This is a genomic window from Verrucosispora sp. TAA-831, assembly GCF_050780145.1.
GTDB lineage: Bacteria > Actinomycetota > Actinomycetes > Mycobacteriales > Micromonosporaceae > Micromonospora.
This window is the reverse complement of the sequence record NZ_CP192240.1, coordinates 4,117,047-4,347,732: the sequence shown is the minus strand read 5'-3', so window position 1 is coordinate 4,347,732 and position 230,686 is coordinate 4,117,047. Positions and strand designations below refer to the sequence as shown.

Annotated in this window: 178 protein-coding genes and 1 pseudogene (1 of these 179 running past the window's edge); 109 read left to right on the top strand and 70 right to left on the bottom strand. The window is 71.7% G+C overall.

What is annotated here, in order from left to right; genetic code table 11:
* The first annotated feature begins 216 nt into the window (after window positions 1–216).
* The gene (locus ACQVFL_RS19395) at window positions 217–900 is read left to right on the top strand and encodes an O-methyltransferase (protein ID WP_431727234.1); all 684 of its coding nucleotides are present in this window, start codon (window positions 217–219) and stop codon (window positions 898–900) included.
* A gap of 24 nt (window positions 901–924) precedes the next feature.
* Here the strand turns inward: ACQVFL_RS19395 and ACQVFL_RS19390 are convergent, their stop codons facing one another.
* Window positions 925–1,971 carry an RNA polymerase subunit sigma-70 gene (locus ACQVFL_RS19390; protein WP_431727233.1) on the bottom strand — a complete coding sequence of 349 codons (1,047 nt, stop codon included), beginning with the start codon at window positions 1,969–1,971 and terminating at the stop codon, window positions 925–927.
* 178 nt (window positions 1,972–2,149) lie between these two features.
* Between ACQVFL_RS19390 and ACQVFL_RS19385 the strand changes: the two genes are divergently transcribed.
* Window positions 2,150–2,977 (top strand): SAM-dependent methyltransferase, encoded by an 828-nt coding sequence (locus tag ACQVFL_RS19385; protein ID WP_396697174.1) that lies wholly within the window; start codon window positions 2,150–2,152, stop codon window positions 2,975–2,977.
* 324 nt (window positions 2,978–3,301) lie between these two features.
* Here the strand turns inward: ACQVFL_RS19385 and ACQVFL_RS19380 are convergent, their stop codons facing one another.
* Window positions 3,302–4,054, bottom strand: coding sequence for an SDR family NAD(P)-dependent oxidoreductase (locus ACQVFL_RS19380; RefSeq protein ID WP_396697176.1), 753 nt, complete (start codon window positions 4,052–4,054; stop codon window positions 3,302–3,304).
* 164 nt (window positions 4,055–4,218) lie between these two features.
* Between ACQVFL_RS19380 and ACQVFL_RS19375 the strand changes: the two genes are divergently transcribed.
* The gene (locus ACQVFL_RS19375; protein WP_396697178.1) at window positions 4,219–5,349 is read left to right on the top strand and encodes an abortive infection protein; all 1,131 of its coding nucleotides are present in this window, start codon (window positions 4,219–4,221) and stop codon (window positions 5,347–5,349) included.
* Window positions 5,350–5,509: 160 nt separating this feature from the next.
* Here ACQVFL_RS19375 and ACQVFL_RS19370 read toward each other — a convergent pair whose 3' ends face one another.
* Complete coding sequence (locus ACQVFL_RS19370) at window positions 5,510–6,721, bottom strand: cytochrome P450 (RefSeq protein ID WP_396697180.1); 1,212 nt, start codon at window positions 6,719–6,721, stop codon at window positions 5,510–5,512.
* A gap of 280 nt (window positions 6,722–7,001) precedes the next feature.
* Between ACQVFL_RS19370 and ACQVFL_RS19365 the strand changes: the two genes are divergently transcribed.
* Window positions 7,002–7,487 carry a DUF6069 family protein gene (locus tag ACQVFL_RS19365; RefSeq protein WP_431727232.1) on the top strand — a complete coding sequence of 162 codons (486 nt, stop codon included), beginning with the start codon at window positions 7,002–7,004 and terminating at the stop codon, window positions 7,485–7,487.
* A 78-nt stretch (window positions 7,488–7,565) separates the two neighbouring features.
* On the opposite strand, the gene ACQVFL_RS19360 is transcribed toward ACQVFL_RS19365, so the two are convergent.
* From ACQVFL_RS19360 to ACQVFL_RS19335, 6 genes are all read right to left on the bottom strand, one after another.
* The gene (locus tag ACQVFL_RS19360; protein WP_396697184.1) at window positions 7,566–8,327 is read right to left on the bottom strand and encodes a hypothetical protein; all 762 of its coding nucleotides are present in this window, start codon (window positions 8,325–8,327) and stop codon (window positions 7,566–7,568) included.
* Between the two features lie 222 nt (window positions 8,328–8,549).
* Window positions 8,550–9,413 carry an alpha/beta fold hydrolase gene (locus tag ACQVFL_RS19355; RefSeq protein WP_396697186.1) on the bottom strand — a complete coding sequence of 288 codons (864 nt, stop codon included), beginning with the start codon at window positions 9,411–9,413 and terminating at the stop codon, window positions 8,550–8,552.
* 417 nt (window positions 9,414–9,830) lie between these two features.
* Window positions 9,831–10,301: an enediyne antibiotic chromoprotein gene (locus tag ACQVFL_RS19350; protein WP_396697188.1), complete on the bottom strand. Its 471-nt coding sequence runs from the start codon at window positions 10,299–10,301 to the stop codon at window positions 9,831–9,833.
* 206 nt (window positions 10,302–10,507) lie between these two features.
* On the bottom strand, window positions 10,508–12,151 hold the full coding sequence (locus tag ACQVFL_RS19345) for a (2,3-dihydroxybenzoyl)adenylate synthase (protein ID WP_396697190.1): 1,644 nt from the start codon (window positions 12,149–12,151) through the stop codon (window positions 10,508–10,510).
* Window positions 12,148–17,316 (bottom strand): type I polyketide synthase, encoded by a 5,169-nt coding sequence (locus ACQVFL_RS19340; RefSeq protein ID WP_431727231.1) that lies wholly within the window; start codon window positions 17,314–17,316, stop codon window positions 12,148–12,150. The genes ACQVFL_RS19345 and ACQVFL_RS19340 overlap by 4 nt, the downstream gene beginning before the upstream one ends.
* Window positions 17,317–17,370: 54 nt before the next feature.
* Complete coding sequence (locus ACQVFL_RS19335; protein ID WP_396697194.1) at window positions 17,371–18,417, bottom strand: methyltransferase; 1,047 nt, start codon at window positions 18,415–18,417, stop codon at window positions 17,371–17,373.
* A gap of 278 nt (window positions 18,418–18,695) precedes the next feature.
* Between ACQVFL_RS19335 and ACQVFL_RS19330 the strand changes: the two genes are divergently transcribed.
* A complete protein-coding gene (locus ACQVFL_RS19330) occupies window positions 18,696–20,516 on the top strand; it encodes an FAD-dependent monooxygenase (RefSeq protein WP_396697197.1) in 1,821 nt (606 codons plus the stop codon).
* Between the two features lie 61 nt (window positions 20,517–20,577).
* On the opposite strand, the gene ACQVFL_RS19325 is transcribed toward ACQVFL_RS19330, so the two are convergent.
* The 3 genes from ACQVFL_RS19325 to ACQVFL_RS19315 all read right to left on the bottom strand — a co-directional run bounded on the left by ACQVFL_RS19325 (window position 20,578) and on the right by ACQVFL_RS19315 (window position 22,489).
* Complete coding sequence (locus ACQVFL_RS19325; protein WP_396697199.1) at window positions 20,578–21,627, bottom strand: alpha/beta fold hydrolase; 1,050 nt, start codon at window positions 21,625–21,627, stop codon at window positions 20,578–20,580.
* A gap of 328 nt (window positions 21,628–21,955) precedes the next feature.
* A complete protein-coding gene (locus ACQVFL_RS19320; protein WP_396697201.1) occupies window positions 21,956–22,153 on the bottom strand; it encodes a hypothetical protein in 198 nt (65 codons plus the stop codon).
* 57 nt (window positions 22,154–22,210) lie between these two features.
* Entirely contained in the window at window positions 22,211–22,489 is a 279-nt protein-coding gene (locus ACQVFL_RS19315; protein WP_396697203.1) for a phosphopantetheine-binding protein, read from the bottom strand.
* Window positions 22,490–22,674: 185 nt separating this feature from the next.
* Between ACQVFL_RS19315 and ACQVFL_RS19310 the strand changes: the two genes are divergently transcribed.
* From ACQVFL_RS19310 to ligA, 6 genes are all read left to right on the top strand, one after another.
* On the top strand, window positions 22,675–25,362 hold the full coding sequence (locus ACQVFL_RS19310; RefSeq protein ID WP_431727230.1) for an AMP-binding protein: 2,688 nt from the start codon (window positions 22,675–22,677) through the stop codon (window positions 25,360–25,362).
* Entirely contained in the window at window positions 25,355–26,965 is a 1,611-nt protein-coding gene (gene cmdF / locus ACQVFL_RS19305) for a tyrosine 2,3-aminomutase (protein ID WP_396697207.1), read from the top strand. Before ACQVFL_RS19310 ends, cmdF begins: the two co-directional genes overlap by 8 nt.
* A gap of 34 nt (window positions 26,966–26,999) precedes the next feature.
* Window positions 27,000–28,538, top strand: a complete 1,539-nt coding sequence (locus tag ACQVFL_RS19300; protein WP_431727229.1) for a tryptophan 7-halogenase — start codon at window positions 27,000–27,002, stop codon at window positions 28,536–28,538.
* The gene (locus ACQVFL_RS19295; RefSeq protein ID WP_431727228.1) at window positions 28,525–29,922 is read left to right on the top strand and encodes a condensation domain-containing protein; all 1,398 of its coding nucleotides are present in this window, start codon (window positions 28,525–28,527) and stop codon (window positions 29,920–29,922) included. The genes ACQVFL_RS19300 and ACQVFL_RS19295 overlap by 14 nt, the downstream gene beginning before the upstream one ends.
* A gap of 68 nt (window positions 29,923–29,990) precedes the next feature.
* Window positions 29,991–31,409, top strand: coding sequence for a nucleotide disphospho-sugar-binding domain-containing protein (locus ACQVFL_RS19290; protein WP_431727227.1), 1,419 nt, complete (start codon window positions 29,991–29,993; stop codon window positions 31,407–31,409).
* A 94-nt stretch (window positions 31,410–31,503) separates the two neighbouring features.
* Window positions 31,504–33,654 (top strand): NAD-dependent DNA ligase LigA, encoded by a 2,151-nt coding sequence (gene ligA, locus ACQVFL_RS19285; RefSeq protein WP_431727226.1) that lies wholly within the window; start codon window positions 31,504–31,506, stop codon window positions 33,652–33,654.
* Window positions 33,655–33,664: 10 nt separating this feature from the next.
* Here the strand turns inward: ligA and ACQVFL_RS19280 are convergent, their stop codons facing one another.
* The 3 genes from ACQVFL_RS19280 to ACQVFL_RS19270 are packed head-to-tail and all read right to left on the bottom strand — an operon-like array spanning window position 33,665 to window position 37,607.
* The gene (locus ACQVFL_RS19280) at window positions 33,665–35,194 is read right to left on the bottom strand and encodes a 4-hydroxyphenylacetate 3-hydroxylase family protein (protein ID WP_396697216.1); all 1,530 of its coding nucleotides are present in this window, start codon (window positions 35,192–35,194) and stop codon (window positions 33,665–33,667) included.
* Entirely contained in the window at window positions 35,191–36,186 is a 996-nt protein-coding gene (locus ACQVFL_RS19275; protein WP_396697218.1) for an NAD-dependent epimerase/dehydratase family protein, read from the bottom strand. The genes ACQVFL_RS19280 and ACQVFL_RS19275 overlap by 4 nt, the downstream gene beginning before the upstream one ends.
* Window positions 36,183–37,607 (bottom strand): nucleotide sugar dehydrogenase, encoded by a 1,425-nt coding sequence (locus ACQVFL_RS19270; protein WP_431727225.1) that lies wholly within the window; start codon window positions 37,605–37,607, stop codon window positions 36,183–36,185. Before ACQVFL_RS19270 ends, ACQVFL_RS19275 begins: the two co-directional genes overlap by 4 nt.
* 331 nt (window positions 37,608–37,938) lie before the next feature.
* On the opposite strand from ACQVFL_RS19270, the gene ACQVFL_RS19265 reads away from it, so the two are divergent.
* Entirely contained in the window at window positions 37,939–39,165 is a 1,227-nt protein-coding gene (locus ACQVFL_RS19265; protein ID WP_431729852.1) for a methyltransferase domain-containing protein, read from the top strand.
* Window positions 39,166–39,244: 79 nt separating this feature from the next.
* On the opposite strand, the gene ACQVFL_RS19260 is transcribed toward ACQVFL_RS19265, so the two are convergent.
* From ACQVFL_RS19260 to ACQVFL_RS19245, 4 genes are read right to left on the bottom strand one after another with little or no spacing between them, the layout of a single operon-like run.
* Complete coding sequence (locus ACQVFL_RS19260; RefSeq protein ID WP_431727224.1) at window positions 39,245–40,303, bottom strand: carboxymuconolactone decarboxylase family protein; 1,059 nt, start codon at window positions 40,301–40,303, stop codon at window positions 39,245–39,247.
* A 28-nt stretch (window positions 40,304–40,331) separates the two neighbouring features.
* On the bottom strand, window positions 40,332–41,969 hold the full coding sequence (locus tag ACQVFL_RS19255; protein WP_396694188.1) for a GMC family oxidoreductase N-terminal domain-containing protein: 1,638 nt from the start codon (window positions 41,967–41,969) through the stop codon (window positions 40,332–40,334).
* Window positions 41,966–42,532, bottom strand: coding sequence for a DUF5987 family protein (locus ACQVFL_RS19250; protein ID WP_431727223.1), 567 nt, complete (start codon window positions 42,530–42,532; stop codon window positions 41,966–41,968). The genes ACQVFL_RS19255 and ACQVFL_RS19250 overlap by 4 nt, the downstream gene beginning before the upstream one ends.
* Window positions 42,532–43,362 (bottom strand): TIGR03084 family metal-binding protein, encoded by an 831-nt coding sequence (locus ACQVFL_RS19245; protein ID WP_396694192.1) that lies wholly within the window; start codon window positions 43,360–43,362, stop codon window positions 42,532–42,534. The genes ACQVFL_RS19250 and ACQVFL_RS19245 overlap by 1 nt, the downstream gene beginning before the upstream one ends.
* Before the next feature lie 312 nt (window positions 43,363–43,674).
* Here ACQVFL_RS19245 and ACQVFL_RS19240 point away from each other — a divergent pair, with 312 nt between their 5' ends.
* The 6 genes from ACQVFL_RS19240 (at window position 43,675) to ACQVFL_RS19215 (ending at window position 53,930) form a co-directional block, all read left to right on the top strand.
* A complete protein-coding gene (locus ACQVFL_RS19240) occupies window positions 43,675–44,676 on the top strand; it encodes a DUF1702 family protein (protein ID WP_396694194.1) in 1,002 nt (333 codons plus the stop codon).
* A gap of 101 nt (window positions 44,677–44,777) precedes the next feature.
* A complete protein-coding gene (locus ACQVFL_RS19235) occupies window positions 44,778–45,764 on the top strand; it encodes a DUF1702 family protein (protein ID WP_396694196.1) in 987 nt (328 codons plus the stop codon).
* Window positions 45,765–45,806: 42 nt separating this feature from the next.
* Window positions 45,807–51,602, top strand: coding sequence for a type I polyketide synthase (locus ACQVFL_RS19230; protein WP_431727222.1), 5,796 nt, complete (start codon window positions 45,807–45,809; stop codon window positions 51,600–51,602).
* Entirely contained in the window at window positions 51,602–52,042 is a 441-nt protein-coding gene (locus ACQVFL_RS19225; RefSeq protein WP_396694200.1) for an acyl-CoA thioesterase, read from the top strand. The genes ACQVFL_RS19230 and ACQVFL_RS19225 overlap by 1 nt, the downstream gene beginning before the upstream one ends.
* Window positions 52,039–52,566: a flavin reductase family protein gene (locus ACQVFL_RS19220; RefSeq protein WP_431727221.1), complete on the top strand. Its 528-nt coding sequence runs from the start codon at window positions 52,039–52,041 to the stop codon at window positions 52,564–52,566. Before ACQVFL_RS19225 ends, ACQVFL_RS19220 begins: the two co-directional genes overlap by 4 nt.
* On the top strand, window positions 52,563–53,930 hold the full coding sequence (locus ACQVFL_RS19215) for a cytochrome P450 (RefSeq protein WP_431727220.1): 1,368 nt from the start codon (window positions 52,563–52,565) through the stop codon (window positions 53,928–53,930). Before ACQVFL_RS19220 ends, ACQVFL_RS19215 begins: the two co-directional genes overlap by 4 nt.
* Window positions 53,931–54,394: 464 nt before the next feature.
* On the opposite strand, the pseudogene ACQVFL_RS19210 reads toward ACQVFL_RS19215, so the two are convergent.
* Window positions 54,395–54,661 (bottom strand): annotated as a pseudogene (locus ACQVFL_RS19210) (AraC family transcriptional regulator); the annotation flags it as partial.
* A gap of 1,021 nt (window positions 54,662–55,682) precedes the next feature.
* Between ACQVFL_RS19210 and ACQVFL_RS19205 the strand changes: the two are divergent.
* The 9 genes from ACQVFL_RS19205 (at window position 55,683) to ACQVFL_RS19165 (ending at window position 65,735) form a co-directional block, all read left to right on the top strand.
* Window positions 55,683–57,644 (top strand): CRTAC1 family protein, encoded by a 1,962-nt coding sequence (locus ACQVFL_RS19205; protein WP_431729851.1) that lies wholly within the window; start codon window positions 55,683–55,685, stop codon window positions 57,642–57,644.
* Complete coding sequence (locus ACQVFL_RS19200; RefSeq protein ID WP_396694206.1) at window positions 57,641–58,645, top strand: enediyne biosynthesis protein; 1,005 nt, start codon at window positions 57,641–57,643, stop codon at window positions 58,643–58,645. Before ACQVFL_RS19205 ends, ACQVFL_RS19200 begins: the two co-directional genes overlap by 4 nt.
* An 835-nt stretch (window positions 58,646–59,480) precedes the next feature.
* Window positions 59,481–60,266 carry a helix-turn-helix domain-containing protein gene (locus tag ACQVFL_RS19195; RefSeq protein WP_396694208.1) on the top strand — a complete coding sequence of 262 codons (786 nt, stop codon included), beginning with the start codon at window positions 59,481–59,483 and terminating at the stop codon, window positions 60,264–60,266.
* Between the two features lie 139 nt (window positions 60,267–60,405).
* Window positions 60,406–61,584, top strand: coding sequence for an acyl-CoA dehydrogenase family protein (locus tag ACQVFL_RS19190; protein ID WP_431727219.1), 1,179 nt, complete (start codon window positions 60,406–60,408; stop codon window positions 61,582–61,584).
* 34 nt (window positions 61,585–61,618) lie between these two features.
* On the top strand, window positions 61,619–62,038 hold the full coding sequence (locus ACQVFL_RS19185; RefSeq protein WP_431727218.1) for an SgcJ/EcaC family oxidoreductase: 420 nt from the start codon (window positions 61,619–61,621) through the stop codon (window positions 62,036–62,038).
* A 362-nt stretch (window positions 62,039–62,400) separates the two neighbouring features.
* Window positions 62,401–63,267, top strand: a complete 867-nt coding sequence (locus tag ACQVFL_RS19180; RefSeq protein WP_431727217.1) for a formylglycine-generating enzyme family protein — start codon at window positions 62,401–62,403, stop codon at window positions 63,265–63,267.
* Window positions 63,268–63,281: 14 nt separating this feature from the next.
* Window positions 63,282–63,548, top strand: coding sequence for a MoaD/ThiS family protein (locus ACQVFL_RS19175; protein ID WP_396694216.1), 267 nt, complete (start codon window positions 63,282–63,284; stop codon window positions 63,546–63,548).
* On the top strand, window positions 63,548–64,555 hold the full coding sequence (locus ACQVFL_RS19170; RefSeq protein WP_431727216.1) for a quinone oxidoreductase family protein: 1,008 nt from the start codon (window positions 63,548–63,550) through the stop codon (window positions 64,553–64,555). Before ACQVFL_RS19175 ends, ACQVFL_RS19170 begins: the two co-directional genes overlap by 1 nt.
* Before the next feature lie 115 nt (window positions 64,556–64,670).
* Window positions 64,671–65,735, top strand: a complete 1,065-nt coding sequence (locus tag ACQVFL_RS19165) for a glucose-1-phosphate thymidylyltransferase (RefSeq protein ID WP_431727215.1) — start codon at window positions 64,671–64,673, stop codon at window positions 65,733–65,735.
* 116 nt (window positions 65,736–65,851) lie between these two features.
* On the opposite strand, the gene ACQVFL_RS19160 is transcribed toward ACQVFL_RS19165, so the two are convergent.
* The 8 genes from ACQVFL_RS19160 to ACQVFL_RS19125 form a co-directional block, all read right to left on the bottom strand.
* Complete coding sequence (locus ACQVFL_RS19160) at window positions 65,852–67,072, bottom strand: acyltransferase family protein (RefSeq protein WP_396694221.1); 1,221 nt, start codon at window positions 67,070–67,072, stop codon at window positions 65,852–65,854.
* 145 nt (window positions 67,073–67,217) lie between these two features.
* Window positions 67,218–68,549 carry an FAD-dependent oxidoreductase gene (locus ACQVFL_RS19155; protein ID WP_396694223.1) on the bottom strand — a complete coding sequence of 444 codons (1,332 nt, stop codon included), beginning with the start codon at window positions 68,547–68,549 and terminating at the stop codon, window positions 67,218–67,220.
* A gap of 302 nt (window positions 68,550–68,851) precedes the next feature.
* Window positions 68,852–69,205: an ArsR/SmtB family transcription factor gene (locus ACQVFL_RS19150; RefSeq protein WP_431727214.1), complete on the bottom strand. Its 354-nt coding sequence runs from the start codon at window positions 69,203–69,205 to the stop codon at window positions 68,852–68,854.
* Window positions 69,206–69,309: 104 nt separating this feature from the next.
* Window positions 69,310–70,713 carry a UbiD family decarboxylase gene (locus tag ACQVFL_RS19145; RefSeq protein ID WP_431727213.1) on the bottom strand — a complete coding sequence of 468 codons (1,404 nt, stop codon included), beginning with the start codon at window positions 70,711–70,713 and terminating at the stop codon, window positions 69,310–69,312.
* Window positions 70,710–72,188, bottom strand: coding sequence for an aldehyde dehydrogenase family protein (locus ACQVFL_RS19140; RefSeq protein WP_431727212.1), 1,479 nt, complete (start codon window positions 72,186–72,188; stop codon window positions 70,710–70,712). The genes ACQVFL_RS19145 and ACQVFL_RS19140 overlap by 4 nt, the downstream gene beginning before the upstream one ends.
* Entirely contained in the window at window positions 72,185–72,985 is an 801-nt protein-coding gene (locus tag ACQVFL_RS19135) for an SDR family NAD(P)-dependent oxidoreductase (protein ID WP_431727211.1), read from the bottom strand. Before ACQVFL_RS19135 ends, ACQVFL_RS19140 begins: the two co-directional genes overlap by 4 nt.
* A 76-nt stretch (window positions 72,986–73,061) precedes the next feature.
* A complete protein-coding gene (locus ACQVFL_RS19130; RefSeq protein WP_431729850.1) occupies window positions 73,062–74,639 on the bottom strand; it encodes a class I adenylate-forming enzyme family protein in 1,578 nt (525 codons plus the stop codon).
* Window positions 74,640–74,657: 18 nt separating this feature from the next.
* Entirely contained in the window at window positions 74,658–75,863 is a 1,206-nt protein-coding gene (locus tag ACQVFL_RS19125; RefSeq protein WP_431727210.1) for a pyridoxal phosphate-dependent aminotransferase, read from the bottom strand.
* 296 nt (window positions 75,864–76,159) lie between these two features.
* On the opposite strand from ACQVFL_RS19125, the gene ACQVFL_RS19120 reads away from it, so the two are divergent.
* The 9 genes from ACQVFL_RS19120 (at window position 76,160) to ACQVFL_RS19080 (ending at window position 85,583) form a co-directional block, all read left to right on the top strand.
* Entirely contained in the window at window positions 76,160–77,344 is a 1,185-nt protein-coding gene (locus tag ACQVFL_RS19120; protein ID WP_396694236.1) for an epoxide hydrolase family protein, read from the top strand.
* A 41-nt stretch (window positions 77,345–77,385) separates the two neighbouring features.
* Window positions 77,386–78,951, top strand: coding sequence for an MFS transporter (locus tag ACQVFL_RS19115; protein WP_396694238.1), 1,566 nt, complete (start codon window positions 77,386–77,388; stop codon window positions 78,949–78,951).
* Window positions 78,952–79,055: 104 nt separating this feature from the next.
* The gene (locus tag ACQVFL_RS19110) at window positions 79,056–80,069 is read left to right on the top strand and encodes a hypothetical protein (RefSeq protein ID WP_396694240.1); all 1,014 of its coding nucleotides are present in this window, start codon (window positions 79,056–79,058) and stop codon (window positions 80,067–80,069) included.
* A 141-nt stretch (window positions 80,070–80,210) separates the two neighbouring features.
* A complete protein-coding gene (locus ACQVFL_RS19105) occupies window positions 80,211–80,597 on the top strand; it encodes a DUF1801 domain-containing protein (protein WP_396694242.1) in 387 nt (128 codons plus the stop codon).
* Window positions 80,597–81,388: a YaaA family protein gene (locus ACQVFL_RS19100; protein WP_431727209.1), complete on the top strand. Its 792-nt coding sequence runs from the start codon at window positions 80,597–80,599 to the stop codon at window positions 81,386–81,388. The genes ACQVFL_RS19105 and ACQVFL_RS19100 overlap by 1 nt, the downstream gene beginning before the upstream one ends.
* A gap of 102 nt (window positions 81,389–81,490) precedes the next feature.
* Window positions 81,491–82,087 (top strand): hypothetical protein, encoded by a 597-nt coding sequence (locus ACQVFL_RS19095; protein ID WP_396694245.1) that lies wholly within the window; start codon window positions 81,491–81,493, stop codon window positions 82,085–82,087.
* 10 nt (window positions 82,088–82,097) lie between these two features.
* Window positions 82,098–82,640, top strand: coding sequence for a copper resistance CopC family protein (locus ACQVFL_RS19090; protein ID WP_431727208.1), 543 nt, complete (start codon window positions 82,098–82,100; stop codon window positions 82,638–82,640).
* A 147-nt stretch (window positions 82,641–82,787) separates the two neighbouring features.
* Window positions 82,788–84,176: an FAD-dependent oxidoreductase gene (locus ACQVFL_RS19085; protein ID WP_431727207.1), complete on the top strand. Its 1,389-nt coding sequence runs from the start codon at window positions 82,788–82,790 to the stop codon at window positions 84,174–84,176.
* Between the two features lie 54 nt (window positions 84,177–84,230).
* Window positions 84,231–85,583, top strand: coding sequence for a cation:proton antiporter (locus tag ACQVFL_RS19080; protein WP_431727206.1), 1,353 nt, complete (start codon window positions 84,231–84,233; stop codon window positions 85,581–85,583).
* A gap of 96 nt (window positions 85,584–85,679) precedes the next feature.
* On the opposite strand, the gene ACQVFL_RS19075 is transcribed toward ACQVFL_RS19080, so the two are convergent.
* Genes ACQVFL_RS19075 through ACQVFL_RS19060 form a run of 4 tightly spaced genes read right to left on the bottom strand, consistent with a single transcriptional unit; the run spans window position 85,680 to window position 93,232 of the window.
* Window positions 85,680–88,427 carry an FtsX-like permease family protein gene (locus tag ACQVFL_RS19075; protein WP_431727205.1) on the bottom strand — a complete coding sequence of 916 codons (2,748 nt, stop codon included), beginning with the start codon at window positions 88,425–88,427 and terminating at the stop codon, window positions 85,680–85,682.
* Window positions 88,424–91,576: an FtsX-like permease family protein gene (locus tag ACQVFL_RS19070; protein ID WP_431727204.1), complete on the bottom strand. Its 3,153-nt coding sequence runs from the start codon at window positions 91,574–91,576 to the stop codon at window positions 88,424–88,426. The genes ACQVFL_RS19075 and ACQVFL_RS19070 overlap by 4 nt, the downstream gene beginning before the upstream one ends.
* A 7-nt stretch (window positions 91,577–91,583) precedes the next feature.
* Window positions 91,584–92,306: an ABC transporter ATP-binding protein gene (locus ACQVFL_RS19065; protein WP_396694256.1), complete on the bottom strand. Its 723-nt coding sequence runs from the start codon at window positions 92,304–92,306 to the stop codon at window positions 91,584–91,586.
* Complete coding sequence (locus ACQVFL_RS19060) at window positions 92,303–93,232, bottom strand: ABC transporter ATP-binding protein (protein WP_431727203.1); 930 nt, start codon at window positions 93,230–93,232, stop codon at window positions 92,303–92,305. Before ACQVFL_RS19060 ends, ACQVFL_RS19065 begins: the two co-directional genes overlap by 4 nt.
* 326 nt (window positions 93,233–93,558) lie before the next feature.
* Here ACQVFL_RS19060 and ACQVFL_RS19055 point away from each other — a divergent pair, with 326 nt between their 5' ends.
* The 4 genes from ACQVFL_RS19055 to ACQVFL_RS19040 all read left to right on the top strand — a co-directional run bounded on the left by ACQVFL_RS19055 (window position 93,559) and on the right by ACQVFL_RS19040 (window position 97,020).
* On the top strand, window positions 93,559–94,335 hold the full coding sequence (locus ACQVFL_RS19055) for a (Fe-S)-binding protein (protein WP_431727202.1): 777 nt from the start codon (window positions 93,559–93,561) through the stop codon (window positions 94,333–94,335).
* Between the two features lie 17 nt (window positions 94,336–94,352).
* Window positions 94,353–95,762, top strand: a complete 1,410-nt coding sequence (locus tag ACQVFL_RS19050; RefSeq protein ID WP_431729849.1) for a LutB/LldF family L-lactate oxidation iron-sulfur protein — start codon at window positions 94,353–94,355, stop codon at window positions 95,760–95,762.
* Window positions 95,744–96,355, top strand: a complete 612-nt coding sequence (locus ACQVFL_RS19045; protein WP_396694262.1) for a lactate utilization protein C — start codon at window positions 95,744–95,746, stop codon at window positions 96,353–96,355. The genes ACQVFL_RS19050 and ACQVFL_RS19045 overlap by 19 nt, the downstream gene beginning before the upstream one ends.
* A 131-nt stretch (window positions 96,356–96,486) precedes the next feature.
* Window positions 96,487–97,020, top strand: coding sequence for a hypothetical protein (locus ACQVFL_RS19040; RefSeq protein WP_431727201.1), 534 nt, complete (start codon window positions 96,487–96,489; stop codon window positions 97,018–97,020).
* A gap of 60 nt (window positions 97,021–97,080) precedes the next feature.
* Here ACQVFL_RS19040 and ACQVFL_RS19035 read toward each other — a convergent pair whose 3' ends face one another.
* Both ACQVFL_RS19035 and ACQVFL_RS19030 read right to left on the bottom strand, forming a co-directional pair.
* Window positions 97,081–98,106, bottom strand: a complete 1,026-nt coding sequence (locus ACQVFL_RS19035; protein ID WP_396694266.1) for an NADP-dependent oxidoreductase — start codon at window positions 98,104–98,106, stop codon at window positions 97,081–97,083.
* A gap of 36 nt (window positions 98,107–98,142) precedes the next feature.
* On the bottom strand, window positions 98,143–98,811 hold the full coding sequence (locus ACQVFL_RS19030) for a TetR/AcrR family transcriptional regulator (RefSeq protein ID WP_431727200.1): 669 nt from the start codon (window positions 98,809–98,811) through the stop codon (window positions 98,143–98,145).
* A 187-nt stretch (window positions 98,812–98,998) separates the two neighbouring features.
* Between ACQVFL_RS19030 and ACQVFL_RS19025 the strand changes: the two genes are divergently transcribed.
* Window positions 98,999–99,478: a DUF6924 domain-containing protein gene (locus ACQVFL_RS19025; RefSeq protein ID WP_431727199.1), complete on the top strand. Its 480-nt coding sequence runs from the start codon at window positions 98,999–99,001 to the stop codon at window positions 99,476–99,478.
* A 91-nt stretch (window positions 99,479–99,569) separates the two neighbouring features.
* On the opposite strand, the gene ACQVFL_RS19020 is transcribed toward ACQVFL_RS19025, so the two are convergent.
* Entirely contained in the window at window positions 99,570–101,537 is a 1,968-nt protein-coding gene (locus ACQVFL_RS19020; RefSeq protein WP_431727198.1) for a BTAD domain-containing putative transcriptional regulator, read from the bottom strand.
* 105 nt (window positions 101,538–101,642) lie between these two features.
* Here ACQVFL_RS19020 and ACQVFL_RS19015 point away from each other — a divergent pair, with 105 nt between their 5' ends.
* Window positions 101,643–102,521: an alpha/beta fold hydrolase gene (locus ACQVFL_RS19015; RefSeq protein ID WP_396694274.1), complete on the top strand. Its 879-nt coding sequence runs from the start codon at window positions 101,643–101,645 to the stop codon at window positions 102,519–102,521.
* 61 nt (window positions 102,522–102,582) lie between these two features.
* On the opposite strand, the gene ACQVFL_RS19010 is transcribed toward ACQVFL_RS19015, so the two are convergent.
* Window positions 102,583–103,554, bottom strand: a complete 972-nt coding sequence (locus ACQVFL_RS19010) for an aldo/keto reductase (RefSeq protein ID WP_396694276.1) — start codon at window positions 103,552–103,554, stop codon at window positions 102,583–102,585.
* A 109-nt stretch (window positions 103,555–103,663) separates the two neighbouring features.
* Here ACQVFL_RS19010 and ACQVFL_RS19005 point away from each other — a divergent pair, with 109 nt between their 5' ends.
* Window positions 103,664–104,188, top strand: coding sequence for a MarR family winged helix-turn-helix transcriptional regulator (locus ACQVFL_RS19005; protein WP_431727197.1), 525 nt, complete (start codon window positions 103,664–103,666; stop codon window positions 104,186–104,188).
* Between the two features lie 92 nt (window positions 104,189–104,280).
* Here ACQVFL_RS19005 and ACQVFL_RS19000 read toward each other — a convergent pair whose 3' ends face one another.
* The 3 genes from ACQVFL_RS19000 to ACQVFL_RS18990 form a co-directional block, all read right to left on the bottom strand.
* Window positions 104,281–105,771 carry a CoA-acylating methylmalonate-semialdehyde dehydrogenase gene (locus tag ACQVFL_RS19000; protein ID WP_431727196.1) on the bottom strand — a complete coding sequence of 497 codons (1,491 nt, stop codon included), beginning with the start codon at window positions 105,769–105,771 and terminating at the stop codon, window positions 104,281–104,283.
* A gap of 62 nt (window positions 105,772–105,833) precedes the next feature.
* Window positions 105,834–106,280 (bottom strand): dimethylsulfonioproprionate lyase family protein, encoded by a 447-nt coding sequence (locus ACQVFL_RS18995; RefSeq protein ID WP_431727195.1) that lies wholly within the window; start codon window positions 106,278–106,280, stop codon window positions 105,834–105,836.
* Window positions 106,277–107,065: a cupin domain-containing protein gene (locus ACQVFL_RS18990; RefSeq protein WP_396694283.1), complete on the bottom strand. Its 789-nt coding sequence runs from the start codon at window positions 107,063–107,065 to the stop codon at window positions 106,277–106,279. The genes ACQVFL_RS18995 and ACQVFL_RS18990 overlap by 4 nt, the downstream gene beginning before the upstream one ends.
* Window positions 107,066–107,420: 355 nt before the next feature.
* Here ACQVFL_RS18990 and ACQVFL_RS18985 point away from each other — a divergent pair, with 355 nt between their 5' ends.
* From ACQVFL_RS18985 to ACQVFL_RS18905, 17 genes are all read left to right on the top strand, one after another.
* Window positions 107,421–109,034, top strand: a complete 1,614-nt coding sequence (locus ACQVFL_RS18985; RefSeq protein WP_431727194.1) for an ABC transporter substrate-binding protein — start codon at window positions 107,421–107,423, stop codon at window positions 109,032–109,034.
* 101 nt (window positions 109,035–109,135) lie between these two features.
* Window positions 109,136–111,196, top strand: coding sequence for a hydantoinase/oxoprolinase family protein (locus tag ACQVFL_RS18980; RefSeq protein WP_431727193.1), 2,061 nt, complete (start codon window positions 109,136–109,138; stop codon window positions 111,194–111,196).
* On the top strand, window positions 111,193–113,199 hold the full coding sequence (locus tag ACQVFL_RS18975) for a hydantoinase B/oxoprolinase family protein (protein WP_431727192.1): 2,007 nt from the start codon (window positions 111,193–111,195) through the stop codon (window positions 113,197–113,199). Before ACQVFL_RS18980 ends, ACQVFL_RS18975 begins: the two co-directional genes overlap by 4 nt.
* 90 nt (window positions 113,200–113,289) lie before the next feature.
* Window positions 113,290–113,589 (top strand): ethanolamine utilization microcompartment protein EutM, encoded by a 300-nt coding sequence (gene eutM, locus ACQVFL_RS18970; RefSeq protein ID WP_396694795.1) that lies wholly within the window; start codon window positions 113,290–113,292, stop codon window positions 113,587–113,589.
* Window positions 113,590–113,624: 35 nt separating this feature from the next.
* Complete coding sequence (locus ACQVFL_RS18965) at window positions 113,625–114,392, top strand: hypothetical protein (RefSeq protein WP_396694291.1); 768 nt, start codon at window positions 113,625–113,627, stop codon at window positions 114,390–114,392.
* The gene (locus tag ACQVFL_RS18960) at window positions 114,389–115,546 is read left to right on the top strand and encodes a methyltransferase domain-containing protein (protein WP_431727191.1); all 1,158 of its coding nucleotides are present in this window, start codon (window positions 114,389–114,391) and stop codon (window positions 115,544–115,546) included. Before ACQVFL_RS18965 ends, ACQVFL_RS18960 begins: the two co-directional genes overlap by 4 nt.
* Window position 115,547: 1 nt before the next feature.
* Window positions 115,548–116,177 carry a hypothetical protein gene (locus ACQVFL_RS18955; RefSeq protein ID WP_350698211.1) on the top strand — a complete coding sequence of 210 codons (630 nt, stop codon included), beginning with the start codon at window positions 115,548–115,550 and terminating at the stop codon, window positions 116,175–116,177.
* 19 nt (window positions 116,178–116,196) lie between these two features.
* A complete protein-coding gene (locus ACQVFL_RS18950) occupies window positions 116,197–116,484 on the top strand; it encodes a EutN/CcmL family microcompartment protein (protein ID WP_396694295.1) in 288 nt (95 codons plus the stop codon).
* A gap of 1 nt (window position 116,485) precedes the next feature.
* Window positions 116,486–116,995 carry a BMC domain-containing protein gene (locus tag ACQVFL_RS18945; protein WP_431727190.1) on the top strand — a complete coding sequence of 170 codons (510 nt, stop codon included), beginning with the start codon at window positions 116,486–116,488 and terminating at the stop codon, window positions 116,993–116,995.
* A 1-nt stretch (window position 116,996) separates the two neighbouring features.
* Window positions 116,997–117,785, top strand: coding sequence for an alpha/beta fold hydrolase (locus tag ACQVFL_RS18940; RefSeq protein WP_431727189.1), 789 nt, complete (start codon window positions 116,997–116,999; stop codon window positions 117,783–117,785).
* Window positions 117,782–119,197 (top strand): FAD-dependent oxidoreductase, encoded by a 1,416-nt coding sequence (locus ACQVFL_RS18935; protein WP_431727188.1) that lies wholly within the window; start codon window positions 117,782–117,784, stop codon window positions 119,195–119,197. Before ACQVFL_RS18940 ends, ACQVFL_RS18935 begins: the two co-directional genes overlap by 4 nt.
* 193 nt (window positions 119,198–119,390) lie before the next feature.
* On the top strand, window positions 119,391–120,563 hold the full coding sequence (locus ACQVFL_RS18930) for a CaiB/BaiF CoA transferase family protein (protein ID WP_396694302.1): 1,173 nt from the start codon (window positions 119,391–119,393) through the stop codon (window positions 120,561–120,563).
* A gap of 11 nt (window positions 120,564–120,574) precedes the next feature.
* Entirely contained in the window at window positions 120,575–121,210 is a 636-nt protein-coding gene (locus ACQVFL_RS18925) for an isochorismatase family protein (protein ID WP_431727187.1), read from the top strand.
* The gene (locus tag ACQVFL_RS18920; protein ID WP_431727186.1) at window positions 121,210–122,223 is read left to right on the top strand and encodes an ABC transporter permease; all 1,014 of its coding nucleotides are present in this window, start codon (window positions 121,210–121,212) and stop codon (window positions 122,221–122,223) included. Before ACQVFL_RS18925 ends, ACQVFL_RS18920 begins: the two co-directional genes overlap by 1 nt.
* The gene (locus tag ACQVFL_RS18915) at window positions 122,216–123,082 is read left to right on the top strand and encodes an ABC transporter permease (RefSeq protein ID WP_431727185.1); all 867 of its coding nucleotides are present in this window, start codon (window positions 122,216–122,218) and stop codon (window positions 123,080–123,082) included. Before ACQVFL_RS18920 ends, ACQVFL_RS18915 begins: the two co-directional genes overlap by 8 nt.
* Entirely contained in the window at window positions 123,079–124,116 is a 1,038-nt protein-coding gene (locus ACQVFL_RS18910; protein WP_396694309.1) for an ABC transporter ATP-binding protein, read from the top strand. Before ACQVFL_RS18915 ends, ACQVFL_RS18910 begins: the two co-directional genes overlap by 4 nt.
* A complete protein-coding gene (locus tag ACQVFL_RS18905; protein ID WP_396694311.1) occupies window positions 124,113–125,072 on the top strand; it encodes an ABC transporter ATP-binding protein in 960 nt (319 codons plus the stop codon). Before ACQVFL_RS18910 ends, ACQVFL_RS18905 begins: the two co-directional genes overlap by 4 nt.
* 31 nt (window positions 125,073–125,103) lie before the next feature.
* On the opposite strand, the gene ACQVFL_RS18900 is transcribed toward ACQVFL_RS18905, so the two are convergent.
* Window positions 125,104–125,760 (bottom strand): GntR family transcriptional regulator, encoded by a 657-nt coding sequence (locus tag ACQVFL_RS18900; protein ID WP_396694313.1) that lies wholly within the window; start codon window positions 125,758–125,760, stop codon window positions 125,104–125,106.
* A gap of 74 nt (window positions 125,761–125,834) precedes the next feature.
* Here ACQVFL_RS18900 and ACQVFL_RS18895 point away from each other — a divergent pair, with 74 nt between their 5' ends.
* Window positions 125,835–126,737 carry a hydroxymethylglutaryl-CoA lyase gene (locus tag ACQVFL_RS18895; protein ID WP_431727184.1) on the top strand — a complete coding sequence of 301 codons (903 nt, stop codon included), beginning with the start codon at window positions 125,835–125,837 and terminating at the stop codon, window positions 126,735–126,737.
* 77 nt (window positions 126,738–126,814) lie between these two features.
* Here ACQVFL_RS18895 and ACQVFL_RS18890 read toward each other — a convergent pair whose 3' ends face one another.
* A complete protein-coding gene (locus tag ACQVFL_RS18890; protein ID WP_431727183.1) occupies window positions 126,815–127,861 on the bottom strand; it encodes a hypothetical protein in 1,047 nt (348 codons plus the stop codon).
* Between the two features lie 131 nt (window positions 127,862–127,992).
* The gene (locus ACQVFL_RS18885) at window positions 127,993–129,069 is read right to left on the bottom strand and encodes a hypothetical protein (RefSeq protein WP_431727182.1); all 1,077 of its coding nucleotides are present in this window, start codon (window positions 129,067–129,069) and stop codon (window positions 127,993–127,995) included.
* Between the two features lie 105 nt (window positions 129,070–129,174).
* Between ACQVFL_RS18885 and ACQVFL_RS18880 the strand changes: the two genes are divergently transcribed.
* The 3 genes from ACQVFL_RS18880 to ACQVFL_RS18870 all read left to right on the top strand — a co-directional run bounded on the left by ACQVFL_RS18880 (window position 129,175) and on the right by ACQVFL_RS18870 (window position 133,100).
* Window positions 129,175–131,946, top strand: coding sequence for an AAA family ATPase (locus tag ACQVFL_RS18880; protein WP_431727181.1), 2,772 nt, complete (start codon window positions 129,175–129,177; stop codon window positions 131,944–131,946).
* Window positions 131,947–132,187: 241 nt separating this feature from the next.
* On the top strand, window positions 132,188–132,844 hold the full coding sequence (locus tag ACQVFL_RS18875; protein ID WP_396694323.1) for a hemerythrin domain-containing protein: 657 nt from the start codon (window positions 132,188–132,190) through the stop codon (window positions 132,842–132,844).
* Window positions 132,845–132,929: 85 nt separating this feature from the next.
* Complete coding sequence (locus ACQVFL_RS18870; protein WP_431727180.1) at window positions 132,930–133,100, top strand: hypothetical protein; 171 nt, start codon at window positions 132,930–132,932, stop codon at window positions 133,098–133,100.
* Window positions 133,101–133,460: 360 nt separating this feature from the next.
* On the opposite strand, the gene ACQVFL_RS18865 is transcribed toward ACQVFL_RS18870, so the two are convergent.
* A complete protein-coding gene (locus tag ACQVFL_RS18865) occupies window positions 133,461–133,748 on the bottom strand; it encodes a hypothetical protein (protein WP_396694325.1) in 288 nt (95 codons plus the stop codon).
* A 392-nt stretch (window positions 133,749–134,140) separates the two neighbouring features.
* On the opposite strand from ACQVFL_RS18865, the gene ACQVFL_RS18860 reads away from it, so the two are divergent.
* Window positions 134,141–136,585, top strand: coding sequence for an ATP-binding protein (locus ACQVFL_RS18860; RefSeq protein WP_431727179.1), 2,445 nt, complete (start codon window positions 134,141–134,143; stop codon window positions 136,583–136,585).
* Window positions 136,586–136,642: 57 nt separating this feature from the next.
* Here the strand turns inward: ACQVFL_RS18860 and ACQVFL_RS18855 are convergent, their stop codons facing one another.
* Both ACQVFL_RS18855 and ACQVFL_RS18850 read right to left on the bottom strand, forming a co-directional pair.
* On the bottom strand, window positions 136,643–138,148 hold the full coding sequence (locus tag ACQVFL_RS18855) for a cellulose binding domain-containing protein (RefSeq protein WP_431727178.1): 1,506 nt from the start codon (window positions 138,146–138,148) through the stop codon (window positions 136,643–136,645).
* 210 nt (window positions 138,149–138,358) lie between these two features.
* Window positions 138,359–139,327, bottom strand: a complete 969-nt coding sequence (locus tag ACQVFL_RS18850) for a zinc-dependent alcohol dehydrogenase family protein (RefSeq protein WP_431727177.1) — start codon at window positions 139,325–139,327, stop codon at window positions 138,359–138,361.
* 278 nt (window positions 139,328–139,605) lie between these two features.
* On the opposite strand from ACQVFL_RS18850, the gene ACQVFL_RS18845 reads away from it, so the two are divergent.
* Window positions 139,606–139,797: a winged helix-turn-helix transcriptional regulator gene (locus ACQVFL_RS18845; protein WP_431729848.1), complete on the top strand. Its 192-nt coding sequence runs from the start codon at window positions 139,606–139,608 to the stop codon at window positions 139,795–139,797.
* Between the two features lie 72 nt (window positions 139,798–139,869).
* Here ACQVFL_RS18845 and ACQVFL_RS18840 read toward each other — a convergent pair whose 3' ends face one another.
* Window positions 139,870–140,451 carry a TetR/AcrR family transcriptional regulator gene (locus tag ACQVFL_RS18840; protein ID WP_431727176.1) on the bottom strand — a complete coding sequence of 194 codons (582 nt, stop codon included), beginning with the start codon at window positions 140,449–140,451 and terminating at the stop codon, window positions 139,870–139,872.
* 64 nt (window positions 140,452–140,515) lie between these two features.
* Between ACQVFL_RS18840 and ACQVFL_RS18835 the strand changes: the two genes are divergently transcribed.
* Complete coding sequence (locus ACQVFL_RS18835; protein WP_431727175.1) at window positions 140,516–141,514, top strand: hypothetical protein; 999 nt, start codon at window positions 140,516–140,518, stop codon at window positions 141,512–141,514.
* 24 nt (window positions 141,515–141,538) lie between these two features.
* On the opposite strand, the gene ACQVFL_RS18830 is transcribed toward ACQVFL_RS18835, so the two are convergent.
* Window positions 141,539–142,315, bottom strand: coding sequence for a LytTR family DNA-binding domain-containing protein (locus tag ACQVFL_RS18830; RefSeq protein WP_431727174.1), 777 nt, complete (start codon window positions 142,313–142,315; stop codon window positions 141,539–141,541).
* Window positions 142,316–142,597: 282 nt separating this feature from the next.
* Here ACQVFL_RS18830 and ACQVFL_RS18825 point away from each other — a divergent pair, with 282 nt between their 5' ends.
* Window positions 142,598–143,749, top strand: a complete 1,152-nt coding sequence (locus ACQVFL_RS18825) for an acyltransferase family protein (RefSeq protein ID WP_431727173.1) — start codon at window positions 142,598–142,600, stop codon at window positions 143,747–143,749.
* Between the two features lie 143 nt (window positions 143,750–143,892).
* Here ACQVFL_RS18825 and ACQVFL_RS18820 read toward each other — a convergent pair whose 3' ends face one another.
* The 6 genes from ACQVFL_RS18820 to ACQVFL_RS18795 all read right to left on the bottom strand — a co-directional run bounded on the left by ACQVFL_RS18820 (window position 143,893) and on the right by ACQVFL_RS18795 (window position 150,657).
* Window positions 143,893–144,861: an NAD(P)-dependent alcohol dehydrogenase gene (locus tag ACQVFL_RS18820; RefSeq protein WP_396694342.1), complete on the bottom strand. Its 969-nt coding sequence runs from the start codon at window positions 144,859–144,861 to the stop codon at window positions 143,893–143,895.
* Between the two features lie 20 nt (window positions 144,862–144,881).
* Window positions 144,882–145,148: a hypothetical protein gene (locus ACQVFL_RS18815; RefSeq protein ID WP_396694343.1), complete on the bottom strand. Its 267-nt coding sequence runs from the start codon at window positions 145,146–145,148 to the stop codon at window positions 144,882–144,884.
* On the bottom strand, window positions 145,145–145,498 hold the full coding sequence (locus tag ACQVFL_RS18810) for an ArsR/SmtB family transcription factor (RefSeq protein WP_396694345.1): 354 nt from the start codon (window positions 145,496–145,498) through the stop codon (window positions 145,145–145,147). The genes ACQVFL_RS18815 and ACQVFL_RS18810 overlap by 4 nt, the downstream gene beginning before the upstream one ends.
* Window positions 145,499–145,638: 140 nt before the next feature.
* Window positions 145,639–148,095 carry a low temperature requirement protein A gene (locus ACQVFL_RS18805; protein ID WP_396694347.1) on the bottom strand — a complete coding sequence of 819 codons (2,457 nt, stop codon included), beginning with the start codon at window positions 148,093–148,095 and terminating at the stop codon, window positions 145,639–145,641.
* A 134-nt stretch (window positions 148,096–148,229) separates the two neighbouring features.
* Window positions 148,230–149,867: an esterase/lipase family protein gene (locus tag ACQVFL_RS18800; protein ID WP_431727172.1), complete on the bottom strand. Its 1,638-nt coding sequence runs from the start codon at window positions 149,865–149,867 to the stop codon at window positions 148,230–148,232.
* A gap of 211 nt (window positions 149,868–150,078) precedes the next feature.
* Complete coding sequence (locus ACQVFL_RS18795) at window positions 150,079–150,657, bottom strand: hypothetical protein (protein WP_431727171.1); 579 nt, start codon at window positions 150,655–150,657, stop codon at window positions 150,079–150,081.
* An 85-nt stretch (window positions 150,658–150,742) separates the two neighbouring features.
* Here ACQVFL_RS18795 and ACQVFL_RS18790 point away from each other — a divergent pair, with 85 nt between their 5' ends.
* The 4 genes from ACQVFL_RS18790 to ACQVFL_RS18775 all read left to right on the top strand — a co-directional run bounded on the left by ACQVFL_RS18790 (window position 150,743) and on the right by ACQVFL_RS18775 (window position 155,184).
* Window positions 150,743–151,354 carry a CGNR zinc finger domain-containing protein gene (locus tag ACQVFL_RS18790; RefSeq protein ID WP_396694351.1) on the top strand — a complete coding sequence of 204 codons (612 nt, stop codon included), beginning with the start codon at window positions 150,743–150,745 and terminating at the stop codon, window positions 151,352–151,354.
* Window positions 151,355–151,545: 191 nt separating this feature from the next.
* Complete coding sequence (locus tag ACQVFL_RS18785) at window positions 151,546–152,139, top strand: TetR/AcrR family transcriptional regulator (RefSeq protein ID WP_396694353.1); 594 nt, start codon at window positions 151,546–151,548, stop codon at window positions 152,137–152,139.
* A 204-nt stretch (window positions 152,140–152,343) separates the two neighbouring features.
* Entirely contained in the window at window positions 152,344–153,888 is a 1,545-nt protein-coding gene (locus ACQVFL_RS18780; RefSeq protein WP_396694355.1) for an MFS transporter, read from the top strand.
* A gap of 192 nt (window positions 153,889–154,080) precedes the next feature.
* Complete coding sequence (locus tag ACQVFL_RS18775; protein ID WP_431727170.1) at window positions 154,081–155,184, top strand: glycoside hydrolase family 53 protein; 1,104 nt, start codon at window positions 154,081–154,083, stop codon at window positions 155,182–155,184.
* A 165-nt stretch (window positions 155,185–155,349) separates the two neighbouring features.
* Here ACQVFL_RS18775 and ACQVFL_RS18770 read toward each other — a convergent pair whose 3' ends face one another.
* Both ACQVFL_RS18770 and ACQVFL_RS18765 read right to left on the bottom strand, forming a co-directional pair.
* A complete protein-coding gene (locus tag ACQVFL_RS18770) occupies window positions 155,350–155,781 on the bottom strand; it encodes a RidA family protein (protein ID WP_396694359.1) in 432 nt (143 codons plus the stop codon).
* Entirely contained in the window at window positions 155,778–156,671 is an 894-nt protein-coding gene (locus ACQVFL_RS18765) for an IclR family transcriptional regulator (protein ID WP_431727169.1), read from the bottom strand. The genes ACQVFL_RS18770 and ACQVFL_RS18765 overlap by 4 nt, the downstream gene beginning before the upstream one ends.
* 322 nt (window positions 156,672–156,993) lie before the next feature.
* On the opposite strand from ACQVFL_RS18765, the gene ACQVFL_RS18760 reads away from it, so the two are divergent.
* The 6 genes from ACQVFL_RS18760 to ACQVFL_RS18735 are packed head-to-tail and all read left to right on the top strand — an operon-like array spanning window position 156,994 to window position 162,978.
* Window positions 156,994–158,268: an ABC transporter substrate-binding protein gene (locus tag ACQVFL_RS18760; protein WP_396694362.1), complete on the top strand. Its 1,275-nt coding sequence runs from the start codon at window positions 156,994–156,996 to the stop codon at window positions 158,266–158,268.
* A gap of 21 nt (window positions 158,269–158,289) precedes the next feature.
* Window positions 158,290–159,303 (top strand): carbohydrate ABC transporter permease, encoded by a 1,014-nt coding sequence (locus ACQVFL_RS18755; protein WP_396694364.1) that lies wholly within the window; start codon window positions 158,290–158,292, stop codon window positions 159,301–159,303.
* Window positions 159,287–160,183, top strand: coding sequence for a carbohydrate ABC transporter permease (locus tag ACQVFL_RS18750; protein WP_396694366.1), 897 nt, complete (start codon window positions 159,287–159,289; stop codon window positions 160,181–160,183). The genes ACQVFL_RS18755 and ACQVFL_RS18750 overlap by 17 nt, the downstream gene beginning before the upstream one ends.
* Before the next feature lie 46 nt (window positions 160,184–160,229).
* Window positions 160,230–161,378 (top strand): mandelate racemase/muconate lactonizing enzyme family protein, encoded by a 1,149-nt coding sequence (locus ACQVFL_RS18745; RefSeq protein ID WP_396694368.1) that lies wholly within the window; start codon window positions 160,230–160,232, stop codon window positions 161,376–161,378.
* Complete coding sequence (locus ACQVFL_RS18740) at window positions 161,375–162,388, top strand: D-2-hydroxyacid dehydrogenase (protein ID WP_396694370.1); 1,014 nt, start codon at window positions 161,375–161,377, stop codon at window positions 162,386–162,388. Before ACQVFL_RS18745 ends, ACQVFL_RS18740 begins: the two co-directional genes overlap by 4 nt.
* Window positions 162,389–162,429: 41 nt before the next feature.
* A complete protein-coding gene (locus ACQVFL_RS18735; RefSeq protein ID WP_396694372.1) occupies window positions 162,430–162,978 on the top strand; it encodes a carboxymuconolactone decarboxylase family protein in 549 nt (182 codons plus the stop codon).
* Between the two features lie 63 nt (window positions 162,979–163,041).
* On the opposite strand, the gene ACQVFL_RS18730 is transcribed toward ACQVFL_RS18735, so the two are convergent.
* The 3 genes from ACQVFL_RS18730 to ACQVFL_RS18720 are packed head-to-tail and all read right to left on the bottom strand — an operon-like array spanning window position 163,042 to window position 165,866.
* The gene (locus tag ACQVFL_RS18730) at window positions 163,042–163,905 is read right to left on the bottom strand and encodes an SMP-30/gluconolactonase/LRE family protein (RefSeq protein ID WP_396694374.1); all 864 of its coding nucleotides are present in this window, start codon (window positions 163,903–163,905) and stop codon (window positions 163,042–163,044) included.
* A gap of 3 nt (window positions 163,906–163,908) precedes the next feature.
* A complete protein-coding gene (locus ACQVFL_RS18725; RefSeq protein WP_431727168.1) occupies window positions 163,909–164,955 on the bottom strand; it encodes a Gfo/Idh/MocA family protein in 1,047 nt (348 codons plus the stop codon).
* Complete coding sequence (locus tag ACQVFL_RS18720; RefSeq protein WP_431727167.1) at window positions 164,952–165,866, bottom strand: aldo/keto reductase; 915 nt, start codon at window positions 165,864–165,866, stop codon at window positions 164,952–164,954. Before ACQVFL_RS18720 ends, ACQVFL_RS18725 begins: the two co-directional genes overlap by 4 nt.
* 120 nt (window positions 165,867–165,986) lie before the next feature.
* Between ACQVFL_RS18720 and kduI the strand changes: the two genes are divergently transcribed.
* Genes kduI through ACQVFL_RS18705 form a run of 3 tightly spaced genes read left to right on the top strand, consistent with a single transcriptional unit; the run spans window position 165,987 to window position 168,339 of the window.
* Entirely contained in the window at window positions 165,987–166,802 is an 816-nt protein-coding gene (gene kduI / locus ACQVFL_RS18715) for a 5-dehydro-4-deoxy-D-glucuronate isomerase (protein ID WP_431727166.1), read from the top strand.
* Window positions 166,799–167,566: an SDR family oxidoreductase gene (locus ACQVFL_RS18710; RefSeq protein ID WP_431727165.1), complete on the top strand. Its 768-nt coding sequence runs from the start codon at window positions 166,799–166,801 to the stop codon at window positions 167,564–167,566. The genes kduI and ACQVFL_RS18710 overlap by 4 nt, the downstream gene beginning before the upstream one ends.
* Before the next feature lie 5 nt (window positions 167,567–167,571).
* Window positions 167,572–168,339, top strand: a complete 768-nt coding sequence (locus ACQVFL_RS18705; protein WP_396694384.1) for an IclR family transcriptional regulator — start codon at window positions 167,572–167,574, stop codon at window positions 168,337–168,339.
* 93 nt (window positions 168,340–168,432) lie between these two features.
* Here the strand turns inward: ACQVFL_RS18705 and ACQVFL_RS18700 are convergent, their stop codons facing one another.
* Complete coding sequence (locus ACQVFL_RS18700) at window positions 168,433–169,836, bottom strand: S8 family serine peptidase (protein WP_396694386.1); 1,404 nt, start codon at window positions 169,834–169,836, stop codon at window positions 168,433–168,435.
* Window positions 169,837–170,046: 210 nt separating this feature from the next.
* On the opposite strand from ACQVFL_RS18700, the gene ACQVFL_RS18695 reads away from it, so the two are divergent.
* Entirely contained in the window at window positions 170,047–171,633 is a 1,587-nt protein-coding gene (locus ACQVFL_RS18695) for a hypothetical protein (RefSeq protein ID WP_431727164.1), read from the top strand.
* On the opposite strand, the gene ACQVFL_RS18690 is transcribed toward ACQVFL_RS18695, so the two are convergent.
* On the bottom strand, window positions 171,543–173,495 hold the full coding sequence (locus ACQVFL_RS18690; protein ID WP_431727163.1) for a hypothetical protein: 1,953 nt from the start codon (window positions 173,493–173,495) through the stop codon (window positions 171,543–171,545). The two genes, ACQVFL_RS18695 and ACQVFL_RS18690, sit on opposite strands and share 91 nt — an antisense overlap.
* Window positions 173,496–173,618: 123 nt before the next feature.
* Here ACQVFL_RS18690 and ACQVFL_RS18685 point away from each other — a divergent pair, with 123 nt between their 5' ends.
* The gene (locus tag ACQVFL_RS18685; protein ID WP_431727162.1) at window positions 173,619–175,151 is read left to right on the top strand and encodes a S8 family serine peptidase; all 1,533 of its coding nucleotides are present in this window, start codon (window positions 173,619–173,621) and stop codon (window positions 175,149–175,151) included.
* A gap of 12 nt (window positions 175,152–175,163) precedes the next feature.
* Entirely contained in the window at window positions 175,164–176,360 is a 1,197-nt protein-coding gene (locus ACQVFL_RS18680; protein ID WP_431727161.1) for a S8 family serine peptidase, read from the top strand.
* Between the two features lie 7 nt (window positions 176,361–176,367).
* Here ACQVFL_RS18680 and eccCa read toward each other — a convergent pair whose 3' ends face one another.
* Window positions 176,368–180,318 carry a type VII secretion protein EccCa gene (gene eccCa / locus ACQVFL_RS18675; RefSeq protein ID WP_431729847.1) on the bottom strand — a complete coding sequence of 1,317 codons (3,951 nt, stop codon included), beginning with the start codon at window positions 180,316–180,318 and terminating at the stop codon, window positions 176,368–176,370.
* Window positions 180,319–180,503: 185 nt separating this feature from the next.
* Here eccCa and eccD point away from each other — a divergent pair, with 185 nt between their 5' ends.
* The 14 genes from eccD to ACQVFL_RS18605 all read left to right on the top strand — a co-directional run bounded on the left by eccD (window position 180,504) and on the right by ACQVFL_RS18605 (window position 207,514).
* On the top strand, window positions 180,504–181,901 hold the full coding sequence (gene eccD / locus ACQVFL_RS18670; RefSeq protein WP_431727160.1) for a type VII secretion integral membrane protein EccD: 1,398 nt from the start codon (window positions 180,504–180,506) through the stop codon (window positions 181,899–181,901).
* Window positions 181,902–181,906: 5 nt separating this feature from the next.
* Window positions 181,907–183,304, top strand: a complete 1,398-nt coding sequence (gene eccB / locus ACQVFL_RS18665) for a type VII secretion protein EccB (RefSeq protein ID WP_431727159.1) — start codon at window positions 181,907–181,909, stop codon at window positions 183,302–183,304.
* 58 nt (window positions 183,305–183,362) lie between these two features.
* The gene (locus ACQVFL_RS18660; protein ID WP_396694401.1) at window positions 183,363–183,662 is read left to right on the top strand and encodes a hypothetical protein; all 300 of its coding nucleotides are present in this window, start codon (window positions 183,363–183,365) and stop codon (window positions 183,660–183,662) included.
* Window positions 183,663–183,690: 28 nt separating this feature from the next.
* Window positions 183,691–183,987 carry a WXG100 family type VII secretion target gene (locus tag ACQVFL_RS18655; protein ID WP_387256962.1) on the top strand — a complete coding sequence of 99 codons (297 nt, stop codon included), beginning with the start codon at window positions 183,691–183,693 and terminating at the stop codon, window positions 183,985–183,987.
* A gap of 13 nt (window positions 183,988–184,000) precedes the next feature.
* The gene (locus tag ACQVFL_RS18650) at window positions 184,001–184,324 is read left to right on the top strand and encodes a hypothetical protein (RefSeq protein ID WP_131053792.1); all 324 of its coding nucleotides are present in this window, start codon (window positions 184,001–184,003) and stop codon (window positions 184,322–184,324) included.
* A 45-nt stretch (window positions 184,325–184,369) separates the two neighbouring features.
* Window positions 184,370–186,712: a hypothetical protein gene (locus ACQVFL_RS18645; RefSeq protein ID WP_431727158.1), complete on the top strand. Its 2,343-nt coding sequence runs from the start codon at window positions 184,370–184,372 to the stop codon at window positions 186,710–186,712.
* A 15-nt stretch (window positions 186,713–186,727) separates the two neighbouring features.
* On the top strand, window positions 186,728–187,198 hold the full coding sequence (locus ACQVFL_RS18640) for a YbaB/EbfC family nucleoid-associated protein (RefSeq protein ID WP_396694405.1): 471 nt from the start codon (window positions 186,728–186,730) through the stop codon (window positions 187,196–187,198).
* Complete coding sequence (locus ACQVFL_RS18635) at window positions 187,195–187,530, top strand: hypothetical protein (RefSeq protein WP_131053789.1); 336 nt, start codon at window positions 187,195–187,197, stop codon at window positions 187,528–187,530. The genes ACQVFL_RS18640 and ACQVFL_RS18635 overlap by 4 nt, the downstream gene beginning before the upstream one ends.
* Window positions 187,531–187,559: 29 nt before the next feature.
* Window positions 187,560–199,376 carry a toxin glutamine deamidase domain-containing protein gene (locus ACQVFL_RS18630; RefSeq protein WP_431727157.1) on the top strand — a complete coding sequence of 3,939 codons (11,817 nt, stop codon included), beginning with the start codon at window positions 187,560–187,562 and terminating at the stop codon, window positions 199,374–199,376.
* Window positions 199,373–200,407: a hypothetical protein gene (locus ACQVFL_RS18625; RefSeq protein ID WP_431727156.1), complete on the top strand. Its 1,035-nt coding sequence runs from the start codon at window positions 199,373–199,375 to the stop codon at window positions 200,405–200,407. Before ACQVFL_RS18630 ends, ACQVFL_RS18625 begins: the two co-directional genes overlap by 4 nt.
* 75 nt (window positions 200,408–200,482) lie before the next feature.
* The gene (locus ACQVFL_RS18620; RefSeq protein ID WP_431727155.1) at window positions 200,483–202,624 is read left to right on the top strand and encodes a hypothetical protein; all 2,142 of its coding nucleotides are present in this window, start codon (window positions 200,483–200,485) and stop codon (window positions 202,622–202,624) included.
* Window positions 202,621–205,935 carry a right-handed parallel beta-helix repeat-containing protein gene (locus ACQVFL_RS18615; protein ID WP_431727154.1) on the top strand — a complete coding sequence of 1,105 codons (3,315 nt, stop codon included), beginning with the start codon at window positions 202,621–202,623 and terminating at the stop codon, window positions 205,933–205,935. The genes ACQVFL_RS18620 and ACQVFL_RS18615 overlap by 4 nt, the downstream gene beginning before the upstream one ends.
* 146 nt (window positions 205,936–206,081) lie before the next feature.
* Complete coding sequence (locus ACQVFL_RS18610; protein ID WP_431727153.1) at window positions 206,082–206,651, top strand: sigma-70 family RNA polymerase sigma factor; 570 nt, start codon at window positions 206,082–206,084, stop codon at window positions 206,649–206,651.
* 44 nt (window positions 206,652–206,695) lie between these two features.
* Window positions 206,696–207,514 carry a zf-HC2 domain-containing protein gene (locus tag ACQVFL_RS18605; RefSeq protein WP_431727152.1) on the top strand — a complete coding sequence of 273 codons (819 nt, stop codon included), beginning with the start codon at window positions 206,696–206,698 and terminating at the stop codon, window positions 207,512–207,514.
* A 3-nt stretch (window positions 207,515–207,517) separates the two neighbouring features.
* Here the strand turns inward: ACQVFL_RS18605 and ACQVFL_RS18600 are convergent, their stop codons facing one another.
* The gene (locus ACQVFL_RS18600) at window positions 207,518–209,191 is read right to left on the bottom strand and encodes a ricin-type beta-trefoil lectin domain protein (protein WP_431727151.1); all 1,674 of its coding nucleotides are present in this window, start codon (window positions 209,189–209,191) and stop codon (window positions 207,518–207,520) included.
* Between the two features lie 221 nt (window positions 209,192–209,412).
* On the opposite strand from ACQVFL_RS18600, the gene ACQVFL_RS18595 reads away from it, so the two are divergent.
* Together ACQVFL_RS18595 and ACQVFL_RS18590 are read left to right on the top strand one after the other, a co-directional pair.
* A complete protein-coding gene (locus tag ACQVFL_RS18595; RefSeq protein WP_431727150.1) occupies window positions 209,413–210,129 on the top strand; it encodes a CPBP family intramembrane glutamic endopeptidase in 717 nt (238 codons plus the stop codon).
* 243 nt (window positions 210,130–210,372) lie between these two features.
* Complete coding sequence (locus ACQVFL_RS18590) at window positions 210,373–211,203, top strand: TIGR02452 family protein (RefSeq protein WP_431727149.1); 831 nt, start codon at window positions 210,373–210,375, stop codon at window positions 211,201–211,203.
* A gap of 9 nt (window positions 211,204–211,212) precedes the next feature.
* Here the strand turns inward: ACQVFL_RS18590 and ACQVFL_RS18585 are convergent, their stop codons facing one another.
* Window positions 211,213–212,130, bottom strand: a complete 918-nt coding sequence (locus ACQVFL_RS18585) for an AraC family transcriptional regulator (RefSeq protein WP_431727148.1) — start codon at window positions 212,128–212,130, stop codon at window positions 211,213–211,215.
* 100 nt (window positions 212,131–212,230) lie between these two features.
* On the opposite strand from ACQVFL_RS18585, the gene ACQVFL_RS18580 reads away from it, so the two are divergent.
* Window positions 212,231–213,145: an NADP-dependent oxidoreductase gene (locus ACQVFL_RS18580; protein ID WP_431727147.1), complete on the top strand. Its 915-nt coding sequence runs from the start codon at window positions 212,231–212,233 to the stop codon at window positions 213,143–213,145.
* Window positions 213,146–213,160: 15 nt separating this feature from the next.
* On the opposite strand, the gene ACQVFL_RS18575 is transcribed toward ACQVFL_RS18580, so the two are convergent.
* The gene (locus ACQVFL_RS18575; RefSeq protein ID WP_431727146.1) at window positions 213,161–213,886 is read right to left on the bottom strand and encodes an SDR family oxidoreductase; all 726 of its coding nucleotides are present in this window, start codon (window positions 213,884–213,886) and stop codon (window positions 213,161–213,163) included.
* Between the two features lie 128 nt (window positions 213,887–214,014).
* Here ACQVFL_RS18575 and ACQVFL_RS18570 point away from each other — a divergent pair, with 128 nt between their 5' ends.
* On the top strand, window positions 214,015–214,494 hold the full coding sequence (locus ACQVFL_RS18570; RefSeq protein WP_431727145.1) for a MerR family transcriptional regulator: 480 nt from the start codon (window positions 214,015–214,017) through the stop codon (window positions 214,492–214,494).
* A 219-nt stretch (window positions 214,495–214,713) separates the two neighbouring features.
* A complete protein-coding gene (locus ACQVFL_RS18565; RefSeq protein ID WP_431727144.1) occupies window positions 214,714–215,928 on the top strand; it encodes a S8 family peptidase in 1,215 nt (404 codons plus the stop codon).
* Window positions 215,929–216,075: 147 nt separating this feature from the next.
* On the opposite strand, the gene ACQVFL_RS18560 is transcribed toward ACQVFL_RS18565, so the two are convergent.
* From ACQVFL_RS18560 to ACQVFL_RS18550, 3 genes are all read right to left on the bottom strand, one after another.
* A complete protein-coding gene (locus tag ACQVFL_RS18560; RefSeq protein WP_431727143.1) occupies window positions 216,076–217,290 on the bottom strand; it encodes a DUF2786 domain-containing protein in 1,215 nt (404 codons plus the stop codon).
* Between the two features lie 148 nt (window positions 217,291–217,438).
* On the bottom strand, window positions 217,439–218,839 hold the full coding sequence (locus ACQVFL_RS18555; protein WP_431727142.1) for a ricin-type beta-trefoil lectin domain protein: 1,401 nt from the start codon (window positions 218,837–218,839) through the stop codon (window positions 217,439–217,441).
* Window positions 218,840–218,943: 104 nt separating this feature from the next.
* Window positions 218,944–221,367 (bottom strand): non-reducing end alpha-L-arabinofuranosidase family hydrolase, encoded by a 2,424-nt coding sequence (locus ACQVFL_RS18550; protein WP_431727141.1) that lies wholly within the window; start codon window positions 221,365–221,367, stop codon window positions 218,944–218,946.
* Window positions 221,368–221,994: 627 nt separating this feature from the next.
* On the opposite strand from ACQVFL_RS18550, the gene ACQVFL_RS18545 reads away from it, so the two are divergent.
* The gene (locus ACQVFL_RS18545) at window positions 221,995–223,569 is read left to right on the top strand and encodes a DUF4139 domain-containing protein (protein WP_431727140.1); all 1,575 of its coding nucleotides are present in this window, start codon (window positions 221,995–221,997) and stop codon (window positions 223,567–223,569) included.
* A gap of 90 nt (window positions 223,570–223,659) precedes the next feature.
* Here ACQVFL_RS18545 and crcB read toward each other — a convergent pair whose 3' ends face one another.
* The 3 genes from crcB to ACQVFL_RS18530 form a co-directional block, all read right to left on the bottom strand.
* Complete coding sequence (gene crcB / locus ACQVFL_RS18540; RefSeq protein ID WP_396694443.1) at window positions 223,660–224,034, bottom strand: fluoride efflux transporter CrcB; 375 nt, start codon at window positions 224,032–224,034, stop codon at window positions 223,660–223,662.
* The gene (locus ACQVFL_RS18535) at window positions 224,031–224,534 is read right to left on the bottom strand and encodes a fluoride efflux transporter FluC (protein ID WP_396694445.1); all 504 of its coding nucleotides are present in this window, start codon (window positions 224,532–224,534) and stop codon (window positions 224,031–224,033) included. Before ACQVFL_RS18535 ends, crcB begins: the two co-directional genes overlap by 4 nt.
* A gap of 223 nt (window positions 224,535–224,757) precedes the next feature.
* Window positions 224,758–225,591: a MaoC/PaaZ C-terminal domain-containing protein gene (locus tag ACQVFL_RS18530; RefSeq protein WP_431727139.1), complete on the bottom strand. Its 834-nt coding sequence runs from the start codon at window positions 225,589–225,591 to the stop codon at window positions 224,758–224,760.
* Window positions 225,592–225,865: 274 nt separating this feature from the next.
* Between ACQVFL_RS18530 and ACQVFL_RS18525 the strand changes: the two genes are divergently transcribed.
* From ACQVFL_RS18525 to ACQVFL_RS18505, 5 genes are all read left to right on the top strand, one after another.
* The gene (locus ACQVFL_RS18525) at window positions 225,866–226,822 is read left to right on the top strand and encodes an ABC transporter substrate-binding protein (protein WP_396694449.1); all 957 of its coding nucleotides are present in this window, start codon (window positions 225,866–225,868) and stop codon (window positions 226,820–226,822) included.
* A gap of 17 nt (window positions 226,823–226,839) precedes the next feature.
* Entirely contained in the window at window positions 226,840–227,664 is an 825-nt protein-coding gene (locus ACQVFL_RS18520; RefSeq protein WP_431727138.1) for an ABC transporter ATP-binding protein, read from the top strand.
* Window positions 227,661–228,491 (top strand): ABC transporter permease, encoded by an 831-nt coding sequence (locus ACQVFL_RS18515; RefSeq protein WP_431727137.1) that lies wholly within the window; start codon window positions 227,661–227,663, stop codon window positions 228,489–228,491. The genes ACQVFL_RS18520 and ACQVFL_RS18515 overlap by 4 nt, the downstream gene beginning before the upstream one ends.
* Before the next feature lie 73 nt (window positions 228,492–228,564).
* Window positions 228,565–230,574, top strand: a complete 2,010-nt coding sequence (locus tag ACQVFL_RS18510) for a hydantoinase/oxoprolinase family protein (protein WP_431727136.1) — start codon at window positions 228,565–228,567, stop codon at window positions 230,572–230,574.
* A 4-nt stretch (window positions 230,575–230,578) separates the two neighbouring features.
* A protein-coding gene (locus ACQVFL_RS18505; protein ID WP_431727135.1) for a class I adenylate-forming enzyme family protein crosses the window boundary here: on the top strand, window positions 230,579–230,686 show its 5' portion. The gene runs 1,443 nt beyond the window's last position; the window shows 108 of its 1,551 coding nt (coding positions 1–108); the start codon lies at window positions 230,579–230,581; its stop codon lies off the right edge, out of view.

Below are 230,686 nucleotides of genomic sequence, written 5' to 3'. Positions count from 1 at the left end.
GCTCCCTGGCTGGTCGTGATCCCTGGCGTCAGCGTGGCACGGCGTCACGGGCAGTCGCTTCCTCAGCCGTGCGCGACCCGCGCCGACCCCGAGACGCCGCCTCGGCACGGTGGAGGATGCGCCTGCCGGGACCGCACGACGACGATCGGACCGAGATCCAGACCCGTGCCCGCCAGCTCGGGGCACCGGCCCAGCGACCAGGGGAGGACAGACGCGGTGGGAGACGGCACAGCCGCCAAACACGTACCGGTCAACCAGGTGCTGCGCGAATACCTGCTCGCCTCGACCTCGGCGCCGGATGAAGCGGTACGCGACCTGGTCGCCGCCACGGCACGGCTCGGCGAGGTCGCCGGGATGATGGTGCCGACGGAACAGGTCGCGCTGCTGACCCTGCTGGCCCGGCTGGTGCACGCCCGCACGGTGATCGACCTCGGCACCTTCACCGGGCTGTCGGCCCTCGCCTTCGCACGCGGTCTCGCCCCCGGAGGCACGGTGATCACCTGCGACAACAGCGACCGGTGGCACGACCTTGCCCGGACCCACTGGCAGCAGGCCGGGATGGCGGACCGGATCGAGTTCCGGCTCGGACCGGCTGCCCGCAGCCTCCGGGCGATGCCACGCCAGGCCGCGGTGGACGTCGTCTTCGTCGACGCCGACAAGCTGAACTACCCGACCTACTACGAGCTGGCGGTGCCGCTACTCCGCCCGGGTGGCCTGTTGTTGCTGGACAACGTGTTGCTGGACGGCTTCGTGACCGCACCCGATCTGGCCACCGACCCCATGCAACGGCGCTGTGCCGGCGTACTGCGTGCGGTCAATGCCGCCGTGGCGGCCGACGACCGGCTGGAGACCGTGATGTTGCCGATCGCCGACGGCCTCACCGTCGCACGGCGGCGCTGACCGACACCGCCGCCGTCCGGCCGCTCACAACTGCTCCGGTAGGTCGAAGGCGGAGAAGACCTCCGGCGGGAACGCGGTGATCTCCGTGATCGTGCCGCCCTCCACCCGGAAGACGTTCAGCACCTGCGGGCGGTACAGCGACTCGCCCGGCCGCCGGACGTACCCGGCGACCGCCGGTTGCCGATTCGCGCGTGTCCCCAGCGCGCGCCACTCGCCGAAGTAGGCCGGCGAGGTCGGGTCGAACTGGGCGAGCAGCCCGGCGGTGAAGGCCTCCCGGCCGACGATCCAGAACGGGTCCGGCGGCATGGTGACGCGGACGTCCTCGCGCAGCAGCTTGGCGAAGCTCGCCGCGTCGGCCTTCTCCAACGCCTCGATACACCGATGGACGAGGGCCCGCTCCGCCTCCGCCGGGTCCGTGGTCGGACCCCACTCGATCGGACGCCGCGGCAGCCGATCCTTGAGGGTGGCGCGGGCGCGCTGGAGTGCGCTGTTCGCGGAGGGGACGCTGATGTCGAGCATCGCGGCGGTCTCGTTCGCCGTCCAGGCGAGCACGTCACGCAGGATCAGCACGGCCCGCTGCTGAGCCGGCAGATGCTGGATCGCGACGAGGAAGGCGAGCTCGATCGTCTCCCGGGCCACGACCTGCGAGTCGGGCTGACTGTCCGGCGACGCGACGACGTCGAGCAGTCGGTCCGGGTACGGCTGAAGCCAGGGCACCTCGTCGGTGGGACCGCCCGGGACGTCCGGATCCGCGCCGAGCGCCGGCTGCCGGTACGGCATCGGTGTACGCGCGTTGGCCCGCAGGAAGTCCAGGCACACGTTCGTGGCGATGCGGTACAGCCAGGCGCGGACGGCCGATCGCCCCTCGAACGTCTCGCGCTTGCGCCACGCCCGTAGGTAGGTCTCCTGGACCAGGTCCTCGGCATCCTCGAAGGACCCCAGCATCCGATAGCAGTGGACCTGCAACTCGCGCCGGTGCCGGTCGACAAGTGCGGCGAAGGCGGTCTCGTCGATGATGGCGGGCTTCTGCGCGGTGTCGTGCGCGGGCGCGTCCGCGCCGAGGTCGGCCATCGAAGCCTCTTCCCCTCCATCGTGGATCAAGCATCCACGGCTCACTATACCGATGCGGTCGCCGGGCGGTTGCTGTCAGTGTCGACGGCGGCGTCCGGCAACACGGGAGATGAGTGGCCCCGATGTGGATGTGAGGGTGATTAGCGATCGGAGCGGCGCGACACCGAAACGAGGAGCGATGGACCGAACGACCCCCAGCACCGACGAGCTCAGCCGGCTCTACGACTCCACCGCCGCGCTGTCGCAGGTCTTCATCGACGGTCAGGAACACCTGTCCTACTGGTACGACGACCGTGACGACACCCCCGTCGTCGAGGCGGCCCGCCGGATCACCCGCAAGGTCGGCGACGCGATCGACCTGCGTCCCGGCGAGCACGTCCTGGATGCGGGCTGCGGCGTCGGGGCCCCGGCGGTACAACTCGCCGAGGAGTACGGAGTCCGGGTCACCGGTGTGACCGTGAGTCCGGTCCAGGTGCAGGAGGCACGCGGCCGGGCCGAGCGGGCCGGACTCGGCGCGCGGGTCGACTTCGCCCTCGGTGACTACCACCAACTCGCCCTGGCCGACGGCTCGGTCGACGCCGTGGTGGCCGTCGAGGCCATGGTGCACGCCGTCGACGTGGCGGTGGCACTGGCCGAGTTCCACCGCGTGCTGCGCCCCGGCGGTCGGCTGGCCATCACCGACTGCACCCGTGAGTCGCACGTGAGCGCGGCACAGGTGGCGCCTTTCATGGCGCTCTTCAGCATCAACCAGTTGCACTCCGTGGCGGAGTGGACCTCGCTGCTCGGCGCGGCGGGCTTCGACGTCGAGGAGTACACCCAGTGCGGACCGCGGGTGTACGGCATGGGACTGCGGTATCTCGACCGGATCGAGGAGCTGCGCGACGAGCTCACCGCACGCTTCGGAGCGGAGACGGTGGCCACTCTGGCGGCGTCCTACCGGGACTATTTCGGGAGGCGGACCGAGATCGGGTACGCGATCGTCGCCGCCCGCAAGCCGTATCTCTGACCTGTGCCTGCTCCGGCGCAGCAGACCCGGGTGTCAGGGCCCGCTCGTCGTCGCCGATGGCCCCGGCGATGAGTCGGGGCCGGTACCGATGCCTCGCCTCACCGGCGGGATCGAGGCTCGTGCCGGTCAATCCGACGACGGACGGTGGACCCGCCGATGGCGAGCGGACCGGAGCGGGCGCGAACGGGGCGGGCACCGCGCGACCTCCTCGTGGGGTCAACGATCGCGCGGTGCCCGCCCGGCGTGGGGTACCGGATCCACCACGCCTGAAACGCCGATCCGGTCGGCGACGGTGGCCTCGTCCCGTCGGAGGGCCACCAGGTATCAGTTCGGCACCGAGGTGATCAGGCCGCCGTCGACCAGCAGTTCCTGACCGGTGATGTAGGAGGCGCGGTCGGAGAGCAGGAAGGCCACGGCCTGCGCCACGTCCGCCGGGCGCCCCAGCCGCCCCAACGGCACCTGACGGCGGGCACCCTCCCGGGCCTGCGCCGTATCGGCGATGCCGAGGAACATGTCCGTCACGATGTAGCCGGGGCTCACCGCGTTCACCCGGGTGCCGCGGGTGCCCAGGTCGGCGGCGAGGGAACGCGCGAGGTTCACCACCGCGGCCTTGCCCGCCGCGTACAGGGGCGTGGTCGCCAGGCCGCGGTGCACCAGCCAACTGCCGTTGACCACGATCGCCGCCCGGTCGGCCAACAACGGCAGTGACTTCTGAATCGTCTGGAAGACCCCCCGCACGTTGGTGTCCAGCAGGTCGGTGTACTCGTCCCCGGTCACCGCAGCACAGGGGTTGAAGCGGGCGACGCCGGCGTTGGCGAACACCCCGTGCAACCGGCCGACGCGGTCTGCCACGACCGCCATCAGACGGTCGAGGTCGGACTCCCTCGACACGTCGGTGGGGACCGCGGTCACACGTGCGGGAGCGTCGAGGGTCTCGACCGCACCCCGCAGTCGCGCGGCGTCACGGCCGGCGAGCACCACCTGCGCCCCCGCGTCCAGCAAGGTACGCGCGGTGGCCAGGCCGATGCCGCTGCCGCCGCCGGTGATCAGGACGGCCCTGCCGTCGAACTCCGCCATGTGCCCAGCGTGGCAGCGACGGGCGGACCGAGCACCTTCGTGCGTGCTCGGTCACGCGGCGGCAGTGTCGACTGGTCGCACGTCCGAAGGTGCGGGATGACGACGACGGTTGGCAGGGTCGAGCCCGGACAGGTCGTCCGTCCCACGTCACCAGGGAGATCGCGATGGTTCGCAGCCCGCAGCCCGACAGTTCCTCCGGTTCCGCCGGAGTCCTGCGCTCGGTGGGTGTCGCCTACGACACCGGCACCAACTTCGCCACCGGGCAGGGCGAGCTGTCCCGGGTGCTCTGGAGCACCGACCGGATGGTGGACGAGATCGGCGCGATCCGCCGGCGGCTGCACTGCAACTCGGTGACCGTCTACGGCAGCGACCTCGGACGCCTGGACGACACCGCGCGGGCAGCCGCCGAGGTCGGGTTGCACGTCTGGTGGCAGCCACGACTCGTCGACCGGCCGCAGTCGGAGGTCGTCGACCACCTGGCCGAGGCGGCCCGTCTCGCCGAGCGACTGCGTCGCGACGGGGCGGCCGTGAGCTTCTCCGCGGGCTGTGTCCACTCGGTGTTCACCCCGGGCCTGCTACCCGGTGGGCGCTACCACGAGCGGATGGCCAACGTCTTCGCCGACGCCGACCACCACCTCCTGCGGCCGACCGATCCGGTCGACCTGGTCGACGGCAATCAGCGGCTCAACCAGTTCCTCGACGGGATGCTGGGGGTCGTGCGGTCCCACTTCTCCGGCGAGGTCGGCTACGCGGCGGCACCGTTCGAGGACGTCGACTGGCGGCTGTGCGACGTGATCCGGTTGATGCACTTCTACACGCTCGGCTATCCGGCCCGGGACGAGGACCGCGTCGCGGAGATCACGCGGTACCACCGGTGGGGCAAGCCGGTGATGATCGCGGAGTTCGGCACCGCGACGCACACGCGAGCGGCCGAGCAGGCATTCCTCTCCTTCGACGTGGTCGACCGCAGCGGCGCCGTGCCGACCGTCCGGCCCGGCGTGCGGCGCGACGAGCCTGCTCAGGCAGAGTTCCATCAGCGGATGCTGGACGTCTTCGTCCGGGCCGGGGTGCACGGCGTGGCGGTCAGTGAATTCATCCATCCGACCCACCCGTTCTCCGTCGATCCCCGCGTCGACCTCGACGTGGCGAGCATGGCGCTGGTCCGGACGATCCGGGAGTACCACGACGATCCGGCGTCGCCCTACCGGTGGGAGCCCAAGCAGTCCTTCCATGCCCTCGCCGCGCGCTACGCCGCACTGGGTGGAGCGGCACCGCGCACCGACCGAACCTGCTGACCCGACGGCCCGCCTCCGATGGAGTCGGCGGCGGGCCGTCGGGTGCCGGTCCCGATGAACGCGCCTCGCCGCCGCGGGGCGGCCGGTCGCCTCCATGGCGGCCAGGCGCGGCCGACGTCACGGCCCGACACGCCGGCCGGACGTCCCGGACCGGGCGGCTCTACCAGGCCACCGGCAGGGTGGTCAGCCGTTCCATCGGACCGGTGACGTTGCTGCGGATCTCCTGCGCCGGCACGGCGAGACGAAGACCCGGCAGCCGCTGGGTCAGCGCGCGGAAGGTCAGCTCCAGCTCGATGCGGGCCAGGTTCTGCCCGATGCACTGGTGGATGCCGAAACCGAAACCGAGATGATGGCGCGGCGACCGAGTCACGTCGAACTCGTCCGGAGTGGGCACCAGCGCGGTGGAGAAGTTGGCGGCGGCGGCACCGATCAGCACGCCCTCGCCGGCCTTGATGCGACGTCCGGCGATCTCGATGTCCTCCACCGCCACCCGGGAGATCGCCTCGACCAGGGAGACGTACCGCATGATCTCCTCGACCGCACCGGTCACCAGCTCCGGGTCGGCCCGGAGCGTGGCGAACTGGTCGGGATGCTCCAGCAACGCCAGACTCCCCAGGGAGATCACGTTGGCGGTGGTGTCCTGCCCGGCGATCAGCATGAGCATCGCGTAGATGACCAGCTCGTCACGGCTGAGGCGCCCCCTGCGTACCTGATCGGCGATGAGGTCGTCGAGCAGCCCGGTACCCGGATCACGCTCCTTGGCCGCGATCAGCCGACCGAAGTAGTCGGTCAGAGCGGTCATCGCCGCGGCGGCCCGGCCCGGGTCGGCGTCGAACAGCTCCCTGGCCGGGCGGGCAAAGGCCACCCGGTCCTCGTACGGGACGCCGAGCAGCACGCAGACCGCCATGGACGGCACCGGCAGCGCGAACTCGGCCACCAGATCCGCTGGCGAACCCGCCGCCAGCATGGCGTCGATCCGCTGGTCGACGATGTCCTGGATGGCCGGACGCAACGCGTTCATCCGCCGGACCGAGAAGCTCGGGATCAGCATCGTGCGCTGCCGGGTGTGCAGCGGCGGGTCGACACCGATCAGGACATCCGTGTAGCCGGTGTTCGCCAGTTCCGCCATCTCCGCGCTGAGTGCGGGGAAGCCCTCTGCGCGGGCGTTGATCGACAGACGACGGTCGGCCAACAGCGATCGAGCCTCCGCATGCCCGGTCACCAGCCACGCCTCTCGTCCGTCGTAGAGACGCACCCGGGACAGGGGTCCCTCGGCCCGGAACGCCGCATAGTCGCTGGACGGTCGGTACGGACACTGGCGTCCGATCGGGAAGGCCGGGCGCTCGTCGGGCGTCGTCGTGGGGGTCGACATCGGTTCTCCTCCTGGTCGCAACTCCCGTCGCCGGGCGCCACGGGCGTCTGGGCCCATTCAGCCTGACCGGGAGGCCGCAGGGTGTCTTCTTGTCGCGTGCGCATCGGCACCACGGCCGGCGCAGGACGAAAGACGTCAGCCACCTCGAATCGCCACGACGTCGCCTTCGTCAACCTTCTTGTTCAGCATCGACGGAGATGTTTGCGAAAATAGGTTCGGTCAGCCCTCCCGGTATGGGTTGGTCGACGGTAGGATCCGGGTCACCCGAATTGTTCGTCAGATGTGCCGGGCACCCGTGTCGCGAATCCACTCACACGATTGGGGAAAGGCCATGGATTCTGCCGTTTCATCGGCAACCGGAGATTCGACGGAAAGGAGCAGGCCGCGCTGGCGTCAGCGCGCGATCGGCGTTCTGGCGGCCGTGCTGGCGGCGGTGGTGATCTGGGTGGTGGCGGTGCCGCTGGCCGGGGTGGACCTGATGGCCACGGTGGCCTCGGGCGAACCGCCGATGGAGATCGGTGTGGGCGCGGTGATCGCCTCTTCGCTGATCACCTCGTTGCTCGGCTGGGGCCTGCTCGCGTTGCTGGAGCGGGTCACCCGACACGGCCTGCGGATCTGGGTGATCGTGGCGGTGCTCTTCACGCTGCTCTCCCTCGCCGGGCCGTTCATGGCGGAGACCGGTGCCGCGACGGCCGTGCTCCTACTGATGCACCTCGCCGTCGGAGGGGTCCTCATCGCGGCGATGCTGCGCAGCGTCCGCCGCTGAGAACCGCGATCGTCGACCCGAAAAGGGTCGTGCCTGCGCCGGAGGGCGCAGGCACGACCTGGGAGGGCGACGGTGGGATCAGCGCAGGGCCAGGGCCCGCTGGTGGACGGTGCTGACCGAGTTGACGGCGAGCTGCTTGGTCGGCTCGACCGACCAGATCAGCAGGTCACCGTTGGCGGCCAGGGTGAGCTGGGCGTCGCACTCGGCGACCGACTGCACGGACTTGTCCGACGACGACGGGTTGGACCAGGGAAGGACGGTGGTGAGGGTCGAGGCGAAGGTGCGGGCACCGCGCAGCGCCGGCGCCTCGTGCTCCGCGTAGGAGATGGTGCCGTTCAGCGGCGTACCGTTGCCGGTGTCCAGCTTGATGGTGCCGGCGCTGCAGGTACGCAGCACCTTCGCCACCTTGTCGATCGCCGCGCTGGCACCGCCGGGGATCTGGAAGACGGCGGTCATGAAGTACCGCTGGAGGCTCTCCGGCGCGGCGGCCTGCGACCGCTCGCCAGCGTGCATGTACCCCTCGATCCCGCGCAGATCGCCCAGGGCGCTGGTCATCTCCAGGCAGGCACGGGGCTCGGAGGTCATGCCGGGCCCGGTGCCGAACTGCCCGGTGGCGACTGCCTCCGCGATGGTGACCGTGGGGTGAACGATGGATGCGGTCTTGCGCTGTTCGCTCTCCGGCACCAGGATCTGCCGGAGATCTTCGTTGCTGAACTCGGTCTGGGCGACCACGGCCTGCTGGGAGCCGGCGGTGGCTGCCCCGTTCCCCGCGAGGAACAGCGCGGTCAGGGCGGCCAGTGCCACCGCGGTGAGGGTGACTACGGTTCGCTTCTTACGCATGTTGTTCTCCATGTCGAAATGGTGGTTCGTGATCTCGGAAATACTCCTCGATCACCGAGGCGTAACGTCGCCCTCCCCTTTCTGGCGCCTCGTGAAATCAGTATGTCGGAACCCGAGACACGCTCCGCCTCCCGTAGTGCGGAGCGGTCGAGACCGGCAAATGCAGGTGATACGAAACGGTCGTGTATCGGGTTCGCCACCGCACCACCGATGCGCTACCGGCTAGGGACGGTCGATCGAGTGCTCCCCGGCCCGACCCAGAACGTCGGCGAGCCGGTCGGCGAACTCGTACGGGTGGGTGACGTGTCCGACGTGACCGCCGGGGAAGTCGATCAGCGCGAGACCGAGCAGCCGGGCCAGAGCCTGGTTCGGGCGGTAGGCGAACTGCTCCCGCGACGTACTGCCGCCGGCCAGCACCAATCGCGCCGCGTACCGGCGCAGCAGCTCCAGGTCGGGCCGGTACGCCGGAAAGCTGCGGGTCTCGTGTTCGAACCAGAACACCTGGTTGCGGTGGAGCCGGGCCTGGAGCTGCGCGAGCTGATCCGGTGGGAGCCGGGCGTCCTCCGGCGGCCGTGTCTCGCCCGCCAGGCCCACGTGGTCGCGGAACAACTCCCGGGCGGCCTCGCCGCCACGCTCGCGATAGGTGAGGTACAGGTCGTCGTAGAACCCGAGCCAGTGCGCGGCGTCGGGCAGGATCGACACGAGTGGCGGTTCGTGCACGACCACGGTGCGCAGGCGGTGCGGGTGGGCCTGCAGCAGAGCCAGCCCCACGATGCCTCCCGAGCAGGTGCCGAACACGTCCGCCGGTCCGTCGGCGAGATGGTCCAACAGATGGCGGGCATCCCGGGCGTCCACCTCGACACGACGATCGTCGACGACCGGATCGAAGACCGGGCTTCGGGAGAAACCCCGCCGGTCGTAGGTGATCACCGTGTACCGCGTCGCCAGGCTGCCCGCCAAGGGGCCGAACGGGGTGGCGTCGCCGTTGCCGGTGGGGATGCAGAGCAGCGGCGGACCGTCGCCGCGGACCTCGAAGTACAACTGGGCGCCGGGGACCTCGAGGGTGCCGTACCGGACCGGACGCATGTGGACCTCCTGAGTCGGACGCCGGGCGCGCCTGCACCGGTTGCGTCGGCGAGCCACGACGCCCGCACCGAGCGGCAGCGGTACGGGCCTGGTCGTCCATCTCGCAGGAGGGGTGACGCCGGCCTCGGGCGGTCCGTCCGCGCAGGCGCGGATCCGGCGGGGTGACGTCGACGCGCGCGACGAGTCGTGGGTCCGACGGTAGGGCGCACCGCCGTGGCCGGCATCTCCGTGCGTGCGGCCGGTCGCAGATCGGTCGGCGGCCTCAATGGTCCGCTCGAATGACCCGACGCAGCTTCCGATCTGATGAAAGGTGCGCCAAGAACTGTCATACGGGGTGCGTGGACTGATTAGACGGAAGGTCGAATGGGACTGTTCCGGATCGCGCTCGAAGCGCGATCCGGAACAATCTGCGTGTGACTACTGGAATGAGATCTCGGCGCCCGCGCCCTCGCCGAAGTCATTGAACATCCCGATGCCGCACGGCGCCTTGTTGCAGTCGACGACCCCCCACGGCGTGCCGTCCGGGCCGAGCGTGCCCTGGTAGATGTGGCGCACCGCCAGCCTGGCGGAGAGCGTGCCGGACGTGGTCGTGCTGACGTCGATGGTCTCGCCCCCGTTGCAGGGCATGGCGTCGTCGACGATCGCGCACTGGCCGATGTGGAAGACGCTGCTCGGGCGCAGGCCGGTGGCGTTGACGGTGACCACCTGGCCGTCGGCGAGGCCGGTTGCCGGGGTGACGGTGACCGTCGGGACGGCGGGTGCGGGGGCCTCGCCGGGCGTGGTCGGGGCGCCGACGGCCGGCACCGGCCCGGCGACGGAGAAGGCGAGGGCCGCCACCGCGCCGGCGCCGAGGAGGGACAGGGTGCGTTTCCGGTCTCTGGCGAACACGTGATGCTCCATTTCTTGAATGCGGGCACAATTCTGCGGGGACCGGTCGTTTCCGTTCCCGAGGGAACGGGTGACGTGACTCGACAGAACATGGGCACCCGTGTCGTGATACATCGTCGTCCGTCGAGCCGCTTCAAGAGCGCTCTGACAGTTATGACGATGCATCTACCCGCGACTGAGCGGTCCCGGGCGGGAAATTCCAGCGATCATGCGCGAGGCGTCAACATCAGCCGCAGCGCCTTCTTGTCCGGCTTGCCGACCGGAGTGTGCGGCAGCTCGTCCACCACGACGAGGCGCTCCGGCACCTTGAACGCGGCGAGGCCGCGAACGGTCAGCGCCCCGGCCAACTGGCGCAGTGTCAGCCTGCGCCCGGGATGCAGCCGGACGAAGAGACAGAGCCGTTCGCCGACCGCCGGATCGGGCATCGCCACGGCCGCGACCTCGGCGATCTCCGGCAGTTCCAGCGCGAGGGCCTCGACCTCACCGGCGGAGATCTTCTCGCCCGCCCGGTTGATCATGTCCTTGATCCGTCCGCAGACGACGACATCGCCGTCCCCGGTGAGCCGGACCAGATCGCCGGTGCGGTACCAGCCCGTGGCGGTGTAGGAGACGGCGTTCTGCTCGGGTGCCCGGTAGTAACCGCGCGGCGTGTACGGGCCACGGGTGAGCAGCTCACCGCAGACACCGGGGTCGACCGGTCGTTCGGTGTCGGGCTCCACCACCAACAACTCGTCGAAGGGGCTGAGCGGTCGACCCTGCGTGTGGTGCGCGATCTCGGGCGGCGCGCCGATCGGTGTGTAGCAGACCAGACCCTCCGCCATGCCGTAGACCTGCTGCACCTCACACCCGAGGGCGGAACCGAGCGCCGAGGCGAGTTCGGGAGCGAACATCGCCCCACCGACGTGGACGTGCCGCAGGCTGGACAGGTCCCGGCCGCAGTCGGCCGCAGCCGTCCAGGAGATCGCCACCGCCGGTACCAGTGAGGTCGCCGTGACCCGCTCCGCCTCGATGGCGGCGAACGCCGGTCCCGGACGGGGAGACGGCAACAGGACCACCCGCCCTCCGCTGTACAGCGTCCCGAGCACCCCCGGGTTCGCCAGCGGAAAGTTGTGCCCCACCGGCAGCACCGCCAGGTAGACGGTGTCCCGCCCGAAGCGGCACACGTCGGCGCACCGCCGCAGGTTGTACTCGTAGTCGTCGTGGGTGCGGGCGATCACCTTCGGCACCGCCGTGGTGCCGCCGGAGAGCAGGAACAGCGCCACGTCGCCACCGGCCGGCGCGCACGCGTCCAGCCGGCGACGTCGTGCCTCGACGTCGCCGTCGGCCCGCAACAGCGCCCGCCCGTCGACCCCGAGCGTGCGGACATCGTCACCGAAGACGAACACGGAGGTCGGGCCGGGCAACCCCGCCACCACTCGGTACGCGAGCGCCTGGTGGTCGTAGTCGCGCCAACGGTCGGGCACCACCAACGCCCGGACGTCGACGTGCGCGGCGATCGCGGACAGCTCGTGCTCGCGGTGCTGCGGCAGCATCATCACCGGAGCCACCCCGAGCCGGAAGCAGGCGAGCATGACGACCACCAGTTCCCAGCAGTTCGGTAGCTGCAGCAGCACCCGGTGACCCTGGCGCAGCCCGTGCTCGCTGAGGTGCTCGGCCAGCCCATCGGCCAACTCGGCCAGCTCCCGGTAGGTCACCCGGCGGGGGCCGTCGACGACCGCGACCTGATCACCCCACCGGTCCGCCCACTCCCACAGGTGGGCACCGAGCGGGCGGCCACGCCAGCACTCCGCCATCCGATAGGCGTACGCCAGATCCTCCGGCCAGGGTACGAGCCCGTCGTCGGTCGTCATCGCGTGCTCCTCCAAGCGGTGGTGTTCGGAAGTCGATCCGCCAGGTACTCCGCCATCGCCTCGACCGTCGGCCGGTCCCACAGCAGGGTGGCCGGCAGCGCGAGGTGGAACTCCCGCTCCAGGGCCGCCCGGACCCGGGTGGTCATCACCGAGTCCAGGCCCATCTCCGACAGCGGGCGGAGCGGGTCGATCTCACTGCGAGGCAGCCGTGTCTCGTCGGCGACCTGGGCGCTGATCCGGTCCCGCAGATGTGCATGGAGCGCGGTGTCGTCCAGTCCGGCCCACGGCGGGCCGCCACCGTCCGACGCGCTGTGCGGTCCGTCCTCGCCGGACAGCTCGCCGAGCAGCGGCGGTCGGTGACCACCGGCGGTCGGCGGGAGCACCCGCAACACGACCGGCTCGCCCAGATCATGTCGGTGCGCCTGCTCCCACGCGGCGAACGCCTCGGCGACGCTGACGTCGGCAGCGCCTCGCGCGGCGAGTTCCGTGTCGATGACGGCGCTGGAGGTGGACATCCCGAGCCCACGCCAGGAGGTCCACCGAATGCTCCTCGTCCCGGTGTCACCAGCCGCACGCCGGTGGCGGGCGAGGCAGTCCAGGAAGGCGTTGCCCGCGGCGTAGCTGCCCTGACCGGGCAGGCCGAGAAGCTGGCCCACCGAGGAGAACGACACGAAGAAGTCGAGGCTGCCCGGCGGAAAGAGCGCATGCAGGGTCAGTGCGGCCACCTTGGGCCGCAGCACCCGTCGCAGCGAGGATTCGTCGAGAGTGTCGATGGTGCGGTCGTCCAGCACACCGGCCGCGTGCACCACCCCGCGAATCGGCGGCAGCCCGTACGCGGCGGGTCGCAGCAGCCGCACGGCCTCCTGCGCGTCGGCGATGTCGCACGGCACGACGACGACGGTCACCCCGGCCCGCTCCAGTGCCCGCACGGTCCGTACCGCCGCGCGTTGCCCCGGGTCGGTCAGCCCGTCCCACGTCTCGCGCGAGGGCAGGCCGCGCCGTCCGGTCAGGACGATGCGGCGGGCGCCCCGGTCGGCCAGCCACGCGGCCACCTCCAGCCCCAGCGCCCCCAGGCCACCGGTGATCAGGTACGTGCCGTCGGGACGGCAGGCCAACGACGGCGCGAGGGGTCCATCGGTGACCGCCCGCAGCCGGGGGACCAGCGCCTCGCCCCCGCCCACCGCCACCAGGTCCTCACCATGGCCGGCGCCGACCAGGGCGACGAGGGTGGACAGGTCGCGTCGGTCGGCACCGACGTCGACGACGCCACCCCAGCTCTCGGGCCGTTCGCTGCCGATCACCCGACCCAATCCCCACAGCGCGCCGTGACCGAGCGCGCTGTGCCGGTCGCCGGATCGGACACCCCGCGTCACACACCACAGGCGGGCACCCTGCCCGGTCGCGACCCGGCGCGCGGTCCGGGTCAGCAACCACGCGTTCGCCGCGACCAGCTCGGCCACGTCGTCGGTGGCCGCCTCGGCGGGTACCACCAGGACGGCCCGGCCGTCGAGCAGTTCGTCGCCGACGATCTGGTCCGGGTCGGTGACCTGCCGGCAGCGGACGCCGTGCGCGACCATCTGTGCGGCCAGATCGTCGCCGAGTGGGGACCTCGGGCCGACCAGGACCGCCCCGTCCGGCGGAGGGCCGAGTAGGTGCGGTGCCGGCCGCCAGGCGGTGTCGTAGAGCACCGGGGTGCGGGCGTCGAGTCGCGCCACGTCCTGGTCGAGCAGTCCGTAGCGCAGGCCGGTCAGCCGGCCGACCACCTCGTCGTGGACGTTGACCAGTTCCACGTCGACGACGTCCGCACCCCGACGCCGGACGGTGATCCGGGCCTGGGCGACCGCGGTCGGGCAGAGCGTGACCCGGGCGACGGACGCCGGCATCCGCAACACCGGCGGCCCGGGGAAGACCACCGACGCGATCGACAACGCGGCGTCCAGGATCGGTGCCCAGCCCGCAGCGTCGGGGGCATCGTCGACATCGACGACGCCGACCAGGCCGTCGGAGGTCTGGCCGAGACGGCGCACGGTCCACGAGAAACCCATCGCCGCGACGCCGAGGTCGGCCAGCCGCTCCACGACGTGCCTCTCGTCGAGGGGGCCGGTCACCGTGGACGGCGGCTCGGGGGGCCCCGGCAGACCGGCGTACGGGTCAGCGGCGGCGGAGGTGTGTGTCAGCCAGCCCGCGTCCTCATCCGGGTCCTCGCCGAGCACACGGGAGCTCAGCCGCAGTTCCTCGCCCTGCCGGACGACCTGCACCGCCCGGGGCCGGGTCACGCTGACCGGCGTCCGCAGGAGGACGTCCACCAGGTCCCACCAGCCTCGCCCGGTCGAGGCGGCGGCGAGGAGGGTGGTCAGCAGCACCGCGGCGGGCACGATCTCCACACCACGGACCGGGTGCTCACCGGGGTACGGGCGGCTCCCCTGGTCCAGGCGCGTCAGCCAGACGTCGGCGGGGAAGGCGCCCCGGACCACCGTCCGCCTGCCGAGCAGCGTGTGACCGGCACGGTCGGGGCCGCTCCCGGCGGTGGGCGGCGGTGGCTCCACCGCCCAGTGCCGGCTGCGCTGCCAGGCCGGCGTGGGCAGGTCGGTCAGCCCACCGTCGGGCCACAACGCCGACCAGTCCACCTCCGCGCCACAACCGTAGAGCTCGCCCAGACCGGTCAGCAGCGCCTCCCGGCCGGCGCCGCCCCGACGCAGCGAGTACACCACCCGGGTGTCGGCGACCGGCAACGACGCCAGCGTGTCGTCGATCGAGTGAGCCACGACCGGGTGCCCGGAGATCTCCAGGAACAGGCGGTGACCGTCCTCGGTGGCGGCGGTCACCGCCGGGGCGAAGCGGACGGCGTCCCGCAGGTTGCGTGCCCAGTAGCCGCCGTCCCGAGGTGCGGCCGAGCGGGCGTCCGCGAGCGCGGTCGTGTAGACCGGTGTGTGGGCGCCGGTGGGGCGCAGGTCGGCCGCCGCGGCCCGCAGCCGGTCCAGCAGCGGGTCCATCTGCGGACTGTGGAAGGCCACGTCGGACCTGATCGGCCTGACCCGCGCCCCGGCGTCCCGCCAACGCTCGGCGACGGCGTGGACCGCCGCGACATCGCCGGAGAGAACACACGCGCGGGGTGCGGCGTCGATCGCCACGACCACGTCGCAGCGCCCCCGCAGCCGTCGCCGTGCCTCGTCGGCCGGGACGTCGACGAGCACCATCGCGCCGGCCCCGGCGACGTCGCGCAACAGCGTGGAGCGGCGGCAGACGAGCCGGGCACCCTGGTCGAGGGTGAGCATCCCGGCGGTCACCGCCGCCGCGATCTCGCCGACGGAGTGACCGATCACGGCGGCGGGCCGCAGCCCGAGCGACCGCCAGGTGGCAGCCAGTGCGACCTGCACGGCGAAGATCATCGGCTGGACCACGTCCACCGGCTGGGCCCGGTCGTCGAACAGCGCGGACCGGGGCGTCCACCCGACCTCGGACCGGAAGACCGGGTCGAGCCGGTCCAGGACATCGGCGAACGCCGGGGTGTCCTCGACCAGGTCGCGGCCGACCCCGGTCCAGTGCGAGCCGTGCCCGGAGAAGACCCAGACGGCTCCCCGGTCGCCGCCCGGTGCGGGGTCGGCGACACCCCTGCGTCCGGCCGGCGTGATCTCCCGGAGCCGGTCGACCAGCGCGGACCGCCCGGCGGCGACGACCGCGGCACGGTAGGGCAGATGCCCGCGCCGCCGGGCGAGGGTGTGCCCGACGTCGACGATGGACGGCGCCGGACCCGTCTCGAGGCGGGTGGCCAGGCGCTCGGCGTACTGCCGCAGGGCGGCGGGGGACGCGCCGGACAACGGGTACAGGCGGGGACCGCCCGGCCCCGGTCGCCCGGTCTGTTCGGGTGCCGCGTCGGATTCCTCGATGACCAGGTGGGCGATGGTGCCGCCGTACCCGTATCCGGAGACCGCCGCCCGTCGCGGGTGCGCCCGACGCTGCCAGGGCGTCACCTCCCGGACCACCCGCATTCCGCAGGACTCCCAGTCCACGGCCGGGTTGGGGTGGGTGACCCCCAGGCTCGGCGGCAGGTGTCCGTGCCGCAGGGCGAGCACCGTCTTGATGACGCCGGCGACGCCCGCGCCGGCCTCCAGGTGGCCGATGTTCGGCTTCACCGAACCGATCAGCAGCGGTCGGGCGGCTTCCCGCCCGACGCCGTAGACCTGCGCCAGCGCCGCAGCCTCCAGCGGATCGCCCACCGGCGTGCCCGTGCCGTGCGCCTCGACGTAGTCGACGGTGTGCGGGTCCACACCGGCGTCGCGGCAGGCCCGGCGCATCAGCTCGGCCTGGGCTGCCCCGTTCGGGGCCATGATGCCGTTCGTCCGACCGTCCTGGCGGACGGCGCTGCCGCGCAGCACCGCCAGAATCCGATCTCCGTCACGGCGGGCGTCGGCGAGGCGCTTGAGCACCACCACACCTCCGCCCTCGCCCCGGCCGTAGCCGTCCGCACCGGCGTCGAAGGACTTGCATCGCCCGTTCGGCGCGGTCGCCCCGGCCGCGTCGAGGACCAGGGTGAGACCGGGGGCAGCCATCACCAGTACCCCTCCGGCCAGGGCGAGGTCACACTCGCGGGCACGCAGGGCCTGCGCCGCCAGGTGGATGGCGACCAGCGAGGAGGAACAGGCGGTGTCCACGGTCATGCTCGGTCCGTGCAGGTCCAGCACGTAGGAGACCCGGTTGGCCACCGCGCAGTACGCGCCGCCGATCCCGGTCCACGCCTCGATGCGGGGCAGGTCCTCCAGCAGCCGCCGACCGTAGTCGTCCGCGCCCACCCCCATGAAGACGCCGGTGTCGCCACCGGCCAACCCGCGCGGCGGGATTCCGGCGTGCTCCAGCGCCTCCCAGGCCAGCTCCAGCACGATCCGTTGCTGCGGATCGATCAGCGCCGCCTCCCGAGGCGTGATGTCGAAGAAGTCGGCGTCGAAGCCGGCGATGTCGGTCAGGAAGGAGCCGTACCCCGTCGCCCTCGCGACCGCCTGCGCATGTTCGGGACCCTGACGGGCGTACCAACTCCAGCGGTCGGCGGGGATCGGCCCGGCGGTGTCGCGGCCGTCGCGCAGCAACGCCCAGAACCGTTCGGGCGAATCGACGTCACCAGCGAAGCGACATGCCATACCCACCAACGCGATGGGCTCGGACGAGGTCATAACAGCTCCTTGACGCGTGACGGGGCACCGGAAGCGGCGTACGGAGGTCGGCGCCTATCGGCGGCCGACGACGAGCGCGTGGCCGAACCCCATGTCCTCGTGCCGCTCGACCTCGGCGAAACCCGCGTCCAGGAGTGCCTGTTCCATGTCCGCGGCGGAGTAGGCCATCCCCTCGCCGGAGGCGAGAGTCAGGAAGTAGGGGGAGACCAGCCCGGCACTCATCGGGCCGGTTCCCGCGTCGTCGGAGACGAAGTTGTAGACGAGGCACACGCCCCCGTCCGGCAACGCGGCCCGGCACCGACGCAGCAACGCGGTGTTCCGCGCCCGGGACCAGATCTCGAAGATGTGGAAGACCAGGACGGCGTCCGCCCCGGCGGGCAGTGGCTCGGCCATGATGTCGCCGGTGTGGAAGCGGATCCGCCGCCGCAGATCCGGATCGTCGATGCGGTCGGCGGCGAGTCGGGTGACGCTCTCCTGGTCGAAGACGGTGATCGTGAGGTGCGGGTAGCGCTGCGCGAGGTGGATGGCGTTGGTCCCGTCGCCACCCCCGACGTCGATCGCGTGCCGGACCGCGCTGAGGTCGTAGCGGTCCAGCAGCGGGGTGATCGCCTTGCGTGAGGCGTCTCCCATGTTCGCGTAGAAGACCCGCTGCAGATCGGGGTGTGCGGTGAGTCGCTCGTAGACGGTGGCCCCGGGCCCGGTCAGGTGGCGCAGGCCGACGTTGGTGCCGCGCCGGACGGACTCGGCCAGGTCGGGCAGCGCCGGGTTGATCACCTTGGCCTGTACGTCGACCAGGGGGCCGAGGTAGCGGGGACCGGAGCGCAGCAGCTTGCGGCGGGTCATCCCGGCGTTGACGTACGCGTCGCCGCACTTGTCCACCAGGCGCAGCGCACAGAGTCCGAGCAGCATCACCCGGGCCGGCTGGACCTCGATGTCCAGCGCCTGCGCCAACCGGGCGGGATCGGCTCCACCGCAGTCCTCCAGGTGCTCGAAGATCCCCAACTCCAGCGCGGTACGGAGTAGCTCGAACGCGGTGCTGCCGTGTGCCAGCAGCCGGAGGTAGTCGGCCTCCGTCACTGCGACGTCTCGATCGGTGCCCATGGTTCTCCTCTCCGCCGACGCCGGGCGGTCCGACCGGACCTCCCGGTGATGCGGTGGCTGCGGGGACGCCCCGATCGTGGTCGCGGCGGCGACGGCCCGGCATCTCCGTGCGTGCGCGCCCGGCGCCGCGACGTGACCGCCGCCCACGGCGCGGGCCAGCGCACGACGGAAGGTGTGTCCCCACAGTCGGCACTGCCAGCATCGGGATCAGGCCGGGCCGCGCCTGTGCGGGAAGGGGAGGCGGCCCGGTCGTCTTCCCATCGGCACTGTGGAGGGACATGGGTACACGGCGGGTGGCGATAATCGGTGCCGGTCCGGCGGGACTCTTCCTCGGCCGGCTGCTGGGCCTGGCGATGCGAGCCACGGTGGTCGACGTCTACGAGCGTGCCGCCCCCGGAGGGGCCGGCGGCTTCGGCATCACCCTGTCGGATCGGACGATGCGGCAACTGGCGGCCGGCGACCGGACGGTGGCCGAGCAGATCGGGCGGGCCGCCCGGCCACTGTCCGGTATCGAGCTGCGGCTGCCGGGCCGACGGCTGCGCTACGACGGCTTCCCGGTCGTCACGGTCTCCCGCACCTCCCTGCTGGCCGTGCTCACCGAACAGGCACGGCAGGTCGGCGTGCGGGTGCACCACGGGTGTGACGTCGACGCCGACGACCTCGACGCCGACGTGGTCGTGCTCGCCGACGGGGCCCGCTCGGCGAACCGCGCGGCGCGGTCGGCGACGTTCGGCACGACCGTCCGGACCGGCCTCGCCCGCTTCATCTGGCTGGGCACCGACGCCGACCTCGGCGATGCCGCGACGATGTTCTTCGTGCCGACCGAGTACGGGTCGATGGCCGCGCACGCGTACTCCTGTGGCGGTGGCCCGAGCACCGTGGTGGTCGAGATGGACGAGGGCACCTGGCGCCGGGCCGGTCTGCACCAGCCGGGTCACGGCGGCGCGGTGCCCGGCGAACTGGGCGAGACCGGACTGGCGCTGCTCGACGGCGTCTTCGCCGAGCGACTGGGCGGCGCGCTGATCGGCGACCGCCGCCGGTGGTCGCGCTTCTCGGTGGTGACCAACCGGCGCTGGTCGCACGGGAACCAGGTGTTGATCGGCGACGCCGCGCACACCGCGCACTTCACCGTCGCCTCGGGCACCTCGATGGCGCTCGCCGACGCACTCGCCCTGGCCGCGGCACTACGCAACCGGGACACCGTGGCCGAGGCCCTCGCCGGGTACGAGCGCCAGCGACGCCCTGCGGCGGTACGGATGCAGCGTCTGGCGGGCCCCAGCATGCGGTGGTGGGAGACGTACGGTCGCCGGATGCACCTGCCGGCGGCCCAGTTCGGGCTGCACTTCATCACCCGCACCACCGCGCTCAGCTATCTGGGGCTGCGGCGGCGCTGCCCGGTCCCACTCGACGCGGCGGAGGCGGTGTTCCGACAGTCCGCCGCCGGGGCGTCGGCCGCCCCGAATCCGGTCGGCTCCGTCACGATCGGCAGCGATCGAGCCGGCGCCCCTGCTTCGCCGCCCTCACCTTCCGGCCGCAACGCCGTCGCCGAGCCGTTCACCGACCACGGGTTGCGGCTCGCGCACCGGCTGCTCGGTGTGGGCCCGTCTCGGCCCGGATGCACCAGCGTGGGCGGGCCGCATCCGATGCCGGCGGGCTGGCTGCAACCGTGCCACGTCGCCGCCAGGTCGCCCGGACCCGGCTGGGACGCGGGCATCGAGGGCCGGCTGCTGGCCCCGGGTCGCCGCGCCCTGCGGTTCGTCGTCGTGGCGGTGACCGATCCGTGGGCCGACGACGAGACGTTGCGTGAGCTGTCCGGGCACCAACGCCGGGGAGTGGACGGTGTGCTGCTGCTGCCCGGTGAGCCCGGCTGGTGGGACCGGGCGACGGAACTCGGCGGCCGGGTCCGTACCGAACTGGGCCTCGTGGTGGCCGGCTGTGTGCCGGCTGACTGGTCGAGCGACCTGTGTCGCAGCGCCGCGGTCGACGCCTGGCCGGCCCGGATCCACCTGGCTCTCGTCTCGGCCCGGCTGGACCTGGTCGCGCAGTTGCCTCAGTCGGCAGCGGACCTGGCCGCACCCACCGTGTCCGACGAGACGTGACCTCGACTCGGGTCGCACTCCGGCCGTCACGTGCCCGCGTGACGGCCGGAGTGGCGAGCGCTCAGGCGGCGCAGGCGGCCAGGGCGGGGGGCGGCGGGCCGGCCGTCGCGCCGGTGAAGAGGTTCACGCAGGAGATCAGGAACTGCGGGTTCTCCTCCGGAATGAAGTGGCCGGAGTCGGGGGCGACGACCTCGCGGACGTCGTCGGCCACCTGGCGGAACGACTCCGCGACCGCCGGGCCGAAGGTCGCCGCCGACCCCACCGCCAGCACCGGCATCGGTAGCCGGCGGTGGGCGTTGGCCCGGTTGTTCTCGGCGTCTCCGCTGTACGCGCGGTAGTAGTTGTAGCCGGCGGTGCGGTCGGCGGGGTCCCGGTAGTAGCGGTAGTAGACGGTGCGGTCGATGGCGTCGCGGTTGACGCTGAAGTCGAAGATCATGCCCAGGTAGGTGGGGACGTCGTCGTTGTCGAGGATCCGCTCGGGAATCGGCGCGGGCGCCGCGTTGAACAGGAAGTGGAAACTCAGCGTGTAGGCGTCTTCGAGGCCGTAGCCGGAGAGCGTGGAGTCGAGCACCGCGATCCGGGAGACCTCGGTGGGGAACTCGCGGGCGTACGGGTGAGCGACGAGGACGCCGACGTCGTGCGCCAGGATCGACACCGTGCGGTGTCCGAGGGCGTGGACCGCCTGGCGGATGCGCTTGGCGGTGGTCACCTTGTCGTACCCGTCGGCGAAGTGGCTGGAGTCGCCCAGACCGGGCAGGTCGAATGCGACGACGGTGTGGTTGCGGGCCAGGGCCGGCATCACGTCGTGCCAGGCCCACCAGGTCTGTGGCCAGCCGTGCAGCAGCACCAGGACGGGCCCGCTGCCGCCGGTGACGTAGTGCAGTCGGCCGCCGTCGACGGCCACGGTGCCGTGCCGGAAGGACGGGTCGAACTTCGCCCGACCGGTCAGCGGCTCGCGGTACGGGTCGGCGGCTGCGGAACTGGACGCGCCGAGGGCGAGCAGGACCACCGCAGCCGCGACGGACGCGAGCACGCGTCGCCGCAGTGTTCGTCTCCGGTCACCCGGACCGCCGTCGTCGCGTCGTTCACGCCGCAGCACGGACAGAGTCATGGTGGCCCTTTCGTTGGTCGTTGCCCGGGGGAGTGCCCGAGGTCGCGGGTCGACGTCGAGGTCGGGGGCGCGTCGATTCCTCGGATCTACCGGAAGAAATGTGCCCGATCAGCGGAATGATGTGTCAAAGCAACAAGTCAGGTCGATAAGGTTGATCTTAGACGCGTTGCGTGGCCATCAGCAATGATCTATCCGTCTATCCGTCGCTGCCCCACCGGGTCGACATGGCGATCACGGGAACAAAGATGCGCCCCGACCGATGATTTTCGGTCGGGGCGGACGTCTACGGGTGATGGGAGCGGCTCCGGTGGCCGGATCGACGCGACAGTCAGGCAGCGACCACGGAATCCGCCTCCGCACAGTCCACCGTGGCCGACGGCGACTCCACGACGTACACCACGTCGTTGGTGCCGATGCCGCCCACGGCGAACCGGTCGAGCCACCGGTCGGCGCTGACCAGGTCGGCCACCTCGGTGAGCGTCTGGACATGTCCGGTCTCGATGTCGTACAGCCTGATGGACAGCATTACCTGGATCCTCCTTCCGGTGGGACGCCGGCTCGGGTGAACCCGGACCCGCGTCGATCAGCGTTCGTTTCGGGCACCCGCGACAACCAGGTCCGTGAAGGTCGCCAGATCCGGGTCCTCGAACAGGACCGCGACGTCGACCTCGATGCCGAGTTCCTCCTCGATCCGCCCGGTGATCCGGACGGCGGATATCGACTGTCCCTGCAACTCGAGGAAGGTCGCATCGCTCGACGCATCGTCACCAACGGCGAGCACATCGCGCCAGATGGCGCCGATCCGTTCACGTAACTCGGCTTCGTCCAGGACGGGCGGCACGATTCCCGGGGTCTCGTTCATGGGCTCCACTTCCAGCTCGCGCGCGGCTCTGCCTCCCATCGTGCGGGCTCGGACAGTGGCGGGCATCTCTGCGAATGCGCACTCCGGAAGACCGCTGCGCGCCGTCGGGTCGTTCCGGACCCGCGCGGTCGGCACCGCGCACGCCCAGAGATGCCCGCCCGTCGGCGCTTACCGAGACTTGCTGCGTGACGATCAACGTCCCCGTGCCGGAACCGGCGTCGCGCATCGACCCGGACCCGCTCGCCGCGGAGGTCCCCACCGCAGTCCGGGTGCGCCCGGCCGGCCCGCCGGCGTCGCTGCGCCGTGCGTACTGGGTCCGTGGCCCGCTCGACATCCACGCCCTACGGACCGCCTGGGCGCTGGTGCTCGACCGGCACGCGGCGCTGCGGAGGCCGCCGGCCGACCCCGATTCGCTCGTCCGGCTGGACGTACGGCACATCGCACCTCGGCACCACCGCATTGTCCTGGACGCCCATCCGACGGTGGCCGACCCCCGGTCGATGTCGATCCTGGCCGCCGACCTGTCGACGGCCTACGCCGAGGTCGTCAGGGGCACGCCGGTCCACGCCGTCGCCGCTCCGTCCGTCCGTCGGCCGGATGCCGCCGTCTCCGCCCCCGACGGTGAGGTGGACTTCGACTGGGGGGAGGAACTCGGGCGGCCCCTGCGGGACCTCGCCGCACGGGAGGGCACCGACACCGGCACGGCGCTGCTGGCCGGCTACCACCTCGTGCTGGCCCGGCACGGCGGGGACCAGGCGGCACCCGTCGCCGTCGCCGACGACCTGCGTCGACCGGGGCAGGAACGACTCGTCGGGCCGATGACCACCCTGTTGCCGCTCGACGGTCGGCCCGACGACGCCGACACCTTCCGAACCTACCTGCGGCGGATGGCGCGCCGCCGACACACGGCCCGACAATCCCGTTCGTCGCCCGTACGCTGGCTGAGCGACGCCACCGCACCGGACCACGGCGACGGGCCACGCGCCAGCGTCCTCGCCGTCGCGGATCCGCCGGCCCCGCTGCGCCTGGCCGGAGCCACGGTCCGGGCGCTGCCGTCCCCGCTCCGCGCCCTCCCCGTCGACCTGCTCCTCACCGTCTCGTCGGGCGTCGCGGGCCTCACCGGCACACTCGCATCCCCCACCGACCGGATCGGTCGTCGGTGGATCGAGGGCCTCCTCGGGCAGCTGCGCACCCTGCTGACCGCCGCGCTGCACGACCCCGACCAGCCGCTCAGCGACCTCCCCCTGGAGGACGCCGTGGACCAGGCAGCGACCCTGCGCGACGCCGACGCCACCCTGACACCCACGCCCGAGCCCGTGACCGAGCTGATCCGCCGGTGCCGCGACCGCTATCCGGACGCGCTGGCGGTGCGGAGCGAGGCGGGGAACCTGACGTACGCGGAACTGCTCGCCGGGGCGTCGGAGTCGGCGGCCCGGCTGACCGCCCGGGTACCGGTCGCCGGGCGAGCGGTGGCACTGCGCCTACCGATGGGCCCGACGCTGGTCCAGGCCGGTCTGGCGGTCCTCCTCGCCGGCGGTCATGTCACCTGGCTGGACCCGGGCGACGCGGGGGACCCCGTCCGGACACTCCTGGCCGACCTGCGCCCCGCCGCCCTGCTGGTCGGCGTCGAGACGGCCGGTGACCCGCTGGCCGAATGGTTCCGCACCGCCCAGGGCGGCCCCGTGCTGACGGCGGACGAGACGACCCACCTGTCCGGGCCACCGCCACCCGCGCCCGAGCCGGCCTCCACCGCCTACGTCGCGTTCACCTCCGGGTCGACCGGACGACCGAAGGGCGTGCCGCAGACCCACGCCGCCCTGGCGCAGTTCGCCATCTGGCTGGCGCACACCGCGCAACTGGGGCCCGGCAGCCGCGTGGCGCAGTGGGCGGTCGTCACACACGACCCGGCGCTGTGCGAGGTGGTCGCGGCGCTCACCTCGGGTGCCACCGTGGTCGCGGTGCCACCGCGGGTCCGGGTGCACCCGGAACGCTTCCTGCGCTGGATGGACCACGAGGGCATCACCATGCTGCAGACCGTGCCCAGCTTCGCCCGGGAACTGATGGCCGCCATCGACCGGGGAGCCGAGGTTCCGGCCCGGCTGGCCCACCTGTTCCTGATCGGGGAGTCGCTCGCCGTGACCCTGGCGAACCGGCTGCGCCGGGCGCTCACCGGCGTCCGGCTGTGGAATCTCTACGGCCCGACCGAGACGATCGCGGCAAGCGTGTACGAGATCGTGGCGCCGCTGCGCGGGCGACGCGTCCCGATCGGCCGACCGATACCCGGCCGGCAGGTCCTGGTCGTCGACGAGGCGGACCGCCTCTGCCCGGCCGGTGTACCTGGCGAGATCGTCGTGCGCAGCCGCCACGCCGCGTCGGGCTACCTACCGGTCGGCACCGACGACACGCCGTTCCGGCCACTGCCGGGACTGCCCCCGCCCCAGGACCCGGCCATCCGCTGCTACCGCACCGGCGACCTCGGCCGACGCCGTTTCGACGGCGAACTCGAATATCTCGGCCGCCGGGACCACCAGGTCAAACTCGCCGGTCGACGGGTCGAACTCGCCGGCCTGGAGGCAGGGCTGGCAGAGCATCCACTGGTCGCCGACTGCGCAGTGTCGCCGGTGACCGACCCGGACGGCCTGGTGAGCCGGCTGGTCGTCTTCGTGGTGCCGCGCCCGCCCGCGTCGCCGCCGGTGGTGACGCGGGAACTGCGCGTGCTGCTGCGCCGCCGTCATGGGCCGGTGAGCCGCCGTACCTCCTTCGTGCCGCTCGACCGGATCCCGCGCAACCCCGCCGGCAAGGTCGATCGCGCCCGGCTACCCGATCCCCGCACCGCCGACCACCCACGACGAATGGAAGACGAGCATGGCTGACAACGACAACGGCGCGACGCCGGTGCTCCTCGACGGCGCCGGACTCACCGTCGACGGCGTCCGGCAGGTGGCCGAACGGGGTACGCCCTGCGTGGTGCCGGCCGCCGCGTTGGCCCGCGTGGTGGCCAGCCGGCAGCGGTTCGAGGACATCGTCCGGCAGGGCGTGCCGGTCTACGGCGTGACCACCGGATACGGCGAGATGATCTACATGTTGGTGGACCACCCCAAGGAGGTGGAACTCCAGACGAACCTGGTCCGCAGCCACAGTGCCGGAGTCGGACCGTGCTTCTCCGAGGTGGAGGCCCGCGCCATCCTCGCCACCCGACTCAACGCCCTCGCCAAGGGCTACTCCGCGGTCCGCTCGGAACTGATCACCCGACTGGAGATGTACCTGAACCTCGGCATCACCCCGGCGATCCCCGAGATCGGCTCGCTGGGTGCCAGCGGCGACCTGGCACCCCTGTCACACATCGCCAGCACCCTGCTCGGTGAGGGGTACGTGCTGCGGGACGGTCAACCGGTGCCGACCGCCGGTGTGCTGTGGGAATACGGCATCGAGCCGCTGGAACTGCGCTTCAAGGAGGGCCTCGCACTCATCAACGGCACCTCCGCGATGACCGGACTCGGTGCGCTGGTGCTCGGGCGGGCGGCCGACCAGGTCCGTCAGGCCGAGATCGTCGCCGCCCTGGTGATCGAGACGCTGCGGGGGTCGACCGGCCCGTTCCTCGCCGAGGGACATGACCTGGCCCGACCGCATCCCGGCCAGATCGATTCCGCGGCCAACCTGCGGGCCCTGCTCGACGGCAGCACGCTCACCGTCTCCCACCCGGACCTGCGCCGGCAGGTCGCCGAGGAATGGCAGCACGACCAGGCAGTCCAGCGCACCGACATCTACCTGCAGAAGGCGTACTCCCTGCGGGCGGTCCCGCAGGTGCTGGGCGCGGTCCGGGACACCCTCGCCCAGGCCCGCGCGACCGTCGAGATCGAACTCAACTCCGCCAACGACAACCCGCTCTTCTTCGGCAGCGGAGAGGTCTTCCACGGCGCCAACTTCCACGGTCAGCCGGTCGCCTTCGCGATGGACTACGTGACCATCGCCCTGACCCAGCTCGGAGTGCTCTCCGAACGGCGGACGAACCGGCTGCTCAACCGACACCTCAACTACGGCCTGCCGGAGTTCCTGGTGCTGGGTGAACCGGGACTGCACAGTGGCTTCGCCGGCGCGCAGTACCCGGCCACGGCACTGGTCGCGGAGAACCGCACGATCGGCCCGGCCAGCATCCACAGCATCCCGTCCAACGGCGACAACCAGGACATCGTCAGCATGGGCCTGATCAGCGCCCGCAACGCCCGCCGGGTCCTGACGAACAACGACACCATCCTGGCGGTGGAGCTGCTGGCCGCCGCCCAGGCGGCCGACGTGGCCGGACGCGCCGACGGCCTGGGCCCGGCCGGTCGAGCCGCCTACGAGTTCACCCGCTCCCTCGCTCCCACCCTCCACCAGGACCGATACATGGCCGACGACCTCACCGCCGTGGCGTCCGCACTGAGCCGCGGTGAGCTGCTCGACGCCGTGCTGCGCAGCGAGGTGGCCCTGCGCTGACCCCTGCCACCACAGAGATCACGGAGGACTTCACATGACCGACGACGAGTTCGACTACGACCTGATCGTGGTCGGTGGTGGACCCGGCGGCGCCACCGTCGCCACCCTGGTCGCGATGCAGGGGCACCGGGTCCTGCTGCTGGAGCGGGAGAGCTTCCCCCGCTACCAGATCGGCGAGTCGCTGCTGCCCTCGACCGTGCACGGCGTATGCCGGTTGATCGGCGTCGCCGACGAACTCGCCCGCGCCGGCTTCCCCCTCAAGCGGGGCGGCACCTTCCGCTGGGGCCGCAACCCCGAGCCGTGGACGTTCGCCTTCGCGATCTCCCCACGCTTCGCCAGCGACGCCACCGCATACCAGGTCGAACGCATGACGTTCGACCAGATCCTGCTCGACAACGCCCGCCGCCGCGGCGTCACGGTCCGCGAACGGTGCGCCGTGGTCGACGTGCTGGAGGAGGGGGATCGGGTCTGCGGCGTCCGCTTCGACGACGAGGACGGTGTACGCCGGGAACTGCGCAGCCGGTACGTCGTGGACGCCTCCGGCCACCGCAGCCGCATCCACCACCGCATCGGCGGCGAACGGCACTACTCGGAGTTCTTCCGCAACCTCGCCCTCTTCGGCTACTTCGAGGGCGGCAAGCGGCTCCCCGCGCCCAACAGCGGCAACATCCTCGCCGTCGCCTTCCCCGGCGGCTGGTTCTGGTACATCCCCCTCAACGACACCCTCACCAGCGTCGGAGCCGTACTCCGGCCGGAGGCGCTGGACCGGGTCCGCGAGGGCGACCGGGAGACGGTGCTGCGCCAGCTCATCAGCGAGTGCCCGCTGATCGCCGAGTACCTGGCCGAGGCGACCCGGGTCACCGACGGCCCGTACGGCGAGGTACGGGTCCGTAAGGACTACTCGTACCTCCACGACAGCTTCACCCGACCCGGAATGCTGCTGGTCGGTGACGCGGCCTGCTTCATCGACCCGGTCTTCTCCTCCGGCGTGCACCTGGCCACCTTCAGCGCACTGCTCGCCGCCCGCTCGATCAACACCTGCCTGGCCGGAGAGTTGGACGAGGCGGGCACCCTCCAGGAGTTCGAGACGCGCTACCGCCGCGAGTACGCCCTGTTCCACGACTTCCTCGTCGCGTTCTACGACATGGACCAGGACGAGGACTCGTACTTCTGGACCGCCAAGCGCCTCACCGACGACGACGTCGCCAGCTCGGTGCAGGCCTTCGTCCAACTCGTCGGCGGCGGGGGCTCGGGAGAGAGCGCGCTGCTCGACCCCGGCGCCTACCGACAGAACCGCAAGGAGGCGTTCCAGGAGCTGGCCGACGTCGTACAGAGCCCCGTCGACGTGCCGGGGGAGGACCGTGACCTGCTCGGGTCGAGCCTGCTCAAAGGCGTCCTCAGAGAAGGCGTCCGCGTACAGACCCAGGCGGCGCTGGGCGGCAACGTCGACGACCGACGCCCGCTGCGCCCCGGCGGGCTCATCCCGTCCGCCGACGGGATGCGGTGGCGCCGACCCGAACCGGAGGCCACCGGCGGATCGGCACTGCGGGGAGCCGGACATGAGGCGGGATGAGACCGGCGCGTCGTCGTCGTTGTGGACCCTCCCGACCGACCTGACCACCACCGAGCCACGACCGGAACCGCCGCCGGGGCGCGTCGCCCTCTCCCGGCAGCAGGAGTTCCTCCACATGGTCGACGACGGCAGCGGCTCCGGGCCGTTCGGCCCGCACTACACCATCGTCGGCGGGTGGCGGATCCGTGGGCCGCTCGACGTGGCGGTGCTACGGAGCGCGTTGGCCGACGTGGTCGCCCGGCACGAGTCGCTGCGGACGATGATCGTCCGCGACCCCGGCCCGCACCAACTCGTCCGCCCCCCGCAGGAGCCACACCTGCACGTCGAGGAGCTGCCGACCACCGGCACCGACCGGGAGCACGACGCGGAGATCCTGCTCAACGAGGTGGAGTCCCGGCCGGTCCCCGCGACGGAGTGCCCGAGCCTGCGGGCGCACCTGGGACGATTCGACCGCGAGGACGCCGTCCTCGTGCTCGCCGCCCACCACACCGGTGTCGATGGCTGGTCGATCCAGGTGGTGCTGCGGGACCTGGCACACTGCTACCGGGCCCGGCGCTCCGGACGCCCGCCCGAACTGCCGAAGGTCCGCCAGTACCGGGACTACGTACGGTGGCAGCGGCAGGCGGCCGACGGGCCCTCCGTCGTCGCCGCCCGTCGCTACTGGGCCGACCACCTGCGCGACGCCGTGCTCACCCCGGTCCGGATCGACTGGCCACGTGGGCGGCACCAGGCCGACGGCACCGCGTGGTACCGCTTCCGGTTCGACGAGGACCTGGGCCGGCGGGTGCGGGCGTACGCAGCCGAGCGGCGCTGCACGCCCTTCATGGTGTTGGCGGCGGCACACGTACGGCAGCTCGCCGACGCCACCGGCCTCGACGAGGTCGTCATGCCCACCTTCACCCCGGGCCGCCGTCCCGCATGGACGGTCGACATGGTCGGCTCGTTCTTCAACCTGCTGCCGCTGCGGATCGCCACGCCGCCCGGTGGGCGCTTCGCCGACCTCGTCGACCGGGTCAGAGCCACCTGCCTGGCCGCCATCCGCCACGAGATCCCCTTCGTCGACCTGCTGGGGGTCGCGCCAGACCTGATGCGCGCCGCAGCCGACCAGGAACACGCCTCCTGCGTGTTCCAACTGGTGCAGTCCCCGTTCATGGCCGTCGACGAGCGCATCGGTGACCTCACCTACCGCGCCATGCGGCGCCGACTGCGGTCGCAGGAGTTCGGCTCGCAGATCCCGGACGGCGCGCTGTGGGCGGTGGAGTTCGACGCCACCGGCGGCATCGTCGGCAGCATCGGCTACCGCCGCAGTCAGTTCCGGGCCGACACGGTGGCCGCTCTGGTCGACGGCCACCACGACGTCCTGGACCGCGTGCTACCCGCCTGAGCGACGACGACCCGCCCGTCCCGAACCTTCGACCACCCCGTTCGACCGATCCCCGTACGAGGAGACACATGCGCATCCTGTTCGCCATCGACCCGTCGATCGCCCATCTGTACCCCATGGTGCCCACGGCGTGGGCGTTGCAGAGTGCCGGCCACGAGGTCCGGCTGGCCTCCCTTGCCTCCTTCGCCGACCAGATCGCCGCCACCGGGTTGACCCCGGTGCCGCTGGGCGACGCGGCCTGGGCCGCGCGGACCAGCGACGACCCGCTGGAGCCGAAGGGACATGTCGAGGCGGAACGCTATGCCGAGGTGCTCGGCCTCGACGCGGAGGAACGTGAGTACTGGTACCTCTTCTTCCAGTACCTGCTCACCCCGACTGCGGACTACCTGCGCCCGGACCGACCGGAGGCGCACGCTCTGATCGACTTCGCCCGCGCCTGGCGTCCGGACCTGGTGATCTGGGACCTCACCCAGGCCGCCGGCGCGATCGCGGCCCGGGTCAGCGGCGCGGCACACGCCCGGCTCGTCTTCGCCTATGATCCGGCGGGCTGGAGCCTCGACCGGCTCGCTGCCGGTCGACGGGCGCTCGTCGCGGCGGGCCTGGACGAGAACCCGCTGGCCACCCTGCTGCGTCCGCTCGCCGTCCGGTACGGCGTCCAGGTCGACGACGAACTGCTGACCGGTCAGTGGACCCTGGACACCGCCCCGCCCGGTCTCGAACTGCCGACCCGCACCCGCAGGGTGCCGCTGCGGTACGTGCCCTACAACGGTGCCGCCCCGGTGCCGGACTGGTTGCGGGTGCCGGCCCGACGGCCGAGGATCTGCCTGACCCTCGGCGAGTCCTACCGACGGTTCATCCGAGGCGACTGGAACCGCACGCCGATGCTGCTGGAAGCCCTGGCCGACCTCGACGTCGAGGTGGTGGCCACGCTCAACGGCGTGCAGTTGGACGGGTACCCACCACCGCCCAACGTGCGCCTGATGGACTACCTGCCGCTCAACCAGATCCTGCCCACCTGCGCGGCGGTCATCCACCACGGCGGCCTGGGTACCTTCCAGGCGGCCGTCGCCGCCCGGGTACCGCAGCTCGTCTGCGACACCCGCGACTCGATCCTCCTGGTGCGCGTGGAGGAGAATCCGGCGGAGACGACGGACGACACCGGCATCTACCGCTCCGGTGTCGAGTACGGCGTACGTGAGCTGGGCGCCCGTACGCAGCGGCCCACCGTACGCTGGGTGATGCCACCGAAGAAGCTCGAAGCGACCCCGGTGGCGAACTATGTCGTGTCCCGGGGTGCCGGCCTGCGACTGGACCACCAGACCCAGTCGGTGACGGAGCTGCGCGAGGCGATCCGGGCGGTGCTCGACGATCCGTCCTACCGGCGTGGCGCCGCGGCGATCTACGATGTCTGGCGGGCCATGCCCAGTCCGAACGACGTCGTGCCGGTCCTCGAGGGCCTCGCTGCCCACGCGCGGATCCGACGGTAGGTCAGTTCAGCCACCGCCCTGCCTCGGCCCGCCCCCGGCAGCGTCGTCGCTGCGGGGGCGGGCCGGCTGCCGACACCGGAGGTATCCGCCCACCATGACCCAGATCCCCCACGTGCCGATCTCCGTGGCCGACACCCCGATCGTGGACCCCGAGGTGGCCGCCCCCTTCTCCGACCGGGCTGACTACGTCGAGGCCGTCGCCACCGCCCGGGCCGCTGCCGCGCAGTATCACAACGGCAGTGACCTGCGAATGGACGACGCGGCGTACGACGCCCTCCTGGCCCGCATCGCGGCCACCGAGACCCGCCGACCACAGTGGAAGGTGCCGGACTCACCGGCGGATCTGGTCGCCGCGGGTGTCGCCGTCGGCGGCGAGATCGTGCACAGCGAACCGATGCTCGGCCTGGACAACGTCTTCGGCGAGGAGCCTCTGCGGCGCTGGGCGGGTCGGCTGGAACGCCTGCTCGGCCGGGCCGTCGAGGCGCTCGTCGTCGAGCCGAAGATCGACGGGCTGGCGATCGCGGCCTGCTACGTCGACGGCCGGCTGACCCGGGTCGCCACCCGCGGCGACGGTCGGGCCGGCGAGGACGTGACCGGGCAGGCCCAGCGGGCCGCCGGGTTGCCCATGCAGCTCAATCGGCCGTTGACCATCGAGATCCGTGGCGAGGTCTACATGACCGACGCGGACTTCGCGGTCGCCAACGAGTTGCGTACCGGGCACGGCGAGCCCGCGTTCGCGCATCCCCGTAGTGCCGCCGCCGGCACGTTGCGGGCGGAGGGACGCGCGTATGACGCGCCGTTGTCGTTCATCGCCTACGGAGTGCGTGGCGCGTTGTCCGTGGCGCCCGACGAACCGCCGCCGCACTCGGTGGAAATGGCCGGCCTGGCCGAACTGGGTGTCATCTCCACCGCCGCCACCGGCGGCATGACCGTCTGCGCCACCATCGACGAGGCGGTCGGCGCGGTCGAGGCGTTGCGGGTCGCCCGCGGCACCCTCGGGTACGGCGTCGACGGCGCGGTGGTCAAGGCCGATCGGCCGGCGGACCGGGAGTTGGCCGGCTCGTCGAGCCGTGCCCCACGCTGGGGCATCGCGTGCAAGTTCCCCGCGGACACCCGCACCACCAGACTGCTCGGCATCGAGGTGCAGGTCGGCCGCACCGGTGTGGTCACGCCGGTGGCCGTGCTCGCACCGGTGCAGATCAGCGGCGTCACCGTCACCTCGGCGACCCTGCACAACTTCGAGGACCTGGACCGGCGCAACGTCCGGGTGGGCGACGTCGTCTTCGTGCGCCGGGCCGGCGACGTCATCCCCGAGATCACCGGGGCGATGCTCGACCGACGGGACCCGACCTCCACGCCCTTCCCGCCCCCGACGCACTGCCCGCGCTGCGCCGGTCCACTGGACCGCTCGCAGAAGCGGTGGCGGTGTGTGGCGGGCCGGGCCTGCGGCGCCCACGAGGCGCTGGCACACTTCGTCTCCCGGGACGCGATGGATGTCGAAGGAGTCGGCGGCAAGATCATCCAATCCCTGGTGGCCGCCGGGATGGTCACCGACGTGGCCGACCTGTACGACCTGGACCGATCCGCGTTGGTGACGCTGGAGCGGATGGGTGAGGTCTCGGCGGCCAAGCTCGTGGCCTCCATCCAGGCGTCGGCCCGGCGCCCGCTGTCCCGGGTCCTCATCGGGCTCGGCGTGCGAATGACCGGGCGGGCCCTGTCGCGGCGGATGGCCCGACACTTCGGCACGATGAGGGCACTGCTCGACGCCGGCGTGGACGAGTTGCAGCAGGTGGAGGGCATCGGCCCCGAGCGGGCTGCCACCATCGTCGCCGACCTCGGCGAACTCGAACCGCTGATCGACCGGCTTGCCGCACGTGGGGTCAACATGGTCGAGCCGGGTGCCGTGCCCACGGTGCGCAGCGCCGCCGCAGCCCCGGACGACCCGGCCTGTCCGCCGCTGCGTCGGCCGAACGGCACCCCGATGCGGGTGGTGGTGACCGGGGCGGTGCCCGGGCTCAGCCGCACCGAGGGCAACGAGGCGGTGGAACGGCTCGGCGGTGTCGCCTCCTCGTCGGTCTCCGCGCGCACCGACCTGGTCGTGGTGGGGGAGGGAGCGGGAGGCAAGGCCGACAAGGCCGCCGCACTCGGTGTCCGGATCATGCCGGCGGCCCGCTTCGCGGCCCTGGTCGCCGCCCACGCCGCCGGGAAGACCGCCGAGGCCGCCGCACTGCTGGCCGAGCAGTAGGCGCGGGCGGTCAGCGCGGCGGACGCCGACCGTGGTGGGACGCCAGGTCGGAGACCCGCCAGCCGGTCAGGTCGTACTCGGCGAGGCACTCGTCGACCAGTGCCTTGCAACCGGCCAGGTCGCCGTCGGCGATCGCCGCGGAGAGCAGCTCGACCCGGGTGCTCTCGTGGTTGCCGGCGTAGTTGCGCTCGTACAGCTCATGCCGGCCGCCGAACTCCGACCCGACGGCGTCCCACAACAGCTTCATCACCTTGACCCGCTCGGTGGCCTCGACGCCCTGCGAACCACGCAGGTACCGGTCGAGGTAGGGGCGGATCTCGGCATTCGCGAAGTCCTCCGCACCCGAGGTGACGTAGATCAGGCCGCTCGCCACGTCCTGCAACACGATCTCCCGCACCCGGGGATAGCCCACCTGCATGAACCACCGGTACGCCGCCCCGTACCGCGGATTGGGCAGGACGGAACCATCGTGCCACGGCACCGGGTCACGGGCGGCGGCACCGGCGAGCCCCTGGAACAGGTTCCGCCACGCCAGCACCTCACCCAGTCTGCTCTGCACACCCCGGAAGTCGGCGGTGCCGGTCATCTCCAGCGCCTTGGCCAACAACCCCGCCAGGAACTCGAGCTTCACCGCGAGGCGTACGCAGCCGTGGAATGTGAAGCGCTCGGTGAATCCCGAGCGGCCGGCGAAGGTCTGCACCTTGGCGAGGTCGCCGTAGACGAAGACGTTCTCCCACGGGATGAGGACCTTGTCGAGCACCAGGATCGTGTCGTTCTCGTCCAACCGGGACGACAGCGGGTGGTCGAACGGAGTGCCCATCGCGTTCGCGGTGGCGGCGTAGGAGGGACGGCAGATCAGACGTACCCCCGGCGCGTCCGTCGGAATGGCCGCGACCAGCGCGAACTCCCGCCGGGCCACCGGCAGACCGTAGTGGGCGACGAAGGCGTGGTGCGTCAGGGCCGCCCCGGTCGCCACCACTTTCGCGCCACTGACCACGACCCCGGCGTCCGTCTCCCGCTCGACGTGTACGAAGACGTCGGCCACCTGGTCGGGACGGCGTGAACGGTCCACCGGCGGATGCACGATCGCGTGACTCCAGTAGAGCACCTGCTCCTGCGACCGCCGGTACCAGCGGCGCGCGTTGTCGTCGAACGGCTGATAGAAGTCGGCGTTGGCCCCCAACGTACCGAGGAAGGACGCCTTGTAGTCCGGGCCGCGTCCCATCCAGCCGTAACTCATCCGGGCCCAGGTGGCGATGGCCCGCTCGGCGGCGACCAGGTCGTCGGCGCTGCGTGGGGTGGTGAAGAAGCGGTGTGTGTAGCCGTGGGCGCCGGGCGCGTCGCAGGCGGTGGTGAGCACCGACCGGTGCGTCTCGGAGTGCAGCGCGTCGTACAGCCGGGCGGTCATCCGGATCGGATTGTGGAAGGCCGCATGTCGGGTGACGTCCCGGATCCGCTCGCCGTACAGGTAGACCGCGCGGCCGTCGCGCAGCGTCTCGACGTACTCGTCCCCGGTCAACGGCCGGGTCTGCGCGCTCACCGGCCGGCCCCGCTGTCCGGCAGGGCCAACCACCACGGGTTCTCCCTCGCCCACGCCACCGTCCGGCCCACCCCCGTCCGCAGGTCGGTCTCGGCGCTCCACCCCAGCAGCAGCCGGGCACGGCTGGCGTCCGGGATCCGCCGGGGCAGGTCCTGGTAGCCCGAGCCGAGATCGTCGGCGGTGTCCACCGCGACCGCGTCGCCACCGGCCCCGGCTGCCACACCCACCAGGGCGATCGCGTCGGCGACGGTGGTCTCGCGGGTGTTGCCGATGTTGACCGCGGTGCCGATCGTCTGTGCACTCGCACCGGCGAGGATGGTGCCCTCGACCGCGTCGGCCACGTAGGTGAAGCTTCGCGTCTGGCTGCCGTCGTCGTAGACGATCGGGGGACGTCCGTTCAACGCACGGTGCACGCTGCGGCTGATCACGTACGCCGGCCGCTGGCGGGGACCGTAGACGTTGAAGTAGCGCACCACCCCCGCGGCGAGTCCGTGTTGCTGCACGAAGGCGAAGGTGAGGTGCTCGGCGAGGGCCTTGCTGGTGGCGTAGCACCACCTCGGGGCGCTGGTCGGGCCGAGCAGCCGGTCGGCCTCCTCCCGCCACGGCACTGCGGGGTTCATGCCGAAGATCTCACTGGTGCTCGCCACGACCACTCGCGCGCCGACCGTGCTGGCACGCTCCAGCACCCGCTGCGTCCCGACGAAGTTGACGTCGATCACCTCCAGCGGACGTCGCAGGTACGTGTCCACCCCCACCGCCGCAGCGAGGTGGTAGACCACCTGCACGTCCGGCGTGATCACCTCCGCCAACCGGTCCGGATCCCGCACGTCACCCCGGACGTGTCGGGCGTGCAGCCGCAGCAGACCCAGGTGGGGCGGCGGGTCACCACTGTCCAGGACCGTCACGTCGGCCCCGGTCTTGACCAGGCGGTCGGCGAGGTGGCTGCCGATGAAACCATGGCCGCCGGTGACGACGACGCGGGCCGCGCTCACCGCCCGATCCCGCGATAGGTGTAGCCGAGGCGTTCCAGCATGGCGATCTTCTCCTTGGACAGGTAAGCGCGTCCGTCGAGGATCAGGCAGGACTCGGCGACCGGCAGCCGGGCGAAGTCCAGGTCCTCGAACTGGTGGTGCATGGCCAGTAGGGCGACACAGTGGGCATCACGCACCGCCTCCTCGACGGTGGTGGTGACCGGCAGGCCGAAGGTCTGGTGCGCGCTGGCCGGATCGACCAGCGGATCGTGCACGCGGACCCGCACACCGGTCGCCCGCAGCGCCGCCACGACCGGCTCGGTCGGGGTCGCCCGCAGGTCCCCGGTGTTGTTCTTGAAGGCGAGACCCAGCACCGCCACCGTCGCCTCGGCCGGCGGCACGCCACGGACGGCCAACTCGTCGAGGATCAGGCGGGCGGTGTAGCCGGGCATCCGCTGGTTGACCTCCCGGCCGACGGGAGCGGTGGTGATCCGCAACCCGTGTCGGCGAGCGGACTGCCACACCATCCAGGGGTCCTTGGTCAGGCAGGAGCCACCGACACCGACGCTGGGCCGCAGGATGTTGACGTGACCGTCGCCCTTCGGGATCGCGTTCGCGGCGCGGATCACGTCGAGCACGTCGACGCCGTACAGGTCGCAGAACATCGCCAACTCGTTGGCGAGGGCGATGTTCAGGTCGATCCACCAGTTGTCGGCCAGCTTGACGATCTCTGCGGCCTCCAGCGACTCCTGCGGCAACGTCGCGGCACCGAGCGCGCTGTGCAGGAAGTCCGCGGCGAGGCGGGTACTGCGCGGATCGATGCCCCCGACCACCACCGGCAGCGTACGCAGGTCGTGTAGCGCCGTACCCTCGGCGAGCCGCTCCGGCGCGTACGCCAGGGCGAAGTCCGCACCGGCCCGCAGGCCGCTCGCCTCCAGCAGCGGGCGGACGACGTCCCGGGTGGTACCGGGCGGCACCGTGCTCTTGAGGATCACCAACTGGCCGGTACGCAGGGTCGCGCACAACGCCGCACACGCCGTGCGCAGGTGCTCGTCCGCCAGCGACCCGTCCTGCCGGACCGGAGTGGCGACGGTCAGCAGGACCACGTCAGCGCCGGCGCAGGCCTGCCCGGCCGTGGTGGCGCGGAGCCGGCCCGCACCGACCTCGGCGGCGATCAGATCCGCCAGGCCCGGTTCGGCGAGCGGGGTGCTGCCACGGTTGATCCGGTCCACCAGGTCCACGTCGGTGTCGATTCCGAGGACGGAGAGGCCACGGTCGGCGAGCGTCCCCGCGATGCACGATCCGACGTATCCCATGCCGACGACCGCGACCACCGGTGGTTCGGTCGTCCTGCTCCGCCAGCCCGGCCTGAGGTCCGCCCGGTTCAGGTCCGGGCCGGGCACGGAGGATCCCGGACCACCCTGCGGCGTCGCACTCGACATGCCTTCTTCCTCACCCTCGTGACAAACGTCAACTCCCGGCCCGACGCTGTTGCCGCAGTGTCGGACCGGGAGGATCTCGGGGGATCACCAGCCGTCGGAGGCAGCCTGTGGACGGTGAGCCGGGCCGCGCTGGGTCCTACCGATGCCACAGATCCTGCTTGCCGACGGCCCGGGCGGCACCTTCCTGCGTGCCCTCCCGCCACCCCTGCTCTCGCCTGCCCGCAGGGCGTCGGACCCAGGTCGAGCACGCTCGGATGTGCCCCGGTCAGGCGGTGCTGGCGACGATGACGGTCGGCGGAAGGAGTACGACGACGTGTTTGGCCCCGAGCTGGTGTCAGTCGCCCCAACGTGCCGGCTCTGCGCCGGTCCCGTGCACCAATGGATGGATCTCGGCCGGCAACCGGCCTCGAACTCCTTCCCCCGGCCGGACGAGACCGGTGCGGAACGGTTCTTCCGACTGGCCGTCGGCATCTGCGCCGACTGCACGATGGTCCAGCAACTGGAGGCGATGCCGACCGACCACATGTTCCGTGCCGACTACCCGTACCGGTCGTCCACCTCCGACGGGCTGAGCCGGCACTTCGAGGAGGTCGCCGGGTGGCTGCGCCGCACCGAACTGACCGGTCACACCGATCTGGTCGTCGAGATCGGCTGCAACGACGGGGTCATGCTCGGTGCGCTCGGCGCGGCCGGTGTCCGCCACCTCGGCGTCGATCCCTCGGCGGGCGCCGCACGCGACGCCGCGCTCCGGGGCGCCGAGGTGCGGGTGAGCTTCTTCGACGAAGCCGCCGCCATCGCGATCCGCGCCGAACGAGGACCGGCCAGAGTCGTCTTCTCGGCCAACACCATCAGCCACGTCGCCGACATCGCCACCGTCTTCCGGGGTGTCGACCGGCTGCTCACACCGGACGGTGTCTTCGTCTTCGAGGACCGGTACGTCGGCGACATCGTGGAGTACGCCTACTTCGACCAGATCTACGACGAGCACTTCTACCTCTTCTCCGTGCGGGCGGTGGACGCCATGGCGACCCGATTCGGCTTCGAACTGGTCGACGTGGAACGCATCTCGATCCACGGCGGCTCGCTACGTTTCACCGTCGCGAGGCCCGGTGCCCGCCCGCGCCGCGACAGCGTCACCCGGATGATCGACGACGAGGCGCGGTACGCGATCGGCGAATACGAGACGTACCGCCGCTTCGCCCGGCAGATCGACCGCGTCGGCACCGACCTGGTCGCGCTGCTGACCGATCTGCGGGCGGCCGGCCGACGGGTGGTCGGCTACGGTGCCACGTCGAAGAGCGCCACCGTCACCAACTACTGCGGCATCGGACCCGACCTGGTGCCGTTCATCTGCGACACCACACCCGAGAAGCAGGGGCGGCTGTCACCGGGGATGCACATCCCGGTGCGTCCCCACGCGGCCTTCGTGGATCCGTATCCCGACTACGCCCTGCTCTTCGCCTGGAACCACGCAGAGGAGATCATGCTCAAGGAACGACGCTTCACGGCCCAGGGGGGACGCTGGATCCTCTACGTCCCGCAGGTGCACGTCGTGTGAGTCCCCCGATACGACTGTGGCGGCCCGGTGCACCGGGCCGCCACAGTCGTGTGGTGCCGTCAGCGACGGCATCGTCGCCTCAGGCCGCCTCGCGCCAGGCCCCGTGTAGCCGTGGCCCGGCCGTCCGGGCCGCGCTCAGGCTGGCCCAGGCGGCGAGTTCCAGCAGACGGCGGTCGGCCGGGTCGGACCGCCGGTATTCCGCCACCATCGAGTCGGTGACCCGGTACGAGCAGAGTGCGATGGTCAGGGCGAGCCGACCGGCCGGCCGGTCCCGTACCGGGAGCCGGTCCACCGCCACGTCGACCTCCGGCAGACCGGCCGGCCGTCGCCCGGCGAGCAACTCGGGCAGCAGCCGACGGACGGAGGCGGGCACCGCCGACTCGGCGGCGTCGTCGACGGCCGCGTAGGCCCGGGTGAAGGCCGTGTGCAGGGCCGTGCCCGGCTGAGCCCAGGCCAGGTCGGACGGCGGCGACGCCGGTGGCAGCAGGTGGAGCTGCTGTCCCGGGACGCCGCCGCGACGAGCCAGCCGGCCCATCGTGACCGCGGCCGACCAGCGGACCGCACCGGCGGCCGGTGACGGCACGGCCGGCAACGGCGACGGCGCGAGGAAGACGTTCACCATCCGGTTGAGGTAGTGGAACAGCACCGCCACGCCGACCAGGTGAGCCAGCTCGGCGGCGTCCGGCCGGGCAGCGGTCGCCGGTGGGCCGACGCCGTCGTGCCGGAAGAAGGTCACGAGGTCCCGCAGCCTCGGTTCGGTCATCTCACCGAGCCGGTCGTCGGCGACCACGGTGGCGTCCGGCCCCCGAAGCAGCCCCCGCAGCGCGCTGGCGTGCACCTGGACGCAGTACGGACAGCGATTGGCCAGAGAGACCGCCGCCGCCACCGCCTCCCTGGTGCCCCGGTCGGCCGGACCGTCGACGAGCAGGGCCTCACGCAGCATCAACCAGCAGGCAGCCAGCACCGGTGGTGCGGCGGCGTGCAGGGTCACCGGCGGGGCGAACAGCCCGAACTCGCGGGCGAGCTGGCGATAGACGTGGCGCACCAGCGGGGACGCCCCCCGGGCCGCGACAGGGCGCAGATGTGTGATGTGGCGTTGGGTGATCCGGCTGGTCAGCCGAGCGAACAGGATTCCCATGATGTCTCCCGTGGCAGCCGTACCGCACTCACGCGGCCAGCGGCGGCGGTACCGCCGGTGTGCGGACGCCGTCGGGACCGGGCGCACCGTACACCACGGCGACGCCCCGCTGCCGGGCTGCGCTCACCACCCCGGGTACGGCGCGCTCGGCCAACGCGGCGATGGTCAGAGCGGGATTGACGGTCAACGCACCAGGCACCGCCGAGCCGTCGGTGACGAAGACGCCGGGATGACCGCGTAACTCGTGGCGGTCGTCCAGAGCAGAGGTCTCCGGATCGTCGCCCATCCGGCAGGACGACAGCGGATGCACGGTGTAGGCGCCCACCAGGTCGTTGGTCCATGGCCTGACCCGGGCCAGACCGTCGCGTTCCAGGATCTCCCGCACCTCGGCGTCGGACTCGGCCCAGCCACGCAGCGTGTTCTCGGTCGGGTCGTACCGCAGTGAACCTCGGCCGAGCATCTGCTGGGTCATCCGCTCGGCGTTGCCTCGTTGCGGTGGCGCGCCGAACACCCCCTCGTTGTCGTCCTCGCTCATGGTGAAGACGGTCAGCCAGGAACGCCACCGGCGCAGCATCTCCTTCTTCTCCCGGCCGAACCAGCTCGGGCCGGTGGCACCGGGCACCTGGGCCAGGACGGTGCCCAGCCCGGGTGGGAAGTACAACTGCTCCAGGGAGAACCGGCGGTACTCGGGCAGTGAGTCGTCGAGCCGGTCCCAGGTGGCCACACACGGGCCCCGGCCGATCTGGTACGCCTCGTACGCCGTGCCGTCGCCCCGGTCGAGCCCGAGCAGGTCGCGAGCCCGCTCCTCGTCCACCACGGCGGTGTTCAGACGTTCGCCGTTGCCGGAGAAGTAGCGACCCACCGCCGCCGGCATGGCGCCCAGCGCTGCCGCCGACCGTTGCAGGATGACCGGAGTCGCCCCGGCACCGGCCGCCAACACCACGATCTTCGCCTCGATGACACCCGAACCCTGGGTGAGGCGGTAGTCGCCGTCGTCGACGATGTCGTAGTGGACCCGGTAGGCGCCGGTCGGAGTCCGTGTCAGCCGCTGCACCTCGTGCAGCGGCCGGATCCGCGCACCGTGGGCGAGTGCGGCGGGCAGATAGTTGAGCAGCAGTGACCGTTTGGCGTCGAACCGGCACCCGGCCATCATCCAGTTGCAGTTGGTGCAGCGCGGCTTGTCGATCGCCGAGGGAACGGGATTGGCGGTGCGCCCGGCACGAGCGCAGGCCGCGGCGAAGAGGCCACCGGCGAAGGGTACGTCGTCCCAGGACTGCTCGGTCACCGGCAACGCGTCGCTTACGACGTCGTACCACGGGTCCAACGTGTCCCGACTGATCGCGGTCGGCCACATCCGACGCCCGAGACCGCCGGTGCGGTCGAAGACGAACCGGGGGGCACGCGGCATGGTGGCGAAGTAGACGACGCTGCCGCCGCCGACGCAGTTGCCGGCGAGCACGCTCATCCCATCGCCGACGGTGAAGTCGAAGATCCGGGTGTACGACGAGCCGAGGAGGAAGTCGTGCTGGAACTCCTCGCTGGCGAGCCACGGGCCCCGCTCCAGCACCACCACCCGCGCGCCACCGGCGGCGAGGTGGTACGCCGGGATCGCGCCGCCGAAGCCGCTGCCGACGATCACGACGTCGGTCTGCTCGATGCTGGTCATGCCGGACTTCCCGTCGCCGTGGTGTGCGGGTGGACGCAGGCCAGCCGCCGCTGGTAGGAGAAGCGCGGAAAACGCCAGAACCCGTCCGGATCCGGTCTGCGCAGGCCGAGCAGCGACAGCCCGGGATGCCCCTGTTCCAGCGCCTCGCCGGTGGGCAGGTGTGGGGCACTGTCGAAGGCCATCGTGCAGAACAGGGCGACGCCGAACCACACCTCCCGCTCCGGATGTGCCGGGTCGGTCAGTTCCTGCACCAGAGCGGTGCGGGCGTCGAAGTCCAGGGCGACGAACGGCGGCACGGCCGGGTCCAGGGCGAACCGCCCGACCCGTGCATGCTGCTGCGCGTGCATGTTGAGCAGACCGGCCATCCCGTCCAGCGCCTCGGTGAGCCCCAGGGCGGGATGCGCGAGGACCGCCAGCGCTCCCGCCTGCACCGCGCCCGGATCGTCCTCGACACCGGCGATCGCCCGGTCGTCGGGTGAGCGCTTGACACCCGGGACGATCGTGTCGGCGAACGCCTCCAGCGTCACCGTCGTCGCCGGATCGGCCGGCGTGGTCGCGGCCATCACCGGTCCCGCCGGGGGCAGTCCGGCGCCTCTGCCGTCCGCACCGAGGCGAACTGTCCCGGGCGGCGGCCCGGCCCCGCCGGCCCACGATAGGCCTGGGCGATGTCCAGCCAGTGCTCGGCGTCCGCGCCGGACGCCCGCAGGTCCAGGTCGTCACGGTGCCGTCGCCGGGTGACCAGCAGACACAGGTCGACGGCGGAACCCTGGACGAGTTCGGCGCCCTGCGGCCCGAGTGCCCAGAACTCGCCGGAGGGCGCGGTCAGTTCGTACCGGAAGCCTTCACCCGGAGGCGTCAGGCCCCGGCTGTGGTAGCCGAAGTCCCAGGTGCGGACGGCGAAGTCGACGACGTGCCGGATCCGGTCGGTGCGCTCGGGCACCCGGCCCAGCGCATCGGCGACGTCCTGACCGTGCGCGAACAGTTCCATCATCCCGGCGGCGGCCAGAACCGGGGCGGGCAGCGGACGCACGAGCCAGGGCACGACGTGCCCGGCCGGCACCCCGGCGAGCGCCTCCACCGCGAAGGTCCACTCCTCGCGCCAGCGCCCCCGCAGCGCCGCCGTGCCGCCGTCGAGGTAGCGCGACAACGCGGCGGCCACGTTGGCGTCGAAGTCGTCGCTGAGCCGTGCCGTGAGCGCACGGAACGCCTCGGCGTCGGAGGCGGCCACCGCCGCCATCCGGAAGACCGCGCTGAGATGCGCGACCTGGTGTCGGATCTCCCAGCCGGGCGCCGGGGTCGGCCGAGCCCAGTCGTCGGGGCCCAGGGTGTCCAGCAGCTCGTCGAACTCCACACAGTCGTCCGCCAGGTCGGCGAACACGTTTGACTTGTCCATCTTGGCCCTTCGCTGGTCGACGTGGCCCCGTGCATCCCGCCGGCCCCGTGGTCACGCTGACGTACGGCCGGAGGCGTCGGGGGAGTGCGCGAGGTTCAGCCTGCCCACGGCGCGGTACGTCGTCCTCTCCCGCTGTGCGCACCTGCCCGGCGACGAGGTCGTCTCGCCCACCGGCCGCCGGACTCCTCGTGGCCTGCTCGTACGCGGGCACTGGGCACGGCGGAAGAAGATTCACCCGCAGCGGTGGCCCACGATGGAACGGCCGTCGATAGCTGACGGTCACCGGTCGACCTCGGTAGGAGAGCGGGAGCCATGCCCACCATCGTCGGTTCGCTACGTCGTCACCTCCTGGCTCCATCGTGGCGGGAGGTGAGCTTCGCCGCGCGGGGCTTCCCCGCCGCCGCGTCCGCGACGACGCGAGCACTGGAGGCGATCCCGCGGGCGGTCGTGTGTGGATTCGAGAGCGGCATCGACTCGGGTGACCTGCACGAGATCGAGCAGCGGCTCGCGCTGGTCGACCCCCACCTACGGGGCTTCGCCTACGAGGGCGCCACGATGGCGTTCACCGTCCGCGACGCGATGTCGATGTTCCGCAGCCGTCGTACCCGCGACCTGCTCCTCGGGCCGGGACGACCACACGTGTTCCTCAACTACATCGGCATCGGGTTCGCCATGGCGCGGCTGCCCCGGGCGACCTGGCGGCGGATCCTGCCGGACCTCTCCGGCCTGCCGTACCACCCGACGATGAGTTGGCTCGCCGTCGACGGATACGGCTTCGACCTGGCCTACTTCGACGTCGACCGGTGGGTGGGCAGGGGCGAACGCCCCCGGCCGTATCCGTGGGCCGGAGCCCCGGACTACTTCCTGCGCGCCGTGGACCAGGGCGTCGGCCGTGCGCTCTGGTTCGTCCACGGCGCTCGGCCCGACGACGTGGCGACCTCGATCGGACGCTTCGCCGTCGCACGCCGGGCCGACCTCTGGGCCGGCGCCGGCCTGGCGGCCGTCTTCGCCGGCGGCTGCGACCCGGCCGGGCTGGCGACACTGCGCCGGCAGGCCGGTGGGTACCGGCCGCACCTGGCGCAGGGTGCGGTCTTCGCGGCCCGGGCCCGGACGTTCTCCGGTGCGGTGCCGCCGCACACCGGGCAGACCGTCGCGGCGCTGACCGGCCTGTCGGTCGACGCCGCGTCGGCACTGGCCGACGAGGTCGCGGTCGACGGTCTCTCGGCCGAGCGTGCCGAACCGCCGTACGAGGTGTGGCGCCAGCGGGTCCGCTCGCGCCTGGCCACCGACGGGGCCGTCGCACCGGAGTCCTGACCATCCCGGCGGGTCGACGGCCCGCCGCCATCCACGTCGCGCAGGCGGACCGAGGGCATACCCGGTCCGTCCGGTCGACGCTGACCACACGAGGGGTAACTGTGGCTTTCATCGGTTCGCTGCGCCGAGCCGTCCTGACGCCGGACCCAGCCGAGACGCAGATGAGCGTGCGCGGCTTCCACACGCGGTCCGAACCGGCACGCGACCTGCTCGAAACGATCGGTCGGACCTTCCTCGAAGGGTACGGCGACGCGGCCGAGGCCCGCCGGGTCGCTGAGGTCGGGCCCGCGCTGGAACGGGTGCCGACCCGGTTCCGTGGCTTCGCCTACGAGGGCGCGGCGATGGCCCTGGCCGTCCGCGACGGCCTGCCGTTCGGTGGCGGGCTGGTGCGTCAGTTCCTCGCCGGCGCCGGCAGCCCGCACGTCTACATGGCCTACGTCGGCATCGGCTGGGCGATGGCCCGCCTGCCCCGGATGCGGTGGTCCCGGCTGTACGCACCGGACCCGTTGCTGCGTTGGCTCGTGCTCGACGGGTACGGCTTCCACCAGGCGTACTTCCACACCCACAAGTACGTGATCGAGCAGTACCGGCACGACCGGTTCCCGTGGCCGGTCGACGACGACTCCGGGTACGCCACCCGGGTCATCGACCAGGGGATCGGACGTGCCCTCTGGTTCGTCGGTGGCACCGACGTGGTCCAGATCAGCCGGCTCATCGAAGGGTTCGCCGAACACCGCCGGGCCGACCTGTACAGCGGCGTCGGGTTGGCCGCCACCTACGCCGGCGGCGCCGACGGGGCCGAACTACGCGAGTTGTGGCGGCGTGCCGCCACGTACCGTCCGCACCTCGCCCAGGGCGCGGCGTTCGCTGCGGCGGCCCGAGTCCGCGCCGGGCTCGTGGTGCCGCACGTGGAGTTGGCCACCCGGCTGTTCTGCGGCCTCTCACCGGCCGGCGCGGCGGCCGTCACCGACCGGGTCCGGCCGGGCCTGTCGCTGCCCGGCGAACCACCGACGTACGAGATCTGGCGGAACTGGATTCGGGACACCTTCGTCGTCGGCCAGCGCGATCACGTCGCGGACAGTCGCTAGCACTGCGGTCGCGGCCGCGACCAGATCGGAGACACCGCCACCATGACAAGGATCGCCATCGTCGGAATGGCCTGCCGGTACCCGGACGCGTCCTCGCCGACCGAGTTGTGGGAGAACGGCCTCGCCGGCCGGCGCGCCTTCCGCCGGCTCCCCGACGGTCGGATGCGTCTGGACGACTACTGGTCGGCCGACCCGGCCACGCCGGACCGCTTCTATGCCCGCAACGCCGCGGTGTTGCAGGACTGGGAGTTCGACCGGGTCGCCTTCAAGGTGGCCGGCAGCACCTACCGGTCCACCGACCTGACCCACTGGTTGGCCCTGGAGGTCGCCGCCGCCGCGCTGGCCGACGCCGGTTTCCCCATGGGCGCGGGACTGCCCGCCGAGCGGACCGGTGTCGTGGTCGGCAACAGCCTGACCGGCGAGTTCAGCCGCGCCAACCAGCTACGACTGCGCTGGCCGTTCGTGCGCCGGGTCCTCGCCCCGGTCCTGTCCGAGCTGCCCTGGACGGAGGATCGGGTCCGGGACTTCCTCGACCGTGTCGAGGCCGACTACAAGCGCCCCTTCCCGCCCGTCGACGAGGACACGCTCGCCGGCGCCCTGTCGAACACCATCGCCGGCCGCATCTGCAACCACTTCGACCTGCGCGGCGGCGGCTACACGGTGGACGGCGCCTGCTCGTCGTCGCTGCTCTCGGTGACCACGGCATGCCGATCCCTGGTCGACGGAGACGTGGACGTCATGGTGGCCGGTGGGGTGGACCTGTCCATCGACCCGCTCGAGACCATCGGATTCGCCCGAACGGGTGCCCTCGCCACCGGTGAGATGCGGGTGTACGACCGTGGCGCCAACGGGTTCTGGCCCGGCGAGGGCTGCGGCATGGTCGTGTTGATGCGCGAGCCGGACGCGCGGCGCGCCGGGCACCGGATCTACGCCACGGTGGCCGGGTGGGGCATCTCCTCCGACGGTCGTGGCGGCATCACCCGGCCGGAGATCGGCGGCTACCGGCTGGCGTTGCGACGGGCGTACGCACGGGCCGGGTTCGGGCTGGAGACGGTGGCGCTCTTCGAGGGGCACGGCACCGGTACCCAGGTCGGCGACGACACCGAACTGTCCGCGCTGTCCCAGGCCCGCCGGGCGGCCGACCCCACCGCGCCGCCCGCGGTGATCAGCTCGATCAAGGCGATGATCGGGCACACCAAGGCCGCAGCCGGAGTCGCCGGCCTGATCAAGGCGGTCCTGGCGGTGCACCACCAGGTGCTGCCCCCGGCGCTCGGCTGTCCCGAGCCCCATGAACTGCTCACCGGCACCACACGCGCCCTGCGGGTGCTGCGAGCCGCCGAGCCCTGGCCGGCCGGCGCCCCGCTGCGGGCAGGCGTCACGGCCATGGGCTTCGGCGGCATCAACACCCACGTCGTGGTGGAGAACTCCCGGGCCCGTCGGCCGGGTGGGCTCGATCCGCGCGCCGCCACGCTGGCCGTCGGAGCCCAGGACGCCGAACTGCTGGTACTCGACGGGGTCTCCTGGGCGGCGTTGCGGGACCGCGCGGAGCACCTCGCCGCGTTCGCCGGTGCCGCCACGTACGCCCAGTTGACCGACCTCGCCGTGACGTTGCGACACGAGCTGCGCGACCTGCCCTACCGGGCCGCGGTCGTGGTGGTCGACCCCGAGGACGCCGAACGCCGGCTCCGCCAGGTGGTGGACGCGCTCGACCGGGGCCAGGAGTCGCCGCCGTTCGACGAGGGCCGGGTGTTCCTGGGCCGGGTCGCCGGCCGGGGCCGCATCGGCTATCTCTTTCCCGGCCAGGGTTCCGGTCGGCGTAGCGCCGGTGGCGCGCTGCGGCGGAGGTTCCCGGTGGTGGACTCGATCTACCGGCAGGCGGCGCAGCCGGGTGACGCCGATCCCGTCGCCACCGAGAACGCCCAACCGCGCATCGTCACCGGCTCGCTCGCCGGCCTGTCCGCGCTGACGCTGCTCGGCATCGAGGCCACTCTGGCCGTCGGGCACAGCCTCGGCGAGCTGACCGCACTGCACTGGGCCGGTGTGATGGACGAGGCCGAGCTGCTGCGGATAGCCACCGTGCGGGGGGCGGCCATGGCACGGCACAGCGCGCCGGGATCCATGGCGGGCATCGCCGCCCCACCGACCATCGTCGACCGTCTCGTCGACGGGCTGCCGGTGGTGCTCAGCGGGTACAACGGCCCCACGCAGACGGTCGTCTCCGGCGAGGTCGCCGCAGTGCGTGAGGTCTGTCGCCGGGCGACCGCCGACGGCATCGCCGCCACCCCCCTCGCCGTCTCCCACGCCTTCCACTCGCCACTGGTCGCGCCGGCCGCCGACGTGTTCGCCGCCGCGCTGCACGGTGCCGGCCTCGGCCCGGTCGGCCGGCGGGTCGTCTCCACCGTCACCGGCGAGCCGCTGATGGCGGGCGCCGACGTGCCGTCGTTGCTCCGCCGACAGATCACCGAGCCGGTGCGGTTCAGTCAGGCCGTCACGGTGGCCGCCGACGAGGTCGATCTCTTCGTGGAGGTGGGGCCCGGACGGGTGCTGTCCCGCCTCGCGGCCGAGACCGGCGCCATCCCCTCGGTGTCACTCGACACCGATGACGAGTCACTGGTGAGCCTGCTGCGGGTGGTCGGGGCGGCGTACGTCGCCGGTACGGCCGGGATGCCCGCCGCGCTCTTCGACGATCGACTGGCCCGCCCGATCGACGTCACCGCGCCCGCGGCGGTGCTGACCAGCCCGTGCGAGGTGGTGCCCGTGGCGACCGTGGCAGGGGGCGAGGGCGACGCGCTCGGTCCGGTCGGCCCTGCGCAGACCGCGACGCCGCCGGAGCCGGTCGACCGATCCGGGCCGGCTGCACTCGATCTGCTTCGGCAACTGGCCGCGAGTCGCGCGGAACTCCCCCTCGAGATGGTGGGCGCGGAGAGTCGGCTCCTGGACGACCTGCACCTGAGCTCGATCACCGTCGGCCGTCTCGTCAACGAGGTGGCCGAGCGGATGGGCCTGGGCGCGGTGACCATGCCGCTGAACTTCGCGGCGGCCTCGGTGCGGGAACTCGCGACCGCACTGGAGGAACTACAGGCGACCGGGGGAACCGCCGCCACCGTGTCCGCCCCGCCGATCCTCGGCGCGGAGAGCTGGGCACGGGCCTGGGCGGTCGTCCTGGATCCGAGTCCGCTGCCGGGCCCGGTCGTCCCGCCCGAGTCGGGTGGCTGGCGACTGCACGCCCCGGCGGACCATCCCTTCGCCGCAGCCCTCCTGGACCGACTCGTGGCGGGGCGTACCGGATCCGGTGTCCTGGTCTGCCTGCCGCCGGACTGTGCGGAGACCGACCTGGACCGGGCGCTGCACGGTGCCCAGGAGGCGATGACCGATGCCGGCGTCGACCGGTTCGTGCTCGTCCAGCACGATCGCGGCGCTGCGGGCCTGGCGAAGACCCTGCGCATGGAACATCCCCGGTTACGGGTGACGGTCGTTCATGTCCCGGCCACCGCCGACGCGGTCGACCACGTCGTCGGCGAGGTGCGGGCGACCGAACGGTACGTCGAGGCGTACTACGACCCCGACGGGACACGGCGGGTACCGACGTTACGGGCCATGCCCCTGCAACCGGAGCGGACCACGGCGCCCCTCGACGAGTCGGACGTCCTGCTGGTCACCGGGGGCGGCAAGGGCATCACGGCCGAGTGCGCGTTCGCCCTGGCCGTGGAGACCGGTGCCCGTCTCGCCCTGCTCGGCAGATCGGACCCGGCGACGGACTCGGAGCTGGCGGCGAACCTGGAGCGGCTGGCCCATCACGGCGTCGCCGCCCACTACGTACGGGCCGACGTCACCCAACCGGCACAGGTGAGTGCCGCCGTCGCCGAGGCCGTCCGGACGTTCGGTCCGGTCACCGCGGTGCTGCACGGCGCCGGCACCAATGAACCGGCGGCGCTGGGCAACCTCGACGCGGCGGCGCTGCGACGCGCCTTCGCCGCCAAGGTGGGCGGGCTACGAACGGTGCTGGACGCCGTCGGCCCCGGCCACCTGCGCCTGCTGGTCACCCTCGGCAGCATCATCGGCCGGGCCGGTCTGCGCGGTGAGGCCCACTACGCGACCGCCAACGAGTGGTTGGCCGACCTGACCCGGTCGTACGGGCAGCGGCACCCGAACTGTCGATCGGTCTGCCTGGAGTGGTCGGTGTGGTCCGGGGTGGGGATGGGCGAGCGCCTCTCCGTCGTGGACACGCTGGCGCGCGAGGGCGTCACACCGATCACCCCCACCCAGGGCGTCGAACTGCTGCGCCGGCTGGTGAGCGACCCGCAGGTGCCGCCGGTGGTGGTGATCAGCGGACGCACCTCCGGCATCGACACCGTGCGCTACGAGCAGGTGGAACTGCCGTTGCTGCGGTTCCTGGAACGGCCGCTGGTGCACTACCCCCGGGTCGAGCTGGTGACCGAGGCGGAACTGAGCATCGGCAGCGACCTCTACCTGCCGGACCATCACCTCGACGGTGACCTGTTGTTCCCGGCGGTACTCGGCATGGAGGCGATGGCCCAGGTCGCGTACGCCCTGACCGGGCGGCCCTCGACGCCGCTGGTGGAGGACGCGCAGTTCCTCCGCCCGATCGTCGTGACGCAGGACGGAGCGACCCGCATCCGTGTCGCGGCGGTCGCCACCGCGCCCGGAGTGGTGCAGGTGGCCGTCCACAGCAGCGAGACGCGGTTCGGGGCCGAACACTTCCGGGCCCGCCTGCGGTACGAGGAACTCGCCGTGCCCGACGGCCCGCCCCGGCCGGTGCCGGCGGACGTGCCGGAGGTGCCCCTGCGGCCGGCGGCGGAACTCTACGGCGACCTCCTGTTCCAGGGCCACCGGTTCCAGCGCGTGGCGCGGTACCACCACGTCGCGGCCCGCGAGGTCGACGCCGACCTGCTGCCCGCCGAACACGACTGGTTCGCCGCCTTCCATCCCCCCGCCCTGCTGCTGGGCGACCCCGGCATCCGGGACGCGATGATGCACGGCATCCAGGTGTGCGTACCGCACGCCACCCTCCTGCCGACCGGTGTCGCGCGAGTCTGGGTGTCGCCGGGCGTCAGCGGACCGGGACCCTACCGGTACCAGGCGGTCGAGCGGTCCCGCGACGGCGACACCTACGTCTATGACGTGGTGCTGCGTACCGCCGACGGCGTGGCGGTCGAACGGTGGGAGGGGCTGAGCCTACGGGCGGTACGCCAGGGTGACGGGCGCGGCCCGTGGCTCGCGCCGCTGCTCGGGCCGTTCCTGCAACGGGTGGTCGGTGAACTGACCGGCGCCGAGATCGCGGTGGGGGTCGAACCCGACGACGCGGGGTCGGGGGACACCGGCGACCGGATCGCGATCCGCCGGTCCCGGTCGGCCCGGGCGTTGGCCCGCGCCGTCGGGCGGAGACGGCCGGTGCGGTACCGCGCCGACGGTCGGCCGGAGATCGACGGCGGTAGAGAGGTCTCCTTCGCGCACGGCGCAGGTGTGACGGTGTGCACGGTGGCGGGCCAGACGACGGCCTGCGACGTGGAGGCGGTGGTGCCCCGTACGCCGGTGGAGTGGCGTGGGCTGCTCGGCGCGCACGCGGAGCTGCTGCCGCTGTTGACCGGTCCGGACGGCGGCGATGACCGGGACGTGGCGGCCACGCGTGTCTGGGTGGCCATGGAATGTCTACAGAAGGCGGGCGAACCGCTGGTGGGAACGCTGACGGTCCGTCCTGCTGCGCGCCCCGGTTGGGTCGTGCTCAGCGCGGGGGCGATCACCGTGGCGACGTTCGTGACGGCGCTGCGGGACGTGTCCGAGCCGGTGGTGTTCGGCCTATTGACCCGGGAGGGCTGATGTCCCGCTACTTCGAGTACCGGCACGTGGTCGGGTTCGAGGAGACCAACCTCGTCGGCAACGTGTACTACGTGCATTACCTGCGATGGCAGGGCCGATGTCGGGAGTTGTTCCTGCGCGAGCGCGCCCCCGAGGTGCTCGACGACCTGCGGGTGGATCTCAAGCTGTTCACCCTGCGGGTGGACTGCGAGTTCTTCGCCGAACTGGCCGCCCTGGACGAGGTCTGCGTCCGGATGCGACTGGTCGAGCTGGCGCAGACCCAGGTGGAGTTCGGGTTCGACTACCTGCGTCTCGCCGGCTCCGACGGCGAGCGGCTGGTGGCGCGGGGGGCGCAGCGGGTGGCCTGTATGCGAGGTCCGAACAACCGCACCGCACCCACCCGGGTGCCGGAGGCACTGGCCCAGGCGCTGGCACCGTACGTCCGGGCGGAGGCATCGTGACGGGCCGCCCGGACGGCTCCCTTCCCACCGGTCGTGAGCTGCGGCGGGTGCTGGGCAGCTTCGCCACCGGTGTGACCGTGCTGACGGTGGGCGGTATGCACCCGCACGGGATGACGGTGAACTCCTTCACGTCGGTCTCCCTGGACCCGCCGCTGGTGCTCGTCTGCGTCGGTCGGTCCACGGTGACGCACACCCTGCTGGAGGACGCCTCGGGTTTCGGCCTCTCGGTGTTGGCGGCCGGTCATGCCGGCATCGCGCGGTTCTTCGCCGATCCCCGGCGTCCGGTGGGTCCCGGCGAGTTCGCGGGGATCCCGACCGTGCCGGGGGCGCGCAGCGGAGTACCGCTGATCGCCGACGCCCTGGCGTGGTTCGAGTGCGAGCCGTGGCGGCACTACGACGGCGGCGACCACACGATCGTGGTGGGCCGGCTGCGTACCGCCGTCCGGGGCGCGACCACCGGCGCTCTGCTGTTCCACGACGGGGTGTTGGGCACGACGGACCACGAGCGGAGGACACGGGCATGACGGCACGGGAACGACGGCCGGCGGCACCGCCGGGACCACCTCGGCGAGCGGCACTGCGGATGCTGGCGGTGATGACCCGCGATCGACTGGGGATGATCAGCGATTCGGTGCAGCGGTACGGCGACGCGGTGCGGATACCGGTGGGCCACAAGAGCCTGCACGTGTTCAACCATCCGGACCACGCGCAGCACGTACTGGCCGACAACGCGGGCAACTACCAGAAGGGCATCGGCCTGGTGCACGCCCGGCGGGCGCTCGGCGACGGCCTGCTGACCAGCGAGGGCGAGCTGTGGCGCAAGCAGCGCAAGGTGATCCAGCCGGTGTTCCATCCGCGTCGGCTGGCCCACCACGCCGGTCTCATCGCGGCCGAGGCGCAGAGACTTGTTCACCGGCTTCGGCAGTGCGTGGGCGGGGTCCCGGTGGACGTGGTCACCGAGTTCACCGGTCTCACCCTGGGCGTGCTGGGCCGTACCCTGCTCGATGCCGACCTCAGTCCGTTCGGGACCGTCGGCGAGGAGTTCGCTGCGGTCCAGGACCAGGCCATGTTCGAACTGGCCACGTTGGGAATGGTGCCCGCCTGGTTGCCGTTGCCCCGCCAGATGCGCTTCCGGCGGGCCCGCCGCGAGTTGCAACGGGTGGTGGACCAGTTGGTGGCGGCCCGGGCCGAGTCCACCGACGGTCGGGACGACGTGCTCTCACGCCTCATCGTGTCCACGCGTGCCGAGACCGATCCCCGGGTGGCCCGCGGTCGGCTCCGCGACGAACTGGTCACGCTGTTGTTGGCCGGTCACGAGACCACCGCCAGCACCCTCGGTTGGACGCTGTACCGCGTCGATCGGGAACCGGCGGTGCGGCACCGGTTGCGGGAGGAGGCACAGACGGTGCTGGGCGGGCGGTTACCCGGTTACGAGGATCTGCATCGGTTGCGCTACACCACGATGGTGGTCAAGGAGGCGATGCGGTTGCACCCGCCGGTCTGGCTGCTGCCCCGGATCGCCACGGACGCCGACGTGGTGGGCGGGTATGCGGTGCCGGCCGGGGCCGACGTGGTCGTCCTGCCGTACACCCTGCACCGGCACCGGGAGTTCTGGACATGGCCGGAGCGGTTCGACCCGGAGCGGTTCGACCCGGCCAGGGCGCCGGACCGTCCCCGGTACGCCTACATCCCCTTCGGTGCCGGTCCGCGCATCTGCGTCGGCAGCAACCTCGGTCTGATGGAGGCGGTGTTCGTGCTGGCGATGATCGCTCGGGAGTTCCGGCTGTCGACGGCACCCGGACACCAGGTCGTCGCGGAGCCGATGCTGTCGTTGAGGATCCGCGGCGGGTTGCCGATGCTGGTGCGTGCGGTGGACGCGGTCGACTGACGACGGTCGCCCTCCTGCCCGCGTCGGAACCTGAGTACCGTCTCGGGAGGCAGGTCGAGCAGGGAGAGCAGGGCCGGCGGGTCGAGGTCACGGTGCGGACGGACGAGCACCGTCGTGCCCGACAGGTGACCACCGTCGGTGACCCGGAGCGGTCCGTACCGGGCCACCCCGGCGTGGTCGGTCGGATGCTCGCCGTCGGGCGGGCACGGGCCTCTTCCCAGCGAGTGCGCGACGAGGTACCAGTCGCCGGCGCTGACCTCGGTGAGTCGGTAGGGTCCCGGGCGGCTCAGGATGGCCCAGCTCACCGGAGGGCCCTCGGCGATGGCGTCCGGGAAGAGCCCGATGAAGATCGGTCTGGTGAAGCGCGGGCAGAAGGTGCTGACCTCCCCGCTGACCACGGCGCTGCCCGGCGGCGACCCGCCCTGTCCGATCGGTGGCAGGGGATCGAGGAACCGCCGTCGGTACGCCATGGGTGACACTCCGACGCTGCGATGAAATCGCGTGCTGAAGGTTCCGAGGCTCGTGTACCCGACGGTGGTGCTGATGCTCGCCACGGTCATCGACGTGCTGGCGAGCAGCCGCTTGGCCTCCTGAATGCGGATCGCGGCCAGAAACCGGCCGGGCGAAATTCCCGTCATTCTGCGGAACAGGCGCGAGAAATGGAATCTGCTGAACATCGCCGCGCTGGCTATCTCGTCGATTGTCAGCGGCTCTCCCAGTCTCTCACGCATGGTCCACAACGCGCGTCGGACGGCTATTTCGTCCACCAGCATCAGATCACCCGGGGAGCCGGTCGAATGTCTGTCTGGAGCGTGCGTGGTCGTTCGCCGCCCCTAATCGTAAGTGCATGGTGTATTCTTTCGGGTTTTCTATATTTATTGGCGTCTTGTGGAACTTAGATGCTATCGCTCGCCATTCGAATGGGCAACTGCCGATTTTCTGCGGTTGTGGCGGTGCGCTCGAATGCGTTACGGCGAGTAACAGATAGTGGCACTAAATGCAGTTTCCGGAGAGGTGCTGCCAAAAGCGTCGCAAGTGGACGCTCGCATGGCCTCTGGAGTGCGGGGACCTGGCCGCACCCGTGCGGTCGGAGTGTTGTCTCTCAACCACGCTCCGTGATCGGGGTGTCGGTGCGCGGGTTTGGAGTCCCGGCGGGACGGGAGCTGCAATCGGCATGACATAGCGGGCGAAAGAGCAAATTAACCGGGAATCCGACAAATGCTGTGGACGTGGCTCAGTGCGGCCGTCGCCCAGACCGGCGGTACGTGAACGAGCGGAACCGCCGCGGTTAATCGGCGAATCCTACCCGAGGGCGAGCCCGCCATCGACCGGCCACGACATGCCACCGCTCACCGGCAGCCGCGGTGGGCGGATCGCGGACGCGGATGCGGATGCGGTCATTCGGAAACGTGTCGAGGCCCGTCACGCCCGGACTGGTCGCCACCGCAACGTGCGAGAAGAACTGCATCACGCGCGTCGGCCATGATGTTGGTGGTTCGGGGCCACTCCGATGATGCGGTTGTCGTCACCAGGTCGGCACATTCGTGGCCACGTCGTATTCGCGGGGGAACGGAAACCTCGACGGATCCTTCGGGCCCTGTGGCAGCTCTCGTCACCGGTCAGCGCCTACGCATACCGGCGGACGCCCAGGAGAGGTGAGGCGGATCGACCGTCGAATGCCCCGGGCCGACACATTCCAGCGCGGCACGCGACGTTGTCGTGACGACGCTGCCTACCTTCGAGGGGGAGCTGTTGGTATCGCACCCGGTCGGCGTTCTACGCCGGCTCATTCCCGTACTCACGGTCATCGTCCTGGTGATCGCCACCTACCTCGTGGCGCGGCTGCCACTGGCATCGCCGACCGAACGCGCGCGCCTGGCGGAGCGGTTCGACTTCACCGAACTACCGATCATCCTGCCGGACGGGCTGCCGGAGCGCAGCGTCCGGACGGTCAACCCCGAGTACCAGCACATCCGGTCCTGGGTGTCGTCGGTCGGCGCCGCGGTCGCCATCAACGACCTCGACGGCGGCGGCGTGCCCAACGACATGTGCCTGGTGGACACCCGTAGTGACAGCGTGATCATCACTCCGGCACCGGGCAGCGCAAACGTGTACCAGCCGTTCGTCCTGACCCCGGACCCGCTGCCCACCCACCGTGCGATGGCGCCGATGGGCTGCGTGCCCGGGGACTTCAACGAGGACGGCTGGACCGACCTGCTCGTCTACTACTGGGGCCGCACCCCGGTGCTCTTCATGAACCGTGGCGGCCGGGCACCACTCGTCGCGGAGCGTTTCCGGCCGACCGAGCTGGTGCCCACCCGGGACCGTGGTGACGGGGTGTACGACGGCAAGCTCTGGAACACCAACGCCGTGGCCATCGCGGACTTCGACGGTGACGGACACGCCGACATCGGCGTGTTCAACTACTTCCCCGACTCCCAGGTGCTCGATCCGGACGGGCGCGCCGGGATGCAGATGAACCACTCGATGTCCCGGGCCCGCAACGCCGGCGGTGCGCACATCCTGCGCCGAACCGCGGCCCAGGGCGGCGACGAGCCCTCGGTCACCTACACCGAACAGGCCGCGATCGCACCGGCGGTGGCCAGCGGATGGACCCTCGGTGCGGCCTCGGCCGACCTGGACGGCGACCTGCTGCCGGAGCTGTACCTCGCCAACGACTTCGGCAACGACCGCCTGTTCCACAACCGTTCGGAGCCCGGCAGGATCCGCTTCGAGCTGGTCGAGGGCAAGCGGGACGCGTTCACGCCGAAGTCACTGGTCCTCGGTCACGACTCGTTCAAGGGCATGTCGATCGAGTTCGGCGACCTGCACGGCAGCGGGCGTTTCGACGCCTTCGTCAGCAACATCACCACGTCCTGGGGGCTCGAGGAGAGCACCTTCGTCTGGCGCAACATCGCGTCGAGCCCGGAGTCGGCCGGCGAGATGCTGCGTGCCGGACGAGCGCCGTACGTCAACGAGGCGGCCGAGCGCAATCTCGCCTGGTCGGGCTGGGGCTGGGACACCAAGATGGCGGACTTCGACAACGACGGCGAGGTCGAGATCGTGCAGACCAACGGCTTCATCCGGGGCACCCTGAACCGGTGGGCCTGGCTACAGGAGCTGGCCATGGCCAACGACCTCATGTTGCGCAACCCCCAGATGTGGCCGAACTCGCGGCCGGGCGACGACATCGCCGGCTCCCAGCCGATCGCCTTCTGGACGCCGGAGGGCAACGGGCGCTACGCCGATCTGGCCCGGGAACTCGGCATGACCGACGACACGCCGAGTCGTGGTGTCGCGGTCGCCGATGTCGACGGCAACGGCAGTCAGGACTTCGCCGTGGCTCGTCAGTGGGGCCGGCCGAGCTTCTACCGCAACACCGCCGACAGTCTCGGTGACTTCCTGGGCCTGCGGCTGTACCGGCCCGCCGGCTCACCGGACGCGATCGGTACGCCGGCCTACAACGCCCAGGTGCGGGTCCGTACGCCGGACGGACGTGTCCGGCTGGCCCAGCTCGACGGCGGCGGCGGCCACTCCGGCAAGCGCAGCTTCGACGTGGTGTTCGGGCTCGGTGAGATCGGCGACCAGCCCGTCTCGGTCGAACTCGCCTGGCGCGACCTCGACGGTGTGCGGCACACCCGGACGCAGCAGATGACCCGCGGTTGGCACAGCCTGATGCTGACCGACCAGGTCAGGGAGGTGAAGGCGTCATGAGCGCCCCGTCCATCCACCGCACCGACCGATCAGCCGTTCCCGCGCGCGTCGGTGGCGACCCTCCACCGGTGCCGAAGGAGACCGGGTCGGCGGCGAAGGACCCCCGCTACCTCGCGTTGCGGAACTTCGCCATCTCGATGACCGTGTTCAACATCCTCGGCTACACGGTCCTCGGCTTCGAGCAGCCTTGGGCGTGGCCGATCTTCGCGTTGCTGATCGGCTATGCGGCGGAGATCGGGATCGAGCTGATCACGGCTGCCGCGTACCGTCGTTCGCCGGAATTCGCCGGGCGTGGCGCCCGAGGCATGTTCGAGTTCCTGCTGCCGACCCACATCACCGCTCTCGCCGTGAACATGTTGTTGTACGCCAACGACCGGTTCTGGCCGATCGCGTTCGCGGTGGTCGTGGCCATCGGCCAGAAGGCCGTGCTCCGGGCGCCGGTCAACGGGCGGATGCGGCACTTCATGAATCCGTCCAACCTCGGCATCACCGTTGCCCTGCTGATGTTCCCCTGGGTCAACGTCGCGCCGCCGTACCATTTCACCGAACACGTTCCGGACGTGATCAGCATCGTCGTGCCACTGGTCATCATCACCTCCGGCACCGTCCTGAACGCGATGCTGACCAAGAAGGTCCCACTCATCCTGGGCTGGGTCGGCGGCTTCGTGATCCAGGCGCTGGTCCGGCACTGGACGCTGGACGTGGCGTTGTGGGGGGCGTTGGTGCCGATGACCGGAGTGGCGTTCGTCCTGTTCACCAATTACATGATCACGGACCCGGGGACCACGCCGACCAGGGGTTGGAACCAGTTCGCGTTCGGATCCGGGGTGGCCGCCGTCTACGGAATCCTGATCGCCCTCAACGTCGTGTACACGACGTTCTTCGCACTGACCTTCGTCTGTCTCGTGCGGGGACTCATGTGGTGGGTCGCCTGGCTGCGCCGACCGCAGGAGGGCGGGCCGGTCGACGCGGGTCGCCCGCCGGAGCCGTCACGTAGGTGAGGGGAGGCCGGCCGGGGCGACGGATGCCGTCCCGGCCGGACCCGGGCACGTGCTGACCCCGCAGCTCGGCGCGGCGAGGAGTACGCGGCGGCCGACGGTGGCGATCGACGTTCGTGTGCTGTCTAATGGGATGTTCGTCTCCGTGCACGTCCCGCGCGCCGATGGTCACCGTACGTGGATATCCCGTACGCGTGCAGCGTCCGGAGGGCACCCCACTCCGCCCGCACGGTGCGTCACATCCCGTGCGCGTCAGGCCGACCAGCCGCGCATCCTGTTAACAGGTCCGTCACGAGCCGCAGTGGGCTTAACATCAGCGACCCCTCGGAAACGTGGCCTGCTCCATGACGCGTTGTGACGGTAGCGGGTCGTTTCCCTTTCTGCGCCGGCCTTCGTTCACGTGAGTTGCGACACCTGGCGCTTCTTCGAGCGTGCGGAATTGACCGCACTTTTCAAGATGCCTGGTTCTTCTCCGCAACGCGAGGATTACCGCAATCGCAGGCTCAGGGCGTGCCGATTTCAAGGGAAGCGGATGATGTCAGCTGTCAATGTGGGCGTTCGACATACGGCGACTGCCCCTCTCGATCGGGTCGCAGGCGAGGCGGCGGCTGATCCGGTCGGCGGCCGGACGGGCCGCGAAGCCGGCGGCGGCCGGTGAGAAGGGCAGAAGTCGGTCCAGCTCCAATTGCATTGCACCAGCGCCGAGATTTGTGGCCGGTGCGGAGCACTCTTTCGAACGTGCGCCCGGCTGACTGCCGGCGGTGACGCGTTCCGGGGCGCCATTTCTTTTCGTCCCCACAAACCGTCGCCAAAGGCCTGCCGTGGCAGGGGAGGCGTAGTGAGCAGCCATTTCGTTGATGCGGTCGAGCGGTCGATCGCGTTGATGCGGGACAATCTCGGTGAGCAGTTGACCGTGGACGATATGGCGCGCGCCGCCATGTTCAGCAAGTTCCACTACACCCGGGTGTTCCAGCGCGTGACCGGCGTGTCGCCGGGCCGGTTCCTGTCGGCGCTGCGCCTGCAGCGCGCGAAGTCGTTGCTGCTGTCGACGACGATGAACGTCGCCGACATCAGCGTGCACGTGGGATACAACAGCGTCGGCACCTTCAGTTCGCGATTCACCCGCAGCGTCGGGCTCTCACCCACCGAGTACCGCCGGCGCGGGGGAGTTCTGCGGTCGATCGTGCGGGCTGAGCCGGACGGTGCCGTCCCGGCCGACGGCGTCGTCTCGGGCGTCGTCTCGGGCCACTCCTCGACACCGCTCGACGCGGTGTTCATGGGGCTGTTCAAGAGTCGGATCCCGGAGGGGCGTCCGGTGAGCTGCGTGGCCCTGACCGGCCCCGGCCGCTTCACGCTGGACGGCGTTCCGGAGGGTATGTGGTACCTGCTCTGCCACGGCCTCGGCACCGTGCCGGACGGAGGCGGCGGCTCGCTGCCCGACCCGGCCGCCATGTTCGGCTGCCACGGACCCTTCCGGGTCGGCCCGCAGCAGTCCGTCGATCTCGTCGTGCGGCTCCGGCCGGCACGTCTGTGTGATCCGCCGATGCTGGTGGCGCTGCCCGACATCCGCACCGTCGCCACCGTCCGCCAGGCGCGCTGGACCGGTGTCGCCCGCGCTGCCTGAGCACAAGCTCGGCCGGGCGGTCTGCGCCCGGTGTTGCGGCCGATCTCAGTGTCGCCCGCCGTCGACGTGGCGATCGCGTCGCGCGACGGCGGGTGTGTCGTCGCGGCTCAGTCGAGCCGAATGTCCATGGGAGGCATATGTGAACAACGATCCCGCCGGTCGGGCCGAACTGGTGCGACGCGCGGCCGACCTCGCGCCGACGTTGCGGGGCTTCGCCGCGTGGCACGAGGAGCACCGTCGACTGCATGACGAGTCCATCGCCGCGTTGGCCGGTGCCGGCATGTTCCGGCTGCGGACTCCGTTGCGCTTCGGCGGCTACGAGTCCGACACCCGTACCCTCGTCGACGTCGCCACCGAACTGGCCCGGGGCGACGGGTCAGCCGCCTGGACCGCCTCGGTCTACTGGATCCCCACCTGGATGGCGTCCCACTTCCCGGACCACGTCCAGAACGCCGTCTTCACCGGCCCGGACTCGCTGATCTGTGGGACGTTGAGCCCCAGCGCCACGGCGACTCTCGCCGAGGGGGGCATCGTGGTGAACGGCAAGTGGGGCTTCATCACCGGCGCCCGACACAGCGCCTGGCAGGTCGTCATCGCCGTCCTGCTCGCCTCGCAAGCCGAGCCGATGCCGGTCATCGCGTTGGTGCCCACCGGCGAACTGTTCATCGTCGACGACTGGCACAGCGCGGGACTGCGGGGCACCGGCAGCGTCAGCACCGTCGCCCAGGACCTCTTCGTGCCTGCGGACCGGTACCTCCCACTGGGCGCGGTGCTGCAGGGCCAGGGTGCCTCGCGGGCCAACCGGACCAGCCGGATCTACCAGGCGCCGCTGCTGCCGGTGGCCGCCGCCTCCTCGGTCGGGGTCGCGCTCGGACTGGCGAAGGGAGCGCTGGAGTCGTTCGTCCAGCGTCTCGGAGATCGCAAGATCACCTACACCGACTACGCGAGCCAGCGCGAGGCGCCGATCACCCACCTGCGACTCGCCGACGCGGCCACCCGAATCGACGAGGCCGAGTTCCACGCCCACCGCCTGGCCGCCACCGTCGACCGCAAGGCTGCCGAGCAGGAGACCTGGACGACGCGTGAGCGGGTGCTCGCCCGTGCCGACATGGGTGCGGCCGTCGAGCGCGCCCGGGAGGCGGTCGCTCTGCTCGCCGATGCCAGCGGCGGGTCCTCCGTCTATCTCGACGTACCCGTTCAACGCATCCAGCGCGACATCCAGGCACTCGGCCTGCACGCGCTGATGCACCCCGACACCAACGCCGAGCTGCACGGTCGTCTGCTCAGCGGACTCGAACCGAACAGCATGTACGTCTGACCGGATCCCGGTCCCGATCCTGAGGAGCACCATCGTGTCCGCAACCAGTGCCAGCTTCCGGCCCAGCCCGGTCGACCAGGCCGGCGTCGCCGCGCTCCCGGGCCGCATCGTGGCGGCGTGGGCCCAGCACGACGCCGACGCCTTCGGCGCGGTCTTCGCCGAGGACGGCACCATGATCCTGCCGAACCTCTACCTCAAGGGCCGTGACGCCATCGTCGCCTACATGCGCGACGCCTTCGCCGGGCCCTACCGGGGCACGAGCGTCACCGGCCAGCCCATCGACGTCCGCTTTCTCAGCGCGGAGGTCGCGGTCGTGCTCACCGAGGGCGGGGTCCTTCTGCCCGGCGACGACGCGGTCGCGCCCGAGCGGGCGATCCGGGCCTGTTGGCTGATGGTCCGGCGGGACGGCGGCTGGCGCCTCGCCGCGTACCAGAACAGCCCCGGCGGCGCCTAACCTGCTGTCACCACGGCCACCGCGCTGACCTCGGACGACCGGGGCGCGCGGTGGCCGTGTGTCGTTCCCGCAGCCCTCCGAACAGTGGGCGCGGTGCCGACCCGGGCGGGCACAGCGTAAGGGGGCGGCTGTCCCGCCCGCCCCCTCGTGCACCTGCCAGCACCAGTCATCTACTACCAGCAGGGCGTAACCCAATTGCATTACATCGATCTACGGTATTCACCTTCGACGATGCGCATCCGGGTGTGCCCGACCGCACAGGGCACAGCGAGAGGTGCCCGTGGACGAGACCCGAATGAATGATTGCCCCACGGCGCTGACCAGGGGTGGACGGCCCGACCAACGGCGAGAGGCGGGATCCGATGGGTGAGATGCGGCGGGTGCCCGGTGGGGCGTTCCGGCAGGGCAGCCCGGACTGGGTCCTCGACTGGCTCGCCGAGGCCGACCAGCCGCTGCCCCGCTTCTGGTTCGCCGACGAGACGCCTCAGTTCACCACCGTGGTGGCGCCCTTCCGCATCGACCGGTTCCCGGTGACCGTCGCCGCGTACGCCCGGTTCGTGCGCGACACCGGGTATCGCACGGAGGCCGAACGACGGGGCTTCGGCCTCGTCTACACCGCACAGGGCTGGGTGGAACTCGACGGGGTCAGTTGGAGGTCACCCGGAGGTCCGGGCACCGGCGGTACCGAGTTCGACGACCACCCCGTCGTCCACGTCTCCTTCACCGACGCGCAGGAGTTCGCCGCCTGGTGCGGCAAGCGCCTGCCGACCGAGACGGAGTGGGAGCTCGCGGCACGTGGACCCGATTTCCGGATCTGGCCCTGGGGCGACGAGTGGGACGTCCAGGCCGCCAACACGGCCGAGTCGCACGCCGGTCCGCTGACCTCGCTGGCCGCCTGGCAGCAGTGGTGGCGCGGCGAGTGTGCGCGCGCGGGACCGGTGCCCAGGACATCACCGGTCGGCGCCTTCTCCGAGCGGGGCGACAGCCCCTTCGGCTGCGCCGACATGGCCGGCAACGTCTACGAGTGGACCTCGACGTCGTCCCGGCTCTACGCGGACGGCGTCCGCTGCGACCCCACGGTGCGCATGGCGATGGGCCGCTACCGCGTGATCCGGGGCGGCTCGTGGATGAACTTCCGTTACCAGGTCCGCTGTAGCGAACGGATGCATGGCGACCCCGATGGGTGGTCCAGCTTCGCACACGGGTTCCGCTGCGCGGCCGACCTCTGAGACCGAGGAGAGACATGGTCAGGATCGTGGTACCCGCCGTGTGGACGCCCCAGGGCAGGACCGACTTCGAGGGCACGACCGGCCCACTGGACGCCGTCATCCAGGACTTCGCGGCCCGCCACCCGGAGTTCGGCCGGCGACTGCTCGACGCCGAGGGGGTTCCGCTGCGCTACGTCAACATCTGCGTCGACGACGAGATGATCCCGCGGCACCAGCGCGCCGCCGCGACCGTCGGCCCCGAGGCGGTCGTCACCATCCTCTCGCCGATGGCCGGCGGCTGATGACCGGCGACCCGCCACTCACCGACTCCGCCGACCCGGCCCGGCAGGTGGTGATGAACACGTACGGCCCACCCGAGGTCCTCGCCCTCCGCGAGGCGCGACTGCCCCCGCTGGCGGCCGGCGAGTGTCTCGTCCGGGTCGCTGCGGCCGGCGTCAACGTCGTCGACCTCTACCAGCGCGTCGGCACGTACCAGGTGGACCTGCCGTTCACCCCGGGCATCGAGGGCAGCGGCACGGTGCTCCGGGTCGGTACCGACGTGACGGACGTCGCCCCGGGGGACCGGGTCGCCTGGATGGGACGACCCGGGGCCTACGCCACGCACTGCGTCGTGCCCGCTGCCCGCCTGCTGCCGGTGCCCGAGGGCGTGAGCCTGGCGGGCGCGGCCGCCGTCCTCATCCACGGCATGACCGCACATCTCCTCGTCACCGAGGTGTATCCGCTGGGTGACGGCGTCGTCTGCGTGGTGCACTCCGCAGCCGGCGGAGTCGGCGGTCTGCTCTGCCAGCTCGCCGCCCGCCTGGGTGCCACGGTGATCGGGACGGTGTCCCGCGACGACAAGGCCGCCGCCGCGCTGGCCGCCGGAGCGCATCACGTCGTCAACCGCCGCACGACCTCCTTCGCCGTCCGCGTCCGGGAACTGACCGGTGGCCGAGGTGCGGACGTGGTGTACGACGCGATCGGTCGCGACACCGTCACCGACGGCCTGGCCTGCCTGCGCCCAGGCGGTGCGATGGTCCTCTACGGCCAGACCAGCGGGCCGGTCGACCCGGTCGACCCGGGCCTGCTGAACTCGTTCGGCTCGCTCTTCCTGACGAAGGCGTCGTTGAGCCACTACGACCGGACTCCCGATCAGACCCGCCGACGCGCCGCCACCGTCTTCGACGAGGTGCTGGCCGGTCGGCTGCGGATCCGTACCCACGCCGCCCTGCCCCTCTCCGCCGCCCCGGCGGCCCACGTGGCGCTGGAGTCGCGTCGCACGCTCGGCAAGATCCTGCTCCTGCCCTGACCGACCGCCGGGTCGGCCGTCGCGGCCGACCCGGCGGGTCGACGTCCCGGGGGCCGCGACGCTACCCGGTTCACCGGTACGCCTCGGCCCGCCGCCCGAACCGTTGGGAGAACTCGTGAAGGCCCTGGTGTTGTCCGGAGGATCGGGTACCCGCCTTCGACCGGTCAGCCACTCGCTGCCCAAGCAACTCGTCCCGCTGGCCAACCAGCCGCTGCTCGCACACGTGCTGCGGGGCGTGCGTGATCTCGGCATCACGGAGGTGGGCATGGTCGTGCCGGCCGGGACGGCGCAGATCGAGAAGACGCTGGGCGACGGCTCTCGGCACGGCGTGACCATCACCTATCTACCGCAGGACGCGCCGCGCGGGCTCGCCCATGCGGTGGCCATCGCCCGGGTGTACCTCGACGACGAGGACTTCCTGCTTCACCTGGGCGACAACCTGCTGCCCGACGGGCTCGGCGACCCGGCGGCGGAGTTCCGTCGCCGACGAGCCGCGGCCCACCTGCTCGTGCAGAAGGTGACCGACCCCCGGCCGTACGGCGTGGTGGAGCTGGACCGGATCGGCCGGGTCACCCGCCTGGTGGAGAAGCCGCGTCGCCCGCGCAGCGATCTCGCCCTCGTCGGCGCCTGCTTCCTCACGCCCGTCGTGCACCAGGCGATCGAGGCGATCCGTCCCGGTCCGCGCGGTGAGTTGGAGTTGACCGACGCCGTGCAGTGGCTGGTGGACCAGGGCGTCGTCGTCCATGCCAGCGAGTACGCCGGCTACTGGCGGGACATCGCCGACAGCGATGACGTCCTCGCCGCCAACCGGCACCTGCTGGCCGGGGTCGAGCCGGTCCGGGACGGTGACGTCGACCCGTTCAGCGTCCTCGGTCCCCGAGTCCGGGTGGAACATGGCGCCCGGGTCGTCCGCAGCCGGGTCGACGGGCCGGCGATCATCGGCGCCGGGTCGGTGATCGACGGCAGCCATCTGGGGCCCTACACCTCGATCGGCCCGGGCTGCGTCGTCCGTGACAGTGACGTGTCCGGCACCGTCGTGTTGGACGAGGCCCGGATCTGCGGGGTGCGCCGGCTGGTGGACTCGCTCGTCGGGCGGGCCGTGACGATCGAGCGGGGCGACCCCCGCCGCGGCTGCCGCGTCGTCTGCGGCGACGACGCCCGTGTCGAGATCCCCGGATGACCCCCTGCCGGGTCCCCGCCCCGGGCGCCCGCGGTGGACCGGACGGGAGCCGGCCGGTCCGGCGACGACGGACGGCCGCGCCCGGACACCGGGCGCGGCCGTGCGTCGGCGGGCGTTCAGCGCGACCGGCTGCCCCCGGCGGCGTCGGGCTGCGGCCGGACCGCCACGTCGACCCGCCGTCGGGGGCGCGACCAGCGACGCATCGCCGGCTGCTCGACCAACTCGTACAGGACCGACGCCAGGACCAGACAGAGCAGATACGTCGCGACCAGCACCACGATCCCGGTGCCCAGGCCGAACGTCGCCCGGCTGTACATGCCGGTGACGCCGTTCTCACCGGTGAAGGCCGCGTGGACCATGAACATCACGGTGATGTGGATGACGAAGAAGGCGTACATCCGGTCCCCCATCCACACCATCAGCCTGCTGTTCACCAGCGTCCGCCGTCCCCGCACGTCGGCCATCGCGAAGGCGGGGATCAACAGCGCCATCGGGATGAGCGGAACGAAGGTGTAGCCGTAGAAGACCGGCACGTCCAGGGTCACCAGGTAGAAGCCGAGAGTGAGAAGGGACGCGGGCAGGGCGCGCAGGCCGATCCACCGACCGGTGAGGACGATGCGCGCCATGATGATGCCGACCACGAACTCGAGCGCCCGGGTCAACGGGAAGTAGAAACCGAACCAGTGCTGCGGCCAGGAGACCTCGGGTGCCACCATCGACGGCGGATGATCAGGCAGCAGGTTGCCGGCGATCACCGGCACGAGGGCCGCCAGCGCCGTCACGCCGATCGCCCAGGCCCACAGCCGGCTCGGTGAGATCTTCTTGACCAGGACGTAGAGGAACGGGAACGCCGCATACGCCAGCACGTCGATGTTGGCCGACCACATCGGGCCGTTGAGGTTGCCGAACAGGAACGCCTCGCTCGGAAACCAGGAACTGATCAGGAACAGCCCAGCCGTGGCCTCGACCGCCTGGATCGAAGCGCCGGTCGGGATCAGCAGGAGCAGGATGACGGCGTACACCACCACGTGGTTGGGGAACAGCTTGAAGAAGCGGCGACGCCAGAACGCCCGGGCGCTGTCGGTCGACGACGCGGTCCAGGTCACCACGAAACCGGTGAGGACGAAGAAGAAGGCGAGTCCGAACATCCCGGCGTTGGCGCCGTAGTGGATGTAGTCGAGCATCACCTCGGGGTCGGTGAAGAGGCCCAGGGCGAGCCCGTGGGTGATGAACACCGACAGGCCGGCAAGGGCCCGAAGTCCGGTCAGCGACGGCAGACGGGAGCCGCCGATCCCCGGCGGGACCTCCGGCCGTACTCCGGGCTGTGTGATCGTCATGGAGTGACCTCCGCTAGGGAACATCCGTCGGTGCCGCCGACGGTCGGGAACGGGGAGCCGGGTACGCCGCCCACCGGCCGGGCCTCGACGTCCTGTCGCGGCGGGAGCGGTGGGCGGCGTCGCCGGTGTCGCGGGCGGGCGTCGCTCAGGCCGCGGCGCGGGAGTTGCGCAGCACCCGCAGCACCATTCCGGGACGCATCAGCGCCTCGAGCGGGTCGACCAGTCCGGCCGAGCGCATGAACTGCTCGGTCACGGCGGCGTCCCGGGTGGCCGCCACCTGGACGCGGTACATGTAGGCCTGCATCAGCTTGAGCATCGGGGTCCGCGGACCCTCGACACCGGGAAAGCTGAGATTGATGCCCTCGGTCATGTCCCAGGCCGGATCGATGATTCGGCCGACCTGCCGCATGAACTCCACCGAGTCCGGCGCACGGCCACCGCGCAGCGTGTCGCGCAGGGCCAGGGCCTGCAGCGCGGCGAGGCTCTGGGCCTGGGCGAAGACCGGGTTCGGGGTGCAGACGGCGTCACCGAGCACGATCAGACGCTCGGGAAGTCGCGCCATCCGGTCGAATCGGCGCCGCAGCGTGGTCGGGAACCGGAACAGCACCGGGTCGTTCAGCGGCTCGGCCTCGACGATCGCCTCGTGGATCTCCTTGGCGGCCAGGGTCTTGACGAAGGCGGTGAAGCCGTCCGGGTCGGTGGGCGGATGATCACCGAGCAGACCGTATGCCGTCAACTCGACCAGACCGCTGTCCGTCTTGGTGAAGATGGCACCGCGGGGAAGCCCGGGGTTCGCCACCGCGATGATCGAGTGGTCGGTCCCGAACGGGTCGGTACGCAACCGGTAGTGCCGCGTCACGTACCCGAGCCCGATCTTGGTGCCCTCCTCGTCGACCCGGGGGTAGCCCAGCGACTCCAACCAGAGCGGGGTCCGGGAGCCACGGCCGGTGGCGTCCACGACCAGGTCGGCCTCCAGCGTCTCCTCCGCGCCACCGTCGCGGCGCTGGACCCGAGCGCCGGTGATCCGGGACCGGTCCGCCGACGTGGCCAGGCCGGTGATGTCGTACCGCTCCCGGAAGGTGACGTTACCGAGCGCCTGCACTCGGTCGCGGACGTGCGCCTCCATGATCGGGCGTCGGGCGCCCACATTGGTCAGGCCGGCACGCACCTGCTTGAGCGGCTTGCCGTTGAAGTACCAGCGCACCGTGCCGGACAGGTCGGTCTGTGGGCACCCGGCACTGATCATCTGCGCGGTGATCTCCGGGAAGAGTTCCTCCATGGCGCGGGCGCCCCGGGCGAGAAGCCCGTTGATATGGCGTGCTTGGGGCGCCCCCCGGCGTGCTTCACGTACGCCGAGGAGTTCGTCGCGGTCGACGATGACGACCTCGCGGTAGCCCTCGGACAGCGCGCTGGTGGCGAACAATGCGGTGATGCTGCCACCCAGCACGACGGCGCGTTCTCCGACGAATCTGCTCATGAACGGTCGTCTCCCTTACGTGATGAACGATTTCGGTGACGTCACGAAAATCGTTTCGGTGCCCGGACGAGGTCGGCTCGACACCCCGGCTGCTCTGTGTGGGATCGTGTCAGCCGGTGTGGTCGCCGAGCATCTCCCTGACTGCCCTTGCCGGTGGTGGACCTCGCTGGTCGCGGCCGACGCAGACGGCGGGACAGTGTCTCGGAACAACGCGCAGGAATGGCCGGAACAATGCGACCGGAAAGACGTTCTCGCCCTGACCGCGAACCGTCCGCGACGGTGGAGTCGGGGGAGGGAAACCGCTAGCGGGTGGTGGCGGATCCGGATTCGGCGCTGCCCGGCCCGGCTGGGCCGTGGAGCAGATCGACGGGTCCGCCGCCACCGGCGTCGGAGGCCATCTCCTGCAGCCAGGCCAGTGCCGTCCACAGTGGTGCGGGGGCGATGCGGCAGGGGCGCCGCCGCGCGTCGCGCCGACGTCGGACGAGCCCGGCGCGCTCCAGCACCCGCAGGTGGCGGCTCACCGCGGGCATTGTCATCGCGAACGGGGCGGCGATCTCGGTGACGCTGGCCTCGCCATCCACCAACCGGACGAGGATCGCCCGTCGGGTCGGATCGGCCAGCGCCGCCATGATCCGACTGAGTTCGTCGCTTGCCACAGATGCTGACCTTCCGTTCTCAGACCTCCTGGGGAGGCATCCCAGGGACGGTGGCGCAACCGGCCCCCGGGGCTCGGCGGGGGCCCGGCCGCCCGGCCGGGTGGTCACGAGCAGGTGGCCTCCGCCAGGAACCGCTCGATCCACTCCGGTCTGCGGGGACTGGTGCGCATGCGGGCATGTCGACTGCGTGCATCGCCGGCGACGGTCGCGTCGATGCCCAACTTCGCGGTCGTCCGGCCCTCCGACGAGGGGTCGAGCCCGCTCCCGGCGGCCCGTGGCACCACGAGTACGTCCCGGTCCGCCTGGACCCGGGTGGCGACCGCCCAGCCCACCTGTTCGTCGTCGTGGATGTCCACGTCGTCGTCGACGACGATCGCGTGTTTGACCGCACCGGTCGCGCCGAGCGTGGAGAGGAGGACGTTCATCGAGGACCCGGCGCCCGCCGGGCTCACCGCGACGACGGCGTGCAGCCGGCACGAACCGGCCTCCGTCAGCCGCACCGCCACCACCTCCGGGTGCGCCCACCGCAGTGTCCGCAGCAGTGCTGCCTCCCGGGCGATCCCGCCGAGCAGGAAGTGCTCGCGGCCACCGGAGAGGATGGTCTGACACACGGCGGCGTCCCGGTGCCATCCGGCGGTCAGCTCGATCACCGGTGCGGGTGCGCTCGGCCCGTACGTCCGGGGGAACTCACCGAAGGGGCCCTCCGGCTCCCGGACGTCGGCCCGGAACCGGCCGGCGAGGACGAACTCCGCCTCGGCCGGCACCGGCAGGCCGTTGGTGGGGCAGCAGACCACCGGCAACGGGGTGGTCCGTAGCGCGCTGGCGACCTCGAGGTCGTCCAGCTCCCGGTCCGTCGCCGGAGCCTGGCTGGCCAGGCCGAGCAGGGGATCGACGCCCAGCACGACCGCCACGTCGAGATCGAGCCCGCGCCGTTCCGAGGCGGCCAGGATCCGGTGCAGCCGTCCGGGAAGCACGAGCGTGTGCAGATGCCGTTCGCCGACGGCCAGCATCCGGTTGATCGAGAGGTTGGTGGCGCCGGTGCGGGGGTCCCGGGCCACGATCAGCGCTGAGGTCAGGTACCGCCCGGCATCGTGCTCGTGTTGCACGGTCAGCGGAAGCTTGGACAGGAGCTCCTCGTCGTCGAACCGGTTGGCGAGCACCGGCGCGCTCTGGTCGGACACCGGCACCCAGGGGCGAGGTCGGGCAAGGGCGGCGAGATAACGCGTGGCGGTCTCGTCCGGCAGACAACCCATCGCCTCGGCGAGATCGAAGCGGCTGCGGACGGTGTTGCCGACGAGCGGGAACTCCGATCCGGCGACGTCGCGGAACAGGACCGCCCGCTGCCCGTCGAGGCTCTCGAGGACCGTCGACACCTCCTGGTCGGGCTCGACGCACGAGCGCACCTGCCCGAGGCGACCCTGACGGTTGAGGTGGGACAGCCAGGAACGCAGGTTCTGTTCGACCGGCCACGCCGCAGGCAGACCGGCCGGCACGGCGGGCAGGTTCACCGCCGACCTCCCGGGACGCAGACACCGAAGTGGATGTGCTTGAGCTCGGTGAACTGCTCGACCCCGACCACCCCGCGAGAGCGGCCCACGCCGGAGAGCTTGACGCCACCGCTGGGGGTCTCCGGGTAGGAGTGGTGGTACCCGTTGACCCAGATCGTGCCTGCCTCGATCCGGTGGGCCAGCCGCCATGCCCGGTCCACGTCGCGGGTCCAGACCCCGGCCGCCAGGCCGTACGGCGTCGCGTTGGCCAGCCGGACGGCGTCGGCCTCGTCGTCGAACGGCTCCACGGTCACCACCGGGGCGAACAGTTCCTGCTGCACGAGCGGCGTGTCCGGCCCGACATCCGTCACCACGGCGGGACGCACGAAGTACCCCGCCAGGTCAGGAAGATGCAGCCGGTGACCACCGTGCACGCTGTGCCGTATCGCGGCGGCGGTCAGCGACCGGGTCAGCCGTTCACCGGCCGCAGGCGACACCAGGGGCCCCATCTGCGTCTCGGGATCGGCGGGGTGACCGACCCTGATCCTGTCGAGCCCGTCGACGAGGCGGTCGCGCACGTCCCGGTAGACCGATCTGTCCACCAGCACACGCGTGCAGGCCAGGCACATCTGGCCGCTCGTCACCACGGTCGCCCGCACCGCCGCGAGGACCGCGGCGTCCAGGTCGGCGTCAGCACAGACGACGAGGGTTCCCTTGCCCCCCAGTTCGAGCAGGGTACGGGTCATGTCGTCGCTGGCCGCCCGGCGGATCTCCGCGCCCACCTCGGTGGATCCGGTGAAGGCCACGGCCCGTACCAGCGGGTGCCGGACCGTGGCACGGCCCTCCTCGGCTCCACCGACGACCAGGTGCGCGACGTCGTCGGGCAGCCCCGCGGCGCGACCGAGCGCCAGGATCCGAGCGGTGACCAGGCTGGTCTGTGGGGCGGGCTTGACCAGCGCGGTCACCCCGGCGGCCAGCGCCGGCGCGAGGTCCCGGAGCAGGAGCAGCAGCGGCCAGTTCCACGGGACGACGAAGGCGGTGACCCCGACCGGCTGCCGGACGAGGTGCGTCACCGTGCCGTCGGGAAGAGTGCCGGCGACGCCACCGAGATGACGGGCCAGACCGGCGTTGTAGGTCAGCGTGTCGACGCCGGCACGGACCTCCTGGGTCGCCTCGGCCAGCGGCTTGCCGGTCTCGGTCACGAGCGCGTGGACCAGTTCGTCCCCGTGCGCGGCCAGCGCCTCGGCCCAGCCGTGCAGGACGGCGGCTCGGCGGCGACCGTCGATCGACCACCCGCCCCGCAACGCCGCCTGGGCCCGCCGCGCGGCCTCGTCGAGCTGCTCCGCCGTGGTGATCGTGACCGGGGCGAGCGGCGTGAGGGTCGTCGGATCGACCGGTTGGACCCGCCCGCGTGTCTCGGCACTCCGCGGCGCCACCCGCCACCAGAGGGAAGCCTCGCCCGGCGTCTGGTGCTCTGCCCGCTCGTACTCGCTCACGCGAACACCTGCCCGCCGTCGACGACGACCGTCTGGCCTGTGACGAACGCCGAAGCGGGCGAGGCCAACCAGAGCAGTGGACCGATCAGGTCCTCGGCGTGCATCGGCCGCGACAGCGCGCGGGCGCGGGCCGCCGCGCCGAGGTACTCGTCGGTGTTCAGCGTCCGGCTGGCGTCGTTGGCCACCAGTCCCGGAGCGACGGCGTTGACCCGGATGTGGTGGACTCCGAGTTCCCGCGCCGCAGCCCGGGTGAGCCCCTCCACCGCCGCCTTCGAGGCGACGTAGTGGGCGAAGCCGACCGCACCGGTGCGGCTCACCACCGACGACACGTTGACGATGCTGCCTCCACCGCAGTCCGCCATCGACGGGGTGACCGCACGGATGCCCAGCCAGGTGCCGCGGACGTTGACCGCGAACACGTCGTCCCACTCCTCGACGCCCAACTCGCCCAGCGGACGTTTGCCGGAGAGTGACCGGTAGACGGCCGCGTTGTTGACCAGCACGTCGAGACGTCCGAACTCCGCGATGGTCCGTTCGACGACGAGCTTCCAGTCCGACGTCGAGGTGACGTCAGCGGGCGCGAAGACCGCGCGGCCGGGCCCGGTGCGGGTCACCGCACGGGCCGTACCCAGCGCCGAGCGGGCGGTACGCAGGAGGTCGACGGCGACGACGTTGGCGCCTGCGGACACGAAGGCCCGCACGTACGCGTCGCCGATCGACGCACCCGCGCCGGTCACGACGACAGTGCGTCCCGCGAGCCCGACCAGGGGGCCCGCGCCGTGCGGCAGTTCGCTCATGCCGACTCTCCGACGTGCTGCGGGCGGCCCGGGGGACTCGTCGCACCGAACCTGATGACTCGCGTGTTCCACCCGTTCATCGGGTCCCCTCCGTGTGCTCCGTGGTGCCGCGGCCGGTGGTGTCGGCCAGGGGCGTGAAGTCACCGTCGGTCAGCCGCCGGCGAAGGATCTTGCCCACCGCAGAGCGGGGGAGCCGTTCCACGGCGATGACCCGCTTCGGGCGTTTCAGCGACGGCAGACCGGAGGCGGTCCGCACGAAGCGCTGCACCTCCCGGACCGCCTGCGCGGGGTCGAGGCCGGGGCGTACGACCACGAACGCGGTGACGGACTGGCCCCAGCGCTCGTCCGGGAGCCCGACCACGACGGTGTCGCTGACCGCGGGCACGGCGCACAGTGCTGCCTCGATCTCCGCCGGATAGACGTTCTCCCCGCCCGTGATGATCATGTCGTCGACGCGCCCCTGGTACCAGAGGTCTCCGCGTTCGTCCCGGACGGCGAGGTCGCCGGTGTGGTACCAACCGCGCCGGATCGCCGCCCGGTCGGCCTCCGGCCGCCGCCAGTAGCCGGAGAATGCCTCCGGGGAGTCCATCGACGCGATCACCTGTCCCGGCTCACCCGGCCCCACGACGTCGTCCGGACCGGCCTCGGGGTCGTCGGCGACGATCCGGACCCGGGAGAACAGGCCCGCGCGTCCGGCGCTGCCGGGCCTGGCCGCCGCGTCCGGCTCCACGGTGAAGGTGAAGATCTCGGTGCTGCCGTAATGGTTGACGAAGGTCTCCGGACGCACCGCCGCCACGAGTCGACCTGCGAGGTCCGGGGTCATCGGTGCACCCGCGTACCCGAGCCGGCGTAACGACGTGAGCTCGGGTAGCCGGCCGGTGCCCAGCAGCGACCAGAAGACGGTCGGCACGAGGTACAGCGTGGTGACGCCCTCCCGGGCCACGAGTTCGGTCGACTCGTCCGCGTCGAACCTGCGCTGGGGCACCCACGTGCCACCGACCAGCAGGCTGGCGAGCAGCGAACGCAGCCCCATGGTGTGGAAGAGCGGCATCACGCCGAGCGTGACGTCCTCCGCGCGGAGCCCCGACTGGAGAACGTGCGCCACCGTGGCGGCGTGTTCGGCGGCGTGGGTCCGAGGCACTCCCTTGGGACGGCCGGTCGTGCCGGAGGTGTAGAGCAGCACGCTGAGGTCGTGGCCGGCCACGGTGACCGGCAGCCGCCCGTCGGGTTGACCGGCGGCGACCGAGGCCAGCGTGACCCCGTCGGATTCCGTGTCGTCCGGGCCGCCGACGGCGATCCGCGCGGGCGGGTCGCGCAACGCGTCGCGGGCCCGGTCGCAGCCGTGGGAGGTGCCGGCGTCGGTGACGACCAGCACGGGTGCGCAGTCGCGGAGGCAGTGCTCGACGTCGGCTGCGGCGAATCGGGTCGACAGCGGCACCGCGACCGCGCCGAGCTTCTGCACGGCCAGGTAACAGCCGGCCAGAGCGGTGCCGTTGGCCATGTGCAGCGCCACCCGGTCGCTGCGGCGTACGCCGAGCGCGGTCAGCGCCCGAGCGAGCTGGTTGGTGTACGCGTCCCACTGGCGGAAGGTCATCGGCCGATCGCCGCCGATCGCCCGCCGTTGCGGGTGGCGCTCTGCCCCCCACGCCACCATCCGTCCGATGTCCATCGCTCAGCCGAGGTTCTCGACGGCCTGGCGGATCCGGCTCAGCCCCTCGTCGAGGATCTCGTCCGGTGCTGCGTAGGTGATCCGTACGTGCCCCTCGCCCCGATCACCGAACGCCGTGCCGGCGACCACTCCCACCGCGTACCTGTCGATGAGCAGGTCGGTGAACTGCTGTGCGGTCAGGCCGGTACCCCGGATGTCGGGGAAGACGTAGAAGGACCCGTCCGGCGCGGGGCAGGTGACGCCGGGCAGGGCGTTCAGCGAGGCGACCATCCGATCGCGCTTGACGCGTAGGCGGTCACGGGTGGCGATTACGTGGTCCTGCGGGCCGGTCAACGCGGCCAGGGCGGCCATCTGCACGAAGGCCGGTACGTTGGTCACCGAGTTCTGCTGGAAGATGTCCATCGCGGTGATCAGGTCCCGGTTCGCCACGCACCAGCCGATCCGGAACCCGGTCATGATGTAGCTCTTGCTGAACGTGTCGACCAGCAGCGTCCGGTCGGCCATCCCGTCCACCGCCGCGATCGTGTGGTGCCGTGCCGGTGGGTACACCATGTGGCTGAAGATCTCGTCGGAGATCACCATCACGTCGTGCCGCCGGCACAGTTCCCCGATCTCGGCGAGCCGGTCCACGGTCATGCCGTTGGGCCGCTGCGGAGAGTTGATGATCAGCACTTTGGTGCGGGTGTTCATCAGCCGTGCCAGGTGGTCGAGGTCGAAGTGGAAGTCCGGTTCGACCAGCGGTGCGTACACCACGCGACCGCCGGCGTAGGTGATCCAGAACTCGTCCGGCGGATACCCGGGATTGGGGAAGATCGCCTCGTCCCCGTTGTCGACGAGGGTGAGCAGGCTCTGGGTCAGCGCGTGCTTGGCACCCATCGTCACCAGCACTTCCTCACGCGCGGTGGGCCGGCCCCGACGCGTCGCCTCCGCCGCGATGGCGTCGCGCAGTTCCGGTAGCCCGGGCCCGGGCACATAGCGCACGTGTCCGTCGTGCACCGCCCTGGCGCAGGCGTCGAGGATGTGCGGCGCGGGCCGGAACTCCTCTCCCTGGAAGTCGCCCTTCTCCAGGTGGATGACCCGGGTGCCGGTCTCCCGTTCGAGTTGCTCGGCCCGGCGCATGGACGCCCACTGGCGTGGCAGGACGAAGTGCCTCGTCCTGCTGGACAGGGGGCTCCGCGTCGTCGGCGGTGGGGGGTACGGGGTGGTCACCCGTGATCACTCTCCTCGATCGGACCGGCGTGCCGCGCCGCGCTGGCCTCGGCAGGCGACGTGCGGCTCACGATCCCAACTGTCGGTGCGCGCGTTCATCTCCGTACGTGCGCTCGTCGTCGCCGTCGGGAGTGCTGAAAGCCGCAGGTGCGGCCGGACCTCGCCGCAATCCGGAAGGTGCGGCGGCCCGGCGCCCGGTGCCACGGTCATGGGCGACGTCACGGCCGATGCGATGACGGGCGCGCCGGTCGCGCGGTCTGATCCGCACCCGGATGGCAATCCTGAGGAGAACAGACGTGCAGCCATTCACCATCAACATCCGACAGTCCGAGCTCGACGACCTGCGGCGTCGGTTGGCGCAGACCCGTTGGTCCCCGGATCTGCCCGAGACGGGCTGGTCGCGCGGGGTGCCGCTGTCCTACCTCAAGGAGCTCGTCGCGCACTGGCTGACCAGCTACGACTGGCGACAGGCCGAGTCCCGGCTCAACCGGCTGCCACAGTTCACCACCGTCATCGACGGAGCGACCGTGCACTTCGCACACGTGCGTTCGCCCGAGCCGGACGCGCTGCCGTTGATCATGACGCACGGCTGGCCGGGGTCGATCGCGGAGTTCCTCGACGTGGTCGGCCCCCTGACCGACCCGGTGGCGTACGGCGGTTCCGCCGAGGACGCCTTCCACCTGGTGCTGCCGTCGATCCCGGGATTCGGCTTCTCCGGTCCGCTGGCTGCGCCCGGCTGGACGGTGAACCGGGTGGCGGCGGCGTGGGTGGAGCTGATGCACCGCCTGGGCTACGAGCGATACGGCGCCCAGGGTGGGGACTTCGGCTCTCCGATCTCCCTCGCCGTGGGTCGCCTGGCACCCGAGCACGTCGTCGGCGTGCACAGCAACATGCTGACCGTCTTCCCCTCCGGGGACCCCGCCGAGCTGGACGGCCTCGGCGAGCAGGACCTGGGACGGCTGGGCCGGTTGGCCAGTTTCGACGCCGACGGCTCCGGCTACCGCAAGTTGTTGTCGACGCGTCCCCAGACCGTCTCGTACGCGCTGAACGACTCGCCGGCCGGCCAGTTGGCGTGGATCGTCGAGCGCTTCAAGGAGTGGACCGACGCCGACCTGCCCGATCAGGTCATCGACCGTGACCTGCTGCTCACCAACGTGATGATCTACTGGCTGACCGGTACCGCGGGTTCGTCGGCGCAGATGTACCGCGAGATCACCGAGGAACAGCGCGCGGCGACCGAGGACCCGCACGGCGAGATGCTCTCCGGATATCGGGAGCAGCCACTGAACGTGCCGCTCGGGGTCGCCGTGTTCCCGCAGGACTGCATCGTCCCCATCCGCCGGCTCGCCGACCGTGACTTCCCGACCGTCACCCGCTGGACGGAGTTCGACCGGGGCGGGCACTTCCCCGCCATGGAGGTGCCCGAGCTGTTCGTCGGTGACGTCCGCGCATTCTTCCGGTCACTGGCCGACGCCGCCTGACATCGCGTCCACGTCATTCACCTAGACAGAAGGACCGCCACGTGACGACAGTTGACATGGGAGCCCGAGCGGGCCGCCGGGAGTGGGTCGCGCTCGCCGTGTTGTGCCTGCCGACGCTGCTCACCACGGTGGACATCAGCGTCCTGATCCTCGCGCTCCCGAGGCTCGCCACCGACCTGGGGGCCAGTGCCACCCAACAGTTGTGGGTGACCGACATCTACGGCTTCGTGATCGCCGGGTTCCTGGTGCTGATGGGTACGCTCGGCGACCGGGTCGGGCACCGTACCGTGCTGCTCGGCGGCGCCGCCGGATTCCTGGTCGCGTCGCTGCTGGCAGCGTACTCGACCTCGATCGAGATGCTGCTGGTGTCCCGCACGCTGCTCGGCATCTCGGCGGCGACGGTGATGCCCTGCGTGCTCGCCCTGATCAGCCAGCTCTTTCCGCATCCGGCCCAGATGGGCGCCGCCATGGGCATCTGGGGTACCGCCATCATGCTCGGGGTGATCCTCGGTCCGGTGGTCGGCGGCCTGCTGCTCGACCACTTCTGGTGGGGTTCGATCTTCCTGCTGGGCGTACCGGTGATGGCCCTGCTGCTGGCGGTCGGGCCGGGTCTGCTGCCGGCGGCCCGGCATCCTCAGCCCGGTCGGCTCGATCCGCTCAGCGCGCTGCTCTCACTGGCCGCGTTGCTGCCGGTGGTCTACGGGCTCAAGGAGATCGCGCGCGCCGGTTGGGGCCCGACCTCCGGCGGCACGATCCTGGTCGGACTCGCGTTCGGCATGATGTTCGTGCATCGCCAGCGACACCTCGAACAGCCCATGCTGGACCTCGCGCTGTTCCGTGACCCGGTGGTCAACACCGTCGTCCTGCTCGGGCTGGCGTTCGGCTTCATCACGGCCGGAACCGGCCTGGTGGCCACCCTCTACATGCAACTCGTGGAGGGGCTGAGCCCGCTCAAGGTGGCACTGTGGATGCTCATCCCGGCCGCGGCGATGGTCATCGGGGGCAATGTGGGGCCGGCCGTCGCCCGCTCGGTGCGACCCGCCTACGTCCTGGCCGGCGGCATGGTCCTCGCGGCGGTCGGCGCGGTGATCGTCACCCAGGTCAGCGCCACCGGGGGCCTGGCCACTCTCCTCGTGGGTCTGGTCGTCATGTACCTCGGAGGCAGCCCCAGCGCGACCCTGGCCAACGCGGTGCTGATGTCCTCGGTTCCCCCGCAGAAGGCGGGCGCGGCCGGATCGCTCTCGTCGACCGGCGGGGAACTCGGGGTCGCGCTGGGCGTGGCGATTCTCGGCAGCGTCGCCGGAGCCGTGTACGGCACCGCGGTGCAGGTGCCGGCGGAGGTACCGGCCCCGGCCGCCGGTCCGGCGGGGGAGAGCCTGGTCGGCGCGGTGGTGGCGGCGGAGACGTTGCCGGAGCCGCTGGCGGCCCAGTTGCTCGACTCCGCGCGGGAGGCCTTCACCCAGGCGCTGCACGGCGCCAGCCTGATCAACCTCGTGCTCTTCCTGGCGGTCGCGCTGCTGCTCGCCACCCGACTGCGGGGCCTGCCACCGACCGGGGCCGGACACCCCGGCATGCCGATGCCGGGCGAGGCCCCACCGGCCCACTGACCCCGATCCACGAGCCGCCCCGGCTCGTGCCCGTCCGGGCGCCGTCCCGGACCCCGCCAGCCCATCTCCCAGGGCGATGAGCCCGACGAACTGAGGAAGTAGTCATGCCGCGTCGAAGAATCCGCACCGCCGCTGCGGCTACGGCAGCCGTACTCGTGCTCGCCCTCGTCATCGTGATCACACCGAATCCGGTCTCCGCCCGCTGGCGGCAGGTCGACGTCTGTGTCGCGCACTCCACGACCGGCGGCGTCGAGTTCACCGCCAAGGTGCCCAGGTCGGTGGCGAACTCCCTGCTTCGCCGTACCTCCTCCTATGCCGGCGTGTGTGCCGTGTACGGGGAGTCGGCGACGCTGGGCAACGGCACCGTCCGGGCCTTCACCCAGTCCCGGGACGGGGTGCCGCACGTGATCGGCATGGCGATGACCGAGGACGCGTTGGACGGGTTGCCCGACCACCCGCCGACCGAGGGCCGCTGGTGCCACGACGTGGACCAGAACGGCGAGACCGATCCGCACACCGAGTGCACCGGCGGGTACGAATACCCGTTGCAGCTCAGCGAGGAGTTCCGCGAGGAGGTGGACACGCCGTTCCAGTACGTGCTGACGAACTGGAACCCGTCCGGGCACCTGCCCGAGCACATCTACGACCGGGCGCACTTCGACGTGCACTTCTATCTCACCCCTGACGAGGAGCGTCTCGCCATCCGGCCGGGCCCCTGCGGGATGCTCGTCGACTGCGAGGATTTCGAGGTGGGTCGCCGACCCCTGCCGCCGCAGTATCTGCCGGCCGACTACAGCGACTTCAGCGCGGTCGAGCCCGGCATGGGCAACCACCTGATCGACCTGACCGGGCCGGAGATCAACGGGGAGCCCTTCACGCACACCTTCATCTACGGCTCCTACGGCGGCCGTCTCACGTTCTATGAGCCGATGGTGACCTACGACTGGTACCGCAACGTGATCTCGGGTGCGGCTGCCGGCGGCTGTTTCCCGATCAAGCAGCCTGCGGCGTGGCAGGTCGGTGGGTGGTATCCCAGCCAGTACTGCGTGCGGCACCGGGAGAACCGGTCGGAGCTGGTCACCACGCTTGAGGGCTTCGTGCACCGGGCGGCGGGCTGACTCCCGGTCGATTCGAACTCCGGTGGTGCGGCGACAGTGCGGTCGTCGCACCACCGGTCCGACGTCGTCCCGACATCGCGGGTGTCACGCGCCGACTTCGGTATGCTCACCGCGGGTATCGACGTCGATGCGGAGGCGATTGTGGGCAAGGTCGACAACACCGTTAACCGGACCGACGAGGTCGATGCGTTCATGGAGAACCTCGACCACCCGTTCAAGGCCGAGGTCGAGATGTTGCGCGAGGGCATCAAGTCGGTCAACCCCAAGATCGTCGAGCAGATCAAGTGGAAGGCGCCGTCCTTCGCCTATCAGGGCGAGTATCTGGTGACCTTCAACCTGTGGTCGAAGGAGCGCGTCCACCTGGTGTTCCACAACCCGATGGTGGTCAACATCGAGAGTGAACTACTGGAGGGCGACTACGCCGACGGTCGCCGGATGCTCTACTGCTACGACATGAAGGACGCCAAGGCGAAGAAGGCGGAGCTCAAGCGGATCGTCAAGCAGTTGGTCAAGTTGATCGAGAAGTGATGATCGTCCTCATTCACACGTCGAAGGTGATGCGGGCGACGCCGTCGAACAATCGCGCCCTGACGACACCGATGCTGCGCGAGTCGGCCGAGGAGTTGGCCGACCACCTGAGAACCCTGTCGGTCGAGCAACTGGCCACCGTCATGGAGATCTCGCCGGCTCTGGCCACCAAGACCCGTGCGCTGCTCGCCGACTGGGGTGTCGAGCCCGACCGGCAGTCACCGGCCATCGACAGCTTCGCCGGTGACATCTACAGCGGCCTTCGTGCGTGCGACTTCTCCGAGGGCGACCGGGCCTACGCCGACCAGCGGTTACGGATCCTCTCCGGGCTGTACGGGATCCTCCGGCCACACGACGCGGTACGGCCGTACCGGTTGGAGATGGGGTACCGGCTGCCCGACCGCCGCTACGCCGATCTCTACGACTTCTGGGGTGACCGGATCGCCGCATGCCTGCCTCCGCAGGGCGCGGTGGTGAACCTCGCGGCGGCGGAGTACCACCGGACCGTCACGCGGTTTCTCGCCCGGGAGCGGTTCGTCACTCCGCGTTTCCTGACCGTGCACCCGAAGACGGGTGAGCCGCGGTTCGTGGTGGTGCACGCCAAGATCGCCCGCGGGGCGTTCGCCCGGTGGCTGCTGACCAATCGGGTCGACGAGCCCGAGGCGATCACCGAGTTCACCGAGATCGGTTACCGCCACGACCCGGCGCTGAGCCGACCCCGCGAACCGGCGTTCGTCTGTAAGGAGTTCGAGGGCAAGGGACTCAGTGTCCGCCTGCACGAGCAGAGGTGATCCCGCACCATCGATCACTCCCGGCAATCTGGGAGTTACCTTCCGCATTTGCGGTGTCTACTGTGGTCCGAAAGAGTTGCATGGCATCGCTCTGGAGGATCCATGTCCGTCACCACTGCCGGGGCTTCTACCGGATTCCTGTCCTCTCTCAACGGCCGCTTCCACCGCACCGCCCTGACTCTGTACATGCTCGTCGTGGTCGCGCACTGGGCCGAGCACCTGGTGCAGGCGTACCAGATCTGGGCGCTCGGATGGCCACGACCGGAAGCCCGCGGCGTGCTGGGAATGCCGTTTCCCTGGTTGGTCAGTTCGGAGTGGCTGCACTACGGCTACGCCATCGTGATGCTGGTCGGCCTCTTCCTGCTGCGCCCCGGTTTCACCGGGCGGGCCAGGGCCTGGTGGACGGTGGCCCTCGCCCTCCAGTTCTGGCACCACATCGAGCACGCGTTGCTGCTCGTCCAGGCGCACACCTCCTTCCGCTTCCCCGGCACCACCGTCGCGACCAGCCTGCTGCAACTCGTCGTTCCCCGGGTGGAACTGCACCTGTTCTACAACTCGGTCGTGTTCATCCCCATGCTCATCGCCGCCTACCTGCACCTGCGGCCCAACGCCGCGGAGCGCGCGGAGATGGCCTGCACCTGCGCACCCGGCATCGGGCGGAGCCGCACCTCGCCACCCGTCGCGGCCGTGGGTCACTAGCCGTCCGCTGATGTCCACCCCGGCTCGGATCTACGCCGGCGCCGCCGCGGCCGTGGCCGCGCTGGTCGCACTCCTCGCCCTCGCCGCCCACATCGAGTCCGTGTCAGCGGCCGACTCGCCGCTGACCGTGATCTCGATCGCTCCCGCCGACGGTGCCGTGCTGACCACGGTGCCGACGGCGGTCCAGATCCGGGTCTCGGCCCGACCCGACGTGGAACTCTCCCACATCAGCGTGTACGACGGCGCGTCGTCCCGCCGCGACACCGGCGCGATCAGACCGGACGGCGACGACGGCCTGCGTCAGGCCATCGCCCTCGACGGTCCGGCCGCGATCGCCGTCGCCTACCACGTCGTGTCCCTCGACGGACGCGTGGTCTCCGGCATCGTCCGGTTCACCGTCGGTGCCACCGACGGGTCGGTCGATCCGCCACCGACCGCGCACGCCCACAGCGTCGACCCGATCGGGGCGGCGCTGCTGATCGTCGACGGTGTCGCACTGCTCGTCGTCCTGCTGCTGCTGTTCCGACGGCGGTCCGGAACCACCCGCTCCTGAAACGCCGGCCGGGCCGCACGCACGGAGGTGCCCCGGCCGGCGACTCTGGCGACGCTGGCGGTAGCCCGGAAGCCGCGCCGTGCCGACTCGTCGGCACGGCGCGCCGCCCGACCCGTCGAGCCCGCCATCAGGAAGAGGTACATGTCGATGACGCAACTCGGAGCCCGTGCCGTCGTGCTCGGTGGCAGCATGGGCGGCCTCCTCGCCGCCCGAGTCCTGGCCGAATCGTACGCAGAGGTCATCGTCGTGGAACGCGACCAGGTGCTGGGCGTGAGCACTCCGCGTCGGGGAGCACCGCACACCGTCCACGCGCACGGCCTGCACGCGCGAGGACATCTCATACTGGAGGAACTCTTCCCCGGCCTCACCGACGAACTCAGGGCCGCCGGTGTCCCCACCGGCGACCTGGGGGAGATGCGGTGGTTCTTCAACGGCCGGCGGATCCAACCGGCCCGCACCGGCCTGGTCTCGGTCACCGCACCGCGCCCCGTCCTGGAGAACCATGTCCGCAACCGGGTGACCGCCATCGCGAACGTACGCCTGATCGAGGAGTGCGACGTGCTCGGCCTGGTCGCCACCGACGACCACGAGCAGATCGTCGGCGTACGAGTGCTTCGGCGCACCGGCCCGGCCGAGGCGGAGGTGATCGACGCGGACCTGGTCGTCGACGCGACCGGTCGTGGTTCCCGTACCCCCGCCTGGCTGGACGAACTCGGGTTCCAGCGACCCGAGGAGGAACGCGTCAAGGTGGGCCTGGCCTACACCACCCGGCACTACCGCACCCGGGCGGACATGTTCGACGGGGTGCAGTCGATCAATCCGGTGGCCTCCCCGCGTCACCCGCGTGGGGCGTTCTTCGGCCAGGTCGCGCCGGAGGTCTGCATCCTGTCGCTGACCGGAGTCCTCGGTGACCACCCGCCCACGGACCCGCAGGCGTTCCTGGAGTTCGTCCGCTCCCTACCGGTGCCGGACGTGTACGAGGCGGTCCGCGACGCCGAGGCGCTCGACGCCCCGGTCTCCTTCCGATTCCCGGCCAGTGTCCGCCGCCGCTACGACCGGCTGCTGCGCTTTCCCGACCGGCTGCTCGTCGTCGGCGACGCCTTCTGCAGCTTCAACCCGGTCTACGGACAGGGCATGAGTGTGGCGGCCGTCCAGGCGATGACGCTGCGGTCGCATCTGCGGGCGGGGCGGCCACCCGCTCCGCACGCCTTCTACACCGACCTGGCTCGCGCCATCGATGCTCCCTGGGACATCTCTGCCGGCGGCGATCTCGACTTCCCCGGCGTCGAGGGGCGGCGCACCCTCAAGGTGCGGATCGGCAACGCCTACATGGCACGTCTGCAGTACGCCGCGACCCGGGACCCCGAGGTGACCAACGGCTTCATGCGGGTCGCCGGCCTGATGGACCCGCCGGAGGCCCTCATGCGCCCGGCGATGGTGCGTCGGGTGCTGCGCCACGCGGTCCGCCGACCCCAGCCCGGCCCGTCCTGGCACGACGCGACCCCGTGCGCCGGGCCTGCCGAACGGCCGCGCTGACGACGCACGCCCGTACCGCAGACGTCACGCGACCTGACCGCCCGGAGGACCACGATGGTCAGCCCCGTGCCCAGCCTCGACCCGCACTCACTGCTGATCTTCCTGCTCCAGGTCTGCCTGCTGCTGACGGTCGCGTTCACGCTGGGACGGCTGGCCGTCCGATGCGGCATGCCCGCGTTGATCGGCGAGTTGCTCACCGGTGTGCTGCTCGGCCCGTCCCTGCTGGGCGAGGTCGCACCCGGTCTGCTCTCCCGGGTGCTGCCCGTGGACGCCGGCCAGCTTCACCTGGTCGACGCAGTCGGCCAGCTCGGCGTGCTCCTGCTGGTCGGCGTCACCGGTGCGCAACTCGACCTCGCCATGTTGCGCAGGCGAGGCATCGTCGGCGTACAGGTCAGTCTGGCGGGCCTGGTGCTGCCGCTCGCGATGGGCATCGCCGCCGGTTACCTCGTCCCCGCCGCACTGCTCACCGAGGGCACCGAGCGAGGCATCTTCGCCCTGTTCCTCGGCGTGGCCATGTGTGTGACAGCGGTCCCGGTACTCGCCAAGACGTTGTCCGACATGGGCCTGTTGCACCGCGACATCGGCCAGCTCACGCTGGTCGCCGGGACCGTCGACGACGCCGTCGGGTGGTTCCTGTTGTCGGTGGTCTCGGCCGCGGCCACCACCGGCGTACGCGCCGACGCCGTCACGCTGTCGTTGGTGTACCTGGTTCTCTTCCTGGTGGCGGCACTCCTGATCGGTCGGCCGCTGGTGCGGTGGGTGCTCACGCTGGCCGGCCGGGCCGGCGACGGCGGTCCACGGTGCACGACCGCGGTGATCATCATCCTGCTGTGCGCCGCGATCACCCATTCGCTGCGGATGGAGGCCCTGTTCGGTGCGTTCATCGGGGGCGTGCTGATCGGTCTCGCCCGGACGGCGGATCCACGACCCGACCGGTCCCTGCTGAAGGATCTGGTTCCCCTGCGTACGGTGGTGCTCAGCATCCTGGCCCCGTTGTTCCTGGCCACCGCGGGACTACGCATGGACCTGACCGAACTGGCCGACCCGACGGTGCTGGTCGCGGCGACCGCCCTGCTGCTGGTGGCGATCGTGAGCAAGTTCGTCGGAGCCTATCTGGGGGCGCGCGCCGGTCGGCTGTCGCACTGGGAGGGCATCGCGTTGGGCGCCGGCATGAACATCCGCGGCGTGGTGGAGGTGGTGATCGCGACCACCGGCCTGCGGTTGGGAGTGCTCTCCGTCGCCAGCTACACCGTGATCGTGCTGATCGCGGTGGTGACGTCGGTGATGGGCCCGCCGATCCTGCGTCAGGCGATGACCCGCGTGGCGCAGACCGAGGCCGAGTCACGCCGGGAACACATGCTCGCGGCCCGGCCGGACGCAACGGTGGTCGGCGAGGGCGAGCCGTAGCTCGCGGTCCCGTCCTGCCGGTGGACCTGCCGATGCCCCCGGCGTCCGTTCCTGTCGGCGTGTCCTCGTGCGGGCCGCGGCGACGGCGAACGCGGGTCACGCACCGGCGCGGAGTACCTCGCTGAGCCGGTCGCGTCGCCGCAGCGCCGCCTCGACCGGTACGACCACGGCCGCCGCCACCACCAGCGCCACACCCACCAGGCCGAGCAGCCACCACGGCAGCACCGTCGCCGGGGCGGTGGCCTGACCGGTGAGCAGCCGCAGCGCGAGCGGACCGAACGTCAGGTAGGCGAGCAGCGCGCCGAGGAGCGGGCCGCACACCGCGGCGACCACGACCGGCGGCAGCAGCTCTCCGGCGGCCACCCAGCGGGCGTCGCGTGGCCGGAGGCCGAGGGTCCGCAGCCGACTGAGAGTCTGCCACCGCTCCTGCACACCGGCGGCGGCGGCGAGTGTGAGGCCGAGCAGCCCCAGCACCAGCAACACCGCGGCGGCCGTCCACGCCAGCCGGAGTGTCCCGGCGGTCAGCGGCGCCACCCGCTGCGCCTGCCGCACCTCCGTGCGCAGTACGACGTCGGCGGCGACGCCGGGATTCGACACGGCCCGCGCCGCGCCGGGGCCGGTCACCCAGACCGTGTTGGGCACGGCGGGCAGCCCCGCGGCGGCCAGCGCCTCGGCGTCCACGATGACCACGTCGGCGGCGCCACCGACGGACGGCGCAGTACCGACCGTGGTCAGCCGGATCGCCGGGCCGTCGTCGTGGGAGAGCTGCAACCGCGTACCGGTGCCCAGGTCACCGGTGCGCGATCGGACCAACGCGGGCACCTCCCCGGCACCGGGTGCGGTGAGCCGGGCCAGCTCCGGCGCGTCGGGCAGTGGGGTGGTGGCCAGCAGACGCTGGAACGCGGCGGCGTCAACGACGACCAGGCGTGGGGTGTGCAGGGTCGCGTCGGTGAAGACGGGCGCGGCGTCGGTCACCCGCGCGACGACGACCTGCCCCACCCCGGGTGCGGCAGCGATGCGCTCGGCGAGTGCGGGTGTCGCGGCCTCGGCGTCGGTGCCGACGTCGAGGCGGGCGTCGGCACCGACGGTGCTCCACGCGCCGTCGTCCAGACCCCGGGTGATGGTGCTGCCGACGACGAGCGCGAACGACGCGAGTGCGGTGGCGCTGACCAGCACCAGCAGCGGCAGCGCGCGCCCGGCCGTGGTGGCTGCCCGGGCGGCGCCGAACACGGCCAGCGGGCGGCGTGAGCGCAGGGCCCGTCGTAGCGCGAACCTCGCTCCGACGGGCAGCAGCCGCAGCACGACGAGTGCGCCGGCGAGCACGCCCAGCGTGACGGCACTGATCGGGAGGACCAGGTCCCCGCTCAGCTCACCGCCGTCGGAGGCGACGGGCAGGAGTCCGCGCTGGTGCAGGGTGCCGACCGCGGCGACCGCGGCGATCAGCACCGTGGCCTCCACGGCGGCGCGGCGCAGCCGGCCGGTGGCCAGGATCCGACGCCGCGCGGCCGGGTCGGCCGGTTGGCGCCGGTCGCGGCCGGCGCCCGCAGCGGCGCGGACGCCGAACACCGGCCCGGCGACGGCACCGGCCAGGACCACGGGAACGGTCCAGGTCCACCAGACACCCGGGGCGACCGCGCGGGCGAGGACCAGCCCGACGGCGGCGGCCGACAGGGACACCACGGTCGACTCGACGAGCAGTTCCGCACCGAGGTCGGGCAGCGCCGCACCGCGCTGCCGGGCGGCGGCCAGCGCGGGCGTGCGGCGGCGCACCAGCAGGTCGGCGGCGAGCAGCAGGACCAGCACCGTGGCGGTCAGGACTCCGGCGAGCAGTACGGCGGCCTGCGTGAACGCGGCGCTGATCTGGGTACGGGCGTCGCGCAGGACCGTGTCGAGCTGCGACTCCCACTTCAGCGACCCGTCGCGTACGGCTGACGAGCCGGAGGTCGCCTTGAGCTTGACCACCTGACCGGCGAGCGTGGCGGTGGCATCCCAGGTGAGCGCGTCGGGTTCGGGGGCGAAGTGGACGGTGCGCCGTAGTTGGTCCTGGTCGACGGCGAGCCGGGCGTCCGGCAGCGACTCACGGGACAGCAGACCGCCGAACCGGGTGGTGCCCACGCCGTCGGCGCCCGGCACGGGGCGCAGCAACGCCGGGGCGAGTCGCCAGGCGGGGTCGGTGCTGTCCACGGGACGGTAGATCCCGCTGATCCGGACGTCCTTCTCGCCGCCCTGTCCGTCCTGTGCCGGGATGCGGTCGCCGGGGCCGAGGTCGAGGGCGGCGGCGTCGGCCTCGGAGAGACCGACCTGCACCGGCCAGGGCGGTCCGTCGTAGGGGACCTCGACGGACTGTTCGCCGATCGCGCGGCCGGGTGCGCTGCCGGCGATCCAGGTCACCTCCGGGCCGCCGAGCTCATCGGCCAGATAGCTGAGTTGGAAGGTACGCGGCAGGTTGCCGTCGGTGATGCGCAGGATCGGGCCGTGGACGATGGCGATGGGCGGCAGCAGCGCGTCGTCCAGGTCGGGGCCGAGCGTGTGGGCCGCCCGCGTGCGGAAGTCGTCGACCTCGTCGGCGAGGCGGGATATCCGCAACCGTCCGCCGGTCGGCCCGTCGTCGCGTTCCCAGTCGGCGTGCACGAGGACGTTGGCGCCGGTGCCGGCGCGGCGGACCGTGTCCTGGACGGCGTCGTCGGCGGCGCTCCGGAGCAGCGCCGGGACGGCCCCGGCGAGCAGCACGACGGCCGCGACGACGGCGGCGGTGAGCAGCAGCGCCCCGGCGTCGGTCCGGGCCCGGCCCCGGACGCTGGGCCAGTGCGGCGCCGGCCACCGGCGGGTCGGCCACCGCTTCACGGCGCCACCCGCAGGTGCGCGGCGTCGGCCCGACGGACTTGGACGACGACCACGGCGGCGACCGCCAGCAGGCAGCCGGCCAGCAGGACGGCGAGCAGCGCGGCCTCGGTCGGCCAGGGCCAGTGCGGCTGGGCGGTCGGGATCGGCGCGGCGCCGGTGTCGGAGCGGACGAGCAGGGGAGTGACGAGGCGGGTGGCGAGCGCGCCGACGACCGTGCCCGCCACGAGCAGGGGCAGCAGGATGACGCCGTGCTGGCCGACGAGCACGGCCCGGATGCCGCGCCGGGTCATTCCCAGGCCGCGCAGCCGCGCCACCTCCACGGCGCGGACCTGTAGCTCGCAGGTCACGTGCAGGACGACACCGGCGACCAGCAGCAGGACCGAGGCCGCGACGACGAGCCGCAGCGCGGCGGGCAGCGCGGCGTGCAGCGGGCCGCCGGTGAGCCGGGCGGTCTCCGCCTCGCGGGTCGCGACGGTGCCCAGGTGCAGGGCGGTGGCCCGCTCGACGGCGCCGGAACCGGTGGGGTGGCCGACCCACCAGGCGTCGACCGGGAACGTCAGATCGCCGGTGACGACACGGGCGCGGGACAGCATGTCCAGGTCGGCCAGGACGGCGACGGCACCGGGCGCGGACGGCACGGTCGGCACGACCTCGGTGACGACGATCGGGACGGGCGTGGTGCCGACCGTGACGCTGAGCCGGCTGCCGACGTCACCGACCGCGTCGGCGAAGCGGGCGGAGACGGCCACCGGCACCGGGCCGGGGTCGGGGAAGGCGGTGGCCACCAGGGTACGGGCGGCGTCCGCGCCGCCCAGGTCGACGCTCGCCGCCATCCGCAGCGCGGTCTGCGTCGACCCGGCGGCGAGCACGACGGTCGGATCGCGCAGCTTGGTCGGCACCGGCGGCGCGGACGTCGCGGTCCACTCCGATCCGGGCGCCGATCCGGTGGACGGCACGGTGAGGGTGACGGCGATGGCGGTGCGACTGCCGACCGCGGCCTCGGGGTCGGCCGTGACCGGCAGGGACACCGCGACGAGGTGCAGCCCGTCGGCGTTCGCGCACGTGGGCATCCGGTGCTCCCGGCCGTCGAGCGGCACGGGTGCGCCGGTGCAGGGTGTGCGCAGGCCGCTGGCGTCCTGCAGCAGCAGGTGGGGCGTGACGGCGAGCGGGGCGTCGCCGGTCGCGGTGCCGCTGAGCACGAGCGGGGCACCTGCGGCGACGGGCAGACCGGTGACGCGGGTCGGTGGGGCGAGTCGTGCGCCGACCTCGGTCCAGGTGCCGTCGACCCGCCCGCGCAGCAGTGCGTCGGCGCGGGTGGTGTCGACGGCCACCAGGCGCGGCGCGTCGCCGGCGGTGCCGAGCCACTGACCGACGGCGGTACCACGGTCGAGGACCGGACTGACCGTCCCCGCGGTGGCCGCGGCGACGTCCGCGCCGTCGCCGGGCACCGGCGTCGTGCTGAGGGACACCGCCAGGTCGGTGCCGACCGACAGCGCGGCCTGGTCGCGCTGCGACTGGTGCCAGGTGGTGTCGAGGGCGAGGCCGAAGGTCGCCGCCGCGCAGGCCAACCCGACGAGGAGCCCGGCGGCGACCGCCTGGGGGCGGCGGGCCGCCTCGGAGACCGCCAGCGTCGGCGCCAGCCCCCGGGCCCGGTGCGCCAGCCGGTCGGCCCCGCGCAGTGCGGGCAGGACCACCCGCAGCGCCAGGGCGGCGCCGGTGGTGAGCAGCAGCGCCGGTGCCAGCACCCGGACCGCGTCGGCGCGGGGGCTGGCGGCGGTGGGCTGGGCGTACAACTGCCACCATGCGGCGACGGCGAGGACCGCGAGCAGCACGTCGGCGCCGGATCGGGCCAGCAGCGCGCGGCGGGTGCGGCGGTCGCCGGGTGCCGGGCCGGGCCGGACCGCCAGGACGACGAGGACCACGGCGAGGACCAGCGCACCGCCGACTATCGCCACAACCTGGGCGCCGGTGACGCTCGGCCGCGCGGTCAGCCCGGCGCCGTCCAGCGGCGGCAGGTGGGTCAGGCCGGCGTGCAGGGCCGCCGAAGCCGGTATCGCGAGCGCGACGGCGACGACGGCGACGAGCCCGGCCTCGAGTGTCGCGGTGGCGGCGAGTTGACGGCGGCTGGTGCCGAGAGCGGTCCGCAGGGCGGTCTCGTCGGCGCGGATGCCGGCGGTCAGCCGGCCGGCGAGCACGAGCGCCGTCGCGGTCAGGACACCGCCGAGGGCGGCGACGGCGAGCACGAGGGCGCCGGTGGCGCGCCGCTGGTCGTCGGCGGTCCGCAGGGTCAGCGGCAGGTCGGAGGCGACCCGGGCGAGCCGGACACGATCGCCGAGGGTGCCGGTCAGCCGACGGTCGGCGCTGCGCACGGCCCCGGCCACGGCCTGCACGTCGCGGCGGTCGGCGTGGGACAGGTCCGGCTGGGCGGTGATCTCCATCCGGTCCACGGTGGCGCCGCTGGTGAGCAGGTCGGTGAGGTCGACCAGGAACGGGCCGTAGGCGTTGACCGGCTGCCGGAAACGACCGTCCTGGTAGTCGACGGCGGCGCCGGCCGCGGCCAGCGGGTCGCGGTCCCAGCCCCGGCCCGGTAACGGACGGACCACCCCGACGACGGTCACGTCGATGGCCGGGACGGGATCGTGGGCCAACTCGGCGCCGAGGCGTACCCGACGGTCGAGGGTGAGGCCGAGCAGGCGGGCGGTGGACTCCAGCACCACCGCGTCACCACGCTCGCGCGGCCAGCGCCCGGTGACCAGCTCGACGCGGGTCGGCAGGTCGTCGAGTCCCGACAGGTACGCCTGGGGCCCGACGGTGGTCCCCGGGGCGAGCGCGGGCGGCAGCGCCCGCAGCACCGTCGACGCCCGCGTGGTGGTGGTCACCGGGAACGGGGCGAGCGCGGCGACCACCACGGTGCGGGTGTCGGCGGCGACGGACCGCGCGACCGGGCCCTCGACGGTGCCGGTGTAGACGGTCACGCCGACGTCGGCGGGATCCGCGCGGGCCATGGCCACCTCCACCGCCCGCGCGGCCGTGCGGGTGCTCAGCAGGGTGCAGGTGCCCAGCAGGGTGGCACCGACCGTGACGACCCCGATCAGGGCCGCCAGCAGCGGCCACTGCGCGCGGGCACGCCGGCTGACCAGCCTCAGCATCGGCGCGTCACCCGGCATCCGGCGTGGGCTTCTCCGGCTGCCCGGCCGCCTCGTCGTGGAGCTGCCCGTCGTGGATCCGGATCACCCGGTCCGCCAACGCCATCATCAACGGATCATGGGTGGACACGAGCGCGGTCACGCCTTCGGACTCGACCACCCCGCGCAGTAGGGCCATCACCGACAGGCCCGTCTCCGCGTCCAGTTGCCCGGTGGGCTCGTCGGCGATGAGGAGCCGGGGCGAGGCGGCCAACGCGCGGGCGATCGCCACCCGCTGCTGCTGGCCGCCGGACAGCTCGGCCGGACGCTGCCGGGCGTGGTCGGCCAGCCCGACCAACTCCAGCAGCAACGCGACCCGCCGCTCGCGGTCGGCCGGGGCGACGCGGGCCAGCCGCAGCGGGGCGGCGACGTTCTCCGCCGCCGACAGCACCGGGATCAGGCCGAAGCTCTGGAAGACGTACGACACCTTCTCGCGCCGCAGCCGGGACAGACCGTCCTCGTCGAGCGCGGTGACGTCGGTGCCGTCGACGTGCACGGTGCCGGCGTCCGGGCGGTCCAGGCCGCCGACGGTGTTCAGCAGGGTGGTCTTGCCCGACCCGGACCGGCCGACCAACGCCACCATCGCACCGGCCGCCACGTCGAACGACACGCCGCGCAGGGCGTGCACGACGGCCGGTCCGGTGCGGAAGCGCCGGTGCACGTCGCGCACACGCAGCAGCGGCTCGCGGCTCATTCGCTGCTCTCCGAGGGGCGGATCGTGATGTGGTCGGGCTCCAGGGCCAGCCGGACCCGCCGGGTCAGCGCCAACGCCTGGCGGAAGTCGCGGGGCACCTGCACCCGCCCGGCACGGTCCATCACGGCGTACTCCTCGGCGATCGTGTGCGTGTCGCCCACCGCGTCGGTGGTGGTGCGGCGCAGCACCTCACTGCTGGTGCGTCCGTCCCGGATCGCGACGGTCCGTTCGACCTGGCCACTGACCTCCGGGTCGTGGGTCACCACGACGACGGTGACGCCGTAGCGCCGGTTGACCTCCCGCAGCACGCCGAACACCTCTGCGGACGTGGCGGCGTCCAGCTCTCCGGTCGGTTCGTCGGCGAGCAGGACCCGTGGCTGGTTGGCCAGCGCCACCGCGATCGCGACCCGCATCTGCTGCCCACCGGAGAGCTGCCCGGGACGCCGGTCGGCGCAGTCGGCGACACCGAGGCCGTCCAGCAGTTCGGCCGCGCGGTCCCGGCGCTCCTTCTTCGCGGTACGCGCCGCCGTCATCGGCAGGTCCACCATCTCCCGTGCGGTCAGGTACGGGATCAGGTTGCTCGCCGTCTGCTGCCGGACGAACCCGACGGTGTGCCGCCGGTAGTCCACCCGGTCCGCGCGGGACATCTCCAGCAGGTTCCACCGGTCGACCCGCACCCGCCCGGCGGTCGGCGCGTCGATACCGGCCAGGATGGACAGCAGCGTCGACTTGCCCGACCCGGAGGCGCCGACGACAGCGACCAGCTCACCGCTGTCCACGGTGAGGTCGAGCCCCTGTAGTGCCTGCACCTCGATCGAACCGGTCTGGTAGATCCGCACCAGGTTCTCGCAGACGATGAGCGCGTCCCGACCGAACTCGGGCGCCCGCGCGGGCGGCTGCGGTAGCGACAGCGCGGTGCTGGACATTGCTTCCTCCCCCGGATCGTGCCGACGCCGAGCCGCTCGGACAGACGTCAGGCACACCGCCCGGGCACGTGGTGTCGCCGAACCGGTACGCATGGTCGCCGATGTGTCGAGGACCCCGATTGCCCGCGCTGATGCAGATTGAAGCAGTTTCGCAACCGGCGGCTGCGTTGACCATGCCCCAGGGGCGGCTTTCCTGCGTTTCCGGGCCGTGCGCCCCGACCACCCGGCTGCGCTGCGGCCGTTGGTGCGGCAGACTCAACCGATCGTGCGCCACCGGCCCGACCGTGGCCCGGTGGCGGCCCGGACCATCCGGTCGGAGGTGTGACGTGCGGATCGCGTTGTTCGTGACCTGCCTGGCCGACACCATGTTCCCCGAGGCGGCGAAGGCGACGGTGCGGCTGCTGGAACGCCTGGGACACGAGGTCGTCTTCCCCGAGGAGCAGACCTGCTGCGGGCAGATGCACGTCAACACCGGCTACCAGCGGCAGGCGGTGCCGTTGGTACGCCGGTACGCGCGGGTGTTCGATCCGTACGACGTGATCGTGGCGCCGTCGGGGTCGTGCGTGGGGTCGGTGCGGCACCAGCACGCGTCGGTGGCCCGGCGGGCCGGTGACGAGCGGTCGGCCGCCCGCGCCGAGTCGGTGGCCGGACGCACGTACGAGCTGTCGGAGCTGCTGGTGGACGTGCTCGGGGTGACCGACGTCGGTGCCTACTACCCGCGCCGGGTGACCTACCACCCGACGTGTCACTCGCTGCGGGTGCTGCGGGTGGGGGACCGGCCGCTGCGGTTGCTGCGCGAGGTGCGGGGCCTGGACCTGGTCGAGCTGCCGGCGGCCGAGCAGTGCTGTGGTTTCGGCGGCACGTTCGCGGTGAAGAACGCGGACACGTCGACGGCCATGCTGGCCGACAAGATGCGACACGTGCTCGCCACCGGCGCGGACGTCTGCACGGCGGGGGACGCGTCGTGTCTGATGCACATCGGCGGCGGACTGTCCCGGCTGCGCACCGGGGTACGCACCGTGCACCTGGCGGAGATCCTGGCCTCGACCGAACCGGGCGGCGACACTCCTGACCAACGCGGCGAACTGGTGGTGAGGTCGTGAGCCGGACCTTTCTCGGTATGCCGGTGACGGCACCACCGGGTGTGGGGCATCTGCGTGGCGCGGAACCCTTCCCGGCCGCCGCGCGGCAGGCCCTGGCCGACCCGCAACTACGCCGCAACCTCGGGCACGCCACGGCCACGATCCGCGCGAAGTCCGGCGCGGTGATCGCCGAGATGCCGGACTGGGAGCAGTTGCGGGCGGCCGGTTCGGCGATCAAGGCCGACGTGCTGGCGCGGCTGCCGGAACTGTTGGAGCAGGTGGAGTCGCGGGTCACGGCCGCCGGGGGAGTGGTGCACTGGGCCGCCGACGCGACCGAGGCGAACCGGATCGTCACCGAGCTGGTCGCGGCCACCGGCAGCGACCGGGTGATCAAGGTCAAGTCGATGGTGACCCAGGAGATCGGCCTGAACGAGGCACTGGAGTCCGCCGGGATCACTCCGGTGGAGACCGACCTGGCCGAGCTGATCGTGCAACTCGGCGAGGACCGGCCCAGCCACATCCTGGTGCCCGCGATCCACCGCAACCGGGCCGAGGTCCGGGAGATCTTCCTGCGCGCCATGCCCGGGGTGGACCCGGCGTTGACCGACGAACCAGCGGTCCTGGCGGCGGCGGCCCGCCGCTACCTGCGGCAGACGTTCCTCACCACGCCGGTGGCGGTGTCCGGGGCGAACTTCGCCGTCGCCGAGACCGGCACCCTCGCCGTGGTCGAGTCCGAGGGCAACGGGCGGATGTGTCTGACCCTGCCGCAGACCCTGATCACCGTGATGGGTGTGGAGAAGGTGGTGCCGACCTGGCGCGACCTGGAGGTCTTCCTGCAACTGCTGCCCCGCGCCTCGACCGGCGAGCGGATGAACCCCTACACCTCGATGTGGACGGGCGTGACCCCGGGCGACGGCCCGCAGGCGTTCCACCTGGTGCTGCTCGACAACGGACGCAGCGCCGTCCTCGCCGACGAGGTGGGTCGACAGGCACTGCACTGCATCCGCTGCTCGGCCTGCCTGAACGTCTGCCCGGTGTACGAGCGCACCGGTGGGCACGCCTACGGGTCGGTGTATCCGGGCCCGATCGGAGCGGTGCTCTCCCCGCAACTGACCGGGATCGCCGACAACGCGTCGCTGCCGTACGCCTCGTCGCTCTGCGGTGCCTGCTACGACGCCTGCCCGGTGAAGATCAACATCCCGGAGCTGCTGGTGCACCTCCGCGACCAGACACCCCACCCGCGCGCCGAGGCGGCGGCGATGGCCGCCGCCGCGTACACCATGGACCATCCCGCCCTGTACGCGACCGCACAGCGCGCCGCGCGGTCCAGCCGACTGCTCGGCCGGCGCGGCCGGGGGCTACCGCCGCCGCTGTCCGGCTGGACCGCCAGCCGCGACCTGCCCGAACCGCCTGCGGAGACCTTCCGCGAATGGTGGTCGAAGCGGTGAGCGGCCGGGAGACCGTCCTCGGTCGGCTGCGTGCCGCCGTCGGCGAGCGCGGAGCCGACGTCCGGGTTCCGCGCGACTACCGGCGCGAGGGCACGGTCGACCTCGACCTGCTGGTCGATCGGCTGACCGACTACCGGGCCCGGGTGCACCGCGTACCGGAGGCGCAGGTCGCCGACACGATCGCCGAACTCCTGCCGGCGCCCGCGACGGTCGTCGTCCCACCGGGACTGCCGCCGGCCTGGCTGCCCGCGACGGTGACCGCCCTGCCCGACGACGGGCTGGACAACGCCCGGATCGCCGCCTCGGACGCCGTCGTCACCGCTGCCGCCGTCGCGGTCGCCGAGACCGGCACCGTCGTCCTCGACGCCTCACCCGACCAGGGCCGCCGCGTCCTCAGCCTCCTGCCGGACCGGCACATCTGCGTGGTCCGCGCCGCCCAGGTGGTCGCCGGGGTGCCGCAGGCGCTCGCCCGCCTGTCCCCGCACCGCCCGCTGACCTGGATCAGCGGACCGTCGGCCACCAGCGACATCGAACTCAACCGGGTCGAGGGCGTGCACGGCCCGCGCACCCTGCATGTCATCCTGCTGCCCTGAGCCGCGCAAACCGTCGACGTCCCTGGTCGACGGACCGGTCGACGCATCCCGACCGCCCAGGCAGCCCGTCCGGCCAGCGGCGGCCCGCCTGGTAGCTTCCTGGGCGAATCCGCCGCCACCGTTGGAGACCGATGATCGCCGAACACGTCCGCGACGCGGCGGCCACCGCTGTCGTCTTCGGATTCTTCGCCACCAGTTGGTTCGGCTGGGCACAGGAATCACCTCCACCACGCTGGCGCAAGCCACTCGTCGCCGCCTCGGTCGCAGCCGTGCTCGTACTCGTGCTCGGGGCACTCGTGGCCTGGCGACACTGGTCGGACGGCACGGCGTTCACCGCAGGGACCAGCCGCACCTTCGGCATCGTGGTCGGTGTCGAATTCGGGCTCGCCGCGCTCGGTGCCGGCATCCTCGCCGCCGTACGCCGTCGCGACATCATCCCGGCCTGGGTCGCGTTCGTCGTCGGCGTGCACCTGTTTCCCGTTGCCACCCTGATCGGCTACCCGCTGATCCACGTGGTGGCGGCGCTGATCACGCTGGTATCGCTCGCCGCCGTGCCGGTGGCCCGCAACCGAGCCCTGTCGGTGAGCGCGGTCACCGGGGTCGGCACCGGCGGTGTGCTCCTCACGGCCGCCGCCTCCTCCCTGGTCATCGCCCTGCTCGGCTAGGGGGACGGGCCGACAGGGCGCTCGACGACGCGACCGTCGGTGGGGCGCCGGTCACGAGGCTCAGGTCGCGGGATCGGTGAGGACGACGACTTTGCCCTTGGCCCGGCGCGTCTCGACGCGGGCGAATGCCTCCGCCGCCTGGTCGAAGCGGTAGGTACTGTCGATCTTCACCGGTAGCAAGCCGCTGTCGACGAGCACGCCCAGATCGCGCAGATCCTGTCCGCTGGGGCGCATGGACAGGAACCGGTAGGTGAAGTCTCCTGCGCGTGCGCGCCGCCGGGGCCCGAGCGTGGCGAGCCACAAGGCCGTCTCCAGGACCGCGGCACGCCAGGCCGGCATCGGATAGTCGTGTCGGACCGATCCGGGGGTCGGGGTCGCGGTGATCGTCACGAGCCGGCCGCCAGGGGACACCAACTCCAGCAATGCGGTCAGCGGAGGACCGCCGACGAGGTCGAAGATCTTGGTGAACTGCACCCGGACCGCCTCGACGCGCCGGGTCCGGTAGTCGATGACCTCGGCGGCGCCGAGGCTGCGCAGGAGCGGTGCGGAGGCGGCGGAGGCGGTGGTCACCACGTGGGCACCGGTGCGGGCGGCGAGGGTGGTCGCGAACATGCCGACCATGCTGGAGCCGCCGGTGATGAGCAGCCGGTCGTCGGCGTGGATCGCGAGGGCGTCGCGGACGGCCTGGAGGGCGGTGGTGCCGGCCAGCGGGACGGCCGCGGCGGCGGCGAAGTCGAGCGTGCGCGGCATCGGCGCGACCAGGTGTGCTGCGATGGCGACCTTCTCGGCCAGTGCACCGAGGCGTGCCTTGTCGGTGCGGCCGAAGACGGCGTCGCCGACGGCAAAGGTGTTCACGTGAGAGCCGACCGCAGACACGACGCCGGAGAACTCGTTCCCGGGCACGATGGGAAACCGGACCGGGTTGGCGAATCGGAAGGTGCCGGACCGTTGCAGGATGTCGATCGGGTTGAGTCCGATCGCGCGGGTGTCGACGACCACGTCGTGGGCTCCCGGGACCGGGTCGCTGCGGTCGCCCAGGCGGAGAACCTCCGGGCCGCCGAAGCTCGTCAACTCGTACGCGCGCAAGGAAGCTCTCCACTTCGGTTCGGTGTCCGCACGCCGTCAACCCCGGCGTTGAAGGCCGGGCAGCCAGTGCCGTAGCAGCGCATCGACCTCGGTGCCGGTCGTCGGTGTGCCCAGATCGCCCACCTCCGGCGAGGCGCGCAGGCCGTCGATGAGCAGCCGCAGGTAACGGGTGTAGGTCTCGGGACGGACCTGTCGGCTGTGGTGCGCGACCTCACTGATCATGGTCAGCAGCACCGGGATGTCCTCGGCGGTGACGTCCGGACGCAACGTGCCCTCAGCATGGGCGCGCGCGACCAACTGTCGGATGATCGGCATGATCCGGTCACGGATCTGCGCGAGGTACCGCTCGTCGAAACCCGCCCCCAACTCGACGTCGCGGACACCACGGTCGGTGGCGTGCAACTGCGCCGCACGGCACAGGAAACGCACGAGGCCGTCCCAGCCGGTCGGCGCGTGCAGCGCTGCCTCGATCGACGCTGCGTGCCGTTCCAGGCTCTCCTCGAGAGCTGCCGCGAGCAGCGACTCCTTGGTCGGGAAGCGTCGATAGACGGTGCCGACGCCGACGCCGGCCTGCCGCGCCACGTCGTCGTAGGTCACGGACACCCCGTGCGTGGCGAACACCTGGCGGGCGGCCTCGATGACGCGCTGCCGGTTCGCCCGCGCGTCACGCCGCAGCGCCCGGCCCGACCCTGCGGGCTCCTGCATGACACCGACGATAGCAAGTGGAACAGCATCCTCCACATCGGTACGGCGCGCCCGCAGGTGACTTGAGGTTCCCCGGTTCGCCGGAGGGTGTGAGGTGGCCGGTGCAGGGTGCCGCCGGCCCCTCCGGGCCCGGATCCACCCGATGAGGATGCGTCGGATGTCGTCGGGTTGGACTATCCTCGCCGGCGTGGATGATGGCATGTGGTACCAGGACTCCGACGCTTCCCTGGTCATCCGTACCGACTTCTCCCGTTCGCAGGAATGGGAAGAGATTCAGGTTGCGATCACTGAACCGCAGACAGCGGAAGGGTTCACGGCGTTCGTCACGTTCGTCGATGACCGCGCCTACGAGAACATCACACCGCTGGAACTGGTGGAGATGGTGCCCGCGGACAGCGATCATGTCGTCGCCTTCCTCGTCGACGCGGAGACGTTGACCCACCCGGACCGCCCGATCCTGGTCGTGAACCTCGACGAGGACGACGACGAGGACGAGGAGGAGGACGAGGATGAGGACCAGGGCGAGGGGCCTCAGCGCGGTGCCACGTTCCGAGTCGTGCCGTCAGAGATGTGGTCGGTCCAGAACAATCTCACGATCGCGAACATGGACTGGGAGGAGTTCGCCGACAACGTGGACGGCGACGGCATCTTCCGCGGCTTCGCGTAGGACGTGGTCTGGCGCGGGTCGAACGACCTCCGCCACCGCTCATCAGCTCAGCGTGATCGGACGCCGGCGTGGGCTCACCGGCCGAACTCTCCTACGAGCTGCGGCCGAGGGCCGCGTCGAGGTTCTCGAGATGACGTGAGACGGGACCGACGGTGAGCATGCCGCTGCCGGCTCCCGCCAGTTCGTCGGCAGCCGGCGAGAGTGCGATCCGGGCACGCCTCATCACCGCCGAGTCGTCCAGGATGATCGCCGCGTGGGCCGTGAGGGACCACCGGGCTTCGATCAGCAGGTCGCGCGGGGGAACCGGGACCTGACGCAGCGCCGCGGCGGCATCGGCCGGGCGGTCCTGTCCCAGCAGGACGAGAGGGCGTACCCAGGGCGTGTGCGGGCCCCAGTCGGTCTCGTCGTCGAAGCGGACGGGCTCCCCGTGTGCCACCCCGAGGCACAGCAGGGCCAGCGGGAGGAGGCCCTGTTGAAGGCCGGGCATACCGGCGTTGTCGAGCTGTGCCGCCGCGTTGCGGTAGGCCGCCTCCGCGGCCTGCGGCGACGGCTCGGTCGCGGCGAGTCGCAGCGCGCGGTACCACTGGGTGAACACGCTGACCAGTGGGCGGTCGTACCGCTCGGCGAGCCGGTCCGCTGCGGCGGCGTGCTGGTCGCCGCTGGCGAAGTCCGCGAGCGCGCTGCGGGCCTGTAGTCGGACGAGGTGGCCGAGGATCTCGAACGTCCCCAGGCCGTGCCGGGCGGAGAGCGCGACCAGTTCGGCGCCGATCCGGTCCCGTCGGGGAGCCAGGCCCGCGCGGTGAAAGGTCTGCATGAACACGCCGTTGAGGGCGAAGGCCAGCAGGGCCGGATCGCCCAGGCGGCGCGCGATCCGCTCCGCCTGCTCGGCGGCTTCGGGTCCGCGTGCGGCGCGGGTGCCGCGTGACTCCACCGCGATGGTGGCCAGCAGTCGGGCGCGGGTGGCCTCGGACGAGTCGGGGGCCAAGGCGGCCAGGGCACGCTCGGCTCCCGCCACGACCTGCGCCGCCTGTGCGGGATCGTCCGCCCTCGTCCAGATCGCGGGTACGTCGTAGCCGCCGATCACCCGGGCGGTGAGCTCGGGATCACCCACCTGCTCGGCGGCGGTGATCGCCGCGACCCGCTGCTCCCGGGCCGCCTCGAGTCCGCTCGCCCCCGTCACGGCGAGACTGCGCAGCAGACCGATGGTCGACTCCAACCGCGCCGACGAACCGGACGCCACCGTGCGGTCGTATGCCGCCGCGGCCTCCGCCCAGACCTGCTCCGGACCTGGCGAACCGAGACCGTCGCCGATCCGGTCGGCCTGACGGAGGATGTCGGTCTCCAGGCGACGCAGCCGTGGGTGGGGATCGACGCCGAGCTGCTCCAGGAGCAGGCTGCGGGCTCGTCGCAGCACCGCAAGCGCGTCACCCTGGCGTCCGGCCTGGTACAGGGCGAGCGCCAGCAGCCGCCACGCCTCCTCCCGCCACGGATGCTCGGCCGCGTGCGCGTCGAGATCCGGTACGACCTCCGCGGCGCGCCCGGTGGTCAGCAACGCCGCAGCCCGCTGCTCGATCGCGTGGAGCCGTAGCTGTTCGAGCCGGGCACGCTCGACGTCGGCCCACGACTCGTCGAAGCCGGCGAACGCGGGCCCCCGCCACGAACGCAAAGCCCGGTCGAGCCGCTCGATCGCCGCGCGCGGGTGCACCGTGGAAGCGGCGGCAGTCTCGTTCTCGAACCGCCAGGCGTCGACCGCGTCCGGCGCCACCCGCAGCGCGTAGCCCGGGCCCTCCGTGACCAGCCACCGAGTCGACTCGCGCGGTGGCCGGTCCGGCTCCAGCGCCCGCCGTAGCGCCGCCACGAACGTGCGGACAGCACTCACCGCGCCCGGCGGTGGCACCTGCCACAGGTCGTCGACAAGCGTGCCGACCGGTACGACCCGGCCGCGCGCGACGACGAGTCGCGCCAGCACCGCGCGGTGTTTCGGCCCCTTCAGCCCGATCGGTGCGCCGGCACCGTCCCAGGCGACGACCGGCCCGAGGACACCGATGCTGACCTGCACTGATCGAACCGCCCTTCCGTCTGTGCGCTCAACGTATCGCGCTCATCGTCTGCTCATCGGCGACCGGCAGGCTGGGATCGTCCATCCGACGAGAAGAGGGCGATCATGACGACCACCATTCCCGGGTTCGAGTACCAGCGTGTCGCGGTCGACGACGACGTGACACTGAACGTGGCGGTCGGAGGTACGGGCAGCCCGATCGTGCTGCTGCACGGCTTTCCGCAGACCCACGTCATGTGGCGGCACGTCGCCGCCGCTCTCGCCACCGAGCACACCGTGATCTGTCCCGACCTGCGCGGCTACGGCGCCAGTGACAAACCTGCGGCGCGCGACGCCGACACGTACGCCAAGCGGACCATGGCCGCCGACATCGTCACCCTCGCCGGCAGGCTCGGCCACGAGCGTTTCGCCCTGGCCGGACACGACCGGGGTGCCCTCGTCGCCATCCGGGCCGGCCTCGACCATCCGGGTACGATCACCCACCTCGCCATTCTCGACGTCCTGCCGACGCTGGACATGTGGGACATCCTGCACGGATCGTCCGCCGCCGTCGCGTTCCACCTCTACCTGATGGCCCAGCCGCCCGGCCTGCCGGAACAGATGATCAGCGCCAGCGCGGACGCCTTCTTCGGCTACTTCCTCGACGTCTGGGCGCAGAACCCGCAGTCCATTCCGGTGGCCGTGCGGGCGGAGTACCTGAAAGCCTCCCGTGAGGCGGTCCCCTCCATCGTCGCCGACTACCGCGCCTCGGCCGGCATCGACATCGAGCACGACCGGGCCGACCGGGACGCCGGGAAGCGCCTGTCCATGCCGGTCACGGTGGTCCAGCAGGACTGGGGTGCCGCACTCGGCTACGACGCCGCCGCGCTGTGGCACGCGTGGGGCACTGATCTGGACCACCGGACCACCTCGGCCGGGCACTTCATGGCCGAAGAGGCACCCGAGGAGATCAGCGGAGTTCTGCGCTCCCTGCTCGCGCGATAGCACGACATCCCGGTCGGCGAGCACGACGGTGCGCCTCCGGCCCGGCGTGTCTCGACGCTGCTCAGCCCTCGATGGCGGCCATGTCGGCTGCGGAGTGGCGACTGCCGGAGGCCGGGGTCAGGCTGTCCAGCCGGGTGATCTGATCGGCGGTGAGGCGGATGCTCTCGGCGGCGCAGTTCTCCTCCAGCCGGTCGACGCGTCTGGTGCCCGGGATGGGCGCGATGCCCTCACCCTGGGCGAGTAGCCAGGCCAGCGCGATCTGCGCGGGCGTGGCACCCACCTCTCCGGCGACATCGCGGACCTCCTCGACGATGCGCAGGTTGCGGGTGAGGTTGTCGCCGGTGAACCGGGGGTTGGTGCGCCGCCAGTCGGTGGCGTCCAGGCCGTCGAGGGAGCGGATGTCACCGGTCAGGAAGCCATGTCCGAGAGGCGAGTAGGGCACCAGGCCGATGCCGAGTTCCCGCAGCGTGCTCAGCACGTCGCCGTCGGGGTCGCGGGTCCACAGCGAGTACTCCGTCTGGACGGCGGCCACCGGGTGCGCCGCGTGGGCCCGGCGGATCGTCGTCGCGGACACCTCCGACAGGCCGATGTGGCGCACCTTGCCCGCGACCACCAGTTCGCGCAACGCTCCCATCGTGTCCTCGATGGGAGTGTCGCGGTCCACCCGGTGCTGGTAATAGAGGTCGATGTGATCGGTGCCGAGCCGCCGGAGGGAGCCGTCCACCGCCACGCGGATGTTGGCGGGGGTGCTGTCCGTCCCCGGTCTGCCGGTGTGGGAGACGAGGCCGAACTTGGTGGCCAGGACGACCTCGTCGCGGCGGCCCCTGATCGCGCGACCGACCAGTTCCTCGTTGACGTACGGCCCGTACACCTCGGCGGTGTCCAGGTGGGTGGCGCCGAGGTCCAGAGCGCGCCGGATCGTGCGGATCGACTCGGCTTCGTCGCGACCGGCGCCGGTGTAGTAGGCCGACATCCCCATGGCCCCGAGGCCGATGCGGGAGACGTCGAGTCCGCCCAGTGAGGTGGTCTGCATGCCGTGGTCCTTTCCCCGTCGATTCACCGGGGCCGTCCGGCGAACTTGACGCTTCAAGTTCTACCCGCCCGAACTTGAAGCGTCAACAAGTCGCACGTAAGGTGCCCTCATGGCCAGGAGAGGGGCAGCGTCGAGGTCGACCGGATCCGTCACCGAGCACCGGTGGCTGAGGGACGACGAGCGGGCGGCATGGCTGGCCAACTCCGCGATCATGATCAGCCTGCCGGCTGCCCTGGACGCGCGGATGCAACGCGAGTCTGAGCTGACCTTCTTCGAATACATCGTGCTCTCGGTGCTGTCCGAGGAACCGGAGCGCACGATGCAGATGAGTCGTCTGGCAGCACGGGCGGCGGCATCACTGTCCCGCCTGTCACACGTCGTCGGTCGGCTGGAGACACGCGGACTGCTCGCGCGCTCCCGGATCCCCGGCGCGGGCAGAGCCACCAACGCGACCCTGACCGAGGCCGGCTACCAGACCGTCGTGGCCGCGGCGCCGGGCCACGTCGCGGCGGTCCGCGAGTACCTGATCGATCAGCTCGAACCCGGCGACCTCGCGGCCCTGCGGCGCATCGGCACTGCGGTCGAGGCCGCCATCGACCGCGCCACTGCACCGCCCGGGACGTCCGGGCCGTAGCCGCTGGCGGCATGCATCACCGCGGGCGGGCCGGTCGAGGGACGGCTGCGCCGACCGGCGTCGGGAGGCCCGCGCCGGTCAGCGCCGACCGGTCAGGTGGCGGTGGGGAAGTGGAAGTCCGGCCGGGCCGTCGGGGTGGTGCCCGGCCACCTGGTGGTGACCACCTTGCCCCGGGTGTAGAACGCCACGCCCTCCTGGCCGTGGATGTGCGTGTCGCCGAAGAGCGACGCCTTCCAGCCGCCGAAGGAGTGGTAGGCCATCGGCACCGGCAGCGGGACGTTCACGCCGACCATGCCGACCGAGACGGTACGCACGAAGCGGCGGGCCGCCGCTCCGGCGGAGGTGAACAGGGCGGTGCCGTTGCCGTACGGGTTGGCGTTGATGATCCTGATCGCCTCGTCCAGGCTCCCGGCCCGCAGCACCACCAGGACCGGCCCGAAGATCTCCTGCCGGTACGCGTCCATCTCGGGGGTGACCCGGTCCAGCAGGCAGGGGCCGACGAAGTATCCGTCGTCGTGGCCGTCGACCCGCAGCTCCCGGCCGTCGACGACCACGGTGGCCCCGGCCTTCTGCGCACCGTCCACGGAGGTGATGACGCGGTCGCGCGCCTCGTCGGTGACCACCGGCCCCATCTGGGACGGCTCCTGGTCGCCGGGGCCCACCACGATGGCCGTGGCCTCCCGCCTGAGCAGGTCGACCAGGTCGTCCCCGGCGTCGCCGACCGCGACCACGGCGGAGATCGCCATGCAGCGTTGTCCGGCCGACCCGTACGCCGCCGACGTGATCTGCCGTGCCGCCTCGGCCAGGTCGGCGTCGGGCAGCACCACGGCGTGGTTCTTCGCCCCGCCCAACGCCTGCACCCGTTTGCCGGCGGCAGCGGCGCGCTGGTGCACGTGCCGGGCCACCGGGGTGGAGCCGACGAACGACACCGCCGCGACGTCCGGATGGTCGAGCAGCGCGTCGACCGCCTCCTTGCCGCCGTGCACCACGTTGAACACGCCGTCGGGCAGGCCCGCGTCGGCGTAGAGCCGCGCGACGAGGTTCGACGCGGACGGGTCGCGTTCGCTGGGCTTGAGCACGAAGGTGTTGCCGCAGGCGATGGCGATGGGGTGCATCCACATCGGCACCATCACCGGGAAGTTGAACGGGGTGATGCCGGCGCAGACGCCGAGCGGCGCGCGCAGGGAGTACGAGTCGACACCGGTGGAGACCTGGTCGGAGTAGGCGCCCTTGAGCAACTGCGGGATGCCGCAGGCGAACTCGACGACCTCCCGGCCCCGGATCACCTCGCCGCGGGCGTCCTCGACGGTCTTGCCGTGTTCCGTGGTGACCAGCTTCGCCAGTTCGTCCTCGTGCCGTTCGACCAGGTCACGGAAGCGGAAGAGGACCTTGGTGCGCTGGGACAGCGACACGTCGCCCCAGGACTCGAAGGCCCGGGCCGCCGCCGCGACGGCCTGGTCGATCTCGGGCTGGGCGCCGATGGCGACCTGTGCCTGGGGCCGGCCGGTCGCGGGCTGGTACACGGTCGCGTACCCGCTGCCGGCGACGGACGCCCCGGCGATCCAATGTTCGATCCTGCGCACCCTCGTCTCCTTCGTCGATCCACGGTTGCCTCGATGTGCGGTGGGTCCGGCGCGATACCGACCTAGAGCCACCTGGTGCCGATTCCCCGCAGGTCGGGGGCGCTGAAGGAGTACACGAGCTCCATGCCGTCGGCGCTGCCGGTCTCGATGGCGTGGGCGACACCGGCGGGGATGTACATCGCGGTGCCTGGGCCCGCCTCGAACTCCTCGTCGGCCAGCGTGAACCGGGCTGTGCCGGTGAGCACGTAGTAGAACTCGGCCGAGTCGGCGTGCAGGTGCAGCGGGTGGGTCATCCCGGGTTCCATCCGGTAGACGCCGGTCAGGAACTCGCACTCCGGATCGCCGGTGGTGTCCCGGTCGACGAGACGGTGCACCAGTCCCTCGTCGTCCGGGTTGTGGTTGAGGGCGGAGATCAGCTCGTACTCCAGCGCGTCGCGGCGCACGACGAACGCCGGACGCGAGGTCCCCGGCCCGCCGCGCCGGTGGCCGTCGTGGGGTAACCGGGTCACCGTTCGGCGTCCACGCTCGTGGCGCCGAGGGGGATCTGCGGGCTGGTCAGCGGTCCGTGGTGCTTGGAGAGGCAGAGCGCCTCCCAGCCGGTGACCACGCCGTGGATGACGCCCGGCTCCCAGCACAGGTATTCACCGGCGTGATAGACGTGCTCCGGGTCGGTGGCGCACCAGCCACCGAGGAAGAAGATCTCCTCGGTGCTGTGGTGGAACTCCAGGGCGGTCTTTTCGAACCCTCGCGGCAGGACGAACAGGATGGTGTCCTTGCCGCTCTCCTCGACCTTGCGCAGCCGGATGCACTGGGTGGGCACGTCGAGGTCGCCGTGGCTGCTGGTGTCGGTGACGCCGGCGAACGCCTCCCGCACCGGTCGCCAGTTCGCCCGGTCGAAGATGTCGACGGTCTCGCCGAGTGGGGTCGACGGCGTCGGTGGGGCATCCGTGCGGACCTCGAAGGGGGAGTCGGTCCAGAAGATCAACGTAGCGCCCTGCTCCGAGGAGACCGGGCCGAGTGCGGTGCCGGAGGGCAGGAAGAGGTAGTGCCCGGGGCGGCAGTGGCGCCCGGCGATGGTCAGGTCGCCGTCGCGGACCAGTAGTTCGAGGTCGGCGCCGTTCCAGTGCGTCGGCATGTGCCAGCCGGGTGGGACGTCGACGACCAGCGTCTGCGCTCCGGTGTCCGGGTCGGCGTTGATCTGGCGGGTGAGAAGTCCGAAGGGCAGGCCCGCTGCCCGCCACACGCGGTGCGGCACCTGATCGATGATGACCCGTCGCTTACCGGCATGAGTCACGGTGACCTCCTTCAGTTGACGCAGGATTGTATGTAATCCGCCGGAGGGCGTCTAGGTCCGCGAGTGGCGCTCACCTTGGCTTCGCAGCTAGTGGCCACGGGCTGGATGCGGCGCTAGGGTGTCGCAAACTCCATGTATGCAAAGCCTGGCAGGGGTGCGCGCGCTGGAACGCGGGTGGGTGTCTGCCCTGCTAGCCGTCGGTTACTCGCGCCGAACCGGTCGGGATGGTCGCGATCTGGCTGAACGAAGCCTTGACAGGCGAAGACCTGTATACAAACATCGCATCCTGTGATCCGCTTCACCAAGTCAAGCACGCCTGATAAAGCAACCTTGCACACAATGTGGAGGTGTCGGCATGGGAACGACTTCCGTTCGGATGCGGGCCGTGGCGGCGCTCGCCGTGACGAGCCTGGCTGTCGCGGGCTGTAGTGGAAACGACGGCGACGACACCGACGCCGGCACCGGCCAGGCGCTGACCGTCGCCGCGCCCGGCGTGGTCTCCAGCCTCGACTCCGAGCGCTACCAGGGCTTCATCTCGATCGACCTGCTACCGAACATCTCCGGGACCCTCGTGCGCTTCACCAAGCCCGAGGCCGGCGCGACGACCCTGCAGACCCCGGACCAGATCGAGCCCGAGCTCGCCGAGTCCTGGGAACTCAGCGACGACCGCAAGCAGATGACCTTCACCCTCCGCGAGGCCAAGAGCCAGTTCGGCAACGCCCTCACCGCCGAGGACGTGAAGTGGTCCGTGGACCGGATGGTCAACAGCGAGGGCGTACCGATCGCCAAGATCCTCATGGGCATCGGCGGATGGGACATCGAGAACCCGGTCACCGTCACCGACGACCGGACCGTCACGATCAACGTCGCCCAGCCGAACGCGGTCAGCGTCTCGATCCTGAGCACCTTCTTCATGACGATCTACGACTCCGTCGAGGCCAAGAAGCACGCCACCGGCGACGACCCGTACGCCTACAAGTGGCTGGGCGAGAACACCGCCACCTTCGGCCCGTACGAGGTGCGCTCGTTCGACCCGGGCAAGGAGGTCCGCCTCACCGCCAACAAGAACTACTTCCGCGGTACGCCCACCGTGACCGACGTGGTGGTCCGCGCCGTGGCCGACACCTCCAACCGGCTCCAACTGGCCCAGAGCGGGCAGGTCGACGTCGCCAGCGCGCTCACCTTCGACCAACTCTCCTCGCTGGAGAACAGCGACGGCGTCCGGCTCGAACGGGTGCTCTACCCCAACATCGACGTCCTGGTGCCCAACCTCAAGGCCGAGCCCTTCGACGACAAGCGGGTCCGCGAGGCCATCTCCTACGCCGTCGACCGCGCCGCGATCGTCGAATCCGCGTACCAGGGCTACTCCACCGCGTCGAGCGACTTCATCCACGACGACTTCGGCGCCCCGGCGGCGGCACAGCCCCTCACCCACGACATCGACCGGGCCAAGCAACTGCTGGCCGAGGCGGGCCTGCCCAACGGCTTCCCGATGGAACTGGCCTACAACGCGGCCAACGTCGGCGCGCACAGCGAACAGGTGGCCGTCCTGCTGCGGTCACAACTGGCCAAGGTCGGCATCGAGGTCAAACTGAACAACGTGGCCTCCGGCGCGGACTTCGACGCCGCCAAGCGCGAGGGCAAGCTCCAGAGCTGGTTGGCCACCAGCACCCCGCTGGTGCCCGACCCCGCCTACTACCTACAGGTCTTCTACTCCACCGGTGGCCTGACCAACCTGCAGAACTACAGCTCACCGACCGTCGACGGGCTGTCCCGGCAGATCCTCGAAACGCAGCCGGGTCCCGAACGGGAGGCGCTGGTCAAGCAGGTCAACGACTTCATGGTGGGGGACATGCCGGCCATCCCGCTGGTCGACTCCCAGAAGTTCTACGCCTTCCGCGACGGCGTGACCGGCTTCGTCAGCTACTCCCAGGGCCACGTCAACTACTACGACATCTCCGTCTCCTGACCCGGCCGGCGTCCCCGGTGCACACGCCGGGGACACCGACCGGCGGGGGACCCGCCGGCGACGACTGTTCGCGACTGACGTACCGAGAAAGCAGGTCGTTGATGTACCGACTTGGAGTCGACGTCGGAGGCACGTTCACCGACGTCCTTCTGATCGAGGAGGCGACCGGCCGGACCCGCCGCACGAAGGTGCCCTCCACGCCGCAGGACCAGTCCGTCGGCGTCGTCGAGGGCGTGACCCGGGTCCTCGCCGACGCCACCGCCCGCGCCGCCGACATCCGCCAGTTCCTGCACGGCACGACCGTGGCCACCAACGCCGTCCTCGAACGCCGAGGCGCCCGGGTCGGCCTGATCGTGACCGTCGGCTACCGGCAGGTCCTGCACATCGCCAGGTCGTACGTGCCCGGCGGACTCGGCGGCTGGATCGTCTGGGACCGACCCGCCGAACTCGTCGCACTCGAAGACGTCCGCGAGGTCCGGGGCCGACTGGACGCCCGGGGCACCGAGATCGACCCGCTGGACGAGACGGCCGTGCGGGCCGCCGTCCGCGACCTGGTCGACCGGGGCGTGGACGCGCTGGCCATCGGCCTCGTCAACTCCTACGCCAACCCCGTCCACGAGCAGCGGGCCGCCGAGATCGCCGCCGCCGAGGCACCCGGCGTACCGGTCTCCACCTCCGCCGGTGTCCTACCGGAACTGGGTGAGTACGAACGCACTCTCACCACCGTCGCCAACGCCTACGTCCGCCCCGGCGTCGGCGCCTACCTGCGCAACCTCAGCAGCAAACTGGTCGCCGAAGGACTGGTCGGCGACCGCCGGGTGCTGCGCTCCGACGGCGGACTGATGACCTTCGAACGGGCCGAGGACATCCCGGTCAGCCTGCTGATGAGCGGACCGGCCGGCGGCGTCGCCGCAGCGGTGGCCCTCGGACCGGCCGCCGGCTTCCGCGACCTGCTCACCCTGGACATGGGCGGCACCTCCACCGACGTCGCCCTGATCGAGGACGGCACCCCGGTCATCCGGCGCGAGACGACCGTGGCCGACCTCGCCGTCCGCTCGCCCTCGATCGACGTGCAGACCGTCGGTGCCGGCGGCGGCTCCATCGCCCACGTCCCCGAACTGACCGGCGCGCTCCGGGTCGGCCCGGCCAGCGCCGGGGCCCTGCCCGGCCCGGCCACCTACGGGCGCGGCGGCGAACTGCCGACGGTGACCGACGCCAACGTCGTGCTGGGCTACCTGCCACACGCGCTGCTCGGCGGCGCGATGCCCCTCGACGTCGACAAGGCCCGCACCGCGGTCGGCACCGTCGCGGCCCGGCTCGGCGTGACGGTGGAGGCCGCCGCCGCCGCGATCATCGACATCGTCAACGAGAACATGCTCGGCGCCCTGCGACTGGTCTCGGTGCAGCGCGGCTACGACCCGAGACGTTTCGCGCTCTTCGGATTCGGCGGCGCGGGCCCCCTGCACGCCAACGCCCTGGCCAAGCTCCTCGGCTCGTGGCCGGTGGTGATCCCGCAGTCCCCGGGTGTGCTCTGCGCCTACGGAGACGCCTCCACCGGGGTCCGCGCCGAGGCGAACAGGTCACTGGTCCGCCCCCTCGACGACCTCGACGAGACGCTGCTGCGCCGCGAGTTCAGCGACCTGGCCACCCAGATCGACACCGAGTTCGACCGGGCCGAGGTGCCCGCCGACGCCCGCACGGTCCGCTTCGAGGCCGACGTGCGTTACCACGGGCAGGGCTTCGAGGTCCCCGTCAGCGTCCCGGCCTCCGGTGCGGAGCCACTGATCTCCACGCTGCGCGACGGCTTCGACGAGGCTCACCGACGCCTGTTCGGCTTCGCCCTCGACGAACAGCACGAGATCGTCAACATCCGGGCGGTGGGGGTCTCCGACGCCGAACGGATCCGACCCGTCGAGATCGAGTCGGGCGACCACGACGCCTCCCGCGCGGTCATCGGCCGCCAACGCGTGTACGTCGACGGCGGCTGGCAGGAGGCGGCCCTCTACGACCGCACCGCGCTGCGTGCCGGCGACGAACTGCGCGGACCCGCGATCGTGGTCGAGATGGATTCCACCAGCCTGGTCCTGCCGGGTTGCGTCGCGCGCGTCGACAGGCTGGGCAACCTGCTCGTCCTGCCCGCCGAGGAGGGAGTGCGCCGATGAGCGCCGTCATCGTCGAGACGACCCGGGCGCCGCGTCCGGTCGAGGTCGAGACCGCCGTGCTCGACATCGTCGAGAACGCCCTGCGCAACGCCCGCTTCGAGATGGACGCGGTCGTCCTGCGTACCGCGATGTCCCCGGGCATCCGGGAACAGAACGACGCCTTCCCGCTGATCGCCGACCGCAAGGGCCGGATGGTCGCCGGACAGTTCGGCTCCTTCATCGACGGCTTCCTCTCCGGCTACGACGGCACGGTGGAGGAGGGCGACGTCTTCTTCACCTCCGACCCGTACGCCTGCGACGGCGCGATCAGCCACGCCAACGACTGGCTGGTGCTGTTGCCGATCTACGCCGACGGCACGCTGGTCGGCTGGGCGGCGATGTTCGGCCACATGAGCGACGTCGGCGGCAAGGTGCCGGGAAGCCTCCCGACCGACGCGGTGTCCATCTACGAAGAGGGCGTCATCGTCCCGCCGGTGAAGCTGTTCCGCGGCGGGACACTCGACCAGCAACTGCTGGACACCGTCCTCAACCAGGTACGCCTGCCCAACTGGAACCGGGCCGACCTCAACGCCGTGCTCGCCTCCTGCCGGACCGCCGAGACCCGGGTCCGGGAACTGTGCGAGCGCTTCGGCCTGGACACCTACCTCTCGACGCTGGACCTGCTGTTGGAACGCAACCGCCAGGCCATGGCGAAGCTGTTCCGGCAGGTCGTCCCCGAACAGCCGGTCACCTTCGAGGACTACATCGACGACGACGGGCGCGGCAGCGGGCCGTTCCGCATCCGGTGCACGCTCTGGCGCGACGGCGACCGGGTGGTGCTCGACTTCACCGGCACCAGCGACCAGGCCGAGGGCTCGATCAACTTCCTGTTGAACGAGAACGTGCTGCGGATGTTCTTCGGCGTGTACACCATCATGGCCGTCGACCCGTTGATCATGTTCAACGACGGGTTCTACCCGTTGGTCGACGTCCGCATCCCCGAGGGCAGCCTGCTCAAGCCCCGACGACCGGCGGCACTGTCCTGCCGGACGCACGCCCTGGGCCGACTCTTCGACGTCCTGGCCGGACTGCTCGGCCAGTGCCGGCCGGACTTCCTCTGCGCCGCCGGGTTCTCCTCCAGCCCGCACCTGATGTACTCCGGCCTGGACCGCTCCGGCACCTGGTTCCAGCTCTACCAGATCGGCTTCGGCGGGGTGCCCGCCCGACCGGTCGGCGACGGCTTCGACGGCCACTCGATGTGGCCCTCGTTCACCAACGTGCCCAACGAGTACCTGGAGGCGTACTACCCGCTGCGCATCGAGTCCTACGAGTCGATCCCGGACTCCGGCGGTGCGGGCAAGCACCGTGGCGGCAACGGCATCCGGGTGGGCTACCGGTTCCTCGAACCAGGCCAGGTCTCCATCCACGACGACCGGTGGTTCACCAAACCCTGGGGCGTGCTCGGCGGCGAGCCGGGACAACGCGGCACGAAGATCCTGGAACGCGCCGACGGATCGCGGCAGACGGTGCCGGCCAAGTGCGATCACCTCGACGTACGCCCCGGCGACCTGCTGCACTTCGTCACCTGGGGCGGCGGCGGGTGGGGTGACCCGCTGGAACGCGACCCGGAGCAGGTACGCCACGACGTCGAACGGGGACTGGTCACCGTCGAGGGCGCCCGCCGCCACGGGGTGGTCCTGGTCGGCGACCGCGTCGACGACGAGCAGACCCGCAGACTCCGCGCCGAGATCGCCGCGAGCCGATCGGAGCTGCCCCGCTTCCACCACGGCGGCACGGTCGAGGAACTGCGGGCACGGTGCCGGGCCGAGACCGGCCTCGAACCGCCCCGCGAACCGGCATCCCGGCGTACGCCCGCACCACCCGCCGCCGGCACCGCGCCCGGCCGTACGTCGTCGGCGGCACCCGGCGGTCAACGGCCGGGCGGAGCACGCCCGCAGACGACCCCCCGCACCCCACTCGAGGTGCTCGTGCACCGCATCGCCCGGCAGGTGACCGGGGGATGAACCGGCACCGCAGCCGGACCAGCAAGGCCCTGAACACCGGCGGACACCCGCCCGCCGACGAACGATCGAAGGAGAACCGTCATGGCTGACCTGCAGATGTCCGCACTCGGAATGATCGAGACCCGTGGCCTGGTCGCGGCGATCGAGGCCGCCGACGCGATGGTCAAGGCCGCCACCGTCGTGCTGGTGGGCACCGAGTACGTCGGCGGTGGCCTGGTCACCGTGGTCGTGCGCGGCGACGTCGGCGCGGTCAAGGCCGCCACCGACGCCGGAGCCGCCAGCGCCTCCCGGCTCGGTGAGGTCGTCTCCGTGCACGTCATCCCGCGCCCGCACGGTGAGGTCGAGGCGATCCTGCCGACCGGGGCGACCCGGGGCGGAACCAGGGCCTGAACAGGACACCGCGTGCTCGTCGAAGGAGTTGACACATGAGTCGGGTATGGACTGCGGTCGATATCGAAGACGTCGCCCGGTCGACCGGGCCGCGCGAAATCCTTCTGGGCGCGCGTGACCTGATCTCGCCGCACGCGGAGGACCTGGCCCGCAACCTGGGCATCGACGTCCGCAGAACAGGACAGGACGCGCCACCGCCGACGCCCGCGCCACCGACACCGACCGGCGGCACGGGCGCCGGGTGCGGCGACGCCGACGACTGCTCGTGCGGCTGTTCCAGCGCCGAGGAACAGGCGGAACGGACCATCCGTACGGTCGCCACCGCCGTGCTGTCGGCGAACCCGGACGCGGACGCCTCGACGGTGGCCACCGAGACGCTCAAGGCGTTGGGCGCGTTCGGGGGACCGGGTGTGGGCCGTCCCGACCAGGCACAACCACTGCCCGGGCAGCCGCTGCCCAAGAAGGCCAAGGGCGCCCGCCCGCAGTTCTTCGCCGAACCGGGCATGGAAGCCCTCGTCTCCACCGTGGTCACCCTCTCCTCCGAGGTGTGGGTGCTGCGGGAACGGTTGACGACCCTGGAACAACTCCTCGCCGACCGGCGGGTGGTCGAGCGCGGCGCCGTGGACGCCTACCCGGTCTCCGACGCCGACGCGCAGGCCCGAGACACCGAGGCGGCGGCGTTCGTCGGCCGGGTGCTGCGGGTCTTCTACGAGTGGCGCGAGGAGATCGTGCGGGAGGAGACCCCGGAGTCCTACCGGGAGGTCATCCGGCAGGCCTTCGCACAGGTGGGGGAGGGGAAATGACACAGCAGGAGCACGGGGTCCTGCCCCGAGAGAACCACGACGAACTCGCGCGCGAGAACTTCGTCCGGGCACTGAAGTCGCACATCTCCACCGAGGTGACCCCCGGGGTCCGGGAACTGTACACACACCGCGTCGCCCCCCGATACCAGCAGGAGACGGGCGTCGCACCCCGGGACCGGGAAGCGGTGCGCCGAGCCATGGAACCGGAGCCGTACTACCAGCTCTGGAGTTCCGTGCGCCGGGCGAGCCAGGACCTGCTCTGGAACGTGGTGGCCGACAGCATCGCCCGGCAGTGGGACGACCTGGCCGCCCGCGCGCAGCGGGCCGAACGCGGGCTCGGCTCCCTCGAACTGGATCCCGCCTTCGAGCTGCCCTGGTACTTCTGGGGCATCGACATCCACGCCATGCCCGGCGGCTACCGGGGCGAGTACGTGGCGGACGACCTCACCGCCGGCGCACTCTACGACCGGGGCGTCTACGTCTACGCCATGGGCCAGATGGGTGCCCTCAACGACGACTACGGCCAGTCCGTGGTCAACAACTACCTCAAACAGTCCCACCGGGACTTCCGCCCGAAGCGGATCCTGGAGATCGGCTGCGGGGTGGGCAACTCGACGCTGCCCTACGTCGACGCCTACCCGGACGCCGAGGTGCACGGCGTCGACGTCGGCGCGGCCCTGCTGCGCTACGGCCACGCCCGCGCCGAGTCACTCGGCCGCAAGGTGCACTTCTCCCAGCAGAACGCCGAGGCGACCTCGTTCCCGGACGGGCACTTCGACCTGATCGTCTCGCACATCGTGCTGCACGAGGTGCCACCGGACGCGGTCCGCGCGATCCTGCGGGAGTGTCACCGGCTGCTCGCCCCCGGCGGCATGATGATCCACGCGGACTTCCCCGGCTACGCCGGGCTCGACCCGTTGGTGCAGTTCCTCATCGACTGGGACACCTGGAACAACAACGAGCCGTTCTGGGGCCCGATGCGGGACATGGACCTCCTCCAGGCCGCCCGCGACGCCGGATTCACCGGCGACTGCTCGGAGCTGTCCTGCAAACGGGAGTGCGTCGAGGAGGTCACCACACCGACCGGTCGGGTCCTGCAGAGCGGCGAGCGTCGGCGCAGCGGCACCCTCTCGCTGCTCGTGGGTCGGCGCTGACGTGGCCGGCAGCGAGGTCGAGCTGCGCACGTACGCGTTCGTCGACCGACTCCAGCCACAGATGGCCGCCCTGCTGGGCAGTGTGATGTCGGGTGACCCGGTCGTCGAGGGGATGTCCCAGCTCTTCCTGGAGATATCCCCCGGCAGCGACGTCTACGCCCTGGTCGACGCGGCCGTCAAGGGTGCCGGTGTCCGGCCCGGCTCCCAGGTCGTCGAGCGCCAGTACGGCATGACCGAACTGCACTCGATGTCGCAGGACGCCGTACGGCAGGCCGGTCGCACCATCCTCGACCTGCTCGGCATGACCGAGGCCGACGCGCAGCCCGCGGAACTGGTCTCGGCGAAGGTCGTCTCCAACATCGACGCCTACCAGGCGCAACTGGTCAACCGGTCGAAGAAGGGCTCCCTGCTGGTGGCCGGCGAGTCGATGCTGGTGGTGGAGTGCCAGCCCGCCGCCTACATCTCCGCCGTCGGCAACGAGGTGGAGAAGTCGGCGGACGTCAAGATCGTGGACGTCCGGGGCGTCGGCCAGTTCGGGCGGCTGTGGGTCTCCGGACTGCACGCCGAGATCGAGTCGGCCCGGCAGGCCGTCCGGCTGGCCTTCGAGAAGACGCCCTGGTCCCGGCGCTAGAGGAACGAGGTGATCCGGCATGCGTATCGCCCGGGTGATCGGGTCGGTGGTCAGCACCGTCAAGGCCGAGACGCTGACTGGCGCCAAGCTGCTCGTCGTCACGCCCCTGGGTGAGGGGCACGCCGTGGAGCCGTACGTCGCCGTCGACACCGTCGGCGCGGGCCGGGGCGAGGTCGTCCTGGTCGCGTGCGGCAGCGCGGCACGACTGGCGGAACGGCAATCCAGCCAGGCGCCCGTGGACTCCACCATCGTCGCGATCGTCGACCGGTTGGAGACCGAGGCGTGGGTCAACTATGTGAAGGACTGACGTGGACCTGTGGAATGCGGGTGCGCTCGGCATGGTCGAGACGCGCGGACTGGCTGCCTCGATCGTCGTCGTCGACGTGATGGCCAAGGCGGCCGAGGTGACGGTGATCGGCGTCAGCCGCATCGGTGGCGGTCTCGTCACGGTCTCCTTCATCGGCGACATGGCCTCGGTGACGGCGGCGGTGGACAGCGCACGGCAGGCCGTCGCGGCGACCGGCGGCACGATCGTCGCGACCGTGCTCGGCCGTCCCGCCGTACCGGCCCACCTCGTGCGGGACGCCCCGCCGGCCGACCGGCACACCGGCGAGGCAGCACGCACCGACGCTGGCGGGCCGGAACCTGAGGCCACTCGTGCTGAGGACCGGCCGGACCCGGTCGGGGAGAGCACCGGCGAGGCCGACCGCCCCGCGACGCCCGCGTCCGGCGGCAGCCCGAGACGACGCGCCGCGCGGTCGACCGCCCCGAAGCGACGGCCTCCGCCGCCCGTACCACCGACCGAGCGAGGGGAGTGACATGCGCGGATACGTGGGCCCGCCGGGGGCCCAGATCCACTACCGGAGCAGCGGTACCCGGGGACCGGCACTCGTGCTGTTGCACGAGTCGCCGCAGGCGTCCAACGTCTTCGCGCCGGCCATGCCCGCGCTCGGCCGCTCACTACGCGCGTACGCCTTCGACACCCCCGGGTACGGGCAGTCCGACCCGCCGCCCGAACCCCCGGAGATCCCCGGCTACGCGCGCCTGCTGCTCGACGCCGTCGACGCGCTGGGCATCGACGAGTTCGCCGTCGCCGGACAGCACACCGGCGCCTCCCTGGCGTTGGCGGTCACCGACCTCGCCGCGCCCGGCCGGGTCACCCACGCGATCCTGTCCGGCCTGGTGCTCGACCGGGCCGAACGGGAGCGGCTGGGGGCCACCTGGGCGCCCGACAGGCCGATCGACCCGACCGGTCAGCACCTGCGCGACCTCTGGGCACGGTACCTGGACATCTGGGAACAGCCACCGGAGCTGGTCAACCTCGCGGTGGCCAACATCGCCTCGGTGTTCGACCGGTACAACTGGGCCTACCGCGCCGCCTTCCGCTACGACCCGACCGAGCCGCTGCGCAGCGCACCCTGCCCGGTGCTGCTGCTCACCGCCGCCCGGGACATGCTGGCCCACTGCGACGACATCGCCCGGCAGATCCGCCCGGACGCGACCTCGGTCCGGTTGACCGACTCCACCGGGCAACTGCCGTGGCGGGTGCCGGAGGAGTTCGCCACCGCCGTGGTCTCCTTCGTCACCGGGTCCGGGCGGGCACCGTGACCGGGCGGACCGACGTCCTGGTGATCGGCGCCGGCACCGCAGGTCTGCCCTGCGCGATCGAGGCGGCCCGGGCCGGGCTCCGCGTCGACCTGGTCGACGTCGGCACCGACATCGGCGGCACCCTGCGGGTCTCCGCCGGACACATGAGCGCCGCCGGCACCCGCCGCCAACGCGCGGCCGGCATCGACGACGACCCGGACCGGCACTTCGCCGACGTCCAGCGCATCGGGCACCACCAGGGCGACCCCGCCCTGATCCGGCTGGCCGTCGACGAGGCCCCCGGCATCGTCGACTGGCTCGACGAGAACGGCTTCCCGTTCGCCCCCGGCATGCCGGTGGTCTACCACGGGCACTCGCCGTACTCCCGACCCCGCACCTACTGGGGCGTCGACCGGGGCCGGTCGATCCGCGAGACGCTGCGGCCACTGCTCGCCGCGCAGGTGGACGCCGGTCGGGTCACGCTGCGGCTGCGGTCGCGGGCGCTGCGTCTGTGTACCGAGGGCGGTGGCGTCACCGGTGCCGTCGTACGGACCCCGGACGGTGAGCGTGAGCTGCGCGCCGACGTCACGGTGCTCGCCTCGGGCGGGTACGGGGCCAACCCGGAGATCTTCTCCGCGGTGACTCCGGGCGCACCCCGCCTGGTGACCAACGCCGAGCCCACCTCCACCGGCGACGCGATGCGGATGGCCACGCCGTTGGGTGCCGCCGTCCGCTTCGCCGACCTGCACACCCCCCGCCTGGGCCTGCTCGAACGTCGCTCGACGCCCGGCCGGGTGGACTTCTGGTCCGAGGTGGCGCAGTTGGCGCCCGCCGACCGCGTACCCCGGGAGATCTGGGTCAACGCCGACGGCGACCGGTTCGTGGCCGAGGATCTCGGCGACGTCACGCGCCACGAGCGGGCCGTGCAGCACCAGCCGGGCGCCGCGTTCTGGATCGTGTGCGACGACGCGGCGATCGACGCCGGGTCACCGCTGGTGCCCGCGTGGGGCCCGGACGGTCTCCGCGCCCAGGCGCGGCAGGGGGACGTGGCCTGGCTCGCCGACGACCTCACCGATCTGGCCCGTCGGGCGGGGATCGATCCGGACGGCCTGCGGCGCACCGTGCGGGCGTACCACCTGGCGGTCGACCGGGGCGTCGACGCGCTGGGCCGACGGCACCTGGGCCACCGGGTGGCCCGGCCGCCCTTCTACGCGGTGCGGTCGGCCGCCGCGCTGCTCTGCAGCTTCGGCGGCCTGGACGTCGATGCGGCCTTCCGGGTGCGCCGCGACGACGGCAGGGTCGTTCCCGGCCTGTACGCCGTCGGTGAGGCGATCGGCATGGGCGCCACCAGCGGCGCCGCGTTCTGCGGGGGGATGGCGGTGACCCCGGCGTTGGCGTTCGGTCGGCTACTCGGCCGGCGGCTCGGCGGGTGATCGACACGGCACACCACTCCCTGTCCTGTATGCACGGAGGTCCACCACGGGATTCGGCTCTGGCTCTGGCTCGCAAAAGCCGCTGTTGACAGCGGGCGACGCACAACTGTTGTATACAAACACCCACCCGGGTGGGCTGCTATGAGAGGTGTCCATGTCTAGCGAAACGCACCACGAAGGACCGCTCCACGGCGTGCGCGTGATCGAGTTCGGGTCCCTGCTCGCAGGCCCCTTCTGCAGCCAACTGCTGGCCGACTTCGGCGCCGACGTCATCAAGTGCGAGCCGCCCCGCCAGGGCGACCCGATGCGCGAATGGGGTCAGGAGAAGCCGCACGGCAAGTCGCTGTGGTGGCCGATCGTCGCCCGCAACAAGAAGTCGATCACCGTCGACCTGCGCACGCCCGCGGGCCAGTCGGTCGCCCGCCAGTTGATCGCGCAGAGCGACGTGGTCGTCGAGAACTTCCGACCCGGGACGATGGAACGTTGGGGCCTCGGCTACGAGGACCTGTCCGCCGACAACCCCGGCCTGGTCATGGTGCGTGTCTCCGGCTTCGGCCAGACCGGACCGTACTCCACCCGACCCGGCTACGGATCGGTCGGCGAGGCGATGGGCGGCCTGCGCTACGTCGTCGGCGACCCGCAGACCCCGCCCAGCCGGGTGGGCGTCAGCCTCGGCGACTCCCTGGCCGGCACCTTCGCCGCCCTGGGCGCGGTGATGGCCCTGCGCGTACGCGACCAGAGCGGCCGGGGCCAGGTCGTCGACTCGGCGATCTACGAGGCCGTCCTGGCGATGATGGAGTCGCTGCTGCCCGAGTACACGCTCGGCGGCCACGTCCGCGAACGTACCGGCGCCATCCTGCCCAACATCGCACCCTCCAACGTCTACCCGACCCGCGACGGCGGCCTGCTGCTCATCGCCGCCAACCAGGACACCGTCTTCCGGCGCCTGGCCTCGGCCATGGACATGACCGGACTGAGCACCGACCCCCGCTTCGCCACCCACGCCGCCCGAGGCCGCCACCAGGGCGAACTCGACGACATCATCGCCGGCTGGTCGGGCCGCCACGACACCGAGGACCTGATGGCCGTCATGATCAAACACGACGTGCCGGTCGGCCGGGTCTACCGCGCCCCGGAGATGCTCGACGACGAGCACTTCGCCGCCCGCGAGGCCATCGTCCGGGTCGAACACCCCGAGTTCGGCGAGTTCCCGATGCAGAACGTCGTGCCGAGACTGTCGCGCACCCCCGGCCGGGTCAAATGGACCGGCCCCCGCCTCGGCGAGCACACCGACCAGGTGCTGACCGACATCGTCGGCCTGGCCGAGTCCGAGATCAACGAACTGCGTGCCAGCGGCGTCATCTAGAGGCGGACACGGTGAATGACCTCCACGCGGACTACCGCAGCGCCGGCTTCGGCGGCGACCTGGGACACGGCACCCGCCGCGCGCTCCTGCTCGTCGACCTGGTACGCGCCTACCTCGACCCGGCCTCACCGCTCTACGCCGGTGACGAGAACCCACCGGCCCTGCGCGCCAGCGTCGACCTGCTCGCCGCCGCCCGACGCCACGGCACCCCGGTGATCCACACCCGGGTCGAACTCGCCCCCGGCGGGATCGACGGCGGCCTGTTCACCCGCAAGGTGCCCGCCCTGCGGGTCTTCGAACGCGGCAGCGAACTCGCCGCCGCGCCACCGGTCCTGGCACCCGCCGCCGACGAGGCGGTCGTCACCAAGCAGTACGCCAGCGCCTTCTTCGGCACCAGCCTCGCCAGCACCCTGCGCGTACTCGGCGTGGACGCCCTGCTCATCGCCGGCGCCTCGACCAGCGGCTGCGTCCGGGCGAGCGCGGTGGACGCGCTGCAACACGGATTCGTCCCGCTCGTCGTCGCCGACGCCTGCCTGGACCGGGACCCCCGCCCGCACCAGGCCGCCCTGTTCGACCTCGACGCCAAGTACGCCCAGGTCCTGACCCTGGACGAGGCGACCACCCTGCTCGAACCGGGAGGTGCGTGATGCGGGTCCTCAGATACGCCCGCCGCCGGATCCTCTTCCTCCCGGTCGGTCTGCTCTCCGTCATCGTGCTGGCCTTCCTGCTGGTCAACGCGCTACCCGGCAACCCGGCCGGGGTCATCGCCGGACCGGCCGCCTCCCCGACGGAACTGGCCGAGATCGAACGTCGACTCGGCCTGGACCTGCCCCTGTGGGAACGGTTCGTCGACTACCTCGGCAGCCTGGTCCGCGGCGACCTCGGCTCGTCCTACTACACCGACCGGCCCATCCTCGACGAGATCCTGCGGTTCGCCCCGGCAACCCTGGAACTGGTGTTCCTCTCCCTGGCTCTCGCCGCGCTGGTCGGTATCGGCCTCGGCACGCTGGGCGCCTACCGCAAGGGCACGGTGGCCGACCGCACCTCCCGCTTCATCGTCACCACGTTCCAGTCCATCCCCGACTTCTTCCTGGCGCTGCTGCTCATCTACCTGCTCTTCTATCTCGCCGGGTGGGCACCGGCCCCGGTCGGTCGCCTCGGCCTGATGGACGAGCCACCACCGACCGTGACCGGAGCGCTGCTGCTGGACTCGCTGCTCTCCGGCGACATGGGCACCTTCCGATCGGCGGTGGCGCACTCGGTGCTGCCGGTGCTGACGCTGGGCATCTACTACTCCGCGTACTTCGCCCGCAGCACGTACGCCTCCCTGGTGCCGGCGCTGGAGTCCAAACAGGTCGAGTTCGCCCGCGCCAGCGGCCTGCGCGAGCGCACCGTCCTCGCGTACGCCTTCCGCCAGGCCCGGACCCCGATCCTGACCTACGGCGGCATCCTGCTCGCCGCGCTGCTCGGCGGCGCGGCCATCATCGAGACCATCTTCTCCTGGGGTGGCTTCGGTGAGTGGGCGATCGACTCGATCCTCCTGCTCGACATCCCGGCCGTGCAGGGCTTCATCCTGGCCGCCGGACTCGGGACCCTGTTGGCCTTCACCGCGCTGGACATCCTGGTCGCGGCGCTCGATCCGAGGGTGCGCTATGACTGAGACCCTGGCCGCCGACCCCACCACGGTCACCGCCCCGACCACCAGGAAACGCCCCCGGGGCCGTCGGCGGTGGCGACTCTGGCTGCCCGGCGCCGTCCTGACCGGCCTGCTCGCCGCGGCCTACTTCGCACCGCTGCCGCACGACCCGACGGAACCGACCACCAACACCCTCACCGCACCCGACGGCGAGCACTGGATGGGCACCGACAAGTTCGGCCTCGACGTGTTCAGCCGACTGATCGCCTCCGCCGGGGTGGACATCCCGTTGGCCCTCGCCGGCATGCTGATCTCGCTGGTGATCGGCGTACTGCTCGGGCTGGCCGCCCTGCACCGTGGACCGTGGGGCGAACGCGTGGTCCGGGCCCTCGACGTGTTCCAGGCGTTCCCGCTGCTGATCCTGGCCATCGCCCTGGTCGCCCTGATGGGCAACAACATCGAGAACGTCGTCGTGGCCATCGCCATCATCAACGTCCCCCGCTTCGTCCGACTGGTCCGCAGCGAGGGACTGACCATCCGGGAGAGCCGCTACATCGAGGCGGCCCACGCCATCGGCGCGACCGGGCCGCGCGTGATGTTCCGGCACGTCCTGCCGAACATGACCGGCATCATCCTGGCCCAGGCGTCACTGGCGGTCGCGCACTCGATCGTCGTGATCGCCTCGCTCTCGTTCCTCGGCATCGGCATCAACGCCGCCGACGCGAGCTGGGGCGCGATGATCCAGACAGGAGCGCAGAACATGACGACCGGCCAGTGGTGGGTCTCGGTCTTCCCCGGACTCGCCATCTTCCTCACCGTGCTCTGCTTCAACGCCATCAGCGACGAACTGCAGGACACCTTCGGTCGGGCGAGGCAACGATGAGCCTGCTCAACGCACGACGTCGGCCCGACAGCCGGCCCACCCCGCCGTCGTCCGGCGGACCCGGCGGACGTCTGCTGGAGGTCAGCGGCCTGACCACCCGGTTCGACACCCCCGACGGACTGGTGCACGCGGTCAACGGCGTCGACTTCCACGTCGACCGGGCCGAGATCGTCGGCGTCGTCGGCGAGAGCGGATGCGGCAAGTCGGTGACCATCCGGTCCATCCTCGGCCTGGTCCGGCCCCCCGGCCGGGTGGTCGAGGGCACCGCCCGCTTCGACGGTGTCGACCTGCTCGGCCTGCGCCGCACCGAGTTGCGCCGACTACGCGGCAAGGAGATCGGCTTCATCGCCCAGAACCCGTTCAGCGCCCTGAACCCGGTAATGCGCATCCACCGGCAGTTCGCCACCATCATGGCCGCGCACGGGGTCAAGGCCGACGGCGCGGTCCGGGACCGGGCCCGCACCGCGCTCACCGACGTCGGCATCGCCGGCCCGGACCGGGTACTCGACGGCTACGCGCACCAGTTGAGCGGCGGCATGGCCCAGCGCGTGGTGATCGCCATGGCCATGCTGCTCAATCCGGCCTTCGTGATCGCCGACGAACCGACCACCGGCCTGGACCTCACCGTGCAACGGCAGATCCTGGACCTCATCCGCCGCCTGGTCCGCGAACACGACCGCTCGATGCTGCTGGTCACCCACGACCTCGGCGTCGTCGCGCAGTACTGCGACCGGGTCGTCGTCATGTACGCCGGCAGGGTCATCGAACACGGCACCGTCCGGGAGGTCCTCCGGGACCCCCGCCACCCGTACACCCAGGCGCTCATCCGGGCCGTTCCCCGGCCCGGCGAGCCGCTGGTGCACCTCACCGGTCGACTGCCCGACCTGATCGACTACCCGTCCGGATGCCCCTTCCGGGCCCGCTGTCCGCACGCCTTCGAGCCGTGCGCCCAGGTGGTCCCGGCCGCGGTGACGCAGACGTCCGGTCGGACGTACTGGTGTCACCTGCCCCAGGAGAAGGAGGCAGCGCGGTGAGTCTGCTGGAGCTGACCAACGTCAGCAAGGAGTTCCACGTCGGTGGCGCCACCCGCGTCCACGCGCTGGACGACGTGTCGATCGCGGTGGACGCCGGAGAGACCGTGGCGGTCATCGGCGAGAGCGGTTCCGGCAAGTCGACGCTGGGTCGGTTGGCCCTGCGCCTGATCGAACCGACCCGGGGCTCGGTGCGCTTCGACGGCACCGACATGCTCGCGCTGCCCGCCACCGAGATGCGCAGGCTGCGCGCGAAGCTGCAGATCATCTTCCAGGAACCGTTCGAGTCGCTGAACCCCCGGATGCGGGTGGCCGACATCATCGGCGAACCGCTCGCCATCCACCGGCCCGCGATGTCCACGGCGCAGCGCCGTGCCCGGGTCGCGCAGATGATCGACCAGGTCGGACTCGCCCCCGACATGGCCCGGCGCTATCCGGGTGAACTCAGCGGCGGGCAGCAGCAGCGGGTCGGCATCGCCCGGGCCGTGGTGACCGAGCCGTCCCTGATCGTGCTCGACGAACCCACCTCCTCGCTCGACCTGTCGGTCCGCGCCCAGATCCTGCGACTGCTCGCCGACCTGCAGGCCGAACTCGGCATGGGCTACCTGTTCATCTCGCACGACATCCACACGGTCCGGTACGTCAGCGACCGCATCGTGGTCATGTACCGGGGCAGGGTCGTCGAGACCGGTCCGTCCGAGCTGGTGTTCGCCGATCCCCAACACCCGTACACCCGCGCGCTGCTGGCGGCGGCCCTGCCCGTCGACCCCGACCAGGAGCTGCCCCCGGCCCGGCTGGTCGGTGACCCGCTGAGCCCGACCCAGCTCGTCTCGGGATGTGTCCTGCACGGACGCTGCCCGGTCGGTGAGGACCGATGTGTACAGACCGAGGTGCGGCTGACGCCGATCGGCGCCGACCGGGAGGTGGCCTGCATCAAACCCGGAGCGCCCGGGAGCTGACCTGCCCGGCGGCGTGGTGGCGACGACCGGGTCACAGCTCGGGGCGGTCCACCATGCCGTCGAGCAGCACCGTCCGGGCGGCCAGCACGTGGGCCCGCATCGTGCTCGACGCCCACTCGGCGTCCCTGGCCCGTAGCGCCGCCACCAGGTCCCGGTGGTGGGCCATGCTGCGGGCCAGGGCGTCGGGCGTGTAGAGGCGGAACGCCCGCACGACCAGCGGCACCTCCACGACCGCGGACAGCAGCGAGGTGAGCCGGGGACTGGCGGCGGCCTTCAGCACCGCGTTGTGCAACTCGGCGTTGAGGGTGGCGATCCGGTCCAGGTCCTGCGGACCCATCCGCCGGGCCAGCTCCTCCATCTGATCGCAGAGCCCGTCCAGCCGGTCCAGGACCTCGGGTTCGATGCGCTTGGCGGCCAGGGCCGCGCCGTAGCTCTCCAGCCGGGCGCGGATCTCGTAGATGTCCTGCAGGTCGCCGAGCGACCATTCGGCGACCCGGGCCCCACGGTTGGGCTGGAAGACGACGAGGCCCTCCGCGGTGAGCCGGCGCAGCGCCTCCCGGATCGGCGTCCGGCTGACGCCGAACTGCCGGGACAACTCCATCTCGCCCAGGCGGGCGCGTGGGCCGATCGAGCCGTTCAGGATCGCGCTCCGCAGCGCCTCGTACGCGTCCTCCGCGGCATTCGTCACCCGTGCCTCCGTCGTGTGAGCCGCATGTCGTCGGCACCCTTGCCGCCGGTCTGACAGTCTGAGATTGTATACATATGGTGGTTCAGGTGGTGGAGGTGTCTCCACGGGACGGTCTGCAGAACGAGCCCGAGATCCTGTCGACGGCAAGCAAGATCGAGTTGATCCGGCGCTGCGTCGAAGCAGGAGCGCGGCGGGTCGAGGCGGTCTCCTTCGTCCGCGCCGACCGGGTGCCGCAGATGGCCGACGCCGAAGCGGTGATGGCCGCAGTGCCACGACGCAGCGACGTATCGTACATCGGCCTGGTGCTCAACCGACGCGGACTGGACCGTGCCCTGGCGGCCGGGGTGGACGAGGTGAACTGTGTCGTGGTCGCCACCGAGACCTTCAGCCAACGCAACCAGGGCGCCTCCGTCGAGGAGATGCTCGGTGCCTGGACCGACATCGCCAAGGCCGCCCACGCCGCCGGAGTACGAGCCAGCGTGACCGTGGCCGCCGCCTTCGGCTGCCCCTTCGAGGGCGACGTCGCCGCGGCGACCGTGGGCGACCTGGCGCGGCGATTGGTCGAGGGCGAACCCGACGAGATCGCCCTCGCGGACACCATCGGGGTGGGCGTACCCGTCCAGGTGCGCGCCCTGGTCTCCGCCGTGACCGCGGCGGCACCGGGCGTGCCACTGCGCGCCCACTTCCACGACACCCGCAACACCGCCGTCGCCAACGCGTTGGCGGCGGTCGAGGCCGGCGTGACTGTGCTCGACGCCAGCGTCGGTGGGATCGGCGGATGCCCCTTCGCCCCGGCGGCCACCGGCAACGTGGCCACCGAGGACCTCACCTACGCGCTGCACCGCTCCGGCCACCCCACCGGCCTCGACCCGTCGAAGGTCATCGAGACGGCGGCGTGGATCGGCGAGCAACTCGGCAGGGACCGGCTGCCCGGCGCCCTCGGTCGGGCCGGCTGGTTCCCGGCCGACCCTTCCTAGCCGGGCCGACGGGTGCACACACCGATCGAGCGCACGTCCCGGTGCCGCCGGCTGACTGCCGGAGGCACCGGACGAGGTCAGCGGCGGCTGAACGTCACCCGCACCTCGTACCTGCCGCCCTGGGGCCCGTTGATGAAGTAGAGGACCTTCTCGATCCGGCTCCCGGGCCACATCAGCGAGGACTGGCTGAGGGCGGTGATCTCCGTCCCGATCAGGTCGTCGTTGTCCCGCACCGCCTGCGCGAGGGTGCAACACAGCTCGCCGCGGACCGCCGTACCGACCGGCCCGGTGACCTTGTGGCCGAACGAGGCCACCCTGCTCTCGTTCACCCAGTTCCGGTGTGTCGGCAGTTCCTCCCGGGCGACGCTGCGGGCGAGGTCACGGATCTCGATCGCCTCGCTGTGGGGCGTGGAGTCCTCCTCCATCGCCACGACGATCAGACCCACGCCGAACTCGGCGCTGTGGGCCGACCCGTCCTGGTACGGGTAGATGATCGTGTCCCACCGCCCGACCGTGCCGGGCACCGGGCAGGTGCGGCCGGCGACCACGGGCGGGCAGGACCCGAGCATGCCCTGGTGGCCGGTGGCGGAGAGCATCCGCAACCCGGGTCCGGCACCGCCGGTCCGATCGTGGCCGTCGAAGACGAACGGCATCATCATCAGGTACGGCTCGTCCCCGCCGGACTCCTGTGCCGTGACCACCCGCACGGACGTCACCTCGATCCGTACGGGTGTCTCGTTCTCGATCGCCACATGGTGCCAGGCGAGAGACCGGAACTGGCTGCCGTACACCGCGTACAGGTGCACCGTGGTCCCGGTGACCGGGCGGTACGTCTTGGCGCCGACCCGGTTCTCCTGAGTGGAGGTCAGGATCGAGGTCCCGACCCGGAAGGTGACCTCGTCGAGGCAGACGGCGCTGGTGACAGCGCCGACCCAGGACACGGTCACCGGAGCGCCCCGGCGAACCGTCGACGCGTTGGCGGTCAGGGTTCCGGAGACCTTCTCGGCGCAGTTGCCCGGCTCCGGCGGGTCGAGTGGGCCGGCCTGCGCGGCGCCGGCCGAGAGACCGAGCAGCGTGGCGGCGACCGCGACGGTGGCGATGAACCGACGGACGGTGGACCTCATCGGATACTCCCTGCTGGGTTGGTGTCGTAGGTCGATGGTCGGGGCGTCGGGCCCCTGGGGAGGCTTCGGAGATCCCCGGCACGTGCCCCGGGATCGGGGTTCCCGGGGCACGTGTCCGGGGGCGGTTCGATCTACGTCCGGCTGATGGTGCCGCGGATGACGTACGAGGCGCCCTGGCCCTCGACCGGGATGGCGAACGACTGGGTGCCCGTCGAGCTGGTCTTGATCTGCTCAAGCGTCAGGTAGCGGAAACCGGCACCGATCACGTCGTCAGGGTCGATGAAGCCCATGGGGTTCCACGAGTTGACGGTCTCCTGCACGACGGCGGCGGTGGCGGCCTCGGCGACCCTGGCGTGCATCCGCGTGATGTCGGCGCTGGTGGGCTCCCGCAACTCGCGGATCAGCGTGTTGATCTCGGTGGTCAGCGCGGAGCGGGCGGCGTTGCGGCCGGCGACCGCGGCGGTGGTCGGGGTCTCGTCCTCCTCGAGGGCGATCACGGCGAAGCCGACGATGCTCATCCTGTCGGCGAGCGGAGCCGGCAGGTTGCGGACCGGCTGGACGACGGTGCTGAACCGGCCCTGCGCCGGCGGCACGTTGACCACGGTGTTGGTGCGCACGCTGCTGACCCCGAGCATCCCGTGCGTACCGGGCGCGCTCATCACCCGGGCGCTGGCGCTGGCGAGGTTGCCGGCGTCGATGGTGGTGCCGTCGGCGAAGATCGGGAAGATCATCAGCCAGGGCTCGTCGCCGGAGCTCTCCTGCGCCTTGACGACCTGGAGCTGGTTGATCGAGACCTCGACGCGGGCCTCACCGGTGATGCCGACATATCGCGACGCCACCGACTTGAACCCGCCGGGATAGACGGCGTAGAGGTGGAACGTCGTGCCGACGAGCGGCCGGAACACCTTGGCGCCGGTCGCGGCGACCTGCTCCGAGGCGAGGACCGACGCCGTGCCGACCCGGAAGGTGACCTCGTCGCTGCACAACGGCGTGGTGACCCGGCCGCTCCAGGAGACCGTGACCGGACTCCCGCTGCCGACCGTCGACGCGTTGGCGGTCAGGGTTCCGGAGACTCTCTCGGCACAGTTGCCCGGCTCCGGCGGGTCGACCGGCCCGGCCTGGGCGGCACCGGCGGGTAGAGCGAGCAGCGTGGCGGCGCACCACGTGGTGGCGGTGACGGTCAGGGACCGGCGGATGGCGATTCTCATCTGTCTGCTCCTCACATGTTCTGGTGTCCTCCATGCTGGAGCCGGTGGACTCGCTGACTCTTCGGGGAAATCCCTAGCGCGGCTGACGTCGGCGATACTGGTCACGTGGCAGAACTGGTCGGGCGGCAGGCCGAACGCACGCGGATCGCGCAGGCCATCGACCAGGCCAGGGCCGGCACCAGCGCCACCCTGGTGCTGCGCGGCGAGGCGGGCATCGGCAAGACGGCCCTGCTGCGGTACGCGGCCGGCCTCGCCGATGATCTGACGGTGGTCGGCACCTGCGGAGTGCAGGCCGATGCCGAGCTGGAGTTCTCCGGACTGTTCGACCTGTGCCGTCCGCTGCTGGCGCATCTGCCGTCGGTGAACGAGTTCCAGGCAGCGGCCCTGCGCGGGGCACTCGGGCTGGGACCGCCCGGCACCGGCAACCGGTTCGTGATCGGGGCGGCCACCCTCGAACTTCTCGCCGCCGCCGCCGAGCAGCGGCCGGTGCTGGTCTGCGTCGACGACCTGCAGTGGGTGGACCAGGCATCCGCGCAGGCGATCCGATTCGCGGCGCGGCGACTCTCCGCCGACCCGGTCGCCTTCCTGCTCTGCGTCCGCGACGAGCCGGACACGGTGGTGGACACCGACGGCTTCCCGCAGCTACGCCTCGGCGGACTGGCCGCCTCCGACGCCTACCGGCTGCTGGCCCGAGCCACCGGTCGGCCGGTGGCCGAACCCGTCGCTCAGCGGCTGCACACCGAGACCGGGGGGAACCCGCTGGCCCTGACCGAGCTGGTCGACCTGTTGACGCCTGAGCAACTTGAGGAGACCGCGTCGACTGACCGACCTCTGCCGGTCGGCGACCGGATCCGCGCCGTCTTCGTGGCGCGACTCGCGGCGCTGCCGGCCGACATCCGGCTCGGCGCGCTGCTCGTGGCGGCCACCACCGACGACCGGGTGGAGGTGGTCGGGGCGGCGTTGTCCCACGCGGGCCTCGGCATCGACACCCTGGCCGACGCCGAACACGCTGGCCTGCTGTCGGTGGCGGACGGTCGGGTGCAGTTCCGGCACCCGCTGCTGCGGGCGGCGGTGTACGCGGCGGCGGGTACCGCCGACCGGCGAGCGGCACATCACGCCCTCGCTCGGGCGACCAGCGGCACCACCGACCCCGAACGGCACACCTGGCACCTGTCCCAGGCCGCGCTCGGCCCGGACGAGACGATCGCGGCGGCGCTGGCCGGGACCGCCGAACGGGCCCGGGCGCGGATGGGATTCGTCGCCGCCGCCGCCGCGCTGGAGCAGGCGGCGCGGTTGACCCCGGACCCGCAGACCCGCACGCGCCGGCTGGCCGAGGCCGCGTCGACGGCACTCACCGGCGGCGACAGCGTCCGGGCGGGTCGGCTGGCCGACGAGGCGATCGCGCTGACCGACGACGGGTCGCAGCGTCCGGCGTTGTTGCTGTTGCGTGGACGGATCGGCATGCGTACCGCGTTGTCCACCGCGTACGACGTGCTCACGTCGGCGGCCGACGCAGCCGGCGCGGATCGGGTGACCGCAGCCGAGGCCCTGTGCGAGGCGGCGACGGCCAGCATGTGGCAGGGACAGGTCCCGCGAGGGCTGCGGGCCGTCCGCCGGGCCCGCGAGCTGGTCCCGGACGACGGCGGGCCGCAGGACATGGCTGTCGACTACACGCTGGGACGGCTGCTGATGGCCGGCGCACAGGCGTCGGAGGGGTGTCCGGTCATCGAGCGGTGGCTCGCGTACGCCACCGGCACCGCGGAGCAGTCCGACGCCCAACTCGTCGAGATCAGCATGGCGTTGGCGTTACTGGAACGCGAGGATGAGGCGTTGGCCGCCGCCGAGCGGGCGGTGGATCTGGCCCGGGGCCGGCACCCGGTGGAGGTGGCCGCGGCGCTGAGCGTGGTGATGCATCTGCACACCTGGGCCGGCGACTTCACCCAGTCTGCGGCGGCGGGAGCGGAGGCGGTGGCGCTACTGCGTGACCTCGGCTACGCCAACAGTGTCGCCGGCACGCTCACCCATCTGGCCAAGGTGGCGGCGCTGCGAGGGCGGATCGACGACGCGCAGGCGTTGCTCGACCAGGCGCGCGGCACCGACGGGTTCGCGGCCAGTGCGACGGTGGGTGCCGCCGCCCGGTTCTCCGACGCCCTGATCGCAGTGGTCGGCGGCGACGTCGCGCGGGCGGTGGAGCATTTCGAGGCGGTCGGTGACACCCTGCGGGACACCGGTTGGTACGACCGGGACCTCGCCCCCGAGCCGGAACTCGTCGCGATCCACGTGGCGGCCGGTGACCGGGCGGCGGCGCTGCGGGCATTCGACCGGTGGCAGGAGTACGGGCCACAGGTCGCACCCCGGGCCGGGGCCGCGCTGTCGGCCCGGTGCACGGCGCTGCTCGCCACCGACGACAGCTTCCAGGAGGCGTTCGAACAGGCGCTGTCGCTGCACGGGCAACTGCCCGACCGGTACGCCACCGCCCGCACCCGGCTGGCGTACGGCGAGCGGCTACGCCGGGTCGGCCGTAAGGTCGACGCCCGGCATCAGTTGCGTGCGGCGGTGCAGGAGTTCGAGGGCCTCGACGCACAGCCGTGGGCGGAGCGGGCGCGCCGGGAACTACGGGCGACCGGGGAGAAGATCCGTCGGACGATCGCCGGGCCGGGTGTGGAGTTGACCCCGCAGGAGCGGCAGATCGTCGCGCAGGTCGCGGCGGGCAGGACGAACAAGGACGTGGCGGCTGCCCTGTTCCTGAGCCCGAAGACGGTGGAGTTCCACCTCGGGCGGGCGTTCCGCAAGTTGGCGGTGACCTCGCGGGCCGAGTTGGTCCGTCAGGTGACCCTCGACCCGTCGATGCGCCCGGCGTCGCCTGCGGTGAGCTGAGGGGTGCCGCTGCCGACCGGCACGGCACGGTCGGCACTCCGGAAAGGTCCGCCGGGCAACGGCAACGAGGACGGTCCCTTGGCGTCGGAGCCGCATCTCCTGCGTGGCGCGCGTCGTCTGTGGGTACATGCGGCACAGGTGCGCAGCCGGACCGAACGTCCGGCCACGTACGGGTTCCAGCGGAAGGTCGGTCCACGAAGGTGAGATCGGCCCTTCCTCCATCCGAGCGGAAAGAAGGACCATGGCCGACAGCCGTGACATGTACGTCGTGCACAGCCTCTTCAGGCGCGAGTTTCCGGCCGCTGCGGCCCTGGTCCGGACAGTACCTGCGGATGACGTCCCGGCTGCCGCCCGCGTCGCCGACCACGTGCTCCTGCTCACCGGCGCGTTGCACACGCATCACAGCGGTGAGGACAAGCACGTCTGGCCGAAGTTGCTGCAACGCGGTCCGGACGAGATCGCTCCGTTGGTCGAGAGCATGGAGAGTCAGCACGAGAGCCTGCACGCGGCGTTGGCCGAGGTGGAGGAGCGGGTGACGGTGTGGCGCGACACCGCGACGGTGGCCGACCGGGAGGCGCTGGCCGCAGCCGTCGACGCGTTGATCGCGCCGATGGCGGCACACCTGGACGCCGAGGAGGCCCACGTGCTGCCGTTGATCGACAAATACCTGACCGACGAGGAGTGGGCCGAGGCGGGCAAGCACGGGATGGCCTCGGCGCAGAAGAGCCAGCTCCCGTTGATCTTCGGGATGCTGCTGCACGACGCCCGGCCCGAGCACACCGAGAGTCTCAAGGCGGTGATCCCGGGGCCGGTCTGGTTCGTGCTCTCCCGCCTGGGGCCCGGGGCGTACGGCAGGTACGTCCGGCGACTGGGCCTGGACCGGCTGAGCGCAGCCTGACCGCGCGGGGCGGCCGGCCCGGACCGGCCGCCCCTGGCCTGCGGTGTGAGAGGCGGCGACGCCGGTCGTGGCGGATAATTGCCCGATGACAAATCCTGACCTCGATCCGGACGTCTATCCGCCCCTCGACCCTCGTGAGCCCGTGCCGGACGACGCCGGTGAGCTTCTTCCCGACACGCCCGGCGAACTGCCGGAGGCGCCGGTCGAGCCGTCGCCCGACGACGGTGATCCGGGAGGCGTACCCGAGCCGGCATGACGGCGGTCGCCCGCACGCGGCGTCGATCAGCGGTCGAGGCCCGCCGGGGACCAACTCCACGCGGCGAGCTTCTGCGGGTTCCGGACCACCCAGACCCGCGTGATCGTGCCCGTGTCGGCGGTGGCGAGTGCGAGCACGGCGAGAGTGCGGCCGTGCCGGTCAGCCGGTCCGAGACGGCCGAGTACGCCAGGCGGACGGCCGCGATCGCCCAGGCCGGCCCCGGCCTCTACACCGTCGTCGGTGAGTTCACCGCCTGACCGGCACCGACCGGTGTCGCCCGGTCCGTCATCGCGGACCGGGCGACACCGTCATGCGTGTCGGGTTCCTCGACGGTGTGCGAGGGGAGCGGCGATGCCGGGCTCAGTCCTGCCAGACGTTCAAGGCCCAGGCGAGGACGTACCAGACGCAGACGTACTCCCGGCCGGAGGCGATTCCGGCGATGTGGCAGGTGATCGGGTCGGGGAAGACTCCCTGGAGCAGCCATGCACCCGCCGCGGCCTGCGTGAGCGGCGCGGCACTCACCGCCGTGTTGGCGGCGGGAACGGGGGCGGCCTGGGCGGCCCCGGCCGTCGTACCCAGGCCGGTGGCCACCAGGGTGACCGCCAGGGTCGTCGTGGCCAGTCGCTGCCGCAATGATCGTCTGCGCATCGGGTTCTCCTCCCACGCGCCCGGGGCCGGTTGTCCGGCCGGGGGCGTCCGTCGTTGATCGATGCGTACATGCTGCGCCGAGAACACGTTCCGGTCGTCGGCCCACGATCTGACCTGCCGGGTAAGCCGGGCGGGGGATGCCGGCCGGCCGCGTCCCCCGGCAGGTGGACCCACCGGCAGCGGGCATTCAGGCCGGCATCCGAGCCTGAAGCACACCGTCCACACCGGACAAGCCGGAAGGCGCCACGGACGGGATGGCCTGATATCGATGGCTCGTCCCGGATTCTCCATGGCGATGCTCACACCCCGTATATGAGGGATCCGCTGATCGTCACTGACGTGCGAGCATCGACACCGGTACGTGAGTGCGGGCGTCGGGTGGTTGGGGGAACATGCCCACAGGTCAGGTACAGCGTGACCAGTTCGGAGACCTGCTCAGGTCCCTCCGTCTGGAGCGGGGGATGACCCAGGAAGAGCTCGCCGAGGCGGCCCGGTCCAGTGTCCGCGGCATCCGGGAGATGGAGCGCGGCCGGGTACGCAGTCCGCAGCGCCGCACGGTGGAGCTGCTCGCCGATGCCCTGCGACTGGCCGGGGCGGACCGGGACCGCTTCGTCGCCTCGGCCCGGGCCGCTCGGCGACCCCCAGACCCGGCAACCGGGCCACCCGACCGCCTCACCGCCCGGCACAGCACGACGGTGCCGTCCGGACACCCGGCAGCGGTCGTACCCGGAGAACTGCCCGCCTCCGTTCCGGACCTGGCCGGCCGGGCGGAGATCCTGGAACGCCTCTCGACGGTGGCCCGCGAGGTGGCCGCCGGGCGGCCGGACACCGCCTCGGTGGTGGTGCTGTACGGGCCGCCCGGGATCGGCAAGACCAGCCTCGCCGTCGCAGCCGGACATCGACTCAGCCCGGCTTTCGCCGGAGGGCAGCTCTTCGTCGACCTACAGGGCGTCTCGCCGGACGGACCGGTCGATCCGGCCGAAGCCCTGGCCGGACTGCTGCGGTCGCTCGGTGTGCCGGACACCCGGGTGCCGGTGTCACCGGCCGAACGGGGCGGCCTGTTCCGCACCCTCACCCGGGACCGACCGCTGCTGGTGGTCCTGGACAACGCCGCGAACGAGGCCCAGGTGCGCCCCCTGTTACCGGCCGGGCCCGGGTGTCTCGCGCTGGTCACCTGCCGGCGTCCGTTGACTGGTCTCGCCGGTGCGCTCCGGCAGCCGCTCGACCTGCTCGACCCGGCGGCCGGTCGACACCTGCTCGCGGCGATCGTCGGGGCCGACCGGGTCGCCGCCGAACCGGCCGCCGCCGACCAACTCGTCCACCTCTGCGGTCGGCTGCCGCTGGCCCTGCGGATCGCCGGCAACCGCCTGGCCAGCCGGCCCCAGTGGTCAGTCGGCTGGTTGGTGGACCTGCTCCGCGACCAGCGTCGGCGGCTGACCGTGCTGACCGCCGGCGATCTGGGCGTGCGCTCCGCGTTCGAGGTGTCCTACCGGCAACTGGACCCGAGGACCGCGCAGGTGTTCCGGCGGGCCTCGCTGATCCCCGGCGCCGACTTCGCACCCGGTCTGGTCGCCGCCGTGGCCGGCGTCGACGAGGAGGCTGCGGCGTCGGCTCTGGAGGAGCTGGTCGAGACCGGTGTCCTCGTGGCGACGGGGGACCGGTATCAGTTCCACGACCTGGTCCGGCTCTACGCCCAGGAACGCCTCGACGCCGAGGAGGACCAGTCCTGTCGGACGGGGGCGCACGATCGGATGGTCCGCTGGCTGCTGCGGCGCACCCGGCAGGCCGGTGCGATGTTCGAACCGGCCGGCTGTCGGTCCGACTCCCCGTTCGTCAGCGATCGGGCGGCGGCGTCCTGGTTGGACCGGGAGTCCGGCAACTGGCTGGCGGCTCTGCGGGACGCGGCCCGGTGCGGTCGACACACCGACGTGGTCGCGGTCGCCCGGGCACTGCACTGGTACTCCGACGCCCACAGCCACCGTCACCCGTGGGACGAGATCTTCTCGCTGGGGGTGGCCGCCGCCCAGGCCGTCGGCAGCCCTCGCGACGAGGCGGTCCTGCTTAACTTCCTCGGCTGGGCCCGGTACTTCTGCCGGGACCGCAACACCGACGGGCTGACCGCGCTGGGACGGGCGCTGGAGCTGGCCCGGCGGATCGGGGACCGCCGGGAGGAGGGGTGGGCGCTGACCTACACCGCTGTGATCTTCATCCGGACCGGTCGGGCCGGATGGGCCGTCGACCACTGCCGCCGGGCCGTGGGCCTGTTCCGTGAGGTCGGGTACGCCCTCGGCGAGCACAGTGCGGCGAGCGTGCAGGGCGGGGCGCTGGCCGCGCTCGGCCGGTTCGCCGAGGCGGCCGAGTTGCACCGTGACGTGTTGGCTTTCTACGGCCGGGGCAACGGGCTCAGCCGTACCGGCGCGGCGGTGGCCGGCGCCGGGGCGATGATGAGTCTCGGGGCGGACCTGGCCGGATTGGGTCGGTGGCGGGAAGCCGCGAACGCCTACGCCGACGCGCGTGGGGTGTTCCACACCTTCGGCGCGACGTTCAGTGAGGCCAGCGCCATCCGCCAGTACGGGCTGGCCCTTCAGGCGTTGGGTGAGGGCGACGCGGCGGGCGAGGCGTTGCAGGCGGCTCTGGTGCTGTACGCCGCGCTGTGCTGCCCGTGGTGGGAGGCACAGACCCTGTACGCGCTCGCGGCGCTGGCCGACGCGGACCCGGACCGGGCTGTCGAGGCTGACCTGCTGCGCCAGCGTGCCCTGGACCGGTGCGGCGAACTGGACGCCCCCGAGGTGCGGACCCTTCGCGCGACCCTGCGACGGGAACTGGCGCGGGCCTGACCGGACACGCACCGGGCCCCGCCGACGACACGGCGGGGCCCGGTACCGGTGACAGGGTCAGTTGCAGGTGGTGCCGTTCAGCGTGAAGGGCGCCGGGGTGGCGGGCGTACCGTTCGCGGTGAAGCCGATGTTGACGGCGCCGCCGGTCGGGATGGCGGCGTTGTGGTTCTCGTTGGTGACGGTCACCGCCGCACCGGTCTGCTGGAAGACGCCGTTCCAGTGGCCCTGGACGAGTTGCCCGCCGGGGAAGGACCAGCCCAGCGACCAGCCGTTGACGGCCGGGCCGTCGTTGTAGACGGTGACGCTGGCGGTGTAGCCGGTCGACCACGAGTCGGTGACGACGAAGGAGACCCGGCAGGTGCTGACGATCGCCGTCGCCGGCACGATGTTGCCGTAGTCGTCGCGGGCGGTGGCGAAGTCCTGGAACCCGAAGCCCGGGCCGGCCGACCGGGTGGTGGTGCCGGCCGCGAGGACGGTGCCGTTGGCGTTCACGGCGTAGACCGGACCACCGCTGTCGCCGCCCCGGGCGGCCTCGTCGCCGTCGAGCTGGGTGGCCTCGACGAGATCCTCGATGTCGTCGTAGTGGAAATCGACCCGCAGGTTGCAGACCGGACCGCCGAGCTCACCCGCCGAGGTGTACCCGGACTGGCACAGCAGTTGGCCGGGGTACACCTCGGTCCAGCCGACCACCTGGGCGCGTACCTCGTCGTGCTGGCCACCGACATAGAGGTGGTCGCCCGGCGACGACGTCGAGATGATCATCGTGTCGTGGTCGTCGTTGCTGTCGACCGCGTAGCCGACCAGCGTCCCGGTGTTGGTGCTGGTGTTCCACCCGACGTGCCAGGGCGAACCGATGGCGCCGCAGTGCTCGGCGGTGAGGACGTACCCGGCGTTGGTGTCCGCGTTGCGCACGCCGAAGCCGGCGGTGCACCCGGGGGTGGTGAACCCGATGCCCGAGCCGCCGTCGAACGGTGCCGCGTCGTTGGCCCGTGACCGCTCGACCATGCGGTCACGCTTCACGAAGCTGGTCCGCACACCGGTGGCCGGCAACGTCGGCCGCGTCACGCCGGCAGCGTCGTCCACCGCGACCTCGATGCCGGCGCCGTCCGTGCGCACCCGCACCGCGTGGACCGCGTCCGCCGGGTCGGCCGCCACCGCCCGGGTGATCCTGGCCGCCGCCGTCCGCAGCTCGGCGCGGGAGTAGGCGGCGCGGGTCACCTCGACCGGCGCGATCCGGCGGGCGGACGTCACGGCGGCGACGATGTCGGTGGGCACCGCACCCTTCCACCACAGGGTGACATGGTCGTCGACCAGCCCGATACCGGCGTAGCCGCGTGCCGGCGCGCGGTCCACCGCGGTGCGGATGACGTTGGCCGCGTCGACCAGCGGCGCCTGGGCGACCATCCGGTCCAGGGTCGGGGCCGGGATCAGGTCGAGGATGGACGCGGCGGCCTCCGGCTCGCCGGTCTGCGAGGACGCGGAGGCGGGACCGTTGATCGCCGTCGCACCGACCAGTGCCCCGACGACCACCGCACAGGTGATCGCTTTCCGAATGCGTGTCATGACCGTGAGTCAAACGGCGTCCGATGCTCGGAGACAGGCAGGATGCCCGGCAGGAGTCAACCTGCCGGGCAGGTGCCGGTGGTCTGCCGGATGCTGCACCAGCACCAGCACCAGCACCGGCCCGGCGGAAGACGCGGTCAACCGCTGGGTGGACGCATCACGCTCCAGGTCACGATGGCGCTCGCGGACGTCGCGGTGCCAGGTCCGTTCCTAGGCCGTGACGACGACCTTCCTGCCAGCGTGCAGCCCCTCCTCGAGGTGGCGGTGTGCCTCGACGACATCATCGAGGGCGAACACCCTGTCGATGGCGGGCCGCAGCGCGCCGAGGCGTACACCGGCGTTCAGGAAGGCCGCCATGCGCTTCACCACGACGGCGTCGAGGGTGTGCTCGAAGCTGCGGTAGCTGAAGACCGTCAGCGGCGTGCCTGCCGGAAAGGGAGTGGGCCGAGGGTCCAGGAAGCCTGCGGCGACCAGTGTTCCGCCGGGACGGGCGGCCTTCACGAGTTCCTGCTGGCCAGGGCCCATGACGACGTCGAGGACGATGTCGGCACCGCTTCCACCGGTGTGGTGACGCACGGCGTCGGCGACATCGTCACGGTCGGTGGCGATGACGGCGGCGGCACCGGCGGCGATCAGGTCGTCCTGCCTCGCCGCGTGCCGGGTGACGGCGAGGGGCACGGCACCGATCTGGTTGGCGATCTGCATCGCCGCCCGTCCGACGCCGCCGGACGCAGCCGTGACGAGGACGTGGTCGCCGGGCCGCATCCCTGCCTTCTCGACCAGCGCCCCGTAGGCGGTGGAGAACGCGACCCAGATCGCCGCCGCCTCCGCAACCGTGAGCCCGGTCGGCCGGGCGACGACCCGGCTCGCGGGGATCGTGGTGTATTCGGCGTGACTGCCCCGGACGCTCGCGTCCGGAACGGCCGTGAGAATGACCGGATCGCCGACCTTCAGCCCGGTCACCCCCGGGCCCAGCGCGTCGACGAGACCGGTTCCCTCGACGCCGATGCGTGCGTGGGGCAGGGACACGATGGCCGGAACGGCGCCGGATCGCATCATCTGGTCCAACGGGTTGACGGCGAACGCTTCGATCCTGATCCGGACCTCGCCGGTCGCGGGCGGAACGACCGGCTCCTCGACGACGTGCATGACATCCGGCCCGCCGAACTCGTCGAACACGACGACTCGTGGCATGGTGACTCCTCCGCATCCGGTGCTGGCCTTGGTGCTCAGGGAAGACGCTACGGAGCCGTGAGTTACCTCCTGGTACCTTCGACTTCCATGCAGAACGCGGCTGGACCGTCCTTCCTCGCCGACTGCCCCACGCGTCTGGGCGTCGAGATCATCTCCGACAAGTGGGCCGTGCTCGTGATCTTCGGGCTCAGCCACCAGCCCCGCCGGCACGGTGAGCTCGTCGACCTCATCGGCGGCATCTCGCGAAGGTCCTCACCCAGACGCTGCGCCGGCTCCAGCGCTACGGTCTGGTCGAACGTCGTGCCGAAGGGCCACGGCGGGTCGAGTACCACCTCACCGATCTCGGCCGGACCCTCGTCGAGCCCATCGAGGTCCTGACGCACTGGGCGAGAGACCACGGCGGGGCCGTCGCCGGCTTCCAGGAGGCGGCGGAAGGGTCGAGTTCGACGTACTGAGATCCCGGATGTGAGGCGGTGCCGACCGGACGGTCCCTGGGCGGCGACGCGGGTCGCCGAGTGTGCGGGCGGTCATGCGCGGCCGCGTACCAGGGGCAGGAAGACCTCGTCGACGATGTCGACCAGTACCTCGTCGGGGACCGTGGGGATGCCGCGCATCGCGTACTCGGCTCGCAACAGCATCATCGGCGTGGTGGCGACGCGTGGGTGGGCGGCTGCCGTCGGCGCCTCGCCGCGTGCCACGGCGCGTTCGAGCATGGCCAGCCAGGCGCGGTCCATGGTGTCCGCGCCCGAGCGTTCATGCATGAGGTCGAGCAGCGCCGGGTCGTCCGCCGCAGCCGCCAGCAGGCTGCGGAGGACGGCTCCGTACGGTGAGGACCACGTCTCGTTCGCCCGCCGCAGCATCTCCAGCGCGTCGCCCCGCAGGCTGCCGGTGTCGGGGTTCGGCATGACGGCGTCGGTGAGGTGGCGGTACGCCGCGATGCCCAGTGCCGCCCGATGCGGCCACCGGCGGTAGATGGCGTTCTTGTTGGTCCCGGCCCGGGCGGCGACCCGGTCCATGGTCATCCCTGCGTAACCGGATTCACGCAGTTCCTCCGCCGCCGCGTGCAGGATGGCCTGCTCCAGTTCCACCCCGCGGCGTCTGGTGCTCATGTCTTGCAGGGTACTGGACGTACTCTATAGGGCACGCAACGTACCTTACGGAAGGGGCACCCTGATGCGCGTCTTCGGGATGAACTACGACACCGGCTTCGTCAGCGCCGGATCCACCACCCACGAACCATTCGACCCCGAGACCGTGCTCCGCGACCTCCGCGTCATCCGCCAGGACCTGCGCTGCGACGCGGTACGCATCACCGGCGGTGTGCAGGACCGGCTGGAGACCGCCGCGCGACTCGCCGCCGAGGCGGGACTCGAGGTCTGGTACTGCCCGTTCACCAACGGGCTCGACCGCGACGAACTGATGGCGTTCGTGCTCGACGGCGCCGAGCGGGCCGACCGGTTACGGCGCAGCGGCGCCTCGGTCGTCTACCTCACCGGCTCCGAGATCTCCATGGTCACCGACGGCTTCCTCCCCGGCCGTGACCTGGCCGAGCGCATGGCGCTGTTCACCGAACCGATGAGGATACGGGAGGCGATCCCCGCGGCGCGCGCCGCGGTGCGTGACTTCCTCACCGAGGCGGTGCCCGCGGTCCGGGACCGGTTCGGCGGCCCCGTCGGCTACGCCTCCATCCCGTTCGAGGACGTCGACTGGACACCGTTCGACATCATCGCCAACGACGCCGGCTACCGCGACGCGACCAACGCCGCGGCGTTCCCGCAGACCCTGGCGGCGGCGGCGGGGCAGGGTAAGCCGTACGCGGTGACCGAGTTCGGCTGCTGCACGTTCCGCGGGGCGGGCGACGTCGCGGGAGGGACGGAACCGGTGACGTACGACGAGCACGGTCGCGCCGCGACACTGACCGCGGCGGTGGAGCGTGACGAGGAGGGCCAGGCCCGCTACATCCTGGACCTGCTGCGCGACTACGAGGCCGGTGGAGTGGAGGCGGCGTTCGTGTACACGTTCGCGAACCGGCACCTCCCGACCACCGCCGACCCCGACCACGACTTCGACCTGGCCGCGCGGGGGATCGTGCGGGTGCTGCCGGACGGCTCGTGGACGCCGAAGGCCGCGTTCCACGCCCTGGCCGAGTACGGCCTCATGCGCGCGCGATAGGTGCTCGGATTGCCGGCAGGGATGCTATCGCGGAGGTGTGGTGTCGGGCGGGGACAACCGGTCGCGGTAACGCCGGGAACCTTTGACAGTCGTACCGTCGGCAAGGTGGATCTCCACATCCCCGTTGCGCGTCGGGCGTACCTCGGTGATCTGTTCCCGGTTCACCAGCCGGGAACGGTGGACGCGGACCACGTCGACGCTGGCGCTGTGCAGTTGCTCTTCGAGGTCGTTGAGTGTCGTCCGCGGCAGGTAGGACTTCCCTGCGGCCATGACGTCGACGTAGTTGCCACTGGCCTGCGCCCAGGTGAAGTCCCGCGCACGGAGGTGGATCGTGTGGCCCTGGGACTTCAGGGTGAGTCGGCCACTCTTCCGGGCCTCGGCTCGTGCCGCAGCCGCCTCCTGGCGTCCGAGCTCGATCTGACGGGACAGCGTCAGCAGCCCGACGAGGACGGCGTAGAGAAACAGGTCCTTGCGGTACTCGTACAGCAGATCGGTCAGCGGATCGACGAAGAACGTGTATGTCTTACCGGTGACCGACGGGATCAACGCCGTCCGTAGACCGACCATGATCCCGACATGAGCCAATGAGAACGGCACGCTCGCCGCGATCAGCACAGCGCCGTTCCGCAGCGTCATTCCCGATGCCAGGGGGACGCGACGTTCCAGGGCGGCGACGGCGGGTACGAGTATCAGAGCGCCGGCCACGCTGGTCATTTCCAGCAACCACGGTTCGGCCCATCGCACACCGCCGCTGTAACGCTGCGCATCGGTGATGAGTGTCATCGCGTTGATCGCCGCCACCAAGGGGAACGTCACGACGCAGATCAATGCGACCCGTACCCAGATCCGACGCTCCAACTCGTGGTCCGGTCCGTGTCGGCTGTTCACCGTGTGCGCCGCCACCGCTCGGCGTCCCGGCACGCCGCACGCCGCACCACTCGTCCCTGACCGGCGGGGCGACTGCACCACCGGTCCCGGCCGTCCGCCGCCCGTCCCCGCCGGGTTCCGCCCCCACCGCCGGTGTGCCTAGCGTCCGGGGTACGACCCGAGGTGCTGCGGCCCCCGTCGGAAGGGTGCGATGCGATGACCCCCACCGGTTCCCCCCGTCGTCACGACCTGGACTGGTTGCGCGTCCTGGCCTTCGCCACCCTCATCCTCTATCACGTGGGAATGTTCTATGTCACGTGGGATTGGCATGTGAAGAGCGACTACGTATCGCCGCATCTCGAACCGCTGATGTCCCTGGTCAATCCGTGGCGGCTGGCGTTGCTGTTCTTCATCTCCGGGGTGGCGCTCCGATTCCTGCTCGATTCCCGGGGACCGCGCGCGGTGGCCTCGGATCGGATCGACCGGCTGTTGCTTCCCCTGGGAATCGGCATGCTCGTGGTCGTCATGCCGCAGGCCTACGTCGAACTGCGGGCCAAGGGCGAGATCGAGCCCGGTCTGCTCGCATTCTTCCCCCGATACCTCTGGCCGTTCGAGTCCTTCTCCGTGATCACCCCGACCTGGAACCATCTGTGGTTCCTCGCCTACGTGCTGGTCTACAGCCTGCTGTTGGCAGCCGGCCACAGGCGGATGACCCGGCTGCGCACCAGAACGGGTCCGGCGGCGGCGACGGTGCTCCGACGTGCCCCGTGGCTGGTGCTGGTGGTGCCGGCGCTACCCGCCATGATCTACGCGATCGTCCTCGACCCCGTCTTCCCGACGACCCATATGATGATCAACGACTGGGCCACCCACGCGCACAGCCTCACCATGGTGCTGCTCGGGTGGTTCGCGGCCAAGAGCGCCACGTTCTGGTCGGCGATCCGGGCCTGTCTGGTGCCGGCGTTGCTGGTGGCGGTCGGGCTGGGCGTCGTGCTGTCGATGTCCGCTCGCGCCGACACCGGGCCGAGCCTCCTGTTCGCGGTGACCCGGGAGGTCTACGCCTGGGCGGTCATCGCCTCGGTGCTGGGTCTGGCGCAGCGGTTCCTGGCGCGGCCGTCACGGACGTTGACGTACGCCACCGAGGCGGTGCTGCCGTGGTACATCCTGCACCAGAGCATCACCGTCGTCCTGGGGTACGCATTCCTCGACAGCGCCGTGCCCCTGTGGATCGAGGCGTCGGTGATCCTGCTCGGCACTCTGCTCGGTTGTGCGGTGCTGCACGAACTGTTGATCCGACGGGTCTGCTGGATCCGTCCGCTGTTCGGACTCAAGCGCAGGGACTCTCCGGCCCCTGCCACGACGCGGTAGCGCGTCGCCGTGCGTGCGCCGAGACCGCTGGACTATCAGCGCCACCAGATCGATCTGCACCGGCGTCAGCGTGACGCAAGACCGCCGACGACGGCGTCGGGATCCACGGGCCGAGCAGGCCACCGGACGGACTGGCCGAGAACTCACAGGGTGATGACCACTTTGCCGCGCGCGTGCTCGTCCGCGAGGTACTGGAACGCCTCGGCGGTCCGGGCCAGTGGATACGTCCGGTCGACGGCCGGCGCGAGGCTGCCGGTGGCGACGAGTTCCGTCAGCGCCACCAGGTCGGCCCTACGGCCGATCGACGAGAGTGGTCGTACCGGACGCTGCCGCATGAAGGGCGCGGTCAGCATCGTGATGAGGTTGCGTTCGAACCCACCCAGCAGCGGGCCGCCGTTCTCCACTCCGATCAGGACGAGCGTTCCGGTCGGGGTGAGGAGCTGACGGAGCCGGTTCACCGGGCGGTCACCGACCAGATCGATGACGACGTCGAAGCGCTGTCGGCTCTGGCTGACGTCCTCGCGGGTGTAGTCGATGACGTGGTCGGCGCCAAGTGACCGGATCAGGTCGGCCTTGGTGGAGCTGCCGACACCGGTCACCTCGGCGCCGTACGACTTGGCTATCTGGACGGCGAAGGTGCCGACTCCGCCGGCCGCGCCGATGACGAGGACCCGCTGTCCGGGTCGGGGTCGGGTCCGTCCGTCGAGGGCCTGTAGGGCGGTCATGCCGGAGACCGGTACGGCGGCGGCCTGGGCGAACGTGAGCGCTGCCGGCTTCGGTACGAGGTTCTTCGCCGGGATCGAGGCGAACTCGGCGTACAGACCGTTGCCCCAGCCGAGCACCTCGTCACCCGGTGCGAACCCGGTGACGGCGCTGCCGACGGAGTGCACCACGCCGGCGCCCTCGGTGCCCGCGATCCGGTGCCGGGGGGCGAGGGGCCCGACGACGCGGACCGCGTACGGCCGTCCGGCGAGCAGGATCCGGTCGCCCCGGTGGATGCCGGCGGCCCGGACCCGTACCAGGACGTGGTCCTTCCTGGGCTCTGGCCGCGCGACATCGCGCAGGGTCAGCGTGTCAGGGCCGCCGTAGCGGTCCTGGGTGATCGCCTTCATGGTGGCCGTCCCCGGGCCGTTCACTCGACGGTCCGCAGGATGTTCTCGATGGAGGCGGTGCGGGTACGCAGCTCGGAGACGTCGGCGGCCACCCGCTGCTGGGCGTCCAGCGTGTTCTCGGCCAGCTTCTCGTAGCGGCCCACGAGCTGCCGCAGTTCCTCGTCGCGCTGGGCGTCGATCCGACTCTTGCGGAACTCGAGGACGGTGGCGGCGGTGCCACCGAGGATGAGGAGGGCGAACAGCAGCAGACCGAGTACGAAGACCGTCTCGGGCCAGGTCTGGATCATCGGGAGCGCTCCTTCGGGGCCGGACCCGTCGTGGGTTCGGAACTGGTGAGGGTCTGTGCGGCGGCGACGAGTGTCGACGCGGTCAGGTGCAGGTCGAACTCGGCGACCTCGTAGTACTTCATGGCCTTGCCGTCGTCGGACAGTTCGAGACTGCCGGTGATCAGGCCGGCGGCCTCCAGCCGTTGCAGGTGCATGTGCAGCAGGGGTCGACTCACGCCGATCTCGCGTGCCAGATGGCTCACGTAGTCACGGCCACCGGCGAGCTTCGCCATGATCCGCAGTCGGAGCGGATTGGCGAGTGCGGCCAGCATCTCGACCAGCTCGTCGCCGGTCGGCTGGGCCACTGTCATCATCCGCCTCCATGTGTAAGAGAAGTCTTACAGGTGAAAAGGTAGCAGCACGGGTGTGGCGTGACAAGCCCGGGCCACGGGGGAGCGGCCCTTTCTGACCACCTCCGCCGACACGACGGGCCAGTCGGCGAGGGCTGCCGTCAGGCCGGCCGGGGGGTGGTGCCGGCGCGCTCCCGCCGACGGGCGAGCATCTCGATCGCCGCCAACACGATTCCGAGGCCGGCCAGCAACACCAGGTTCCACAGCACAGGCAGCGGGGCGGTCAGGGGCGCGAGCAGCGCGAGCAGCACCGCACCGCCGATCCGGTAGCCGCTGACCCGCTGCCAGACCCGCCACCAGAAGGCCTGGTTCGCCGCGATGTAGGTGACCGCGCCGAGATAGAGCGCGTAGTGGCCGAGAACCTGCGCGTGGGCCGCCAACGGGCTGTCGCGCAGGATCAGGTTCTGGCGCAGGCCGAACGCGAACAGGATCAATCCGGCGACCATCGGCAGGTGCAGGTACGTGTAGGCGTCCCGGGCCAGGCGGATCCGCTCCTCGCCCCGGGCGGCCCGCAGGGCGTCGTGGGCGAGCCCGGCATCGGTGTGGAAGTAGGACCACCAGATGGTGCAGATGGCGACCGACGCGGCGACCAGGAGCAGGACCAGCGGCAGCGACGTCGCTTCCTGCGCGGCGGAGAACCCGAGGGCGATGATGGTCTCACCGAACGCGATCAACATGATCAATGCGTACCGGTCGGTCCAGTGCCGCACGGTCCGGATCCGCCATCTGCGCAGCCCGGTCCGATAGCTCCCGAGGATCTCGGTCACCACCGCGACCAGCCACATCATCGTGATGATCAGGTCGATCGGTGGCGCATCGCCGACGGTCACCTCCACGACGATGCTGCCGGTCAGCAGCGCCAGCGCCACCGCACTGGGCCACGCCGACTGTCGGACCACGGCCGGCAGGTCCGGTCGGTCCCGCGCGGCGTACCAGACCAACGCGGCCTGGACGGTCCAACCGGCGATGTACGCGGCCACCACGACGCTGGCACCGGGTAGTCCACCGGGAGTCGACTCGAAGGTGTGCGGCAGCGCGACTCCCAGAATCAGCGTCAACGCCATGACGCCGATCATCGCCAGACGCACCGGTACGGTTTCGTGCCGGATCGCGTTGGTCACCCAGGAGAAGCTCGCCCACGCCCACCACAGCAGGGCCAGCAGGATCAGCCCCTGTACCACCCCGAAGACCGAGTTCTCCCGCACCATGAGGACAGTGACCTGGATGAACGCGAACACGAAGACGAGGTCGACGAGGAGTTCCTTCGGGGTGGCTCCCGGGATCTTGGCCACTTCGGGATCGGCCCGCGCGTGCAGTTGCCGGTGGCGTCGCCGGAACACGGTGCGGTCGGCGACGACCATCGCCGTGACCCCGAGCAGGAGCAACCCGAGCGCGCCCAGAGGCGGGGTACGGGCCGCCAATGGCAACAGCGCCAGCAATGCCACGCTGCCCACGACCGGGCTGCGCCCGAGCATGCCGAGGGCGCGCCGCTGAAAGGCGACCAGTCCGCCGAGATAGACGATGACGCCCCCGAACAACAGGACGGCGCTCGCGGCGTGCCAGGGATGGTCCGCGGTGCCGGTGGCGGAGGAGACGGCGTGTTTCAGACCGAGCGCGAGCACGATGAGTCCGCAGATCATCGGCAGGTGTAGACCGCTGTAGGCGTCTCGGGCGATCCGGGACTGTGCGGCGCGGGGGAGCGACTGCATCGCGTGTTCCGCGACGACCTTGGCGACGTCGAAGTAGGTCCACCAGAGCACGGAGATCACGGCGATACTGAGTGCGGCTCCGGCCAGAAGCTGCCAGGTCACGGGTTCGTCGCCGCCCAGACCCTGACTGGCCCCGACCGAGATGACCGTCTCGCCGAGTGCGACGAGGACGACCAGGCCGTGCCGCTCGGCGAGGTGTCTGCTGGACACCACCTGCGCGTTGCCGCTGCTGACCACCCGGAGCGCACTGAAGTTGATCACGATGGCCAGTGCGAACAAGACGGTCCGCAGGTGCCGGTCGTCGATCGGCGGGTCGAGTCGGGGAGGCAACCAGATCGCGCAGGCCAGGATGGCCCCGGCCGGCAGGTAGGTCAGCCAGGACGCGATCACCGGGCGCCGTCCGGCCGGGCCCTGCGGCCAGTGCAGATAGGTCAGCACCGCCAGCACGGAGTAGATGATCAGCAGGTAGCCGGACGCGACGAGCAGCGGTTCGATGACGCCGCCGGACTCGGCGGTGAAGGTGCCCGGAATGGCGACGCCCATGATCAGCAGCGTCGTGGCGATGCCGAAGACGACCAGGGGTAACAGGCCCTTGTCCAGGTACACGACGTTGCCGAGCCAGGCGCAGGAGTTCCAGCAGTGCCAGAGCATCAGCACCACGAGGGTGCCCTCGACGACCCCGAGCCATTCGAGCCGGCTGGCCATCAGGTCGGTGACCCGCAGGAACGCGAACACGAAGAACAGGTCGATGAAGAGTTCCATCCAGCTCACCTCGCCGGTGGTCCCCTCGGTGCGGAGGACGAGGAACCGGCGACGGAGCGCGGCCGGTGCCGAGCCCCCGTCCGTCATGCACCTACTGTGCCGAGCGGACTGGGGCGCGGCGGCCACATCGGGGGAATTCACGCGCCGCAGGCGGAGCCGTCCGTGCGTTGGTCACCGCCGCTCGACCGGCGGTGCCGGGGTCGGGACGGCACGTGCGCGGATCAGCCGGCCGGCTGGCACACCTTCCCGGTGAAGGCGGGGTCGGGTTGCTGGAACCGGGACCAGGCGGGATTCGCGGCGATCGGCAGGGGAGGTGCCTGCCAGGCCGCACCGAGGCGCTGGAGCAGGGGGTACTCGTCGCGTTCGTGCCGGATCGGTTCGCCGGAGAGAAAGGCGAGCAGCCGGTCAGCGACCAGACTCCGGTTGAGCAGGCCGCCGTGCACCCCCGGCATCTCGAAGACGGGGATGCGGCTGTACTCGCCCGGTGGTGCCTCGGCGGCGGTGGTGGTGGGGATGAAGGCCACCATCCGGATCCCGGGTACCGGGCACATGAGTTGGTTGCGGTAGAACGGCGCGTCGTCGACCAGGGACCGGATGAACGGTTCGTCGGGACCGGTGTGCGGCCCACCGACCAGACGCACCGCGCCGAACGCCAGCCGCAGTTGCCACCCGGTGGCGACTCCGAATCCCCGGTTCTCGCGCGGCGGCGGGTAGTAGGCGCGTCCCGCGTTGATCAGGGGACTGAACATGGCCAGGGTGTCGACGGCGGGATGCGCCCCCTGTTGCAGGTAGCTGCGGGCGACCATGGCGCCCTCGCTCTCGCCGACCAGGGCGATCGGTCGGCCGGTGCGCTGGTGCAGCCGTCGCACCTGCTCGTCGAGCAGTCGCACGCTGTCGGCCACCGAGATCGCGGTGTCGCGTGATCCGTAGGGCAGGGGAGCGCCGTGTGAGCTCAGCCCTCGGTAGGAGAAGCGTTCGACCCGCTCGTCGGGGGGCTGCTCGCCCCCGTAGGACGAGCCGTAACCGGCCAGGACGATGACCGCCTGCGGCACGTCGGGTGGCAGCGGGCGGTCCAGAACCACCGCCTCGGCCCGCAGGTCCTTGCCCGGTACGGCGTCGACCAGCACCGGGATGAGCAACGGCACCGCGAGGGCCAGCACCACCGCCACGGGCGTCGCCGGCACCCACGCCCACCGCGTGGCGGGATTGACCAGGGCGGTACGGATGATCCGGTTCCACAACAGCCCGTTGATCACGCCTGCCACGGTGGCCACCGGCACCGTCCACCATCCCGGCAGACTCCAACACAACGCACCGGCCATGGTCAGCACCACGAAGTTCAGCAGCGACCAGCCCACCAGCGAGATCGGCGGCAGCCCCCGCCACCACGGCGCCAGCACCGCGGCGCGTTGCAGGAACGGCGCCAGCAGGAACATCGGTACCACCGAGGCCAACAACACCCAGGACAGCGCCACCACCGACGCGGCCACCGAGATCAGCGCCCACGGCGCGACGAAGACCGCCACCAGCGCGGCGAGCCCGAGATTGCGTCGCAGCAGCCACCGCACCGGCGGTCGCGGCACCTCGCCCGGCCACGCCAACACCACCAGCAGCGTGTGGAACAGACCCCGGGCCACCACCAACGCGCTGAGCCAGAACACGAACGAGGGCCAGGAGTCGTGGTAGACGTACAGCCATCGCAGGTCGTGGTATGTGTCGTACGGCCAGACCGCTGCCGTCTGCGGTGCCAGACCCTGCGCCGCGACGAAACCCAGCGAGACCACGACGGCGGCCTCGACGGTCGGGGACACCGAGGTGAGCAGCAGCAGCGCAACCAGTCTCCGGTTCGCCGACAGCACCCCGTCTCCTCCCCGTCGCCCCGCACTGCTCCGACGGGGTGGATCGCCGACCCGTCCGGCGCGGTGCCCACACGGTCGAGGCCCTGCCCGCGTCGGCTCCCGTGACGACACCGTCGTCCTGGCGCCGCGCCTCAGCGTCGCCGCCGGTGCCGAGGTCTTCATGATGCGCTGGCTGGTCGTCGCGAGCGGCGCAAACGGCGCAGCCGGATGCTCAGGAGGCCGGGTCGCCGAGGGCGACGCACACGTTGTCCTGCCGGCCGACACCGAGCGCCAGTGCCCGGGTGCCCGCCGCGTCGATCGAGATGACGTGCAGGCCGTCGAGGATGTAGTAGCCGCGCGGATAGAGGTCGCCCGGCCGGAACCCGAACCCCGCCGGTCCGACGATGGTGTAGCGCAGCCACCCACCGTCCGGCCGGTACTCCAGCAGCCCGGAGCCACCCGCGTCCCGGCGTGCGGCCTGCCCGGTGTCGGTGTTGATGAAGTCCACGATGAGCGGTCCCGCGTACTCCTCCCGCTTGACGGCGCCGTCGGGATACCGGGCGAGCACCCGGACCCGGATGTCCTGCGAGACGACGCGGACGCTGAGCGGGAACGAGCAGTAACGGCCGGCCGGGCCGGTCCACTCCTGCTGGAGGTGGGGACGCCAGGGCTCGGGACGGAGACCCTGCCCGCCCTGCCGGTCGGATGCCGAGAGCTGGGGCCGGGTGTCCCGAGCGGCCACCGGGCCGGTGGGGACGGCCACCAGGGCCGCGACGATGAGGGTGGCGAGCACTGTTCTTACCGGACGCATGTCATCCACCTAACCAGTTCTGAGGTATTAACCGGTGTTGATGAGGTTACTGGTTAGATGGATGGAGTCAAGGCACACTGTCGAGATGCACTGGGTGAACGTCGACGGCTATCCGATGCCCATCCCGATCGGCGGGCACCCCGCACTGGAACTCTGCAACACCTGGGCCGGCTGGACCGCACCACCCAGCCCGGAACGCGAATGGCTACGCGACTTCGACCGCCTCGCGGTCTGGGCCGGACACGTCCGACTCCTCACCCCGACCGGCGTCGCCCGACTCCGCGAGCACGGCCGCCGCGAACCCGCCGCCGCCCAGGAGGTCCTGACGGCGACCCGGCAGATGCGCACCGCCCTGCACGACGTCCTGCTCGACCCGCGCGACACCGACGCCTTCCGGCACGTCGCGGAACAGGCGCAGCGCGCCGCCGCCGCGTCCACGCTGGAGACCGACCGCACCGGGCTCGCCCACTGGACACTGCCCGACGACGTCGGCCTGCCGCTGCCGCTGCTGGCCGCCGCCCGCGCCGCCGCCGACCTGCTCACCACCCCCGCCCGCACCGTGGTACGCGCCTGCCCCGCCGACGACTGCGGATGGCTCTTCCTCGACCCGCGGGGCCGACGCCGCTGGTGCAGCATGGCCACCTGTGGCAACCGCGCCAAGGTCCGGGCCTACGCCGCCCGCCGACACCCGCACTGACCACCGGCGAGCCGAGGCGCCGTGCCATCGGTTGGCGAAGGCGCCTGTGCGGGCGGCGGTGGCAGCGCTGCGGGCCGTGAGTTCGGGAAGGTGTGCGTCGGCCGCCGCCCGCAACCGCGTACCGCTCGTGGACGGGTGGTCGGTCCGCTTGCGTTGTACTGTCGACCGACTGGTCCGTAGCGGAGTCGAGGGTGGGTGTGCCGGTGACCGAGGGGCGGCAGACGCGGAACGCCGAGCGCACCCGCCGGGCGGTGCTCGATGCGGCCACTCCGATGCTCCTGGAGAGAGGCGACGCCATCACCCTGGCGCAGGTGGCCTCGGCCGCCGGCGTGTCGAAGAGTGGCCTGATCCATCACTTCGGCAGCCGGGAGCAGTTGGTGATCGCCGTGGTGGAGGACATGTACGAACGCTTCGGGGAAGCGGTCCTCAGCCACCTCGACCTGTCGGAGAACCATCCCGGCAAGATGCTCCGTGCCTACGTCCGCGCACTCTGCGCCGGAAGCGCCGACGCGGTGGCGGCACGCGACGTCACGTCGGCACCGATCTGGAACGGCCTGTACGCGATCCCCGGGGTCGCCGCGGTGGTGCGCGAGCGTGGCGTGTGGTGGAGCGAGCAGCTCGCCGCCGACGGGCTGAGTGCCGAGCGGATCCAGCTCGTGCGTCGAGCCGCTGAGGGTGTCGCGCTCGCGGTCCTGCACGGGGAAGAGGACGAAGCGAGCATCGCGACTGCTCGCCGGCTCCTGCTCGACCTCGCCACCGACGGCACCTTCGCCGCACCCATCTGACCCTCTGTCGACTCATTCGGGTCCGCTGCGCCGGCCGGCGCAGCGGACCTCTCCGCGTGCCGAGACTGCTGGCGGGCAGGTGACGTGGCGAGCCTTACAGTGCGGTCGTTCGCCTCAACAAACCAGGCGTGTTGTCTAACCGACCATCTGGACGGTAGCTTGAGCGGAGGTCACCGCCCCGCCGACCGTGGACGAGGAATCGTGATGATTGACGCCCCTCCCAAGGCCACCACCAGGACCTGGCTCGGCCTCGCCGTCCTCGTCCTGCCCCTGTTGTTGATCACGATCGACGGCACCGTCCTGATCCTGGGGCTGCCCGCGATCTCGGCCGAGCTGAGCCCCACCGGCATCGAACAGCTCTGGATGATCGACATCTACTCACTCGTGCTCGCCGGTCTGCTCGTGGCGATGAGCACCGTGGGTGATCGCTTCGGTCGGCGACGCAACCTGCTCGTCGGCGCGGTCGTCTTCGCGATCGCCTCCGTCGCCGGTGCACTGGCCACGTCGCCGTGGATGCTGATCGGCGCACGGGCTCTCCTGGGCGTCGGCGGCGCGATCATGATGCCGTCGACGCTGTCCCTGGTGCGCAACATGTTCCTCGACCGGCAGCAGCGCCGCTACGCGATGGCCGTGTGGGGTGCGATGGCATCGGTGGGCGCGGCGGTCGGGCCGATCCTCGGGGGCTGGGTCATCGAGGCGTTCAGTTGGCAGGCCGCGTTCCTGATGAACATCCCCGTGATGCTGCTTCTCGTGATCGTCGGTCCCCTCCTGCTGCCCGAGAGCCGAAACCCCGAGCTGCACCGGATCGACCTGGTCAGCGTCGGCCTGTCCCTGGTGGGCATGATCGGTGTGGTCTACGCCGTGAAGACCCTGGCCGGCGGCACGGACATCGGCATCGCGGTGGCGGCCCTCGTCGTCGGCCTGATCGCGGTCATCAGGTTCGTGCGTAGACAGCTCACCCTGCCGACTCCGCTCATGGAAGTCAGGCTCTTCACGGTGCGGCACTTCCGGGGCGCCGTCATCGGAGACCTGCTGTCGATCTTCGCGATGGTCGGCGCGCTGGTCGCCCTCGTCCAGCATCTCCAACTCGTGCTCGGCCTCAACCCACTCCAGGCCAGCGTCTGGCTCCTGCCCCAGGCAGTCCTCGCCGGCACCGCCGGATTCGTCGCGGCAGCCCTGGTCAGGCGCATCCTGCCCGCGTACGTCATCACCACCGGGCTCCTGATCGCCGCCGTCGGCTTCGGGCTGACCGCGTACCTGGAGCCGACGTCGAGCCCGGCCCTGGTCGCGACCTCGCTCACGCTGGTCTCGTTCGGCGCGGGCATCGGCCTGACCCTGAGCAACGACATCATCATGAGCTCCATCAAACCCGAGCGAGCCGGACAGGCCGCCGCAACCTCCGAGACCGCCTACGAGATCGGCACGACGCTGGGTACGGCCGTGCTGGGTGGGATGCTCGTCGCCTGGTACACCAGGGCCTTCACCGCCGGAACCGAGGCACTGCACCTGCCGACGTCGCTCGCCGAACGGGCGTCCTCGACGATGGCGGAGGCCCTGCTGGTCGCCGGCGAGGTCGGCGGGGGCACCGGAGCCTCGATCGTCGACGCCGCCGCGACGGCGTTCACCGACGCGATCACCGTCACCGGCATGATCGGGTCAGCGATCATGGTCTGCGCCGCGATCTGGGCCTTCGTCACACTCCGGGGCGCCGCCGCGAACGCGGACCTCGCAGCGGAGCACGAGCACTGACCCGTACGGCTCGCCCCGCACGCCTCCGCAACGAAGCCCCTCGATGTATCAAGGGTCCGGCTGCCACACTGGACGTACCCTCCCGCCACCGTCCGCCAGCGCACCCACCACCACCTCGCGGGCCTGTCCGGCAGCCCCGCCGGACGTGCCCAGTCCCGGGCGGGCACCGCACCCTCCACGTGAAGGAGCGCCATGAAACCGTCCCTCCGGGCCGTCCTGGCGGCGATCGTCCTCGCCGCCCCGCTGGCCCTGACCGCCCCCGCGCAGGCGGCCACCACCCTCACCATGCGCGGCGCCGACGTCTCGTCGCTGCAACGCAGCCTCGACCTCGGCGCGCGCTACTACAACGCCTCCGGCGCCCAGGCCGACCCTTACGACATCCTCGCCGCCAAGGGCGTCAACCACCTACGACTGCGCGTCTGGAACAACCCGGTCAGCGGCTACAACAACAAGGCGAAGGTGCTCCAGCAGGCCAGGACGATCAAGGCCAAAGGCTTCAAGCTCCTGATCGACTTCCACTACTCGGACACCTGGGCCGACCCCGGCAAGCAGTATCCGCCCGCAGCCTGGGCCAACCACTCGCTGAGCCAACTGCAGACCGACGTCTACACCTACACCCACGACGTGTGCAGCGCCCTGAAGGCGCAGGGCACCACGCCGGACGCGGTACAGATCGGCAACGAGATCAACGTGGGCATGCTCTGGCCGACCGGGCGGGTCGTCAACAACGACTTCGCCCCGCTGGCGAGCCTGCTCAAGCAGGGCTACCAGGCCACCAAGGCGTGCAACAGCGGCACCCAGGTGTGGATCCACACGGCCAACGCCGACAGCCTCGCCAACGCCCGCTGGTTCTACGACGGCATCCGGGCACAGGGTGTCACCTGGGACGTCACCGCCCTGTCCTACTACTGCATGTGGCACGGCTCGCTGGCGAACCTGTACAACGTGATCGTCGACGTGAAGTCCCGCTACGGCAAGCCGGTGGTGCTCGCCGAGACCGCGTACCAGTTCACCACGGCCGACGCCGACCACCAGCCGAACGTCGTCCCCGGGACCGCGCTGTGCGACAACATCCCGGCCACCTGGGCCGGGCAGGCACAACAGTTCACCTGGGTCCAGAACACCGTGCGCAACGCCGGCGGCGTGGGCGTCTTCTACTGGGAGCCGACCTGGTACGCGATCCGGGGCAACGGCTGGGACCCGGCGGACATCAACGGCACCGGCAACGGTTGGGACAACATGGCCGTCTTCGACTGGACCGGACGCGTCAACCCACACGTGGTCTGGACCCCGTGACCCGCTGCCCGGGGGCCCGGCGGCTCAGTCGCAGGGCCCGCGGAGGGCAGAGGACGGCCGGGCCATGGACGGGTACCTAGGACGCAGCCGGCCACGCCGCACCACCAGCACCACGAGCGGGGATCACGTGCCTCGCCGCACCGGCCGACGGTCGCAAGCGCACCGTCAGGCGTCAGCCGTGGACGAGGCGGCGACCGCGACGATCTCGATCTGCAACCGCAGTTCCTCGTGGAACTCCGCGAGCGAGCTGACCACGGCATGACGGGCAGGCCGATTGTCCGGGTCGGGAAACATCTTCTCCCACTCCCGATTGACCAGAGGGCGGTCGGTCAGGTCGGCCAGGAACAAGGTCATGTGGCCGATCTGGTCGCTGGTGATTCCTGCGGCGTGCAGAAACGCACCGAGGTTCTGGAACGCCTGCCTGATCTGCTCGGGTGGGTCCAGGTGCAACCGGCCGGTTGACGGATCCTTCCCGGTGATACCCGAGGAGAAGATCATGTTCCCCACCCGTACCCCCGCGGGGATCGGAGAGGCGTGTTCGAGATCGGGCAGGAAGATCCGGGATCGGCGAGGGGTCTTGCCGTCGGCGGTAGTCATGCTGTTTCCGTCCTCAGGGCTTGTGCCGTGGTGGTGGGGGTGTCAGCCGGAGCGCGTCGCGGCGAGTGCACCGCTACGGCAGTGCCGCCCGGGGTGATGTCGTTGCCCAGGTCCGGACGCCAGCCGAACCGGGCCGAGACGATGTTCGCCGCTCTGACCAACAACGGGTGCAGCATCAGAAGCTCCTCCAGGGAGGCCGTGGTGGCCGGCACCGAGATGGAGATCGCGGCCTCGGCGATGCCGCGAGCGTTGCGGACCGGCGCGGCGATACAGCGAACTGCGTCCTCGTTCTCGCGTTCGTCGATGGCGAACCCACGGTGCCTCACCTCGACCAGGTCCCGTTCCAGCGATTCGACGGTCACCAGTGTGTAGTCGGTGCGTCGTTGCAGCGTGCAGCGCGCGATCAGCGCGGCGGCCTCATCCGCCGGCCGGTGAGCGAGCATCGCCTTGCCCAGCGCCGTGCAGTGCAACGGGAGTCGGGAGCCGACCCGGGAGTACGACCGTACCGGCATTCGGCTCTCGCGCTTGTCGATGTAGACGACGTCGGTGCCCTGGCGTTCGGCGAGCTTGACGGTGTGGCCGCAGGCTGCGGCGAGTTGAGTGAGTGCGTCCTCGGCGACCTCACGCAGGTCCATGTCCTCCAGCGCCCGGTTGGCCAGCGCGAAGAGTTGGCTCCCGAGGTGGTAGCGCTGTTGCTCGTCTCGGCGCACGAAGGACTGCGCCTCCATGGTCTGCAGCATCCGCAGGACCGACGACTTGTTGACGCCGAGCCGGGCGGAGAGGCGAGCGAGCGTGGACGCCTCCTCGGCGAGCAGGGTCAGTGCGGTCAGGGCGCGTTCGACGCCCTGGTTGGCGCGCGGAGGTTCGCCGCGCATCGGGTTGTTATCCACGGGGGCCTTCCTCGCTGCCGTTCCGGCTGGCGATCTCGATTGTTTCGAGCATGTTGACAGCGACTGAGACGAGGTTATAGTTCGGTGGTCCATAAGGCAACGCCGTTGCCTACAGGGCAACGACAGTCAGAGACCAGGCGACGACGGCGATGGTATGACGCGCTCGACGCGCAGCCATCGGGTGTGCCGGCGTGCGGCCGGTGCGGTGGTCGAATCCGCGCCGGCCACGAGTCCCTCGTAGGACTCGGATGCGCGGCGACAGCGACGACTCGAATAGCCATATGGCTATTTATCACTTTACTTGGGCTGATTTGGAGTTTCGATGAACCGCAAAGTAGCCGGAGTTCTGGCAGCGGCGATGCTGATGACGACCGCAGCCTGCGGCAACGGTGGGGACGACGCCGGAGCAGGGGGTGCGGTCCGGTTGTTGCTGCCCACCGGAGCCTTCGAACGATCGATGCAGCCGGTCCTGTCGGCATTCACCGCGCAGACCGGCATCACCGTGGACGCCATCTCCATGCCCCAGGAGGACGCCCGCTCACGGCAGGTACTCGACCTCAACAACCGGTCCGGGAACATCGATCTGATTCTGCTCGACGACGTCGCCTGGCTCAGCGAGGTCGCGCCACAACTCGAACCCCTCAACGACCGCCTCGCCGCCGACAACGTCGACACCAGCGACTTCATCGGTCCCCTCGTCGACATCTTCAAGGTGGACGGCAAGCAGTACGCCTTTCCACTCGGCGTCAGCCCACGGACCCTGATCTACCGCACCGACCTGTTCGAGGCCGCCGGGCTGAAACCGCCCACCACCTACGAGGAGTTCCTCCAGGCGGCCCGAACACTGAACACCGGGGGAGTCTCCGGATTCACCGGACCCTGGGGGCGTGCCTCCAGCAATGTCTCGATCTGGCTCGAACTCGCCTTCAACTACGGCATGGAGAGCGCCCTGAGCGCCGACGGGAAGAAGGCCGCCTTCAACAACCCGGCGGGCCTGGCCGCGTTCCGACTGATGGGTGACCTCTACACCGAGGGGCTCATGCCGCGGGACGCGATCGAGTTCGCCCACGACGGCACGCTCGTCTCCATGCAACGGGGTCAGGCGGCGATGACGATCCTGCCCACCACCTTCCTCCGCGCGATGAACAACCCGGCCGATTCCGAACATGCCGGCAAGTTCCAACTCGCCCCGATGTTCACCGCACCCGGTGTGGATCAGGCGCGGTACGTCGTCACCGGTTGGGGTTACGGCCTGTCCCAGCACTCCAAGAACAAGGACAACGCCTGGCAGTTGCTCACCTTCCTGCTCGAGAACTTCCAGCGGCCGACCGCCGATGCCGATCCGGAGCAGTTGATCCGCCCGGCCTCCACCACCGCTTTCGAGAACCCGCAGGTCAAGGAGATCTTCCCGGACGGACAAGCCGACATCGTTCGCAGCGCACTGGAGTCCCCGGAGACCCGGCCCGGCGTGGTGCAGTGGGGCGAGATCGAGACCGTCCTCGGTGAGTCGTTGCAGCAGGTGTTCCTCGGCAACGCGACTGCGGAGCGGGCGCTGGCGGATGCGGAGCGCCGGGTCAACGACATCCTCGCCGGCTGATCCCCACTCAGGAGGAGACCCGTGGACAAGGACACCCGGGACACGGGCGGCGGTGCCCCCGCATCGGCGACCGTACGCCTGGATGACGCGGCGGCGCGGCCCGACCGGGCCGCCGCGTCCCCCCACGGTGGCGGGGCCGAGCGCCCCGCCACCCGACGGCCACCCTGGTGGCGCAGCCGCACCGCACTGGGCTACCTGTTCGTGCTGGCCCCGATGCTGTTCCTCTTCGTGGTTCTGATCGTTCCGATCGGCTACAACCTCTGGGTCAGCCTGCACAGTTGGCGACTCACGTCGGTCACCGGGCCCGAGTTCGTCGGCCTGGCCAACTACATCGAGGTGTTGCAGACCCCGCGCTGGCGCGACACCATCGTGCGGACAGCGATCTTCGTCGTGCTCACGGTCGTCCTGCAGGTGATCGTCGGCTTCGGCACCGCACTCTTCCTGCACCGGCACTTCCCCAAGGCCAGAGCGCTGCGGGTGGCGCTGCTGCTGCCGATGATGGTCTCCGAGGTCGCCGTCGGGAACGTGTGGCGACTGCTCTACAACTACGACGGCGGGCTGCTCAACTGGGCACTCGGCCTGATCGGTGTGGACCGGGTCTTCTGGCTCGGCCCCGACATGGCCTTCTTCAGCATCGTGCTGACCGACGTCTGGCAGAACGCACCCTTCGTCACTCTGGTGATCTTCGCAGCGCTACAGACCATGCCCAAGGACATCCTGGAAGCCGCAGACCTCGACGGGGCAACCGGCTGGGCGCGCATCCGACAGATCATCGTGCCCGTCGTCCAACCCGCGGTGCTGCTGGTGCTGATCTTCCAGACCATGTTCGCCATCCGCTCGTTCGGCACCATCTGGATCCTCACCGAGGGTGGACCCGGCACCGCCACGACCCTGTTGTCGATCGACATCTTCCGGGTCGCGCTGCAGAGCTACGACGTCGGCCTGGCTTCCACTCTCTCGTGGTTCCTGGTCCTGATCAACCTGGTTGTCGCGATCATCTACATGAGGTGGCTTAAGCGTGATTCGCTCAGCTGAGACAGCCCCGGCGCCGGCCCCGCAGCCACAGGCGGGCGCCCGCCGTGCCCGCCGTTCGCTCACCCCCGGCCGGCTCCTGGCCTACCTGGTCGCCGGCACCCTGATCTTCGTCGCGCTCTTCCCCATCGTGTGGCTGTTCCTGGTCTCGATCATGCCATCGAACCTGATCCTGCGTCAGGACCCGACGTTCGTCTTCGCACCCACGTTGGAGCACTACCAGGCGATCTTCCAGTCCACCCGTTCCTCGGTGCTGCGCAACCTGACCAACTCCATCGTGGTCACCCTGGTCTCCACGGTCGCCTCGGTGGTGCTCGCCGTCTTCGGCGCATACGGCCTCGCCCGACTGCGACCCCGTGGTCACGCCAAGATGAGCCTGATCATCCTGGGTACCCGGATGCTGCCCCCGGTGGCCCTGGTCGTCCCGCTGTACGTCATCGCCAACCGCGCCGACCTCTTCGACACCCGCACCGCGCTGATCGTCCCCTACATCGCCCTGAACATCCCCCTGGCGACGTGGATGTTGCAGAGCTTCTTCCTGGACCTGCCGCGGGAACTGGAGGAGGCCGCCATGGTCGACGGCTGCAACCGTTGGACCGCCTTCTGGCGGGTCGTCCTGCCGTTGGCCGGGCCGGGCATCGCCGCAGCCAGCATCTTCTCCTTCATCCTTTCCTGGAACGACATGGTCATCGCCCTGCCACTGACCCTCTCCGACGCGGTCACCCTGCCGCCCTTCGCCTCCCAGGTCCGCGAGGAGGAGGGCGTGGCGTGGGGCCAGCTCGGCGCCGTCACCGTGCTGATCATGGCGCCGGTGATCGCCTTCACCCTCGCGGTGCAGCGCTGGATCATCAGCGGGCTGACCGCCGGAGCGTCCAAGGGTTGACCAACCGACTCCGAACCCACCCCGCAAACCGACCGAGGAGCAGTGCATGAAGATCGCCAAGGTGGACGCCGTACCGCTGTCCTACCGATACAAGGAACTACCGATGCCGCTGGCCACCGGCCAGTCGTACAAGCGTGACGCGGTGATCGTGCGGGTGGAGGACAGCGACGGAGCAGTCGGCTACGGCGAGGCGTACCACGGCAAGGCACCCACCGCCATCGCAGAACTGATCAACACCACTCTCGGTGATCTGGTGCGCGGCGAGGACGCCGAACACACCGAGGCGATCTGGGCGAAGGTGTTCCGTCGTCAGGTCCGTGGCGCCGGCACCGGAGCGGCGGCCATGGCCGGACTCGGCGGCATCGACATGGCACTGTGGGATCTGCGGGGCAAGCGGCTCGGGCTGCCGGTGTACCGCCTCCTCGGCGGTGAACGCCGCGCCTTCCGGGCGTACGCCGGCGGCATTCGCCTCGGCTTCCAGCCGCCCGAGCAGCTGGCCGAGGAGGTCGACCGGCTCCGCAAGCTGGGCTACACCGCCGTGAAGATCCGCTTGGGCGACACCTATGCCAATGACGTGGCCCGGCTGCGTCAGGTTCGCGAGGAGGTCGGCGACGACTTCGACATCATGGTCGACATCAACCTCGGCTACAGCTACGACGAGATGTACCGGCTCCTGCCGAAGCTGGGTGACTACCACGTGACCTGGGTCGAGGAACCCTTCTCCCGTACCGACGTCGGCTCCCTGCGCCAGCTTCGCCGCCGCTCGCCGGTCCCGGTGGCCACCGGCGAACACCTGTTCGGCGTGCACGAGTTCCTGCCACTGCTCCAGGCCGAGGCGGTCGACTTCGTGCAGCCCGACCCGAGCAGCGGCGGCGGCGTGACCGAGCTGAAGAAGATCGGCGACCTCGCCCACGCCTTCCACGTACGGATCGCTCCGCACATCAGCAACACCCGGCTCAACCACGCCGCGGTCCTGCACGTCATGTCGGCACTGCCCAACGCCTACATCTACGAGGCCGATGCCACCGACAACCGGTACGCCGACGGACTGTGCACCGCTGCGCTGGACGTCGATGCCGACGGGCTGGTCTGGGCACCGGACCGACCGGGTCTGGGTGTGGAGGTGGACGAGTCCCTCTTCGCCGAGTTCCCGGTGATCGCCGGTTCCCCGCATTTGCAGGACCGGCCGCGGTGACCGCCTCGGGTCCGCCGGACGACCCGAGGCACCACACGTCAACCGCCGGTACGGCGACCCAGGTGCTGCTGGTCTACTCCACCCATTTCGACCTCGATCCGCCCGACGTGGCAGCACTGCGGGACCGCTTTCCGGCGGTGCGGTTCGTCGAACGTGACGCGGCCGAGGTCAACGCCGACGACCTGGCCGCCGCCGAGGTGCTGATCGGCTGGCCCACCGCCGACCTGGGGGCCGCGGCCCGGCTGCGCTGGCTACAACTACCGAGTGTCGGAGTGGACCGGCAGTTGCGCGAGTCCGGCTTTCCCCCGGGCGTGGCGGTCACCAACGCCCGGGGGGTGTTCGCGGTGCCCGCCGCCGAACACGCACTCGCGCTCACCCTGGCGCTACACCGGCAACTCCCGCTGCACGTCCGGCAGATGGCGACCCGCACCTGGCGGCGTAATCCGCGCTGCCGAGAACTGACCGGCTCGACGGTGCTGGTGGTCGGCCTCGGTGACATCGGCGAAGCGGTGGCACGACGCTTCGCCGCGCTGGGCTGCCGGGTCCTCGGTGTCCGCCGTGTCCCGAGCGGCACGACGCCGTCCTTTCTCGCCCAGGTCTGCGGTCCTGAGGCAATGGCGGAACTGGCGAGCGAGGCTGACGTGGTGGTGCTCGCGCTGCCGTCGACCCCGGCGACGAAGCGGGTGTTCGGCCGGACCGAGCTTGCTGCCCTGCACTCCGACGCGGTGCTGGTCAACGTCGGTCGAGGTGACGCCGTCGACGAGGCCGCGCTGATCGAGGCTCTGGCCGCCGGCCGAATCGGCGGTGCCGGGCTGGACGTCACCGAGGTCGAACCGCTGGCACCCGACTCACCGCTGTGGACCTTCGACAACGTCCTGATCACCTCTCACTCGGTCGGGGTCAGCCCGACCCGCAGCCGACGGCGAGCCGAGCTGTTCGCCGACAACCTCGATCGCTTCCTGTCCGGGCGCGCGTTGCGCAATCTGGTCGATCCGGCGAGGGGCTACTGACCGGACAGCGACCGACGGCCCGGAGACCTCGAAGGAGTGCCATGAGCCGGATTCCCCGACCTCGACCTGACGAGATGGACCCCGCCCAGCGGGCACTGCACCGCGAGCTGACCGCCGGTGACCGCGCGTCCAGCCCGGTTCCGGTGGCCGCCCCGGACGGGCGGCTGCTCGGACCGTTCAACGCGATGCTGCTCAATCCCGTACTGGGCGACGCGGTGCAGCGGCTCGGTGCCGCGATCCGGTATCACGGCCGGCTGTCGGACCGGGCCCGGGAAGTCGCCATCCTCACCGTAGCGGCGCACCGGGACTGCGCCTTCGAGCAGACCAGCCACGAGCCGATCGCGCTGGCCGCCGGACTGACCCGCGCGCAACTGGCCGCGATCCGTGCCGGTGCCGAACCTGCCCTGAGTGACGCCCAGGAACGGGCCGTGTACCGCGGCACCCGGCTGCTGCTGACCGGACGCGTCGGTGATCCGGAGTTTCGCGAGCTGGTCGACGCGCTCGGCGCCGACCGGTTGTTCGAACTCAGCACCCTGGTCGGTTACTACGACCTGCTCGCCGTCCAGTTGGACCTGTTCGGGGTGAGCTGAGGTGGGCCTGACCGTCCACCGGGCAGGTCGCCGGCCGGCGGGGTCTCGCTCTGCGGATAGCGTTCAGGCCGGCGGGCGTGTCGGCCGATCAGGTACACCACCGACCGGCAGACGGACGTGGTAGAGCGAGCCACCGGCAGCGATGTAGAGGTCACGCCGGTCCGCTCCGCCCCAGGTCATGTTGTGTGCCTTCTCCGGCACGTGGATGACCCGCAGCGTTCTGCCCGCCGGATCCAGGACGTGGATACCGCCTGGCCCGGTCACCAGGATCTCGCCGTCACGGCTGCAGAGCAGCCCGTCCGGGCGACCGGGACGCCGCGCATCGGACAGGCCGGCGGCGAGTACCGACCAGGGACCAACCGGCACCGGACCCTCCATCCGAACGGAACGGACCTCGGCCCGCTGCGTGTCGGCGACGTAGAGGCGGCCGGCGTCCGGGCTCAGACAGATACCGTTCGGCTGGGCGAAGTCCGTGGCGAGCAGGTGCAGTCGCCCGTCCGGATCGACGCGGTAGACGCCCTGGAAGTCGAGCTGCTGCTCGCGAGGTACGCCAAGCCGTTCCCGTCGGCCGTAGGTGGGATCGGTGAAGTAGACGTCGCCGTCCGCCCCGACGATCAGGTCGTTGGGAGAGTTGAGTTCCCGACCCTGCCAGTGGCTGGCCACTGTCTCCACCGTGCCGTCGTCGGCCTCCCGGGTCACCCGACTCGTGGCATGCTCACAGGCCAGCAGCCGATGCACGGCATCGAGCGCCAGACCGTTGGCGAGGTTCGTGGGCCGGCGCAGCACCCGTACCCCCCGGTGCGGATGCCACGCCCGTCGCACGTCGTGCAGCAGATCGCTGAAGATCACTTCCCCGGTCGTCGGGTGATACAGCGGGCCCTCCGTGAAGCCGAACCCGGTGGCCAGCAGCCGGGGCCGGGGCGACATCGGTCAGCCGTCCTGACCGGCCGGCGTGTCCAGTGGGGCGACGTCCTGCCAGGCGCCGGACTGCACCGATCGCAGGATCGCGTCGTTGACCGCGACATTCGCCATCGCGTCGGCCACCGGGACGCTGAAGTCGCTGCCGTCGCGCACCGCCCGGACGAAGTGCCCGAACTCGGCGGCGAGGCTGCCGGCGAGCCGTCGGTCGACCTCGGCCGAATAGATGAACTCCGGCGTCGAGGTGCGACCCTCCGCCCAGATGGTGACGCCGCTGCCCTGGGTGTTCAGCTCGATCGTTCCGGCCGTGCCGACCAACTCCATACCGATCTTCAGGCCGGTGGGCATGTGCTCGGCGAGGCTCCAGCCGAAGCAGAGTTGCCCGACCGCTCCGCTGCTGAAACGGACCAGTGCCACGATCGCGTCCTCGGAGTCGACACCGAGGGTGGGCAGGTGTTTGGCGACCCGGGTGGCGCTGACGGCGACGATCCGCTCACCGGTGATCCACTGGATCGCGTCGACCTCGTGCACACCGAGATACCACAGCACCGAGCTGTTGCCCTTGTTGCGCACGCCCACCCGGCTGAAGCTGAGCCGGCTGGCCGAGCCGTGGAGGAACTCACCGAGCGCCCCGGCCAGGACCGCGTCACGCATGGCCAGGTAGCGACCGTCGAACCGGAACAACTGTCCGACCATCAGCCGGGCACCGCCGGCCTGCGCGGCCTCGCGCATCGCCTGCGCCGCCGACAGGCTGTGCGCCATCGGCTTCTCCACCAGCACCGCCCGCCCAGCCCGCAGCAGTGGCTCGGTCACGGTGTGGTGCAGCCGGTCGGGAACCGCCACGGTGAACGCCTCGATACCCGGTTCGGCCAGGGCATCCTCCACGCTGGTCACGTGCCGGCAACCGAACTCGGCGGCCACGGCGGCGCCGGTGCTCGGATCGGGATCGACGATCAGGCGAAGGTCGGCCTCGGGGTTCTCGTGCAGGGCTCGGGCGTGTCGGCGGCCGAAGATGCCGGCGCCGACCACGGCGGCCGGCAGCGGAGCGGACTGCGTCATCTGGTGCTCTCCTCGGGTGTGTCCCGCCACTGCGGCGTCGCGGGGGCGGAATCGTGGCGGTGATCGGTCGGCTCGGGAAGCGGAAACTGGTCAAGGTCGGTGGGGGTGAGCCGCAGCCGGCTTGCCCGCTGCGCGCTGTCCACCATGTCCGGGCTGGTGCAGCCGGGAATCACCACGACCGACGGAGCCTGAGCGAGCACCCAGGCCAGGGCGATCTCATGGGGGGTGGCCCCGTGCCGCTCGGCCACCGGAGCCAGTGCGGGCAGCATCGTGGCCAGTTGCGGTGCACGGCGTCGGCCACCGAGCGGCCCCCACGCCAGGAAGGCGATACCGAGGTGGGCGCAGTGCCGCGCGGTCTCCAGTTCCTCCCGGTCGAACAGGGACAGCCGGTTCTGCACCGTGCTGATCGGCGCGATGGGGCGTACCCGCTCCAGCATCTCGATGTCGAAGTTGCTGACCCCGATCTGCTGGATCTTGCCCGCCTGCCGGAGTTCGTCGAGGGCGCCGACCGAGTCCTCGATCGGCACCGCCGGGTCCGGCCGGTGCAACTGGTAGAGAGGAAGGCTGTCCAACCCCAGTCGGGCCAGGCTGTCGTCACAGGCCCGCCGCAGGTACTCCGGGCGGCCGTGCTGGTGCCAGCCACCGTTCGGGCCGCGCCGCAACCCACCCTTGGTGGCCACCGTGACCCGGTCGAACCAGCGCGGGCCGAAGCGACGCATCGCCTCGGCCAGCAGGTGTTCGCCGTACCCGTGGTCGGCGTCGGTGAGGCAGTAGGAGTCCGCGGTGTCCAACAGCGGCACCCCGGTCTCGACGGCGTGCTCCAGGGTGTGCAGGGCCTGATCGCGATCGGGTCGGCCTTCGGCGGCCAAGGGAAGGGTGCCGAGTCCGAGACGGCCGACATTCAGCGTCACGCGGAGCTCCTTCCGTCGAAGTGCTGCTCAGCACGGATGTGAGGGGGGACTTGCGGTTGGACGAAGTATGCTGCATCTTCCATTGGAAGGAAAGTGCTTCTGCCTGACGGAAGGATTGCGATGCTCGTCACGTACCCCACGAATCCCACCGAGATGGCCGGCCTGAGCACGACCGAGCTCCGGGACCGATTCCTGCTGGCCGACCTGTTCGCTCCGGGGGAGGTACGACTGGCGCAGACCAACCACGACCGCCTGATCGTGGGCGGGGCCTGCCCCGCCGGCGGGACCGTCGACCTGCCCGTCCCCGCCGACCTGCGCGCACAGCACTTCTGTGATCGACGTGAACTGGCCGTGGTCTGCCTGGACGGCACCGGCACGGTCGAGGTCGACGACGAGACGTACACCCTCGCCGCACTCGACGTGCTCTACGTGGGTCAGGGCAGCCGGAACGTGCGATTCGCCGGTACCGCCACCTACTACCTGGCATCAGCCCCGGCACACCGCCGCGAGCCCACCCGACTGGCCCGCCGCGACGACGCCGAAGCGCTGCACCTCGGCGCGCCCGCCGAGGCCAACCTGCGGACGATCCGCAAGTACGTGCACTCCGGCGGCCTGGCCTCCAACCAGCTCGTCCTCGGCATCACGGAACTGGCCGAAGGCAGCGTCTGGAACACGATGCCCTGTCACCTGCACGAGCGGCGAACAGAGATCTACCTCTACTTCGGGCTGCCGGAGACGGGCCGCGTCATGCACCTGTGCGGCGAACCTCGGAACAGCCGCAGCCTGATCGTGGCCAACCAGCAAGCGGTGGTCTCGCCACCCTGGTCGATCCACTGTGGCGTCGGCACGAGCGCCTACTCCTTCGTCTGGGCCATGGCCGGCGAGAACACCGACTACACCGACGTGGATGTCGTCGACATGGACGACCTGCGGTGAGCGTCGCCACCACCAGGTCCGGCCGCCCACTCAGCGGCCGGACCGCCCTGGTGACCGGCACCCGGACCGGCATCGGCCGGGCCTGTGCGCTGGCGCTGGCCGACGCCGGAGCCGACCTTGTCTGCTGGGACCGGCAGAGCAACGACGACATCGCGGGGGCGGTGGCCGCCCGCGGTGCCACGGCGGAGACCATCCGGTGCGACCTGACCGACGAGCCCGCCGCCAGCCGCGAGGTCCGACGTCTGCTCGACCGGCGCCGAATCGACATCCTGGTCAACAACTCCGGCACCATCACGCGTGCGCCCGCGATCGACACACCGATGAGCGACTGGCGGCGCGTGCTGAACCTCAACCTCGACGCGGTCTTCGCCCTCACCCAGGCCGTCGGCGGGCAGATGCTCGCGCACGGCGACGGCCGGATCGTCACGATCGCCTCGCTGCTGTCGTTCCAGGGCGGCATCCTGGTGCCCGCCTACGCGGCCAGCAAGCATGCGGTGGTGGGGATGACCCGGGCCCTGGCCAACGAATGGGCCAGCCGTGGCGTCAATGTCAACGCCGTCGCGCCCGGCTACATCGCCACCAACAACACCGCCGCGCTGCGGGCCGACCCGGACCGCGAGGCGACCATCCGATCGCGGATTCCCGCCGGTCGCTGGGGCGCGCCCGAGGACGTCGCCGGACCAGTAGTATTCCTATCCGGCCCGGACTCGCGGTACATCCACGGGCACGTACTGGTCGTCGACGGTGGCTGGATGGGGCGCTGATCGTTGTGGCATCCGAGCCGGCAGGCGAACCTCTCTCCGCGGTCGAGAAGGTCGTCCGGGTCCTCGACGCCCTACCCACGGAACGCCGGGTGTCGAGCATCCGCCAGGTGGCCGGGCTGTCACTGAGCACCACCCACCGGATCCTGGCGGAACTGATCGCCGTCGGCTGGGTACGCCAGGACCCGGACCGGGGCTACGTCCCCGACAGCGGACTGCTCAGCCTGGCGGGCCGCCTGCTCACCGACGTAGGCCACCCCGAGCGGGTCCGCCGGGCGCTGCAACAACTCGCCGACGCGTCCGGCCTCACCGTCCATCTCGGCGTACGTCAGGGCGACCAGGCGGTCTACACCGAGAAGCTCGACGGACCCGGTGCATACCGGCTGCGTTCCTACATCGGCCAGGCGGTCCATCTGCATTCGACGGCGCTCGGCAAAGCCGTCCTGGCCGGTCTGGACGAGACCGAGGTCGACGCGATCGCCGGACGCACCGGCCTGCCGGCCCTGACCTCGGCAACCATCACCACACCGTCGCGCCTCCGCGAGGCGCTGGACCAGGTGCGGAACCAGGGCTGGGCATACGATGCCGGGGAGAACGAGGAGCACACCCGCTGCCTCGGTGTGGCGGTGCGGGACAACCGTGGCGTACCGGTCGCCGGGGTCAGCGTCGCAGGCCTGGCCCACGACCTCGGTCCCGAGCGTGCGGTCGACCTGGTCGAGCTGGTGGACGGGGCCGCGCGCGAGGTCAGTCGCGCCTTCGGCGCCGTCGTGGGCTGACGACGCCCGAACGGAGCCGGTACACACACCCGCGCGATCCCACCAGAGGCGTCATCACGTCGCCGACCGGCAAGTGCGCCCCTCGGACACCGATCAGGGACGCCGTCGCCCCTGCCGCGCGCCGACCACCAGCAACCCGGCCAGCCCGAGCAGGACGACCACCACGGCGGCGAGGCCCGGGCCCCGGTCGACGGTGAACGTGCCGGGTCGCCCTCCGGTGGTGCCCGCCTGCGCGGCGACGGCACCGACGGCGGCGGCGGGGTCGATGACACCCCAGCCGTAGCGGGGATCGGGCGTCCGTTCCTGGCCCAGCTCGGCGCCGTCGACGACGCGGGCGACCACGGCGGCGGCGTCCAGGTCCGGGTGGGCGGAACGGACCAGCGCGACCAGGCCGGCCACGAACGGCACGGCGAAGTCGGTGCCACTGGCCTCGACCTCCCCGCTGCCGCCCAGCCCGACACTGGCCACCGCGACGCCGGGTGCGAGCACGTCGACGGCCCGTTTCGGGTACGGGTACGCCGGTTCGTCGTCCGTGCCGACCGCCCCGACCCGCAGCAGCCCGTCGTACGGGCCGCCGCCGAGCGCGGAGCCGTCCGGCGGGGCGGCGACCACGAGCACCACGTCCGCGTCGGCCGAGAAGCCGAGTAGCGCGGCACGGTGCCCCTCGGTCAGGGTCACCTGCGCCGGCACCATCACCACGTCGGCACCGGCGTCGACCGCCAGCCCGACGGCGCGTACCACGTCGTCACCGGTGGCCCTCCCGTCGTGCAGCGGGATCCGGATCGGGAGGATCACGGCCCGGGGCGCCATCCCGGTGAAGTGGCTACCCGGGCGGGACTGCGCCGCGACGATTCCCGCCAGGGCGGTGCCCCGCCCGAGACAGTCGGTGTCACCCCGGCCGTCGGTGACGTCCACGTCGGCGCCGGGGCGGACCCGCCCGGCGAGCGCCGGCACGGTGGCGTCCACCCCGGAGTCGACCACGGCCACGGTCACCCCGTTGCCGGTGCTCCGCTGCCAGGCGACGCTCGGGGCGAGCCGCAACTGCGCCCACGGCACCGCCATGTCGCTGGTGGTGGCCGCCGACCCGCAACCGTCGCCGGACGCACGACCGCCGGCTCTCGGCGGTGCCGGCGCAGGCGGGGTCGGGACCCGGGTGGGCAGGAGCCCGTGCACCACCCCGTCGCCGTACGCGTCCCAGGGCAGCACGAGCAGCCAGCCGACCCGCAGCACCGTCGGGTCGGTGAGCACGCCTCCGTCCGGCTGGGTCCGGTCCTGGTTGAGCGCGACGATCGACAGGTAGCGGTCACCGCTGCCCAGCAGCCGGGTCGAGATGTCCCACAGCGACTCCGCCGCGCCGCTGTCGGTGCCCCGTACGACGTAGTACTTGACCTGGGACCCGGCCGGATTCGGCACCGGTTCCGCCCGGGCCGGCAACGGGACGCCGAGACACAGCAGCGCGGCGACCAACGGTGCGACGAACCGTCGTGGTGTTCCCAACGATCACACCTCCAGGTCACCGATCGCCCACGTCGACTGCCCCGCCGTCCGGTCGGTGGTCCACCGTGCAAGATACCCGTGTGCACCACAGCCATCGGCCGGTCGCCACACTGACACCAACGGGTGAACCTGACCGGCATGGCATGCGTAGTGGGTGCGGCATCCGGGGCGCGACGCGAGCGGTTCACAGTCGGGAAGGGACGGTCGACGATGGGGCTTCGCGGCAGTCGACGCCGTACCGGTGGCACGGTGGCCGTGGCCCTGGTGCTCGCCCTACTGACGCTTGCCACCGGCGTCCCGGCCCGTGCCGCCGCACCGACACCGTCGACCTCCGGCTCCACCGAGACCCGGTACTACGTCGTCGGCGTGACCGACCAGGGCACCCCGGAGTTCCTGTACCAGATCGCGGCCCGGACCCTCGGCGACGGCAACCGGTTCCGGGAGATCTTCGAACTCAATCGGGACCGGTTGCAGCCGGACGGTGAGCGGCTCACCGACCCGCTGGTGCTGCGCGAGGGCTGGCTGCTGGAGCTGCCGGCCGACGCCGACGGGCCGGGGGTGACGGTGGGACCGTTGCCGGAGATCACCGGGCCCGCCGCCACCGGCAGCGAGGCACCGGCTGCCGGAGCGCCGCCGAACGCCCCGGACCCCGACGGCATCGGCGGCTTCCTGTTCCGGTTGGCGGCCTTCGGCGTCATGGTGGTGCTGCTCGCGATCGTGCTGTGGATGCTGCGACGCGCACGCGCGGGACCGGACCCGGCCGTCACCGCGTCGGTCGGAGACCAGCCCGCGCCACCGGCTGACCGGGAGAACACCCCGGTGACCGGCGTGCTCGACACCCGGGCACCCGAGCCGCCGACGCCTGCGGTCGAGGACCCGGCTGGCACCGGAGCGCAGTTCCCCGTCCCGGACCGGAGGACCGTGGCCCCGGTGCCCGCTCCCGTCGGCTCGACCACCGAGGTCGGCCCGGACCACGCGAGCACCCCCGAACCCACCGAAGGACCGGACCACCCGGACGTGGCGGACCACCCGGAGGGCCCGGACCCGGCGGACGCCCCGATCGTCGCGTCGAGTTCCCGCGACGGGATCCAGCAGCGGCTCGCCTCCGGCCCGCCGCGACCCGCTGTCCACCCCCGCCCCGACGACCCGACCGGCGGGCATCCCACACTGCGCACCGAACTCGACGACCCCACCACCGCACTGCGGGTGCAACTCGTCGGCGCGGCCGGTCCGTCCGAACCTCCCGCGTACGCCTGGTTGGCCGACGACGAGCAGTTCACCGACGCCCGGGTCCCGGTCCTGCTCGGCCACCGCGACGGGTGGGCCCTCTGGGTCGACCTCGCGCGCACCCCTGACGTCCTGACCGTGACCGGCGACCCGGTCGCCTGCCGACAACGGGCTGTGACGATCGCCGAACAACTGCTGGCGGCAGGCGTGGACGTGGCGGCCGTCGGCGACGCGCTCGGCACCGACCCGCCGCGCGGAGTCCGGTGGCTGGACGAGTTCCCCCTCGACCTGTCCGACCTCGGCCCGGAGGCCGCCGTCGTGTTCAGCGGCGGGCTACGCGGCGCCCGGCTGCGGGCCGCGCGGCGGATGGCGGTGGACAGCGGCGGCAGGGTGGTGCCGGTGCTCTGCGGCAAGGTGCTCCGCGCCCGGTGGTCGATCGTGGACGAAGGGCCGACGCCGACCGCTCCGGTCAGCCCGGCTCAGTCCGACACCGGTACGGCCGACGACACCGGTACGGCCGACGACAACGGCACGGCAGTCGACGGCCCCGGCACGGCCACCCAGCCCTGAGTCGTCGGCCGGAACCTGCGGGTCACCGTCACCCGCGGATAGGCCCGGCTCGGTAGCACCAGAGCGGCCCCGGCAGCCCGTAGTCGCGGAGCCCGGGACCGCACCAACGGCAGGCTGCCCAGCCGATCCGCGGTGGCGGCGACGTCGATCGCCCGCCGCGCCGGCACCCGCAGCTCGACCAGCCAGTGGCCGTCCCGGACCCCGGGCTGCTCCCGGTGCAGGGGCAACCAACCGCCGGGCAGCGCCCGTGCGGTGACGGGCACCAGCGCATAGCAGCGGCCGACCCGGGCCCGGGGCCAGCGGTCCGCGTCGTTGGGCAGCCCGGCCACCCCGTGCCGGGCCCCGGAACACCGCAACCAGACCGGCGCCGGCTCGTCGAACTCCTGCTCCAACGTGGACACCGAGGCCCGGTCCAGCGAGTACGCGGCGAGCAGCCGGATCCGATCGAGCCGACCGGCCGGCAGCAGGTACGCGTCGGCCTGCGCCAGCAGATGCTGCAGGTCCGCCGGCACGTGCAGGTCGAGCGAGGTGACCCGGACCGCCCCGCCCGGCGCCACCCGGGCCCGGAACAGGTACCCGCGTCGACGCCCGGCGGCGGCCTGCGCCAGGTCGGGACGACCGATCAGGAACAGCTCCGCAGCCGGTACGCCTCCGGCCAGCACCTCGGCGGGCGGCACCGGAGCCGTCACGTACAACTCGACCGGGGCGGTGTTCACCGGCAGGCCGTCGGTCAACCAGCTCACGCCGTACCCGGCGGGCCGTTGCGGATCGGCGGCCAGCACCGGCCGACGGCCCGGCGGTTCGTCGCCCGGCACGTCGGTCGGCGCCATGCCGGTCCGGGGAGCGGCCGTCAGGCCGGCCATGATGACCTCGGTGGTCGGCAGCAGCCGCCCGTCGGCGGTGCTCAGGTAACGCGGTGGCCCGCCGCAGTCGCTGTCCGGCTGATGGTCCTGCCACCGGCCCGGCGCGCCGCCGGCGTCCAGCGCCCGCAGGTCACCGGAGTCGGCAAGGATCTCGGCGGTGCCACCGACCGGCGGCGTCCACACCGTCGCCCCACTGGCCTCGGCGAGCGCGACGAGCGCGGCGGCCAGCCGGACCCGTTCGGCCGGATCAGCCGGCCAGGTGAGCCACAGCCGCAGGTCACCGCCGTAGAGCGGCAGGGCGGACAGGGCCGCGGCCAGCGCCGGGCCGGTCAGGATCTCCTGGGTGCCCCGGTAGTCGCCGACCAGGAACCCGGCGGACCGGACCGTGACGGCCACGGTGATCAGGTCCGGGTCGCCCGGAGCGAGGCGGGCCACCGCCGCCCGCCGGGCGGTGAAGTCGGCCCGGGTGGCCAGCGCCAGCCCACCGGGCAGCGCCAGCGCGACCGTCCCGGTCCGGGCCTGCACGGTCCCGTCGACCAGGTCGAACCAGCCGGGCAGCGACGCCTCCAGACCCGGCGGCTGGATCACCATCCAGTCGACCGGGTTGCCGCCGGCCCGCTCCACGGCGACCGCGTCCCGCGGTGCCTCCGGCTCCGTGGGCAGCCACCGGTGCCGGACGTCGGCGCCCGCCGGTGTGATCAGCACGTCCTGACCGAGCATGGCGGCGACCTCGCGGAACAGGCTCGCCCGGCGCTCCCCGTCGGCGGTCAGCATCCGCACGTCGTCACCGGCGGCCCCCGAGCGGCGTACCAGGTCGGCGATGTCCTTCGCGGTCAGCGCCGGGCCGGCCGACCCGAGCGCCGCCAGCGCGCCGTCCGGTCGCGGCTCCAACCAGACGTCGAACAGTCCCTCCACCCGGCGGTGCCGGGCCACGTCGAGGCGACGGATCTGAGGGGGACCGCCGGACGCCGCGCGCGCGATGGGCCGCATATCGTCCATCTATAGCACCGCCGTACGACCTATGTGGATCACCGGCGACACACGCGATGAACCGGTCCGGCGCGGCGTGCGTAGTGCAGGCGTCGACATGGGGTGGACCCACCCGAGCGGAGGAGGCTGTCGGTGACAACACAGCGGCGTCTGTGGATCCGATGGTGGTGCGGTCTGCTCGTGCTGGCCGTCGTCGCGTCGCTGGCCACAGCGCGTCCGGCGGACGCCGCCCCGGTGGAGACCTACGCCAAGTACTACGTCGTCACCTCGTCCTACCAGGGCGAGCCGGAGCGACTGTCGGTGATCACACAGCGGTTCCTGGGCACCACGGCACGGACCACCGACGTCCTGCACCTCAACGCCGGCCGGGTGCAACCCGACGGCGGCCGGCTCACCGACCCGGACACGCTGCGTCCGGGCTGGATCATCGTGCTGCCCTGGGACGCCTACGGCGAGGGAGTCCGCTACGGCATGCTCTCCGCCGTCGGCGCGCCCACCCCGACGCCGGGCCCCCGACCGTCGACCGACCCGACCCCGAGGCGGTCCCCGGCGCCCGACACCGGCCGCTGCGCGGTCGCGGCCGGTCCGCAGACCGGCTCGGACTGGGCCCGGCAGGAACTGGCCGCCGAGCAGGCGTGGGCACTCACCGAGGGCAGCGGCGTCCTGGTCGCGGTGGTCGACTCCGGAGTGGACGGCAGCCGACCCGCGCTCGGCGGGCGGGTCACCACCGGGGTCGACATCGTCGCCGGCAACGAACGCGGCGACGTCGACTGTCTCGGCTCCGGCACCGCGATGGCCGGCATCATCGCCGCCCGGGCCGACGGAACCGAGACCGGCGGCGGCATCGCCCCCGCCTCGGCCGTGCTGCCCGTGCGGGTGGTGACGACGACCCCACAGGCGCGGGCCGCCGACGTGGCCACCGGCATCGAGGTCGCCGTCTCCGCCGGCAGCACCGTGGTGGCGCTCGGCGGATACGTCGACCCGGCCACCCCGGAGGTGGCCGCGGCTATCCGCGCCGCGCTCGCGCACGACGTGGTCGTCGTGGCCGGCGCCGCGACGACCACCGACCCCGCGACCGGGCCCGACGACGCGGACGGTCTGCTGCGGGTCGCCGGCGTCGGGGCCGACGGCCAACTGGCCGCCGACTACCGCAGCGGTGCGGTGGACCTGGTCGCCCCCGCCATCGACATCGCCACCCTCGTCGCCGGCAGGGACGGGACGCGGGCCGGCAGCGGCACCCAGTACGCGGTCGCGTTCGTCGCAGGAGCCGCCGCGCTGGTCCGGGCGGCGCTGCCCAACCTCGACGCCGCAGCGGTGGCCCACCGGCTGCGGGTCACCGCGAACCCGGCCGCCTCGCGGGTACCGGACCCGCTGACCGGCTTCGGCATGGTCGATGCCGGCGCGGCCGTGACCGCGAGGCTGTCCGAGGAGGAACGGCACGACGAACTCGCCACCCTCGGCGACGACGCGTCCCCCGGACCGGCGGCGGTGGCCGCGCTGGTGGTGCTCCTGCTGGCCGCGGCGGCCGGAGGTCTCGCCTGGTGGTCACGACGGTTCCGCGACCGGCCCGGCGGCACGATCCCCGACGACGTGCCGAGCCACGACCACCAGCACCGGCACGACGATGATCTGCCGGCCCGACCGCCGGCCGACCGGATCGGCTGAGAGGAGACGGCGGTGCCCGTCGGACGTACGGTCTCCCGAGCTGCGCTCGGCTTCTGTGTCGCGGTCACGGCGCTGGTCGTACCGGCGGCCCCCGCCCACTCCCGACAGAACGAACCGCCGGCCCTGCCGACGGTGACCGACGGGTGCGTCGGCGCGTCACCGGTCACCGTCACGGGGATGCCGTGGGCGGTGGCCCGGCTGGGACCGTCGGCGGCCTGGCCACTGACCCGGGGGGCCGGGGTGACCGTGGCGGTGGTCGACAGCGGGGTCAGCGCCACCGCGCCGGCACTTCGTGGAGCCGTGTCGGCTGGTCGGGACGTGACCGACGGTGCCCGCGCCGACCGGGACTGCCTCGGCCGGGGCACCACGCTGGCCGGGATCGTCGCCGCCCGCCCGGTCAGCGGCACCGCAGTCGTCGGGATCGCCCCGGCGGCGACGGTGCTGCCGATCCGGATCATCGGTCGCGACGGGCGGGTGCCGCCGACCGGGCTCGCCGACGGGATCCGGGCCGCCACCACCCTCGGTGCCGACGTGATCCTCGTGGGCACCGGCCGTCCCGGCACCGACGACCGGCTCGCCTCGGCGGTCGCCGAGGCCGTGGCCCGCGACATCGTCGTGGTCGCCGCCGTCAACGACCGGGCTACACCGTCGTCGGCCACCTCGCCACCGGCCTGGTATCCGGCCGCGTTCGCGCAGGTGCTGGCCGTCGGCGGGATCGACCCGGACGGCGTCCCGACCGAGGACAGCGCACCGTCGGCCGGCGTCGACCTGGTGGCGCCCGCCACCGGCGCGGTCAGCGTCGCACCCACCGGTACCGGCCACTACCGGGTCGGTGGTCCCGCCGTCGCCGCCGCGTACGTCGCCGGAACCGCCGCGCTGGTGCGGTCGTACCACCCGGAGCTGACCCAGGCGCAGGTCCGCGACCGGCTGCGGCTGACCGCCGAACCACCGTCGGTGCCGGGCGACCCCCGGCTGGGCGCCGGCACCGTCGACCCGTACGCGGCGGTCACCGTGATCGACCCGACGCTGGCCGGCACCCCGACCCGTGAACCGGTCCCGGCGGCCGTCCTGGCACCCGTCCCGGCGGCGGATCCGGCGGTCCGCCGCGCCGCCGTGGCGACCACCCTCCTGCTCCTGTCGACCGCCGGGGCACTGCTCTCGATCGCGGTCCTGCGGCGTGGCCGACGCCGCCGCTGGGATCCGCGCTGACCGCAGGTCATCCGGCGACGCCGGCCACCGCCCCGGCCGACGGCGACAGCTCCGGCGGCGGCGTCCACCCGGTCTGGATCAGTCGATGCCCCCGGCGGGTGCACAGCAGCGCGCGCCCCGGCGGCAGGATGCGCGGCTTGGTGTTGCCGAGCAGCGGCCCCTCCGACGGCGGACAGGACAGCGCCAGGTCGGGACTGTTCGTCTCCTGTAGCCGACGGATCAGCGGGTCCATCGACATCCGCATCACCCCGGCCGCACCCCGCGTCAGGACCAGGTGGAAGCCGATGTCGGTGCCCTGGGGCAGGAACGGGATCAGCGGGGCCAGCGGACTGTCGTGGCCGGCCAGCAGGTCGTAGTCGTCGACGAGGACGAACAGCCGGGGCCCGGTCCACCAGTCCCGGCGACGCAGTTGCTCCGGCGTGACGTCGGTGCCCGGCATCCGGCTGCGCAGCCCCTCGACCGCACTGGCCACGGTCTCCTTCGTGGCCCCCGGGGACACCGAGTACCCGAGCCGGTACGGCGCGGGGACGGAGTCGAACAGCCGCCGACGGTAGTCCACCACCATGATCCGGGCCTCCTTCGGTGTGAACCGCCGGGTCACCCCGTCGACCAGCAGGCGCAGCAGACTGGTCTTGCCGCTCTCCGTGTCGCCCAGGGCGGTCAGGTGCGGCACCTCCTCGAAGTTGTGCCAGACCGGCTGCATCCGCTCCTCGTCGATGCCGAGGGCCACCCGCAGGTCGCCGTCCGGCGGCGGCAGCTCGGTGGCCGGCAGCAGGGCCGGCAGCGTACGCACCGGCGGCGCGGGCGGCCCGGCCCAGAAGTCCCGCACCGACGCGGTCAGGTTCCGGGCCCCCTCGGCCACGCTGTCCGCGTCACCGCAGCCGTCGATGCGCGGGAGCCCGCCGAGGAAGTGCATCTTCTGTGCGGTCAGCCCCCGACCGGGCAGGTGCGGCACCGTGGCTGCCAGTCGCAGGTCGATGGCGGAGTCGACGGCGTCACCGAGACGCAGTTCCAGCCGGGTGCCGAGCTGGTCCCGCATGCCGTGGTGCACCTCGGACCAGCGGGCGGCGGTGAGCAGCACGTGCACCCCGAAGTTGAGCCCCCGCGCGACGATCTGCCGGATGGCGGTGTCCGCGGCCTCGAACTCCTGCCGCAACGTGAACCAACCGTCGACCACCAGGAACACGTCACCGTACGGGTCGTCGGTGATCGTGCCGTCGGCCCGCGCCCGCCGGTAGGTGGCCATCGAGTCGACGCCGAGACTGCCGAAACGTCGCTCCCGCTCGGTGACCAGGGCACCGATCTCGGCGACGATGCGGCTCACCCGGTCGATCTCCAGCCGCCCGGCGACGCTGCCCACGTGCGGCAGGTCGGCGATCGTCGACAGGGTGCCCCCGCCGAAGTCCAGACAGTAGAACTGCACCTGCGCCGGGCTGTGGGTCAACGCCAACCCGCAGATCAACGTACGCAGCAGTGTGCTCTTGCCGCTCTGCGGACCTCCGGCGATGCCCACGTGCCCACCGATGCCGGCCAGGTCCACCACCATCAGCTCACGGACCTGCTCGAACGGCTTGTCCACGAACCCCACCGGCACCGCCAGGCGACCGGCGCCGGGCCAGTCCGCGGCCCGCAGCCCGGCCTGCGGATCCGGGGCCAGCGCCGGCAGCAACTGGTCCAGCGTCGGCGCGGCGGACAGCGGCGGCAGCCACACCTGATGCGCCGGCGGCCCCTGGTCGACGAGCTGGGACACGACGACCGACAACACACTCGGCGCCGTCACGTCGGCCTCGCCCGGTGGCACCTCCGCCGGTGTCCGGGGCGCCTGCGTCGGGGTGCGGTACGGCACGTGCTCCAACAGATACGGCACCAACTGCCGCTGCACCACGTCCTGCCGCGACCGCAGGGCCCTGGGCCGGTGCGCACCGGAGACGTACGCGGCCTTGAACCGGATCAGCGTCGACACGTCGGTCCGCAGATAACCGTTGCCGGGCTGACTGGGCAACTCGTGCGCGTCCGGCACACCGATCACCGACCGCGACTCCATCGACGAGAACGTCCGCAGCCCGATCCGGTACGACAGGTGCGACTCCAACTGGGCGATCCGACCGTCGTCGAGGCGCTGACTGGCCAACAGCAGATGCACCGCGAGCGACCGTCCCAGCCGACCGATCATGACGAACAGGTCGATGAAGTCACGGTGCGCGGCGAGCAGTTCACTGAACTCGTCGACCACGACGAACAACGTGGGCAACGGATCCAGCGGAGCGCCCTGAGCGCGGGCACGTTCGTAGTCCAGCGCCGAACTGTAGCCACCGGCCTGCCGCAGCAGCTCCTGCCGGCGGACCAGCTCCCCGTGCAACGCGTCGCGCATCCGGCTCACCAGCGCCGCCTCGTCGGCCAGGTTGGTGATCACCGCCGAGGTGTGCGGCAGCCGGTCCAGCCCCAGGAACGTGGCACCGCCCTTGAAGTCCACCAGGATCAGGTTCAGCGTCTCACTGGAGTGTGTCGCCGCGAGCGCCAGCACGAGGGTACGCAGCAGCTCGCTCTTGCCCGAGCCGGTCGCCCCGATCAGCATGCCGTGCGGACCCATCCCGCCCAGCGCCGACTCCTTGATGTCCAACTCCACCGGCGCACCGTCGGAGTCCACCCCGATCGGCACCCGCAGCCGGTCCGTCGCCGACCGGGGCGCCCAGGCGACGTCGAGATCGAGCCGGCTCAGGTCGGCGACCCCGAGCAGCGCCCCCAGGTCGAAGTCGGAGTCGAGCGCCTCGGCGACCGGCTCGGTGGCGACCCCGAGCCGGTACGGCGACAGGATCCGCGCCACCGCCCGGGCCCGGGCGACACTGAGCCGGTCGGCGCGGGCCAACGGCGACCGCTTCTCCCGACCGACCGCGTCGTGCCGCACCATCTCCAACCGGTCCTCGACCAGGTCGAGCCAGAGCAGATGCCGGGGCGTGCTGGCCGGCGCGGTGCCGATGTCGACCAGCACCGCGTTGCGGTAACCGCCGGAGGCCATCCGGGCCCCGGTCGGGATCCGCCCACCGTCACAGACGACCAGCACGTACGGCTCGTCGCGACTCGGCGTGGCACCCTGCTCGTAGCGCGGCCGGGCGAGGAACCCCTCACCGAGCAGCCGCTCCACCCCCTCGATGCTCTCCGCGACCAGCCGCGTGGCCCCGGCCGCGTCCTGCTCGACCGGATGCTGGACGTGCGGCAGCCACTTGGCCCACTCCCAGGCGGCGGCACCCTCACCACCCAGACACAGCGCGAGCACCACCTCCTCGGGCGCGTGCAGGGTCACCAACTGGGTGATCATCGCGCGTAGCACCGCACGGACACCGTCGGCGTCACCGGTGAACCGGATCAGCGCGAAACCGCGCAGGAACACGGCGACCGGCTGGTCCTCGAGCGTGCTGTACGCCTTGATGAAGCGGCGCAGCGACTTCGCCGCCAACGGCTCCAGATCCTCGATCGGCTTGGTCTGCAACGGCACGATCGGGGTGGCCAACCGCGCGCGGCCGGTGCCCAGCCGAACCTCCAGGAAGTCCGGATGGCTGGCCCGCCGCTCCCACCGCCGCGACGTCATCGCCACCGACCACAGCGCACCCGGGTCGGGGTGCCGCCAGGCGCCCGCGTCGCGCTGCTGCGCCACGGTACGTCGTACCCGGCGGCGGTTCTGCGCCAGGTAGCGCAGATAGTCGCGGCGGTCGCCGCCGAGCCGACGCTTGCGCTCACCGCCGGAACTCATCATCAGGCCGATCAGCATCCCGCCCATCGCGACCACCATCAGACCGATCATCACCCAGGTCATCGCGCCCCGGCCGCCACCGACGAACATGAGCATCATGACGCCGGACATCACCATCATCGGCATGATCGTCATGACCTGACGCAGCCCACCGGACTGCGTCTCGGGCAGTTCGGGCGGCTCCTGGAGACTGATCTCACCCGCCGGCATCTCCGGGCCGTTACGCCGCGCCGGTCGCCGGAACACCACTGTGGTCACGGTCCGCCCTCCTGTCCCCGCTGCGGGCCGCCCGACCGACCGCCCGCGCGCTCCTACTACGCACCGATCCGGGCGACGGGTCAGAAAAAATTCCGCACCTGCGTTGAACCGCCTCGGAGACGGCCCGTAGAGAGGGCATGACCATCGCCGTTGGTGAGCAGATGTGCCGACTGGTCGTCTGCGGACCGGACCGGCAGATCGAGCTGGCCGTACCCGCCCAGGTGCTGGTCGCCGACCTGCTGCCGGCGCTGCTGCACCACCTCGGGGAGGACCTGGCGGACACCGGGCTGCTGCACGGCGGCTGGGTGCTGCAGCGCCTCGGCGCACCACCGTTCGACGAGGACGGCACCGTCGCCTCCCTCGGTCTCCGCGACGGCGACACGGTGCACCTGCGCCCGCGCGCCGAACAGATCCCGCCGGTCGACTTCGACGACCTGATCGACGGCGTGGCCACCGGAGCCCGCGCCCGGTCCGGCCTGTGGCGACCGCAGATGGTGCGCTGGGCGGCGCTCGGCGCACTCGGTGTACTGCTCGGCACCGGCGTCGCCGTGCTGGCGGCAGCCGGCCCACCCGTACCCCGCCTGCTCTGCGCGGCCGGGCTCGCGCTGGGTTGCCTGGCCGCCGCGTTCGCGCTCACCCGCGCCGTCGGTGACCGGGCCGCCGGCACGGTGTTCCTGGTCGCCGCCGTCGCCCACGCCGGCCTCGCCGGACTGCTGGTGCCGGAGATCGGCCGCCCCGACGCCACCCTGACGGTGGACGGCCCACGGCTTGTCGTCGCGGCGACCGCCGTGTTCACCACCGCCGCCCTCGGCCGGATCCTGCTCGGCCGGGCCGGTCCACTCTTCGCGGCCGTCCTCACCGCGGCCCTGTTCACCGCCGCCGGCGCCGCACTCGCCGCGTTCGTCCCGATGAGCACCGTCCGGGCCGCCGCCGTCGTCGCGGTCGCCGCCACCATCGCCGGTACGGCCGTGCCCCTGCTCGCCTTCCGCCTCGCCGGACTGCACCTCGAACCGCTGCCCGTGCAGCCGGAGCATCTGCAGGACGGCATCGACCCCGAGCCGAGCGAACCGCTGCTGACCCGCACCGCCACCGCCGACCGCTACATGACCGCGCTGCACACCGGCCTGGCCGCCGTCACGCTCGGCGCCCTGACGCTGGTCGGCGCCGCCGACGGCTGGGCGGCACCGACCCTCGTCGTCCTCGTCGCCACCGTACGGCTGCTCGCCGCCCGCCCGATGACCAGCGCCTGGCACCGACTCGCACTGTGCGCACCGGCCGTGCTCGGACTGGCCACGGTGGTGCTGCACGTGAGTACCACCGGCACCGGCTGGCCGCGCCTACTGGTCCCGGTCGTGCTGGTGCCGATCGGCGCGGCCCTGCTGGTCACCACCGCCCGCACCCTGCCCGGTCGGCGGCTCATGCCGTACTGGGGACGCATCGGCGACCTGACCCACACCCTGGCGATGGTCGCGGTCTTCCCGGTCCTGCTCGCCGTCCTCGACGTCTACGCCTTCGCCCGGGCCCTGGGCGGCTGAGGGGCGTGCAGTCACGTCGGGACCAGGTGCAGGCCCAGTCGTATGTGCTGGGCCGACTCACCGGTGCGCTGGTGGCGGGGGAGCCGGAGACACCGGAGAACCCGCACCGTCGCATCCTGGTCGGCAGCCTCGCCGGACTGCTGGTCGCCGCCCTGGTCGTCGCCGGCTTCGCGGTCTACGGCTTCCTGCGCCCCGGCGGCGCCGACAGTTGGCGAGCGCCCCGACAACTCGTCGTCGAGAAGGAGACCGGCAGCCGGTACGTCCTCGTCGACGGCACGCTGCGCCCGGTGCTCAACTACACCTCCGCCCGGCTGATCTTCGGCGCCGTCCCCAAGGTCGTCTCGGTCTCCGGCCGCTCGCTGGCCGACGTGCCACGCGGTCGCCCGCTCGGCATCGTCGGCGCCCCCGACGCCCTGCCCGCACCCGGAGCGCTCGCCGGCACCGCCTGGCACGTCTGTGCGCAGGCAACCCGGGACGGCGCGGGCACCCCGGCCACCACGACCACCCTGGCGGTCGACCGGTCGGCGACCGACACCCCGCTTCCCGCCGAACAGGCGGTGGTCGCCCGCGTCGCGGCCGGTCCGACGTTCCTGGTCTGGCAGGGGCGCCGCTTCGCGTTGACCCGCGACTGGCTGAGCCGGGCCTTCGGCTACGACGGCGTACCCGTCCTGGTCGAGCCCGGCTGGTTGGAGCAACTGCCGGTCGGCCCGGACCTCGCACCGGTGCCCGTACCCGACCGGGGCCGACCGGGTCCCGAGGTGGACGGCCGCCCCACCCGGATCGGTCAACTCTTCGTGGTCCGCGTCGCCGGCCTGCCCGAACGTCACTACCTGCTGCACCGCGACGGGCTCAGCCAGCTCGGTCCACTGGCCCACGGCCTGGTGGAGAGCGACCCGGACACGGCCCGGGCGTACCGGCCCGCGCCGGTGGCGCCGACGGCGATGAGCCCCGCCGCGCTGGCCCGGCTGCCGGTCTCCGCCCAGCCGACCGTCCCCGCCGACCTGCCACCCACCCCGCCGACGCGGGCCGAACCCGGGCCGGGCCGGGTCTGGTGCGTGCGGCACACCGACGGCGGCGGCATCGGGGTGACGTCACGACCACCCCTGACCGCACCGGCCGCCCGCACCGTCGACGGCACCGGTGTCACCCGTACCGCCCGGACGGCCGGCGCGGTGTCGGTCGCCCCCGGGGTCGGCGGCCTGGTCCGGCTCGGTCGCCCCGGTCAGCTTCCCGGCACCGGCTACTTCCTGGTCACCGATGCCGGGATCAAGTACCCGCTGGCCGACCCGTCCGTCGCCGAGGTCCTCGGCTACCCCCTGGACGGCGCGGCGACGGTGACCAGAGGGCTGTTGGACCTGCTGCCGACCGGACCGTTGCTTGACCCCGAGCTGGCCCGCAAATGACCGGCACCGCGACCGCGACGGCCGGACGGACCGGACACCCGACACGAAGGAGAGCGAGATGCCCGCACAGAACGAAGTAGACGAACAGACCATCCGCCAACTGCTGTCGGCGTTCGAGGTGGCGATGGCCAACTGCAACGCCGCCGACGCCAGCGTCGACGCGGTCAACTCGTCGATGCAGTGGCACGGCGAGGCCCGCACCCTCTACGGACAGGAGCTGTCCAACTGGCGCGGCGGCCTCAACCAGGTCCGCAACGGCCTGGAGATGCTGCGGACCGCGATGAGCCAGTACCTCCAGGCGACCAGCAACGCCGAGCTGGAGACCTCCTCGCACTCCCGCTGGTACCAGGGCGACTGACCGCCCCCTGCGACGAAAGGAATCCCCGATGGCCACCTACGGACTCAACCCCGACGGACTGCTCGGCAGCGGCGAGGAGCTGCGCGGCGTCACCCGGTCGATCGACAACGCCCTCGACGAGCTGAACGCCGTCGTCAACCGGTTCATCACGATGAATCTCGGCGGTGCCGCCGAGTCGTACCGGGCGGCGCAGACCGTCTGGGAGGGCGGAATGACGACGATGAACAACTCGCTCGGCTCCGGTGCCGCCGCCATCGACCGGATCCGCGAGACGTACCAGGTCGCGGACGCACAGGGCGCGGCCCTGTTCCAGGGCAACCTCTGAACGGGGTACGCGAATGCCGATCCACGTCGACGACGGGATGCTCAACGACTTCGTCGCCGTCAACATGACCCTGGCCACGCAGGCGCCCGGCGCGGCGCAGGGACCGATCAACAACCTGGTCATCCGTCCCGGACACGAGAACTTCGTGGTCGGGCAGACCCTCGCCAACCTGATCCGCACCAACGGCTCCGCGATCCAGGCCCGGCTGGACGAGATCGGCACCCTGTCCGCCACCCGCGGGCAGCAGTTGCGGGCGTTCATGGCGCTCACCGACGGTGCCGAGACGCTCAACGAGATGTCGGCCGCCGAGTTCGGCAGCCGGCTGCCGGCCTTCTGACCACCCTCGGGCCCGGGCCCGACCTGCGACAACGGAAGGAGCAACATGACCCAGCCTGGTGACGCGTTCACCGGTAGCCGGTCCATGGAGTGGATGCCGGCGTTGCGGGACGTGCTCGGGTCCGAGGAACAGGCGGACCCGGGGGTCGCGGCCCGCAACACCTGGATCCAGCTCGACACCTCGTTCTGGCAGGTGACCGAGAACGGCAACCAGAGTCCGTGGAACCACTGGATGCCCGGTGACCAGGAGGGCTGGAACCGGATCACCCTCTATCGCAAACGCCGGCACGGCGGCCGGGACTCCCGGATGTACTTCCAGCTCATCCGGGGCTGGGTCACCTTCTTCGAAGGCGGCGACGACTCCCCGGCCAGCCATTCGCAGCGGACGGTGAACGCCAGCGGTCCGATCGTCTCCGGCATCCGCGCCAACCAGTTCCTGGACGCCCAGACCTTCTCCGACGCCGCCCACCTCTACTGGCAGGTGACGGACTGGCTGATGAACGGCGGCCAACCGGCCGTGCGGGCCGTGGTCGACCGGATCGACCAGGACCGGGCCGGCTTCGACGGTACGGCCGCCGACGCGTTCGTCTTCGCCATGGCCGACATGGCCCGGACCATGCTCTATCTCAAGGAGAACATCACCGAACAGGGCGACTGGGTCCAACTGCTCAACGACAACAGCACCGCGATCGGCACCTTCAAGACCGCGATGGAGAACGCCTGGAACGCGTTCGTCGCCTACCGCTACCACGACCCGAACTGGCTGGTGTGGGAGGTGCTGCGCGCCATGGAGCGCCAGGTCGACGAGCACGACGCGCGGACGAGCAGTGGGACCTGGACGGCCGGGCCCGAACAGCCGTGGACGTTCTCCTTCCCGGACCAGGGCCTCGGCACGTACGACCTGATGAGCAACGACGGCTGGAACCAACTGAACGACGCGATGAAGTCGACCTGGGTCAGCAACCTGGAGGCGTTGAACCTCGCCTCGGTCAACGCCACCCAGGCGCTCATCACCAGCTTCAACCTGACGATCCAGGCGATGCGAGGCGGGGTCTTCCCGCTGTACCGGGGCGTCTACTACTCGCCGCAGGACGACAACCCGTTCGGCAACGGTCCGAACAACCCGTTCGGCAACGGTCCGGGCGGGGGCGGCTCCGGCGGCTCCGACTTCGGCGGTGGGCCGGGCGGTGACGAGTTCGGCGCGAACATCGGCGGTGGCGGGAACGACGGCGGCTCCGGCGGCGCGGAGCTCGGTGGCGGTGGCTCGGGCGGCGCCGACTTCGGCGGTGGGCCGGGTGGTGAGGGCTTCGGCGGTGCGAACGTCGGCGGCGGTCCGGGGGGTTCCGGCTCCAGCGGATCCTTCGACCCGTCCGGCCTCGGCGCCGGGGGATCCGGCGGCGGGTCGGGCGGAGCGTTCGGCAGCGGTGGCGCGGGTGGGGGGTCCACCGGAGGGCCGTCCGCCGGTGGATTCGACCCGTCCGGTCTTGGTGGCGGCGGATCCAGCGGCACTGTCGGCCTCGATGGGCTGGGCGGTGGTACCGGCGGTGTCGGCGGTGGGATCGGCAGCGGCGGTACGGCCGGTTCCGGCTCCTTCCTGCCCGGCCTGGGCGGTGGTGTCGTGGGCGGCACGCCCGGTGGTGGGACGTCCGGTGGCGGTTCCCGATCCGGTTCCGGAGGTAGCGGCGGCCTGGGCGGCCTCACCCCGCCGTCCACGCCGAATCCGGCGGGTGGTGACTCGGGTGTCGTCGGCGGTCCGGGCCGTGACGGCTCGGCGTCGGGCGGCGTGTCGACCGGCGGCAGCGGCGGCCTGGGTGGCCTGACGCCGCCGTCCACGTCGTACCCCTCGGTCGTCGACCCGGGGGCGGTCGGCGGTGTGGGCTCCGGTGGCTTCGACTCCGGTGGCTCGTCGGCCGGCCCCAACGGCGGTGCCGTCATCGGTCCGATCGGCGAACCACCGCCCGGCTACGTGCCGGGCTCGGCCCTACCCGGCTTCGCCGGCGTGGCCGGCAGCGGCACCGGCGCGGTCACCAGTGGCGGGTTCATGGCCGGTGCACCGTTCGGACCCGCCGGGGCAGCCGGTGCCGCCGGCGCCGGGATACCCGGGACGGGCGGCATGGGCGGCTTCCCGATGATGCCGCCGATGGGTGGCCTGGGGCAGGGCGGCGGTCGCGACAACGACAAGGACCGCGAACGGACCACCTGGCTCGCCGAGGAGGAAGAGGTGTGGGGCACCGATCCCGACTGCGCCCCGGCCGTGATCGGTCGCGACGACCTCGACGAGGCGGACTCCGGTGAGGGTACGCGTCCCGGCCGGTCGAACGTGCCGTCGCGTGGCCCGGGATCGCCGTACGGCCCGACGCACCGGGACACCACCCGGCGTCGGAACTAGTGAGGAGGTAACGACATGCCCGGTCCCATGCAGGACCAGATCGAGCAGGCGTACGCCGAACTGGCCGCCAGCCAGGCGGCGATCGCCGACGTGCAGTCCCGTCTGGACGGCTCCGAGACGAGCGTGACGTCGAAGAACCGGGTCATCACGGTCACCGTGAACAGCCGTGGCGATCTCGTCGACATCCGGTTCCTGAGCCGGTCGTACCGCAGCATGCCGTCGGCCGAGCTGGCGACCCTGCTCGTCGACACCGTCGGAGCGGCCCGACAGCAGGCCCAGGCAGCCGTCGCCGCCGCCTTCGCCGCGGTCCTGCCGCCCGGGATGCCGGTCCTCGACATGATCAACGGAGAGGCCGACTTCGAGTCGATGATGCGCGACGCGATCCGGCTGGTGAACGACCCGTGGCCCGGCGCCGACCCGCCTCCGTCCCGGCCGACCGGGGCGGCGGCGGCAGACAGCGGTGACGGCACCGGGAGCCGACCGTGAGCGCCCCGCTGTCGGCGGACACGGACCGGCTGCGGCAGGAGGCGTTCGCCGCCTACTTCGCCCACATGCAGGCGGTCGTCGAGACGTTCGAGGGTGAGGTGGGTGCGAACACCCCGGTCGTGCTCAGCGTCCGCGGCGAGGTCGACGAGGCGGTCGCCGCCGACCTGGACCGCGAGTTGCCGCTGGCGAGGTACGTGCTGACCGGCCTGCGGGAGCTGGCGGTCGGCGATGGCAGCCGCGTGGCGGATCTGGCCGCGCTGCTGGCCAGGTACGAGGCGGAGAACGGGGACACGGCGACCGGCTGGTCCGGCAACGGTCCGGTGCGTACCTGACGGTGTCGGACCGGGGGAGGTGAGCGGAGATGGGGATCGAGGCGTCGGACGACCTCGCCGGTTTTCTCAAGTGGATCTCGGGGGAGGACTTCCCCGGGACCGACGAGGATCGCCTGTTCGGGCTCTCCCGGGCCTACAGCGGCGCGGCCGACGGGGTCGACTCCGCCCTTCCGCTCCTCGTCGACGCCGTCCGCTCCATCCGACGCGGTGTGTCCGGCCGGGCCGACGAGGCGTTCGTCGAGTCGATGCAGGGGTACCTCCGCAACCCCGGCTACCTCGCCGTCGCCGCCGACCAACTGCGTGACCTCGGCGCCAAGAGCCGCGCCTCGGGAACCCAGGTCCAGTACGTCAAGATGATGATCATCGGTGCGTTGATCCAGTTGATGATCGACTTCATCGTGGCCCTCGCCTTCTCGTTCTTCAACCCGGGCGCGGCCCTGAACTGGCTGGCGGCCCGGGTCGCCGTGTTCCGCTTCCTGGTCCGTACGCTGCTCGGCCGGCTGATCCAGATGGTCGCCGTCAACCAGGTGATCGGCATCGGCCTGCAGGTGCTGATGGACGCCATCGTCCAGCGGTTGCAACTGTCGATGGGCACCCGCGACCGTTGGGACGGCAAGCTGACCCGCGACGCCGCGGCGGTCGGCGCGCTCGGTGGCGCGGTCTCCACCTTCCTCGGTCCGGCGATCAACCTCCTGGCCCGGCGGCTCGGCGGCCCCGGTGCGCGAGCGCTGACCGACGCCGGTGCCGACTCGGTGCCTCCGCCCGGCACGACGTTCCGCCAGGCGCTGACCACACCCGAACCCAGGCCGACCGGGCGTCAGGCCACCGCCGACGCGGCCGGTGAGATGGCCTCCGAGGCCGCCGTCGAATACCTGACCGAGGGCCTCTACGGCGTGATGACCGGCCAGGGATGGAACGTCGGTGGTGCGGCGGCGGTCTCCGGCGCGGTGTCCGGCGCGGCCAGCGCCGCCGGCACGAACATCGGCGACGCGATCCGGCCGGGCCCCGACGGCGGCACCCGGGACACCGAGTCCGATGGGGACGCGCCCAGCCGCACGACGCCCACCCCGGATCCCACCTCGAAGTCCTCGCCTCCACCGCCCCCGGACGCCTCGTCGGCTCCCGACACCCCGCCGCCCCTCGACGTCCCCTCGTCGGCCGACACCCCGCCGCCCGGCCCGGACGGTGCCGGAGCACCCGCCGCATCCGACGGCACCGGCACACCCGTCGTGGTCGGTGTTCCCGGAGGGCCCTCCGACGGCAGATCCACCACCGCCGCCGGACCGGTCCCGGCCACCGCCCCCGGCACACCCGGGGGCCGGGATGTCGACCGGTCAGGATCATCGCCGTCGGACGGCACCGGGGCCGTCTCCGGACAGCAGGGTGACCCGTCGGGGCCGCGTCCGGCCGGCGGACCGTCAGCGGCGGGCGGACCGGTGGCAGCGGGTGCCGTCACCGGCAACGGTGTCGCGAGCCCTCCGACCACCATCGGCGGGAACGGCACCGCCGACCCGTCGAGCACCGGCGGAGCCCCGTCGAACGACGCCCGGCCATCGGCGGTCCCGGCGGCAGCCGTCACCACGTCGGGCGGGCCGTTCGTCACGCAACCGGCACCGTCTGCCGCGCCCGCGCCCCCGGCGACCCCCGCACCCTCGATGGGCGGCCAAGGGGCCGCGACCCCCACCCCGGTCACCGCACCCAACGCCGCCGCCACGCCCGCACCCAGCACCGGCACCTCCCCGGCGAGCACGCCCCCGAACGGCGGCGGATCGACCGCCGCCGCCACGAACGGCGGGCCGTCGCCCACACGCCCCGCCGCCCCCACGCCGGTGCCGGCGGCGGCGACCACGATCACCCCGGCCGGTACCACGGTCTCGTCCACCGGCCCGGCACCCACCGGCCCGGCACCCACCGGCCCGGCACCCACCGGCCCGGCACCCACCGGGTCATCCGGCACGCCGTCACCCGCTACGCCGTCACCCGCTACGCCGTCACCCGCTACGCCGTCGAACGGTCCGGTGCCGGTCCGGCCGGCGGCCGTGGCGGGCACGGTTGCCACCCCCGTACCGTCACCGGTGTCGTCGACCTCCACCGCCGCGCCGACGCCGGTGCCGTCCGCCTCGGCCACCACCGCCTCCGCGTCGCCGCCCACCGCCCCGCTCGCCGGCCGGCCGGGAGCCGTGCCCCCTGCGGCCACCACCGGGGCGAGCACCGGCACCGTCACGCCGAGCCTCAGCCCGGCCACCCCGCCCGCCCGCACCCCGACGGACACCGCCCCGCAAACGAACGGTGGACCGCGTGGGGACCTCCGAGCGCGGGACGCCGGGTCGGGAACCGAGGCGATGCCGCGAACCGATCCCCCACCGGACGCCACGGTCGTCCAGCGCGACTATCCGTGGCTTCCCGGGATCAACCCGCACCGGCATCGGAAGGGCGAGTTCGGCACCAACTGCGTACTCACCGCGATCGTTACCGACCTGGCGTTCACCGAGAGACTGCGACCCGGTGAACGCCTACAGTCGTCACCGTCCACGCTGGCGCCACTGGAGCATTTGACCCGCTACCGCGACCGGGCACCGGTGGCCGTGGCGGACTTCGCCGCCGTCACCCGAGTCATGCGGTCCGCGCCGCAGGGCTCCCGGGGCATCGTCGTCGTACACGTCACGGGTCGGGACTTCGCCCACGCGTTCAACGTGATCCACGACCACAACGGGGTGGTCTTCCTCGACGGCCAGAACGGTACGGTCGCCGACCTCACGATTCAGCCCGACACGGTGCTGTTCGTGCCGACCACGGACGGCCTACCGGTCGACGGCCCGGTCCGGGGTTTGGACGTGCCGATCGGCGGTCGCTCGTCGGACACCACCGGCGGACGGCTGGACGCGCCCGCCGGAACCGGTACGGACTCCGACGGCGACGCCGAGACGGCACTGCTCACCGTCGACCACCCGGAAGGGGAGGTTCCCGCGCCGGACCCGCTCGACGACGGCCTGGTGGCGGTCGGCTACCTGGCCGCCGGCTCACTGGGTGCCGCCGAGGTGGTCCGGGTGACCGGCCTCGCCGAGGTCGAGCAGGCCGCGCGAGACCTCGTCCGGCAGCGCGGCAGCCGGAAGGTCCGCGGCCTCGACGAGTTCCTCCGCCGGCTGCACAACGACGCCGACGGCAGCGGCGACCTGCACGGGCTCGTCGGTCGAGGGGAGCACGTCCCGGTCACCGTCGACGGTCGGCAGGTGGAACTGCGCGTCTCGGTGACGCTCGACGAGCTGCGCCGCACCCCTGACCAGGACCCGGACACCGTGCTGACCCGGATCGACCGGGCGGGTGCGGTCACCACCACGAGCGGCGTCACCAAGTCGAAGAGCGGTGGCGTCGACGCCTCGCTGACGGTGAGCCCGGCTGGCGCCGTCGAGCCCGGTATCGTCGGCGGTGGACTCAACCTGCACGCCACCCTCCGGCGGCTGACGCAGGCACTGTCCACGCTCCGGTCCCTGGTGACCCACCGGCAGGCCCGGCCGAGCAACGGCGCGGACCGGATCGCGGCGCGGGCGACGTACCGGTTGGAGCTGTGGGAACGCGCCGCCGACGGGACCAACCAGCAGGTCGGCCCGGCCCGGGAGGTACCCACCGAGGCGATCCTGAAGATTCCCCGGCACGCCCTGGTCGCCGACCGGAACGAACAGCGCGCCGAGGGACTCGGACCGTCGACCGTCCCCCGGGTACACCAGGTCGAGGCCGCAGTCGTACCCGAGCTGTGGCGACTGGCCGAGCGCACGCTGCCACCCGGGCTGTTCGCGGTCGGCTCGGCGAGCCGGGCCGAACTGTCCCGCCTGCTCAGCGCCCGCAACGTCGAGGCGGCACTGGAGGAGTTCACCGGCGGGCTGCGCATCCCGGCCCTGTGGAACGAGACGACCAACGAGGTCGCCGGGCCGTTCACCATCACGGCCGGCAGCGCCGAGCACACCCTCCGGTCCACCGCCACCGACGTGGTGTTGCGCGACAGCGCGCAACTGGTGGTCGCCAACGAGCACAGCGCGGCGGCCTCGTCGAGTTTCGGGGCGGCGCTCCAGGCCGGGTGGAACGGGCCGCGCGACGAGACGGGCGTACCGCTGACCGGGTCGGTCAGCGTCGGCGTCTCCGGCCGCCGGGAACAGGCGGCGCTGGGCGGCGGCAGCGGCGGACGCAAGCGGGCGGTCATCTACACCGGCGAGACCGAGTTACGCGACTACCCGGTCACCTGGAGAATCCAGGGTGCCGGGATCGACGAGGTCTCCACCGAACCCGACCACCTCTTCGTCCGGGCGGCGACCGACCTGCCGCCGGACCTGCCCACCGGCCAGGGCGCCCGCCTGCCGGACGACGCCCAGGTGATGACCGGACCGCTCGGCGACGGCGCGGTACGGGACGTGACCGGGCTCGCCGAGGTCCTCGCCGACATCGAGACCGTCCTGCGGGCGCACCCGGGCTTCGTCGTCGACGGACCGGCACCGGTGGACACCATCCGCACCCTGCGGGACCTGATGGAGCACCGCCGCAACGAGGAGTCACTGCGGACCGCCCTGAGCCAGCCGGCGGTACGCGCCATGGTGGACAGCCTCTTCGACACCGGGATCGTGGTGGAGCTGAAGCGGTACGGCTGGTACCGCAACGAGTACGTCCGGATCGTGCTGACCGCGACCCGGACCGCGGGACGCCGCACCGGCCAGTCCCAGTCGATCTCGATGCGGGAGACCGACATCGGTGGCGACCGCGCGCAGGCCCACACCTCGGTCAGTCGGGACTACCAGGCCGGCATCCGCTTCGGCTTCTTCGACCGCTGGCGCAAGCCGTCGTCGCGGGCGTTGGCCGCCGCCGGCGTCGGCTACCAGTACACCCGCAGCAACGGACGCAAGCTGGCGACCGGACAGCAGCTCGCCCAGGTGGAGATGTCGGTCAGCCCGACGCCGAAGGACGGCCGGACCACCGCCCGCGAGTACGAACTGGATCTCGACTTCCAGGTGGAGGTCTCCTCGTACACCCGCCCCCGGGCGCTGTACCGCACCGTCACCGGCGGCCTGCTGTCGCACCGCAGCGACCGGCGGTGGATCGAGCTGCCGGACGGGCAGCACCTGGACACCGGCCACCTGGAGTTCTCCGGCACCCCGCAGACCATCCGGCTTCGGCCCGGCCGGATGCGGATCTGGTTGTCCGAGTTGTGGGCCGACCGGATGGGGGTCGAGGAGCCGGCCCCCCGGCCGGACGGTGCCACGGACGACCGGGCAGTCCCGGTCCTTCACGACGTCACCGAAACCGCACCGCCGCCGCTGCCCTTCGCCGGCCTGCCGCTGCGCTTCCACACCGAGGGCGTCGGTCCGCTCGCCCCGATCCGGGACGCGGCGCTCGACCTGCTCGAAGGACTGCCGCACGGCGACGTGCTGACGTCCCCGGGGAGCGCGTCCCGTAGCCAGATCGACGCGTTCTTCACCCCCGAGTTCGCCAACGGGCGGACCCGTAACCTGATCAGTCCCGGCGAGACCTCGGGCACGCTGTTCGCCGGGGGAGTGTTCCGCGACGACCTCGGCTCGTTGCAGGTCGCGTTCGCGCCGACCGCCTTCCGCCCGGTCGACCCCGGCTCCTGGGAACTCGAGTCGTCGATGGCGGGCAGCTACCCGATCACCTCGGCGCAGGTGACCGGGGGAATGCACACCCTGCGGCTGTTCGGGCTGTTCGGGCACCGGGGCGACGGCGACTACGCCGGCAGCGCCGGCCTGCAACCCGGTGTGCAGTGGCACAACGACCTGCGGACCACGACGGCCACCGACACCGGTGGTGCCGAACGCAACGTCGTCCAGAGCGGCGCGTTCGTGTTCTACCGGGTCGACGGCGACTGGCACCTGACCGCACGGACCCGGTGGGCCGGCGCCTCCGACTTCCTCACCGGCCAGATCGGCGTCCGACACCAGCGGGTGTCCGTCGAGAACGGCCTGCTCATCGCCGTCGCCCTCCGCGACGTCCAGACCACCAACGCCTGGATCGAACAGCACAACGCCGACCCGGCCAACGCCGACCGGCAGATCCCGACTCTGCCGCTGCCGCCGGATCCGCCCACCCCACCGGCGACCATCCACCTGCCTCCGGCGACCGGTGCCCCGGCCTGGCGGATCCCGGACAACCTGACGCTGGACTCCGGCGACCTGGGCCGAGCCTGGGTGGACAACCTGGGCGGCCCGGACCTCTACCAGCAGATTCGGGACCGGCTCCGGGAGCAGGGCGTCGACCTGCTCCCGGACGAGCCGCTGCGGGATCCGCTCGGCAACGTCGGCCGGGCCAAGGCGATCTTCGGCCGGTTCGGCCTGGCCGCGTTCGTCGACAGCCTGCTCTCCAACGACCTACTGGTACGTCTCTACGACCGGCGACGCATGCGCCGGTTCGCCTTCGTGGCGCGGACGACCACCGGAGTCGACGTCCGGATCCGGGCCCGACTCACCCCGCCGCGCCTGGCAGAGATCATCTCCGACCCGACCGAGATCGAGTACTACACGAAGGCCAACCACACCGTCGCCGTGGACAGGTCGAGAGGCATCACCGTCGACGTCAGTGGGAGCTACGTCCCCGGGCGGGACACCAGTGGCAGCGACCCGGAGAACCCCCCCAAGCACCACGGCGGAGTGTTCGGCGCCGGCCCCGGTGCCCGCCTCGGACACCAGAGCGACGCGGACCGGTCCACCGCCACGGCAGCGGTCGACGAGCGCGTCGTCACCGGAACCGGACCACTGATCGAGTTCGAGAGCATCCTCGAACTGACCGTCACCACCTCGGACACGAACCGCAGCGCCCCGATCCGGGTACCGATCCGACTGCGGATCCCCGAGTCCGCCACCCGGGTCCGCGAACCCGTACCCGAAGCGCCGTCCGCAGACCGGCCCACCGGCGGACCACGGGCGCTGACCTCCGCACAGACCGAACCGAACGCCGTACGGCGGTGGCAGCGCGGCGGCACCCGCCTGCCGACCGAGGCGATGGTCACCTCCTTCCCCGCCGCGCGGGCGTCCGAGGACGCCGCCCGGATGGCGGTCGCCGCCCACGCGCGCACCTCGCGTCTCCAGCGGGCCATCGGCACCGACCCGCTGCGCAATCCACGGTCCATCGTCCCGGCAGCCGTTCACGACCAGGCCACCCCGGAATGGTCCAAGGCCCAGTACCCCCGGATCGCGAACGAGGGCGTCACGACCGGGCTGACCGGCCCCGGCATCGCGCCGCGCTACCGCGCGATCCTCGAACGGTACGCGCGCCTCGGCCCGCCGTCGCTGGCCCGGATCGTCACCGACGACCGGATGGAACGACCCAAACAGATATCGGTGGCGACCGTTACCCAGACGCAGTCCCGCAACCTCGCCGGCTTCGAGGTCGACCTCCGCACCGGGACCTCCGGCATCAACCCGGTCACCCGACACGACGCGCCGATGCCGGGCCAGCTCGGAGTCGGCTCGGGCAGCGCCGCCCGGTCCGGTACGACCGCCAACACCGGCTCGAACGTGAAGTACCGGGGTCGCACGATGGTCTTCACCTTCACAGTGCAGGAACGACACGTGGTCCGCGACCCGACGGACCCGCTCGGGGACCGGGCCGGCGCCGAGGTGACGCTGCCCGGCACGATCGAGGTGCAGGTACCCGAGGAGGTCGCCCGGGCCAACGGCTGGCTCGACGACACCGACCCGGCCCGCCGCCACGCCATCGACTCGACGGTGGCGGCCTGGGAGAACGCGTTGACGAGCCGGGCCGACTGGTTGCAGAGGGCAGCCGAGTGGCGTGCCGCCGAGGCCGAGCTACGCGACCTTCCCCCGGACGCGACAGACGGCCGACGCGACCAGGCCGAAGCGGAGGCCACTGCGGCCCGGATCGAGAGCCGGGCGGCCCAGGAGCGATACCTCCAGGCCAGAGCGGACGCCGAGGGGCTTGCCGACCGGCTGGCCGCGGGCCGCGCCCGACAACCGGCCGACGTCACCGCCCACCGCATCCCGGCGTTGCCGGAGAACGAAGCAGCCCGACGACGGTTCGAGCAGGCTCGTGGCCAGGCCCTGCACACCCTCGCCCTGACCACCGCCGAGGACCTGGCGACCGCCCTGGACCGCCACACCGCAGACTTCCGGACGGCGCTGCGCCGACCGCGCTCCGCCACCGTCGACCAACTGCGCCACCTGGCGACCGCCCGGGCGCACCGGGACCAGCTCGTTCAACTCGCCGACCAGGTGCGTCGCGGTGAGCTGACTCCGGAGGCGGTCGACGACGCGGGCCGGGAGCCAACCGGACGACCCGGTGTCGACCAGCGGCTGGTGCACCTGGCCGAGGCCGCCCGCGCACTGCTCGACCAGGTCACGGCGAACGCGCCCGCCGAGCCCGACCTGACCCCGGTGTTGCGGGCCCAGCGCCGAGTGCTGCGTCACCAGCTCCCACCACCCGGCGCAGGGCAGCGCGCCTGGTTCCAGACCAGGTCCGTGCGGATCCAGCACACCGTGGCCGGGCTCCAGCGAACCGCAGCCAGGCTCACGCACACCGCGGGTGGACTCCACCGCAAAGCCGCCGGGCGCGACCTGCACAAGGAGTTCCGCCGTCTGGTCGGACCCGGCGGTCGAGCCGGCGGCGACCACCTGCTGGCGCGAGCCGCCGCCCTCCTCGCCCTGGCCGAGGAGATCGAGGCCGCCTGGCACACCGGCACGACCGAAGCCGCCGCCCGGTACGCCTCCGAGTTCACCGACCGGCCCCTGTCGCCTGCACCCCCGCCCGGTCTGCCACCGGTCGACCGGGCCACCGTCGACCGGCGACTCGCGGCACTCGACCCCGACACACTGGTCCCACTGCGACACCGGGTGGACGCCATCGTCGCCGCCCGCAGCGCCGGTACGCCGCAATCGGCCGCCGCCCTGCTCGACCACGCTTACCGGGTCACCGCCGCGCTGCTCGACGGCACCGATCCGCACGTCGTCGCCCGCCGGCTGGCCCACACCCGGGCTCCGTCGACCGACACCGACCCCCCGACGCACCCGGTCGAGCACAGCCGTCGACGGACCGCCCGTCCCGCCGGAGACCGTCGCAGAGGTGCGACCAGGAGCGAGTCGCGCCGCACCGACGCCCCGGCCACCCGGGACCGGCTCCGTGCCGACCTGCTCGGAGGGCTGTCCCAGGAACGCCGCAACGACCTCGACGACAGGATCCGGCTGCTCGGGCTCGACGACGGGCAGCCGGTGATGCTGCTCTGGGTACGCCGCCCCGCACCGGAACCGGGCACGTACCCCGAACCCGACCTGCCGGACGTCCTCCTGGAGCAACTCGCGGGGGAGCACCAGACCCGACACCCGACCGGACGGGTCCTGCTGATCGGCGACGACCCCGGCCCTGCCCTGCGGAACCGCCGTCCCGACCTGTTCACCGACCCTCACCTGACCGGCGCACCGCCGACGGCCGACCCGAACGCCGACGACCGTGCCGACCAGGCGTACCTCCTGGACCGGCTCCGACAGGACGGCCACCGGCCACTGCTCTCGGTCGACGTGTCGGGCGACACCGCCGACCTGTCCGCGCTGCTCGGCATCGACACCGTGCACCTCGAACGAGGCGCGTCGCGAGGCGACCCCACCGATCGGGTCGCCCACTCCGGTGGTGCGCCGGACGGTCCGGTCCCGCAGCGGGACGCATCGGTGTCGACATGGCGTCGGCAGCGGTTCGAGGCCCCGACCGAGTGGCTCGTCCACCACGCCCGACTCGCCCACATCGTCGATCAGCTCCCCGCCGACGCCACCGTTGCGCAACGACGGACACACCTGCGCGAACTGTGGGAGGCGGTCGACGACTGGCGGCAGACGGTGACGGAGCAGGAGGTCCGGCTCACCGCCTCGGCCGACGACGCGCCCGACTGGATCGGCCGAGGCGAGGCCCTGGCCGAATCGCTGCTGGCCGCCTACGTCGCCCTCGACCCGGAGGCCGTCCCCGCGCATCTGCCCGACCCGCTGGTCGGTCCGGTCCTGGACCATCGGATCGCGGCCGCCCACGCCCTGATCGTCGAGCTGGACCCGACCCGGTATCTGCGACTGACGCCGGGAGAACTGGACCGGATCTTCGCACCGCCCGAGGGGACGCGGCGAGCCGGACACGAGGGCCCTCCCGACCGGTCCGGTCGCGACGAGACCACGCGGACCGACGGCACCGACCAGGACGACGAGGACACGCACGGGGTGCCGCTCGGCTGGCAGGCGCGGCAGGAACGGGGTCTCCTCATCGTCGAGACCGACGGCCTGCGCAGCGTCGACCGGGACGGCGGGTCCCCCCGCCCACCTGGACCACCGCCACCCGGACACGGTCCGACCGACGGGGACGGTCCGACCGACGGCCGGCCAGAGGGTGCGGACCTCGATCAGGACCGCGACCCGGCAGCGGCGAAGGACGACGCCCACACCGGTGGGTCGCCGCACCAGCGGTCCCGGCAGGACACCGGCGGTCACCAGCGACACGCCAACGCCCCGGCGGACCGATCCGCCGGCAGCCGGCCCGAGGTCGGGCAGACCATCGCCGACGCGCGGCGGCTGCTGACCGTCGCACAGACCCGACAGATGGTCGACGGCCTGCGCGACCACATCGACCGCATGCTGTCCCGCGTGCCGCACGACAGCCCGGACCACGCCGAGCTGCGCCGGTTGCACGAACGCACCCGGGCCTGGCGTCCGGTCGGAATCCCGATCGACGTGCCCGGTGCCGGGCGGCTGCGGCTGCGTGACGTTCCCGACGACCGCGACTGTCTGTTCTGGGCGGTGCTCGAAGCGAGCCGTCGGCAACGTGTGCCGCTGCCCGGCGACCCGGCCGGCCCGGCGGAACTCCGCGCCCGTGCCGCCGACCTGATGGCGCAACAGCCGGCGAGGTTCGAGCCACATCTCGGTCGTACCGCCGGCCGGATCATCGCCGACCAGCTCCATCATCAGCACGCCGACACCCGACTCACCCCCGGCTGGGAGTACGTGCCGCCCACCGCCGAGACCCGGGAGTCCTGGCGTGCCGAGGCGGAGCTCGACGAACTACGGCGTCGGGCCAGGGCACACGACGTGGTCGGCGTGGACGACCTCACCCGGGAGGACCTGCGCGCCCTGCTGACCGCCGAGGACCCGACCACCGCTCGGACCCTCGCCGACCACGTTCGCACCGCCGTCGCCGAGCGGGAGCAACGGCAGCCGAGGGTGCAGTGGCTCCGGGAGGTCGCCGACCGGATCGACCGTGGTGACCGCAACGTCCTCGGGATGCTGGCCGTCCACTTCACCGGCCGCGACGAGGCCGGCAACGCCGAGGTGGTCAGGCTGGTCCTCGACACCGTCGAACGGCACGGTCGGACACCCAGCGGTGTGGAACTGCTGGAGGCCGCGATGCGGCAGCGCGACCTGTGGAACTCGGCGATCGGCGACGACCTGCCGACGGCCCTGGCCGTGGCCCTCGACCTCAACATCGTCGTGGTCCCCATCGACCGGGACCGCGACCGCGTGCCGTTCGTGGCCGGGGTTCCCCTGCCACTGCGGTCCGAGGCGCACCACGCCCTCTACCTCGCCCGCAGCTTCAACCACTTCCAGTCCCTCGAACCGACCGACGGCACCGCATCGGCGAGCACCGTCCGGTGGCACCGCTCCGATCTCAGTCCGACCGCACTGCGCCAGGCCGTCGACGCCGTCATCATGCGGTACGACCTGCCCCCACCGGTCGACCCGACGTTTCTCGACGGGCTGCGCACCCGGGTCCAGGAGGCCCTGGTCCACGGTGACGACCCGGTGGCCGCCGCCGACCGGTTCGCCGCCGTCCACGGCCACCTCCCCACGACCTTCCAGGCGGGACCATGACCGAGCAGCCCTCTCTCGCGCTGCACCACCTGCTGCTCCGCCTCGACGGGCACTTCCCCGACGACCTGGTCAGCGAGGCCCGCGCCTGGCTGGCCGAGGGCCTGGTGCGCGACGTGGCCGAAGCGGTCGTGTTCACCGCGCTGACCGGTGACGTCCCGCTGAGCGCCGCGGACGTCGTCGTACTCTCCGAAACGCTGTCGTCGGCCGGGGCCGACACCGCCGCCCTCGCCGAGGTCCGCCGCACCGACGCCTCGCCACCGCCCGCGCACGGGCTGGCTCCTGCCGATCCGACGGCGCTGGCCGAGGAGCGGTTGCCGGCCATCCTCGACCTCACCAGCGGGTACGCCGGCCCTGGTGCACCGGACCCGGTGGACACCACGATCGTCGCCGCGATGCCGGCGCTGACCGGCACCCAGGCGCTGTGGCGGTCGTGGCGCTACCCGACCGACGGCACTCCACCCCGACGCGTCTACCTCGTGCACCGACCCGACGGGCCGTTGCCGACGGCCGCCGCGCGGTTGCAGGCCGTGCTCCGCGAGGCGGGGGAGAGCACACCACTGGTGCAGGTCTTCGACGACGAGACGGCCCTGCCCGCGCAGCATCGGATCGCCCTGGGCTGTGCGGCGCTGCTGTGGACACCCCGGCCACCCGCCCCGGTCCGGTTCGCCGAGTCGCCCGGCTGCGCCCCCGACCAGCCCCGCCTCGACGGGCCGGACCGCGATCGGGTGCTGACCCGTCTCGCGTACGGCGTGCCGCTGCTGACCACCGCGACGTTCCTGGACGACGCCCTGGACCGCACCCGGATCGGGGCCGTACCCACGGACCTGCGCACCGACGGGGAGTGGATCTGGAGCGACATGGTCACCTACTACCTCGACCGGCACCGGCTCGCACCCGGGCCCACCTTCCTGGCCCACCTGCGCGCCTGTGGCCCGCACCCACCCCAGGTCGGACCCGCCGCACTGCACCGTGCCCGGGCCGCGCTGTGGGCGACGACCACAGGTCGACGGGAAACTGCGCGCCGACCGTGAACCGAGCCGGTCCGGCGGTCGTAGTGGGGGCACTCGGGCCGGGACGCCCACCACCGGCGGAAGGGAGAACCGCGGATGGCCGCGACGACGGTGGCGGTGACAGGGGTGCTGACCGAACCGGTCGGCGACGCGCTGCTGCTGCGCACCGCGGCCGAGGACCGGGATGCGGTGGTACGCCTCGTCGGGTCGCTGCCCGTCGAGACCGACCGGGTCACGGTGGTCAGCACGCCACAGGTCACCGCCCTGCCGCAGTTCTTCGTGGTGCTGTCCCGGGTGCTCGGGGCGGAGCTGGGCGGCAGCGCCGACGGGATCCGGCTGCTGCCGCTCGGCGACTACGCCGACCGTTCCGTCGTCGACCGGGCCGCACGAGGACTGGCGGAGCGGATTGGTCAGGCGGTGACGATCCCACGAGATCCGCTCCCGGAGGATCAGACCGGGTTGACCGGCCCGTACGAGTGGCTGGTCTACCCACCGGGCCGCCCGGCCGGAACCGGCCACGTCTGGCCCACCCCGGCACCGTCGACCCGTCCCACCCCGCCGGGTCGACGCACCGCCACCGGCTGGTCGTTGCTGGACACCGGCTCACCCGTTACCGGTGCGCCCGCTACCGGGACCACCGCGGCGGGATACGTGGTGGAGATCGAGGTCGGCCCGACCGGGTTCCGGATCGCCGGTCGACCGGCACCACCGGCGATCCTGGCCGCCCTGCTCACGACGGTCCGGGCCGACGATCACCAGCCGATGGTGCTGGTCGTCACCGGCACGGCACCGACCGGTCCGGCCGCCGCCGGACTGATCTTCGGTGGACTGGCCACCGCCCTCGGCGAACCGATCCTCGTCTGCACCGACATCGTCACCGCGGCCGACGACGGAACCCTGACGACCCCGGCGACGTTCCATCGCTGGCCGCCCCGCGTCGGTACCACTGCCCCACGTGCGCAGGAGGTCGGTGCCACGCTGCCCGTCACCCCGGTGCCGGACGGCCCTGCGGCGAGCGACGGGCCGACGCCCCTGGCCCCTGCCATGATCATCGAGCTGTGCGACGGCGACCGGTGGCGCGCGCCGAAGACCGTCGAACCCGCCGACAGCGCCCTGCCCCCGGACGGACCGAGGCCCGATCCGGCGCGGGTCCCGGCGCCCGCGCCGGCAGCACCGCCGGACCCGACCGACACCGAGCCGCGCCGTACCGACTCGGCGCAAGCCGCCTCCGTCCGGGCCGCCACCGACACTCCCGTCACGATCCCCGTGCACGCGGTCGGCCCGCCCGCGGATGCCGGTGTTCCGTCGGTCCTGGCGTCCGGCGAGACGCCGCCCGACGTACCGGCGGACACCGGGTCGGCCCCGCCGCCGCACCGGCCCACCAGCCCGGGGGACCCGCACCCGGAGCGGGCGTCCGGACCGCTCCCGTCCCGCGCCGTCGCCCGCCGGCTCGACGACAGGTGGGGCCCGGACGACCGGACCCGGCTCCGACAGGTGCTCGACGGCCGCTACGACGGGTACGCCCGGATGGTGACCCGGGTGCTGGCCGAGGAGCCCGGCCTCCGGGCCGCCGGCACCGCCGCCGACGTGGTCGCCGCACTGGTCGCCCTGTGCGCGTACGGCGGATCCGAGCGCGACCGGATCAACGCCACCCTGCGCGGCGGCACCGACGACACCCCGGACCGGCTGCTGCTCGCCCGGGGCGCCCTGCACGGACTGCGTCGGCTACCCACCGTCCTCGGAGCGGTGCACGCCCACGGCGAGGTCCCCGCCCCGCTCCTCGCCGGCTACCGGCCCGGCGACGAACTGGTCGAGCCCGCCTTCGTCGACGTGGACCTGGTCCGGCGGCCGGCCCCGGCGGCCACCGTGGAGTTCGCCGTCTGGTCGGCCACCGCCCGCCGCGTCGACCGGTTCGGATCAGGGGCCCTCTTCCCGCCCGGCAGCCGCTTCGTGGTGCTCGCGGTCGACCCGGCCGAGACCGACGACCGACCGGCCCGGGTACTGCTCGGTGACCTGACCGGTGTCGGGCCGCAACCCGCCCACGCGGTCGGCCGGATGCGCGACCGACTGCGTCAGGCACTGGAACAGGACGCCGCGCCACCGTCCGACACCGCCGCTCCGCACGCACCCCACCCGCTGCTGCGGTTCGCGCCCGGCCTGCACGACGACGGCCGACGTCTCGTCCCCGATGCCACCGGTCCGGCATCCGACCCCGAACGTGGAGGTACCCGACCGTGAGCCAGGGTGTGCTGTCGGTCTCCCAGACCGATCCGGACTGCCTGCCGACCATCTCCGACGCGCTCGCGCTGGCTCGCCCGGGCGCCACCGTCGCCGTGCAGCCGGGCGTCTACCGGGAACGGCTGCGACTCACCGGCGACGTGACCCTGGTCGCCGAGGACGGTCGAGGGTCGGTCACCGTACACGGCGTCGGTGGTCCGGCGGTGTTCCAGTCCGGTGGCACCGTGGTGCTGCGCGGGCTGGTCCTCACCGGCGGCGACGAGGCGTTCCCGACGGTCCAGATCGCCACCGGCACGCTGCGCATGACCCAGTGCGAGGTACGCGCCGACGCGGTGGTCGGCGTGCACGCCGCCGCCGGTCGCCTCGAACTGGGCGACTGCCTTCTCAGCAATCCGGGCGGCGCCGGTCTCCTGATCGACGGCGGTGCGGCCGGTACGGTCACCGCCACCACCGTGCGCGACGTGGGAGCGGCGGCCGTCGTCATCGCCGGCGGCGCCGACCCGGTCCTACGTGACTGCACGGTCACCGGCGTGCGGGGCGCGGGCGTGCTGTCCACCCGTGCCGGTCGGGGCCTGGTGGTCGGCTGCGACATCAGCGCGGTCGACGGCCCGGCCGTCGCGGTCGAGCAGGACGGCGCGCTACGCGTCGAACGCTGCGTCGTGCACGACAGCCCCGGCTCCGGGCTGATCACCACCGGCGGCCGACCGGTCCTCGACGACTGCGAGTTCCGCGACCTCGGCGGGCACGGCGTCGTCGTCTCCGGGGACGCCGATCCGACCGCCCGTCGGTGCACCGTCACCGGCACCGCCGGCCACGGCGTGATCGTGCTGGAGAACGCCACCGGCGCGCTGCTCGACTGCCGGATCAGCGCGACCCGGGCGGCTGCGTTCGCCGTCACCGGATCGGCCACACCCCGGGTCGAGGGCGGCCGGATCGACGGCGGTACCGGGATCGCGGTGCTGCTCGACGGTCCGGTCGGCGGCACGTTCACCGGGGTGCGCGTCGACGGTGGCCGGACCGGATTCCTGGTGCGCGCCGGTGCGGACCCGGTGCTGACCGACGCGACGGTCCGCGACTGCACCGGCTACGGCGTCGAATCCGTCGACGGCGGCCGTGGCACCGTCCAGGGCGGCACGTTCACCGGCGGCACGGCCGCGGTGCGGGCGGCCGCCGACGGCACGCTGACCCTGACCGACTGCCGGATCCGTGGCGGCGGTGTCGGGTTGCTCGTCGACGAGGGCGGATCGGTCACCGGGACCTCCTGCGATGTCAGTGAGACCGGCGGGTCCGGTGCCGACGTCGGCGCCCGCGCACGGCTGCGGCTGGCGCACAGTCGGGTGCACGGCTGCGCCGGCTCCGGCATCCGGTTCGCCGGCCGGTCCGCGGGGCGGCTCGACCGGTGCGAGATCTTCGACAACGCCGGCGACGGCGTGGTGATGGAGACGCTGGAGCCCGTCCCGATGGACGGCACGACCGTCCGTGGCAACGCCGGCCGACAGGTGCGCCGGACCGGACCCGAACCGGCGGAGGACGACCCCCGTCAGGACGGCCCCGCACCGGCCGACCGCCCCGCCCCGACGACGACCGGCGTCCCGGCACCGGAACCACCCGCCGCCGCGGACGGGCCGGACCGACCGGGCGGCGACCCGGCCACCCCGTTGTTGGCGGAACTCGACGCCCTGGTCGGACTCACCGCGGTCAAACGGGAGGTGGCGACCATGGTCGGACTGCACCGGGTGGCGCAGCGCCGCAGCGCCGCCGGCCTGCCGATGCCGCCGATGTCCCGGCACATGGTCTTCGCCGGTGCGCCCGGCACCGGCAAGACGACGGTGGCCCGCCTGTACGGCCAGATCCTGGCCGCCCTCCAGGTGCTGCCCGGCGGACAACTGGTCGAGGTGTCCCGCGCCGACCTGGTCGCCGAGCACGTCGGCGGCACGGCGGTGAAGACCACACAACGGTTCACCGAGGCGATCGGCGGCGTGCTGTTCCTCGACGAGGCGTACACGCTCGCGCCGGTCGACGGTGGCGGCGGACACGACTTCGGTCGGGAGGCGATCGACACCCTGGTCAAACTCATGGAGGACCACCGCGACGAGGTGGTGGTGATCGTCGCCGGATACTCCCCGCAGATGCGGGCCTTCCTCGACTCGAACCCGGGGCTGGCATCCCGCTTCTCCCGCACCGTCGAGTTCGACAGCTACACCGACGACGAACTGGTCACCATCGTCGAGCGGCTGTGCAGCACCCATCACTACTCGCTGGAGTACGACACCCGCCTGGCGCTGACCGGATGGTTCCGGGCGATGCCACGCGGCGAGTCGTTCGGCAACGCCCGGGTCGCCCGCAAGGTGTTCGAGGACATGATCGGCCGGCAGGCGTTCCGGCTCTCCGAGGCCGGCGCCTCCTCCGGCGTGGAACTGGCCCAACTACTGCCGCAGGACCTCGGTGTCGCGCCCGAGGCCGAAGGCAGCCCGGGTACGCCGCGACTCTCCGAACTGGACCTGCTGCTCGGCGAACTCGGCAACATGATCGGACTCGCCGGGGTCAAGCGTGAGGTGGCCGAACTGATCGACCTGCTGGCCAACATCCGCCAACGGGTCCGCGCCGGACTGCCCGCCCCGTCGGTCTCGCGGCACCTGGTCTTCTCCGGCCCACCCGGCACCGGCAAGACCACCGTCGCCCGCCTCTACGGCCGGCTGCTCCACGCGCTCGGGGTGCTGGCGGCCGGGCAACTGGTCGAGGTGGCCCGCGCCGACCTGGTCGGTGAGTACGTCGGCCACACCGCGCACCGGACCAGAGAGGCGTTCGAACGGGCCCGCGGCGGTGTCCTGTTCATCGACGAGGCGTACACCCTCGCGCCGCCGGACGCCCGCAACGACTTCGGACGGGAGGCGATCGACACCCTGGTCAAGCTCATGGAGGACCACCGCGACGAGGTGGTGGTGATCGCCGCCGGATACGAGGCGGAGATGGCTGCCTTCCTGGCCGCCAACGCCGGCCTGCAGTCCCGCTTCACCCGCCGCATCCACTTCGACGACTACTCACCGGACGAACTCGTCGCGATCTTCGAGGGACTGGCCCGCGCCAGCGGCTACGAATGCCCGGGCGACACGTTGACGGCCCTACGTGGCCATTTCGAGACGGTGGAGACCGGCCGCACGTTCGGCAACGGCCGGTACGCCCGGCAACTGCTCGACGAGGTGGTCACCCGGCAGGCGCGTCGGCTCCGCTCGGTCACCGCCCCCAGCGTCGACGACCTGCGGACCCTGCGAGTCGACGACGTCCGGGCCCGAGCGACTGTCCACATGTGACATCAGCGACCATGCGCGAGTCGAAACAGGATCGTCAGGTGACGCCCGTATGCTGTCGCCCGCGCCGTCGGTATACGAAGCCGGGCTGGGCCACGGAATCCGCCCCGCCCCGGCATCGACGGTGGCCGGACAGGAGAGGCGGGTCGGTGGCGACGGTGTCGAGCGGGGCCGGTGCGGACGCCTCAGCCACACCGGACGAGACACCGACACCCGGTGCCGACACCCGGATGAGCCTGATCTACGAGACCCACGCCGAACCACTGTTCCGGTTCCTGCTCAAGCTCTCGCTCGGCGCCCGGCACATCGCCGAGGACCTGTTGCAGGAGACGATGGTCCGGGCCTGGCGCCACATCGACCACCTGTCGTCGGACCCGGAGACCCAGCGCCGCTGGCTGTTCACCGTGGCCCGACGGATCGCGATCGACGCGGCGCGGGCCCGACAGGCCCGCCCCACCGAGGTCGGCGCCGTCGACGTCTCCCGGATGCCGACCACGACCGACCACGTCGAGGAGATAGTCGCCGTGCACACCGTCCACGACGCCCTGCCGAGGCTCAAGCCGGAGCAGCGTACGGTGTTGATCGACCTGTACTTTCACGGCCGGTCCACCGCCGAGATCGCCGCCCGGCTCGACATCCCCGAGGGTACGGTCAAGTCCCGCGCCCACTACGGGCTGCGGGCACTGCGCGCCATCGTCGGGCCGACGGACGGGGTATGACATGTGCCTTCCGCCGCAGCACCGCATCAACCCGGAACCGCGTGATGACTGACCTCCACAGCGACCACGCGGCAGCGCGGCAGACCTGTGCCCTCTATCTGGCCGGCGCGCTGGACCCGGTGGCCGAGGCCGCCTTCGAGGTGCATCTCGCCGGCTGCACGGAGTGCCTCGACGAGTGCGACCGGGTGGGACCCGTCGCGCTGGCCCTGGCACAGCTCGACGACGAGCCGTCCGACCCCGGTCGGCCCCCCGAGCCCGCTGCCGTGCGCGAGGACACCATCCACCCGACCGGCCCCGCCGTGGCACCGACGACCGGTGCCGGCCAGGTCGACGACCAGCCCGGCGCCCGACCGGGCCGCACCGGCCCGCCGAGGCGGACGACTCCGACCGGACCTCAGGACGGACGACCGGGTAACCCCCGGCGCAGGATCTCCCGCCGGCTCCGGATCGCCGCCGGCGCACTGGCCGCGACCGTCGTCCTCGCCGGTGCCCTGGCCGTCGGGTTGCCCCGGCTGACCAGCGAACCGACGGTGGTCACCCCGGTCGGTGTCGCGACCGCCGAAGGCGTCGGCGGCGGTTCGGCGCGCCTGTCGGTCTCGATCGCCGAGACCGACGGCCGATCGACCATCGTCGCCAGCGTCGTCGGGTTGGAGACCGGAGTCCGCTACCGACTCTTCGGCGTCACCCGCGACGGGCAGACCCACGAGGTGGTCGAGTGGGACGGCCGGCCCGGCGCGCAGGAGATCAGCGGTGAACTCGACACGACCCTCGCCGAACTGACCTTCTTCACCGTCGCCCGCACGGACGGCGGCCCGGTCGTCTCGGCCCGCCTGGACCCGGTCACCCCCACGCCGACCGACTGACTCTCAGCCCCGACGCCACTTCTGATTGGCCGTACCGGAGCAGGTCCACAACTGCAGCCGGGTGCCCCAGTCCCGGATGTCGACGCACTTGTCGGTGTGCGGGTTGACGATGTCGCCCGCACTGGTCAGCCGGAACTGCTGGGCCCAACCACCGTTGCAGTCGGCGAGCTGAACGGCGGTGCCGTCGGTGGTGCCCGCCCAGGCCAGGTCCATGCACTTGCCGAGCGCCATCATCGTGCCCTTGCTGAACGACCACTTCTGGCCGACGTTGCCGGAGACACACCCCGCCATCTGCAACTGGGCACCATCCACCGACCTTGCCCCGGGCACCTCGATGCAGCGGTTCTCCCAACCGATCATCGGCCGCCCGGGGTAGCTGGGCGCGGTCGTCGCCGCGGGTGGCGTCGTGCGGGCCGGGGTCGCTCGGGCCGGGGTGGGGACGACCGGCGTCGGTGGGGCCGGTGGGGCCGGCGGGGGCGACGGGGGAGCGCCGGCGAGCGGCGGTGCCGAGGGGCCACCCGACCTCGGGCCGGCGGTCGGCGTGGCCGGGGGCGCACCGAGCCGTGGGTCCCGCGCGTAGTGCTCGGCGTACGCCAGCACCATGCCGGTGAAGTCGCGCAGCCCGGCCGCATCCGGCACTCCACCGGCCTGCTGCACCACGGTCGTACCCCACTGGTAGGCGGCCAGGGCGATCGGATACGGGTCCGCCCCGAGGCCGGCCAGCTCACCGGAGAGGCTGCACATCGCCCGCCCCAGGGTCGGGATCGCCACGGTCGGATCCCACGGCGAGGCGGACGGCTCGGCGTACCGGGCCCAGATCGCCGGCAGGAACTGGGCGATGCCCTGCCCGCCATTGGGGCCGAGCAGGTTGGGGTTGAAGCCGGACGACGCCATCAGTTGCGCCGCCACCCGGGCCGGGGTCACCGTCGCACACACCTTCCCGGCGGACAGCACCAGATCGAGGTAGGCGCCGGGTACCGGTCGGGGCGCGGTGCCCGGCGACGGCGCGGCCTCGACCGGGCGCGGCGGTGGGGTCGGCTCGGCGGTGGCGGCCAGGTCCGGCCGGCCGGCATAGCCCTCGGCGTAGGCGGCGACCGTCGCGACGTAGTCCTCAGCGGACGCCGGCACGCCGCCGGCCGCGCGGACCGCGTCGACGCCGGAGTGGTACGCCGCCAGCGCCAACCGCCACGGATCACCGCTGACACCGGCGTGGCGCACCTGACCGACCAGGTCACACACGTGGCGGGCGAGCGCCAGGATGTTGGCCGTGGCGTCCAGCCGGGGCGCCTGCGGCCACGGGGCCCACCGCTGCCACGTCTCCTCGCTGAGAGCGGCCACGCCGGCGCCACCGGCGGCGGAGCGTTGATTGACCTCGAAGCCCGACGCCGCCATCACCTGACCGGCGAGTCGCGCCGGAGTCAGCGCGGGACACGACAGGGCGGCCGCGACGATCGCCGTCGCCTGGTCGGCCGGTACGTCCTTGCCGACCAGGACAGCCGGTTCGGCGGTCGCAGTGCCGATGCTGGACGCCACGGCGGCGACTCCGAGCATGGCGAGTACTCCGGTGATCGCCACCGCCCGGCGCATCCGCACGTCGAGCCGACGGTAGCGAGCACCGAGGCGGCCGGCCAGGTTGCCGATCCGGCGGATGGCGTCGGCACCAGACGTCCCCTGCACAGCGACCCTCCTCGTCGTGGAATCCGCTGCCTACTACGCCCGTGGGTCGACCGGAGTTCACGGCCGATCGTCACGAATCGAAGCGTACTGTCCGCCACGACCGCCGTACGGCCCGCGTCCACCGTGGGGCCGTGGCCAGCGGATGGGCGAGGTACGGAATCGTTCGGTTTGCGCCAGGACCGGAAGGGCAACTATCTGCCTCGGCCCGCACGAGGTTCGCGATGGAGGTTGCCGTCATGTCGGTGGACGCGTTGGTGGAGACGAAGCGACCGGGATGGCCGGAGATCCTCGTCGGGCTGGCCGTCATGGCGGTGGTCGGCTACGGCCTACCGATCACCCTCGACCGGACCGGGGTCACCGACGGGTTCAGCCCGGTCACGTCCGGCCTCATCCTGGCCGCCCTCTCGGGTGTCGCCGGTCTCCTCGCGTTCGCCGCCGCCGCCCGCATCCGCTCCACGAACTGGAGCGACCTCGGCATCCGCCCGACGACCGGCCGTTGGCTGCTGATCGGGGTCGCCGGTGGTCTGGTCGCCCTGGTCGTCTCCCGGCTCGTCGCCGCCACGGTCTACTACCTCACCGGCCCGTCCGAGAACATCCAACAGCCGTATCTCGACGCGGCCGGCGACGGCATCCTCACGCTGATCCTGTCGTTCCTGTTCCTGGCGGTCCTCACGCCCATCGGCGAGGAGTTCCTCTTTCGCGGGATCGTCACCACGGCACTGCTGCGCTACGGCGCGGTCGTCGGTGTCGTCGGCAGCTCACTGATCTTCGCGCTGATGCACGGCCTGAACCTCGTCTTCGTGACCGCACTGGTCGTCGGCCTGGTCGCCGCCGAAGTGTTCCGCCGCAGCGGCTCCATCTGGCCCGCCGTCGCGGTGCACGTCACCAACAACCTGCTCGGGCAGGTCCTTGCCCTGCTCGTGGCCGGCGCGGCCTGACCGGACCCTGGCACGCGCCGACACACCGGGACGCTCGAAGATGTGGCACCGGTTCGGTGCCACATCAGACGTCGGCGAGGGTCCAGGGTATGTGACGGGCGCTCGGCGTCTACCGCGACCAGGATGACTTCCTAGGATGCCCTGGGAGGTGTGGGCGGCGAAATCGCTTGTCGATTGATGCTCTGCCTGCCTAGCCTGCACGGCTGTGCAGACCCCTTCCCTCCCGACTCACTTGGTGCGCCGGTGAGTCAGCGTCTTCGTGAGATCGCCCGCCAGACCGTGTCCATCGCCGAGTCCGGCCGCTATCGCAATGGTTACGGTGACGAGGTCGTCATCGGCGACGCGGTGCGGGCCGCCGTCGCCGGCACGCGGCACCACCTGCCCGACGACGTGTTGCACGGGGAGAGCACGGCGCCCGGTGTCGGCCGGGTGGAGGTGACGCACGAGTCGACGTTGCAGGCGGCCTCCCGGCTGGGATCCGCAGCGGCCTGTCTGGTGTTCGCCTCCGCGAAGAACCCGGGAGGCGGCTTCCTGGGCGGGGCGAAGGCACAGGAGGAGAGCATCGCCCGCTCGTCGGCGCTGTACCCGTGTCTGCTCGCGGCGCCGGACTTCTACGCGTTCCATCGTGCGCAGCGGGATCTGCGGTACAGCGACCGGGTCGTCTACTCGCCGGGGGTTCCGGTGTTCCGGGACGACAAGGGCACCCTCCTCGACCGGCCGTACCTGACGTCGTTCCTGACCGCTGCGGCGCCGAACCTGGGCGCGGTCCTCCGCAACCAACCCGAGCACGCGGCGGAGGTACCGGCCGTCCTGACCCGACGCGCCCGGCGGGTACTGGAGGTCGCGGCGGCGCACGGGCATCGGACGGTGGTGTTGGGCGCGTGGGGGTGCGGAGTGTTCCGCAACGACCCCGCGACGGTGGCCGACGCGTTCGCCGACGCGCTGCGGGTCGTCGACCGGTTCGACCACGTGCTGTTCGCCATCCGCGACGGCCTCCCGGACACCCCGGTGCACCGCGCGTTTGTGCAACGCTTCCCGGGAGCGGCCGGGGCGGCGACGAACGACCGGGTCTGAGGGGCGCCGTCACCGCCGTCGGTATCTGCCGGGGGAGGTGCCGTACCGGCGTTTGAAAGCGGCGGCGAACGCGAACTCCGACGTGTAGCCGACTCGCTCCGAGATGCCGCGCAGCGGCGTGTCGGACTGGTGGAGAAGCCGGGCGGCGGTGGTCATCCGCCACCAGGTCAGGTAGGTCATCGGCGGCTGGCCGAGCAGCGCGGTGAAACGGCGCGCGAACGGTGCTCGGGACAGCCCCGCCTCGGCGGCGAGTGCCGCGACGGTCCACGGCCGGGCGGGGTCGCTGTGGATGGCCCGTAGTGCGGCGGCGGTGGCCGGATCGTTGAGTGCGGCCGCCCAGCCCGTTGCCACGGTCGGCGAGGACGGGTTGCGGTCGAGCCAGGCACGCAGGATGTGCAGCAGCAGGGTGTCGAGCAGTGCCGGGATGATGGCGTCGGTGCCGAGGCGGGGCCGTTCCAGTTCGCTGGCGAGCAGGTCCACGGTGGCGCGTAGCTCCGGGTGTCGCCCGAGGTGCGCGGGCAGGTGAATGAGCGCGGGCAGGTCGTCGAGCAGCGGATGCGTATGGACCGGATCGAGTTCGTACGCGCCGCACAGGGTAACTGTGGCAGCGGCGTCGCCGACGTCCGAGACGTAGCGCGACAGGCCAGGGTCGTTCGGGTCGCAGGCGGGCGCGGTGGGTGAGGTCGTCGGGCTGTCGGCCAGCGTGTGGCCCGGACCGTGCGGCCGGAACACGATGTCTCCGGCGGCAAGCGGCACCGGGTCGGTGTCCGGTGCGATGAGCCAGCACGGCCCCTGGAGGACGATCTGGAAACCGGCGGAGCCGGGTACGGGTGCGAACCGCTGCGCCCACGGGGCGTACCACGCGATCCGCGCGGAGCGCGGCCGGCCGGCTCGCATGACCGTGATCACGTCGCTGAGTACGTCCATCGGGGCCAGGATATCGCCGCGAGGACGATCGAGTATGAATGAGGGACTACAGAGCATGGATCGTCTTCGGGTGCCGCCATAGGTTCGAGTGGTGAGAGCCATGCGAATCCACCAGTACGGCGAGGCCTCGGTCATCCGGGAGGAGGACGTGCCGCGCCCGACGCCGGGCCGGAACGAGGTGCTGATCACGGTCGCCGCGACCTCGTTCAATCCGTCCGACATCGGGCTGCGCCGGGGACTGCTGCGTGCCGTCTTCCCGCTGGATCTGCCGTACACCCTCGGCGGGGATGTCGCCGGCACGATCGTCGAGCTCGGCGACGGTGTGGACACCCTCGCCGTGGGCGACCGGGTCGTCGGACGGCTCGACACGGGCGGTGCCGCGGCCGAGTTCGTCACCGCCGCCGCCGACACCGTCGTGGCGGCGCCCACCACCGTTCCCCTCCCGCACGCCGCCGCCATCCCCATTGCCGGTGTCACGGCCTGGCAGGCGGTGTTCGCGCACGCGGGCATCACTCCAGGGCAACGGGTACTGGTCAACGGAGCGGGCGGTGGCGTCGGCGGGTTCGTGGTCCAGCTCGCCAAGCACGTCGGTGCCCACGTCATCGCCACGGCCAGCCCGCGCAGTACCGCAGTGGTCCGTCACCTCGGAGCCGACGAGATCGTCGACTACACGAACACGCCCCTCGGCGACGCGCTCGATGCCCCGGTCGACGTGATCGTCAACGTCGTCGTGGTCGGTGCCGGGCACGCCGCGGCACTGATGTCGCTGGTGCGCCCAGGAGGCGTCGTCGTGTCCGCCGCCGGCGCGCTGACGGCACCCGCCGGGTCGGCGGTGAGGGCAGTACGCTTCGTGGCCCGCAACGACACCCGTCACCTCGCCGCCCTCGTCGCCCTGGTCGACGCCGGGGCCGTCCGTCTCGACATCGCTGCGTCGCGTCCTCTCGCCGACCTGGCCTCGGTGCACCGCGACGCCGAGGCCGGACGCATCCGGGGCAAGACGATCCTTGTTCCGTGAGGTGGGCCGGGTAGCTCAGCTGGCGCCCAGCATCTCGGTGACCCGCGTGTAGAACGGGGCCGGGTCGTCGGCGAGGGACGCCTTCACCATCGCGGTCCAGTCGTCGACGATCACCTCGATCGACCCGGCGGCCAGCCCGTCGAGCGATCGACGCGGGACGTCACGGGGGTCGATCTTGGGTCCGTCGTAGTCGGCGGTGATGTCCGTGTCGGCGGCACCGAGGAGTACGCCCTGGACCAGGGTGCCCTGGGCGGCCAGTTCGAGGCGTACACCGTTCGTCATGTTCCACTCGGCGGCCTTGGCGGCGGAGTACGCGCCGGTGCCCGGGCCGGCGAACCACGACAGCGCCGAGAGCACGTTCACGATCGCACCACCGCCGTTCGCGGCGAGTACGGGGGCGAACTGGCGGATCACGTCGAGGGTGCCCCAGAAGTGCGTGTCCATCTCGCGGCGGACCTCGATCAGCTCACCGGTGACGAGCGGGGCACCGGTCGCGATACCGGCGTTGTTGACGAGAAGCGTGACGTCACGCGCGGTCGCTGCCGCCGCGACGACGGACTCGTGGTCGAGCAGGTCGAGTCGCAGCGGCACCACGCGGCTGTCGTCGAAGTCGAGGCTCTCGGGGCGACGGGCCGTCGCGTACACCCTGCGCGCCCCGCGATCGAGCAGCTCCAGTACGAACTGGCGGCCGATGCCGCGGTTGGCACCGGTGACGAGGGCGATCTGGTCGGTGATGTTCATGGGGTGGTGCTCCCTGCCTGGGTCGTCTCGGAAAGGGGTGGGACCGGATCCGGCCCGACGTCGACTACGGTAAAAGCTGACGTTGACGTCAAGGGCAAGTCGGAACGCGAAACCGATGGAGGACGTGGATGCGGATCGGTGACGTCGCCCGACGGACGGGTGTGAGCACGAGAGCGCTGCGGTACTACGAGGAGCAGGGTCTACTCACGTCGGAGCGGAGCCCCAGGGGCCAGCGCACCTATCCCGAATCAGCCGTCGAACGGGTCCGGTTGATCCAACAGTTCTTCGCCGCCGGTGTGCCCAGCCGGACCATCCTGCAACTGATGCCCTACGTCGACGCCGGACACGGTTCCCGCGAGGCGTTCGCGCTGCTGGCCGTCGAACGTGACCGGATCACCGCCGCCATGGCCGACCTCGCCGCCGCCCGCGACGCCCTCGACCGCATGATCGACATCGCGAACCACCCGACCGCCGAACACTGTCCCGCGCTGCGTGAGCCGCCCTGGACGCCGTACCGCCCTGCCGACCCCGCCGCATCGGCCACTTCTGACCGTGATGCGTCAGGCCGTTCCATGGTCGCCGGTCAGATGACCGCCTCCGCAGGCTGAGCGGTGGGCCCGTCACCGTCACGTCTTTTCGTTACGGCTGGCGCAACCCGGCAACAGAAGCCTAAAGCAACCGCAACCATCGATGGCTCATCCTTTCCTAGTCTGGGGTCGCACCGAACCCGGTGCACCACAAGGGTTCCCGCGCCACACCGTCCACCATGGACACAGGCGCGGCACGCGCCGGCCGCTGCCACGGCCGGCCCAGGAAGGAGCAGCCACGTGAGGCTCACCCACCTCGTCACCCGCCGCCGGCTCGGCACTCTGGGCGCCGCCACGCTCGCGGGCGCACTACTCGCCACGGCCGGGTTCAACCCGGCGGCGGCCACGCCGGTCACCGGCACCGTCCTCGGTGCCGACCTGCCGACCGCCGTCCCGGGCAGCTACATCGTCGTACTCAAGGACGGGCAGCAGCTCACCCGAGCCAGCGCCGAGCGTGTCACCACCCGGCACGGCGGTGGCCGGGTCGACCGGCTCTACGGACGGACGGTCAACGGCTACTCCGCGACCCTCACCGAGCGGGCCGCCCGCCGCCTGGCCGCCGACCCGGCCGTCGCCTACGTCGAGCAGGACCAGCGGGTACAGGCGCTGGCCACCCAGCCGAACCCGCCGTCCTGGGGTCTCGACCGCATCGACCAGCGGAACCTGCCGCTGAACCAGTCGTTCACCTACGGTCCGAGCAACGGGGTGCGGATCTACGTGGTCGACACCGGAGTCCGGATCACCCATCAGGACTTCGGCGGCCGGGCGGTGCACGGCTACGACGCAGTCGACAACGACTACAACACCGACGACGGTAACGGGCACGGCACCTTCGTCGCCTCGGTCGCCGCCGGGACCGCCTACGGGGTGGCCAAGAACGCCACCGTCGTCGGGGTGCGGGTACTCAACAACAGCGGCTCCGGCACCACGGCCGGTGTCATCGCCGGTGTCGACTGGGTCACCGCGAATGCCACCCGACCGGCGGTGGCCAACCTGAGCCTCGGCGGCGGGGCCAGCACCACCCTCGACGCCGCGGTCCGGCGATCCATCAACGCGGGCATCACCTACGCCATCGCCGCAGGCAACTCCGGCGTACCGGCCACCGGCACCTCACCGGCCCGGGTCACCGAGGCGCTGACCGTCGGCGCCACCGACGCCACCGACACCCGTCCCACCTGGTCCAACTACGGCACCGCGCTGGACCTGTTCGCCCCGGGTGTGTCGATCACCGCCGCCTGGCGGACCAGCAACACCGCCACGTACACCGGTAGCGGCACCTCGTTCGCCGCCCCGCACGTGGCCGGCGCCGCCGCGATCTACCTGCGGAACAACCCGTCGGCGTCGCCCGCGACGGTGAACGCGGCGATCGTCGCCGCCGCTACCCCGAACGTCGTCGTCAACCCCGGAGCCGGCTCACCCAACCGCCTGCTCTACATCGGCACCTTCGGGAGCTGATCGCGAGGCGACCGTCCGCACCGTGACCCGGTGCGGACGGTCGTCCTGTCGCCAGAACCGCCCGCCGTCGACCGACGCGTGTGGGCCAGGAACCTGCACCTGCTGTGCCAACGGGGTGCGGTGGGCTCGGACGGGCGGGACATCCCGTCACCGCCTGGTGTCGGACGGCAGGGAGGCGCGGTCAGCGGCCTGCCGACCGGACTCCCAACCGTCGCGGCTGTCCACCCGGATGGCCCGCGACCGGACCGTGTCCGGGAAGACCCGCCGCATGGTCTCGCGGATCTGCTCGTCCCGCGCGGCGAGCACCGGAAGCAGGTCGCTCGCGTCGCTCGCACCGTTCCCGTCCCGCCGATCGATGGCCTGCGCCAACGCGACCTGTGCCGCGGCGGTCAGCCGTTCGTCGATCCGGTCGGCGAAGGCCACCAGGAACGACTGACGGTACGCCTTCAGCCGGCTCCGACCGGCCTTACCACCCGGCGGCTCGGTCCGGGCCATCGCCTGGTGCGCCTGCACCAGCAGCGAGGTGTAGAGCAGGTCCACCGCGTCGATGTCGGTGTCGAACCCGAAGACGGTGCTGAACGCCAGTTCCGGCGACCAGACCGTGTGGCAGCGGTTCGCCTTGGCGACGGCGGCCAGCAGGGACGCCTTCTCCCCGTCGTGCGGATGGTCCACGCCGATCCGGCGCGCGTACGGCACCACCGGAGTCGCGTCACCGCCACGCGCTGCCAGCAGCGCCTCGTCCAGGCTGTGCCGGGTGACCAGTTCCTGCGCCTTGGCGGTGTACGCCTGCGCCTCGGCCGGAAAGGTCGTCGACTCGGCCTTGGCGAGCAGGGCGCGTACCCGGTCCAGCAGCCGGGCGTCGGTCCGCGACGACCCAGACCCGCCGACCGGGGCGGCGGCGGACCCGGGCGGCGGGACGAGCACCTCGATCGGCGGGAGCGCGGCCAGGATGGCGAGCAGGCCCAACACCAGGTCGAGTACGGCCACCCGGTCGAGCCGCCAGCGGGCCGCGAGAGCGTCGACGTACCTGGCGTCGTCCGCCCACCAGACCTGCGCCCCGAGGGCGTCCGCCTGCGCCAGCCACCGCCGGTCGACCGTGGTCCGGGGAAACCCTCGCAGGTACGCGGCGACCGCGTCGGTCACCAGGTCGGCCTGGCGCGGCAGGCCCCGCCGCGCGACCACCCGGTGCAGCTCGGTCGGCTGCCACCCGCCCCGCCACAGCCGCGCGAACGCCTCGTCCCGCGCCGCCACCAGCGCCGGGTCGACGTCGACCGACGGTGTGACGGTCAGCGCGTCCAGCCCCGCCTCGTAGTCGACCGCCCCGGCGAGAACCGCCCTGATCCGTTCCCGCACAGATGTCACCAGCCCAAGCCTACGGAGCCCGCAGTCGGACGTACGCGGCAACGGGCGGGCTCGACATGATCGAGCCCGCCCGTTTCATCTGGCGCTCAGACGTGTAGGACCCGGCTGCGCAGCTTGGAGAGCTGCGTACCGGCCAGGCCGGTCACGATCATCTGGCCGCGAGGCGGAACTGCTGGTTGGTTTGTCCGTGGCAGTCGTAGAGCTGGATCTGGGCGCCGTTGGTGGTGTTCCAGGCGTCGAGGCAGCGGCCGGATTGGACGCCGCTGATGGTGCCGTTGGTGTTGATGTTCCATTGCTGGTTGGTCTGGTTGTGGCAGGCGTAGATCTGGACGGCGGCGCTGTTGCCGGTGCCGGCGGCGTCGAGGCACATGTCGCCGTAGACGCGGAGTTGCTTGGTGCTGGTGTTGTAGGTCCAGGTCTGGTTGGTCTGCCTGTTGCAGTCGTAGAGCTGGACGCGGGTGCCGTTGGTGCGGGACGAGTTGGGGACGTCGACGCACCGGCCGGACTGCGCGCCGACGATCTCGCTGGCGGAGCCGGGCGGCGGCGTGGTGGGCGGTGGCGTCGTCGGCCCGGGCGTGGTGGGGGTCGGGGTCGGCGTACCGGTCGGTGGCGGCAGCAACGGGCACGTGTTGCGGTAGGTGACCACCCCGCTGTTGTCCACCAGCGGGCAGAGGAACTGGGTGTACCGGGCGTCGTTGTCGACGAACGTCTTCAGGAACGGCAGCATGGTCCGGATCAGCACCGGGTTCGACCGGCCGACCATGAATCCGTGGTCGCCACCGGCGACCTCCAGGTAGACGCTCTCCGTCGTGGCCGGAATGCTGTTGTACAGACCGAGCGCGTACGACGGGGTGACCACCGTGTCCGCCTGTCCGGAGATGATCATCGTGGGCACCCGGTCGTTGGCCAGGTTCGACGACGGCGAGTACGGCGTGATGCCGGCCACCGCCTTCAACGACGGGCGTCGCATCGCGGCGCTCAGCGCCCCGCCGCCGCCCATCGAGTGACCCGCGACGGCCAACCGGTTCGGGTCGATCCGGTTGCGCACCGTGCTCTGCTGCGTCAGGTAGTCCAGAGCGGCGAGCAACTGGGTGCCGCGAGCGGTGTCGAAGTCGTTGCGGCTGTTGGTCTCGATGCCGATCACCACGAAACCATGCGAGGCCAGCCACGGTCCCATCCAGGCCAGTTCGGCCGAGAACAGGGCGGTGTAGCCGGGTGAGATCGCGATGGCCCCGAAGGTGCCCTGGCTGGTGTCGGTCGGGTAGTAGATCCGGCCGCCGTTGAAGCCGTTCCCGCTGGGGACGCTGACCGACGTGTTGGCGAACGGGCCGTTCTCCGCCGCGACGCTGTTCCGGGTCGGGTCCGGGCCCCGCTGGTACGGGTTGTCGGCGGCCGACGCCGACCCTGTCGCCAACGTCACGGTGAGCAACCCGACGGCGGTGGCGAGTCCGGCGGCGGCGAGCTTGAGCAGTCGTCCCCGAAAGCCGGGCGACGCGCGGTGCGCGTCAGTGATCCCCGAGGGCAGGGGAGGGGGCGCATGTCCTCGCACTGTCGATACCTCCTGGTGGTGGTGGGGGTGGGTGTGGGATGGGCGGGTCCGGCATGCGCCGAACCCGCCCGCGCCGGCTGTGCCCGAGCCGGACCTGCACGCGGTCAGCGTTGCAGGGTGAGTAGTGCGGGGCGGTAGGGCAGGAGGCCGTAGTCGCCGCCGGAGTTGGGGGAGCGTCCTTGGTAGAGGAGTTGGAGGTTGCAGGCGTTGACGGTCATGGTCTGGTCGGCGTTGGTGCGTAGCAGTTCGCCGTGGCTGATGTCGTTGGTCCAGGTGGCGCCGCTGTTGGCCTTACCGGCGAAGGGGTTGTTCTCGGTGGCGGCCTGGGGGGTCCAGGTGCCGTTGAGGCTGGTGGCGGTGAAGGAGCGGAAGTAGCGTCCTTGGGAGCCGATGGCTTCGACGAGCATGAGGTACCGGTTTTCGCCTTCGAGTTTGTAGACCTGGACGCCTTCGAAGAGGTTGTTGGTGGTGTCGGTCATGATCGTCGTGTAGTTCGAACCGAAGCTGCCGGGGAAGTTGCCGATGGGCATGCTGGCCCGGTAGATGCGGCCGTTGTCGCCGGCGAAGAAGAGGTACATGTTCTGGCTGTCGCCGATGAGGGCCTGGTCGATGGGGCCGGTGCCGGAGTTGGTGATGGATCCGGTGAACAGGGTTTGTGCCGGTCCCCAGCTGTTGACGTCTGCCGGGTTGGTGGAGGTGCGGTAGGAGAAGGCGGGGCCGCCCCACTGGTAGGCGAGGATCCAGATGTTGCGGGGGGCGAAGTAGAACAGGGAGGGGGCGACGGCGGAGAACGGCATCGGGTTCTGGCTGGCGGAGCCCATCTGGTTCCAGTTGGAGAACAGGCCGAAGTTCATCGAGCCCCAGCTGGTGCCGGTGTCGTGGGTGGTGGCGTAGACGAGTTGCTGGCCGTTGTAGGGGGCGTGGGTGAAGTCCTTCAACGACACCCAACCCGAGCGGGGCTGTGCCAACGCGCCGGTCGAGGACCACCGGTACGACGACGGCAGCGAGCAGGTACCCGACGGCGGCGGCGTGGTCGGCGGCGGCGAGGTGGGACCGCCGAGGGACACCAGCCGGAACTGCTGGTTGGTTTGTCCGTGGCAGTCGTAGAGCTGGATCTGGGCGCCGTTGGTGGTGTTCCAGGCGTCGAGGCAGCGGCCGGACTGGACGCCGCTGATGGTGCCGTTGGTGTTGATGGTCCACTGTTGGTTGGTCTGGTTGTGGCAGGAGTAGATCTGGACGGCGGCGCTGTTGCCGGTGCCGGCGGCGTCGAGGCACATGTCGCCGTAGACGCGGAGTTGTCTGGTGGTGGCGTCGTAGGTCCAGGCCTGGTTGGTCTGCTTGTTGCAGTCGTAGAGTTGGACACGGGTGCCGTTGTCCCGCGAGGAGTTCGGCACGTCCACGCACCGGCCGGACTGCGAACCCACGATCTCACTGGCGGAGCCGGACGGAGGGTTGGTGGGCCCCGGCGTGGTGGGCGTGGGGGTGGTCCCGGGACCGGCGCTGTTCAGCGCGTCCAGGGTGGCCGTGTAGGCGGCCTTCTTGTTGCCGCTGCCGTCGAAGAGCAGCGGGGTGCCGCTGGAACGCCACGAGTCGGTGTCCCGGATGCCCCACACCGTGATGCCGGTGCAGCGCGGAACCGCGAGACAGTCGTTGACCACGTTGCGGTACGTGTTGGCCTGCGAGGTGCCCGAGCCCTCGATGTCCAGCTCGGTGATCTGCACGTCGACGCCGAGCGCCGCGAAGCTGGACAGCGTGGTCCGGTAGTTGCTGTTGTACGCCGACTGGGCGTTGAAGTGCGACTGGAACCCGACGCAGTCGATCGGTACGCCCCGCTGCTTGAAGTCCTGGACCATCCGGTAGACGGCCTGGGTCTTGGCCCAGTTCCAGTTGTCGGTGTTGTAGTCGTTGTAGCAGAGCTTCGCGCCCGGGTCCGCCGTCCGGGCCGCCCGGAACGCCGCCTCGATCCAGTCGTTGCCGGTGCGCTGGAGGTTCGAGTCGCGCCGGGCGCCGCTGTCACCGTCGGCGAACGCCTCGTTCACCACGTCCCAAGAATGGATCTTGCCCCGGTAGTAGGTGGCGACCCGCGTGACGTGGTTGAGCATCGCGTTACGCAACTGGGTGCCGGACATGTTCTGCATCCAGCCGGGCTGCTGCGAGTGCCAGGCCAACGTGTGGCCACGCACCTGCCAACCCCTACTGAGAGCGTGGTTGACGATCCGATCCGCGTTGGTGAACGTGAAGTTGCCCTGCTGCGGCTCGGTCGCGTCGATCTTCATCTCGTTCTCGGGCGTGACGCTGTTGAACTCGCGGTTCAGGATCGTCGTGTACGCGCCGTCGCCGAGCTTGTTCGCCGCCACCGCCGCACCGAAGTACCGGCCGGACTGGTTCGCCGCCGCCGCGAGAGTTGTCTCGGCGGCGTGGGCGAGCGTGGGCAGCAACGATGCGACGAAGACGGCGACCAGCGCGGCGGCTCCGGGAACATAGAGCGCGCGGAGTCGACGTCTGGGGGGACGGGTTCGGGAGATCATGTCGATCCTCCACTGATGGGACGGATGGGATATGTCTGTCGCTGATCGGGTGCGCGCAGACGGCGACCCGCAATGCCGATTCCGCCGACCTGGTCAGGGCTCATGTCCGGCATGCATGCGGAGGTGACTCGCCGCTGGCCGTCTGGTCGGCGGGTGAAGGGTGGCGGTGGTCGAGTCCGTCGCTCGCCGGGACGTGGCTGCGGGCGGTGGACTCCGGTGTGGACGTGTCACCCGGATGCTCGGGCCTGGTGACGGTGCGGACACCTCCAGGGTCGGGAAGATCAATGTTAGCGATCTCATCGATCGGTGCCTATCAGGCTGGCAGAATGTTCCAGGGTTTTCAACCGGTAGTTTCGGAAACATGCCGGAAGTGTTTCGGCGGCTGCTCGGGCTGCGTCGCTCAGGACGTCACGACACCTCGCCACGCACCACCGTCGTCGCACACCACGTGCGAGACCCGCCCCCGTACGTAGATGCCAGAAGACGGGGGGCGAGCGCCCGCGCGAGCGGTGTCATCCCGTCACCCCTGGCCACCGACCGTCTACAGGCGTCGGAGACTGCCGTCCGGCGGGCGCGGGTCACCGGTGCCGGAAGGAACGGTCACCGGGGTCGACTACCCTCACCGCCGTGGACACTGCGGAGATCGATGCCCCCGTCGTCGGCGTCACCGTCTATCCCGACCGGGCCCGGGTCACCCGCAGTGGCGGCACCCGACTGGCAACCGGTCAGCACCGCGTACGCGTCGCGCCGCTGCCACTGGGCCTTCGGCGGGACTCGGTCCGGGTCGGCGGCCGGGGCGCGGCCACCGTGCTCGGTGTGGACGTGACCGCCTGGCGGCAGGCCCGCAGCACCGACGCGCAGGTCGTCGCCCTGGAGCAGCGTCGGCGCGAGCTGACCGACGAGTTGGCCGAGGTCGACGACGCGGACGGCATCGAGGAGCAGCGCGGGCAGTTCCTCACCAGGCTGGCCGAGCGGGCCGGTGGCACGTACGCCCGCGCGCTGGCCACCGGCGACGCCGCGCCCGCCGACGTGGCCGCCTTCACCGACTCGGTGGCCGCCCAGCTCGCCGACTCGCGTGCCCGACGGCGCGGACTGACCCGTCGGCGTACCGAGCTGGGGGAGGAGCTGGCCGCAGTCGGGCGCGATCTCGACGCCGCACGCGGCAAGCAACAGCCGGACCGGCTGGCCGCCGAGGTGATCGTGGCGGTCGAGGCCGACGACACCGACGTCGAGCTGGAGCTGACCTACCTGGTGGAGGGTGCCCGGTGGCAACCCTCCTACGATCTGCGGCTGGTCGACGAGACCATGACCGTCACCTGGTTCGCGATGGTCAGCCAGAGCACCGGGGAGGACTGGCCCGAGTGCGACCTCCGCCTCTCCACCGCCCGACCTGCGGCGACGACCGGCGTACCCGAACTGTCGCCCTGGTATCTCGACCGGCTCCGGCCACCGCCCACCCGTGCGGCGCCGGACATGGTGGCCGGGATGCCGGCGTTCGGCGCGGCGCCGGCCGCCGGTGCGGCCCGTGCCGCGCCGCCGGCCCCGCAGATGCTGCGGGAGAGCGTTGCCGAGGTCGAGCAGGGGACCACGGCGGCCACCTACCGGCCGGCCCGGCCGGTGGCGGTGCCCGCCGACGGCAGCGCCCACCGCGCCACCATCGCCGTGCTGGACCTACCGGCCCGGCTGGACCACGTCACCGCCCCGGTCCGCGCCGCCGAGGCTCACCTGCGTGCCACGGTCCGCAACACCTCGGAGCACGCACTGCTGCCCGGCCCGGCCGCGGTGTTCCACGACGCGGACTTCGTCGCCTCCACCCGGCTGCCGATGTGGGCGCCGGGAGAGGAGACCGAGCTGGCGCTCGGGGTGGACGACCGGATCCGGGTGGAGCGCAAGCTGCACCGACGCGCCGAGTCCAAGGCCACGCTCGGGTCGACCCGGCGGCGCGAGGTGGAGTACCGGATCACCGTCGACAACCACACGCCCCGCCCGGCCACCGTCGAGGTCCGCGACCAGCTCCCGGTCTCGCGGGACGAGGCGGTGGCGGTACGCGAGACGACCGTCGTGCCGCCACCGGTCGAGCGGACGGAACTGGGTGAGATGACCTGGCGGCTGTCACTCGCCCCGGGCGAGAGCGGCGAGATCGCGCTGGGCTTCCGGGTGGACCTGGCCAAGGGGGTCGAGCTGACCGGCTGGCGGGAGTAGGAGCCGCTCCGGTCGCTCCGCTACGGCCGGCGGCGTACGACGACCTCGCCGGAATGCACCGCAGGACACCGTCGGCTCGCCGAGGACGGCTCAGGCGAGGAGTGCGACCGTGAGCTGGCTGCTGAGGGCGAGCGCGGCCAGCCCGGCCAGGACGCTACCGACGGCGTTGGCGATCGCGCGCAGCGGTGCGCCGGCCTCCGTCAGGCGGATCGTCTCGACGGAGAAGGTCGAGTAGGTGCTCAACGTCGCACAGAACCCGGGACCGATCAGGTGCTGCAGGGCCGGAGTCACGGCGGTCACGGTGCCGACGCCGGCCAGGACGCCGAGGCCGACGCAGGCGACGAGGTTGACGGTGAGGGTCCCCCACGGGAAGGCGGTGCCGAGCCGGGCCTGGACGGCGCGGTCGATCAGGAAACGCAGCGGCGCGCCGACGAGGGCACCGAGGATGACCATGAGCCAGTTCATCCGGCGGCTCCGTCGCCGGTGGCAACGAGCAGCCGGGTGAGCGTCGCCGCGCCCCACCCGGCGGCCAGCGCCGCGACCAGGGTGCCGCCGAGGTAGAGCAGCGCCGTGCCCGCCCGGCCGCCGCCGATCAGGTGCTGGCCGTCGAGGGCGTAGGTGGAGAACGTGGTGTAGCCGCCGAGTACGCCCGTGCCGAGGAAGGGCCGGACCAGCGGATGAGCGGCGCGCCGTTCGGTGATCAGGACCAGGAGCGCACCCATCACGGCGCAGCCGGTGATGTTGATCCAGAACGTCGTCCACGGGAACGTCCCGGGCGCGGTCGGAAACAACACGCCTGCGCCGTAGCGGGCGCAGGCGCCGAGTACGCCGCCGGCCGCGATCGCGGCGAGGACCTCGATCTGTCGCGGCACCCGACCGGGCGGCCCCGGTGGGACGACGATGTCGGGATCGACCGGTTCGCGCAGCGGGCTGCGGGCTGGGTCGCGGTGTTCGTCATGCGGCACGGGCACGGGCTCCTACCTGGGCGGTCTCCACGCCCGGGTGTGGGCGTGCGCGAGGATCATCAGGTAGGGACCGTCGGCGACCGGGTGCGGCACGGTTCGGGTACGGCGGGCCCCACCGCCGTGCCGCCACCTCGAAGGGTGGCTGCCCGTCCAGGCTACCGCTCGGCACTGCCGGAACGGCTACCCGTCCGCGCCGCTCAGGCGCGCGGACGTCGCCTCGTGGTCATCCGTGCAGGTCCAGCGTGCCCCGGTCGAGGACCGGACGGCCTCGGCCGTCGACGGCCTGGAAGAGTGCGCCCACCGGGCGGCGCCACACCAGCACGGTGAGGGTGTCGCCGGGGAACAGCGGTGCGGTGAACCGGGCGCTGATCCGGCGTACCCGGTCGGGGTCGTTGTCGGCGGCGGTGCGCAGCAGGGTCCGGGCGGCGAAACCGAAGGTGCACAGCCCGTGCAGGACGGGGCCGCGAAGGCCGGCGGCGACGGCTACCGCCGGGTCGGAGTGCAGTGGGTTGCGGTCGCCGTTGAGGCGGTAGAGCAGCGCCTGGTCGGGGCGGGTGTGGTGGTCGGTGGTGTGGTCGGGGCGCTCCGCCGGTCGCTGCCAGGGGGTGCGCGGCGCGCGTGGGCCGTCGAAACCGCCGGCCCCGATGACGAACATGGTGCGCTCGACGGTGGCCAGGTGGACGCCGTCGGTGTCGTGGATCTCGGATCGGTGGTGGAACAGAGCGCCGCTGGTCTGGTCGTGGACGCCGGTGACGGTGGCGGTGACGCGGGCCCGGCCGGCGGGTGGCAAGGGCCGGTGCAGGGTCAGGGTCTCCCCGGCGTGCCGGACGACGGCCGGCTCGCCGAGGTACGGCGGATCGGCGGCGAGCAGGGTGGCGAAGCTCGGGAGAACGGCGTGTGGGTGCCCGGCGGTGTTCTCCGTGGTGTACCGGAGTTCGTCGGTGGGATCGGGCGTACCGGCGCCGACGCTGAGGGCGTAGTGGAGCGTGTCGGTCACGCTCCAGGTCCGCTCGGTCGTCGTCGGCGCGTGCCCGTGGGGGGAGACGAGTCCCTTCACGGCCGAATGTTCGCCACGTTGCGTGACGTTCTTTCCCTGGAGTGCTCTCGCCTGAGATTTCGGATTCGCCGCATCAAGTGGGTTGTTCAGGTACTTCATGGTCGCTATCTCCTCGGTACGTCGGCGAGCACGACGGGGCGTACGACGGCCTCTGGCTACTGTCTGTGGTTAGAGGCTCTCGCTTACGCCTCTTGACGTTGTAAAGCGCCTCACAGTAGCGTCCCATATTAAGAAACCAAGACCACAATATGAGCCGCTTAAGTCTGGGGAAGCCATGAGAATGCGCGTAACGGCTGCGGCCGCCGCCCTGCTGATGACCGTCGCCATGGCGGCGTGTTCCGAGAACCAGTCCTCTGGCGACTCCGGCGGCGACAGCGGCCCCACCCCCGCCGTCAACTTCGGCGTCGGCGTCGACCCGGCGTACTCCCCGATCTACCTCGCCGACCAGGAGAACCTCTTCGACCAGGCCGGGCTCGACGTGACCGTCACCCAGTACCAGGAGGGGACCGGCGGGCTCGACGCGATCCTGGCCAAGCAGGGCCAGGTCACCGCCAGCACCGAATCCAGCCTGCTCAACCGGGCGACCCGGGGCGACATCAAGGGGCTCGCGGTCTTCTCGCAGTCGCCCAGCTTCATCAAGCTCGTCGCCCGCTCCGGCATCACCGACGTCGCCGGCATCAAGAAGTACGGCGTCGTCCCCGGCACCGTGAACGAGTACGCCACCAACAAGGTCCTCGACAGCCGCAACATCGCCCGCGACACGGTCGAGTTCGTCAACGCCTCACCCGCCGAGATGCCGGCACTGCTGCAACGCGGCGACGTCGACGGCTACATCATGTGGGAGCCGTGGCCCTCGCGGGGCGTCGCCAACGGCGGCACCGTACTGCTGACCAGCGGCGAGATCGGGTACGTCTACAACCTCGTGATCGGCGTCGACGGCGCCTGGTACGAGGGCAACAAGGAGACGGCCAAGAAGGTCGTCGACACCATCGCCCAGGCCTGCGAGCAGCTCACCGCCGACCCCGCCAAGGCCGGCACCGTCACCGAGACCGCGATCAAGGTGCCCGCCGCCGAGGCACAGACCCTCCTCGAAGGCGTGCAGTGCCAGGTCCGTGACTTCACCGACGAGGACATCCAGCGCTACCACGAGATCGCCCAGTTCCAGCAGGACAGCAACATCGTCGGCCAGAAGGCCGACCCGGCGACCGTCATGATCAGGGGAGTGGCGTGAACCGTACCGGCTCCCCGGTGTCCGTGAGCGACGTCGACATCCGGTTCGGCGACTTCGTAGCGGTCCGCCAGGCGAACCTGGACATCGCCGCAGGGGAGTTCGTCTGCCTGCTCGGCCCCAGCGGCTGCGGCAAGTCGACACTGCTCAACGCGATCGCCGGATTCGTCACACCCGTCGGTGGGGAGGTGACCTGCGCGGGCGCGCGGGTCACCGGCCCCGACGTCTCCCGCGGCGTGGTGTTCCAGAGCGCCGAAGCGCTCTTCCCGTGGCTGACGGTCCGACAGAACGTGGACTTCGGCCCGCGCATGCGCGGCGTCGCCAAGGCCCAGCGGGCCACCGACGTCGACCGCTACCTGGCCATGGTCGGCCTCAGCCACAGCGCCGACCGGTTTCCCGGCCAACTCTCCGGCGGCATGCGCCAGCGCGCACAACTGGCCCGGGTGCTGGCCAACGAACCGTCGGTCGTGCTGATGGACGAACCCTTCGGCGCCCTGGACGCCCAGACCCGACTGGTCATGCAGGTCGAACTCGACCGGATCTGGCGGGAGACCGGCGCGACCATCGTGTTCGTCACGCACGACATCGGCGAGGCGATCCTGCTCGGCGACCGGATCGTCACCATGACCGCCGGCCCCTCGGCGGCCATCAAGAACGTGTACCCGTGCGACCTGCCCCGACCCCGCGACCTGACCGACCCGGCCAGCGCCGCACTCTTCCGCGAACTCCGCGAGGACATCGGCGCCGAGGTGGCCCGCACCCTGCGCGCCCAGGGCCTCGACGACGGACACGACGGTCGGCAGCGCCCGACACCCGACGGCGCCGACAGGAAGGCACGACGATGAGCGTGGACCTGCGCACGGTGCCGGAGAAGACCAGCCGCGACACGACCGGCCCGGCCCGCCGCCGCACCAGCCGACCCCGGCTGACCCGGATCGGCTTGTCGGCTCTGTCGGTGCTGCTCGGCGTCGTCATCTGGGACCTGGTCAGCCGCAACTACACCGCCTTCTTCCTGCCCTCACCGCTGCTCACCTGGCGCGGCGCGGTCGAACTCATCCAGGACGGCACGCTGGCCAGTTCGATCAGCGCCTCGTCGACCCGGATCCTCACCGGCTGGGCGCTCGGCGTCGTCATCGGCGTTCCGGTCGGGCTGCTGATGGGCTGCGTACCGTGGCTGCGGCTGATGCTGGACCCGTACATCCAGTTCTTCCGGTTCGTCCCGCCGATCGCCTTCGTCACCCTGGCGATCATCTGGCTCGGACCAGGCGAGGCGTCGAAGATCGCGCTGATCTTCTACACCACCGTCTTCATCGTCGCGCTCAACACCCTGGCCGGCGTCCTGTCCGTCGACGAACTCCGCCTGCGCGCCGCCCGCGCGCTCGGCGCCAACGCGGTACGCACCCTGGCCTCGGTGGTCCTGCCGTCGACCGTGTCACACGTGGTGACCGGCGCCCGGCTGGCCATGGGCAACTCCTTCCTGACGATCGTCTCCGCCGAGATCGTCGCGGCACAGAGCGGCCTCGGATCGCTCATCTGGACTGCCCGCAACTACGCCAAGACCGAGTGGGTCTTCGTCGGCATCATCACCCTCGGCCTGCTCGGCTACGTCTTCGACTGGATCCTTCGGTCCGTCACCAGCAGGACCCTGCGCCGGTACGGCGTCACGTTCTGACCCGCCCGCCCCTGACGGCGCGCCGCTGCCGGCCGCCGGAGCCCGCGCGCCCACCACTATCGAAAGGCTCGCCATGCTGTGCATCGGCGTCGACATCGGTGGCACCTTCACCGACGTCATCGTGTACGAGCCGGCCACCGCCCGGCTCGCCGAGGCCAAGACCCTGTCCACGCCCGACGACCCGGCCGCGGCCATCTTCGAGGGACTGGCCAAGCTCGGCGTACGCCTCGACGAGGTCGACCGCTTCGTCCACGGCACCACCCGGGTCACCAACGCGCTGCTGGAAGGCTCCGGCGAGCCGGTCAGCGTGGTCGCCACCGAGGGCTTCCGCGACGTCCTGGAGATGGGTCTCGGCCACCGGCCGCAGCTCTACAGCGTCAAGGAGGCGGGACGCCCCCCGCTGACCCCCCGTCGCCTGCGGCACGTCCTGCCCGAGCGCATCGGCGCCGACGGCAGCGTCGTGCGGCCACTGGACACCGCCGCCCTCGACAGCGTGCTGGACCGGGTGGCCGCTGCCGGACCGAAGGCCGTGGCCGTCTGTCTGCTGCACTCCTACCGCAACCCGGCCCACGAGCGGGCCGCCGCCGCCCGCCTCGCCGAACGCTATCCCGACCTGGTCTGCACCATCTCCTCCGACGTGGTGCCGGAACAGGGCGAGTACGAGCGCTTCGCCACCACCGTGCTCAACGCCAGCGTCCGCTCCACCGTCTCCGACTACCTGCGCGGGCTCGGCGACACCCTCGCCACCGGCGGCTACGCCCACCCGCTGTCGATCATGACCAGCAGCGGCGGCGTCGTGTCCACCGAGGAGGCCGGCCGGCTGCCGATCAACCTGGCCCTGTCCGGCCCGGCCGGCGGCGTCGCCGCCAGCGTCCACGTCGCCGGCCTGGCCGGCTACCCGAACGTGATCACCTGCGACATCGGCGGCACCAGCACCGACGTCTGCCTGATCAAGAACGGCACCCCGTTGATGACCAACGACGGGACGATCGCCGGCTACCCGAACCGCACCTTCCAGGTGGAGATCAACACGATCGGTGCCGGTGGCGGCTCGATCGCCTGGCGCGACCTCGGCGGCGAACTCCGCATCGGCCCCCGCAGCGCCGGCTCCACCCCCGGCCCCGCCGCCTACGGCCGGGGCGGCACCGAGCCGACGACCACCGACGCCCACCTGCTCGTCGGCCACCTCGACCCCGAGGAGAGCCTCGGTGGCGAGGTACGCCTCGACGTCGCCGCCGCCCGCACGGCCATGCACCGCCTGGCCACCGAGTTCGGCCTCGACGACCTGGAACTGGCACACGGCATCCTCACCATCGCCACCGCCAAGATGACCAGCGCGATCAAGGAGATCTCGGTCGCCTGCGGCCACGACCCCCGCGACTTCGTGCTGATGCCCTTCGGCGGCGCCGGCCCCATGCACGCCACCGTGCTCGCCGACGACCTGGGCATCCGCCGGGTCCTCGTGCCACCGGTACCGGGCAACTTCTCCGCCCTCGGCTTCGTCACCGCCCAGGCCCGGCACGACTACGTCCGCACCGTGCTGGTGCCGGCCGACGAGAGCGGACTCGGCGCGGTCCGCGCCGTGGTGGCCGAACTGCGCGACACCGCGCGGGCCCAACTCAAGGCCGAGGACGGCGTCGAACCCGACCAGGTCACCTTCGGCCTGTCGGTGGGCATGCGGTTCCGGGGTCAGTCCTTCGACCTCGCCGTCCCCGTCGGGGAGCTACCGGCCACGGCCGAGGACCTGGTCGCGGCCTTCCACGCCGCCTACGCCGACCGGTACGCCTACGCCCGCTCCGGACACCCGGCCGAGATCGTCAACTGCCGGCTGACCGCCCACGGCCCCCGACCCGCCGTACGGTTCGCACCCCCGGCCGGCACCACCCCGCAGCCCGCACCGACCCGCGTCTACGGCGCGCACGGCTGGGTCGACGCCACCGTCCACCGCCGCACCGACCTGGCTCCCGGCCGCACGGTGCCCGGTCCGGCCGTCATCCGGGAGAGCGGCAGCACGACCGTGGTCGGCGCCGGGTGGACCGCGACCGTCGACGACCACGGAAACCTGCTGCTCGTCAAGGAGTGATCCGGTGATCAACGCCCTCGACGCCACCGTCCTGGACCACGCCGCCCAGCACCCGGACCGCCCCCTGTACGCCTTCGACCAGGACCGGCCGGTGTCGGCGGGGGAGTTCGCC

Coding starts and splice junctions, on each gene's coding strand:
- ACQVFL_RS19095 (WP_396694245.1), top strand. CDS start 81,491: ATGTCCGTCACCACTGCCGGGGCTTCTACCGGATTCCTGTCCTCTCTC.
- kduI (WP_431727166.1), top strand. CDS start 165,987: ATGCTCGTCACGTACCCCACGAATCCCACCGAGATGGCCGGCCTGAGC.
- ACQVFL_RS18775 (WP_431727170.1), top strand. CDS start 154,081: ATGAAACCGTCCCTCCGGGCCGTCCTGGCGGCGATCGTCCTCGCCGCC.
- ACQVFL_RS19370 (WP_396697180.1), bottom strand. CDS start 6,721: ATGTCGACCCCCACGACGACGCCCGACGAGCGCCCGGCCTTCCCGATC.
- ACQVFL_RS19130 (WP_431729850.1), bottom strand. CDS start 74,639: ATGGTGGCGTGGGGGGCAGAGCGCCACCCGCAACGGCGGGCGATCGGC.
- ACQVFL_RS19335 (WP_396697194.1), bottom strand. CDS start 18,417: ATGGGCACCGATCGAGACGTCGCAGTGACGGAGGCCGACTACCTCCGG.
- ACQVFL_RS18860 (WP_431727179.1), top strand. CDS start 134,141: ATGCCCACAGGTCAGGTACAGCGTGACCAGTTCGGAGACCTGCTCAGG.
- ACQVFL_RS19255 (WP_396694188.1), bottom strand. CDS start 41,969: ATGACCAGCATCGAGCAGACCGACGTCGTGATCGTCGGCAGCGGCTTC.
- ACQVFL_RS19260 (WP_431727224.1), bottom strand. CDS start 40,303: ATGGGAATCCTGTTCGCTCGGCTGACCAGCCGGATCACCCAACGCCAC.
- ACQVFL_RS19385 (WP_396697174.1), top strand. CDS start 2,150: ATGGACCGAACGACCCCCAGCACCGACGAGCTCAGCCGGCTCTACGAC.
- ACQVFL_RS19375 (WP_396697178.1), top strand. CDS start 4,219: ATGGTTCGCAGCCCGCAGCCCGACAGTTCCTCCGGTTCCGCCGGAGTC.
- ACQVFL_RS18975 (WP_431727192.1), top strand. CDS start 111,193: ATGAGCGCCGTCATCGTCGAGACGACCCGGGCGCCGCGTCCGGTCGAG.
- ACQVFL_RS18640 (WP_396694405.1), top strand. CDS start 186,728: ATGCCCGGTCCCATGCAGGACCAGATCGAGCAGGCGTACGCCGAACTG.
- ACQVFL_RS18835 (WP_431727175.1), top strand. CDS start 140,516: ATGCGCGTCTTCGGGATGAACTACGACACCGGCTTCGTCAGCGCCGGA.
- ACQVFL_RS18690 (WP_431727163.1), bottom strand. CDS start 173,495: ATGGACGATATGCGGCCCATCGCGCGCGCGGCGTCCGGCGGTCCCCCT.
- ACQVFL_RS19170 (WP_431727216.1), top strand. CDS start 63,548: ATGACCGGCGACCCGCCACTCACCGACTCCGCCGACCCGGCCCGGCAG.
- ACQVFL_RS18575 (WP_431727146.1), bottom strand. CDS start 213,886: ATGAACATCACCGACCAGATCGCCCTCGTCACCGGTGCCAACCGCGGC.
- ACQVFL_RS18870 (WP_431727180.1), top strand. CDS start 132,930: ATGACAAATCCTGACCTCGATCCGGACGTCTATCCGCCCCTCGACCCT.
- ACQVFL_RS19175 (WP_396694216.1), top strand. CDS start 63,282: ATGGTCAGGATCGTGGTACCCGCCGTGTGGACGCCCCAGGGCAGGACC.
- ACQVFL_RS19180 (WP_431727217.1), top strand. CDS start 62,401: ATGGGTGAGATGCGGCGGGTGCCCGGTGGGGCGTTCCGGCAGGGCAGC.
- ACQVFL_RS18570 (WP_431727145.1), top strand. CDS start 214,015: ATGCGGATCGGTGACGTCGCCCGACGGACGGGTGTGAGCACGAGAGCG.
- ACQVFL_RS19300 (WP_431727229.1), top strand. CDS start 27,000: ATGACCGACGACGAGTTCGACTACGACCTGATCGTGGTCGGTGGTGGA.
- ACQVFL_RS18605 (WP_431727152.1), top strand. CDS start 206,696: ATGACTGACCTCCACAGCGACCACGCGGCAGCGCGGCAGACCTGTGCC.
- ACQVFL_RS18660 (WP_396694401.1), top strand. CDS start 183,363: ATGCCCGCACAGAACGAAGTAGACGAACAGACCATCCGCCAACTGCTG.
- ACQVFL_RS18795 (WP_431727171.1), bottom strand. CDS start 150,657: ATGCGTCCGGTAAGAACAGTGCTCGCCACCCTCATCGTCGCGGCCCTG.
- ACQVFL_RS18695 (WP_431727164.1), top strand. CDS start 170,047: ATGGGGCTTCGCGGCAGTCGACGCCGTACCGGTGGCACGGTGGCCGTG.
- ACQVFL_RS18885 (WP_431727182.1), bottom strand. CDS start 129,069: ATGAGAATCGCCATCCGCCGGTCCCTGACCGTCACCGCCACCACGTGG.
- ACQVFL_RS18730 (WP_396694374.1), bottom strand. CDS start 163,905: ATGTCGCCCCGGCCCCGGCTGCTGGCCACCGGGTTCGGCTTCACGGAG.
- ACQVFL_RS18770 (WP_396694359.1), bottom strand. CDS start 155,781: ATGACTACCGCCGACGGCAAGACCCCTCGCCGATCCCGGATCTTCCTG.
- ACQVFL_RS18960 (WP_431727191.1), top strand. CDS start 114,389: ATGACACAGCAGGAGCACGGGGTCCTGCCCCGAGAGAACCACGACGAA.
- ACQVFL_RS18735 (WP_396694372.1), top strand. CDS start 162,430: ATGAGCCGGATTCCCCGACCTCGACCTGACGAGATGGACCCCGCCCAG.
- ACQVFL_RS19160 (WP_396694221.1), bottom strand. CDS start 67,072: ATGACGATCACACAGCCCGGAGTACGGCCGGAGGTCCCGCCGGGGATC.
- ACQVFL_RS18780 (WP_396694355.1), top strand. CDS start 152,344: ATGATTGACGCCCCTCCCAAGGCCACCACCAGGACCTGGCTCGGCCTC.
- ACQVFL_RS18825 (WP_431727173.1), top strand. CDS start 142,598: ATGACCCCCACCGGTTCCCCCCGTCGTCACGACCTGGACTGGTTGCGC.
- ACQVFL_RS18965 (WP_396694291.1), top strand. CDS start 113,625: ATGAGTCGGGTATGGACTGCGGTCGATATCGAAGACGTCGCCCGGTCG.
- ACQVFL_RS19240 (WP_396694194.1), top strand. CDS start 43,675: ATGCCCACCATCGTCGGTTCGCTACGTCGTCACCTCCTGGCTCCATCG.
- ACQVFL_RS18895 (WP_431727184.1), top strand. CDS start 125,835: ATGGTGGTTCAGGTGGTGGAGGTGTCTCCACGGGACGGTCTGCAGAAC.
- ACQVFL_RS19065 (WP_396694256.1), bottom strand. CDS start 92,306: ATGAGCCGCGAGCCGCTGCTGCGTGTGCGCGACGTGCACCGGCGCTTC.
- ACQVFL_RS19005 (WP_431727197.1), top strand. CDS start 103,664: ATGGCCAGGAGAGGGGCAGCGTCGAGGTCGACCGGATCCGTCACCGAG.
- ACQVFL_RS18815 (WP_396694343.1), bottom strand. CDS start 145,148: ATGATCCAGACCTGGCCCGAGACGGTCTTCGTACTCGGTCTGCTGCTG.
- ACQVFL_RS19010 (WP_396694276.1), bottom strand. CDS start 103,554: ATGCAGACCACCTCACTGGGCGGACTCGACGTCTCCCGCATCGGCCTC.
- ACQVFL_RS19270 (WP_431727225.1), bottom strand. CDS start 37,607: ATGTCGAGTGCGACGCCGCAGGGTGGTCCGGGATCCTCCGTGCCCGGC.
- ACQVFL_RS18790 (WP_396694351.1), top strand. CDS start 150,743: ATGCACTGGGTGAACGTCGACGGCTATCCGATGCCCATCCCGATCGGC.
- ACQVFL_RS19250 (WP_431727223.1), bottom strand. CDS start 42,532: ATGGCCGCGACCACGCCGGCCGATCCGGCGACGACGGTGACGCTGGAG.
- eccD (WP_431727160.1), top strand. CDS start 180,504: ATGACCATCGCCGTTGGTGAGCAGATGTGCCGACTGGTCGTCTGCGGA.
- ACQVFL_RS19320 (WP_396697201.1), bottom strand. CDS start 22,153: ATGCTGTCCATCAGGCTGTACGACATCGAGACCGGACATGTCCAGACG.
- ACQVFL_RS18875 (WP_396694323.1), top strand. CDS start 132,188: ATGGCCGACAGCCGTGACATGTACGTCGTGCACAGCCTCTTCAGGCGC.
- ACQVFL_RS19045 (WP_396694262.1), top strand. CDS start 95,744: ATGGTGGTCGAAGCGGTGAGCGGCCGGGAGACCGTCCTCGGTCGGCTG.
- ACQVFL_RS19090 (WP_431727208.1), top strand. CDS start 82,098: ATGTCCACCCCGGCTCGGATCTACGCCGGCGCCGCCGCGGCCGTGGCC.
- ACQVFL_RS18625 (WP_431727156.1), top strand. CDS start 199,373: ATGACCGAGCAGCCCTCTCTCGCGCTGCACCACCTGCTGCTCCGCCTC.
- ACQVFL_RS18980 (WP_431727193.1), top strand. CDS start 109,136: ATGTACCGACTTGGAGTCGACGTCGGAGGCACGTTCACCGACGTCCTT.
- ACQVFL_RS18855 (WP_431727178.1), bottom strand. CDS start 138,148: ATGACACGCATTCGGAAAGCGATCACCTGTGCGGTGGTCGTCGGGGCA.
- ACQVFL_RS19325 (WP_396697199.1), bottom strand. CDS start 21,627: ATGACTCTGTCCGTGCTGCGGCGTGAACGACGCGACGACGGCGGTCCG.
- ACQVFL_RS18725 (WP_431727168.1), bottom strand. CDS start 164,955: ATGACGCAGTCCGCTCCGCTGCCGGCCGCCGTGGTCGGCGCCGGCATC.
- ACQVFL_RS18650 (WP_131053792.1), top strand. CDS start 184,001: ATGCCGATCCACGTCGACGACGGGATGCTCAACGACTTCGTCGCCGTC.
- crcB (WP_396694443.1), bottom strand. CDS start 224,034: ATGAACTGGCTCATGGTCATCCTCGGTGCCCTCGTCGGCGCGCCGCTG.
- ACQVFL_RS19290 (WP_431727227.1), top strand. CDS start 29,991: ATGCGCATCCTGTTCGCCATCGACCCGTCGATCGCCCATCTGTACCCC.
- ACQVFL_RS19215 (WP_431727220.1), top strand. CDS start 52,563: ATGACGGCACGGGAACGACGGCCGGCGGCACCGCCGGGACCACCTCGG.
- ACQVFL_RS18760 (WP_396694362.1), top strand. CDS start 156,994: ATGAACCGCAAAGTAGCCGGAGTTCTGGCAGCGGCGATGCTGATGACG.
- ACQVFL_RS19315 (WP_396697203.1), bottom strand. CDS start 22,489: ATGAACGAGACCCCGGGAATCGTGCCGCCCGTCCTGGACGAAGCCGAG.
- ACQVFL_RS19060 (WP_431727203.1), bottom strand. CDS start 93,232: ATGTCCAGCACCGCGCTGTCGCTACCGCAGCCGCCCGCGCGGGCGCCC.
- ACQVFL_RS19330 (WP_396697197.1), top strand. CDS start 18,696: ATGGGTACACGGCGGGTGGCGATAATCGGTGCCGGTCCGGCGGGACTC.
- ACQVFL_RS18865 (WP_396694325.1), bottom strand. CDS start 133,748: ATGCGCAGACGATCATTGCGGCAGCGACTGGCCACGACGACCCTGGCG.
- ACQVFL_RS18805 (WP_396694347.1), bottom strand. CDS start 148,095: ATGACGGACGGGGGCTCGGCACCGGCCGCGCTCCGTCGCCGGTTCCTC.
- ACQVFL_RS18985 (WP_431727194.1), top strand. CDS start 107,421: ATGGGAACGACTTCCGTTCGGATGCGGGCCGTGGCGGCGCTCGCCGTG.
- ACQVFL_RS18940 (WP_431727189.1), top strand. CDS start 116,997: ATGCGCGGATACGTGGGCCCGCCGGGGGCCCAGATCCACTACCGGAGC.
- ACQVFL_RS19380 (WP_396697176.1), bottom strand. CDS start 4,054: ATGGCGGAGTTCGACGGCAGGGCCGTCCTGATCACCGGCGGCGGCAGC.
- ligA (WP_431727226.1), top strand. CDS start 31,504: ATGACCCAGATCCCCCACGTGCCGATCTCCGTGGCCGACACCCCGATC.
- ACQVFL_RS18840 (WP_431727176.1), bottom strand. CDS start 140,451: ATGAGCACCAGACGCCGCGGGGTGGAACTGGAGCAGGCCATCCTGCAC.
- ACQVFL_RS19100 (WP_431727209.1), top strand. CDS start 80,597: ATGATCGTCCTCATTCACACGTCGAAGGTGATGCGGGCGACGCCGTCG.
- ACQVFL_RS18655 (WP_387256962.1), top strand. CDS start 183,691: ATGGCCACCTACGGACTCAACCCCGACGGACTGCTCGGCAGCGGCGAG.
- ACQVFL_RS18745 (WP_396694368.1), top strand. CDS start 160,230: ATGAAGATCGCCAAGGTGGACGCCGTACCGCTGTCCTACCGATACAAG.
- ACQVFL_RS18645 (WP_431727158.1), top strand. CDS start 184,370: ATGACCCAGCCTGGTGACGCGTTCACCGGTAGCCGGTCCATGGAGTGG.
- ACQVFL_RS19225 (WP_396694200.1), top strand. CDS start 51,602: ATGTCCCGCTACTTCGAGTACCGGCACGTGGTCGGGTTCGAGGAGACC.
- ACQVFL_RS18620 (WP_431727155.1), top strand. CDS start 200,483: ATGGCCGCGACGACGGTGGCGGTGACAGGGGTGCTGACCGAACCGGTC.
- ACQVFL_RS19365 (WP_431727232.1), top strand. CDS start 7,002: ATGTGCCGGGCACCCGTGTCGCGAATCCACTCACACGATTGGGGAAAG.
- ACQVFL_RS19360 (WP_396697184.1), bottom strand. CDS start 8,327: ATGCGTAAGAAGCGAACCGTAGTCACCCTCACCGCGGTGGCACTGGCC.
- ACQVFL_RS18550 (WP_431727141.1), bottom strand. CDS start 221,367: ATGATCTCCCGAACCCGTCCCCCCAGACGTCGACTCCGCGCGCTCTAT.
- ACQVFL_RS18630 (WP_431727157.1), top strand. CDS start 187,560: ATGGGGATCGAGGCGTCGGACGACCTCGCCGGTTTTCTCAAGTGGATC.
- ACQVFL_RS19085 (WP_431727207.1), top strand. CDS start 82,788: ATGACGCAACTCGGAGCCCGTGCCGTCGTGCTCGGTGGCAGCATGGGC.
- ACQVFL_RS18515 (WP_431727137.1), top strand. CDS start 227,661: ATGAGCGTGGACCTGCGCACGGTGCCGGAGAAGACCAGCCGCGACACG.
- ACQVFL_RS18915 (WP_431727185.1), top strand. CDS start 122,216: ATGACTGAGACCCTGGCCGCCGACCCCACCACGGTCACCGCCCCGACC.
- ACQVFL_RS19245 (WP_396694192.1), bottom strand. CDS start 43,362: ATGGACAAGTCAAACGTGTTCGCCGACCTGGCGGACGACTGTGTGGAG.
- ACQVFL_RS19345 (WP_396697190.1), bottom strand. CDS start 12,151: ATGACGACCGACGACGGGCTCGTACCCTGGCCGGAGGATCTGGCGTAC.
- ACQVFL_RS19230 (WP_431727222.1), top strand. CDS start 45,807: ATGACAAGGATCGCCATCGTCGGAATGGCCTGCCGGTACCCGGACGCG.
- ACQVFL_RS19070 (WP_431727204.1), bottom strand. CDS start 91,576: ATGCTGAGGCTGGTCAGCCGGCGTGCCCGCGCGCAGTGGCCGCTGCTG.
- ACQVFL_RS18510 (WP_431727136.1), top strand. CDS start 228,565: ATGCTGTGCATCGGCGTCGACATCGGTGGCACCTTCACCGACGTCATC.
- ACQVFL_RS19030 (WP_431727200.1), bottom strand. CDS start 98,811: ATGCAGGAGCCCGCAGGGTCGGGCCGGGCGCTGCGGCGTGACGCGCGG.
- ACQVFL_RS19340 (WP_431727231.1), bottom strand. CDS start 17,316: ATGACCTCGTCCGAGCCCATCGCGTTGGTGGGTATGGCATGTCGCTTC.
- ACQVFL_RS18920 (WP_431727186.1), top strand. CDS start 121,210: ATGCGGGTCCTCAGATACGCCCGCCGCCGGATCCTCTTCCTCCCGGTC.
- eccCa (WP_431729847.1), bottom strand. CDS start 180,318: ATGCCGGCGGGTGAGATCAGTCTCCAGGAGCCGCCCGAACTGCCCGAG.
- ACQVFL_RS19155 (WP_396694223.1), bottom strand. CDS start 68,549: ATGAGCAGATTCGTCGGAGAACGCGCCGTCGTGCTGGGTGGCAGCATC.
- ACQVFL_RS19390 (WP_431727233.1), bottom strand. CDS start 1,971: ATGGCCGACCTCGGCGCGGACGCGCCCGCGCACGACACCGCGCAGAAG.
- ACQVFL_RS18890 (WP_431727183.1), bottom strand. CDS start 127,861: ATGAGGTCCACCGTCCGTCGGTTCATCGCCACCGTCGCGGTCGCCGCC.
- ACQVFL_RS19040 (WP_431727201.1), top strand. CDS start 96,487: ATGATCGCCGAACACGTCCGCGACGCGGCGGCCACCGCTGTCGTCTTC.
- ACQVFL_RS18580 (WP_431727147.1), top strand. CDS start 212,231: ATGCGAATCCACCAGTACGGCGAGGCCTCGGTCATCCGGGAGGAGGAC.
- ACQVFL_RS19050 (WP_431729849.1), top strand. CDS start 94,353: ATGCCGGTGACGGCACCACCGGGTGTGGGGCATCTGCGTGGCGCGGAA.
- ACQVFL_RS19015 (WP_396694274.1), top strand. CDS start 101,643: ATGACGACCACCATTCCCGGGTTCGAGTACCAGCGTGTCGCGGTCGAC.
- ACQVFL_RS18910 (WP_396694309.1), top strand. CDS start 123,079: ATGAGCCTGCTCAACGCACGACGTCGGCCCGACAGCCGGCCCACCCCG.
- ACQVFL_RS19200 (WP_396694206.1), top strand. CDS start 57,641: ATGAGCGCCCCGTCCATCCACCGCACCGACCGATCAGCCGTTCCCGCG.
- ACQVFL_RS18820 (WP_396694342.1), bottom strand. CDS start 144,861: ATGAAGGCGATCACCCAGGACCGCTACGGCGGCCCTGACACGCTGACC.
- ACQVFL_RS19080 (WP_431727206.1), top strand. CDS start 84,231: ATGGTCAGCCCCGTGCCCAGCCTCGACCCGCACTCACTGCTGATCTTC.
- ACQVFL_RS18595 (WP_431727150.1), top strand. CDS start 209,413: ATGGAGGTTGCCGTCATGTCGGTGGACGCGTTGGTGGAGACGAAGCGA.
- ACQVFL_RS18525 (WP_396694449.1), top strand. CDS start 225,866: ATGAGAATGCGCGTAACGGCTGCGGCCGCCGCCCTGCTGATGACCGTC.
- ACQVFL_RS18950 (WP_396694295.1), top strand. CDS start 116,197: ATGCGTATCGCCCGGGTGATCGGGTCGGTGGTCAGCACCGTCAAGGCC.
- ACQVFL_RS18585 (WP_431727148.1), bottom strand. CDS start 212,130: ATGGACGTACTCAGCGACGTGATCACGGTCATGCGAGCCGGCCGGCCG.
- ACQVFL_RS19135 (WP_431727211.1), bottom strand. CDS start 72,985: ATGAGCGAACTGCCGCACGGCGCGGGCCCCCTGGTCGGGCTCGCGGGA.
- ACQVFL_RS18810 (WP_396694345.1), bottom strand. CDS start 145,498: ATGACAGTGGCCCAGCCGACCGGCGACGAGCTGGTCGAGATGCTGGCC.
- ACQVFL_RS19110 (WP_396694240.1), top strand. CDS start 79,056: ATGCCGCGTCGAAGAATCCGCACCGCCGCTGCGGCTACGGCAGCCGTA.
- cmdF (WP_396697207.1), top strand. CDS start 25,355: ATGGCTGACAACGACAACGGCGCGACGCCGGTGCTCCTCGACGGCGCC.
- ACQVFL_RS19355 (WP_396697186.1), bottom strand. CDS start 9,413: ATGCGTCCGGTCCGGTACGGCACCCTCGAGGTCCCCGGCGCCCAGTTG.
- ACQVFL_RS19295 (WP_431727228.1), top strand. CDS start 28,525: ATGAGGCGGGATGAGACCGGCGCGTCGTCGTCGTTGTGGACCCTCCCG.